Origin of the sequence: Stappia sp. (assembly GCF_965276915.1) — a bacterium.
GTDB lineage: Bacteria > Pseudomonadota > Alphaproteobacteria > Rhizobiales > Stappiaceae > Stappia.
In genome coordinates this window covers 2,896,550-3,118,655 of sequence record NZ_OZ255709.1, presented here as the reverse complement: position 1 = coordinate 3,118,655, position 222,106 = coordinate 2,896,550, and the positions used below count along the sequence as shown (strand labels likewise).

Annotated in this window: 218 protein-coding genes, 2 tRNA genes, 1 pseudogene and 1 riboswitch (2 of these 222 cut by a window edge); of the genes and pseudogenes, 111 read left to right on the top strand and 110 right to left on the bottom strand. The window is 65.8% G+C overall.

From position 1 onward, the window contains the following. Positions 1 to 220 carry the start of an ornithine--oxo-acid transaminase gene (rocD, locus tag ACQY46_RS14450; protein WP_428696731.1) on the bottom strand. It extends 992 nt beyond the left edge of the window, so only the first 220 of its 1,212 coding nucleotides appear in the window; its start codon is at positions 218 to 220; its stop codon lies beyond the left edge, outside the window. 28 nt (positions 221 to 248) lie between these two features. After that, on the bottom strand, positions 249 to 1,202 hold the full coding sequence (gene rocF / locus ACQY46_RS14445; RefSeq protein ID WP_428696730.1) for an arginase: 954 nt from the start codon (positions 1,200 to 1,202) through the stop codon (positions 249 to 251). Positions 1,203 to 1,390: 188 nt separating this feature from the next. Here rocF and ACQY46_RS14440 point away from each other — a divergent pair, with 188 nt between their 5' ends. Continuing rightward, complete coding sequence (locus tag ACQY46_RS14440) at positions 1,391 to 1,813, top strand: Lrp/AsnC family transcriptional regulator (RefSeq protein ID WP_306027562.1); 423 nt, start codon at positions 1,391 to 1,393, stop codon at positions 1,811 to 1,813. A gap of 65 nt (positions 1,814 to 1,878) precedes the next feature. Here the strand turns inward: ACQY46_RS14440 and rpsI are convergent, their stop codons facing one another. The 3 genes from rpsI to ACQY46_RS14425 all read right to left on the bottom strand — a co-directional run bounded on the left by rpsI (position 1,879) and on the right by ACQY46_RS14425 (position 3,475). After that, on the bottom strand, positions 1,879 to 2,355 hold the full coding sequence (rpsI, locus tag ACQY46_RS14435; protein ID WP_428696729.1) for a 30S ribosomal protein S9: 477 nt from the start codon (positions 2,353 to 2,355) through the stop codon (positions 1,879 to 1,881). A gap of 2 nt (positions 2,356 to 2,357) precedes the next feature. Beyond that, positions 2,358 to 2,825 (bottom strand): 50S ribosomal protein L13, encoded by a 468-nt coding sequence (gene rplM, locus ACQY46_RS14430; RefSeq protein WP_306027565.1) that lies wholly within the window; start codon positions 2,823 to 2,825, stop codon positions 2,358 to 2,360. Positions 2,826 to 3,061: 236 nt separating this feature from the next. Then, complete coding sequence (locus ACQY46_RS14425; RefSeq protein WP_428696728.1) at positions 3,062 to 3,475, bottom strand: PaaI family thioesterase; 414 nt, start codon at positions 3,473 to 3,475, stop codon at positions 3,062 to 3,064. Positions 3,476 to 3,642: 167 nt separating this feature from the next. Here ACQY46_RS14425 and ACQY46_RS14420 point away from each other — a divergent pair, with 167 nt between their 5' ends. The 4 genes from ACQY46_RS14420 (at position 3,643) to ACQY46_RS14405 (ending at position 6,571) form a co-directional block, all read left to right on the top strand. Further along, complete coding sequence (locus tag ACQY46_RS14420; RefSeq protein WP_428696727.1) at positions 3,643 to 4,473, top strand: enoyl-CoA hydratase; 831 nt, start codon at positions 3,643 to 3,645, stop codon at positions 4,471 to 4,473. 8 nt (positions 4,474 to 4,481) lie between these two features. After that, entirely contained in the window at positions 4,482 to 5,012 is a 531-nt protein-coding gene (locus tag ACQY46_RS14415; RefSeq protein ID WP_428696726.1) for a CoA-binding protein, read from the top strand. Between the two features lie 9 nt (positions 5,013 to 5,021). Beyond that, positions 5,022 to 5,153 carry a hypothetical protein gene (locus ACQY46_RS14410; protein WP_428696725.1) on the top strand — a complete coding sequence of 44 codons (132 nt, stop codon included), beginning with the start codon at positions 5,022 to 5,024 and terminating at the stop codon, positions 5,151 to 5,153. A 134-nt stretch (positions 5,154 to 5,287) separates the two neighbouring features. Beyond that, positions 5,288 to 6,571, top strand: a complete 1,284-nt coding sequence (locus ACQY46_RS14405; protein ID WP_428696724.1) for an O-acetylhomoserine aminocarboxypropyltransferase — start codon at positions 5,288 to 5,290, stop codon at positions 6,569 to 6,571. A gap of 74 nt (positions 6,572 to 6,645) precedes the next feature. Here the strand turns inward: ACQY46_RS14405 and ACQY46_RS14400 are convergent, their stop codons facing one another. Continuing rightward, on the bottom strand, positions 6,646 to 7,746 hold the full coding sequence (locus ACQY46_RS14400; RefSeq protein ID WP_428696723.1) for a COX15/CtaA family protein: 1,101 nt from the start codon (positions 7,744 to 7,746) through the stop codon (positions 6,646 to 6,648). Positions 7,747 to 7,935: 189 nt separating this feature from the next. Between ACQY46_RS14400 and ACQY46_RS14395 the strand changes: the two genes are divergently transcribed. After that, entirely contained in the window at positions 7,936 to 8,136 is a 201-nt protein-coding gene (locus ACQY46_RS14395; RefSeq protein WP_428696722.1) for a DUF2842 domain-containing protein, read from the top strand. On the opposite strand, the gene ACQY46_RS14390 is transcribed toward ACQY46_RS14395, so the two are convergent. Continuing rightward, the gene (locus ACQY46_RS14390; protein ID WP_428696721.1) at positions 8,111 to 9,190 is read right to left on the bottom strand and encodes a polysaccharide deacetylase family protein; all 1,080 of its coding nucleotides are present in this window, start codon (positions 9,188 to 9,190) and stop codon (positions 8,111 to 8,113) included. The genes ACQY46_RS14395 and ACQY46_RS14390 overlap by 26 nt on opposite strands. Positions 9,191 to 9,354: 164 nt before the next feature. Here ACQY46_RS14390 and ACQY46_RS14385 point away from each other — a divergent pair, with 164 nt between their 5' ends. Continuing rightward, positions 9,355 to 10,581 carry a GNAT family N-acetyltransferase gene (locus ACQY46_RS14385; protein ID WP_428696720.1) on the top strand — a complete coding sequence of 409 codons (1,227 nt, stop codon included), beginning with the start codon at positions 9,355 to 9,357 and terminating at the stop codon, positions 10,579 to 10,581. Between the two features lie 102 nt (positions 10,582 to 10,683). Here ACQY46_RS14385 and ACQY46_RS14380 read toward each other — a convergent pair whose 3' ends face one another. Then, positions 10,684 to 12,900 carry a Wzz/FepE/Etk N-terminal domain-containing protein gene (locus tag ACQY46_RS14380; protein WP_428696719.1) on the bottom strand — a complete coding sequence of 739 codons (2,217 nt, stop codon included), beginning with the start codon at positions 12,898 to 12,900 and terminating at the stop codon, positions 10,684 to 10,686. A gap of 170 nt (positions 12,901 to 13,070) precedes the next feature. On the opposite strand from ACQY46_RS14380, the gene ACQY46_RS14375 reads away from it, so the two are divergent. The 12 genes from ACQY46_RS14375 (at position 13,071) to ACQY46_RS14320 (ending at position 24,162) form a co-directional block, all read left to right on the top strand. Then, positions 13,071 to 13,628, top strand: a complete 558-nt coding sequence (locus tag ACQY46_RS14375) for a polysaccharide biosynthesis/export family protein (protein ID WP_428696718.1) — start codon at positions 13,071 to 13,073, stop codon at positions 13,626 to 13,628. A gap of 135 nt (positions 13,629 to 13,763) precedes the next feature. After that, positions 13,764 to 15,002 (top strand): glycosyltransferase, encoded by a 1,239-nt coding sequence (locus ACQY46_RS14370; protein ID WP_428696717.1) that lies wholly within the window; start codon positions 13,764 to 13,766, stop codon positions 15,000 to 15,002. A gap of 15 nt (positions 15,003 to 15,017) precedes the next feature. Continuing rightward, on the top strand, positions 15,018 to 16,547 hold the full coding sequence (locus ACQY46_RS14365) for an undecaprenyl-phosphate glucose phosphotransferase (protein ID WP_428696716.1): 1,530 nt from the start codon (positions 15,018 to 15,020) through the stop codon (positions 16,545 to 16,547). Next, the gene (locus ACQY46_RS14360; protein ID WP_428696715.1) at positions 16,544 to 17,851 is read left to right on the top strand and encodes an O-antigen ligase family protein; all 1,308 of its coding nucleotides are present in this window, start codon (positions 16,544 to 16,546) and stop codon (positions 17,849 to 17,851) included. Before ACQY46_RS14365 ends, ACQY46_RS14360 begins: the two co-directional genes overlap by 4 nt. Before the next feature lie 62 nt (positions 17,852 to 17,913). Next, positions 17,914 to 17,990: transfer RNA gene (locus tag ACQY46_RS14355), tRNA-Pro, on the top strand. Positions 17,991 to 18,154: 164 nt separating this feature from the next. Continuing rightward, positions 18,155 to 18,877 (top strand): DUF930 domain-containing protein, encoded by a 723-nt coding sequence (locus tag ACQY46_RS14350; RefSeq protein ID WP_428696714.1) that lies wholly within the window; start codon positions 18,155 to 18,157, stop codon positions 18,875 to 18,877. Between the two features lie 97 nt (positions 18,878 to 18,974). Next, positions 18,975 to 19,265 carry a ribbon-helix-helix domain-containing protein gene (locus ACQY46_RS14345; RefSeq protein WP_428696713.1) on the top strand — a complete coding sequence of 97 codons (291 nt, stop codon included), beginning with the start codon at positions 18,975 to 18,977 and terminating at the stop codon, positions 19,263 to 19,265. A gap of 178 nt (positions 19,266 to 19,443) precedes the next feature. Next, on the top strand, positions 19,444 to 19,839 hold the full coding sequence (locus ACQY46_RS14340) for a VOC family protein (protein WP_428696712.1): 396 nt from the start codon (positions 19,444 to 19,446) through the stop codon (positions 19,837 to 19,839). Positions 19,840 to 19,976: 137 nt separating this feature from the next. Then, on the top strand, positions 19,977 to 20,504 hold the full coding sequence (locus ACQY46_RS14335) for a Twin-arginine translocation pathway signal (RefSeq protein WP_428696711.1): 528 nt from the start codon (positions 19,977 to 19,979) through the stop codon (positions 20,502 to 20,504). Positions 20,505 to 20,517: 13 nt separating this feature from the next. Then, positions 20,518 to 22,089, top strand: coding sequence for a GMC family oxidoreductase (locus tag ACQY46_RS14330; protein ID WP_428696710.1), 1,572 nt, complete (start codon positions 20,518 to 20,520; stop codon positions 22,087 to 22,089). Between the two features lie 220 nt (positions 22,090 to 22,309). Then, positions 22,310 to 23,563, top strand: a complete 1,254-nt coding sequence (locus tag ACQY46_RS14325) for a PQQ-dependent sugar dehydrogenase (RefSeq protein ID WP_428696709.1) — start codon at positions 22,310 to 22,312, stop codon at positions 23,561 to 23,563. 11 nt (positions 23,564 to 23,574) lie between these two features. After that, positions 23,575 to 24,162: a c-type cytochrome gene (locus ACQY46_RS14320; protein WP_428696708.1), complete on the top strand. Its 588-nt coding sequence runs from the start codon at positions 23,575 to 23,577 to the stop codon at positions 24,160 to 24,162. A gap of 12 nt (positions 24,163 to 24,174) precedes the next feature. Here ACQY46_RS14320 and ACQY46_RS14315 read toward each other — a convergent pair whose 3' ends face one another. The 6 genes from ACQY46_RS14315 to ACQY46_RS14290 form a co-directional block, all read right to left on the bottom strand. Next, on the bottom strand, positions 24,175 to 24,873 hold the full coding sequence (locus ACQY46_RS14315; RefSeq protein WP_428700494.1) for a MerR family transcriptional regulator: 699 nt from the start codon (positions 24,871 to 24,873) through the stop codon (positions 24,175 to 24,177). A 24-nt stretch (positions 24,874 to 24,897) separates the two neighbouring features. Further along, on the bottom strand, positions 24,898 to 25,218 hold the full coding sequence (locus ACQY46_RS14310; RefSeq protein WP_417768914.1) for an integration host factor subunit alpha: 321 nt from the start codon (positions 25,216 to 25,218) through the stop codon (positions 24,898 to 24,900). Positions 25,219 to 25,384: 166 nt separating this feature from the next. Then, entirely contained in the window at positions 25,385 to 26,362 is a 978-nt protein-coding gene (locus ACQY46_RS14305; RefSeq protein ID WP_428696707.1) for a beta-ketoacyl-ACP synthase III, read from the bottom strand. Beyond that, positions 26,359 to 27,420 carry a phosphate acyltransferase PlsX gene (gene plsX, locus ACQY46_RS14300; protein ID WP_428696706.1) on the bottom strand — a complete coding sequence of 354 codons (1,062 nt, stop codon included), beginning with the start codon at positions 27,418 to 27,420 and terminating at the stop codon, positions 26,359 to 26,361. Before plsX ends, ACQY46_RS14305 begins: the two co-directional genes overlap by 4 nt. 332 nt (positions 27,421 to 27,752) lie before the next feature. Beyond that, positions 27,753 to 28,310, bottom strand: coding sequence for a YceD family protein (locus ACQY46_RS14295; RefSeq protein ID WP_428696705.1), 558 nt, complete (start codon positions 28,308 to 28,310; stop codon positions 27,753 to 27,755). A gap of 23 nt (positions 28,311 to 28,333) precedes the next feature. Next, positions 28,334 to 28,870 (bottom strand): ubiquinol-cytochrome C chaperone family protein, encoded by a 537-nt coding sequence (locus ACQY46_RS14290; protein ID WP_428696704.1) that lies wholly within the window; start codon positions 28,868 to 28,870, stop codon positions 28,334 to 28,336. Positions 28,871 to 29,064: 194 nt separating this feature from the next. Here ACQY46_RS14290 and ACQY46_RS14285 point away from each other — a divergent pair, with 194 nt between their 5' ends. Next, entirely contained in the window at positions 29,065 to 29,502 is a 438-nt protein-coding gene (locus ACQY46_RS14285; RefSeq protein WP_306027591.1) for an outer membrane protein assembly factor BamE, read from the top strand. A gap of 119 nt (positions 29,503 to 29,621) precedes the next feature. Here the strand turns inward: ACQY46_RS14285 and ACQY46_RS14280 are convergent, their stop codons facing one another. The 16 genes from ACQY46_RS14280 to ACQY46_RS14205 all read right to left on the bottom strand — a co-directional run bounded on the left by ACQY46_RS14280 (position 29,622) and on the right by ACQY46_RS14205 (position 45,437). Next, on the bottom strand, positions 29,622 to 31,757 hold the full coding sequence (locus tag ACQY46_RS14280) for a sodium-translocating pyrophosphatase (RefSeq protein ID WP_428696703.1): 2,136 nt from the start codon (positions 31,755 to 31,757) through the stop codon (positions 29,622 to 29,624). A 159-nt stretch (positions 31,758 to 31,916) separates the two neighbouring features. Then, entirely contained in the window at positions 31,917 to 33,155 is a 1,239-nt protein-coding gene (locus tag ACQY46_RS14275; RefSeq protein WP_428696702.1) for an MFS transporter, read from the bottom strand. 145 nt (positions 33,156 to 33,300) lie between these two features. Continuing rightward, complete coding sequence (nusB, locus tag ACQY46_RS14270; RefSeq protein WP_428696701.1) at positions 33,301 to 33,864, bottom strand: transcription antitermination factor NusB; 564 nt, start codon at positions 33,862 to 33,864, stop codon at positions 33,301 to 33,303. A gap of 3 nt (positions 33,865 to 33,867) precedes the next feature. Next, the gene (gene ribH / locus ACQY46_RS14265) at positions 33,868 to 34,314 is read right to left on the bottom strand and encodes a 6,7-dimethyl-8-ribityllumazine synthase (RefSeq protein ID WP_428696700.1); all 447 of its coding nucleotides are present in this window, start codon (positions 34,312 to 34,314) and stop codon (positions 33,868 to 33,870) included. A 195-nt stretch (positions 34,315 to 34,509) separates the two neighbouring features. Then, entirely contained in the window at positions 34,510 to 35,112 is a 603-nt protein-coding gene (locus tag ACQY46_RS14260) for a riboflavin synthase (protein ID WP_428696699.1), read from the bottom strand. Between the two features lies 1 nt (position 35,113). Continuing rightward, positions 35,114 to 36,214: a bifunctional diaminohydroxyphosphoribosylaminopyrimidine deaminase/5-amino-6-(5-phosphoribosylamino)uracil reductase RibD gene (gene ribD, locus ACQY46_RS14255; protein ID WP_428696698.1), complete on the bottom strand. Its 1,101-nt coding sequence runs from the start codon at positions 36,212 to 36,214 to the stop codon at positions 35,114 to 35,116. A gap of 50 nt (positions 36,215 to 36,264) precedes the next feature. After that, positions 36,265 to 36,741: a transcriptional regulator NrdR gene (nrdR, locus tag ACQY46_RS14250; protein ID WP_428696697.1), complete on the bottom strand. Its 477-nt coding sequence runs from the start codon at positions 36,739 to 36,741 to the stop codon at positions 36,265 to 36,267. Between the two features lie 104 nt (positions 36,742 to 36,845). Beyond that, a complete protein-coding gene (gene glyA / locus ACQY46_RS14245; RefSeq protein WP_428696696.1) occupies positions 36,846 to 38,156 on the bottom strand; it encodes a serine hydroxymethyltransferase in 1,311 nt (436 codons plus the stop codon). Positions 38,157 to 38,396: 240 nt separating this feature from the next. Further along, positions 38,397 to 38,600, bottom strand: coding sequence for a DUF6898 family protein (locus tag ACQY46_RS14240; RefSeq protein ID WP_428696695.1), 204 nt, complete (start codon positions 38,598 to 38,600; stop codon positions 38,397 to 38,399). Positions 38,601 to 38,715: 115 nt separating this feature from the next. Continuing rightward, positions 38,716 to 39,969, bottom strand: a complete 1,254-nt coding sequence (locus tag ACQY46_RS14235; RefSeq protein WP_428700493.1) for a L,D-transpeptidase family protein — start codon at positions 39,967 to 39,969, stop codon at positions 38,716 to 38,718. A 376-nt stretch (positions 39,970 to 40,345) separates the two neighbouring features. Further along, positions 40,346 to 40,858 (bottom strand): transcriptional regulator LdtR, encoded by a 513-nt coding sequence (gene ldtR, locus ACQY46_RS14230; protein WP_306027600.1) that lies wholly within the window; start codon positions 40,856 to 40,858, stop codon positions 40,346 to 40,348. A gap of 438 nt (positions 40,859 to 41,296) precedes the next feature. After that, the gene (gene mmsB / locus ACQY46_RS14225; protein WP_428696694.1) at positions 41,297 to 42,193 is read right to left on the bottom strand and encodes a 3-hydroxyisobutyrate dehydrogenase; all 897 of its coding nucleotides are present in this window, start codon (positions 42,191 to 42,193) and stop codon (positions 41,297 to 41,299) included. Between the two features lie 70 nt (positions 42,194 to 42,263). Next, positions 42,264 to 42,674, bottom strand: coding sequence for a DUF6163 family protein (locus ACQY46_RS14220; protein ID WP_306027602.1), 411 nt, complete (start codon positions 42,672 to 42,674; stop codon positions 42,264 to 42,266). A gap of 41 nt (positions 42,675 to 42,715) precedes the next feature. Continuing rightward, on the bottom strand, positions 42,716 to 43,777 hold the full coding sequence (locus tag ACQY46_RS14215; protein ID WP_428696693.1) for an enoyl-CoA hydratase/isomerase family protein: 1,062 nt from the start codon (positions 43,775 to 43,777) through the stop codon (positions 42,716 to 42,718). A gap of 85 nt (positions 43,778 to 43,862) precedes the next feature. After that, the gene (locus ACQY46_RS14210) at positions 43,863 to 45,002 is read right to left on the bottom strand and encodes an isobutyryl-CoA dehydrogenase (RefSeq protein ID WP_428696692.1); all 1,140 of its coding nucleotides are present in this window, start codon (positions 45,000 to 45,002) and stop codon (positions 43,863 to 43,865) included. Between the two features lie 192 nt (positions 45,003 to 45,194). Beyond that, complete coding sequence (locus ACQY46_RS14205) at positions 45,195 to 45,437, bottom strand: hypothetical protein (protein ID WP_428696691.1); 243 nt, start codon at positions 45,435 to 45,437, stop codon at positions 45,195 to 45,197. Positions 45,438 to 45,570: 133 nt separating this feature from the next. On the opposite strand from ACQY46_RS14205, the gene hemB reads away from it, so the two are divergent. Continuing rightward, positions 45,571 to 46,539 carry a porphobilinogen synthase gene (hemB, locus tag ACQY46_RS14200; RefSeq protein ID WP_428700492.1) on the top strand — a complete coding sequence of 323 codons (969 nt, stop codon included), beginning with the start codon at positions 45,571 to 45,573 and terminating at the stop codon, positions 46,537 to 46,539. Between the two features lie 150 nt (positions 46,540 to 46,689). On the opposite strand, the gene ACQY46_RS14195 is transcribed toward hemB, so the two are convergent. Together ACQY46_RS14195 and ACQY46_RS14190 are read right to left on the bottom strand one after the other, a co-directional pair. Next, positions 46,690 to 47,457 (bottom strand): hypothetical protein, encoded by a 768-nt coding sequence (locus ACQY46_RS14195; protein WP_428696690.1) that lies wholly within the window; start codon positions 47,455 to 47,457, stop codon positions 46,690 to 46,692. A 278-nt stretch (positions 47,458 to 47,735) separates the two neighbouring features. Further along, positions 47,736 to 49,145, bottom strand: coding sequence for a PLP-dependent aminotransferase family protein (locus tag ACQY46_RS14190; protein WP_428696689.1), 1,410 nt, complete (start codon positions 49,143 to 49,145; stop codon positions 47,736 to 47,738). Between the two features lie 109 nt (positions 49,146 to 49,254). Here ACQY46_RS14190 and ACQY46_RS14185 point away from each other — a divergent pair, with 109 nt between their 5' ends. The 5 genes and pseudogenes from ACQY46_RS14185 to ACQY46_RS14165 form a co-directional block, all read left to right on the top strand. Next, a complete protein-coding gene (locus ACQY46_RS14185; protein WP_428696688.1) occupies positions 49,255 to 49,875 on the top strand; it encodes a LysE family translocator in 621 nt (206 codons plus the stop codon). A gap of 39 nt (positions 49,876 to 49,914) precedes the next feature. Next, positions 49,915 to 51,138, top strand: a complete 1,224-nt coding sequence (locus ACQY46_RS14180; RefSeq protein ID WP_428696687.1) for a threonine ammonia-lyase — start codon at positions 49,915 to 49,917, stop codon at positions 51,136 to 51,138. A 57-nt stretch (positions 51,139 to 51,195) separates the two neighbouring features. Further along, entirely contained in the window at positions 51,196 to 51,696 is a 501-nt protein-coding gene (locus tag ACQY46_RS14175; protein WP_428696686.1) for an RDD family protein, read from the top strand. Positions 51,697 to 51,861: 165 nt separating this feature from the next. After that, entirely contained in the window at positions 51,862 to 53,697 is a 1,836-nt protein-coding gene (locus ACQY46_RS14170; protein WP_428696685.1) for an SLC13 family permease, read from the top strand. Between the two features lie 25 nt (positions 53,698 to 53,722). After that, positions 53,723 to 54,454: pseudogene (locus ACQY46_RS14165) on the top strand (arginyltransferase); the annotation flags it as partial. Between the two features lie 104 nt (positions 54,455 to 54,558). Here the strand turns inward: ACQY46_RS14165 and ACQY46_RS14160 are convergent. Continuing rightward, positions 54,559 to 55,221, bottom strand: a complete 663-nt coding sequence (locus tag ACQY46_RS14160) for a uracil-DNA glycosylase (RefSeq protein ID WP_428696684.1) — start codon at positions 55,219 to 55,221, stop codon at positions 54,559 to 54,561. A 7-nt stretch (positions 55,222 to 55,228) separates the two neighbouring features. Continuing rightward, on the bottom strand, positions 55,229 to 55,822 hold the full coding sequence (locus tag ACQY46_RS14155) for an NYN domain-containing protein (protein ID WP_428696683.1): 594 nt from the start codon (positions 55,820 to 55,822) through the stop codon (positions 55,229 to 55,231). A gap of 446 nt (positions 55,823 to 56,268) precedes the next feature. On the opposite strand from ACQY46_RS14155, the gene rpoZ reads away from it, so the two are divergent. The 11 genes from rpoZ (at position 56,269) to ACQY46_RS14100 (ending at position 67,314) form a co-directional block, all read left to right on the top strand. Then, positions 56,269 to 56,679 (top strand): DNA-directed RNA polymerase subunit omega, encoded by a 411-nt coding sequence (rpoZ, locus tag ACQY46_RS14150; protein ID WP_306027617.1) that lies wholly within the window; start codon positions 56,269 to 56,271, stop codon positions 56,677 to 56,679. Positions 56,680 to 56,839: 160 nt separating this feature from the next. Further along, positions 56,840 to 59,053, top strand: a complete 2,214-nt coding sequence (locus ACQY46_RS14145) for a RelA/SpoT family protein (RefSeq protein ID WP_428696682.1) — start codon at positions 56,840 to 56,842, stop codon at positions 59,051 to 59,053. Between the two features lie 87 nt (positions 59,054 to 59,140). Continuing rightward, positions 59,141 to 59,743 (top strand): DUF2062 domain-containing protein, encoded by a 603-nt coding sequence (locus tag ACQY46_RS14140; protein ID WP_428696681.1) that lies wholly within the window; start codon positions 59,141 to 59,143, stop codon positions 59,741 to 59,743. Positions 59,744 to 59,848: 105 nt separating this feature from the next. After that, a complete protein-coding gene (locus tag ACQY46_RS14135) occupies positions 59,849 to 60,625 on the top strand; it encodes a pyridoxine 5'-phosphate synthase (protein WP_428696680.1) in 777 nt (258 codons plus the stop codon). Then, the gene (gene acpS, locus ACQY46_RS14130; RefSeq protein WP_428696679.1) at positions 60,622 to 61,059 is read left to right on the top strand and encodes a holo-ACP synthase; all 438 of its coding nucleotides are present in this window, start codon (positions 60,622 to 60,624) and stop codon (positions 61,057 to 61,059) included. The genes ACQY46_RS14135 and acpS overlap by 4 nt, the downstream gene beginning before the upstream one ends. A gap of 208 nt (positions 61,060 to 61,267) precedes the next feature. Then, positions 61,268 to 62,020: a signal peptidase I gene (gene lepB, locus ACQY46_RS14125; RefSeq protein ID WP_306027622.1), complete on the top strand. Its 753-nt coding sequence runs from the start codon at positions 61,268 to 61,270 to the stop codon at positions 62,018 to 62,020. 31 nt (positions 62,021 to 62,051) lie between these two features. Further along, on the top strand, positions 62,052 to 62,771 hold the full coding sequence (gene rnc, locus ACQY46_RS14120; RefSeq protein WP_428696677.1) for a ribonuclease III: 720 nt from the start codon (positions 62,052 to 62,054) through the stop codon (positions 62,769 to 62,771). 29 nt (positions 62,772 to 62,800) lie between these two features. Next, positions 62,801 to 63,745 (top strand): GTPase Era, encoded by a 945-nt coding sequence (gene era, locus ACQY46_RS14115; RefSeq protein WP_428700491.1) that lies wholly within the window; start codon positions 62,801 to 62,803, stop codon positions 63,743 to 63,745. A gap of 17 nt (positions 63,746 to 63,762) precedes the next feature. Further along, positions 63,763 to 64,524, top strand: coding sequence for a DNA repair protein RecO (gene recO / locus ACQY46_RS14110; RefSeq protein WP_428696676.1), 762 nt, complete (start codon positions 63,763 to 63,765; stop codon positions 64,522 to 64,524). A gap of 80 nt (positions 64,525 to 64,604) precedes the next feature. Continuing rightward, positions 64,605 to 66,854 (top strand): DNA topoisomerase IV subunit A, encoded by a 2,250-nt coding sequence (gene parC, locus ACQY46_RS14105; RefSeq protein WP_428696675.1) that lies wholly within the window; start codon positions 64,605 to 64,607, stop codon positions 66,852 to 66,854. Positions 66,855 to 66,876: 22 nt separating this feature from the next. Next, entirely contained in the window at positions 66,877 to 67,314 is a 438-nt protein-coding gene (locus tag ACQY46_RS14100) for an acyl-CoA thioesterase (protein ID WP_428696674.1), read from the top strand. A 113-nt stretch (positions 67,315 to 67,427) separates the two neighbouring features. Here the strand turns inward: ACQY46_RS14100 and smpB are convergent, their stop codons facing one another. Beyond that, positions 67,428 to 67,907 carry an SsrA-binding protein SmpB gene (gene smpB / locus ACQY46_RS14095; RefSeq protein ID WP_428696673.1) on the bottom strand — a complete coding sequence of 160 codons (480 nt, stop codon included), beginning with the start codon at positions 67,905 to 67,907 and terminating at the stop codon, positions 67,428 to 67,430. Positions 67,908 to 67,963: 56 nt separating this feature from the next. Beyond that, on the bottom strand, positions 67,964 to 68,842 hold the full coding sequence (gene dapA / locus ACQY46_RS14090) for a 4-hydroxy-tetrahydrodipicolinate synthase (protein ID WP_428696672.1): 879 nt from the start codon (positions 68,840 to 68,842) through the stop codon (positions 67,964 to 67,966). Positions 68,843 to 69,024: 182 nt separating this feature from the next. On the opposite strand from dapA, the gene ACQY46_RS14085 reads away from it, so the two are divergent. Beyond that, the gene (locus ACQY46_RS14085; RefSeq protein WP_428696671.1) at positions 69,025 to 69,963 is read left to right on the top strand and encodes an alpha/beta fold hydrolase; all 939 of its coding nucleotides are present in this window, start codon (positions 69,025 to 69,027) and stop codon (positions 69,961 to 69,963) included. A 14-nt stretch (positions 69,964 to 69,977) separates the two neighbouring features. Here the strand turns inward: ACQY46_RS14085 and pbpC are convergent, their stop codons facing one another. The 3 genes from pbpC to ACQY46_RS14070 all read right to left on the bottom strand — a co-directional run bounded on the left by pbpC (position 69,978) and on the right by ACQY46_RS14070 (position 80,653). Further along, entirely contained in the window at positions 69,978 to 72,089 is a 2,112-nt protein-coding gene (pbpC, locus tag ACQY46_RS14080) for a penicillin-binding protein 1C (protein ID WP_428696670.1), read from the bottom strand. A 45-nt stretch (positions 72,090 to 72,134) separates the two neighbouring features. Further along, on the bottom strand, positions 72,135 to 77,678 hold the full coding sequence (locus tag ACQY46_RS14075; protein WP_428696669.1) for an MG2 domain-containing protein: 5,544 nt from the start codon (positions 77,676 to 77,678) through the stop codon (positions 72,135 to 72,137). Positions 77,679 to 77,863: 185 nt separating this feature from the next. After that, complete coding sequence (locus ACQY46_RS14070; RefSeq protein WP_428696668.1) at positions 77,864 to 80,653, bottom strand: PAS domain S-box protein; 2,790 nt, start codon at positions 80,651 to 80,653, stop codon at positions 77,864 to 77,866. Positions 80,654 to 80,796: 143 nt separating this feature from the next. Between ACQY46_RS14070 and ACQY46_RS14065 the strand changes: the two genes are divergently transcribed. After that, positions 80,797 to 81,504, top strand: a complete 708-nt coding sequence (locus tag ACQY46_RS14065) for a glutathione S-transferase N-terminal domain-containing protein (protein ID WP_428696667.1) — start codon at positions 80,797 to 80,799, stop codon at positions 81,502 to 81,504. 32 nt (positions 81,505 to 81,536) lie between these two features. Then, positions 81,537 to 82,067 (top strand): GNAT family N-acetyltransferase, encoded by a 531-nt coding sequence (locus ACQY46_RS14060; protein ID WP_428696666.1) that lies wholly within the window; start codon positions 81,537 to 81,539, stop codon positions 82,065 to 82,067. Here the strand turns inward: ACQY46_RS14060 and ACQY46_RS14055 are convergent. Next, positions 82,034 to 82,666 carry a glutathione S-transferase N-terminal domain-containing protein gene (locus ACQY46_RS14055; protein WP_428696665.1) on the bottom strand — a complete coding sequence of 211 codons (633 nt, stop codon included), beginning with the start codon at positions 82,664 to 82,666 and terminating at the stop codon, positions 82,034 to 82,036. The genes ACQY46_RS14060 and ACQY46_RS14055 overlap by 34 nt on opposite strands. Positions 82,667 to 82,939: 273 nt before the next feature. Between ACQY46_RS14055 and ACQY46_RS14050 the strand changes: the two genes are divergently transcribed. The 6 genes from ACQY46_RS14050 to ACQY46_RS14025 all read left to right on the top strand — a co-directional run bounded on the left by ACQY46_RS14050 (position 82,940) and on the right by ACQY46_RS14025 (position 88,064). Further along, complete coding sequence (locus ACQY46_RS14050) at positions 82,940 to 83,515, top strand: YceI family protein (RefSeq protein WP_428696664.1); 576 nt, start codon at positions 82,940 to 82,942, stop codon at positions 83,513 to 83,515. 102 nt (positions 83,516 to 83,617) lie between these two features. Next, positions 83,618 to 84,217 carry a cytochrome b gene (locus ACQY46_RS14045; protein WP_428696663.1) on the top strand — a complete coding sequence of 200 codons (600 nt, stop codon included), beginning with the start codon at positions 83,618 to 83,620 and terminating at the stop codon, positions 84,215 to 84,217. Positions 84,218 to 84,261: 44 nt separating this feature from the next. Further along, positions 84,262 to 84,825 carry a YceI family protein gene (locus ACQY46_RS14040; RefSeq protein WP_428696662.1) on the top strand — a complete coding sequence of 188 codons (564 nt, stop codon included), beginning with the start codon at positions 84,262 to 84,264 and terminating at the stop codon, positions 84,823 to 84,825. 125 nt (positions 84,826 to 84,950) lie between these two features. Continuing rightward, positions 84,951 to 86,585 (top strand): fumarate hydratase, encoded by a 1,635-nt coding sequence (locus ACQY46_RS14035; protein ID WP_428696661.1) that lies wholly within the window; start codon positions 84,951 to 84,953, stop codon positions 86,583 to 86,585. Positions 86,586 to 86,916: 331 nt separating this feature from the next. Then, entirely contained in the window at positions 86,917 to 87,507 is a 591-nt protein-coding gene (locus tag ACQY46_RS14030) for a L,D-transpeptidase (protein ID WP_428696660.1), read from the top strand. Positions 87,508 to 87,665: 158 nt separating this feature from the next. Beyond that, entirely contained in the window at positions 87,666 to 88,064 is a 399-nt protein-coding gene (locus tag ACQY46_RS14025) for a hypothetical protein (protein ID WP_428696659.1), read from the top strand. A 15-nt stretch (positions 88,065 to 88,079) separates the two neighbouring features. Here ACQY46_RS14025 and ACQY46_RS14020 read toward each other — a convergent pair whose 3' ends face one another. Together ACQY46_RS14020 and ACQY46_RS14015 are read right to left on the bottom strand one after the other, a co-directional pair. After that, positions 88,080 to 88,772 carry a L,D-transpeptidase gene (locus ACQY46_RS14020; RefSeq protein WP_428696658.1) on the bottom strand — a complete coding sequence of 231 codons (693 nt, stop codon included), beginning with the start codon at positions 88,770 to 88,772 and terminating at the stop codon, positions 88,080 to 88,082. A gap of 98 nt (positions 88,773 to 88,870) precedes the next feature. Beyond that, the gene (locus ACQY46_RS14015) at positions 88,871 to 89,239 is read right to left on the bottom strand and encodes a gamma-butyrobetaine hydroxylase-like domain-containing protein (RefSeq protein WP_428696657.1); all 369 of its coding nucleotides are present in this window, start codon (positions 89,237 to 89,239) and stop codon (positions 88,871 to 88,873) included. Positions 89,240 to 89,504: 265 nt separating this feature from the next. Here ACQY46_RS14015 and moaA point away from each other — a divergent pair, with 265 nt between their 5' ends. Both moaA and ACQY46_RS14005 read left to right on the top strand, forming a co-directional pair. Next, positions 89,505 to 90,506: a GTP 3',8-cyclase MoaA gene (moaA, locus tag ACQY46_RS14010; RefSeq protein WP_428696656.1), complete on the top strand. Its 1,002-nt coding sequence runs from the start codon at positions 89,505 to 89,507 to the stop codon at positions 90,504 to 90,506. A gap of 4 nt (positions 90,507 to 90,510) precedes the next feature. Next, positions 90,511 to 90,846 (top strand): hypothetical protein, encoded by a 336-nt coding sequence (locus ACQY46_RS14005; protein WP_428696655.1) that lies wholly within the window; start codon positions 90,511 to 90,513, stop codon positions 90,844 to 90,846. Between the two features lie 52 nt (positions 90,847 to 90,898). Here the strand turns inward: ACQY46_RS14005 and ACQY46_RS14000 are convergent, their stop codons facing one another. Both ACQY46_RS14000 and ACQY46_RS13995 read right to left on the bottom strand, forming a co-directional pair. After that, complete coding sequence (locus ACQY46_RS14000) at positions 90,899 to 91,663, bottom strand: DUF3306 domain-containing protein (protein WP_428696654.1); 765 nt, start codon at positions 91,661 to 91,663, stop codon at positions 90,899 to 90,901. Continuing rightward, positions 91,660 to 92,196, bottom strand: a complete 537-nt coding sequence (locus ACQY46_RS13995) for a DUF3305 domain-containing protein (RefSeq protein WP_428696653.1) — start codon at positions 92,194 to 92,196, stop codon at positions 91,660 to 91,662. Before ACQY46_RS13995 ends, ACQY46_RS14000 begins: the two co-directional genes overlap by 4 nt. Positions 92,197 to 92,458: 262 nt before the next feature. Here ACQY46_RS13995 and ACQY46_RS13990 point away from each other — a divergent pair, with 262 nt between their 5' ends. Then, positions 92,459 to 94,498 (top strand): 4Fe-4S dicluster domain-containing protein, encoded by a 2,040-nt coding sequence (locus ACQY46_RS13990; protein WP_428696652.1) that lies wholly within the window; start codon positions 92,459 to 92,461, stop codon positions 94,496 to 94,498. A 76-nt stretch (positions 94,499 to 94,574) separates the two neighbouring features. On the opposite strand, the gene ACQY46_RS13985 is transcribed toward ACQY46_RS13990, so the two are convergent. From ACQY46_RS13985 to ACQY46_RS13970, 4 genes are all read right to left on the bottom strand, one after another. Continuing rightward, entirely contained in the window at positions 94,575 to 94,877 is a 303-nt protein-coding gene (locus tag ACQY46_RS13985) for a DUF3144 domain-containing protein (RefSeq protein WP_428696651.1), read from the bottom strand. Between the two features lie 43 nt (positions 94,878 to 94,920). Next, entirely contained in the window at positions 94,921 to 96,342 is a 1,422-nt protein-coding gene (locus ACQY46_RS13980) for a multicopper oxidase family protein (protein ID WP_428696650.1), read from the bottom strand. Between the two features lie 88 nt (positions 96,343 to 96,430). After that, the gene (locus tag ACQY46_RS13975) at positions 96,431 to 97,651 is read right to left on the bottom strand and encodes a multidrug effflux MFS transporter (RefSeq protein WP_428696649.1); all 1,221 of its coding nucleotides are present in this window, start codon (positions 97,649 to 97,651) and stop codon (positions 96,431 to 96,433) included. A 78-nt stretch (positions 97,652 to 97,729) separates the two neighbouring features. Further along, complete coding sequence (locus ACQY46_RS13970; RefSeq protein WP_428696648.1) at positions 97,730 to 98,557, bottom strand: alpha/beta fold hydrolase; 828 nt, start codon at positions 98,555 to 98,557, stop codon at positions 97,730 to 97,732. A 51-nt stretch (positions 98,558 to 98,608) separates the two neighbouring features. On the opposite strand from ACQY46_RS13970, the gene ACQY46_RS13965 reads away from it, so the two are divergent. Then, positions 98,609 to 98,935, top strand: a complete 327-nt coding sequence (locus ACQY46_RS13965) for an ArsR/SmtB family transcription factor (RefSeq protein WP_428696646.1) — start codon at positions 98,609 to 98,611, stop codon at positions 98,933 to 98,935. 80 nt (positions 98,936 to 99,015) lie between these two features. On the opposite strand, the gene ACQY46_RS13960 is transcribed toward ACQY46_RS13965, so the two are convergent. After that, positions 99,016 to 99,150: a hypothetical protein gene (locus ACQY46_RS13960; RefSeq protein ID WP_428696645.1), complete on the bottom strand. Its 135-nt coding sequence runs from the start codon at positions 99,148 to 99,150 to the stop codon at positions 99,016 to 99,018. Between the two features lie 119 nt (positions 99,151 to 99,269). On the opposite strand from ACQY46_RS13960, the gene gcvA reads away from it, so the two are divergent. After that, positions 99,270 to 100,184: a transcriptional regulator GcvA gene (gcvA, locus tag ACQY46_RS13955; protein WP_428696644.1), complete on the top strand. Its 915-nt coding sequence runs from the start codon at positions 99,270 to 99,272 to the stop codon at positions 100,182 to 100,184. Positions 100,185 to 100,193: 9 nt separating this feature from the next. On the opposite strand, the gene ACQY46_RS13950 is transcribed toward gcvA, so the two are convergent. The 15 genes from ACQY46_RS13950 to ACQY46_RS13880 all read right to left on the bottom strand — a co-directional run bounded on the left by ACQY46_RS13950 (position 100,194) and on the right by ACQY46_RS13880 (position 114,273). Beyond that, positions 100,194 to 101,096, bottom strand: a complete 903-nt coding sequence (locus ACQY46_RS13950) for a DMT family transporter (protein WP_428696643.1) — start codon at positions 101,094 to 101,096, stop codon at positions 100,194 to 100,196. Between the two features lie 57 nt (positions 101,097 to 101,153). Continuing rightward, entirely contained in the window at positions 101,154 to 102,143 is a 990-nt protein-coding gene (locus ACQY46_RS13945) for a DUF6352 family protein (protein WP_428696642.1), read from the bottom strand. A gap of 26 nt (positions 102,144 to 102,169) precedes the next feature. Continuing rightward, the gene (locus tag ACQY46_RS13940; RefSeq protein WP_428696640.1) at positions 102,170 to 102,655 is read right to left on the bottom strand and encodes a DUF6505 family protein; all 486 of its coding nucleotides are present in this window, start codon (positions 102,653 to 102,655) and stop codon (positions 102,170 to 102,172) included. Further along, the gene (locus tag ACQY46_RS13935; RefSeq protein WP_428696639.1) at positions 102,652 to 103,419 is read right to left on the bottom strand and encodes a biotin/lipoate--protein ligase family protein; all 768 of its coding nucleotides are present in this window, start codon (positions 103,417 to 103,419) and stop codon (positions 102,652 to 102,654) included. Before ACQY46_RS13935 ends, ACQY46_RS13940 begins: the two co-directional genes overlap by 4 nt. 78 nt (positions 103,420 to 103,497) lie before the next feature. Further along, positions 103,498 to 103,689, bottom strand: a complete 192-nt coding sequence (locus ACQY46_RS13930) for a DUF6494 family protein (protein WP_428696638.1) — start codon at positions 103,687 to 103,689, stop codon at positions 103,498 to 103,500. A 121-nt stretch (positions 103,690 to 103,810) separates the two neighbouring features. After that, a complete protein-coding gene (locus tag ACQY46_RS13925; RefSeq protein ID WP_428696637.1) occupies positions 103,811 to 104,770 on the bottom strand; it encodes a S1C family serine protease in 960 nt (319 codons plus the stop codon). Next, positions 104,767 to 104,931: a hypothetical protein gene (locus ACQY46_RS13920; RefSeq protein ID WP_428696636.1), complete on the bottom strand. Its 165-nt coding sequence runs from the start codon at positions 104,929 to 104,931 to the stop codon at positions 104,767 to 104,769. The genes ACQY46_RS13925 and ACQY46_RS13920 overlap by 4 nt, the downstream gene beginning before the upstream one ends. Further along, positions 104,928 to 106,361: a c-type cytochrome gene (locus ACQY46_RS13915; protein ID WP_428696635.1), complete on the bottom strand. Its 1,434-nt coding sequence runs from the start codon at positions 106,359 to 106,361 to the stop codon at positions 104,928 to 104,930. Before ACQY46_RS13915 ends, ACQY46_RS13920 begins: the two co-directional genes overlap by 4 nt. 13 nt (positions 106,362 to 106,374) lie before the next feature. After that, on the bottom strand, positions 106,375 to 107,535 hold the full coding sequence (locus ACQY46_RS13910; protein WP_428696634.1) for a formate dehydrogenase subunit gamma: 1,161 nt from the start codon (positions 107,533 to 107,535) through the stop codon (positions 106,375 to 106,377). Positions 107,536 to 107,625: 90 nt separating this feature from the next. Next, the gene (locus tag ACQY46_RS13905) at positions 107,626 to 107,823 is read right to left on the bottom strand and encodes a hypothetical protein (RefSeq protein WP_428696633.1); all 198 of its coding nucleotides are present in this window, start codon (positions 107,821 to 107,823) and stop codon (positions 107,626 to 107,628) included. Positions 107,824 to 108,027: 204 nt separating this feature from the next. Beyond that, the gene (gene fdh3B, locus ACQY46_RS13900; protein ID WP_306027667.1) at positions 108,028 to 108,627 is read right to left on the bottom strand and encodes a formate dehydrogenase FDH3 subunit beta; all 600 of its coding nucleotides are present in this window, start codon (positions 108,625 to 108,627) and stop codon (positions 108,028 to 108,030) included. Between the two features lie 12 nt (positions 108,628 to 108,639). Further along, positions 108,640 to 111,537: a formate dehydrogenase subunit alpha gene (locus tag ACQY46_RS13895; RefSeq protein WP_428696632.1), complete on the bottom strand. Its 2,898-nt coding sequence runs from the start codon at positions 111,535 to 111,537 to the stop codon at positions 108,640 to 108,642. A gap of 146 nt (positions 111,538 to 111,683) precedes the next feature. Continuing rightward, complete coding sequence (locus ACQY46_RS13890) at positions 111,684 to 111,875, bottom strand: twin-arginine translocation signal domain-containing protein (protein WP_428696631.1); 192 nt, start codon at positions 111,873 to 111,875, stop codon at positions 111,684 to 111,686. Between the two features lie 113 nt (positions 111,876 to 111,988). Further along, positions 111,989 to 112,651 (bottom strand): TorD/DmsD family molecular chaperone, encoded by a 663-nt coding sequence (locus ACQY46_RS13885; RefSeq protein ID WP_428696630.1) that lies wholly within the window; start codon positions 112,649 to 112,651, stop codon positions 111,989 to 111,991. 434 nt (positions 112,652 to 113,085) lie between these two features. Then, positions 113,086 to 114,273 carry an Mrp/NBP35 family ATP-binding protein gene (locus tag ACQY46_RS13880; RefSeq protein ID WP_428700490.1) on the bottom strand — a complete coding sequence of 396 codons (1,188 nt, stop codon included), beginning with the start codon at positions 114,271 to 114,273 and terminating at the stop codon, positions 113,086 to 113,088. 283 nt (positions 114,274 to 114,556) lie between these two features. On the opposite strand from ACQY46_RS13880, the gene ACQY46_RS13875 reads away from it, so the two are divergent. From ACQY46_RS13875 to ACQY46_RS13830, 10 genes are all read left to right on the top strand, one after another. Next, the gene (locus ACQY46_RS13875) at positions 114,557 to 115,012 is read left to right on the top strand and encodes a BLUF domain-containing protein (protein WP_428696629.1); all 456 of its coding nucleotides are present in this window, start codon (positions 114,557 to 114,559) and stop codon (positions 115,010 to 115,012) included. A 136-nt stretch (positions 115,013 to 115,148) separates the two neighbouring features. Then, positions 115,149 to 115,607 (top strand): BLUF domain-containing protein, encoded by a 459-nt coding sequence (locus ACQY46_RS13870; RefSeq protein ID WP_428696628.1) that lies wholly within the window; start codon positions 115,149 to 115,151, stop codon positions 115,605 to 115,607. Positions 115,608 to 115,772: 165 nt separating this feature from the next. Continuing rightward, the gene (gene fdhD / locus ACQY46_RS13865) at positions 115,773 to 116,669 is read left to right on the top strand and encodes a formate dehydrogenase accessory sulfurtransferase FdhD (RefSeq protein WP_428700489.1); all 897 of its coding nucleotides are present in this window, start codon (positions 115,773 to 115,775) and stop codon (positions 116,667 to 116,669) included. Beyond that, a complete protein-coding gene (gene mobA / locus ACQY46_RS13860; protein ID WP_428696627.1) occupies positions 116,666 to 117,292 on the top strand; it encodes a molybdenum cofactor guanylyltransferase MobA in 627 nt (208 codons plus the stop codon). Before fdhD ends, mobA begins: the two co-directional genes overlap by 4 nt. Continuing rightward, entirely contained in the window at positions 117,289 to 117,828 is a 540-nt protein-coding gene (gene mobB / locus ACQY46_RS13855; protein WP_428696626.1) for a molybdopterin-guanine dinucleotide biosynthesis protein B, read from the top strand. The genes mobA and mobB overlap by 4 nt, the downstream gene beginning before the upstream one ends. Then, positions 117,815 to 119,095: a molybdopterin molybdotransferase MoeA gene (locus ACQY46_RS13850; protein WP_428696625.1), complete on the top strand. Its 1,281-nt coding sequence runs from the start codon at positions 117,815 to 117,817 to the stop codon at positions 119,093 to 119,095. The genes mobB and ACQY46_RS13850 overlap by 14 nt, the downstream gene beginning before the upstream one ends. A gap of 189 nt (positions 119,096 to 119,284) precedes the next feature. Continuing rightward, positions 119,285 to 120,061, top strand: a complete 777-nt coding sequence (locus ACQY46_RS13845) for an ABC transporter substrate-binding protein (protein WP_428696624.1) — start codon at positions 119,285 to 119,287, stop codon at positions 120,059 to 120,061. A 64-nt stretch (positions 120,062 to 120,125) separates the two neighbouring features. Continuing rightward, a complete protein-coding gene (locus ACQY46_RS13840) occupies positions 120,126 to 120,839 on the top strand; it encodes an ABC transporter permease (RefSeq protein WP_428696623.1) in 714 nt (237 codons plus the stop codon). After that, positions 120,836 to 121,672 carry an ABC transporter permease gene (locus ACQY46_RS13835; RefSeq protein ID WP_428696622.1) on the top strand — a complete coding sequence of 279 codons (837 nt, stop codon included), beginning with the start codon at positions 120,836 to 120,838 and terminating at the stop codon, positions 121,670 to 121,672. Before ACQY46_RS13840 ends, ACQY46_RS13835 begins: the two co-directional genes overlap by 4 nt. A 96-nt stretch (positions 121,673 to 121,768) precedes the next feature. After that, on the top strand, positions 121,769 to 122,938 hold the full coding sequence (locus ACQY46_RS13830) for a trans-sulfuration enzyme family protein (RefSeq protein WP_428696621.1): 1,170 nt from the start codon (positions 121,769 to 121,771) through the stop codon (positions 122,936 to 122,938). Here ACQY46_RS13830 and ACQY46_RS13825 read toward each other — a convergent pair. Continuing rightward, on the bottom strand, positions 122,925 to 123,812 hold the full coding sequence (locus ACQY46_RS13825) for a LysR family transcriptional regulator (RefSeq protein WP_428696620.1): 888 nt from the start codon (positions 123,810 to 123,812) through the stop codon (positions 122,925 to 122,927). The genes ACQY46_RS13830 and ACQY46_RS13825 overlap by 14 nt on opposite strands. Positions 123,813 to 123,926: 114 nt before the next feature. Between ACQY46_RS13825 and ACQY46_RS13820 the strand changes: the two genes are divergently transcribed. The 4 genes from ACQY46_RS13820 to ACQY46_RS13805 all read left to right on the top strand — a co-directional run bounded on the left by ACQY46_RS13820 (position 123,927) and on the right by ACQY46_RS13805 (position 126,622). Next, positions 123,927 to 124,073 (top strand): hypothetical protein, encoded by a 147-nt coding sequence (locus tag ACQY46_RS13820; RefSeq protein ID WP_428696619.1) that lies wholly within the window; start codon positions 123,927 to 123,929, stop codon positions 124,071 to 124,073. Positions 124,074 to 124,213: 140 nt separating this feature from the next. Then, positions 124,214 to 125,092: an NAD(P)-dependent oxidoreductase gene (locus tag ACQY46_RS13815; RefSeq protein ID WP_428696618.1), complete on the top strand. Its 879-nt coding sequence runs from the start codon at positions 124,214 to 124,216 to the stop codon at positions 125,090 to 125,092. A 116-nt stretch (positions 125,093 to 125,208) separates the two neighbouring features. Then, positions 125,209 to 126,120 carry a helix-turn-helix domain-containing protein gene (locus ACQY46_RS13810; protein WP_428696617.1) on the top strand — a complete coding sequence of 304 codons (912 nt, stop codon included), beginning with the start codon at positions 125,209 to 125,211 and terminating at the stop codon, positions 126,118 to 126,120. A gap of 85 nt (positions 126,121 to 126,205) precedes the next feature. Then, on the top strand, positions 126,206 to 126,622 hold the full coding sequence (locus tag ACQY46_RS13805; RefSeq protein ID WP_428696616.1) for a VOC family protein: 417 nt from the start codon (positions 126,206 to 126,208) through the stop codon (positions 126,620 to 126,622). Between the two features lie 3 nt (positions 126,623 to 126,625). On the opposite strand, the gene ACQY46_RS13800 is transcribed toward ACQY46_RS13805, so the two are convergent. Then, on the bottom strand, positions 126,626 to 127,138 hold the full coding sequence (locus tag ACQY46_RS13800) for a DUF302 domain-containing protein (protein ID WP_428696615.1): 513 nt from the start codon (positions 127,136 to 127,138) through the stop codon (positions 126,626 to 126,628). Positions 127,139 to 127,274: 136 nt separating this feature from the next. After that, on the bottom strand, positions 127,275 to 127,766 hold the full coding sequence (locus ACQY46_RS13795; RefSeq protein ID WP_428700488.1) for an Lrp/AsnC family transcriptional regulator: 492 nt from the start codon (positions 127,764 to 127,766) through the stop codon (positions 127,275 to 127,277). A 228-nt stretch (positions 127,767 to 127,994) separates the two neighbouring features. On the opposite strand from ACQY46_RS13795, the gene ACQY46_RS13790 reads away from it, so the two are divergent. Then, complete coding sequence (locus ACQY46_RS13790; protein ID WP_428696614.1) at positions 127,995 to 128,969, top strand: sulfurtransferase; 975 nt, start codon at positions 127,995 to 127,997, stop codon at positions 128,967 to 128,969. 76 nt (positions 128,970 to 129,045) lie between these two features. On the opposite strand, the gene ACQY46_RS13785 is transcribed toward ACQY46_RS13790, so the two are convergent. Then, positions 129,046 to 129,684: a uracil-DNA glycosylase family protein gene (locus ACQY46_RS13785; RefSeq protein ID WP_428696613.1), complete on the bottom strand. Its 639-nt coding sequence runs from the start codon at positions 129,682 to 129,684 to the stop codon at positions 129,046 to 129,048. Positions 129,685 to 129,866: 182 nt separating this feature from the next. Between ACQY46_RS13785 and ACQY46_RS13780 the strand changes: the two genes are divergently transcribed. After that, the gene (locus ACQY46_RS13780; protein WP_428696612.1) at positions 129,867 to 131,438 is read left to right on the top strand and encodes a sensor histidine kinase; all 1,572 of its coding nucleotides are present in this window, start codon (positions 129,867 to 129,869) and stop codon (positions 131,436 to 131,438) included. Positions 131,439 to 131,492: 54 nt separating this feature from the next. Here the strand turns inward: ACQY46_RS13780 and ACQY46_RS13775 are convergent, their stop codons facing one another. Beyond that, a complete protein-coding gene (locus ACQY46_RS13775; protein ID WP_428696611.1) occupies positions 131,493 to 132,557 on the bottom strand; it encodes an alpha/beta hydrolase family protein in 1,065 nt (354 codons plus the stop codon). Positions 132,558 to 132,708: 151 nt separating this feature from the next. On the opposite strand from ACQY46_RS13775, the gene ACQY46_RS13770 reads away from it, so the two are divergent. Next, entirely contained in the window at positions 132,709 to 133,743 is a 1,035-nt protein-coding gene (locus ACQY46_RS13770; RefSeq protein WP_428696610.1) for a helix-turn-helix domain-containing protein, read from the top strand. Positions 133,744 to 133,745: 2 nt separating this feature from the next. Here ACQY46_RS13770 and cobT read toward each other — a convergent pair whose 3' ends face one another. Next, complete coding sequence (cobT, locus tag ACQY46_RS13765) at positions 133,746 to 134,774, bottom strand: nicotinate-nucleotide--dimethylbenzimidazole phosphoribosyltransferase (RefSeq protein ID WP_428696609.1); 1,029 nt, start codon at positions 134,772 to 134,774, stop codon at positions 133,746 to 133,748. A gap of 107 nt (positions 134,775 to 134,881) precedes the next feature. Between cobT and cobS the strand changes: the two genes are divergently transcribed. From cobS to ACQY46_RS13745, 4 genes are all read left to right on the top strand, one after another. After that, entirely contained in the window at positions 134,882 to 135,709 is an 828-nt protein-coding gene (gene cobS / locus ACQY46_RS13760; RefSeq protein WP_428696608.1) for an adenosylcobinamide-GDP ribazoletransferase, read from the top strand. Positions 135,710 to 135,789: 80 nt separating this feature from the next. Continuing rightward, a complete protein-coding gene (locus ACQY46_RS13755; RefSeq protein ID WP_428696607.1) occupies positions 135,790 to 136,983 on the top strand; it encodes an alpha/beta hydrolase in 1,194 nt (397 codons plus the stop codon). Between the two features lie 63 nt (positions 136,984 to 137,046). Beyond that, positions 137,047 to 137,229, top strand: a complete 183-nt coding sequence (locus ACQY46_RS13750; RefSeq protein WP_428696606.1) for a DUF1289 domain-containing protein — start codon at positions 137,047 to 137,049, stop codon at positions 137,227 to 137,229. Continuing rightward, positions 137,229 to 137,945 carry a retropepsin-like aspartic protease family protein gene (locus tag ACQY46_RS13745; protein WP_428696605.1) on the top strand — a complete coding sequence of 239 codons (717 nt, stop codon included), beginning with the start codon at positions 137,229 to 137,231 and terminating at the stop codon, positions 137,943 to 137,945. Before ACQY46_RS13750 ends, ACQY46_RS13745 begins: the two co-directional genes overlap by 1 nt. Before the next feature lie 24 nt (positions 137,946 to 137,969). Here the strand turns inward: ACQY46_RS13745 and ACQY46_RS13740 are convergent, their stop codons facing one another. The 3 genes from ACQY46_RS13740 to ACQY46_RS13730 all read right to left on the bottom strand — a co-directional run bounded on the left by ACQY46_RS13740 (position 137,970) and on the right by ACQY46_RS13730 (position 140,458). After that, positions 137,970 to 138,800, bottom strand: a complete 831-nt coding sequence (locus ACQY46_RS13740; protein WP_428696604.1) for a sulfite exporter TauE/SafE family protein — start codon at positions 138,798 to 138,800, stop codon at positions 137,970 to 137,972. A 69-nt stretch (positions 138,801 to 138,869) separates the two neighbouring features. Then, complete coding sequence (gene dusA / locus ACQY46_RS13735) at positions 138,870 to 139,904, bottom strand: tRNA dihydrouridine(20/20a) synthase DusA (protein WP_428696603.1); 1,035 nt, start codon at positions 139,902 to 139,904, stop codon at positions 138,870 to 138,872. Positions 139,905 to 140,146: 242 nt separating this feature from the next. Continuing rightward, positions 140,147 to 140,458, bottom strand: a complete 312-nt coding sequence (locus tag ACQY46_RS13730) for a cupin domain-containing protein (protein WP_428696602.1) — start codon at positions 140,456 to 140,458, stop codon at positions 140,147 to 140,149. Positions 140,459 to 140,536: 78 nt separating this feature from the next. Between ACQY46_RS13730 and ACQY46_RS13725 the strand changes: the two genes are divergently transcribed. The 8 genes from ACQY46_RS13725 to ACQY46_RS13690 all read left to right on the top strand — a co-directional run bounded on the left by ACQY46_RS13725 (position 140,537) and on the right by ACQY46_RS13690 (position 149,122). Further along, positions 140,537 to 140,974, top strand: coding sequence for an Lrp/AsnC family transcriptional regulator (locus ACQY46_RS13725; protein WP_428696601.1), 438 nt, complete (start codon positions 140,537 to 140,539; stop codon positions 140,972 to 140,974). 228 nt (positions 140,975 to 141,202) lie between these two features. Next, a complete protein-coding gene (ectB, locus tag ACQY46_RS13720) occupies positions 141,203 to 142,510 on the top strand; it encodes a diaminobutyrate--2-oxoglutarate transaminase (protein ID WP_428696600.1) in 1,308 nt (435 codons plus the stop codon). Beyond that, positions 142,492 to 143,535 (top strand): LLM class flavin-dependent oxidoreductase, encoded by a 1,044-nt coding sequence (locus ACQY46_RS13715; RefSeq protein WP_428696599.1) that lies wholly within the window; start codon positions 142,492 to 142,494, stop codon positions 143,533 to 143,535. Before ectB ends, ACQY46_RS13715 begins: the two co-directional genes overlap by 19 nt. Further along, positions 143,528 to 145,201, top strand: coding sequence for a B12-binding domain-containing radical SAM protein (locus tag ACQY46_RS13710; protein WP_428696598.1), 1,674 nt, complete (start codon positions 143,528 to 143,530; stop codon positions 145,199 to 145,201). The genes ACQY46_RS13715 and ACQY46_RS13710 overlap by 8 nt, the downstream gene beginning before the upstream one ends. A gap of 26 nt (positions 145,202 to 145,227) precedes the next feature. Continuing rightward, a complete protein-coding gene (locus ACQY46_RS13705; protein ID WP_428696597.1) occupies positions 145,228 to 146,202 on the top strand; it encodes a class I SAM-dependent methyltransferase in 975 nt (324 codons plus the stop codon). Positions 146,203 to 146,352: 150 nt separating this feature from the next. Beyond that, a complete protein-coding gene (leuB, locus tag ACQY46_RS13700) occupies positions 146,353 to 147,456 on the top strand; it encodes a 3-isopropylmalate dehydrogenase (RefSeq protein WP_428696596.1) in 1,104 nt (367 codons plus the stop codon). A 17-nt stretch (positions 147,457 to 147,473) separates the two neighbouring features. Next, the gene (locus ACQY46_RS13695) at positions 147,474 to 148,121 is read left to right on the top strand and encodes a LysE family translocator (RefSeq protein WP_428696595.1); all 648 of its coding nucleotides are present in this window, start codon (positions 147,474 to 147,476) and stop codon (positions 148,119 to 148,121) included. A 143-nt stretch (positions 148,122 to 148,264) separates the two neighbouring features. After that, entirely contained in the window at positions 148,265 to 149,122 is an 858-nt protein-coding gene (locus tag ACQY46_RS13690) for a class I SAM-dependent methyltransferase (RefSeq protein ID WP_428696594.1), read from the top strand. A gap of 21 nt (positions 149,123 to 149,143) precedes the next feature. Here ACQY46_RS13690 and ACQY46_RS13685 read toward each other — a convergent pair whose 3' ends face one another. Continuing rightward, positions 149,144 to 149,824: an extensin family protein gene (locus ACQY46_RS13685; RefSeq protein ID WP_428696593.1), complete on the bottom strand. Its 681-nt coding sequence runs from the start codon at positions 149,822 to 149,824 to the stop codon at positions 149,144 to 149,146. 331 nt (positions 149,825 to 150,155) lie between these two features. Here ACQY46_RS13685 and ACQY46_RS13680 point away from each other — a divergent pair, with 331 nt between their 5' ends. Further along, positions 150,156 to 151,469 carry a DUF2254 domain-containing protein gene (locus ACQY46_RS13680; protein WP_428696592.1) on the top strand — a complete coding sequence of 438 codons (1,314 nt, stop codon included), beginning with the start codon at positions 150,156 to 150,158 and terminating at the stop codon, positions 151,467 to 151,469. A 236-nt stretch (positions 151,470 to 151,705) separates the two neighbouring features. Here the strand turns inward: ACQY46_RS13680 and ACQY46_RS13675 are convergent, their stop codons facing one another. The 6 genes from ACQY46_RS13675 to ACQY46_RS13650 are packed head-to-tail and all read right to left on the bottom strand — an operon-like array spanning position 151,706 to position 156,928. Next, the gene (locus ACQY46_RS13675; protein WP_428696591.1) at positions 151,706 to 152,815 is read right to left on the bottom strand and encodes a TonB family protein; all 1,110 of its coding nucleotides are present in this window, start codon (positions 152,813 to 152,815) and stop codon (positions 151,706 to 151,708) included. Continuing rightward, on the bottom strand, positions 152,815 to 153,249 hold the full coding sequence (locus tag ACQY46_RS13670; protein ID WP_428696590.1) for an ExbD/TolR family protein: 435 nt from the start codon (positions 153,247 to 153,249) through the stop codon (positions 152,815 to 152,817). The genes ACQY46_RS13675 and ACQY46_RS13670 overlap by 1 nt, the downstream gene beginning before the upstream one ends. Beyond that, positions 153,246 to 153,638, bottom strand: coding sequence for a biopolymer transporter ExbD (locus ACQY46_RS13665; RefSeq protein ID WP_428696589.1), 393 nt, complete (start codon positions 153,636 to 153,638; stop codon positions 153,246 to 153,248). The genes ACQY46_RS13670 and ACQY46_RS13665 overlap by 4 nt, the downstream gene beginning before the upstream one ends. After that, a complete protein-coding gene (locus ACQY46_RS13660; RefSeq protein WP_428696588.1) occupies positions 153,628 to 154,332 on the bottom strand; it encodes a MotA/TolQ/ExbB proton channel family protein in 705 nt (234 codons plus the stop codon). Before ACQY46_RS13660 ends, ACQY46_RS13665 begins: the two co-directional genes overlap by 11 nt. A 9-nt stretch (positions 154,333 to 154,341) precedes the next feature. After that, positions 154,342 to 154,794: a hypothetical protein gene (locus tag ACQY46_RS13655; protein WP_428696587.1), complete on the bottom strand. Its 453-nt coding sequence runs from the start codon at positions 154,792 to 154,794 to the stop codon at positions 154,342 to 154,344. 19 nt (positions 154,795 to 154,813) lie between these two features. Further along, the gene (locus tag ACQY46_RS13650; RefSeq protein ID WP_428696586.1) at positions 154,814 to 156,928 is read right to left on the bottom strand and encodes a TonB-dependent hemoglobin/transferrin/lactoferrin family receptor; all 2,115 of its coding nucleotides are present in this window, start codon (positions 156,926 to 156,928) and stop codon (positions 154,814 to 154,816) included. A 337-nt stretch (positions 156,929 to 157,265) separates the two neighbouring features. On the opposite strand from ACQY46_RS13650, the gene ACQY46_RS13645 reads away from it, so the two are divergent. From ACQY46_RS13645 to ACQY46_RS13630, 4 genes are read left to right on the top strand one after another with little or no spacing between them, the layout of a single operon-like run. After that, positions 157,266 to 158,327, top strand: coding sequence for a hemin-degrading factor (locus ACQY46_RS13645; RefSeq protein WP_428696585.1), 1,062 nt, complete (start codon positions 157,266 to 157,268; stop codon positions 158,325 to 158,327). A gap of 8 nt (positions 158,328 to 158,335) precedes the next feature. Next, positions 158,336 to 159,238: a heme/hemin ABC transporter substrate-binding protein gene (locus ACQY46_RS13640; protein ID WP_428696584.1), complete on the top strand. Its 903-nt coding sequence runs from the start codon at positions 158,336 to 158,338 to the stop codon at positions 159,236 to 159,238. A gap of 15 nt (positions 159,239 to 159,253) precedes the next feature. Next, positions 159,254 to 160,366, top strand: coding sequence for a FecCD family ABC transporter permease (locus tag ACQY46_RS13635; RefSeq protein ID WP_428696583.1), 1,113 nt, complete (start codon positions 159,254 to 159,256; stop codon positions 160,364 to 160,366). A gap of 17 nt (positions 160,367 to 160,383) precedes the next feature. Then, the gene (locus ACQY46_RS13630) at positions 160,384 to 161,184 is read left to right on the top strand and encodes a heme ABC transporter ATP-binding protein (RefSeq protein ID WP_428700487.1); all 801 of its coding nucleotides are present in this window, start codon (positions 160,384 to 160,386) and stop codon (positions 161,182 to 161,184) included. 16 nt (positions 161,185 to 161,200) lie between these two features. Here ACQY46_RS13630 and ACQY46_RS13625 read toward each other — a convergent pair whose 3' ends face one another. Genes ACQY46_RS13625 through ACQY46_RS13615 form a run of 3 tightly spaced genes read right to left on the bottom strand, consistent with a single transcriptional unit; the run spans position 161,201 to position 163,360 of the window. After that, a complete protein-coding gene (locus ACQY46_RS13625) occupies positions 161,201 to 161,611 on the bottom strand; it encodes a transcriptional repressor (RefSeq protein ID WP_428696582.1) in 411 nt (136 codons plus the stop codon). Then, positions 161,608 to 162,450 carry a metal ABC transporter permease gene (locus ACQY46_RS13620; RefSeq protein WP_428696581.1) on the bottom strand — a complete coding sequence of 281 codons (843 nt, stop codon included), beginning with the start codon at positions 162,448 to 162,450 and terminating at the stop codon, positions 161,608 to 161,610. Before ACQY46_RS13620 ends, ACQY46_RS13625 begins: the two co-directional genes overlap by 4 nt. Further along, positions 162,440 to 163,360, bottom strand: a complete 921-nt coding sequence (locus tag ACQY46_RS13615) for an ATP-binding cassette domain-containing protein (protein WP_428696580.1) — start codon at positions 163,358 to 163,360, stop codon at positions 162,440 to 162,442. Before ACQY46_RS13615 ends, ACQY46_RS13620 begins: the two co-directional genes overlap by 11 nt. Before the next feature lie 199 nt (positions 163,361 to 163,559). Here ACQY46_RS13615 and znuA point away from each other — a divergent pair, with 199 nt between their 5' ends. The 7 genes from znuA (at position 163,560) to ACQY46_RS13580 (ending at position 170,409) form a co-directional block, all read left to right on the top strand. Beyond that, on the top strand, positions 163,560 to 164,609 hold the full coding sequence (gene znuA, locus ACQY46_RS13610) for a zinc ABC transporter substrate-binding protein ZnuA (RefSeq protein ID WP_428696579.1): 1,050 nt from the start codon (positions 163,560 to 163,562) through the stop codon (positions 164,607 to 164,609). Positions 164,610 to 164,729: 120 nt separating this feature from the next. Beyond that, positions 164,730 to 165,458, top strand: coding sequence for a DUF4198 domain-containing protein (locus tag ACQY46_RS13605; RefSeq protein ID WP_428696578.1), 729 nt, complete (start codon positions 164,730 to 164,732; stop codon positions 165,456 to 165,458). A gap of 58 nt (positions 165,459 to 165,516) precedes the next feature. Further along, positions 165,517 to 166,722, top strand: a complete 1,206-nt coding sequence (gene zigA / locus ACQY46_RS13600) for a zinc metallochaperone GTPase ZigA (RefSeq protein WP_428696577.1) — start codon at positions 165,517 to 165,519, stop codon at positions 166,720 to 166,722. A 53-nt stretch (positions 166,723 to 166,775) separates the two neighbouring features. Continuing rightward, positions 166,776 to 166,992: riboswitch (cobalamin riboswitch) on the top strand. Between the two features lie 121 nt (positions 166,993 to 167,113). After that, positions 167,114 to 167,542, top strand: coding sequence for a DUF1636 family protein (locus tag ACQY46_RS13595; protein ID WP_428696576.1), 429 nt, complete (start codon positions 167,114 to 167,116; stop codon positions 167,540 to 167,542). After that, positions 167,539 to 168,414: an ABC transporter ATP-binding protein gene (locus tag ACQY46_RS13590; RefSeq protein WP_428696575.1), complete on the top strand. Its 876-nt coding sequence runs from the start codon at positions 167,539 to 167,541 to the stop codon at positions 168,412 to 168,414. The genes ACQY46_RS13595 and ACQY46_RS13590 overlap by 4 nt, the downstream gene beginning before the upstream one ends. A gap of 66 nt (positions 168,415 to 168,480) precedes the next feature. Then, positions 168,481 to 169,428 carry an ABC transporter substrate-binding protein gene (locus ACQY46_RS13585; RefSeq protein WP_428696574.1) on the top strand — a complete coding sequence of 316 codons (948 nt, stop codon included), beginning with the start codon at positions 168,481 to 168,483 and terminating at the stop codon, positions 169,426 to 169,428. 3 nt (positions 169,429 to 169,431) lie between these two features. Further along, positions 169,432 to 170,409, top strand: coding sequence for a FecCD family ABC transporter permease (locus ACQY46_RS13580; protein ID WP_428696573.1), 978 nt, complete (start codon positions 169,432 to 169,434; stop codon positions 170,407 to 170,409). A 9-nt stretch (positions 170,410 to 170,418) separates the two neighbouring features. Here the strand turns inward: ACQY46_RS13580 and ACQY46_RS13575 are convergent, their stop codons facing one another. Then, a complete protein-coding gene (locus ACQY46_RS13575; protein WP_428696572.1) occupies positions 170,419 to 171,204 on the bottom strand; it encodes an IclR family transcriptional regulator in 786 nt (261 codons plus the stop codon). Positions 171,205 to 171,390: 186 nt separating this feature from the next. Here ACQY46_RS13575 and ACQY46_RS13570 point away from each other — a divergent pair, with 186 nt between their 5' ends. Both ACQY46_RS13570 and ACQY46_RS13565 read left to right on the top strand, forming a co-directional pair. Then, positions 171,391 to 173,079: a thiamine pyrophosphate-requiring protein gene (locus ACQY46_RS13570; protein ID WP_428696571.1), complete on the top strand. Its 1,689-nt coding sequence runs from the start codon at positions 171,391 to 171,393 to the stop codon at positions 173,077 to 173,079. A 38-nt stretch (positions 173,080 to 173,117) separates the two neighbouring features. After that, positions 173,118 to 173,651 carry a 2,4'-dihydroxyacetophenone dioxygenase family protein gene (locus ACQY46_RS13565; protein WP_428696570.1) on the top strand — a complete coding sequence of 178 codons (534 nt, stop codon included), beginning with the start codon at positions 173,118 to 173,120 and terminating at the stop codon, positions 173,649 to 173,651. Between the two features lie 80 nt (positions 173,652 to 173,731). On the opposite strand, the gene ACQY46_RS13560 is transcribed toward ACQY46_RS13565, so the two are convergent. From ACQY46_RS13560 to ACQY46_RS13530, 7 genes are all read right to left on the bottom strand, one after another. Next, positions 173,732 to 174,487 carry an SDR family NAD(P)-dependent oxidoreductase gene (locus ACQY46_RS13560; protein WP_428696569.1) on the bottom strand — a complete coding sequence of 252 codons (756 nt, stop codon included), beginning with the start codon at positions 174,485 to 174,487 and terminating at the stop codon, positions 173,732 to 173,734. A gap of 14 nt (positions 174,488 to 174,501) precedes the next feature. After that, positions 174,502 to 175,953 carry an aldehyde dehydrogenase gene (locus ACQY46_RS13555; protein WP_428696568.1) on the bottom strand — a complete coding sequence of 484 codons (1,452 nt, stop codon included), beginning with the start codon at positions 175,951 to 175,953 and terminating at the stop codon, positions 174,502 to 174,504. 49 nt (positions 175,954 to 176,002) lie between these two features. Then, positions 176,003 to 176,716, bottom strand: a complete 714-nt coding sequence (locus ACQY46_RS13550; RefSeq protein WP_428696567.1) for an ABC transporter ATP-binding protein — start codon at positions 176,714 to 176,716, stop codon at positions 176,003 to 176,005. Beyond that, positions 176,703 to 177,437 (bottom strand): ABC transporter ATP-binding protein, encoded by a 735-nt coding sequence (locus ACQY46_RS13545; protein ID WP_428696566.1) that lies wholly within the window; start codon positions 177,435 to 177,437, stop codon positions 176,703 to 176,705. The genes ACQY46_RS13550 and ACQY46_RS13545 overlap by 14 nt, the downstream gene beginning before the upstream one ends. Then, positions 177,434 to 178,399, bottom strand: coding sequence for a branched-chain amino acid ABC transporter permease (locus tag ACQY46_RS13540; RefSeq protein ID WP_428696565.1), 966 nt, complete (start codon positions 178,397 to 178,399; stop codon positions 177,434 to 177,436). Before ACQY46_RS13540 ends, ACQY46_RS13545 begins: the two co-directional genes overlap by 4 nt. After that, on the bottom strand, positions 178,396 to 179,271 hold the full coding sequence (locus ACQY46_RS13535) for a branched-chain amino acid ABC transporter permease (RefSeq protein WP_428696564.1): 876 nt from the start codon (positions 179,269 to 179,271) through the stop codon (positions 178,396 to 178,398). The genes ACQY46_RS13540 and ACQY46_RS13535 overlap by 4 nt, the downstream gene beginning before the upstream one ends. A 112-nt stretch (positions 179,272 to 179,383) precedes the next feature. Further along, the gene (locus ACQY46_RS13530; RefSeq protein ID WP_428696563.1) at positions 179,384 to 180,622 is read right to left on the bottom strand and encodes an amino acid ABC transporter substrate-binding protein; all 1,239 of its coding nucleotides are present in this window, start codon (positions 180,620 to 180,622) and stop codon (positions 179,384 to 179,386) included. 218 nt (positions 180,623 to 180,840) lie between these two features. On the opposite strand from ACQY46_RS13530, the gene ACQY46_RS13525 reads away from it, so the two are divergent. Then, the gene (locus tag ACQY46_RS13525; protein ID WP_428696562.1) at positions 180,841 to 181,752 is read left to right on the top strand and encodes a helix-turn-helix domain-containing protein; all 912 of its coding nucleotides are present in this window, start codon (positions 180,841 to 180,843) and stop codon (positions 181,750 to 181,752) included. A 15-nt stretch (positions 181,753 to 181,767) separates the two neighbouring features. Here ACQY46_RS13525 and ACQY46_RS13520 read toward each other — a convergent pair whose 3' ends face one another. Beyond that, a complete protein-coding gene (locus tag ACQY46_RS13520) occupies positions 181,768 to 182,241 on the bottom strand; it encodes an Lrp/AsnC family transcriptional regulator (RefSeq protein WP_428696561.1) in 474 nt (157 codons plus the stop codon). Positions 182,242 to 182,424: 183 nt separating this feature from the next. Between ACQY46_RS13520 and ACQY46_RS13515 the strand changes: the two genes are divergently transcribed. From ACQY46_RS13515 to lpdA, 5 genes are all read left to right on the top strand, one after another. Beyond that, positions 182,425 to 183,576: an acyl-CoA dehydrogenase family protein gene (locus ACQY46_RS13515; protein ID WP_428696560.1), complete on the top strand. Its 1,152-nt coding sequence runs from the start codon at positions 182,425 to 182,427 to the stop codon at positions 183,574 to 183,576. Positions 183,577 to 183,646: 70 nt separating this feature from the next. After that, positions 183,647 to 184,879, top strand: coding sequence for a 3-methyl-2-oxobutanoate dehydrogenase (2-methylpropanoyl-transferring) subunit alpha (locus ACQY46_RS13510; RefSeq protein ID WP_428696559.1), 1,233 nt, complete (start codon positions 183,647 to 183,649; stop codon positions 184,877 to 184,879). A gap of 1 nt (position 184,880) precedes the next feature. Beyond that, positions 184,881 to 185,894, top strand: coding sequence for an alpha-ketoacid dehydrogenase subunit beta (locus ACQY46_RS13505; RefSeq protein ID WP_428696558.1), 1,014 nt, complete (start codon positions 184,881 to 184,883; stop codon positions 185,892 to 185,894). Between the two features lie 4 nt (positions 185,895 to 185,898). Then, positions 185,899 to 187,221 carry a dihydrolipoamide acetyltransferase family protein gene (locus tag ACQY46_RS13500; protein WP_428696557.1) on the top strand — a complete coding sequence of 441 codons (1,323 nt, stop codon included), beginning with the start codon at positions 185,899 to 185,901 and terminating at the stop codon, positions 187,219 to 187,221. Between the two features lie 4 nt (positions 187,222 to 187,225). Beyond that, positions 187,226 to 188,614, top strand: coding sequence for a dihydrolipoyl dehydrogenase (gene lpdA, locus ACQY46_RS13495; protein ID WP_428696556.1), 1,389 nt, complete (start codon positions 187,226 to 187,228; stop codon positions 188,612 to 188,614). 286 nt (positions 188,615 to 188,900) lie between these two features. Here the strand turns inward: lpdA and ACQY46_RS13490 are convergent, their stop codons facing one another. Genes ACQY46_RS13490 through ACQY46_RS13470 form a run of 5 tightly spaced genes read right to left on the bottom strand, consistent with a single transcriptional unit; the run spans position 188,901 to position 193,504 of the window. Continuing rightward, positions 188,901 to 189,704, bottom strand: a complete 804-nt coding sequence (locus ACQY46_RS13490; protein WP_428696555.1) for an SDR family NAD(P)-dependent oxidoreductase — start codon at positions 189,702 to 189,704, stop codon at positions 188,901 to 188,903. Beyond that, a complete protein-coding gene (locus ACQY46_RS13485; protein ID WP_428696554.1) occupies positions 189,704 to 190,165 on the bottom strand; it encodes a PPC domain-containing DNA-binding protein in 462 nt (153 codons plus the stop codon). Before ACQY46_RS13485 ends, ACQY46_RS13490 begins: the two co-directional genes overlap by 1 nt. After that, positions 190,162 to 190,731 carry a hypothetical protein gene (locus ACQY46_RS13480; RefSeq protein ID WP_428696553.1) on the bottom strand — a complete coding sequence of 190 codons (570 nt, stop codon included), beginning with the start codon at positions 190,729 to 190,731 and terminating at the stop codon, positions 190,162 to 190,164. Before ACQY46_RS13480 ends, ACQY46_RS13485 begins: the two co-directional genes overlap by 4 nt. Further along, on the bottom strand, positions 190,728 to 192,338 hold the full coding sequence (locus ACQY46_RS13475) for an acyl-CoA synthetase (RefSeq protein WP_428696552.1): 1,611 nt from the start codon (positions 192,336 to 192,338) through the stop codon (positions 190,728 to 190,730). The genes ACQY46_RS13480 and ACQY46_RS13475 overlap by 4 nt, the downstream gene beginning before the upstream one ends. Then, complete coding sequence (locus ACQY46_RS13470) at positions 192,335 to 193,504, bottom strand: acetyl-CoA acetyltransferase (protein ID WP_428696551.1); 1,170 nt, start codon at positions 193,502 to 193,504, stop codon at positions 192,335 to 192,337. Before ACQY46_RS13470 ends, ACQY46_RS13475 begins: the two co-directional genes overlap by 4 nt. A gap of 139 nt (positions 193,505 to 193,643) precedes the next feature. Between ACQY46_RS13470 and ACQY46_RS13465 the strand changes: the two genes are divergently transcribed. Both ACQY46_RS13465 and ACQY46_RS13460 read left to right on the top strand, forming a co-directional pair. Next, the gene (locus ACQY46_RS13465) at positions 193,644 to 194,105 is read left to right on the top strand and encodes an Lrp/AsnC family transcriptional regulator (RefSeq protein WP_306031238.1); all 462 of its coding nucleotides are present in this window, start codon (positions 193,644 to 193,646) and stop codon (positions 194,103 to 194,105) included. A gap of 201 nt (positions 194,106 to 194,306) precedes the next feature. Continuing rightward, positions 194,307 to 194,380 (top strand) — tRNA-Cys (locus ACQY46_RS13460). 71 nt (positions 194,381 to 194,451) lie between these two features. Here ACQY46_RS13460 and ACQY46_RS13455 read toward each other — a convergent pair. From ACQY46_RS13455 to ACQY46_RS13420, 8 genes are all read right to left on the bottom strand, one after another. Further along, positions 194,452 to 196,053, bottom strand: coding sequence for an amino acid adenylation domain-containing protein (locus tag ACQY46_RS13455; RefSeq protein WP_428696550.1), 1,602 nt, complete (start codon positions 196,051 to 196,053; stop codon positions 194,452 to 194,454). A gap of 68 nt (positions 196,054 to 196,121) precedes the next feature. After that, positions 196,122 to 197,474 (bottom strand): hypothetical protein, encoded by a 1,353-nt coding sequence (locus ACQY46_RS13450; RefSeq protein WP_428696549.1) that lies wholly within the window; start codon positions 197,472 to 197,474, stop codon positions 196,122 to 196,124. A 33-nt stretch (positions 197,475 to 197,507) separates the two neighbouring features. Beyond that, positions 197,508 to 198,185, bottom strand: a complete 678-nt coding sequence (locus ACQY46_RS13445) for a YggS family pyridoxal phosphate-dependent enzyme (RefSeq protein WP_428696548.1) — start codon at positions 198,183 to 198,185, stop codon at positions 197,508 to 197,510. Positions 198,186 to 198,250: 65 nt separating this feature from the next. Further along, positions 198,251 to 199,534 carry a TRAP transporter large permease gene (locus tag ACQY46_RS13440; protein ID WP_428696547.1) on the bottom strand — a complete coding sequence of 428 codons (1,284 nt, stop codon included), beginning with the start codon at positions 199,532 to 199,534 and terminating at the stop codon, positions 198,251 to 198,253. Continuing rightward, positions 199,531 to 200,295: a TRAP transporter small permease gene (locus tag ACQY46_RS13435; protein WP_428696546.1), complete on the bottom strand. Its 765-nt coding sequence runs from the start codon at positions 200,293 to 200,295 to the stop codon at positions 199,531 to 199,533. The genes ACQY46_RS13440 and ACQY46_RS13435 overlap by 4 nt, the downstream gene beginning before the upstream one ends. A 136-nt stretch (positions 200,296 to 200,431) precedes the next feature. After that, positions 200,432 to 201,502 carry a TRAP transporter substrate-binding protein DctP gene (dctP, locus tag ACQY46_RS13430; protein ID WP_428696545.1) on the bottom strand — a complete coding sequence of 357 codons (1,071 nt, stop codon included), beginning with the start codon at positions 201,500 to 201,502 and terminating at the stop codon, positions 200,432 to 200,434. A 350-nt stretch (positions 201,503 to 201,852) separates the two neighbouring features. Further along, positions 201,853 to 203,526, bottom strand: a complete 1,674-nt coding sequence (ilvD, locus tag ACQY46_RS13425) for a dihydroxy-acid dehydratase (RefSeq protein ID WP_428696544.1) — start codon at positions 203,524 to 203,526, stop codon at positions 201,853 to 201,855. Positions 203,527 to 203,847: 321 nt separating this feature from the next. Next, positions 203,848 to 204,888 carry a LysR family transcriptional regulator gene (locus ACQY46_RS13420; protein WP_428696543.1) on the bottom strand — a complete coding sequence of 347 codons (1,041 nt, stop codon included), beginning with the start codon at positions 204,886 to 204,888 and terminating at the stop codon, positions 203,848 to 203,850. Positions 204,889 to 205,393: 505 nt separating this feature from the next. On the opposite strand from ACQY46_RS13420, the gene ACQY46_RS13415 reads away from it, so the two are divergent. From ACQY46_RS13415 to ACQY46_RS13385, 7 genes are all read left to right on the top strand, one after another. Next, positions 205,394 to 206,542 carry an acyl-CoA dehydrogenase family protein gene (locus tag ACQY46_RS13415; RefSeq protein ID WP_428696542.1) on the top strand — a complete coding sequence of 383 codons (1,149 nt, stop codon included), beginning with the start codon at positions 205,394 to 205,396 and terminating at the stop codon, positions 206,540 to 206,542. Between the two features lie 421 nt (positions 206,543 to 206,963). Next, positions 206,964 to 207,242, top strand: coding sequence for an acyl carrier protein (locus ACQY46_RS13410; protein WP_428696541.1), 279 nt, complete (start codon positions 206,964 to 206,966; stop codon positions 207,240 to 207,242). A 43-nt stretch (positions 207,243 to 207,285) separates the two neighbouring features. Then, positions 207,286 to 209,010 carry a cobalamin-dependent protein gene (locus ACQY46_RS13405; RefSeq protein WP_428696540.1) on the top strand — a complete coding sequence of 575 codons (1,725 nt, stop codon included), beginning with the start codon at positions 207,286 to 207,288 and terminating at the stop codon, positions 209,008 to 209,010. Positions 209,011 to 209,137: 127 nt separating this feature from the next. Continuing rightward, on the top strand, positions 209,138 to 210,145 hold the full coding sequence (locus ACQY46_RS13400) for a hypothetical protein (protein ID WP_428696539.1): 1,008 nt from the start codon (positions 209,138 to 209,140) through the stop codon (positions 210,143 to 210,145). Positions 210,146 to 210,159: 14 nt separating this feature from the next. Continuing rightward, complete coding sequence (locus ACQY46_RS13395; protein ID WP_428696538.1) at positions 210,160 to 211,170, top strand: 3-oxoacyl-ACP synthase III family protein; 1,011 nt, start codon at positions 210,160 to 210,162, stop codon at positions 211,168 to 211,170. Then, positions 211,167 to 212,258 (top strand): enoyl-CoA hydratase/isomerase family protein, encoded by a 1,092-nt coding sequence (locus ACQY46_RS13390; RefSeq protein WP_428696537.1) that lies wholly within the window; start codon positions 211,167 to 211,169, stop codon positions 212,256 to 212,258. Before ACQY46_RS13395 ends, ACQY46_RS13390 begins: the two co-directional genes overlap by 4 nt. Before the next feature lie 259 nt (positions 212,259 to 212,517). Continuing rightward, complete coding sequence (locus tag ACQY46_RS13385; protein WP_428696536.1) at positions 212,518 to 214,089, top strand: MFS transporter; 1,572 nt, start codon at positions 212,518 to 212,520, stop codon at positions 214,087 to 214,089. Between the two features lie 198 nt (positions 214,090 to 214,287). Here the strand turns inward: ACQY46_RS13385 and ACQY46_RS13380 are convergent, their stop codons facing one another. The 4 genes from ACQY46_RS13380 to ACQY46_RS13365 all read right to left on the bottom strand — a co-directional run bounded on the left by ACQY46_RS13380 (position 214,288) and on the right by ACQY46_RS13365 (position 219,512). Continuing rightward, the gene (locus ACQY46_RS13380) at positions 214,288 to 215,061 is read right to left on the bottom strand and encodes a 2OG-Fe(II) oxygenase (protein WP_428696535.1); all 774 of its coding nucleotides are present in this window, start codon (positions 215,059 to 215,061) and stop codon (positions 214,288 to 214,290) included. 172 nt (positions 215,062 to 215,233) lie between these two features. Then, entirely contained in the window at positions 215,234 to 217,141 is a 1,908-nt protein-coding gene (locus tag ACQY46_RS13375; RefSeq protein ID WP_428696534.1) for an IucA/IucC family protein, read from the bottom strand. 10 nt (positions 217,142 to 217,151) lie between these two features. Continuing rightward, entirely contained in the window at positions 217,152 to 218,543 is a 1,392-nt protein-coding gene (locus tag ACQY46_RS13370) for a lysine N(6)-hydroxylase/L-ornithine N(5)-oxygenase family protein (RefSeq protein ID WP_428696533.1), read from the bottom strand. Between the two features lie 225 nt (positions 218,544 to 218,768). Further along, positions 218,769 to 219,512: an ectoine synthase gene (locus tag ACQY46_RS13365; protein ID WP_428696532.1), complete on the bottom strand. Its 744-nt coding sequence runs from the start codon at positions 219,510 to 219,512 to the stop codon at positions 218,769 to 218,771. A gap of 244 nt (positions 219,513 to 219,756) precedes the next feature. Here ACQY46_RS13365 and ACQY46_RS13360 point away from each other — a divergent pair, with 244 nt between their 5' ends. Next, positions 219,757 to 220,359: a gamma-glutamylcyclotransferase gene (locus ACQY46_RS13360; RefSeq protein ID WP_428696531.1), complete on the top strand. Its 603-nt coding sequence runs from the start codon at positions 219,757 to 219,759 to the stop codon at positions 220,357 to 220,359. Here ACQY46_RS13360 and hydA read toward each other — a convergent pair. Next, positions 220,322 to 221,734 (bottom strand): dihydropyrimidinase, encoded by a 1,413-nt coding sequence (gene hydA, locus ACQY46_RS13355; protein ID WP_428696529.1) that lies wholly within the window; start codon positions 221,732 to 221,734, stop codon positions 220,322 to 220,324. The genes ACQY46_RS13360 and hydA overlap by 38 nt on opposite strands. A gap of 142 nt (positions 221,735 to 221,876) precedes the next feature. Between hydA and ACQY46_RS13350 the strand changes: the two genes are divergently transcribed. Then, positions 221,877 to 222,106, top strand: the beginning of a protein-coding gene (locus ACQY46_RS13350) for a GntR family transcriptional regulator (RefSeq protein ID WP_306031431.1). It continues 424 nt past the right edge of the window; the window shows 230 of its 654 coding nt (coding positions 1–230); the start codon lies at positions 221,877 to 221,879; its stop codon lies off the right edge, out of view.

Below are 222,106 nucleotides of genomic sequence, written 5' to 3'. Positions count from 1 at the left end.
TCAGCTTTGCCGCCTGCTCGGTCATCGCCTTGAGGATCTTCGGGTGGCAATGGCCCTGGTTGACGGCGGAATAGGCCGCCAGGCAATCCATGTAGCGGTTGCCGTCGACGTCCCACAGCCAGACGCCCTCGCCGCGCGCCAGCACCACGTCGATCGGCTTGTAGTTGTGCGCGCCAAGCTCGTGTTCGGCGGCGATATAGTCCTCGGGCAAGCGGGTCACGCGGTCAGCTCCATTCAGGTTTTCTACCTCAGGCAAAGGCCTGGGTCGGGCGGTCCATGACATCTTGGCCGAAGAGGCTGGCGACCAGCTCGGCCAGCGCGATGGCGCTGCGGCCGCGTTCGTCCAGGAAGGGGTTGAGCTCGACAATGTCGAGGGAAACGGTCACGCCGGCATCCTCCAGAAGCTCCATCACCAGATGGGCCTCGCGATAGGTGGCGCCGCCCGGCACCGTGGTGCCGACGCCTGGCGCGATGCCGGGATCGAGAAAATCCACATCAAGTGAAACATGAAGAACGCCGTTCTCCATTTTGATCTTCTTGAGGAAGTCGCGCATAAGAAGCGAGACGCCATTCTCGTCGATCTGGCGCATGTCGCAGACGGTGACACCGCGCCGGCGCAAGAGGTCGCGCTCCTTCGGGTCTATGGAGCGGGCGCCGAAGACGCACATGCGTGAAGGGTCGACGGCGGCGCGGGGGGCATCGCCCATCACCGGGAAGAGCTCCTCCTCGCCGGCGGCGAGCGCCAATGACATGCCGTGCAGGTTGCCCGAAGGCGAGATCGAGGGCGTGTTGAAGTCGGCATGGGCATCGAGCCAAAGGACATAGAGCGGACGCCCCTTCTCCTGCCAGTGGCTGGCGACGCCGGCGAGCGAACCCATGGAGAGCGAATGGTCGCCGCCCATGAAGACCGGCAGATGGCCCTCGTCGCACAGGCGCCGCGCCTCGCGGGCGAGCGGGCGCACCCAGGAGGCGACGACCTCCGGCACATGCGCCCTGCCGGGAAGTGTCAGCGGCGCAATCGAATCCAGGGGCTGCTGCGCGACGTCGCCGAAATCGGTGACGGACCACCCCAGCGCCTCAAGTCGTTCGGCAAGACCCGCGACGCGCAGGGCGGCCGGTCCCATGGCGGCACCGCGCCGGCCGGTGCCCGCCTCGAGCGGCACGCCCAGAAGGGCGATCGGTTGTGTCCTGTCGGTCGACATATGCATCTCCTGCCTTGCTGTCACACATGAAGGTCGCCGGTCCGAGCGTGTTCCAGCCGCAACCGCCTCATGTCAGCCTAGCCTAACGCGGATGATGGCCGGATGAAGGGATAACGAACAGGTGATATTTCGACAGATTGGATGTAAGATTTCGCTATCTGTAAAGCCGAATAGAGCAAAGTGAATAGATGGACGACCTCGACCGCCGACTCATCGCCCTCCTGCGCCATGACGCGCGCCTGCCCGTCGCCTCGCTCGCCGCAGATCTCGGCGTGTCGCGGGCGACGGTGAAGGCACGCATCGACCGGCTGAGCGAGGCCGGTATCATCCAGGGCTTCACCGTACGGCTGCGCAGCCACGAGGCGGGCGGGCGTGTGCGGGCAATCATGATGATCGAGGTCGACGGGCACCGGGCGGAAACGGTGGTGCGGCGGTTGCAGGGGTTTCCGGAAGTGCGGGCCCTGCACACGACCAACGGGCGCTGGGACGTCGTGGCCGAGCTCGAGACCGACACGCTGGAGGCCTTCGACCGGTTGCTGTCCACCGTCCGCCTGCTCGACGGCATCGCCGGTTCGGAAACCAGCATCCTGTTGTCATCTCGCAAGGGGTGAGTCCCAAACGTAAAACGGCCCGCCAGAGGCGGGCCGTCGAAACTTGCAAGTGCGATCCCGAAAGATCAGCGCTTGGAGAACTGGAAGCTCCGACGCGCCTTCCGACGGCCGTACTTCTTGCGCTCCACGACGCGGCTGTCGCGCGTCAGGAAGCCTTCCTTCTTGAGGATGCCGCGCAGATCCGGCTCGTAATAGGTCAGAGCCTTGGAGATGCCGTGGCGCAGGGCGCCCGCCTGGCCGGACAGACCGCCGCCGGAAACGGTGGCGATCACGTCATACTGGCCGTCGCGGTTGGTCAGCATGATCGGCTGGCGCAGGATCATCTGAAGGACGGGACGCGCGAAATACGCGAGGTAGTCCTTCTTGTTGACGATGATCTTGCCCGTGCCCGGCCTGATCCAGACGCGCGCGATGGCGTCCTTGCGCTTGCCGGTCGCATAGGCGCGGCCAAGCGAATCGAGCTTCTGAACATGAACCGGCGCTTCGGCCTGGGGGGTGCCCATCGCACCGCCGAGGTCCTCGAGGGACTGGATCTCAGCCATCGTTAAGCCCTCTTTCCGTCGTTCTTCGCGTTGAAGGCCTTGAAGTCGACCGGAACCGGCGACTGGGCCTCATGCGGATGCGTTGCACCGGTGTAAACCCGGAGATTCCTGAGCTGCTGGCGGCTCAGCGGGCCGCCCGGCATCATGCGCTTCACGGCCTGCTCGAGGACGCGCTCGGGGAACTTGCCCTCGAGGATCGCACGCGCGGTGCGCTCCTTGATGCCGCCCGGGTAGCCGGTGTGCCAGTAGTACTTCTTGTCGTAGTACTTCTTGCCGGTCAGCACCGCCTTGTCGGCGTTGATGACGATGACATTGTCACCGCAGTCGATATGAGGCGTGAAGGTCGGCTTGGTCTTGCCACGCAGCGTGTTGGCGATGAAGGCGGCCAGACGACCGACGACAACGCCCTCGGCGTCGATCAAGATCCACTTCTTCTCGACCTCGGCCGTCTTGGCAGAATAGGTCTTCATGGGTTCGATCCGTTGTTGTCGCGGACCGAACCCCACCCGAACGATGGTGGAGCCGGTCCGAATTCCATGCAAAACGACCCCGAAACCGGGGCCGCGTGCTGTCGAGAGGGTGTTTACGCCCAGTCACGAAACCTGTCAACGGCATAAAAACCGGAAACTACAAGAAAATACAAGCAATTTCATATAGTTACAAAAATGGTATCAGAATACCACATAATTTCGAGTGAATTTCCGGCTCATCTCGGCGGGATCGAATAGGTGGCGGTGGCATGGGCGACGAGATCGTCCTCTCCCCTGCCCGAGATCCCGCATTCCGTCACGGCCAGGCGTTTGCCGAGTTTCAGCAACCGGCAGGTGCCGACGAGATCACCCGGCCCCGGCTTTCGCAGGAAGTTCATGTTGAGATTGGTGGTGACGGCAAGCGCCACAGGGCCGATATGGGCGAGGATCACCGCATAGGCGGCAAGATCGGCAAGCGCCATCATGGTGGGACCGGAAATCGTGCCGCCGGGGCGCAGATGCTTCTCCGAAGGCTTCACCGACAGGACCGCCTCGCCGGGCCCCACGGCCTCGATCTCGTAGATGCGACCATCTGCATGGATCTGCGGAAACTCGCGATCGAGAAAGGCGTTGAGTTCTGAAACGGTCATGACGGGCTGCACGGATCTGTTTCCTCTTGTTTTCCTGTCTTGACGCTTTCGTTAACGTAACCCAGGAAAAGCGACAAGGTGCAATGGGGGCGCAATGGGCACGAAGGTCGGCTTTGTCGGGCCTGACGGCTCGGGTATAAGGAGCGAAACCACAGGGAGTAGACGCGATGACCAGTGCGGGCGCTGCAAGCGCGGAAACGACAGGCGAGAGCGGACCGGTCGCGCGGGAGCTGGCCGGCGGCGTGTTGCGGCTGACGCTGAACCGGCCCGAGCGACGCAATTCGCTTTCCGAGGAGATGATGGCGGGGCTGCAGGAGGCGCTGGATGCGGCGGCCGACAACAAGGCGGTGCGCGTCATCCTGCTGCGGGCGGCAGGCAAGGTGTTCTGCGCCGGTCACGACCTCAAGGAGATGACGGCCGCGCGGGCCCATGCGGATCGCGGGCGCGCCTATTTCACCGAGGTGATGAACCGCTGCGCCGCACTGATGCAGACCATTGTCACGCATCCGAAGCCCGTGATCGCCGAGGTCGACGGCATGGCGACGGCAGCGGGCCTGCAGCTCGTGGCCTCCTGCGATCTGGCGATTGCCAGCGACGAGGCCCGCTTCTGCACGCCCGGCGTCAATATCGGTCTCTTCTGCTCGACGCCGATGGTGGCGCTGACCCGCAACGTCTCGCGCAAGCAGGCGATGGAAATGCTGCTCACCGGCGAGATCATCGACGCCTCGACCGCGCGCGAGTTCGGCCTCGTCAACCGGGTGGTCCCGGCCGGCTACCTGGCGCAGGTGACGGCGAAATACGCCGAGACCATCGCCTCCAAGTCGCCGCTGACGCTGAAGATCGGCAAGGAGGCCTTTTATGCGCAGGCGGAAATGTCGCTTTCCGACGCCTATGCCCATTGCGCGCAAGTGATGGTGGAAAACATGCTGGCGCGCGACGCGGAGGAAGGCATCGGCGCCTTCATCGAAAAGCGCGCGCCCGAATGGACCGGGGAGTGAGCCAGACCGTGACCGCGAGCACACATGACAGCTATTCCGACACCTATATTCGCGCGGTCCTCGACGAGACGAAGACCATCGCCATGGTCGGCGCCAGCCCGAACAACGTACGGCCCTCCTATTTCGTGCTGAAATACATGCTGTCGAAGGGCTATGAGGTCTATCCGGTCAATCCGGGCCATGCCGGCAAGGAGATCCTCGGGCAACGGGTCTATGGCAGCCTTGCCGAGGTGCCGGTCGCCATCGACATGGTCGACATCTTCCGCAACTCCGACGCCGCCCTTGACGTGACGCGGGAGGCCCTGGCGCTCTCCCCGGTGCCGAAGGTGATCTGGATGCAGCTTTCGGTCAGGAACGACGAGGCGGCGGCCCTTGCGGAAGAGGCCGGCGCCAAGGTGGTGATGAACCGTTGCCCGAAGATCGAGTACGGCCGGCTTTCCGGCGAAATCGGCTGGACCGGCGTCAACTCGCGCACCCTGTCGGCGAAGCGCCCGGCCCTGAAAAGCGGCTTCCAGCACCGGGGCCTCAGGAAGGAGTGAGCGGCAGACGTGCTTGTGCTGATCGCTGTCGGCCGCCGCGAGGACCGCACCCGCAGCGAACGTTCGATCCATGCCGGTCATGACGGCGGCGATGGCGGATGGAGTTGCGGCGACGGTGACGGGGGATGCGACGGCGACTGAACCTGCGACAGGCGCGAAGACAGATATTCCGCGAAAGCCATTCCCCTCAGACGCCTGAAACGAAACCGCTTTCCTTTGACCTCCTCACGGGCATCGGCCAGTATGCCGCCGAATTGTTGCCGAAGGAGAATTTCATGAGCGACCGTATTCCCGGATTCTCGACGCTGGCGATCCATGCCGGCGCCCAGCCCGACCCCTCGACCGGCGCGCGGGTGACGCCGATCTACCAGACGACGTCCTTCGTCTTCGACGATGTCGATCATGCGGCCTCGCTGTTCGGGCTGCAGGCCTTCGGCAACATCTACACGCGTATCACCAACCCGACGACGGCTGTGCTGGAGGAGCGCGTCGCCGCGCTGGAGGGCGGCACGGCGGCGCTCGCGGTCGCCTCGGGCCATTCGGCGCAGCTGCTCGCCTTCCACACGATGATGACGCCGGGCGACAACATCGTTGCCGGCAACAAGCTCTATGGCGGCTCGATCAACCAGCTCAATCACTCGTTCAAGAGTTTCGGCTGGGAAGTGAAGTGGGCCGACGCCGAGGACCCGCAGAGCTTCGAGGCGCTGATCGATGGCCGCACGCGCGCGATCTTCATCGAGAGCCTTGCCAATCCCGGCGGCGTGGTGACCGACATCGAGGCGATCTCGAAGATTGCCAAAGCGCACAACGTGCCGCTGGTCGTCGACAACACGATGGCCACCCCCTATCTGTGCCGGCCGATCGAGCATGGCGCGGACGTCGTCCTGCATTCGCTGACCAAATTCATGGGCGGCCACGGCAACTCGATGGGCGGCGTTCTGGTCGATGGCGGCAGCTACGACTGGTCGTCCAGCGAGAACTACCCGATGCTGTCGAAGCCGCGCCCGGAATATTCCGGCATGGTGCTGCACGAGACCTTCGGCAATTTCGCCTTCGCCATCGCCTGCCGCGTGCTCGGCCTGCGCGACCTGGGGCCGGCGATCTCTCCGATGAACTCCTTCATGCTGCTGACCGGCATCGAGACCCTGCCGCTGCGCATGCAGCGCCATTGCGACAACGCGCAGAAGGTGGCCGAGCACCTCGCCGCCCACGACAAGGTCGCCTGGGTCTCCTATGCGGGCCTGCCGGGTGACCCGAACCACGCCAAGCAGCAGAAATACATGCCCAAGGGTGCCGGCGCGGTGTTCACCTTCGGCGTCACCGGCGGCTACGAGGCGGGCGTGGCGCTCGTTTCCAACTGCCAGATCCTGTCGCATCTCGCCAATATCGGCGACACGCGCTCGCTGATCATCCACCCGGCCTCGACCACCCACCGCCAGCTCACCGACGAGCAGAAGACGGCGGCGGGCGCCGGTCCCGACGTGGTGCGCCTGTCGATCGGACTGGAGGACGCGGAGGACATCATCGCCGATCTCGACCAGGCGCTCGCCTCGATCTAGGCGGCGCGCCCCGCTTCAATGCAAAAAGCCGGGCCCCGTGCCCGGCTTTTTCGGTTCGGAGAGCCGGTTGCCCGTCAGGCCGAAGCAGGTTCGCAGAAACGCGCGCGGGCCCAGAACTCGACGACCGCGATCATGACGACGGCGATGAAGCCCTGATGGGCGAGCGCCAGCCAGAACGGCACATGACCGAGCAGCGTGGCGATGCCGATGACCATCTGGAGGACAAACGCCACGGCAACGCCGTGAGCGGCGCCGCGCAGATGGCGGGCAACGCCGGAGCGATAGACCGCCCAGATCGTCCACAAGCCGAGGGCGACGATCAGATAGGCCATCATCCTGTGCTGGAACTGGACGGTCAGCACGTTCTCGAAATGATTGATCCAGGCCGGCGCCATGATCCACAGGCCGGAAGGAATGAAGGCCCCGTCCATCAGCGGCCAGGTGTTGAAGGAAAGCCCCGCCTTCAGGCCGGCGACGAGGCCGCCGAGAAAGATCTGGGCGACGAGCAGGACGAGCAGCAGCGTCGCCGCGCCGGTGAAGGGTCGCGGTCGCTCCGCCGTCATGGCGCTCCGCCCGGCCGGCGCGAGCGCCAGAAAGCGGGCAAGGCCGAAGAGATAGAGGAAGATCAGGCAGGCCAGCGTCAGATGGGCCGCGAGCCGGTACTGGCTGACATCGACCCGCTCGGCAAGGCCGGACACCACCATCCACCAGCCGACAACGCCCTGCATGCCGCCAAGGACGAAACCGCCGACGAGCCAGGGCAGCAGCCGGCGCTCGATGCGGCCACGCCACCAGAACCAGACGAGCGGCACGAAAAAGGCAAGGCCGATGACACGGCCAAGCAGGCGGTGTCCCCATTCCCACCAGAAGATGAACTTGAACTCCTCCAGCGACATGCCCTTGTTGACGAGCTGGTATTCGGGGATCTGGCGGTATTTCTCCAGCTCCTCCTCCCACTCGGCGACGGAAAGCGGCGGCATGACGCCGTGGATCGGCTTCCATTCCGTGATGGAAAGTCCGCTGTCTGTGAGACGGGTGGCGCCGCCGACGACGATCATCGCGAAGATCAGCAGGCAGATGCCGTAGAGCCAGAGGCGGATCGCCCGCCGGTCGCGGGCAATCCGCGGGGACGGGTCAAGGGCACCAGACAAGGCAGCTGCGGTCGTTTCGGACATGGATCACATCGCTCGGGGACGGTCTCGCAGGCCTTGCAAGCCGGCGACCTGCCACCGGTTATAGGCCCCCGCCCGCGATGACAAGGTCTTGACGGATACCCCTCGTGTGACACATGCACTCACACGCAATGACAGTTTGAAGGCTGGAGCAGGGATCGCATGAAGAACGGCGTCAGGAAATTTATCGGAATGCTGCTGCTCCTCGGCTTCGTGCTCACCTACGCCTTCATCGCCATGGTGCTCGGCGACATGACGCTGCAAAACACCTCGCGCGGGGTGCAGCTTCTCTATTTCGCGATTGCCGGCATCGCCTGGACGCTACCGGCCGGCGCCATCATCTGGTGGATGGAGCACGGTTTCCGGCTCAGCCGCAAGCCGGGTGCGAAATGACCGTGTCGCGGATGCGCCGGGCCGCGTTGTAGACAGGGAACGGGGCCCCCGTCAGGTATTGCGAGACGATCGCAGGGCTCTGGAAATAGCCGTTAAGCGAGACGCGCGGCAGGGCCATCGGCTCGTTGCCCGGAGAGATGACGCCGGGGCGCGTCGTCACGGCGGCATCGAAGCCGAACTCGCGAACCACATCCATCGACTGCGAATTGACCGCCGCCTCGTAGCCGTAGGGGTAGGCGAAGATACGCGGGCGCAGGCCGAGCTCCGCCTCGATCCGGTCGAGCCCGGCGACGACATCCTGTCGCATGCGCTCTCGGGTGAGCCGGGCAAGTGCATAGTGATTGTGGGTGTGCGCACCGACGGAAAAGAGCGGATCCCGGCACAGCTCGCGCAGCTCGTCCCAGGACAGGATCAGTTCCTCCGCCAGCGCCTCGATGTCCAGGTCGTGAGCCGCCGCGAGCCGGCGCAGTTCAAGACGCTGCGAATCCTCGCCCAGGTCGCGGGTGAACCAGTGCAGCAGATGGCAGAAAACGTGTTCCTTCTGCCGGTCCGTGACGGCGGGTAGCTTGCGCATGCGCGCGCCCACCGGAACCTCTATCTCCTGCGCCCCGGCGACAATGCGCTCCAGCGCCTCCCACCAGATCTCCGCAGTCCGGTCGACGAATCCGGAAGTGACGAAGATCGTGAAAGGCGCTCCGTGACGCTTGAGAACCGGCCAGGCATGCTCGAGATTGTCGCGATAGCCGTCATCGAATGTCAGCGCGGCGAAGCGCGGCCGACCTCCTGCAGGCTCCGTCATTCGGGCGACGGCTTCCTCCAGAGGCACGATCTCCATGCCTGAGGCGCGGATCTGGCGAATGGTGTGGTCGAGAAACTCCGGCGTGACCTGCAGGTGGCGGTTGGGAGCGAAGGCACGTGCCACGCCTGCCGGACGCACGCTGTGCAGGGTGAAGATCACGCCCTGCCCGCCCGTCAGCGGCGACATCAGGCGGCCGATGCCGCTCCAGTGAAGCAGCTTGCAGCTTCCGGCCAGCAATTGGCGCCGCAGATCCATTCCTCACCCGCCCAAAGTCAAAACCGAATGACGGCCCACTGAAAAGACCCGCCTTTTTCAACGATGCGGATCATATCGACGTTTTCTTTAGAACTCGTTGCTAGTGATGCGTGCAACGGGACAGTTGGTCACACGTGGTTCAGCAGGCAGCGAGGGCGAGGCGAATGGGGAACGCATTAGCCAGGTCGACGGACCTGTTCCAGTCGCATGACTGGGACGACATGGACCTTGAGGCAATGAGGCTCGACGCCATGCTGGAAAACGGCGAATTCGTCATCCGTACCCTGCGCGATCCGGCCGACGCCCGGAGCGAATGGCTGGCCCTTCAGGACAACTCCTTCGGAACGATGTTTACCAGCCACGAGTGGCTTTCGTCCTGGTTTTCCCATGTGGCGCAAGCCCGAGGGATCGAGGCGCTGATCGTGGTCGGCGATATCGACGGACAACCGGCCTTCCTGCTGCCGCTGGCGATCATGCCGGCCGCGCGCGGGCTGCTGCGGGTCGGACGGTTTCTCGGCGACTTTCACGGCAACCAGAACAGCGGGCTGTGGCGCAAGGACATCCTCGCCGGCATTCACGGCCAAAGCCTGCACAAGGCGTTGCTGAAGGTCGGCCAGGAGCACGGCATCGACCTGTTCGACCTGAAATACGTCCCGGCGGAGATCGACGGGCGTATCCACCCGCTCGTCGACCGCCACGCGATCGAAAGCCTGAACGCGGTGCATGCGCTGCCGCTCGAACCCGATTTCGAGACGCTCTACAGGAACCGCCGCAGTTCGAGCGCCCGCAAGAAGCTGCGAACAAAGGAAAAGAAGCTTGCGGAAACGGGTGCGCTGTCCTGCCGCAAGGCGGGTGATGCGGAAACCGCCCTGCATTTCCTGGACACGCTGGTCGCGCAGCGCAGCGCCCGCCAGGCGAGCCAGGGCATTCCCAACGTGTTCGAACCGGCAGACGTGCGCGCCTTTCTCTCCGACCAGCTTCTCGCCTCGCTGCGCGAAGGCGACAACAGGGTCACGATCCACGCGCTGGAAGCTGGGGGGCGCATCCGCGCGACCTATCTGTGCGGCATGCAGTTCGGGCGCTACCACGCCTATACCAACAGCATCGACGAGGATGTCGCGGCCTGCAGCCCTGGCGACATCCTTCTCAATCACGTCATCGCCGACGCGTGCCACGGCGGCGCGGAAAGCTTCGATTTCGGCCTCGGCGCGGAACGCTACAAGACCGCCTGGGCCGACAAGGAAGTCCTGATGGACGTGAAGATCCCGGTGACGATGAAGGGGCGCGCGGCACAGGAGGCGATCCGTCACCTGCGCCAGATCAAGCGCCGGATCCGCAACACGCCGGCGCTCTGGTCGATCGTGCGTGCCCTGCGCAAGCTCCGCGCCTGACGCACCGGCTCCTTCCGCAGAACATTGCCTTCATGAACGCAAGACCCGGGCCGTCGAGCCCGGGTCTTGCGATTCCGGCAGCAGTCGCGGTTCCGCGATGCCTCAGGCGGCCATGTCCGAGCGGCCGCGCGCCGCCTGCGGGGCACCCTCGCCCGAACTCTCGATGGCGACCGGCGCGCCGGTCTGGTCCTCGAGCATGCGCAGCGCATCCTCCAGCTCCGGTCCGGCGGGCGATCCGCCGGTGGCGACCACCACCTGGTCGGCCATGGCAAGGATCTGCGCGCTGATCAGCGAATCGTCGATCAGGCCGAGATCGAAGAACACCTGATCGTAGGTGTGGTCGATGGCCTCCATCAGCATCTCGAAACGCTCGTTCTGAGCGAGTTCGTCGTCGATGGCGCGGCGTCCCGATTCAATGACATGGGCGCGCGATGCGGCATCCCGGTAGATCACGCCGGCAAAGGACGCAGTGCCATCGAGGAGCTCGGCGAAACCGGGAACAGCCTGCGGATCGGCAAGGTCGGGGCGAACCTCGAGGAAAAGCGGCATGACACCGTCCTCCGCCGCCTCGCGCACGAGGCGGAACGTCACCCCTTGCGAGACCTCGTCGCTGTCGACGCTGAGCACGGCGACCCGGCGCGGCCGATCCGCGTCGTTCCGGGCGATCTCGCCTGCGGTCGCAACCGGCGCGGAGGCCACGGACCTGGTTTCCACATCGCCCGGCGTCCCGGTAGCGGCCGTTGCCGGCGCCGCAACCGGCGGCTTCCAGTCATAGGAGAAGGATGCGGGATAGGCGCTGCCAGATGCCATTGTCGGAGCGGACGGGTCCAGACGACGGGGCCGCTCCGGCGTGACCTCGCGCGCCGGCTCTGTCATCTCGGACGGATCGGTCTCATAGCGCCGGGTGGTGAAGGCGCGCCCGGACAGGAACTGCCCCAGGATCACCGACATCACGGAGAGCAGGAAGACGACGAAGGTGGCGATGCCGGCGATCTGCGGCACTTTCGGCGAAAATGGCTCCAGCGGCACGGTGGCCTTGGAGATCACACGCGCATCGGCCCCCAGAACGGGAGCGTTGCGCCGCGTGTCGGCTTCGCGGTAGCGGGTCATCAGCTGATCGAGCTGCGACGTCTTCACCGCCGCCTCGCGCTCCAGTTCGCGCAGGCGGATCTGGTCCTCGTTCGACTGGGCCGTGGTTGCCTTCAACTCGTTGAGCGTCTGCGTCAGGGAGGCGACGCGCTCCTTCTGGATGCGTGCCTCGCTTTCCAGTCCGGCCGCTATCTTGGCGGCCTCCTGGCGGACCTGCCGGTCAAAATCGGTGAGCTGGGAACGCAGCGCGCGAATCTGCGGATGGTTGGGCAGCAGCGTCGTCGACAGTTCGGCGATGCGGGCCTGCAGCTCGACCTGGCGCTCACGCAGACGCTGGATCAGCTGGGAGTTCAGCACGTCCTGGGCGCTGTCGAGCGATCCGCCGCCGTCGAGCTGGCCGCGGATGAGCTTGGCACGGGCCTCGGCCTGCGACTGGGCGGCGCGGGCATCCGACAGCTGGGTGCCGATCTCGCCAAGCTGCTGGCGGTCCAGCGTCTGGTTGTCGGCGCCGAGCAGGAGGTCATTCTGCGAGCGGAACGCCTCGACCCGCTGCTGCGCCGCCTTCACTTCCGCCTGCAGCCGCTCGATCTGGGGCTCCAGTGCGGTCGCGGCAAGGTCCGTCGTCTCGCGCTTCACCGACGATTGCAGGTTGATGTATTCCTCGACCAGCGCGTTGGCGACCCGGGCCGCGACCTCCGGATCCTTCGACACGAAGCGCACCGAAATCACACGAGACCCGTCTACCCGGTAGACATCGAGATTGTCATAGAAAACCTTGAGAACCCGCTCTTCGCGGGAATTGCTGCCGGGATCGCGCATCAGGCCGAGGGCGACAAACATGTCGCGCAGCAGACTGGAGGAGCCCGCGTCGAACTCGGCCAGGGAGGCAAGGTCCAGGCGTTGGGCGACCCGCCGCAGGAGATCGCGGGAGAGCAGCAGCTCGACCTGGCTGGCGACGCCCTCGTTGTCGAGCAGCGCCCTTTCCTCCTCCACGCCCCGCGCATCGCCCGGATAGACGCTGTCGGAGGTCTCGATCAGAACCTTGGATTCAGCCCGGTAGCGGGGCGATACCAGCTGGAGCAGGACAAAGGTGCCGATGGCCACCACGACACACAGGGGAACGAGCCAGCGCAATGACCTGCGCAACGCGCCGAGGATCGACGACAGGTCGATCTCGACCCGTTCGTCGTCGCCATGGTGGCGGGCGCCGTATGCCTGCGACTCGTTCATGCTCGCTACTCCGAAAGGTGCTTGGCGAGAATGATGGAGACTTATGGTAAGCGTAGGGTTAACCGGACGCCAGCCGCGCCCGATTGCCCTCCTGAAACAATGATCGCCGGATTCACCGCAAGTTAACCACGTTGCGGAAAAGAATGGCGCAGTCGTTTCAGGAGATCGGAATGTTCACGCGCCTCATCGTCGCCCTCTGCCTGGCCTTCGCGGTCTCCGCCTGCAGCGGCTACCGGCAGCCGCCGACCGCGTTCCATGACATCCTGACCAAGCCCTACAGGCTTGATTCCAGCGACATCCTCCGGGTGATCGTGTTCGGACAGACGGACCTCAACAACACCTATACGGTCGACCAGGCCGGCTATATCGCGATGCCGCTGATCGGCAGTGTCGCGGCGCGCGGGCTGACCCTTCGCGAACTCGAGGCGACCATCACAAACCGCTTGAAAAACGGGTACTTGCGCGATCCAGACGTCTCCGTCGAAGTGGCCACCTACCGCCCTGTCTTCGTCATGGGCGAGGTCGCCAACGCCGGCCAGTACCCGTATGTGGCCGGCATGACCGCACAGAACGCGATCGCGACCGCCGGCGGCTTCTCGCCGCGCGCCAAACAGACGGCCGTCGACATCACCCGCCAGATCAACGGCGAGATCATCAGCGGCCGCGTGCCGATCACCGATCCGGTCCGCCCGGGCGACACGATCTATGTGCGCGAGCGCTTCTTCTGAAGGCGCGACTCACCCCTTCTGCCTGCCAGCGGCGAGAGTTAACCTGAGACTCATCCCTGCCTGCTAACGTTTCTCCATGCCTGATCCGGAAAATAATCCGGGCATGCAGACGCGTTGAACCAGGGAGTTCTTCAGATGACCGCCGCGCCCTTGCGCATCATTCATATCGTCCGCGCTCCGATCGGCGGCATTTTCCGCCACATCTCGGATCTGGCGATCGCCCAGACCCGGGCCGGCCATCAGGTTGGCGTCGTTTGCGACGCTTCGACCGGCGGCCCGTTCGAGGATGCGGCCATTGCCCGCCTCGCCCCGCAACTCGCCCTCGGCATCGCGCGTTTCCCGATGCGGCGCCAGGTCACCCCGGGCGACCTGAAAGCCGCAGGCAGCCTCTACCGGCACATTCGCGATCTCAAGCCCGATGTCCTGCACGGTCATGGCGCCAAGGGCGGCGTCTTCGCCCGGGCCATCGGCACGGTGCTGCGCATGCGTGGCCGCAAGGTGACGCGCATCTATTGCCCGCATGGCGGCAGCCTTCACTATGACGCCTCGAAGATCGAGGGGAAGGTCTATTTCGCCCTCGAGCGCCTCCAGCAGCGTTTCACCGACGGGCTCGTCTTCGTGTCGGACTACGAGTACTCGGCCTATGAATCGAAGGTCACGCCCCCCCGAATCGCCGCGCGCGTCGTCTATAACGGGCTGATGCCGGAGGAGTTTTCCGCGGTCCAGCCCAAAGACGACGCCGTCGACTTCCTCTTCATCGGCATGTTGCGCGACCTGAAGGGCCCCGATCTCTTCATCGAGGCGCTGTCGCGCATGAAGACGGTCTTCGGCCTCACTCCGCGGGCCCATATCGTTGGCGAGGGCGACGATCGCGCGCGCTACGAGGCCATGGTCCGCGACCACGGGCTTGAGGAACAGGTGACGTTCCTGGGCCCCCTTCCCGCCCGCGAGGCCTTCGGGCTGACGCGCTGCGTGGTGGTGCCGTCGCGCGCCGAGGCCATGCCCTATATCGTTCTGGAGACAGTGGCCGCCAATGTGCCGCTGATCGCGACGCGGGTCGGCGGCATTCCCGAGATTTTCGGCCGCTACGCGGACAAGCTGGTGACGCCCGGCAATGCCGAGGACCTCGCCTCCGCCATGGCAACCGCCTACAGCGACCCCGAGGCCATGCGCAGGCGCGCCGAAGGCCAGCGCAAGTGCCTGTCCGAGACCTTCAATGTCGACCTGATGAACGATCGCATCACCTCGCTCTATCTCGAGACGCGCGGTCACAAGCGTACCGACAAGGCGGGCCGCTCGAGCGACGCGCCGTCGCTTGTCGGCGGCAGGGTTCTGGCCAAGACCGAGGCGAGTTCGCCCCGCGGTCGGGAATAGGGGGAGCGAGCCGTGATGACACGCAATCACGCAGACCGACTGCGCGATGCCCTTCCTGCCGAGAAACCGGCGGGCGCCGAGGGCGCGGTGGAAAACCCGCATGGCGGGAAGCTGTCCCCGCAGGCGCTGCAGATCGCCAGCCGGTTGCAGAAATCCGTGATCTCGCCGACCGTCCTGGCCGGCACGGTCCGTCTTGCCGACCTGGCGATCGTTGCCGCCTTCGGCTTCGCATCGCTCAACTCCGGCGGCGTTCCCCTGACATCCTCGACCACGCTGCTGCCGGTTGTGACTGCGCTGGTCCTTTCGGCCGCCTTCTTCCAGGCATCGGACTGCTACCAGATCCCGGTGATGCGCAACATCGTCGCCCAGGGCGCCCGGATCACGATTGCCTGGACGCTGGTCTTCGTCACCCTGTTCATGGCCAAGACCTTCGGCAACGTCATGCGCGGCTTCGAGGGCGACCTGCTGATCATCTGGTACGGGTTCGGCCTGGCGACGCTGCTGACCGTCCGCCTGATCGTCTCCAGCTTCGTGCGTCACTGGACCCGCGACGGCCGCCTCGAGCGCCGCGCGGTCATTGTCGGCGGCGGCCAGGCGGCAGCCGACTTCATTCATGAAATCGAGCGCCAGCCGAACAATGACATCCGCATCTGCGGGCTGTTCGACGACAGAAAGGGCGATCGTTCGCCCGACATCGTCGCGGGCTATCCCAAGCTGGGAACCGTGTCCGACCTCGTCGAATTCGCCCGGATCGCGCGCATCGACATGTTGATCGTGACTATCCCGCTGCGCGCCGAGAAGCGCCTCCTGGAATTCCTCAAGACGCTCTGGGTGCTGCCGGTGGACATTCGCCTTTCGGCCCATACCGACAAGCTGAGCTTTCGCGACCGCGCCTCGTCCTTCATCGGCACCGTGCCGATCGTCGATGTCGTCCTCAAGCCGATGGCGGACTGGGATTCCATCGCCAAGCGCGGCTTCGACCTCGTCGTCGCCAGCATGCTGATCGTGCTGCTCGCCCCGGTGATGCTGGCAACCGCGCTGGCCATCCGGCTCGACAGCAAGGGGCCGGTGCTGTTCCGACAGAAACGCTACGGCTTCAACAACGAGGTCATCGACGTCCTCAAGTTCCGCTCCATGTATCACGAGATGGCGGACCCGACGGCGAAGAAGGTCGTCACCCGCAACGACCCCCGCGTCGGACGCTTCATCCGCCGTTCGTCGATCGACGAGCTGCCGCAGCTCTTCAACGTGTTGCGCGGCGAGCTGTCGCTTGTCGGCCCTCGCCCGCATGCCGTCAATGCCCACACCAACGAGAAGCTGTGGGACGAGGTCGTCGACGGCTATTTCGCCCGCCACAAGGTGAAACCGGGTGTGACCGGCTGGGCGCAGATCAATGGCTGGCGGGGCGAGGTCGACACCCAGGAGAAGATCCAGAAGCGCGTCGAGTACGATGTCTACTACATCGAGAACTGGTCGATCCTTTTCGATATCCGGATCCTCATCCAGACCCCCTTCGCGCTGCTGAAGACGGAGAATGCCTATTGAGCGCGAGTGTCCCGTACGAACCGGACGCCGGTGCCCGCGCGCCGGCGAAACCGCGCGCGGGACTTCGGCTTGACGGGCGCGTCATCGGCACGGTGGCGCTTTGGGCCGTCGTTTTCCTGGGCGGCTTCGTCCTGCGCGAACCTGCTCCTTACGAACTGGCGATGGTCGTCGTTCTCTCCGGCTGGTTGCTCAGCGCGCCGCGCCTGTCGCCGGCGCTCGCGCCGCTTCTGCTCGTCGTCGTGTTGTTCATCTGCGGCGGACTTCTTGCGACGCTGATGTCCGACGATTTCGGCGAGGCGATCATGTATATCGCCGTCACCGGGTTCCTGGCGCTGACCAGCGTGTTCTTCGCCGCCGTGACCTCGGCCGATCCCTCCCGCCTCAGGACGGTTGCCAATGCCTATCTGGCAAGCGCGCTGATCGTCGCCCTGCTTGGCATCGGCGGCTATTTCGGCGCCCTGCCCGGCAGCCTGTTCACGCTTTACGGCCGGGCCAAGGGAACGTTCCAGGACCCCAACGTCTTCGGACCCTTTCTCGTGCTGCCCTGGACCGTGATGCTGCACGCGGTGCTGACCCGGCCGCTCTCCCGCGCCTTCCTGCCGGTCATGGCGCTTGCTGTCCTGAGTTTCGCCATCCTGCTCAGCTTTTCGCGCGCCGCGTGGGGGCTTGCCGCCTTTTCCGGGCTCGGCGTCTACCTGCTGATCTTCATCGTCACGCGCGATGCGCGTGCCCGCGCCCGTCTTCTCGGCTTCGGGCTGGCCGGCGTCGTCGCACTCGTCGCGATGGTCGTCATTGCGCTCTCGGTCGATTCCATTTCCGGCATGCTTTTGCAGCGTGCCAAGCTCGTTCAGGACTACGACACGGCGCGGCTCGGCCGGTTTGCCCGCTACGCGCTCGGCTTCCAGATGGTTCTCGACAACCCGTTTGGCCTGGGTCCGCTGCAGTTTCGCAACTTCTTCCCCGAGGATGAGCACAACACCTATCTGAAGGCCTTCACCACCTATGGCTGGCTCGGCGGCGTCGCCTATCTGGCGCTGGTCGGGTTTACGGCGACGCGCCTTTTCCCGCTCGTTTTCCAGCCGCGCCCCTGGCAGTGGGCGGCGCAATGCGTCTTCGTCGTGCTGCTCGGCCACATGCTGATGTCCGTCGTCATCGACACCGATCGCTGGCGTCACCTCTATCTTCTGTACGGCCTCGCCTGGGGGTTGATCGCCTGCGAATACGGCTGGCGGGCGCGAGCCGCCGCATCGATGCGCCCGGGCTGTACACAGGCTCGTGCAGACACGCCGGGCGCACGCCCTTAAGCGCTTGCACCCCGGTTGCGAAGCGGATAGGAAGAACGGGCTTGGCGCAAACGCTGGGCAGTCGGGCAGTAGCGCAGCCTGGTAGCGCACTTCACTGGGGGTGAAGGGGTCGTCGGTTCAAATCCGGCCTGCCCGACCATTTTTCCAAATTTCCCGCCATCGGAACCGAACGTCGCGGTGCGGTTTTTCGCCCCGCAGCCGGCGCTTGCCGGAATTCCGGCTCATTTGCCCGGCAGGAAATGGCGAGGACGAATACCGCCGTCCTGCCCCGCCTTTTCAGCTCCGACGAACGGTCGCTCCCCGATGCGGCGAAGCCTTGCGATCTCGATTGCCCTGCACGTCGCGGCCTTCGTCCTGCTGTGGTACCTGCCGGATGCGCCCGTACCCCATACTCCTCCCGCAAGCCAGTCGATGGACGTGGTTCTCGTGCCGCGGCGCGCCCGCACCTCGCCGCCGACCTCGGTGCGCCCAGTGGCGGCCCGACCGGCGGGTCTGCCAACCGGAGCCAGGGACGAACCGCTTTCCAGCGCGGCACCCGGGAAACGGCAACAGGACGCCGCGCCTTCGCGCAACGTCAAGGACACCGCGCGCCTGACCCCGGCGCCGGCGCCAAGACGCAGAAAGACGCCGGAACTGTTCGAGGCGACAACGCTCTACACCGCGCATGCGCTGGCCTCGCGCCTGGGAAAGGCGACCCTTGCCGATCTGGACCTGACCGATCCGCAGGAACGCATCATCCAGCTTTGCAACTACGAAGCCATCGAGCAGGTGCGCCGGGAGCATCCGAAGCTGCGGGCGGACTTCGCCCTTGCGGAAGCTCGCAGCGCGCCAACCCTTTCCGGCCTTTCGGTCACTGCCCAGGGTGCCGCCATACAGGGCGGCGGGCGCTGGTACGACCTGTCGTTCCGCTGCGAGGTGGCCCCGGACCTTGCCGGCGTCGCCTCCTTCGCCTTCGCCCTCGGCGATGCGATTTCGGCCCCCGAGCGCGAACGGCTCGACCTTCCCGCCGAGGCCCCGGTCGACTGAAGGACCTGCGCACTTGTGCCGAGGGCGGACGGCGCTACCATACGGTCCGCGGAAGCAACATGGACAAGAACGCATCCGCGACGCGGGAGGAACGCGCATGTGCCATATCTTTGCCGGGCAGGATCCCAATGACTACGAGCCGGAAACCCGACGCCTGCGGCTGAACGGGCAAAGCACCAGCATCCGTCTGGAACGCTCGTTCTGGGAGATCGTCGACGAGATCGCCGCCTCGGAAGGCGTCAGCACGCCGGCCTTAATTTCCAGGCTGCATTCGGAGGTTCTCGAGCTGCGCGGGGAGACGCGCAACTTCACCTCGCTGCTGCGCTGCGCCTGCCTGATCCGCCTGCGCCAGACGCTCCCGCAGCTGCATCTCGAGGCGGCCGAGTAAAAATCCGCCTGTAGTACAAACATACTACCTGAAGCGACGTACTCCCGGGCATTCTCGTGCCATCGGAAGATCAACATGATCCGGGCGCCCTCATCGACTGATGAGGAAACAAGCCCTGGACGGTTGAAACTTGCCCCCACCTTTCCGTGGCGGGGCGAGGCAATCCGGGAGGAGACAAGTGGCAAAATGTATACACGCGATGCTTCGCGTGATCGATGAGGCTCGGTCTGTCGCATTCTATCGGACCGCCTTCGCACTCGAGATTGCCGAGCGGCTCGAGTTCGACGATTTCATCCTTCTCTATCTCAGAAACAACGAGGCGGACTTCGAGGTCGAGCTGACGGTCAACAAGGGCCGTGTCGAGCCGTATGACCTGGGGGACGGCTACGGGCACCTGGCCTTCTGCGTTGACGATCTGGATGGCGAGCACGCCCGTTTCACGGCTGCCGGCCTCGCCCCCAGAAAAATCGTCGAATTCAACCGCGACGGCGCACTGCTCGCGCGCTTCTTCTTCGTTCAGGACCCGGACGGCTACCAGATCGAGGTGCTGCAGCGCCACGGCCGCTATCGCTGACCGGACCCGGCGGACAGTCGCTCGGGTTCGAGTGAATGTCCTCACTTGCTTCGCATTCAACACCCGGGAGCGACTTCTCCCGTGTCGGGCACGGCGCGGGGTGCTCCAGGCGACATCGTTTCGGGAGGGAGGACACAATGACCGAAACAACGCACCACAACCGGGCTCTCACCCGGCGACAATTGCTGGCCCGCAGCGCGGCGCTGAGTGCTGCCTTTGTCATCGGACCGGGCTTTCTCGCCGGTTCCGGCGCGGCCTGGGCAATGGAGGTTGCCCATCTCAAGCCGCAGACCATGGCGACGCTGCTCCAGATGGCACGCGACATCTATCCGCATGACCACGTCGGCGACGCGTTCTACGCGGCCGCGGTAAAACCCTACGACAGCGCCGACAAGGCGGCGATGGTGGAGGCCGGCGTTGCCGCGCTTGATGCCGCGGCCCGGGGCAAGGGGCATGCCGGCTATCTCGCTGTCGGCTGGGAACGCGACCGGGTCGACCTGTTGCGTGCCATGGAGGACGGCGTCTTCTTCCAGACCGTGCGCGGCGGGCTCGTCACCGGGCTCTACAACCAGAAGGCCGTCTGGCCGCTCTTCGGATACGAAGGCGAGAGCTATTCCAAGGGCGGCTATATCGACCGCGGTTTCGACGACATCAACTGGATCTGAGGGAGGCGCTGTCATGGCTGCACCATTCGACCTGAACGACGACAGCGTCGTCGTCATCATCGGCACCGGCGCGGGCGGCGGGGTCCTTGCCAATGAACTTGCGCAGAAGGGCGTCAGCGTGGTCGCGCTTGAGGCCGGCGGCCGTTATCTGCCAGACGACTACGTCAACGACGAGTGGGAGAGTTTCGGCCAGCTTGCCTGGCTCGATCCGCGCTCGACGTCAGGCGACTGGCGCGTGGCGAAGGACTTTTCCGGCCTGCCGGCCTGGATCGTCAAGGCGGTCGGCGGAACCACCACCCACTGGGCCGGTGCGTCGCTGCGCTTCCAGGCGCACGAGTTCAAGGCGAAAACCACCTACGGGAACGTGCAGGGCGCCAACCTGCTCGACTGGCCGATAGACCTTGCCGAGATGGAACCCTGGTACGAGAAGGCGGAGGACAAGCTCGGGGTGACGCGCACCGGCGACCGCGCCGGCCTGCCCGGCAACAACAACTTCAAGGTCCTGGAGGCCGGCGCCCGCAAGCTCGGCTACAAGGAGGTCCATACCGGGCGCATGGCGATCAACTCGGCCGAGAACGACGGGCGCTATGCCTGCCAGCAGACCGGCTTCTGCTTCCAGGGCTGCAAGTGGGGCGCAAAGTGGTCCGCCGCCTACACGGACATCCCCCGCGGCGAGGCGACGGGCAATCTGGAGGTCCGCGAAAGGGCCCATGTGCTCAAGATCGAGCACGACGCCTCCGGCAAGGCGAGCGGCGTCCTTTATGCCGACAGGGACGGCAACCGGCACTTGCAAAAGGCCCGGGTCGTGTGTGTCGCCGGCAATTCCATCGAGAGCCCGCGCCTGCTGCTCAACTCGGCCTCGAGCCTGTTTCCGGACGGCCTCGCCAATTCCTCGGGCCAGGTGGGACGCAACTACATGCGCCACATGACGGGGTCGGTCTATGCCGTCTTCGACAAGCCGGTGCGGATGTGGCGCGGCACCACGATGGCCGGCATTGTCCAGGACGAGGCGCGGCACGACCCCTCGCGCGGTTTTGTCGGGGGATACGAACTGGAGACGCTGGCGCTTGGCCTGCCCTTCATGGCCGCGTTCCTCGACCCAGGCGGCTGGGGGCGCGAGTTCACCACCGCGCTCGATTCCTACGAAAACATGGCCGGCCTGTGGATCGTCGGCGAGGACATGCCCCAGGAAACCAACCGCATCACCCTCAATCACGAGCTCAAGGACCAGCACGGATTGCCGGCACCGGACGTGCACTTCACCGACCATCCCAACGACACCGCGATGCGGGCGCATGCCTACAAGCAGGGCATGGCGATCTATGAGGCCGTCGGGGCGACGCGCACCTTCCCGACACCGCCCTACCCCTCCACCCACAACCTGGGCACCAACCGGATGTCGGAAAACCCCAGGGACGGCGTGGTGAACCGCTGGGGCCGCACGCATGACGTGCCGAACCTCTATGTCTCCGACGGCAGCCAGTTCACCACGGGCGCAGCCGAGAACCCGACGCTGACCATCGTGGCGCTCGCCATCCGGCAGGCGGACCATATCGCCTCGGAACTGGCCAGCGGCACCCTTTAGGCGAATGCCGGGCGGGTGCGTGCAGCGCCCGCCCGGCACGACCATGACTTGTACTATTTGTCATATGTATGATTTCATATCTCTGCCGACCGTGCCCGCCCGCTCACCCGGCCGTCCCCTGGAGGATGAGCGGACGGGCCTTTCGGTTCTGTTGGCCAATCGGGACGCAGATCCCGAAGACACAGCCGCAGCCGCGGCACATATCACCCCGGAGGAAACGATGAAGACAGTTCTGCTTGCAAGCGCCAGCCTGCTGATGGCCACCACCCTCGCCCCGGCGCAGGCGCCCGTGCCGGACAATCTGGAAAAGCTCTCCAACTTCCAAAGCACCGGCACGACCGAATTCACCTATGTCGAACAGGACGGCGACTACGCCGCAGGCATCCGGGAGACCCTGAAGGGGATCAAGATGCCGGACGGGTTCAGGATCGAGCTCTATGCGGTCGTTCCCGACGCGCGCCACATGGCCGTCGGACCGCAGGGCATCGTCACCTTTGTCGGCACCCGCAAGGACAAGGTCTGGGCGGTCACCGACCGCAACAAGGACCGCGTCGCCGACGAGGTCAAGGATTTCGCGCCCTCTCTCAAGTTCGCCATTCCGAACGGCCCTTGCTTCTCGAAGGACGGCTTCCTCTACATCGCCGAGCAGAACCGGGTGCTGGTCTATCCGGCGGCGGAGTTCTTCTACGAGAGCCCCGATGTCGCCGCCTTCAACGTGGTGAAGCAGGGCGAACTCGTTCCGCCGGCGGACGAGAGCTACAACCACACGGCGCGGGTCTGCAGGATCGGCCCGGACGGCAAGCTCTACATCTCGCTCGGCCAGCCGTTCAACGTCGCACCGGCCGACAAGCTCGAGCACTACAAGGAGCATGGCATCGGCGGCATGATCCGCCTGAACACCGACGGTACGGGCCGCGAGGTCTACACCTACGGCATCCGCAACTCCGTCGGCCATGATTTCCATCCCGAGACCGGGGAACTCTGGTTCACCGACAACCAGGTGGACGGCATGGGCGACGACATTCCGCCGGGCGAAATCAACCGCCAGACGGCGGCCGGGCAGCATTTCGGCCACCCCTGGTATGGCGGCGGCGACGTGCGGACCAACGAATACGCAGGCGAGGAAGTGCCTGTCGACGTGGTCATGCCCGCCGTGGAGACCGTCGCCCACGCGGCCGATCTCGGCATGAGCTTCTACACGGGCAAGCAGTTCCCGGCGAAGTACAGGAACGCCATCTTCTCCGCCCAGCACGGTTCCTGGAACCGCACCACGCCGGTCGGCGCGCGGGTGATGGTGACCTTCATCGACGAGGAGGGCAAGGCCACGACCGAGCCCTTCGCTGAAGGCTGGATCGACGAGAATGACGAGTATCTGGGCCGTCCGGTCGATGTTGCCCAGTTGCGCGACGGCTCGATCCTCGTGTCCGACGATCTTGCCGGCGCGATCTACCGCATCTCCTACGAGGGCAATTGATGCGCAAAGGCATGATCAGGGGTCTGGGCGGGGTTCTCCTCGCCCAGATCGCATTCGCGGCCCTGCCCGCCAGCGCGCAGGAACCTGAAGGAGATCCGCAGGCCGGGCGCAAGGCTGCCGGCATGTGCAGGACCTGTCACGGGCTGGAGGGCCTCGCCCGCATTCCCATCGCCCCGCATATCGGCGGCGAACCGGCCGCCTATCTGAACCGGCAGTTGCGGGCCTTTCGCGACGGGACCCGCACGCACGAGATGATGAGCGTGGTGGCAAAGTCGCTCGACGACACGGCGATTGCTAACCTCGCCGCCTGGTATTCCTCCCAGGAAGCAAGGGCGACGCTCCCGGACGGTGTCTCGCCGGACGACGCTCCGGTTGAATGCAGCGCCTGTCACGGCGAGGCGGGAATGGGGCAGACGGAGGACGTGCCGAACCTGGCCGGAGAGAGCCCGATCTATATCGACACGCAGCTCAAGGCGTTTCGCCTCGGCAAACGCGAGCACGAGGTGATGTCGGCGGTCGCGGCCGATCTCAGCGACGAGGAGATGCGCCGCTTCGCCGACTGGTACGCGGCGGTGAAGCTGACAATCGAGAAGCCATAGTCAGAAGCGGGATCAGCGCGCCTGGTCGAGGATGCGCTTGCACTCGAGAAGCTCGAAAAGCGTCGCCTGGAGGCGGCGGATATCGTCCTTCGACAGGTTTCCGGCCGGACCGCCCTCGCCCCGGTCGCCCAGCAGCCGCTCCATCAGGCGCAAGCCGGCGCGGGCCTGCGGCGTATCGGGGGCGTGTGCGCCTTCCGCGATGATGCCGCGCGGCACGGGCTCGCCGTCGTCCTCTTCCGCGATCGCCACAGCCTGGCGGGTCGCGGCCGGTTCGGAGCGTCCCGCCCCGGCATCCGCCGACCGGCCGGCCGGCGAGGCGCCAGCGGCGGAAGATCCGCCACGACCGCCCTGAGCGGCACGGCCACGGGCATCGCCGCCGGTGTCGGCAGCGGCGGCCTGGGCGGCGAGCGCTGCCAAGGCCACCCCGTCCTCGCGCCAGACCTGCATGACGAAACGCGGCCCCTGCTCCTTGAGGATCCGCTGGACGCCCTTGATCGTATAGCCTTCGCCATAGAGGAGATGACGGATGCCGCGCAGCAGGTCGATGTCGTCGGGGCGATAATAGCGACGACCGCCGCCACGTTTCAGCGGCCGGATCTGGGAGAAACGGGTTTCCCAGAACCGCAGCACGTGTTGCGGCAGGTCGAGGTCGTCGGCGACCTCGCTGATTGTGCGGAAGGCATCAGGGCTTTTGTCGACCGTCGCTGAAATGGCGCTTCATCGTCCGGCGGCGGATCAGTCTCCGCTCTCGGACGCTCCCATCATGGTCTCGTTGATACGCTTCTTCAGCACGTTGGACGGCTTGAACACCATCACGCGGCGCGGAAGAATGGGGACTTCCTCGCCGGTCTTGGGGTTGCGTCCGATGCGCTCCCCCTTGGAACGAACAACGAAAGACCCGAACGATGAAAGCTTGACGGATTCGCCGGCGACAAGACAGTCGGCAATCTCGGACAAGACCTTTTCGACGAGTTCCGACGATTCCGACCGGGAAAGGCCAACTTTCTGATACACGGCCTCGCAGAGATCGGCCCGAGTAATTGTCCTGCCGCCCATAGTCCCTCCTTGGCCAGACACGCGATCCGGCGGTGTCAGGGATGTTTTTGTTAGGCCCACGAGAGCCCGCAAACCCGACCGACAGCCTATTGTCTTGCGTACTGGTGGTCAACCGCGCCGGTCAACGTTGGATTGAAAAACCCACACTCGTCAAGACTTTGCGTATTTACCAGCGCAACAGAGTCGCACCCCACGTGAATCCGCCGCCCATCGCCTCGAGCATGACAAGGTCTCCTCTCGCAACGCGGCCGTCGCGCACCGCCCGGTCGAGCGCAAGCGGAATCGACGCTGCGGAAGTGTTGCCGTGATCCTCGAGCGTGATGACGACCTTGGCGGGATCGATGCCGAGCTTCTTGGCGCTTGCATCGATGATCCGCCGGTTGGCCTGATGCGGGATGAACCAGTCGAGCGCATCGGCGTCGGTGCCGGTCGCCTCGAAGGCCGCCTCGACGACATCGGTGACCATCGACACCGCATGGCGGAAGACTTCCTTGCCCTGCATGCGCAGGTGGCCGACCGTTCCGGTCGAAGACGGACCGCCGTCGACATAGAGCTTGTCCTTGTGGGAGCCGTCGGAGCGCAGATGCGAGGTGAGCACGCCGCGATCGGCCGTCGTCCCCTCGCCGTCCGCCGCTTCCAGAACGACGGCGCCGGCGCCGTCGCCGAACAGCACGCAGGTGGTGCGGTCTTCCCAGTCGAGGATGCGCGAGAAGGTCTCGGCGCCGATCACCAGGGCGCGCCGGGCCATGCCGGTGCGCAGATAGGCGTCCGCCGTTGCCACCGCATAGACGAAGCCGGAACACACGGCATGCACATCGAAGGCGAAACCACTGGTCAGGCCGAGCTTGTTCTGCACAGTCACGGCGGTGGCGGGAAAGGTGTTGTCCGGGGTCGCCGTCGCCAGGATGATCAGGTCGATGTCGGCGGCGGCCACGCCCGAGGCTTCAAGCGCCTTGCGGGCAGCCGCCACGGCCAGGTCCGAGGTCAGCTCGCCTTCGGCCGCGATATGACGGGCGCGGATGCCCGTACGCTGGACGATCCACTCGTCCGAAGTATCAACCATCTGCGCCAGATCTTCGTTGGTCAGCCGGCGCTCCGGAAGATAGCTGCCGGTCCCCAGAACGATGGATCGCTTAACTGTCACTGATCACCTTCCGATCCGTCACGCGGCGCGAAGCGACCGCGATGGAAATGCTTCAAGTCCTGAGAAATCTTGTTCATCAGATCGTTGCGGGCCATGTCGTAGGCAAGCTCGACGGCGGAGGCAAAGCCCTCCGCGTCGGTGCCGCCATGGCTCTTGATGACAATCCCGTTGAGGCCAAGGAAGACGCCGCCATTGACCTTGCGCGGGTCCATCTTCTCGCGCAGCCGGTCGAATGCGTCCTTGGCCAGAAGATAGCCCAGACGCGCCCGCCAGGTTCGGTTCATCGCGGAGCGCAGGTATCCGCCGATCTGCCGGGCGGTGCCTTCCGCCGTCTTCAGCGCGATGTTGCCGGCGAAGCCTTCCGTCACGACCACGTCGACGGCTCCCTTGCCCAGATCGTCGCCCTCGACGAACCCGGCATAGGTCAGGGAGCGCAGGTTCGCCTCGCGCAGCAGCCGGCCGGCAGTGCGCACTTCCTCCAGGCCCTTGACCTCCTCGACGCCGATATTGAGAAGGCCGACGGTCGGGCGCTCGATGGAAAACAGGATGCGCGCCATGGCCCCGCCGAGAAGCGCGAAGTCGATGAGCTGCTGCGCATCGGCGCCGATGGTCGCGCCGACGTCGAGGACGATCGACTCGCCCCGCATCGTCGGCCAGATCGCGGCGATTGCCGGACGCTCGATATTGGCCATGGTGCGCAGGCAGAATTTCGACATGGCCATCAGGGCGCCGGTGTTGCCGGCGGACACCGCGACATCCGCGTGGCCGGTCTTCACCGCCTCGATGGAGCGCCACATGCTGGACTTCCAGCGGCCCTGGCGCAGCGCCTGGCTCGGCTTGGCATCCATCGCGACGGAAATCTCGCAATGATGCAGCGTCGAGGCCTCGCGCAGACGCGGATACGCCTCCAGCAACGGCGCCACCACGTCGGTGTTGCCGTAGAGCGAAAAGGAGATGTCGGGGCGGCGTTCGAGCGCCAGCGCGGCGCCTGGAATGACGACTTCCGCGCCCTTGTCGCCACCCATCGCATCAAGCGAGATTCGTATCGTTTGAGCCATCGTCCGCGTCTTCTGGATCGGTGCCCGCCTCCCGCTCCGCCTCGCGTGCAGTGGCTGCGCCGATCGGCATTGCCATCCCGAAACGTCCGAGCCGTCATGCGGTTCGGACCGGCTTCACGCCGTCTTGTCGTTCTTCCCGGCTTTTCCGTCGTCCCGGCAACGCGGCACGGCGGAGTGCTGTTTTGACTGCCTAACGCTGTACGACCCGCATTGCGCGCTGTCGCCCGAGGCGTTGGGGAACATACCCGTTTACAACAGGGAAACAACAGCTTTCTGGCCATGCTCCGGGCCGGCGAGCAGCGTCTTCCCTTGCGTTACTTCGCGTTCGCGCTTCACTCGTCGCGCTTGCGCAGCTTGTCAAGAATGGCAAAGGGCGAGGGTTTCTTCCCGTCCTCCGGCGCGTCCTGCCCGTCTTCGCGATAGTCCTCGGGCAGTTCGGCGCCGGGAGCGCGCGGGAACGGGTCGAGCGCCAGAGCGAACTGCTCGCACAGGATGGCGCCAAGGTCGACCCGGCCGCCTTCCAGCTGATCGGGCGGATCCTCGGCAAAGGCATCGACGTCGATCTCCCCGTCGTCGCTGCCGGAAAGCTCGGCCGCGTCCGGATCGAAGCGCATGGAGAAACTCTCGTCGATCTGCTGGTCGACCGGCGCCAGCGTGACGACGCAGGCCTGAACGGCATGCGCGATCAACCGGCCCTCGACGGCGACCCCCACCTTGCGCCACCGGCGCAGCTCGAAGCGGGCCGAGATATCGCGCAGATCGACCAGCGAATAGGTCTTGATCATGCGCTTGATGTCATCGGGACCCGGGGTGACCTCGACGACGACCGGGCGCTCGCCCACATGCAGGATGTCCTGCATGTGGCTGAACGGAAGTGTGGCAATGCTCATGATGCGGGCTCCGGGAAAGAGGGTCAGGCGGCGGCCGGCAGATCCGGCCAGCGCAGGCGACCGGCCATGATCTCGCCCGGCTCCTGTCCGGCAAGCAGGTCTGTCGCCTCGCGCAGATAGGCGGCGATCGCGCTGGCGGCAACCGGGTTGCCCGCCTCGGCGAAGAGATTGCGGTCCACGACCTCGACGAGTTGCTGGCGGGTGTCGGAGGCGAGTGCCTCGGCAAGCGCTCCCGCACGACCGTAGAAGGCTTCCGCCATCTTCTTCACCTTCTTGGGGACGCTCAGGTCGCCGACCCCCATCTCGCGCAGCGAGCCGTCCATGTCGGCGAAGAACAGGTCGAACAGCTCCTGTGAGAACGCGCTCACCGTCTCCCCCTCGCCCCGCAGCCGGTTCAGCACGAGGATCATGTGCAGCATCAGCATCTCGAAACGACCGTCGATCGTGTCGGGAACCTGAAGCCGGCTGTAAAATCCGGATTGCCGCGCCTGCGCCACGATCGCGGTATAAGTGGCATGCACTTCCGGATGACGACGCCGGCGGAAGAGACCGAAAACCATTGGATGCCTCGCTTGGACGAAGGTTGCCAAGTGGCCTAGCGCAGGTTAGGGACTTTGCCAAGGATGCACGGACAGGGATGATGCTCCGGGCGGGCGGTCCTCCTTGCCGGAAACCGTTTCGCCGCGAGCCCGTTTCCACCGGAGAATGCCTCGCGGCTGGAAAACGACGCCAGAAAGCAACAGGACACGCTTCAATGAAGACATGGATTCGCGGAGCAATCGTGGTCGGTGCGCTGGCCCTGCCGCTGGGTGGCTGTTTCACCACGACGCTGAACCACGGACACGTGATCCCCTCGGAACGGGTGCGCGACATCCAGGTCGGCTCCAGCCGCGAGCAGGTCGAACTGCTGCTCGGCTCCCCGTCGACCGTGTCGCGGCTGAACGGCGAGGCCTATTACTACATCTCGCAGACGACAGAGACGACCGCCTTCCTGAGCCCGGACGTGGTCGAGCGGCGCGTCGTGGCGATCTATTTCGACGAGGACGGCTTTGTCCGCGACACGGGCTATTACAGCCTGGAAGACGGCAAGGTCCTCGACGTGCTCACCCGCAAGACCCGCACCGGCGGCTCCGACTACGGTTTCCTGACGCAGATCCTGCGCGGCGCCAAGAACCCGAGCCTCGGCCTGTAAGGAGGGTAGTTGCGCAGCGCCGGCGGCGCGTCGTCTTCCTTGCACTTTGCGAACGCAAAAGGCGCCCGCCGGATCCCGGCGGGCGCCTTTTCCTTGTCGTCAGCCTGACCGTGCGGCGATCAGCTGTGGGCGAGAACCGCCAGCAACAGCAACGCGATGATGTTGGTGATCTTGATCATCGGGTTGACCGCCGGACCGGCGGTGTCCTTGTAGGGATCACCAACCGTGTCGCCCGTGACCGACGCCTTGTGCGCCTCCGAGCCCTTCTCGTGCTTGACGCCGTCCTTGTCGACGAAGCCATCCTCGAAGGACTTCTTGGCATTGTCCCACGCACCGCCGCCCGCCGTCATCGAGATGGCGACGAACAGGCCCGTGACGATCACACCGAGAAGCATGGCGCCGAGAGAGGCAAAGCCCTGCGACTTGCCGGCAATGGCCGTGATCACGAAGAAGATCACGATCGGCGAGAGCACCGGCATCAAGGAGGGAACGATCATCTCGCGGATCGCGGCCTTGGTCAGCATGTCGACCGCGCGGCCGTAGTCGGGCTTCTCCGTGCCTTCCATGATCCCCGGCTTTTCCCGGAACTGGCGGCGGACTTCCTCCACCACCGCACCGGCGGCGCGTCCGACCGCCGTCATCGAGATGCCACCGAAGAGATAGGGCAGCAACCCGCCGAACAGCAGGCCGACGACGACATAGGGGTTGGTCAGCGAGAAATCGACGCTGACGCCATCGAAGTAGCTGCCCGGCGCCGCGTTGGCCGCGAAGAACTTCAGGTCCTCCGTGTAGGCCGCGAACAGCACCAGCGCGCCGAGGCCCGCCGATCCGATCGCGTAGCCCTTGGTCACCGCCTTTGTCGTGTTGCCGACGGCATCAAGCGCGTCGGTGGTGACGCGCACCTCCTTCGGCAGGCCGGCCATTTCGGCGATGCCGCCGGCATTGTCGGTGACGGGACCGAACGCGTCGAGCGCGACCACCATGCCGGCAAGCGCCAGCATCGTCGTCACCGCGATGGCGATGCCGAAGAGGCCGGCCAGGTTGAAGGCGCCGAGGATGCCCGCGATGATGACGATGGCCGGCAGCGCGGTGGCCTCGAGCGAGATCGCCAGACCCTGGATGACGTTGGTACCATGGCCCGTGACCGACGCCTGGGCGATGGAACGCACCGGACGGTACTCCGTACCGGTATAGTATTCCGTCACCCAGATGATCAGGCCGGTGACGACGAGACCCACAAGCCCGCAGTAGAACAGGTGGCGACCGGCGAAGGTGAGCCCGCCGCTCGTCGTGTACTCGGTGGCGAAGCCGAGCCAGAAGAAGACGATGCCGAACAGCGCCACGGCGGACAGCACGGCCGTCGCGATGAAGCCCTTGTAGAGGGCGCCCATGATCGAGTTGTTGGCACCGAGCTTGACGAAGAAGGTGCCGATGATCGAAGTGACGACGCACGCGCCGCCGATGACGAGCGGCAGCAGCATCAGTTCAAGCGCCGCGGCGCCTGTGAAGAAGATCGAGGCCAGCACCATGGTGGCGACCACGGTCACGGCATAGGTTTCGAACAGGTCCGCGGCCATGCCGGCGCAGTCGCCGACATTGTCGCCGACATTGTCGGCGATGGTGGCCGGATTGCGCGGATCGTCCTCGGGGATGCCCGCTTCCACCTTGCCGACGAGATCGCCGCCGACATCCGCGCCCTTGGTGAAGATGCCGCCGCCCAGACGGGCGAAGATGGAAATCAGCGAGGCGCCGAAGCCGAGCGCCACGAGGGAGTCGATCACGGTGCGGCTCTGTGCCTCGTAGCCGAGACCGCCGGTGAGGATCGCGTAATAGACGGCGACGCCAAGCAGCGCCAGGCCGGCGACCAGGAGCCCGGTGACCGCGCCCGACTTGAAGGCGATCTCCAGACCCGCCGCAAGCGACGTGCTGGCCGCCTGCGCCGTGCGGACGTTGGCGCGAACCGAGACAAGCATGCCGATATAGCCGGCGGCGGCGGACAGCACGGCGCCAATGGCGAAGCCGATGGCGACAAGCATGCCGAGCAGCCATGCCACCAGGGCAAAGATGACCACGCCGACGATCGCGATCGTCGTGTATTGCCGGTTGAGATAGGCCTGTGCGCCTTCCTGGATGGCACCGGCGATTTCCTGCATGCGGGCATTGCCGGCATCCGCCGCCATGACCGACTGGATCGCCCATGCGCCATAGGCGACGGACAGGAGACCACAAAGGATTACAATTACAAGCTCGAGCATTCTTCCCCCCAATGAAGGACGCGAAAGGACCGTTGGTTCATTGTTATCCGGTCCCGTGGGGAAGAACGGTATCCGTCCTGCGCGTCCCGTCAAGGACGAGTTTCCACCCTTTCACGCTGGCGCAAGGACGTCCCGCCGCGGCATGGCGGGCTTTCGCTGTCAGCCGATCGCGCGGCCCCTCTCAAATCTGACAAGCCAGACGATGAGGCCCAGACAGGCCAGCGTGAACGGGAAGACCAGGGTGTTGATCGTCGCCCACCCCTGATGCTGCAAAAGCGCGCCGGAAGAGAATGACGCAGCGGCAACGAAACCGAAAACCAGGAAGTCGTTGACCGACTGGACGGTGTTGCGCTCGCTCGGGCGATAGACGTCCGTCAGCATCGCGGTCGCTCCGATGAAGCCGAAATTCCAGCCCAGCCCGAGCAGGATCAGTGCGATCCAGAAATGACCGACCTCGATGCCCGACAGCGCCACGACGGCACAGGCCGCGAGCAGCGAAAGCCCAAGAATGACAATACGTTCCTTGCCGAACCTGGCGATCAGGTGGCCGGTGAAGAAGCTCGGCCCGAACATCGCCAGAACGTGCCACTGGATGGCATGGGCGGCGTCTGTCTGGGTCAGGCCGCAGGCGATCATGGCAAGCGGCGTCGCCGTCATCACGAGGCTCATCAGGGCATAGGAGGTAATGGCGCAAGCGGCAGCGACGATGAAGCGCGGCTGAGCCATGATCACCGCGAGCGGGCGACGCGATCCGTCGGCAACGGGACCGCGCGGCGGGCGCGGGATCGAGACGAAGGCGACGATGCACAGACCGACAAGGGAGAGCGCCGCCTGGGCCACATAGGTCCCGGCGAACATCACCGGTTCGAACAGGTCGGCCGTGTTGATCACCGTCTGGGGGCCGACGATGCCGGCCGCCACGCCGCCGGCAAGGACGAAGGAAATGGCCTTCGGCTTGAACGCCTCGCTCGCCGTGTCGGCGGCAGCGAATCGGTACTGGTGGACGAAGGCGCTGACGACACCGCTGCCCATGGTGCCGAGGCAGAAGAGCAGAAAGTTCGCCTCGAAGATCGCATGGGCGGACAGGAGCCCCGCGAGAATGCCCAGAGCGGCCGATCCGACGAAGCCCGCACGGCGGCCGAAACGATGCATGATGGCGCCCGCCGGCAGTGCGCCAAAAGCGGTGCCGAGCACGAAGCAGGAGACCGGCAGGGTCGCAAGCGACTTGTCGGCGCCAAGCAGGCTCGACCCGACCAGCGAAGCGGAAGCGATGACGATCGAGGCCGACGCGCCGCCAAGGGCCTGCGCGCAGGCAAGAAGCACCGCGTTGCGGCGGGCGAGACCGTCATTGACGAGAGAAGCCGGCGGGGCCGACACGTTTGCGCCTTGGGCGGTCATCTGGATCTGTCCTGCAGGTCAGTCTGGCGGGGATCCCGGCATCGGCCGGAACACGCGCAGCCTAGTGCAGGCAACAGGCAAGGACAACGGTGCCACGGCTATATGGGCCATAGCCGGGGGCCATCACCCATCGGACCACCCGTGATCAGGCGCCCTCGCCCGGCTCGCCCGGAACCGGCGGCTCATCCACGACCGGCGGTTCGGAAGGCTTCGCCGGCGCGTCGAACTCGGTTTCCCGGAACTCGCGGGCAAGCTTGTCGAGAACGCCGTTGACCATGCGCGGCTCGTCTTCCTCGTAGAAGGCGCGAGCGACGTCAATGTATTCGCTGATGACCACACGCCCGGGCACATCCTTGCGGCGCATCAGCTCGAAGGCACCGGCGCGCAGGATCGCCCGCAGCGTCGTGTCGATGCGCTTCAGCGGCCAGCCCGCGACGAGCGAGCGGTGAATGACCGGGTCGAGAATGCGCTGTTCGGCGACGACGCCCTTGACGAGATCGCGGAACCAGGCCGGGTCGGCCTCGCGGTACTGCTCGCCATCAAGCTCCGCGCCAAGACGAAAGGCCTCGAACTCGGCCAGCACGTCGGCCAGAGATGAACCGCCGACATCCATCTGGTAGAGCGCCTGGACAGCGGAAAGACGCGCCGCGCCCCGCTTGTTGGCGGGGCGGGCGGCAGGCTCAGTCCGGGCTTGGTTCTCGTCGCTCATCTGTCAGACCCCGAGGCGATCCCGGACCGCAATCATGTCGAGCGCGGCCTGCGCGGCGGCACCGCCCTTGTTCTTCTGCTGGACATCGGCACGCGCCCAGGCCTGCTCGCGGTTCTCGACCGTGAGGATGCCGTTGCCGAGCGGCAGGGCCGCATCGATCACCAGTTCCATGACGGCGCGGGCGGATTCGTTGGCGACAATGTCATAGTGGCTCGTCTCGCCGCGGATGACGCAGCCAAGCAGGACGAAACCGTCGAAATCGGCCTGCCCGCTTTCCATGGCGGCAAGCGCCATCGCAAGCGCCGCCGGGATTTCAAGCACGCCCGGGACGGAAACGCGGGTCACGTCGGCACCCTGGCCTTCGAGAACCTCGGTCGCGCCCGCAAGGAGGGCGTCGGCAATATCGTCGTAGAAGCGGGCGTCAATGATCAGGATGCGGGGAGTCGTCATGTCGCTCTCGTCGCTTTCGTGGTTCTCTGGCCGGTCGCGCGGCAAGGCGCCGAAGGGCGCGCGGGAGGAACCGGCCGGGCAGCCGGCGGAGCCGGCTTCAGGGTGCCGGTAGGAACCATGTCGGGCAGCGTTTGTCCAGCGCGGATTGCCCGGGGCTGCCATGCCTCCAACGGGAGCTTTGCAGGATGCCGGGGTTCAGCGGTATTCGGCAAGCCGCGCCGCGTAGCGGGCCATCATGTCGACCTCGAGATTGACCCTGTCGCCGACCCCGCGCCCGGCCCAGGTCGTTGCCGTCAGCGTGTGCGGGATGAGGAAAACGGTGAACGTGTCCCCCTCCACCTCGTTGACGGTCAGCGAGGTGCCGTCGAGCGCCACCCCTCCCTTTTTGGCAATGAACCGGGCGCAGTCCCGGGGCACGCGAAAGCGGAAGAAGACGCTGTCGGGGTGATCCTGGCGGGCAATGATCTCGGCAACGCCGTCGACATGCCCCTGGACGATATGACCGCCAAGCTCGTCGCCGATCTTCAGCGAGCGTTCCAGGTTGACACGGTCGCCCGGCTGCCATGCCCCGACCGTGGTCAGGCGCAGGGTCTCGGCGGCGGATTCGATCTCGAACCAGTTGCCGGTGTCGCCCCGCCCCCTGGCGGTGACCGTGTGGCAAACCCCGCCACAGGCGATGGAGGCACCGATGTCGATCCCTTCCGGCTCGTAGAGCGTGTCGATCCGCGTGCGCAGACCGGCCGGGATCTCCGTCACGGACGCGATGCGCCCCACGTCTGTGATGATGCCGGTGAACATGTCAGGTCTCGCTTCTGTCGCGTACATAATGGGTCATGGTGTCGGCGCCAACCGTCCGCTGACCGACAGTCCGGTAGCCCGGATCCTGCGCGACGAGGTCGACACCCCTGTCGCCGAAGGGCGGGATGCCGCCCTCCCCGATCACCAGCTCGCTCTGCGAAATGATCACCTCGTCGGCAAGGTCGGCATCGAGGAACGCGCGGGCGATCGCCGAGCCTCCCTCCACCATCAGCTTGGTGATGCCGCGCTGGCCAAGGGCACGCACCGCGGCCTGCGGCTCGATGCGGCCGTCCTTGGGGCGGGCAAGCCGGATCACCGTGCAGCCGGCGTTTGCGAGCGCCTCGACCCGGTCGGGATCCGCGTCGGCGGCGACAAGCAGCCACAGCGGCACCTCGGCGGCGGTTGCCACCAGGTTGCTGTCGAGCGGCAGGCGCGCGGCGGTGTCCAGGATGATGCGCACCGGCGAGCGATGGCCAAGGCCCGGTAGCCTGCAGTTGAGAACGGGATCGTCCGCGAGCGCCGTTCCGATACCCACAAGGATGCCGTCGCATTCGGCCCGCAGGATGTGGACCCGGCGGAAAACGTCCTCGCCGGTGATGGCGATCTGGCCGGTGCCGCTCTTGCCGATATAGCCGTCGCTTGAAACCGCGAGCTTGAGCACGACCTGCGGGCGGCCGCGCGTCAGCCGGCTGACATGGCCGGCATGGAGCGCCGCGCAGAGGTCTTCGCGAACGCCCGAGGCGACCTCGACGCCGGCATCGCGCAGCATGGCGACGCCGCGGCCGGCAACGCGCGGATTGGGGTCGAGCAGGCCGATGACCACGCGCTTGACGCCAGCTTCGGCGAGCGCCACCGAGCAGGGCCCGGTGCGCCCCTGGTGCGAGCATGGCTCGAGCGTCACGTAGCAGGTGGCGCCGCGCGCCTTTTCGCCGGCTTCCGTGAGGGCGACGACCTCGGCATGCGGTCCGCCGGGCGGCCGCGTATAGCCGCGCCCGACAATGACCGGCCCGTCGCCGTCATCGCGCACGACCAGGGCACCGACGGCCGGGTTGGGCCACACACGGCCTAGCGCGCGCCTCGCATAGGAGGCCGCCGCAGCCATGAAACGATCGTCGTTCCAGCCGTTTGACATGCGCGTGATACGTCCGTCGATCAGGTTTCGCCGAGCGCTGCGGCGTCCGGGCCGCTCATCTCGTCGAGCAGCGCCTCGAAATCCTTGGCTTCGCGGAAATTCTTGTAGACCGAAGCGAAGCGGACATAGGACACGTCGTCGATCACCTTGAGGCCTTCCATCACCAGGTTGCCGATGTCGCTCGCCTTGACGTCGCTTTCGCCCGAGCTTTCAAGCTGGCGCACGATGCTGCTCACCATCCGCTCCAGACGATCCGGCTCGACCGGGCGCTTGCGGGTGGCGATGCGCACCGATTGCATCAGCTTGTCGCGGTCGAAGGGAACGCGGCGGCCGGTGCGTTTCAATACGGTGAGTTCGCGCAACTGGATGCGTTCGAAGGTGGTGAAACGCCCGCCGCATTCCGAACAGATCCGGCGACGGCGGATTGCGGTGTTGTCCTCCGTGGGACGCGAGTCCTTCACCTGTGTGTCGTCACAACCGCAATAGGGGCACTTCATGCGTTACATGGCTCCGGATCGGCGGATCACCGCGGCCCCCCATGGGCGGCGGTCCCCGATGTCTGGCCCTGGACGCGCGCCCGCGGGAGCGCGCGCCCCCTGCCTCAAAGCGTCGGATAGATCGGGAAGCGGTCCGTCAGAGCGATCACCTTGGCCTTCACCCGCGCCTCGACCTCGGCATTGCCGTCATCGTCATTGGCGGTGCGCAGGCCGTCCAGGACCTCGCCGATCAGGCGGCCGATCTCGCGGAACTCGCCCTGGCCGAAGCCGCGGGTGGTGCCCGCCGGGGTGCCGAGGCGAATGCCCGAGGTGACGAAGGGCTTCTCCGGATCGAACGGGATGCCGTTCTTGTTGCAGGTGATGTTGGCCCGGCCGAGTGCCGCCTCGGCGCGCTTGCCGGTGGCGTTCTTGGGCCGCAGGTCGACCAGCATCAGGTGGTTGTCGGTGCCGCCGGACACGATGTCGAGCCCCTGTTCCTGCAGGCTCGCGGCCAGCGCCCTTGCGTTGTCGACCACGGCGCGCGCATAGGTCTTGAACTCCGGCTGCAGCGCCTCGGCCAGGGCAACGGCCTTGGCGGCGATGACATGCATGAGCGGTCCGCCCTGCAGGCCCGGGAACACCGCCGAGTTGATCTTCTTGGCGATCGCCTCGTCATTGGTCAGGATCAGGCCGCCGCGCGGGCCGCGCAGCGACTTGTGCGTCGTCGTCGTTACCACATGGGCATGCGGCACCGGCGAGGGATGGACGCCGCCGGCCACGAGGCCCGCGATATGCGCCATGTCGACCATCAGGTAGGCGCCGACCGAATCGGCGATCTCGCGCAGGCGCTGCCAGTCCCAGACACGCGAATAGGCCGTGCCGCCGCCGATGATCAGCTTCGGCTTGTGCTCCTCGGCGGCGCGGGCGATGGCGTCCATGTCGAGCAGATGGTCATCCGCGCGCACGCCGTAGGAGACGACGTTGAACCACTTGCCGGACATGTTGACCGGCGACCCGTGGGTCAGGTGGCCGCCCGAATTGAGGTCGAGACCCATGAACGTGTCGCCCGGCTGCAGCAGCCCCAGGAACACGGCCTGGTTCATCTGGCTGCCCGAGTTCGGCTGGACGTTGGCGAATTTCGCGCCGAACAGCTCCTTGGCGCGCTCGATGGCGAGCGTCTCGACCACGTCGACAAACTCGCAACCGCCATAGTAGCGCTTGCCGGGATAGCCTTCGGCATACTTGTTGGTAAGGATGGTGCCCTGCGCCTCGAGCACGGCGCGCGAGACGATGTTCTCCGAGGCGATCAGCTCGATCTCGTGCCGCTGGCGGCCAAGTTCGCTGGTGATTGCGGCATTGATCTCCGGATCGGCGTCGGCAAGCGAGCGCGTGAAGAAGTCCGGATAAATCGGCGAGTCGAGTGTGGTTTCAGTCATCGACATCGTCGGTCCCCTCTAGCAGTCCTGAAGTGAGATCAGTCGCGTATCGTGAACGCTGGCGCCGCGATCGCTTGCGAATGAGGGTGGATCACGGATGCGGCACGGATGCGCCCTGCCCGCAAACCGCCCCCGGGTCGGTCAATCCAAAAGGCACCGCCAGATAACACAGCCACCGGCGCGAACCAAGGCCCATTGCCGTGGCGCGACGTCACGCCGGCTCACAATGCAAGGAGCGTTTCAGACCTTGCCGGTCTCGCCTGCGAGGCGCCGCATCAACTTGCGCAGCGCCAGTTGCCGCAGGTCCGACTGCGCGGCCTGCACCGGGCCAAGGACCACCACCTCGATGCCGGTCGCGGCATCGATCGCGGTGACCCGGATCTGGCGTCCGACCGGCCTGAACTCGAAATAGACCTCGCCCCTGGGCGTGCCGTCCGCGCTCATGACGCCCGATCACCTCGCGCAAGGGTGCGGCGGGCAGCCGGGAAAGGCACGCCCGGGCGCGACCGGAACTGGCGCGAATGCGACAGGGCCGCACAAACGCGGCAAGCCCCGGCGATCACTGCAGGTTAATTCCCGCCGTGGCTTCGCTCATCAGCAGGCCGTCGCGGTTGTAGATGTCCTCGCGGAAGTGGACGACGCCCTCGGCCGTCGCCCATGCGGTGACATAGGCCATGTAGATCGGGATCTTCGACTTCAGCTTGACGTCCTCGCGGGTTCCGGCCCGGATCGTCTCGTCGACGCGGGCGCGGTCCCAGTCCGGCGTGGTGCTGGAGAGCAGCCAGGTGATCAGTTCGCGCACGTTCTGGACGCGCACGCAGCCGGAGGAATGGAAGCGGTAGTCGGACCCGAACAGCGACTTCGACGGCGTGTCGTGCAGATAGACCTGGTGCTTGTTGTGGAAGTTGATGCGCACCGATCCCAGCGAGTTGATCTCGCCCGGTTCCTGACGGAACTGGTACTGGGTCGCCTCGTCGGTGCTCCAGTCGATCTGCTGCCAGGCGAGCTCGTTGCCCTTCCAGTCGAAGATGCGGATGCGATTCTTGTCGAGATAGGCCGGATCCTCGTTCATCTTCGGGATCAGGTCCTTGCGGATGATCGAGACGGGCACCGTCCAGTAGGGGTTGAAGTTGAGCTCGTAGATCGAGGAATTGAGGATCGGCGTCTGGCGGTCGATCTTGCCGACAACGGCGGTGTGGCGCGAGCGGACACGGCCGTTTTCGACGGCCTCGATCTCTGCCGCCGGAATGTTGACCATCACGTAGCGGTCGCCGAGGAAGCCGGACATGGACCGCAGGCGCACCAGGTTGGTCTCGAGCTGCGACAGGCGCACGTCGGCGGCAACATTGAGCGCGACGAGCGTCGACTTGCCGACAACGCCATCCGGGGTGAGCCCGTGGCGCAGCTGGAAGCGGCGCACGCCGGCATCGACGTAGGAATCGAACGTGTCGGAGAGACCGGCGGTCTGCTCGAGGTCGCCGGAGACCATCAGCCGACGACGCAGGCTGACCACATGTTCCTCGCGGACGCCGAGCTTCATCGCCTTGCGGCTGCTGGTCACCGTCGGCCAGCCGCCCTGCTGGACAATGGCCGAGTAGCGCTGGATCGCGTATTCGACGTGAGAGGCGGTGTCGGGAGACAGCGTCGGGAAGGACGATTCCATCGCCTGCAGGCTGCGCATCGTCGTGTCGAACTGGTCGCGCCATTCGATCCGCTGCTGCTGCTGCAGCAACGCCTGGACCGGGGCCGGCTGCGCTGTGGCCACCTGGGCGCCGCCAACGGCCATCAGGCCCGCCAGCCAGAGGCCGGTCATGCCGCCACGCGCGATCCGCGCCTGCTTCGCGAAAAGGTCGGTTGCTCGATATCCCACCGTGTCGACTCCAGTCCGGTATCCGAAAATAAAGGTCTCGTTAGGGATACTTCGGCGGAATTAACAAATACTCACGCGCCGCCCAGCCCATTCGGTCGGCGCCATTGCGGGGCGCGGACCATTCTGCCGCCATGTCAGGGACATGACAGCAAATCGATAGCCACCCCATTATGGCACATTCATGTCGCATCGCCAGAAAAGCGCCGCCCCACGCCGGTTCGGGGGCAGAAATGCGTCGAGCTGTCCCGTGGCAAGGCACGGGACAGCTCGAAGGCGGATTTTCGATGTGGCCGTTCCAGGCGGCGGAGGCCGCCGTCTCTCAGAGCCGGTAAAGGATCTGGTCGGTCCAGAAACGCTCGAGGCGGCGCAGCGAGCGATTCAGCACCTTGAAGTCGTCCGGGCCGATTTCGCCGACCTGCTCGACCGACAGCATGTGCCGCTCGTAGAGCGTGTTGACCTTCTCGGCGACGTCCTTGCCCTTGTCCGTCAGGCTGACGCGGACCGAACGGCGGTCGGTGCGCGAGCGCTGGTGGTGGATGAAGCCCATGTCGACAAGCTTCTTCAGGTTGTACGACACGTTGGAACCGAGATAGTAGCCGCGGGTGCGCAGTTCACCGGCCGTCAACTCGGCGTCGCCGATGTTGAACAGCAGCAGCGCCTGCACGCTGTTGACGTCCGCACGACCCTCGCGGTCGAACTCGTCCTTGATCACATCCAGCAGCCGCCGGTGCAGACGCTCGACAAGCGTCAGTGCTTCCAGGTAGAGCGGCTTGATGTCATCGCTGTCTTCGGCCTGCATTGCTGCATCGACCGCCTTCTTTGCCGTCATCATCTGTTTGCGCCTCATGTATTGTTTGCGGTGCGTTTTTTGTCACCTTGAGACAGAGATTACCGGGCGGCCTCTAAAATCCGCTTAAAAAGGAGACTAAATCTTCGGTTAACGTGCGAATGCAATGCAGGATGCCAGAAACGAGAATTTGTTAAGGATAAATACTGCCGGGTTGCGGACAGAATTTGCCAGCAAACTCAACCACGCCCCCACGGCAACCCGCCAAAGCCGCCCGACAGGCGGACAGGATGCACGCAGGAGCACGTAGGTACGCATCCCGATACACGCGTCCCGCGTTGGAGCGGTTCCCTGCACCCCTCCCAGGCGCGGGAGAGGAAACGGCCGTCATTTCCGCTTCCGGAAACGAAAAACGCGCCGGATCGACTCCGGCGCGTCTGATTTTTTTCGGCACGATTTTCGCAGCACGACCCGGTGTCCGGATCAGCCTTCCGTCTTGCCACGCAGGAAGCGCACGATGCCGGAGAAGTCGGTGCCGCCCTCGCCCGAATTGCAGAACATGTTGTAGAGTGCCGCCGCTTCCGCACCGAGCGGGGTCGAGGCGCCGCTCGCATTGGCCGCCTCCTGGGCAAGCTTCAGGTCCTTCAGCATCATCGCCGCCGCGAAACCGGGCTGGTAGTCGCGATTGGCCGGTGAGGTCGGCAGCGGCCCCGGAACCGGACAGTAGCTCGTCAGCGACCAGCACTGGCCGGACGCGGTCGAGGAGATGTCGTAGAGCTTCTGCGCGTCCAGTCCGAGACGCTCGGCCAGCACGAAGGCCTCGCTGACGCCGATCATGGAGATGCCGAGCAGCATGTTGTTGCAGATCTTCGCCGCCTGGCCGGTGCCGGCATCGCCCGCATGGACGATGGTCTTGCCCATCACGTCGAGATAGGGATGCGCGGCCTCGTAGGCTGCCTCCGGTCCACCGACCATGAAGGTCAGCGTGCCGCCGGCCGCACCGGCCACACCGCCGGATACCGGTGCGTCGACCATCGGCATACCGGCATTTTCGGCGGCAGCGGCAACGACGCGCGCGCTTTCCACGTCGATCGTCGAACTGTCGATCAGCAGCGTGCCCGGACGGGCATGGGCGAGAATGCCGTCCTCCCCGGTATAGACCTTGCGCACATGCGCGCCGGCGGGAAGCATCGTCACCACCACGTCGGCGGAAGCGACCGCCTCGGCAACGCTGTCGACCGGCATGCCGCCGGCCTCCTTCAGCCGGGCCTTGGCGTCCGGCGACAGGTCGAGGCCACACACCTTGTGGCCCGCCTTGACCAGGTTGATCGCCATCGGCCCGCCCATGTTGCCAAGCCCGATGAAACCGATTGTCGCCATTCCCTGCACTCCCCGATTGCCTGCCCCTTGCGGGCGGATACTCTTGTTCGATTGCGCGCCGGCCGTCCGGTCAGCTTCGCTGTTCCCTGTCGCTCAGATAGAGAAGCACCAGATAGATCGCGATGGTGGTGAGATAGAATGCGATCTCGTAGGGGCGCCGGCCGAAAATATCGGAGAACAACGAATGCATGACGACCTGCGTCAGCGCCCGCGTCAGCCACATCACGGCGCCCCATGAAACGGTCAGCCAAAGGCCGATCGCCGCGACCAGGTCGATCACCGCGAAGAAAACCGTCGCCGTCTGCCATTCCACCGGCATGTCCCAGAACCACAGGCCGCGCCATGGAACGATGCCGACGATGCGGGCCCAGTGGATGAGGCCCGCGCCGATCAGCATGATGGCCATGCCTCGCAGGTACCAGACGAGAATCTGCGACCATGCAGGCCGGTTCTTCAGATAGTCGAGCAGCAGCTCGTTCATCGTTTTCCGCTTCCTGTCCCCGGAGGCTTCACCCTGTCCGGTCAGACGTCGAGATCGCCGCCCTCGGGCGGCGCGAAATGGGCAAGCACCGCGTCCTCGGAGACATCGGCAAGCGTTGCCGGCGACCAGCGGGGCGCATTGTCCTTGTCGACGATCAGCGCGCGCACGCCCTCGTAGAAGTCGTGGCCCTGCAGGATATGGCTGACGATCCGGTATTCCAGCCGCATGCAGGCCTCGAAATCGGCCTCCCCGCCGCGCCGGAGCTGGGCGAAGGACAGCAGCACACTGGTCGGCGATTTCGACCGGATCGCGGCAGCAAGGCCGCCGGCCCATTCCGCATCCGCATCGGAGGCATTGCCCGCGACCGCATCCAGCGCGGAGAGGATCTCCGCGACGCTCGGCTTGCCGAACAGCCCGGCGATGCGCGGCGCGCGCGCGGCCAGCGCCGGCGTGCCCGCATCGTGACGCGCGGCGAAACGGGCCAGCACGGCGTCGACATCCACGTCCTCGCCGAGCGCCTGCGTCAGCGCATCAAGATCGGCGGAAGCGACCGCATGGGTGAGGATCCCGGTCCACAGCGCATCGGCCTGCTTCAGGCGGCCGGCGGAGAGTGCCGCCATCATGCCGGTCTCATCCGGCATGCGCGGCAGAAAGTAGCTGCCGCCGACATCGGGGAAAAAGCCGATGCCGGTCTCCGGCATGGCGAAGGTCGTCCGCTCCGTCCCCACCCGGTGACTGCCATGCACCGAAAGGCCGACGCCGCCGCCCATGACGATGCCATCGACCAAAGCCACATAGGGCTTGGAATAGCGCTTGATGCGAACATTGAGCCGGTATTCGTCGGCGAAGAACGACCGCTGAGCCGGATCGCCCGCCTTGCCCATGTCGTAGACACGGCGGATATCGCCGCCGGCGCAGAAGGCCTTTTCGCCGGCCGCACGCACCATGACGAGACGGACCGAGGCATCGCTTTCCCAGGCGGCCAGCGTGTCGGCCATCCGCAGGACCATGTCATGGGTCAGGGCATTGAGGGCCTTGGGCCGGTTCAGCGTGACGACGCCGGCATGGCCGATGCGATCGAAAAGAATTTCAGGCTCACTCATCAACTATCCTCAACAAATATACAGGATCACTCTTCCAATTCACCGGACGACTGAAATCTCGGCAGTCACGCCAGGCGCGTTCTGGTCAGTCCTTGAGCAAATCCCTTGCGATGATCACACGCATGATCTCGTTTGTACCTTCAAGGATCTGGTGAACCCGGACATCCCGCAGGTAACGCTCCACCGGATAGTCACGCAGATAGCCGTATCCACCGTGCAATTGCAACGCCTCGTTGACCACCGCGAAGCCGACATCGGTCGCCATGCGCTTTGCCATCGCAGCCATGCGCGTCGCGTCCGGGGTCTTGGCGTCGACCAGCGTCGCCGCCTTGTGCAGCAGCAGCCGCGCCGCCTCCAGGTCCGTCGCCATGTCGGCGAGGCGGAACTGCAATGCCTGGAACTCGGCCAGCGCCTTGCCGAACTGCTTGCGCTCCTTGAGATAGCCGATCGAGCGCTCCAGGCAGCTCTGTGCGGCGCCGAGCGAACAGGCGCCGATATTGAGCCGGCCGCCGTCGAGGCCGGCCATGGCGATGGAAAAGCCCTGCCCTTCCTCGCCGATTCGGTTTGCCACCGGCACCCGGCAATCGGAGAAATTCACCTGCGCGGTCGGCTGGCTCTTCCAGCCGAGCTTGACCTCCTGCGCACCGAAGGAGAGACCGGGCGTGTCCTTCTCCACCACAAGGCAGGATATGCCCTTTGGTCCGTCACCGCCGGTACGCACCATCACGACGTAGACATCCGACATGCCGCCGCCGGATATGAAGGCCTTGGAGCCGTTCAGCACGTAGTGATCGCCGTCGCGAACCGCACGGGTGCGCAGGCTGGCCGCGTCGGAGCCGGCGCCCGGTTCGGTGAGGCAGTAGCTGGCGAAATGCTCCATCGAACAGAGGGCGGGCAGGAACCGCTGGCGCTGTTCCGACGAGCCGAAGCGGTCGATCATCCACGCGGCCATGTTGTGGATCGAGATATAGGCGGCGGTCGAAGTGCAGCCGCGCGCCAGTTCCTCGAAGATCACGGCAGCGTCGAGGCGGCCGAGGCCGGACCCGCCGACATCGTCGCCCACATAAATTCCGCCGAAGCCGAGTTCGGCGGCCTTGCGCAGCGTTTCGACGGGAAAGAAGGATTTCTCGTCCCACTCAGCGGCGTGAGGTTCCATTTCGTCGCGGGCGAATTGCCGGGCGACATCCTGAAACGCGCGCTGGTCCTCACCGAGAGCGAAATCCATGGGCCTGTACCCTCCCCTTGTCCGGCTTGCCCGCCGGTGGTCTTGTCGACATGTGTTGCTGTCGGCAGCTGCGCAAAGAGCCGCGCCGTCATGGCGGTGCTGGTTGGATATCGGGCGCCCGGCCCTGCGTCAATCAGGCCGTGGGTCGCACGCCATCAGCGCCTTCCGGTCGCCCGCCTTGCGGTGCTAGGGTCAGGACTCACTAGATTGACGAAAATGGCGTTCGACATGACAAGAGATGCTAGGAAAGGCTCGAAGAGCGGGGTTGGCGCCCCGGTCGAAAGCCTTGACGCGGCAGATCGCCGTCAGATCGAACGTCCCTCGGATCGGGCGAATTTGCACGGGCGTCAGCGTCGCAAGACCTTGAAAGGCATTGGCCTTCCTTCGGCCTTGCTCCTCGTCGCCGCACAAATTCACTCCGACCAGTTCCGCCAATCTAGCGAGTCCTGACCCTAGGGTCGGGCAACCGAAGCACAGACAAGTCATGGACGATACGATGAACGCCCCCCAGCCTCCTGTTTCCCGCCTCCCGTCAGCCAATGTCGACGCGGTCACCGGCGGCCGGCGGATGCGCCGCAACCGGCGCACGGACTGGTCTCGCCGGCTGGTGCGCGAGAACACCCTCACTGTCGACGACCTGATCTGGCCGCTGTTCCTGACCGACGGCAACGGCGTCGAACAGCCGGTGCCATCGATGCCCGGCGTCACCCGCTATTCCGTCGACCGGATCGTCGCACAGGCGGAGATCGCCGCCGAACTCGGCATTCCCGCGCTGGCGCTGTTTCCCAACACCGATCCGGCAAGGCGCGACGCGATGGGTGCCGAAGCCCTCAATCCCGGCAACCTGATCTGCCAGGCCTGCCGGGCGATCCGCGCCGCGGGCCTGCCGGTCGGCATCATCACCGACGTGGCGCTCGATCCCTATACCAGCCATGGCCATGACGGGCTGATGGAGGGCGAGACGATCCTCAACGACGAGACGGTGGAACAGCTTGTCGCCCAGGCGCTCCTGCAGGTGGAGGCCGGGTCCGACGTGATCGCGCCGTCCGACATGATGGACGGGCGCGTCGGCGTCATCCGTTCGGCGCTCGACACGGCCGGCTTCCAGGACATCCAGATCATGTCCTACGCGGCGAAATATGCCTCGGCCTTCTACGGCCCGTTCCGCGACGCGGTCGGCACCAACGCGACGCTGGTCGGCGACAAGCGCACCTACCAGATGGATCCGGCCAACACGGACGAGGCGCTGCATGAGGTCGAGCTCGACATCGCCGAAGGCGCCGACATGATCATGGTCAAGCCGGGCATGCCCTATCTCGACATCATCCGGCGGGTGAAGGACACGTTCCTGCGGCCGACCTTCGCCTATCAGGTGTCGGGCGAATACGCGATGATCCAGGCTGCAGCGCAGAACGGCTGGATCGACGGCGAGCGGGCGATGATGGAGAGCCTGATGGCGTTCAAGCGCGCCGGCTGCGACGGGGTGCTGACCTATTTCGCGCCGCAGGCCGCACGGAAGCTCACCGGAAAGGCCTGAGACGCGGCGGGCGGCAGGGCCATGCCGGCAGCCTGACGCCCCCTCACGAGCGCGGAAGACCGGCCGTCGCTGATCGCAGCTCAGCCAGGCATTCGGTCGCCTTCACTTCCATTTCAGGGAGATCGGACAGAACGGACGAGGAGCCTGACGTCAGGTGACGACACCTCCGGTCTGAACGATCCTTCCGGTCCCGGGCAAGTGCGCGCTCTCGAGGTCGGCGAAACCGTTCTTGTGAACGAGGTAGGTATGGCAGTCGAAGTTGCCGTGAACATAGATGTTGCGCGCCACGACCGACCCGTCCGCCACGCCGATGAAGCGCGTCATGTCGCTGACGCCGTCCGGCCATATCTGCGTGTTGTCGTCGATCGTGATGATGCCGCCCGTGTAGGCGTGAATGTGCGTGTCGCACCTGCCCCTGATGGCATACGGATCCTTGACGAATATCAATCCGAGATACGTCGCGGACATGTGATCCGCTTTTTTTCGTTCTCCGGTTTTCTTGTCCACGCGGTAGGAGTCGGTGAAGGATACCCCCGACTGGACAATGATCTGGGCGGCGTAGTAGGCACTGCAACTCGGCAGCCAGATGTTCTTTACGGCAACGGGGTTGATGGAACTGGTGTTGACCACTCCTCCTCCGTCGGCGACCTCGATTTTCGCCCCGCCCTCGTTCTTGCCACACACGTGGATTTCGCCGCCACCGATCGACCCGGGGCCAACCGTGAGCCCCTGTGAATAGACGCCGTCTGCGAGCAGGAACGTTACCTTTCGCCCCCCGAGACTTACGTTCTCCTGGAGATGCGCATAGGCCTCCGGCAGCGAACTGAATGCTGTTTCCTCGGTCAGGCCGTCTCCCCCAAGCGGCCTCGACGGATCAATATGATAAGACTGGTCTTCCTTAAGTAAATGCCGGTTCATTTCGCCCTCCACTCGATAAATTTTTTCTCTGAACAGATAAAATTCACATCACTTTCCGATGTGATCGCATTTAAATCTGCGTGCAATCCGTATCCTTGAAAAAGCGACGCAGAGTCAAAACGGAAAATTCATTTTGACCTTAGGATGAAATTGACCCGTTTCCGAGAAAATTCGCAATCAGTTTGGCGGAATATTATCCCCGTTTCTTCCCGGCAATGAACTGCCCCTCAATATCGCCGCCGACCATTCCTTGCGGGCCCTGATCTCATACCCCGTCCCTACGGCGCCAGACCGGCCATCGGCGGGCAGGTGCCGCGAAGGGCGGCAAGCTCCGCGATCGCCGTTCGAAACGCGACCTCATCGGGCACGGAGGCAAGACAGAGCCGCACTGACTGGGGGGCGGCACGCTGCTCGACCGAGAAGAAGCGCGCCGGCGACACGCGGATGCCGGCGGCCTCCGCCTCGGCGGCGAACCCGTCCGCCGTCCAGTTCTCGCCGACCGGAAGCCAGGCGAGACCGCCGTCGATGCGGGTCCGGTCGAGATCGGCGAAGACCTCGGCCACATGGGCCGCGCGGCAGCGCAGCCCGGCCCGCAAGCGGTCGAGCCGCGCCTCGAATTCAGGATCGGCAAGGACGCGGACGGCAGTCTGCGTCAGGATCGGCGAGACCATCAGGTTGAGTGCGTTCTGCACCGCCATCACCTTGCGGGCAAGCGGCCGCGCCGCGGCGACGTAGCCGACCCGAAGCACCGGCGCGACGCATTTGGACAGGCCGGTGACAAGCACCGTCGCATCGGGCGCGAGATGCGAGAAACCCGGCACGCGATCCTCTTCCAGGAAGCCGTAGACCTGGTCCTCGACGATGGGCACGCCATGGCGCAGGGCAACCGTTGCCAGTTGCTCGCGGCGGCGCAGCGGCATCGTCCGGCCGGTCGGATTCTGGACAGCGGGCATCAGAAAGACGCAGGAGACGGGCGAGCGTCGGCAGAGCGCGTCGAGCGCATCCGGATCCATGCCGTCCTCGTCCATGCGCAGCGGCAGCAGGCGTTCGCGGATCGCGGCCGCCGCGCCGATCACGCCCGGATAGGTAAGCGCGTCGCAGGCGATGCCGCCGCCCGGTTGCTGCAACGCGAGGAAGACGGCCGAAAGCGCCGCCTGCGCGCCGGCGGTGACGACGATCTCGTCAACCACCAGCCCCTCCCGCCAGCGTGACAGGAAAGGGATCGCCCCTTGGCGCTCACCGCCATCCTCTTCGACCCCGCGATAGGACAGCGGGACCGAGTGTCCGGCGAGCATCGCGGTCGTCTGCTGCAAGGCCCGGGTCAGCAGCGGACCGGCATCCTCCATCAGGAAACCGTTGACGCTGAAATCGGCAAATGGGCGGTCCCGTGCCGGGTCTGGCTGCCTCGCCTGCCCGCGCGCCTGAGGAAAGGCCAGCTTTCGGTCGTCCCCGCCGATGAACGTGCCGCGACCGACCTCGCCATGAGCCAGCCCCGCCGCGACAAGCCCGCGATAGGCGCGCGCCACCGTGCCCGGCGCGCAGCCGAGCTTCCAGGCGGCCTCGCGGATCGGCGGCAGGCGCTCGCCCGGCGCAAGCCGCCCCTCCTCGATGCCGCGCCGAAGATGTTGCTCGAGAACGCGGGCGCCGGGCACCGGGCCGTCGTCGGCAAGTTGCGAGAATATTGTCATGAGCACAATGTTATCATTGTATCTGATATTGTTTCAATTCAATTGTCCCGACCTGGCACAATCCTGCCGCGCGGCCCGCTGGCCCGCCGCTCTTGCAAGGTTCGAGACAATGTCTTCCGAAATGCTGATGCCGGTCGCCCAGTTCGGTTTGCTGGCCCTGTTTGTCGCGGCGATGGTCGGCTCGCCCGGCCCCGCCAACATGTCGCTGATGGCCAGCGGCCTCGCCTTTGGCGCGCGACCCGCCCTGCCCTTCATGGCCGGCACGATGAGCGGATTCCAGGTGATCTTCTGGCTCAATGTCGCCGGGCTCTTCGCGCTGCTGCAAAGCGCGCCACAGGTTTTCCAGGTGCTGCGCTGGGCCTGCATGGGATACATTTTGTATCTCGCCTGGACGATCCTGCGCAGCAACGGCGCCGGTGGCCGGGCGATGGAGCGGGTCCCGGGATACCTGCGCGGCTTCTGGGTGCACCCGCTCAACCCGAAGGCCTATGCGATGCAGATCGCCGGGATCAGCCAGTTCGTCTCGGCCGAGCGCTACTTTCTCGACGCACTCGTCCTCTCGCTCGCCTTCCTCCTGCTCGGCGGCTTTCTCAACGGGCTGTGGCTCTTCGCCGGCGGCTGGCTGCGCCAGGGCAGCGGGTCAGGCCGTTTCCTGCAGGGGCTGCGCATCGCGCTGGCCGGGTTGATGGTCGGCTCCACCATCCTGAGCTTGCAAATGATCCCGGCTTGATGGCAGTTGGGGCGACCTTCTCCCAGTCAGGTCGCCCCAATGCAGGTCACGCTGGACACGATCACCCGCGCCGCCAGCCTCATCGAGGGGGCGGTGATGCGCACGCCCTGCCTGCCGGCGCCGAAGCTTTCCCAGCTCACCGGTGCGGAAGTCTTCGTCAAATACGAGAACCTGCAGGTCACCAACGCGTTCAAGGAACGCGGCGCGCTGGTCAAGCTTCTCGCGCTCTCGGGCGAGGAACGGCAGCGCGGCGTCATCGCCATGTCGGCCGGCAATCACGCCCAGGCGGTCGCCTATCACGCGGCCCGCCTCGGCATTCCCGCGACCATCGTCATGCCGGAACCGACGCCTTTCGTGAAGGTGGCGGCGACGCGCGGCTATGGCGCCCGGGTGGTGCTCGCCGGCGAAATGCTGGCCGACGCGCAGGCCGAGGCCGAACGCATCGCGGCGGATGAAGGCCTCGTCTGGGTGCACCCCTACGACGATCCCGCGATCATTTCCGGACAGGGGACAATCGCGCTGGAAATGCTCGCGGACCAGCCGGATCTGGACTGCCTCGTCGTGCCGATCGGCGGCGGCGGGCTCATCTCGGGCATGGCGACCGCGGCAAAGGCGCTGAAGCCCGGCATCGAGGTGATCGGCGTCGAGGCGGCGCTTTATCCGTCCATGGTCGGTGCCATCCGGGGCGAGGAGGTCAGTTGCGGCGGCGCGACGCTGGCCGAGGGCATCGCGGTGAAGAACGTCGGCAAGCTGACCGCCGAAATCGTGCGCAACACCGTCGACGATATTCTCCTCGTCGACGAAGCGGCGCTCGAACGGGCCGTCAACGCCTATCTCACACGCCAGAAGACGATGGCGGAAGGCGCGGGAGCGGCCGGTCTGGCCGCCCTTCTCAGCTATCCCGAGCGTTTCGCGGGCCGCAGGACGGGCCTCGTGCTGTGCGGCGGCAATATCGACCCGCGCCTGCTTTCCTCGATCATGGTGCGGGAACTGGCGCGCGAGGGGCGGCTCCTGTCGATCCGCATCACCACGGCCGACCGGCCGGGTATCCTCGGCGAGATCTCGACCCTGATCGGCCGGCTCGGCGGCAACATCCTGGAAGTGTCGCATCACCGACTGTTCCTCAACGTCCCGGCCAAGGGAACGACACTCGACGTGACCATGGAAACCCACGACCGCGACCATGCGGGCCGCATTCACGAGGCGCTGGAGCAGGCCGGCCATTCGGTGCGCATGCTCGACCTGGGAGAATCGCGCATCTGAGCGGCCGCCGGCGCCCCGCGATTTGAAATTCCGCGCGGCAATGCCCACGTGAGCCTCATGCAACCGCGAAAGGACGCCATGCAGAACCCGTCTGAAACCGACTTCATGGCGCGCCCGTCGGCCGGGTTCGACGATCCGCGCCTTTACGCCAATGTGCGCACCAACCGGATTTTCGCCTTTCTCATCGACGCCGTGCTCATCGTCGCGCTGACGGCGCTCGCCGGGCTGCTGGTCGGGATCCTGGGCATCTTCACCTTCGGCCTCGGCTGGCTGCTCATGCCGATCCTGTGGCCGGCGGTGGCGCTTGCCTATGTCGCCTTCACGCTGGGCGGCGCCAGCAGCGCGACCCCGGGCATGCGCACCATGGGCCTGACCATGCGGATGGTCTCGGGCAAGCGGCCGGACGTGCTGATCGCCGGCATGCACGCGCTCCTGTCCTGGTTCTCGATCACCATCCCCGTGCTGCTGCTCGCCACCTTCTTCAATGGCGAAAAGCGGCTGCTGCACGACATCGTGCTGGGCACCGTGGTCATCAACCGCGACAGCGGAACGAACTGACGGCAAATCGCGGGTTCACGAAAAATCATTCTCCTGCGCACCGGGTCCGCGCGCCCGTTTGCCGCTTTGCGAAACGGTCGGGGACCGGTACAAATGGGGTCGAGCGCACGCCGCGCCGTCCGCCGTAAAGGCGTGCGATCCGTTTGAGGAGATGGGCCCCGACGTATGCTGCCAGCCGATCCCGCGATGATCCTCACGTTCGTGGTGATCGTTTTCACCATCGTGCTCTATGCACTGGAACGCTTCGCCCTTGAAGCGGTGGCGCTGGGGTCCGTCGTCGCATTTCTCCTTATTTTCAGTGTTTTCGAGCCGGCGACGGGCGGCACCATCGGCCCGAGCGAGCTGCTTGCCGGCTTCGCCAATCCGGCACTCGTCACCGTCATATGCCTGCTGATCGTCGGCCAGGGCCTGTTCCAGACCGACGCGCTGGAACGACCGGCCAAGATCATCGTCGATGCGACTCGGCGACGGCCGGTGCTGGCCGCCGCACCCATTCTGATCGCCGTCGCGGTGATCAGCGGCTTTCTCAACAACACCCCCGTCGTCGTGATGTTCCTGCCGATCCTTTCGGCGGTGGCAGCGGCCCAGGGGAAGTCGGCCGGCCGCCTGCTGATGCCGCTGTCCTTCATCGCCATCCTGGGCGGCATGACCACCCTGATCGGTTCGTCCACCAACCTGCTCGTCGCCGACGTGGCGGCCCGCACCAGCGACCTGAAGCTCGGCTTCTTCAGCTTCACCGGGATCGGCGTCATCCTGGCGGCGGTCGGCAGCGTCTACGTGCTGTTCGTCATGCCCTACCTGCTGAAGCCGCGCCGCTCGATGGCGGACGAGTTGCAGGTCTCCTCCGGCAAGCAGTTCATCGCCCAGATCGCCATCATCAGCGGCCATCCGCTGGAAGGGGTGACCTCGGTCGCGGGACTGTTCCCGGCGCTCAAGGACATGACGGTCCGCCTGGTGCAGCGCGGCGAGCGGCCGATTCTGCCGCCCTTCGAGAATGTCACCCTGATGCCCGGCGACACGGTGATCGTCGCCGCCACCCGCACCGCCCTGACCGCCGCCCTGTCGCAGCGCCGGCCGCTGATGGCCACCGACGGCGACGATGCGTCCGACACGGAGAACGGCGCGCCGCAGCAGCGTTCGCTGACCCTGGCCGAAGTCGTCGTCGCGCCTGCCTCGCGCATTTCCGGACGCACCATCTCGCAAAGCGGCTTCCACTCGGAGACCCAGTGCGTGGTGATGGGCGTACAGCGGCGCTCGCGCATGCCGCGCATGGCGATGACGGAAATCCGGCTGGAGCCGGGCGACGTGCTGCTTGTCGCGGGAACGGCCATCGACATCCAGCGGCTGCGCAAGAACCGCGATGTCCTGCTGCTCGACTGGTCGGCGGCCGAAGTTCCGCCGCGCCGGCTGGCCCCGCGCGCGCTCGCCATCTTCGCGATCATGGTGGCCGTCAGCGCCCTCGGCCTTGTGCCGATCGTCACCGCCTCCATCGCGGCAACGCTTGCCATGGTTCTGTCGGGCTGCCTCAACGTGCGCCAGGCATTGCGCGCCGTCGACAGCCGCATCTTCATGCTGATCGGCGCCTCGATCGCCGCCGCCAGCGCGCTGGAGGTGACCGGCGGCGCCGGGGCGATCGCCGACCTTCTGGTCGCGCAACTCCAGGGTCAGCCGCCGATGATCATGCTGTCGGCGTTGTTCCTTCTGGTGATGCTGCTTACCAATCTCCTGTCCAACAACGCCACGGCGGTGCTCTTCACCCCGATCGCGGTCAACATGGCCGTGCAGACCGGGCTGCCGGTCGAGGCCTTCGTCACCTGCGTGATCTTTGCCGCCAACTGCTCCTTCGCCACGCCGATCGGCTATCAGACCAATCTGATCGTCATGGGTCCGGGCCATTACCGATTTTCGGATTTTCTTGTCGCGGGAACGCCGCTTGCGCTGCTTCTTTGGCTTACCTTCACATTTGTTGCGCCCATATACTATGGTTTCGCAATGCTGTGAGAAGCGCTGAGCGGAAAGGACGGCATTGACCCGACATCCGACGGACACACCGCAATTCTACCTGACGGCCCCCTCGCCCTGCCCCTATCTGCCGGGACAGCAGGAGCGCAAGGTCTTTACGCATCTTGTCGGCTCCAAGGCGCAGGTGCTCAACGATGTGCTGACCCAGGGTGGTTTCCGCCGCAGCCAGAACATCGCCTACCGTCCGGCCTGCGAGAATTGCCGTGCCTGCGTGTCGATCCGCATCCGTGTCGACGACTTCCGCTGGACGCGCTCCTTCCGCCGCCTGTGGGCCCGCAACGCCGATATCGTCGCAACAGCCAGCGAACCGGCCCCCTCCTCGCAGCAATATGATCTTTTCCGCCGGTATCTCGACGCCCGTCACGCAGGCGGGGGCATGTCCGACATGACCGTTCTCGACTACGCGATGATGATCGAGGACACCCATGTGGAGACGATGCTGGTCGAATACCGCAAGCGCGGCCCCGACACGTTCATCACCGGGCGCGGCGAAGGACCGCTGCTCGGCGTTGCACTCACCGACCGGCTGAGCGATGGCTTGTCGATGGTCTATTCGTTCTTCGAGCCGGATGCCGGCCAGCGGAGCCTTGGCACCCACCTCATCCTCGACCATGTCGAGCGCGCCCGTGGGCTCGGCCTGCCCTATGTCTATCTGGGATACTGGGTGAACGGCTCGCCGAAGATGGACTACAAGGCCCGTTTCCAGCCGCAGGATCATCTCGGCCCGGCCGGCTGGTTCGCCGCCGACATGCCCGGAGAAGCTCATCCGGACCCCGGTGAGGATCCCGGCACGGACAATGGCAAGAACCAGGGTTTCAGCCCGTTCAGCGGGCCCCGCACCTAGGTCGCGGCGTCGATCTCGGCGCGCACGGCCACGAACACGTCGCGAAACATCTCGCGCGTCAGCCGGCCGGTATTGGTGTTGTAGCGGGAGCAGTGATAGCTGTCGAAGAGCGCCAGTCCCTCGCGCGGATCATGCCGCGCATTGTGCCCGAACGGATGCGCCGCGCGGCGAACAGCAAGCGCCGACAGCGTCGCGTCGTGGGCGATACGGCCGAGTGCAACCAGACAGACCAGCGAGGGAAGCGCCTCGATGGTCTCGCTCAGATAGGGAAGGCAATTGCGGATCTCGGCGCCGACGGGCTTGTTCTCCGGCGGGACACAGCGCACCGCATTGGTGATCGCCGCATCAACGAGTTCCAGCCCGTCGTCGGGACGCGCCTGGTAGGTCCCCCGCGCGAAGCCGAAATCCACCAGCGTCTCGTAGAGCAGGTCGCCGGCATAGTCGCCGGTGAAGGGACGTCCGGTCTTGTTGGCGCCGCGCAGTCCCGGCGCAAGGCCGACGATCAACAGGCGCGGGCGCGGTGCCGCGAAGGTCAGCACCGGCGCGTTGTGCCAGTCCGGGCTGAGAGCCCGGTGGGTCTCGCGGAACGCAACCAGACGCGGGCAGGACGGACAGTCCCGCCCGGGGTCCGGAAGCTTGAGAGAAACCGAAGACGACATTCCCGGTTCAATACTCGTCGTCGTCTTCCTCGACCTCGGTCCGGCGTGCCGGAGCCGGACGCGACGGACGCTCGGCCGGATCGCGGCCGACCTTCTTCGCCAGGGTCGCGAGATCGATGAAATGGTCGGCCTGGCGACGGAGGTCGTCGGCGATCATCGGCGGCTGGGTCTGCAGGGTGGAGACAACGCTCACCTTGCGGCCCTTGCGCTGCAGCGCCTCGACCAGCGAGCGGAAATCGCCATCGCCGGAGAACAGCACGATGTGATCGACATGCTCGACAATCTCCATGGCATCGACGGCAAGCTCGATGTCCATGTTGCCCTTGATCTTGCGGCGGCCGGAAGAGTCGACAAACTCCTTCACAGGCTTGGTCACAACCTTGTAGCCATTGTAGTCCAGCCAGTCGATCAGTGGACGAATGGACGAATACTCCTGATCCTCGATCAGGGCCGTGTAATAATACGCCCTAAGAAGGTATCCAGTCTTCTGAAATTCCTGCAGAAGCATCTTGTAATCGATATCGAAACCAATGGTTCGCGCTGTCGAATACAGATTCGCTCCATCAATAAATAAGGCAACCTTCTCACGCGGATCGAACATCTTTTGGAATACCTTTCGCTGTAACACAGGACAATCAACGGTCCGCGAGGATCATTGTCCCCGTCGGGTATAATGAGCGGCCCTGATGCGCGGTTTCGCCCGCCGCGCATGAGAATAGGCTGTGCCCAGAACCGTTTTCGGATCGACCTGCAACCCGGATTACCCATCCGGTTTCCGTGCCCGTGGGGTGCATCATCCTGCAAGCACCCCGTCTTTGCTTTGGACGGCTTCTGTCGCCGCCGTTATGCAACTCCCACTACACCATTTCGCCATGAAACGGCAACAGAACTCAACGCGATTTTCACCGCGATTCGCCAGCGAACCCAAGCAATTCCAGAAACGTGATTAAAAACAATCTTGTGCCACATCCTTGCGCGAGGCTTGCGTTGGGCGGTGCAACACAGTACATGTCACCGCTTGCCGACAACAGATTATGGAGAATACCCATGGCGCGCGTGACCGTCGAAGACTGCATCGACAAGGTCGAGAACCGCTTCGAACTGGTGCTGCTTGCGAGCCATCGCGCCCGGATGATCTCCAACGGTTCGCCGCTGACCATCGACCGCGACAACGACAAGAACCCGGTCGTGGCGCTGCGCGAGGTCGCCGACGAGACCGTCAGCCCGGAAGATCTCAAGGAAGACCTGATCCACTCGCTGCAGAAGTATGTCGAGGTGGACGAGCCGGAGGCCGACGCCGTGCCGATGGTTCCCAACACGTCGTCCCAGCAACAGCAGGGCGGCACCGAGGTCAACGCGGTGGACGACAGCGCCGTCGAATTCGACCGCATGTCGGAAGAAGACCTGCTGCGCGGCCTGGAAGGACTTGTGCCGCCGGAGCGCAAGGACGATATCTGACCGGAGACGTCCGGCGGCGCCCTGGCGCTGCCGCGCGTCGTCGAGCGACAACCGCCGCGACGCGGCCGCCGGTCGACTTCACCATTCGTCGAAAGACCGTGGGTCGTCGAAAGACCGTGGGCGTAGCGGCGGCCGCACCGATGTGTGAGGCGTTTCCGCGATGATGCGGCAATACGAGCTGGTCGAACGCGTCCAGCGTTTCAATCCGAACGCCGACGAGGCGCTGCTCAACAAGGCCTATGTCTATGCCATGCAAAAGCATGGCACCCAGATGCGTGCCTCGGGCGACCCGTATTTCTCCCATCCCCTCGAAGTGGCGGCGATCCTCACGGACCTGCGCCTCGACGACGCCACCATCGCCGTGGCCCTCCTGCACGACACGATCGAGGACACCTCGGCGACACGCGACGAGATCGACCGGCTGTTCGGCCCGGAGATCGGCAAGCTCGTCGACGGGCTGACCAAGATCAAGCGCCTGGACCTTGCCTCCAAGCGAGCCAAGCAGGCCGAGAACTTCCGCAAGCTCCTGCTCGCCATCGCCGATGACGTGCGCGTGCTGCTGGTCAAGCTGGCCGACCGCCTGCACAACATGCGCACGCTCCATCACATGCCCGAGCACAAGCGCGGACGCATCGCCGAAGAGACCATGGAGATCTATGCGCCGCTCGCCGGGCGCATGGGCATGCACGACATGCGCGAGGAACTGGAGGACATCGCCTTCAGAACGCTCAACCCCGACGCCTATGCGGCGATCACGGACCGCCTCGGCGCGCTTGAGGAGAAGAACAAGAGCCTCATCTTCGACATTGAGCACGACCTGATGTCGCGGCTCGAGGAGCGCGGCATCGCCGCGCTCGTTCGCGGTCGCGAGAAACGGCCCCACTCGATCTTCCGCAAGATGCAGTCGAAGTCGATCGCCTTCGAGCAACTGTCGGACATCTACGGCTTCCGCGTCGTGGTCGGCACGGTCGAGGCCTGCTACCGGGTCCTTGGCGTCGTTCACACGACCTGGCCGGCCGTCCCCGGGCGCTTCAAGGACTACCTGTCGACGCCCAAGCAGAACGACTACCGCTCCATCCACACGACGGTCGTGGGGCCGAGCCGGCAACGGGTCGAGCTGCAGATCCGCACGACTTCCATGGACCGGGTGGCCGAATACGGCATCGCCGCGCACGCGCTTTACAAGGACGGCGAGCTTGGCGGGCGCAACGTCAACAAGCTGAACGAGGAAAGCCGCGCCTATGAATGGCTGCGGCGCACCATCGAGCTGCTGTCGCAGGGCGACACGCCGGAAGAGTTCCTGGAGAACACCAAGCTGGAGCTGTTCCACGACCAGGTCTTCTGCTTCACCCCGAAGGGACGCCTGATCGCCCTGCCGCGCGGCGCGACGCCGATCGACTTCGCCTATGCGGTCCATACCGATATCGGCAACACCTGCGTCGGCGCCAAGATCAACGGCCAGATCATGCCGCTGGTCACCGAGCTGAGGAATGGCGACGAGGTCGACATCGTGCGCAGCCAGGCGCAGACGCCGCCGCCGGCCTGGGAATCGATCGCGGTCACCGGCAAGGCACGCGCCGCCATTCGCCGGGCGACACGCGAAAGCGCCCGCCAGCAATACGGCTCGCTCGGCCGGCACATCCTGGAGCGTGCGTTCCAGCGGGCCGGTCATGCGTTCAACGACGACCGTCTCGGCAGCGCCCTGTCGCCGCTCGGCTTTACGGCCGTCGGTGACCTCCTGGCGGCTGTTGGACGCGGTGAAATCCGCGCCCACGAGATCGTGGCAACGCTCTATCCGGACTATCGCGACGACCGGTTGCCCAATGCCGCGCACGCCCCGGAAGACGGCTGGTTCGACCTTGAGGCCGGCAGCGGCATGAAGTTCAGGATCCCGGAGAGCGACGAGGATGCGGACCTCTCGCGGCCCTTGCCGATTCGCGGTCTTGCCGGCGATCTGCCGGTTTCCTTCGCGCCCGACGGCGGCGCCGTGCCCGGCGACCGAATCGTCGGCATCCTGACACCGGGCATCGGCGTCACCATCTATCCGATCCAGTCTCCCGCCCTGCAGGCGTTCGAGGACGAGACGGACCGCTGGCTCGATGTGCGTTGGGACATGAGCGGGGAGCATCGCGAGCGCTTCCCCGCCAGAATCAACGTTTCCGCGCTCAACGAGCCGGGATCCCTGGCCACGATCGCCGCGACGATCGCCGAACTGGACGGAAACATCGACAATCTGAAAATGCTGCGCAGGGCGGCGGATTTTCACGAAATCCTTATCGATCTTGAGGTATGGGATCTGAAGCATCTGACCCGCATCACGAACCAGCTGCGGGCAAAGACGAATGTATCGAGCGTGACACGGGAAATCGGCTAGAACTCCGGCATCGGCCGGGTCCGCTTCCGGCAGCGCAACTTTGAACCAGGCGGATGGCCGCCGCAGGAATCGAAGACAAGAGCCCGCATGCTTTTCAAACGCCGTGATAAGCCGAGCCACCTGGAGCGCCTGCGTGTGGCAGTCTGGCCGCGTCACAGCTTTGCCCGCTCGGCCCGCTATTTCTCGAAGCGGGTGCTCCGGCTGACCGCCAGCCCGAACGCCATCGCGCTGGGGTTCGCCGCCGGGGCCTTCGCCTCGATGACGCCCTTCATCGGCTTCCATTTTCTCCTGAGCTTCGTCGTCGCCTTCCTGATCGGTGGCAACATGCTGGCCGCCGCGCTGGGGACCGCCGTCGGCAATCCCCTCACCTTCCCCTTCATCTGGGCCTTCACCTACAAGATCGGTTCCCTGCTCATCTACGGAGAGGCGAAGACGCTCGATCATGGAACGATCGACCGGCATCTGGGCGGCGGCTTCTTCGAGAAATCGCTCGACGCGATCCTGCCGCTGATCAAGCCGATGCTGCTTGGCTCGGTGCCGCTCGGCATCGCCGTGGGAACGTTCTTCTATTTCCTCGTCTTCTACAGCGTGCGCGCCTACCAGCGTTCGCGCCGGACGAAGATCGCCACGCGCCGGATGCGCTTCGCCGCGCGCACGCGGCCGAACGCGGATGCCGACGCGGACACGTGACGGCGCGCCGCGTCCGCTTTGCCGTTGAAGCGCGCGCCCGGACTGCCCCATATTGGGGACGTTTCGTTCTCGCGTCCCAGCCTGCGTCACCCCGGGAGCTTCCGCATGACATCTCAACGCCTGCGTCTCGGCGTCAATATCGACCACGTCGCCACGATCCGTAACGCGCGCGGCGGCCGCTTCCCCGATCCGGTGCGTGCGGCGCAACTTGCGGCAAAAGCCGGAGCCGACGGCATCACCGCGCATCTGCGCGAGGACAGGCGGCACATTTCCGATGCCGATATCGAGCGCCTTTCCCGGGAGCTCGACCTGCCGCTCAACTTCGAGATGGCGGCAACGGAGGAAATGCTGGCCATCGCGCTGAAGGCGCGCCCGCACGCCGCCTGCATCGTTCCCGAAAAGCGCGAGGAGCGCACGACCGAGGGCGGCCTCGACGCGCGCGGCCAGCACAATCACCTGAAGCCGGTGGTCACCGCCCTTGCGGAGAACGGCAGCCGGGTGTCGCTGTTCATCGAGGCGGACGAGAGGCAGCTCGACGCGGCCGTCTCGCTGGGCGCGCCGGTCGTGGAGTTGCATACGGGCCGCTATTGCGATCTGCGAAATGACGGCGACCTGGACGGCGCGCGCGTCGAACTCGCGCGCATCCGCAAGGCGGCGGCCTACGGAGCCTCGCTCGGACTGGAAGTCCATGCCGGCCACGGGCTCGCCTTCGACACGGTCGGCGACATCGCCGCGATCCCGGAACTCGCGGAACTGAATATCGGCCATTTCCTCGTCGGCGAGGCGATTTTCATCGGTCTCGAACCCGCCATTCGCGAGATGCGCCGGTGCATGGACGAGGCCCGTTCGGGAACCGCCCGTGCCGCGGAGGCCGGCGGATGATCGTCGGCATCGGTTCGGACCTGATCGACATCCGCCGCATCGAGAAGACGCTGGAGCGGTTCGGAGAGCGGTTCGTCAAACGTGTCTTCACCGAGGAAGAACGGGCCAAGTCCGACCGCCGGCGCATGCGCGCCGCCTCCTATGCCAAGCGCTTTGCCGCCAAGGAAGCCTGTTCCAAGGCGCTCGGCACCGGCATCCGGATGGGGGTCAACTGGCGCGAGATGGGCGTGGTCAACCTGCCCTCCGGCAAACCGACGATGCGCCTTGCCGGCTCCGCCGCCGCCCGGTTGCAACGACTGGTGCCGCCGGGCTTCGTGGCGCGCATCGACCTGACGATCACCGACGACGAACCGCTTGCCCAGGCCTTCGTCGTCATCAGCGCCTGGCCGGAGGACTGGCCGCAGGCGCTTGCCGACCCGATGGAGCACGACTGACGGCGCCGGCAGTCCGGAACCAGCCGGTGCGCGTTTGCGTTGCGTCTGCAAGGGCGAGCCGGTACAAGCCAAGAATATCCGGCGGAATCCCCCTCCCGGGCCCACTGGAACGAACGGCCGGTGAGCATGGCACTGCGCCACAGTCCCGGCCGGCGTTGCATATCGAGATGCACCGGCCCCCGCCGCGGCGACCACCACGAAGGATGCAATGAGCGTGTCTGAAGAAAAAAAGAGCAAGGATGGCGGCCTCTACGAGACCGTCAAGGTACTTGTGCAGGCGCTGCTGCTCGCCCTCGTCGTGCGGACGCTGTTCTTCCAGCCGTTCAACATCCCGTCCGGGTCGATGATGGACACGCTGCTGATCGGCGACTACCTGTTCGTCTCCAAATACAGCTATGGCTATTCGCGCTATTCGTTTCCCTACGGATTGATGCCGATCGAGGGGCGCGTATGGGCGGAAGAGCCGGAGCGCGGCGACGTCGCCGTGTTCAAGCTGCCGCGCGACAATTCCATCGATTACATCAAGCGTGTCATCGGCCTGCCGGGCGACGAGATCCAGATGATCGACGGCGTTCTGCACATCAACGGCACCGCGGTCGAGCGCACCCGCATCGACGATTTCATCTCCACCGACACATTCGGCAACGTCCGCCGCGTGCCGCGTTTCCGCGAGACGCTGCCGAACGGCGTTTCCTACGACACGCTCGATCTGACGACGCGCGGCACCTGGGACAATACCGGCGTCTACAAGGTGCCGCCCGGCCATTATTTCATGATGGGCGACAACCGCGACAATTCCACCGACAGCCGGGTGCTTTCGGCGGTCGGCTACGTGCCGTTCGAGAATTTCGTCGGACGGGCGGAGATGCTGTTCTTCTCCGTCGACGAGGATGCCTCCGCCTGGATGTTCTGGAAGTGGCCGTGGACGGTGCGCGGCAGCCGCCTGTTCCGGATGCTTTGATCCGGAACGGCGATCGGGACAAACCGGCATCATGACATCCGACGGGCAGAAAAAGGCGGAGGCACGGCTGCAGACGCGCCTCGGCCATGTGTTCGATGACAGGGAACTCCTGTCGCGGGCGTTGACCCATGGCAGCGCCACGGCGCGCAGCGGCGGTCCCGACGCCAGCTACCAGCGGCTGGAGTTCCTGGGCGACCGCGTTCTCGGCCTTGCCATTGCCACCATGCTGCACAAGGCCTTCCCGAAGGCCGACGAGGGCGAGCTTGCCCGCCGCCTCAACCAGCTCGTGCGCCGCGAGACCTGCGCCGAGGTCGCCCGCGACCTGCAGCTCGGCGACGCCGTGCTGCTGGGCGACAGCGAGGCGCAGACCGGCGGCAAGCGCAAGACCGCGATCCTCGCCGATGTCTGCGAGGCGGTCATCGCGGCTGTTTATCTGGACGGCGGGCTGGAAGCGGCGCAAAATCTGATCGAACGGCTCTGGGGACCGCGCATGACGAGCTATTCCGGCCCGCTGCGCGATCCCAAGACGATGCTCCAGGAATGGGCACAGGGGCGTGGAAAACCCGCCCCGATCTACACCATGACCGAACGAAGCGGGCCGGACCATGCGCCGAACTTCACCGTTCGCGTCGATATCGAGGGCCACGAACCGGCGCAGGGCGCCGGCGGCTCGAAACGGATCGCGGAACAGCGCGCGGCGGAAGCCGCCTTGCTGCGCGAAGGACTTCTGACAGAGAAAGACGACACGTGAACGCGCAAGACGACGACACCCCGACCGGCATCGAGCCCGGCGCCGGCCGCATCGGCGGCCCTTCGGGCGACGACAGCGGGACTGCCACCCGCGCCGGTTTCGTCGCGCTGATCGGTGCGCCGAACGCGGGCAAGTCGACGCTTCTCAACGCGCTGGTCGGCGTCAAGGTCTCGATCGTCACCCACAAGGTGCAGACGACGCGGGCGCTGGTGCGCGGCATCGCCATGCAGGACGCGTCCCAGATCGTCTTCGTCGACACGCCGGGCATCTTCCGCCCCAAGCGCCGGCTGGAACGGGCCATGGTCGACACGGCCTGGGGCGGCGCGCGCGAGGCGGATGTGGTCGTGCTCCTGATCGACGCCAAGCGAGGCATCGACGAGCAGGCCGAGGCGATCCTCGACCGGCTGGCGGATGTGCGCCTGCCGAAGGTGCTGGTGCTCAACAAGATCGACATCACCCAGCGCGAGACGCTGCTTGAACTGGCGGCGAACGCCAATGCGCGTGCGCCCTTCGACCAGACCTTCATGGTCTCCGCCGCCAAGGGCTACGGCCTCGACGACCTGATGGGCTATCTTGCCGAGACCGTCCCCCCCGGGCCCTGGCTCTATCCGGAGGACCAGGCTTCGGACCTGCCGATGCGCATGCTGGCGGCCGAGATCACCCGCGAGAAGCTGTTCCTGCGCCTGCACCAGGAACTGCCCTACATGTCGACGGTCGAGACCGAAGCCTGGCAGGAGCGCAAGGACGGGTCGGTGCGCATCGAGCAGACGATCTATGTCGAGCGCGACAGCCAGAAGGTGATCGTGCTCGGCCAGGGCGGTCGCACGATCAAGTCGATCTCGCAGGCCGCCCGCGCCGAGATCGCCGAGGCCGCCGGCTGCCCGGTGCATCTCTTCCTCTTCGTCAAGGTGCGCGAGAACTGGGCGGACGACCCCGAGCGCTACCGCGAGATGGGCCTGGAGTTCCCGAGGTAGGGGGCACCGCGACCAATATGGAATGGAGCGCCGACGGCATCATCCTGGCGACGAGGAAACACGGCGAGACCAGCCTGATCCTCGAGGTTATGACGCGCGAGCGCGGCCGGCATCTCGGCCTCGTGCGCGGCGGCCGCAGCCGCAAGATGCAGGCCGCCCTGCAACCGGGCAACGGCGCCCGGCTGACCTGGCGGGCGCGGCTCGACAACCATCTCGGCCTGTTCGCCGTCGAACCCCTGGAGATGCGGGCCGCCGGGCTGATGGCGAGCCCGACGGGCGTCTACGGCATCCAGGCGCTTGCCGCCCTCCTCCATCTCCTGCCCGAGCGCGATCCCCATCCACAGCTTCACGAGGGGCTGGAGACGGTACTGGCCCATCTCGGCGATCCCGCGATCGCCGGCGCGCTGATGGTGCATTTCGAGCTGCAGATGCTGGCCGAGCTCGGTTTCGGCCTCGATCTCGGCGAATGCGCGGCAACGGGCTCGCGCCAGGACCTCGTCTATGTCTCGCCGAAATCGGGGCGCGCGGTCTGCCGGGAGGCCGGCCTTCCCTACGCGGCAAAGCTCCTTTCGCTGCCCGCTTTCCTCGGCGCGCGGCCCGAACACGCAGCCGAGGTCGCCGCCGACGAGAGCGAGTTGGCGGGTCTTGACGGGTCCCAGATTGACGCCGCGTTCCGCCTGACGGGCTATTTTCTCGACCGGCACGTGCTGGCGCCGCGCCAGATCCCCGTGTCGCCGGCGCGCGACGGTTTCCTTCAGGCCGTCAAGCGCGCCTTGTGAGCGCGCAGAAGCGGCGGAAAACTGCCATCCGCAGCGTTCCATGCGTTGCGTAGGCGAGCGAATACCTGTAGCCAATAGCCATGGGAAAAGACCTGATTCCGCCCGGTGGCATCGAACCGATCGACCTGCGCTCCGCGCTTGAGGAGCGCTACCTCTCCTACGCACTGTCGACGATCACGCACCGGGCGCTGCCGGATGTGCGCGACGGGCTGAAACCGGTGCATCGGCGCCTGCTCTACGCGATGCGGCTGTTGAAGCTCGACCCCAATGCCGGCTTCAAGAAATGCGCCCGTGTCGTCGGCGACGTGATGGGTAAATACCATCCGCATGGCGACCAGGCGATCTATGACGCCTTGGTGCGCCTCGCCCAGGATTTCGCCGTGCGCTACCCGATGGTCGACGGCCAGGGCAATTTCGGCAATATCGACGGCGATAGCGCCGCCGCCATGCGCTACACGGAAGCCCGTCTCACCGATATCGCGGTGCGCACGCTCGACGGGCTCGACGAGGATGCCGTCGACTTCCGCGAGACCTATGACGGGCTCGACAAGGAGCCAATCGTGCTGCCGGGCGGCTTCCCCAACCTGCTGGCCAATGGCGCGGCAGGCATTGCGGTGGGCATGGCGACCTCGATCCCGCCGCACAATATCGGCGAGCTCTGTGCCGCCGCCCAGCACCTGATCAAGACGCCGGACGCAACGACGTCCGACCTGATGCAATTCGTGCAAGGGCCGGACTTCCCGACCGGCGGCGTGATGGTCAGGAACGATGCCGCCTTCCTGGAAGCCTATGAGACGGGCCGCGGCGGTTTTCGCGTGCGCGCCCGCTGGGAGGTGGAGGATCTGGGCCGGGGCACCTGGCAGGTGGTGGTCACCGAGATCCCCTACCAGGTGCAGAAGTCGCGGCTGATCGAGAAGATCGCCGAACTGCTGCAGGCCCGCAAGCTGCCGCTGCTCGACGATGTGCGCGACGAATCCGCCGAGGACGTGCGCCTCGTCCTCATTCCGCGCAGCAAGAATGTCGACGCGGCGCTCTTGATGGAATCGCTGTTCCGGCTCACCGATCTGGAGAACCGCTTCTCGCTCAACATGAACGTTCTGTCGGGCGGCAGGATCCCCATGGTGATGGGCCTGAAGCAGGTGCTGGCGGAGTGGCTGGAGCACCGCAAGGAGGTGCTGGTCCGCCGCTCGCAGCACCGGCTCGCCCAGATCGAGCACCGGCTGGAAGTGCTCGGCGGCTACCTGATCGCCTATCTCAACCTCGACGAGGTGATCCGCATCATCCGCGAGGAGGACGATGCGAAGGCCTCGCTGAAGGCGGCCTTCGACCTTACCGAGGTGCAGGCCGAGGCAATCCTCAACATGCGGCTGCGCTCGCTGCGCAAGCTTGAGGAAATCGAGATCCGCAAGGAGCACGACAAGCTCAACGCCGAGCGTGACGAACTTCTTGTGCTGCTCGGTTCGGACACCCGCCAGTGGACGCGGATCGGCAAGCAGATCGGCGAGATCGCCAAGGCCTACGGTCCGGAAACGCCGCTCGGGCGTCGCCGCACCACCTTCGGCGATGCGCCCGAGCATGACGTCGTCGACATTCACCAGGCGATGATCGAGAAGGAGCCGATCACCGTCATCGTCTCGCAGAAGGGCTGGATCCGGGCGCTCAAGGGCCACCAGCAGGACCTCACCTCGCTGGCCTTCAAACAGGATGACGCGCTCAAGCTCTCGCTCTTCGCCGAGACGACGGACAAGCTCGTCGTCTTCACCACCGGCGGCAAGTTCTTCACCCTTGGCGCCGACAAGCTGCCGGGCGGACGCGGCCATGGCGAGCCGGTGCGGCTGATGGTCGACATGGAGGAAGGGCAGGACGTCATCGACGTCTTCGTCTATCGCGGCGACCGCAAGCTGCTCGTCGTCTCCGACGAGGCGCGTGGCTTCATCGTCAATGAGGCCGATGTCACTGCCAACACCCGCAAAGGCAAGCAGGTGCTCAATGTCACGGCGCCGGGCGAGGCGCAGCTTTGCGTCGCCGCCGATGGCGATCATGTCGCCATCATCGGCCGCAACCGCAAGCTGCTCGTCTTCCCGCTGGCGCAGGTGGCCGAGATGACGCGCGGACGCGGCGTGCGCCTGCAGCGCTACCGCGACGGCGGCGTTTCCGACGTGATTGTCTTCAAGGGTGAGGACGGGCTGACATGGACGGATTCCTCGGGCCGCAGCTTCACCCGCAAGCTGGAGGAACTGACCGACTGGCGGGGCGATCGCGCCCAGGCCGGCCGCCTGCCGCCGAACGGCTTCCCGCGCTCCAACACGTTCGGCCGGCGCACGCTTTGACAGCTAAGGAGAAGCGCGCGACATGACCCGCCCCTTGCCGCTGACGCGTGACGATTTCCGCCTCTTCCGCGACATTCCCACCCGCTGGATGGATGTCGACATCTACGGCCACGTCAACAATGTCGAATACTTGAGCTACTTCGACACGGCCGTGAACGGCTGGCTGATCGAGGAAGGCGTGCTCGATCCGCGCAGTTCCGAAACGGTGTTCCTCGTTGTCGAGACGCAATGCGCCTATTTCTCGGAACTGACCTTCCCCGGCACGGTGCGGGCCGGCATCCGGATCGCCCGCCTCGGCGGCTCGTCGGTCACCTACGAGATCGCGCTTTTTGCCGGCGAAGAAACCGTGGCCAGCGCGCAAGGACGTTTCGTGCATGTGCAGGTCGATCGCTCCACAAGGCGGCCCTCCCCGATCGACGGCGCCAGACGAGCGCTTTTGGCCTCAATACTCGCGGGCTGAATTTATTTATATTTCAGAATCTGTTGAACAAGTTACTTCAAGCAAAACATGAATGAACGAATGCAGAACATCGTTCTGATTCGTCCACAATTCCTCCAACGCTCGTCCAGAGGTTATCCCGCGGTTTTCAACAGGCGTGCCTTTTCCCGGCCCCAGTCGCGCTGGCGCTCGGTCTCGCGCTTGTCATGCAGCTTCTTGCCGCGGGCAAGCGCCAGTTCGACTTTCGCCCGGCCCTTGTCGTTGAAATAGAGTTTCAACGGGACAATGGTCTTGCCATCCTTGTGCACGGCCAGGGCAAGCTTTGCCATCTCGCGCTTGTGCAGCAGCAGCTTGCGCTTGCGCCGCGGCTCATGGTTGAAGCGGTTGGCCTGCAGGTATTCCGGGATATAGGAATTGATCAGCCAGAACTCGCCGCCTTCCTGGCTGGCGTAGCTTTCCGCGATCATCGACTTGCCCTCGCGCAGGGCCTTGACCTCGGTCCCCTTGAGCTCGATCCCCGCTTCCAGCGTGTCCTCGATCTCGTAGTTGAACCGGGCCTTGCGATTGTCCGCGATGATCTTGCGGTTGATGTCGGCGGGGCGTTTTGGTGCCATTTTCGGTCGCGGCGCGGGAAGGCGTCACCCGCCTCCCCGCACTCCGTCTGTCCTTGTCAGTTGAGCAGGCCCGCATGCGTCATCGCATCGCGGATCGCGGCTTTTGTCGTGTCGGAAACCGGCACCAACGGCAGGCGCAGCTCGTTCTCCAGCTTGCCGAGCAGCGACAGGGCGTATTTCGCGCCCGTCGGGTTCGGCTCGATGAAGAGCGCGTCGTGCAACGGGGCCAGCCGGTCCTGGATGGTCAGCGCGGTGGCGTAGTCGCCGCCGAGCATGGCTTCCTGGAACTGCGAGCACAAGCCGGGCGCAACATTGGCCGTCACCGAGATGCAACCCGTCCCGCCATGAGCGTTGAAGCCGAGCGCGGTGATGTCCTCGCCGGAGAGCTGGACGAAGTCCGGCCCGCAGACCTCGCGCTGTCGGCTGGCGCGCGACATGTTGGCCGTCGCATCCTTGACGCCCTTGATGTTGCGCGAGGTGCGAAACAGCTCCGCCATCGTCTCCGGCTGCATGTCGATCACCGAGCGGCCGGGGATGTTGTAGATGTAGATCGGAATGCCGACGGCCGCGTCGATCGCCCGGTAATGGGCGAGAAGACCGGCCTGGTTCGGCTTGTTGTAATAGGGCGTCACGATCAGCAGACCGTCCGCCCCCGCCTTCTCGGCATGGGTGGCGAAGTCGATGGCCTCGACCGTGTTGTTGGAGCCGGCGCCGGCCATCACCGGCACGCGACCGGCATTCGCCTCGATGCACAGCTCGATGACGCGCTTGTGCTCGTCATGGGTGAGCGTCGGGCTCTCGCCGGTGGTGCCAACGGGAACAAGCCCGTGGCTGCCTTCTTTTATCTGCCAGTCCACGAACTCCTGAAACGCTTTCTCGTCCACGGCCCCGTTGCGAAACGGCGTGACGAGTGCGGGCATGGATCCCTTGAACATGGCGGTCCTCTTGGAGTGTGGCATGGACCGGATGGTGCATCCGGGTGGCGCACAATAGTCGGCACCGGCAGACGACGCAACACGCGACGCCGCTCCCGGAAGACACTGATCAAACCCGGTTTGCAGCCGCCGCCGGCTTGCCTATCATTGCCCCGGGGATTGACGGGGGATGGCATGGCGCGATGACAGACGAGCGTGGGGATACAGCCCCGGATGACGAGGCCGGCGCGGGTCCGGCCCGACCTCTCCGGGAGACCTTGCCGCACAAGGAAACGTGGCGGAGCAATGACGGGCTGGAGCTTGCGGCAACGGTCTGGCCGCCGTCATCGTCCCGGACACGCAAGCCGGACGTGCTGTGCCTTGCCGGCCTGTCGCGCAACGCCCGCGATTTCGAGGCGCTGGCAGAAGCGCTTTCCGCACGCGGCCACCGGGTGGTGGCGATGGACTATCGCGGACGCGGCCACTCGGGCCGGCATCCCGACTGGCGCACCTATTCCATCGAGCGGGAAGCCGCCGACATCGACGCCGGGCTCGAGGCGCTGGAGCTGTCGCGCGCGGTGGTCGTGGGGACCTCGCGCGGCGGGCTTCACGGGATGTTGCTCGCCTGGCGCGCGCCGGCACGTGTCGCCGGCCTTGTCCTCAACGACATCGGCCCGGCCATCGAACGCGCCGGCCTGCAGCGCCTGTCCGGTGCCATTGGCAGGCGCATGGCGGCACGCGACTGGAGCGACGCGACAGATCTGCTGAAAGCCTCGCTTGGCGGCCAGTTTCCAACCCTCGACGATGCCGGCTGGCGGCGCTTCGCCGGCCAGCTCTACAGCGAGGCGGCCGAGGGCCTGCTTCTCGACTATGACGCGCGGCTCGCCAATACGCTCAGTGAGATCGACGAGGACACCGAGACCCCAGACTTCTGGCCGGTGTTCGAGGCCATCGGCGCGATCCCGCTGCTCGCCATACGCGGCGCCCTTTCCGATATCCTGAGCGCGGAGACCTTTGCCGCTATGGGGGCACGGCATCCCGACGCCCGCCTGCATCTCGTTGCCGACGAGGGCCACGCGCCGCTGCTGTGGGATGCGGCAACGCAAGAGGCGATCGCCGCATTCGCCTCAAACCTGCGCTGAAGCGACACTCGCGCTCAGCGGATCGTCAGGGTGATGCGCGCCGCGTTGCCATCGGCATCGATCACGGAGATCACCGAGGCGCCCGGCCCGTCCGGCACCCATGTGAGCGCGGTGGCGAAGGGGCCGCTTGCAACCGGCGCACCATTGGCAAGCCACAGGAACGGGCCCCGTCCGCGCCGCGCCTTGATCACCAGGGGCATCGCCGCCGCCTGCCCCTGCCCGCCGGACAGCCCGAGGTCGACCGTCGCTCCGTCGGGCGGATAGAAGATTTCCGGACCCGGGCTTGCGCGCAGCCCGTCGTGGCGCGTTGCCGTGCGCGCATAGTGCAATGCTGCCGGCACGCGGTCCTCGCCGGCCTCCAGCCCGCGCGGCGAGCGCGGCAGCGGCGTGCGCTTCGCCCCGACCCGCTGGAAGGCATCGAACAGGATCGGGGCGGCCGACTGATAACCGGTGATACCCGGAACCGGCGTGCCGTCGGCCCGCCCGACCCAGACGCCGACCACATGGCGACCGTCATAGCCGATGGCCCAGGCGTCGCGATATCCGTAGGAGGTTCCGGTCTTGTAGGCGATGCCCTCGCCATTGGCCGTGTCGGGCGGCGGCACCTCGGAGAGGATCTCGCCGATCCGCCACGCCGCCCCGGCAGACAGGACCGCGCCGGCACTTGCACTCGCATCCGGCCCCGGGCCGTTTCCCGCGCCCGTCTCGAAGGTCTCGCGCAGAACGACCGGGCGGCCGCCGCGGGCAAGTCCGGCATAGAGCTGGACGAGATCGCGCAGTGTCAGGCCGAAGCCGCCAAGCGCGGCCGCCAGTCCCGGTGCCTCGCCTTCGGGAAACTTCGGGTCGGTTCCGGCGCGGCGGAGCCTTGCGACGAAGCGTGACACGCCAACGGCATCAAGCAGCGCCACGGCCGGCACGTTGAGCGAGGCGGTGAGCGCCTGCCGCACCCGCACCGTGCCCTGGAAGGCGAGATCGAAATTGGTCGGGCTGTAGCCGGACAGCGTCGTCGGCCGGTCCTCGATCAGGCTGTCGGGATGGGCGATGCCCTCCTCGAAGGCGAGACCGTAGATCAAGGGCTTCAGCGTCGAGCCGGGCGAGCGCACCGCGCCGGTCATGTCGACATGACCGCGCCGCGCCTCGTCGAGAAGGCCGGCCGATCCGACATGCGCCAGGATCTCGCCGCTGCCGTGGTCGGCGACCAGCAGCGCGACGGAGACATTGCGCCCGAGCCTTGCTGCGCGCTCCGCGACCATCGCCTCCAGACGTGCCTGCAATCCGGCATCGAGCGTCAGGCGCACTTCGCCGGCCTTGGTTTGCGCCAGTGCCTGCCGCGTTGCGTGGGGCGCCAGCATCGGCGCCGGCCGGCGGCGGGTCGGGACCGGCTCGCGCCGGGCGGCGGCCACCGTCTCGCGATCCAGAACGCCTTGCGCCTCCATCACCGCGAGCACCCGGTCGCGCGCCGCGCGGGCGGCTATCGGATCGCGGTCGGGGCGCCGTGCCTCGGGAGACTGCGGCAGCGCCACGAGCAGCGCCGCCTGCGCCGGCGTGAGGCGCGCCGGCTCCTTGCCGAACCATGCAAGGCTTGCCGCCCGCACGCCCTCGATATTGCCGCCGAAGGGGGCGCGGGCAAGGTAGAGAGACAGGATCCCGCGCTTGTCGAGGACACGCTCCAGCGCCAGCGCGGTCACCACCTGACGCCATTTCATCGCCAGCGACCGGGTCGGCTCTTCCATCACCAGCCGCGCCGCCTGCATGGTCAGCGTCGAGGCGCCCGAAACGATACGCCCCCGTGAAAGGGCCTGCGCCCCGGCGCGCAGCACAGCGCGCGGGTCGACCCCGGAATGCTCATGAAAGCGCCGGTCTTCATAGGCAAGCAGCATGCGCAGGTAGAGCGGGTCGACAGCGTCCGGATCGAGAGGCAGTCGCCAGCGATCGTCCCCTGTCTGGAAGGCACGCAGCAGCACGCCGTCGCGATCGACGACGGTGCGCGACATCTCGACCGGCGCGAGAAGCGCCTCCCGGTCGAGCGACCACACACCATAGGCCAGCATGCCGGCCGCGAGCATCGGAATGGCCAGAACGGCGGCGACAAGCCAGCGCCAGTGCCGGATCACGCGACCCGCCACACTCCCGCTCCTGTCGCCCGCCGCTTTCATCTCGCACCCGGCCCGCTAGCGCAGCGGCCCGAGCACCTCGATACGGCCGGTCGCCGTACGGGCGCCGAGATCCGGGCGGTACATGTCTTCCACCGTCGCCGGCGGATGAACGAAACTGCCCGGCAAGGCTGCCCGCGCCAGATAGGCGAAGGTGAGCACGTCGGCGTTCTGCCCGGTTTCGTCGACGGCCGCGACGAAACGGTCGTCGCGGAACTCGACATGGTCGGGGTTGTCGACCGTCGACAGCCAGTCGAGCGCGCCGATATCGCCGGAGCGCACCAGCCGGGGGTTGTCGATGACAAGCCCCGCCGGCAGCCGGTCGACGACCAGCATGCGCCCCTTGCCCGGCCGCTCGCGGGTCACGGTCAGCACCACGGCGACCCGTGTGTTGAAGCCGATCGTTCCCGAAGCCAATTCGTTGCCGTCGAGATCGTAGAAGGCGCGGGTGATGCGGTATCCGTTGCCGCCTGCAGGTTCGGGCTCGACCGGCCGTCCGGCAACGGTCAACACCACGTCGGTTGCCTTGTCGCCGCGGTTCTCGATCCGCACCGGGGTCGCCGCGACGCCTGCGCCGGCAAGCCTGCGGTCGAGGCGACCGCTGACGACCTGCCCGTTGACGGCGAAGCTCGCATCGTCCGCCTTCTGCTGCAACTCGTGGCCAGCAACGAGAAGCCAGGCCATGTCCTGCGTCGACAGGTAGTCCGTCGCATCCTGCCGGTTGGCGACATCGCGGGCGAGTTGCGCCGCGTCGACGCTCGTCGCGCCGGCGCGAGTGACATAGGCAAGCACTCCCGCCGCGTCGCGCAGCGCCGTCCCGTAGTCACCGCGATAGCCGGTCGTCTCCGGCCTGCCGACATCTGCAACGGCAGCCTTGAAGACCCGGCCGGCGCGCTCCGTCTCGCCATAGATCGACAGCGCAGCACCCACCTGTGCCTTGGCCAGCGCCGATCCGAACGCGGAAAGCTTCACGTCCGCGTAGTAGCGCAGGTCGCCGACCGAGGCCCGTCCGGCGGATGCCAGCACATAGAGCCCGTAGGCAAGCCCCTCGCCGCCATCGTCGAAGTCCGAGGCATAGGAGATGCGGTTCTCGAGATTATCCAGAGCGCTTTCCAGCGCGATGCGCGGCACTTCGTAATCGCGTTCGCGCGCCCGGATCAGGAAATCCGTCACATAGGCGTCGAGCCACGGATCCTGGTTGCCAAAGCTCGACCACAGGCCAAAGGACCCGCTCGAATTCTGGTTGCCCAGCACCCGGCGGATCGCGGTCTCCACCCGCTCGCGCACCGCGCTGTCGGTCTCAAGTCCGCTGACGACAGCCATTTCGTTCAGATAGAGCAAGGGCAGCGCCCGGCTCGTGGTCTGTTCGGTGCAGCCGTAGGGGTAGCGGTCGAGGGCCGCAAGCAGGCCCGGAATGTCGATGCGCGCGGCGCCCCCGGCCGCGACCGTCAGGCTTGCCGTCTGCGGCACGATCCCGGCCAGCGTGTCGGCATCGAGGGTCAGGCCGGCACCGGGCGCCAGCGTCACGAAGGACCGCCGCGAGACCGGCGGCATCGTGTCGCGAATGCCAAGCGCCAGCGACTTCTCCGCCACCGGCCCGTCCGGACCGACCAGCATCAGGGCAAGCGTGGCATTGCCCGGCGTGTCGCTGGCGCTGACCGGAAAGCGGAGCGAGCGCCGTTCGCCGGCGGCCAGCGTGACCTTGCCCGAGGTGTCGTCGAGATCCACGGAAAGCGGTCCGTCGATCTGCGCCTGAAGCACGTAGTCGCCGGCCGGTCCCTCGACATTGTCGATCTCGACCAGCAGGCGCGATGTGTCATCCGGTGCCAGGAAGCGCGGCAGGGTCGCCGTCACCACCACGGGATCGCGCACAATGACGTCGCGTTCCGCGTGGCCAACGCCGTTCTCGCTCCAGGCGACCGCCATCAGCCGCGCCGTGCCGTTGAAGTCAGGCACCTCGAAGGAAACCGTGGCCTTGCCGTCGGCATCCGTCTCGACGACGCCGGAGAAGAGCGCCATCGGCGCTTCCTGCGGCGGCGGGGCCGCCAGGGACAAGCCGGTGCCATCGCCGCCCGAGCGGACCAGGCCCCGGTCGCCGACGGTGCGGTCGATCAGTTCGCCGTAATAGTCGCGGATCTCCATGCCAAGCCGGCGCTGGCCGAAATACCAGCCATCAGGATCCGGCGTCTTGAACCGCGTCAGGTTGAGAATGCCGACATCGACGGCGGCAATCGTCAAAAACGCAGGCTTGCCGGCCGGCTGACCGGAAATCTCGACGCCGACCTCCATCGTCGTGCGCGGCCGCATCGTGTCGGGCGCATCAAGCGTGACACTGTGGCGACGCTCGCCCGGGTCGACCGCAAGCCATTGCAGGCCGAGCGCGCGCGAGGGCATCCGCTTGGCCTCAAGATCCATCGGCCGCAGCAGGGTCGCCGTGACATAGGCGCCATTGCCCCAGTCATCGGTGACGGTGAGGTCGATGTCGCTTTCGCCCTCGGCGACCTCGATGACCCGGCTCTCGATCAGCCTGTCGCCCATCACCTGGACAAGCGCGATACCGTCGAAGCGCGGCTTCAGGCGCAGCTTTGCCGTCTCGCCGACGCGATACGCCTCCTTGTCGAGGCCGACTTCAAGCACGTCCGGCGTCTGCGAGGAGGAGGCCGAAGCATACCAGCCGGCGCTGAAGGTGGTGCTGGTGGCGGCGGGCTCGGCGCCGTTCATCACCAGTTCCAGCCTGTAGCGCCCCCATTCGACAGGAACCGACAGCTTGGCGGACTGTCCGGCCTCGATGGCGAGTTCTCCGTTGGCGACACGCTTGCTCGTTGTCACCGGCTCGAACGACCAGCGGCTGTCGGAGCGATACCACTGGTAACGGGTCTCGACCTTCGACAGCGTCCACAAAACGCCATCCGCGGCCATGCGCGTGCCGGACCGGTCGATGGCGACAATCTCGAAATTCGCCGGTCCGCCCTCGTCAAGACCGCCATCGAACCCCGGCTTCACACCGATGCGCGGGCCGTCGGCCAGAACCGGCAGGTCCAGGCCACGCTCGACATAGCGGCCGCCGGCCTCGACCACGCGCACCACCACCTTCGCCTCGTAACCGGCCGTTGTCGGCTCCAGTTGCGGCGCGGGCAGGACAAAACTCGCCTTGCCGGTCTCGTCGGTCACGGTGCCGTCAGGCAAGGACTGGCGGTTCGGATAGACCTGCTCGTCGGCAAGGCCGAACACATAACCGGGAAAGGCGGGGTTTTGCCGTGTCGGGGAGACGACAAGATCGCCCTCGACACGCTGGCCGCCGGCCGGTGCACCGTAGAGGAACTTCGCCTCGAGCGAGACTGTCGGCGGGGCTTGCGGATCGAGCGCCTCGGCATCCGCCGTCGGCGTGAAGTCGACACGTTCCGGCTGGTAGTCCTCCACGAGGAAGGACACTTGCGCCAGCGCCGCGCCCTTCGGATCCGCATGGACCCGCAAGGACCAGCTTCCCTGCTGGGCGGAGGCAGGCAGTTCCAGCGCGTGGGCCCGCCCGCCGGCCCCTGCCTCGCCGACCTGCACACGCGTATATTCGACACCGTCGGGCCGGTCATAGATGAAGGTCAGCGGCAGGTCGGGAAGGGCCATGGCAGCGGGATCGCGTGCCATCGCTCCCGCATGCACCGTCTCGCCGGGGCGGAAGACGCCCCGGTCGAGCCAGGCGAAGACGTCGATCGGACCCGGTGCGGCGCGTCCTTCCACGCCGCGGTCGGAAAGATCGAAGGCGGGCTTGGTCAGGTCGAGGAACGCATAGTCGCCGCTCGCCGTCTCGACGCCGACCATCGCCGGGGCGCTGCCTCCCGTGCCGCGCGTCAGGCCCGGCGCGAAACGGGCAAAGCCATCGGCATCGCTTTTCGTCTCGCCAAGCACCTCGTTGTTGACCGCGACAAGACGCACACTCGCATCCGCAACCGCCGAGGCGTCGGAAAGCGAGCGCACCGCGACCACCGCCTCGCCCGGTCCGGTATAGGCGCTGACGCCGAGATCGGAGACGAGGAACCATTGCGTTGCCCAGGGGCCCCACTGGTTCTCCCGGTCTTCCTTCGCCCGTGCCACCATCGCGTAGACGCCGGGCTTCATCTCCAAACCGAAATCGGCGACCGGAACCGCCGTCGTCACATCCTGGTTGAGACGCTGCTGCGTCTCGACCGTGCCGGACCAGAGCTTCTCTCCATATTCGGTGCGAATCTGGTCGGCGCGGTAGTTGTTGAGCTGGGACAGGATGCGCTGGTCACGCAGCGCCGCGGCGAGGCCGCGCTCGCCGATACGGTAGATTTCAGTCTCCACCGACCCGGTGTTGACGGTGATCACCGGGATCGTCGCGCCATCGCCGGCGGGCAGCACATAGGCGCGCCCCAGAAAGCGCACCGACGGGCTGCGATCGCGGACATAGACGGTAAGGTCGGCCGTCTTCTCCAGCTTCTCGCCGTCGGCGGACGGAACGCCCTCGCGCAGTAGCAGCGAATAGCGCTCGCCGTGGCGTACGCCATCGACGCAGATCTGGGCGCCCTCGCTCTCGATCGAATAGGGGCCCTCGCCGGTCACCCGGACGAAGGGCGTGAAATCTGTCGCCCGTGCCAGCGTGTCGGAGAACACGACGCAGATGCGCGGCGTGGCCGCATCGGCATCCACCTGATGATCGAGAATGCGGAAGCCGTGCTGGGCCACCATCTTGTCGTAGCGGTTGCGGCGCAGCGGCGTCTCGTCCAGTTCGAGGCCGGCGCGCAATGCCTTGATGGCCGGCTTGTAAAGCTGGCGGCGCTCAAGGGTGCTGGCCAGAAGATCGAGCGCATCGACCCGTTCGGCTTCGCCGGTCGACGCCAGATAGGCGTTGACGGCGGCGCTCGCCCCGTCATTCTCGACCTCGTTGCGCCGGCGCCAGTCGGAGGGTTTCTGGGCGACGAGCGACCGGCCAAGGCCACTCCACAGGTCGAAACGGTCGCCGTCCAGCGTCAGCGCACGCGCAAAACTACGCTCCGCGTCCTCGTAGCGGCTCGCGCCGAGAGAGGCCCAGGCGGCGGATTCGAGCGCCCCGGCGGTCGCTCCGCCGGCATCGAACTTGCGCGACAGTGCGCGGGCGTAGCGCCCCGCCTCCTCGGTCAGCGAACCGGGCAGGAACGCAATTTCGGATTCTCGCGCCTTGCGGGTGGCCTCGTCGCGCACGGCGACGGTCACCACGCGGCCGGCGACCGCGCCGGAAAAGGCCTGCAGGCGCCCGACATCGGACTTCAGGAAGCACCACCCGGCCGAGGTATTGAAGGTGAACGCGCGGCACTGGTTGCTGTCGAGGCAAGCGGCCTTGCAGGCCTCCAGGTCGACATCCTTCAGGGTGCGAAAATCGGCACCGAAATAGTCGGCATCGTCGACCGTGACGATCCGCCGTTCTTCTCCGGAAGACGCCCCACCGGAAGACGCCCCACCGGAAGACTGGGCGAATGCGGGGACGAATGCGAGGCCGCCGAGGACGAGCAGCGATAGGGCAAGGCCTGCAAACAGTCGCGAGCCGCGATCCCTGACGGTCGAACGCATGAGCTTCCCCCCAATGGCCGCCGGACCGAAGCCGGCAATCTGATTCCCGGCTGGCGTTCCGCCATCCGGCTCCCGAAGCCCGGATGGGATCATGCAATCTTGACAAGTCCAAGACCAAAATGACGTAATTTTCGCACCAAGGTTGTCGGAGCAGGTCGAACGCACCCGGCCCGCGACGCCGCCCGTCACTCCGACGCAAGGCTCCGGGCGGCCTCGCGCGCCAGCCGCGCAAGCTCGGCCGCGGCGCTGTCGACCGCCTCGCCGTCGCCGATACGACCCGAAAGGACATCGGCTTCCACCTGTCTTGCGCGCCGTGCCAGCACCGGCAGTCCGAAGGTCTCCGTCAGGGCCGCCAGCACATGCGCCGAACGGCCGAGCGCCTGCGCCGATCCCGCCGCCTCGTCCAGCCGCGCGGCGTGCTCGATCAGATCGATCCGGCAGCGCTCGGTCACCCGCGCCCGCATTTCATCGGAAAGGTCTGCCAGATAGTCCGGCTCCGCCACATCCCCAGCGGCTTGAGTTGCCGCCTGCGGAGAAGCTCCGGCCACGGCGTCGGCCATCGCCTGCTGCAGGACGGCGGAATCGACCGGCTTGGTGACGAAGGCGCTCATGCCGATGGCAAGCGCCCGGTCCCGTTCGGCGACCAGCGCATGGGCCGTCAACGCGACGACGGGGATGCCGGCATAGGGGCGCCCGCTTTCGCGAATCCGCCGGGTGGCCTCGAAGCCGTCCATCCCGGGCATCGACAGGTCCATCAGGACAAGATCGAAGGATGCCGTCTCGAGCAGGTCGAGAACCGCGTCCCCGCTTGTCGCCTCGGCATGGCTGCATCCCCAGCGGGCCAGCATTTCCCCGGCCATCATGCGGTTGGTCGGGTTGTCCTCGGCAAGGACCACGCGAAGTCCCGTCAGGGAGGCGGCCGGTCCGCCAACCTCGCCTGCGATGCCGGTGGCCGTATCGAGGTCGAGATCGACCAGGAAGCGGCTGCCCCGCCCCGCCGGGCGCGGGTCCACTCCGATCTGGCCGCCCATGCCGTCGACGAGTTCGCGGCAGATGGCAAGGCCAAGACCCACGCCCTCCACGCGTCCGCCGCCAGCGGCACGAAGGCTCGTGAAGCGGGAAAAGATCCGCTCCCTTTCTTCCTCCCCTATGCCCGGGCCCGTGTCTTCCACCGTGAAGCGCAGTCGCGCCGACCCCGGATCCCCGGAGATCTCCGTGCGAAGCGACAGGTCGACGGAAACGACGCCGTCCCCGGTCCATTTCATGGCGTTGGCGACCAGGTTGATCAGCACCTGGCGGATGCGGCCGGCGTCGCCGATCAGAGCATGAGGGACGGCATCGTCGACGCGGGCCGTGAAGTCGAGCCGCTTTTCCGCCGCCTGGGGCGCGAAAAGCGCACGCACCGCCTCGACAACGGCGCGCGGATCGAAGGGCTCTTGCACGAATTCCAGCCGGCGGGCCTCGAGCCGCGAAAAGTCAAGGATGTCGTTGAGGATCTGCAGCAGGGCAAGGGCCGCGTCCTGTGCCGTGCGGGTATAGTCCCGCTGGCGTGCGGTCAGCCCGGTATGGGCGATCAGGTCGAGCAGGCCGAGGACGGCATGGAGCGGCGTCCGGATCTCGTGGCTCATCATCGCCAGGAAATCCGACTTGGCCCGGTCGGCATCCTCCGCCCGGCTCAGCGCATCTTCAAGGGCGAGGGTCTTGGCCCGCTCGCCGGTGATGTCGCGCATGAAGGCGACGATTTGCGGCCCGTCCACGCCGTCGACGCGGCTGATGGCGACGTCCATCGCGAGTTCCGTACCGTCGGGGCGGCGTGCAGGCATCTCGAACCTGACGCCGCCATGGGAGGGGAGCGTGTCGCCGCCGAGCCGGGCAAGCTGTGCCTCGAATTCGGCGCGCTGGCGTTGCGGAACGAGCGTTTCCCACAGGGATCGGCCAAGAACCGCCTCGCGCTTCCGGCCAAAGACCCGTTCGGCTGCCGGGTTGAACTCGGTCACCAGGCCCTGGCCGTCCGTCACCACGATGGCATCGAGGGCACCGTCGACGATCCCGGCCAGCCGGCCCTCGCTCACACGCAGTGCCTGCTCGCGCCGTTTGAGCTCGGTGATGTCGATGCGAAAGCCCACCGTCTGCCCGTCACGCATCCGCCTCTCGAAAACCCGCAGCCAGCGGCCGTCGCCCAGCTGCTGTTCGATCGGCTCGTGTGGAGGCTCGCGGTGCAGACGCAGCCGCTCGGCAAGCCAGCCTTCGGGATCGTCGCGCGCATCCTCGTACTGACCGAGTTCGATGCCCTTGCGGATGATCTCCTCGAACGTGATGCCGGGCCGGATGATCGCGCCGCTCAGCGTGTAGAGTTCGCGATAACGCCGGTTGCACAGGACAAGGCGGTCCTGCGCGTCATAGAGAACGAAGGCGTCCGGCAGCGCCTCGATCGCATCGCGCAGGCGGAGCTGCGCCTCGCGCAGACGGGTGCTCGTTGCCACCTGCCCGCTCATGTCGGTGACAAGCAGCGCCTTGGCTCCATACGCATCCGCCTCGATCCGGGAGACCCGGATCTCGGCGGGAAACGACCACCCGTCCGCGCGCACGCCCGTGGTCTCCAGCTTGACCACGGCGCCCTCGCCTTCGTCGCTTTCCGCAAGGGTCGCCGGCCAGTCATATCTCAGCCCGGGAAAGATCGCGGCGAGCGAACGCCCGGCGAATTCCTCCTTCGTCATGCCGAAAAGCCGGCGCGCCTGTGCGTTGGCGCTTTCGACGAGGCCGTTCGCGTCGCAGGAAATCAGCGCCCCGCCAAGCTCCTCGTTCAGGGCGGCGTGTCGCGTGGCGCGGCGCCGTTCGCGTTCCAGGTCGTCCGCGGCGCGCACCTTCACCCGTTTCAATCGCCGGTTCTGGACAACCAGCACGGCAAGACAGCCGACGAACCAGACAAGGGCGAGGATCGCGAGCCCGGCGAGCACTGGCAGCGACAGATGCAAGATCGTCTCCGTTCCTGTTCCGCCCCGCCATTGGCACCCCGGGAACCCGCGGCGGCGGCGCGATGAAAAAAACGTCACAGGACAGCCGGCGCGTCAGCGCCTATGACAGCATCATGCAGGTTCGCAACCAGAGGGAAACGTAAATGTCCGAACCGACTTCGCTCGCTTCTTTCGCAATCACCCGCCGCTGGCCGGCCACGCACCCCGACCGGCTTCAACTCTATTCGCTGGCGACGCCGAACGGCATCAAGGTGTCCGTGGCACTCGAGGAACTCGGCCTGCCCTACGAGGTCCACAAGGTCTCCTTCGACACCAACGACCAGATGACGCCGGAATTTCTCTCGCTCAACCCGAACAACAAGATCCCGGCGATCATCGATCCGAACGGTCCCGGCGGAAAGCCGCTGGCGCTGTTCGAGAGCGGTGCGATCCTGGTCTATCTTGCCGAAAAGACCGGCAAGCTGATGCCGGCCGATGCGCATGGGCGCTACGAGTGCCTGCAGTGGCTGATGTTCCAGATGGGCGGGATCGGGCCGATGTTCGGGCAGCTCGGCCATTTTTACAAGTTCGCGGCCGACAAGGTCACGGATCCCTATCCGCGCGAGCGCTATGCCGGCGAGGTGCGACGCCTTCTTGGCGTGCTCGACCAGCGGCTCGACGGCCGCCGCTTCGTCATGGGCGAGGACTATTCCATCGCCGACATCTCCATCTTCCCGTGGATCAACACGCTTGGCGGGTACTATGGCGCGGGCGAGATCACCGGACTGACGAGCAAGGCCAATGTGCAACGCTGGTTCGCCGAATGCATGGCGCGCCCGGCCTCCCAGCGCGGCCTGACCATACCGGCTTGAGCGTTCTGCAATCCGCGGCAGGATCCCAAACGATGACACATCGAACCGAACCCGAAATCGCCTTCGTGCGCCTGACGGAGATCTCCCTGGACGAGATCACCGCGCATATGGGCGACCCGCGCGTCATCGAGCACATGCCGCTGGCGACAGGGACCTGGGACGAACAGAGCAGCGTCGCTTTCGTGGCGGGCAAGGAGGCGTGCTGGCAGCGCGACGGCCTTGGTCACTGGGCAATCCTGTGCAATGGCGCCTATGCCGGGTGGGGCGGGTTTCAGCTCGAAGGCGAGGAATGGGACTTCGGCCTGGTGCTGAGGCCTGGCCGCTTCGGCCTTGGCATCGCGATCACGCGCAAGGCCCTGGCATTTGCCCGGGCCGACCCGCGCATCCCCTTCGTCACCTTCCTGCTGCCGCCCTCGCGCCGGCATCTTCGCGGGCTTGCCCGGCTTGGCGCCACCTTCCTCGGAGAGGTGGATCACGAGGGCAGCACCTTCCTGAAGTTCCGGTTGGAGACCGGCGGGGCGGCGCAGGCTCAGGCGGGCATGGGGATCGCCGCACCCGTTTGAGGAATATCGTAGCCGCGCTGCACGGCCGGGCGGCCGGCAACCTCCAGATACCAGCGACGGACATTGGGGTAGGCGGCCAGGTCGATGCCCTGCCATTCGAAACGGCTCGCCCATGGCCAGATCGACATGTCGGCGATCGAATAGTCGCCGGCCACGAACTGGTGCTCGGACAGTTGCCGGTCCAGAACCCGGTAGAGACGCTCCGCCTCCCTTGCGTAGCGCTCCTCGGCGTAAGGTGCCTTGCCCGGGTTGAAATGCAGGAAGTGATGGGCCTGGCCGAGCATCGGGCCGAAACCGCCCATCTGCCACATCAGCCATTCGATGACGCGCAGCCGCTCCGGTCCCTCCCCAGGCAGGAACTTTCCGGTTTTTTCCGCCAGATAGAGCAGGATGGCGCCCGATTCCATCAGGCTGACACCGGCCTCGCGATCGACGATCGCCGGGATCTTGCTGTTCGGGGAAATATGAATGAAGGCAGGCGTGTGCTGTTCCGAATTGGTGATGTCGACCGGAAACACCGAATGGGGAAGACCGCATTCCTCCAGCATGATGGAGATCTTGCGGCCGTTCGGCGTGCTCCAGGTGTACAGATCGATCATCTTTGCGCCTCCATGCGCCGCTTCGCGGCCGCCACTCCTCCCGCTGCGGACGCAACGCGTCCTGCTCGGCGGCAGCGAGGTTGCCCGACCGCAAGGCGTCGCGCAAGCGTCATACATTCGAAGGTTTGGAAGCAGGATTGTTCACCTGACACAGACAGTCATTTCATCCCCACGCAGTTGATGCGGGGCGCTCTTCGTACGATCTGAGGCTCGAGGCCGCGACAGGCGGCCGCAGCAATCGAACACCGGTCAACATCGCCAGGAGCCTCAAACATGATTCGTACCAGCGCCGCAGCCCTTGCCGCCCTCCTCGTCGCCGCCCCGGCCATCGCCGAGCCCGTCGCCTATGACTTCGACAAGTCGCACGCGAGCCTCGTCTTCTCCTACAACCATCTTGGCTACTCGACGACCGACGGGCGCTTCAACGACTGGAACGGCGAATTGGTGATCGACCAGGAGACCCCGTCCAACTCGAAAATCGCCATGACCGTCAATGTCGACAGCCTGGCGACGTTTTGGGACGAGCGCGACGCGCATTTCAAGAGTGCCGACTTCTTCGAGGTCGAGGCTCATCCGACCGCGACCTTCGTCTCGACCACGGTCGAGAAGACCGGCGAGAACACGCTTTCGGTCGCCGGCGAGCTGACCATCAAGGGTATTACCAAGCCGGCAACATTCGACGTCACCGTCAACGCGATCGGCGAGCATCCGATGGCCAAGACCCCGGCTGTCGGCCTCAATGCGACGACGGTCGTCAAGCGCTCCGACTACGGCATGGACATGTTCGTCCCCTATGTCGGCGACGAGGTGACGATCTCCTTCTCCGCCGAGGCCCTGAAGGCCAAGTAAGCGGGCCCGACAGGCATTGAATTTCCGCGGGAGCGGCCGATATCCGGTCCCGCGGATCAACTCACAATCCGACAGCAGCCTCGACACGGAACGGCCCGAACCATGCAGTTTCGCAACACGCAAGGCGGCTACGGAAGCGTCGCCATCGCCTTTCACTGGACAATGGCCGTGCTGATCGCCGGCCTGTTCGTCGCCGGCAAGTACATGACCGGGCTGGACCCGATGGCGCCGGATACTTTCGCGCTCTACCAGTGGCACAAGTCATTCGGCTTCCTGGTGCTGGCGCTTGCGGTCGTCCGCCTCGCCTGGCGCTTCGCCAATCCTTCCCCCAGGCTTCCCGACGGCATGCCGACAGTTGAGCGGATCGCAGCCCATCTCGGCCATGCCGGACTGTATGCGCTCCTTCTCGCGCTCCCGCTCTCCGGCTGGCTGATGGTTTCCGCGTCCCCCTGGGGCATCCCGACCGTGCTGTTCGACGTGCTGCCGGTCCCGCATCTGCCGGTTCCCGGGGCGCTCGGCGGCAAGGCCGAGGCCGAAGCCCTGCTGAAGGAACTGCACGAGATACTCGGCTTCGCCCTGCTGGCGCTCGTCGTCCTGCATGTCGCGGCAGCGCTCAAGCATCATTTCATCAACCGCGACACCGTGCTGCGCCGGATGGTCAGCACGTCCCCGGCAAGCGCGGCGAAGAACCGGACCTCCTGATCCGGACAGCAAGCACCGCCAGGGACAAACGACAAGGAACCCCCATGTTTCGCAAGAACCGCCTGACCCTCCTGACCGGCATCGTTGTTGCTGCGCTGGTCGCCGGGACGCCTGCGGCCGCCAGTTCCTGGACGGTCGATCCCTCGAAGAGCAGCCTCACCTTCGTCGCCACCCAGAACGGCGCGCCGGTCGAAGGGCGCTTCGCGGGCTGGAGCGCGGAAATCACGCTCGACCCGCAGGCGCCGGAGACAGGCCGCATCCGCGCCGTGATCGACACCGCCTCGGCCGTGACCGGCCAGGGCCAGGTCGACCAGACGCTGACAAGCGCCGCCTGGTTCGATCCCGCCAGTCATCCGGACGCGGTCTTCGAATCCGGCAGCATCACGGCGCTGGGCGATGATCGCTACGAGGCCGTCGGAACCCTGACCATCAAGGGCACCGCCCGGGAGCTCGTCCTGCCCTTCACCCTCTCCGTCGACGGCGACAGCGCCCGGGCACAGGCGGACGTGTCGCTGGCGCGTCTCGTCTTCGGCATCGGCAGCGACATTCCCGAGGCGACCGTCGCCAATGACGTGACCGTCCGCCTCGACATCGCCGCCACCCGCTGAGGCACCCGGGCGGGCGCTTTTCCGTCTCGTCCGAACTTGTGGGAAAGGTCTGCTTGGCGGGGGAGCGCAGGATGGCGTAAAAGGCGGCGAGCATTTCCTGTCCAGCTTCCAGCCAAGGCAAGCCGATGTCCGAGCCCAAGACCCCCGACTACCGCCACTCGACGCTTTTCCCGCTTGGCGAGGATCCGACCCCGTACCGGAAGCTGACGGCGGACTTCGTCTCCACGGCAAGCTTCAACGGGGAAGAGGTGCTGGTTGTCGATCCGGAGGGCATGCGCCTGTTGGCCGAGGAGGCCTTTGCCGACATCAACCACTATCTGCGCCCCGGCCACCTTGCCCAGCTGCGCAAGATCCTCGATGACCCGGAGGCGACGGAGAACGACAAGTTCGTCGCCTTCGACCTGCTGAAGAACGCCAATATCTCGGCGCATGGCGTGCTGCCGATGTGCCAGGATACCGGCACGGCCATCGTCATGGGCAAGAAGGGCCGCCGGGTGTGGACCGACGGCAGCGACGAGGCAAAGCTCGCGGAAGGCGCCCGCGACGCCTATTTCAAGAAGAACCTGCGCTACTCGCAGCTGGCCCCCATCTCCATGTTCGAGGAGAAGAACACCTCGACCAACATGCCGGCCCAGGTCGAGCTCTACAGCGAGGGCGAGGACGCCTACAAGTTCCTGTTCATGGCCAAGGGTGGCGGTTCGGCCAACAAGACTTTCCTCTACCAGGGCACGCCGTCGCTGCTGACGCCGGACCGGCTCGTCGAGTTCATCAGGGAAAAGATCCTGACGCTGGGTACCGCCGCCTGCCCGCCCTATCACCTTGCCATCGTCATCGGCGGCACCTCGGCCGAGATGACGCTGAAGACCGTGAAACTGGCCTCGGCGCGCTATCTCGACGGGCTTCCGAAGGAAGGGTCCGAACTCGGTCACGCCTTCCGCGATCTGGAAATGGAAGAGCAGATCCACAAGCTGACCCAGGCGACCGGCGTCGGCGCCCAGTTCGGCGGCAAGTATTTCTGCCACGACGTACGCGTCATCCGCCTGCCCCGCCACGGCGCCTCGCTGCCGATCGGCATCGGCGTCTCGTGCTCGGCCGACCGGCAGGCACTGGGCAAGATCACCCGCGACGGCATCTTCCTGGAGGCGCTGGAGCGCGAGCCGGTCAAGTACATGCCGGAAGTGACCGACGAGACGCTCTCCGACAAGGTCGTCAGGATAGACCTGACCCGGCCGATGCCGGAAATCCTCGCCGAACTGTCGCGTCATCCGATCAAGACACGGCTGTCACTCTCGGGGCCGCTGATCGTCGCCCGCGATCTGGCCCACTCCAAGCTGCGCGAGCGGCTTGAAGCGGGCGAGCCGCTGCCGGACTATTTCAAGAACCACCCCGTCTACTATGCCGGGCCGGCGAAGACGCCCGAAGGCTATGCGTCGGGCTCCTTCGGACCGACCACGGCCGGGCGCATGGACGCCTATGTCGACCAGTTCCAGGCCGCCGGCGGCTCCATGGTGATGCTGGCCAAGGGCAACCGCTCGGCGCAAGTGCGCCGCGCCTGCCAGGCGCATGGCGGTTTCTATCTCGGCTCGATCGGCGGGCCGGCCGCGCGCCTTGCCCAGGATTGCATCAAGAAGGTCGAGGTGGTGGAGTTCGAGGAACTCGGCATGGAGGCGATCTGGCGGATCGAGGTCGAGGACTTTCCGGCCTTCATCGTCATCGACGACAAGGGCAATGACTTCTTCAAGGAACTCAATCTCGGCTGACGAGCAGGTAAACCTCCCGCCTGCCCCGCCTACCCGGACAAAGGCCGCCCCGGTCTTTGCCATACCGTGGAAACTCACGATCATGTGATCGGCGTCACGGCATCGCGGCGGCATTCGGGCGAGCATTGTTGCATCAACGCCTTTGCATTAACCGCATCGCAAGGGAGAATGGCAACTATCGTTAAGGAGCCACTTTGGCCCGTTTTGTCGATGCCGGCGCGGGCAGCGCCCCGATCGACACTGCAACGTTTCCCGAGCCGGGCGGTTATGGCCGGGAGGCGGCGGGGAGCTTGGGGCTGGTTCGGACGACCACCGGATGGGGAAACCGAGAATGCGTATTTCACATTTGATTGCCGCGGCGCTGGTTGGCGCCGTCCTTGCGACGCCGGCTGCGGCGTCGAGCTTCTTCGACCCTGTCACCCGCCAGTGGGTTGACTACAGCGCGCGCGGCGTGCCGAGCGGCAAGTCGCCGATCCGCCGCGAACGCGTGCGCTACGAGGGCTCGTATGCCCCCGGCACGATCATCATCGACACCGGCGAACGGCGCCTCTATCACGTGCTGCCGAACGGCCGCGCGATGAAGTACGGCATCGGCGTCGGCCGCGAGGGCTTCCAGTGGGCCGGCACCCAGCGCATCTCGCGCAAGGCCGAGTGGCCGGGCTGGACGCCGCCGCCGCAGATGCGCGCCCGCGAGCGTGCCAAGGGCAAGATCCTTCCGGCGCACATGCCCGGCGGGCCGAACAATCCGCTCGGCGCGCGCGCCATGTATCTCGGCTCGTCGCTCTACCGCATCCACGGTTCGAACGAGCCCTGGACGATCGGCACCGCCGTGTCCTCGGGCTGCATCCGGATGGCCAATGACGACGTCGTTCATCTCTACGACAATGTCGACGTTGGTGCGAAGGTGGTGGTCAAGCGCTAAGCCGCGCGATCCGCTGAACCGGGCAAATACCGCAGAAGGGCCGGCCTCGCGCCGGCCCTTTTTGCTGTCGGCTTTTTTGTGACGCCAGGAGTGCTATCCTGTTGCCAGCGGCCCCGCGCGAAGGCCGGCCAGGGACGGACGAGATGCGAAACGCCATCATGCCAGCGCAACCTGCCGCCGCTGTCGCGGGCCTGGTTCTCGCCCTTGCCGCCATGCATTGCGCACCCGCCGCCGCCTTCGACGAAACGCTGGCCGCACGCGGTGCGGCGCTGTCGAAGTTGCATTGCGCGCGCTGTCATGTCGTCACGCCGGATAACCGGATGACGGGCATCTCGTCGACGCCGTCCTTCATGATCCTGGTGAAGGCGCTGGACAACTGGCGTGACCGGTTCGAAACGTTCCACGCAAGGCTGCCCCATCCGGCCCATCTGCGTTTTTCGCATGACGAGCCGCGCCCCGTGGACCAGCCCTCGACCATCGCCGAGGTGATCCTCGAGATCGACGACCTCGAAGCCATCGTCGCCTATGCCGAGAAGCTCAAGGCCGAGAGCGAGTGATCCGGGCCCGCGCCGTCAGCCCAGGACGACAACCTTGGCCCCGACCTGCACCCGGTCGTGCAGGTCGATGACATCCTGCTGCCACATGCGGATGCAGCCGGAGGAGGCATTTGTGCCGATGCTGCGCGGCGCGTTGGTGCCGTGGATGCGGTAAAGCGTGTCGACATTGCCCTGCCACAGATAGAGCCCGCGCGCACCGATCGGGTTGCGCGGGCCGCCGTCCTGCCCGTCGCGGTATTTCTCCAGCTTCGGATCGCGGTCGATCATTTCCGCCGGCGGGAACCATTTCGGCCACTCGCGCTTGAAGCGGATCGTGGCATCGCCCGACCACGCGAAACCGGCACGGCCGACACCGATGCCGTAGCGGATCGCCTTGCCGCCCGACTGGATGAGGTAGAGGAACTTCGACTTCGGATCGACGACCACCGTGCCGGGCTCGTGCCGCGAGAAATAGCGCACGGTCTGGCGCAGGTAGCGCGGATCGAATTCCTTCCAGGGAATGGCGGGGATGTTGAAGCCGCCATCCCGCCGCGCCGCGTAGGCCAGCGCGTAGTTCGGCTGCCCCTCAGGCGTCGCCGACAGCCCCGCATTCTCGATGGTCCTGCTTTTCGTCTGACAGGCGGCCGCCAGAAGCGGAAGGCCGAGAACAAGGCTCCTGCGGCTCAGAAGCACCCCGCCCCGACGCGGGTTCGATCGGTCACGCTGCACGTTCCACCCTTTCACGGTGATTCCATCTGGCCAACTATGCCCGTGATTCCGCGCATTTGTCGACGCCGCCACGGTTCACATCGAGGTGCCTCCCCTCTTCAGCGGTCGCGGCTCAGGCCTTTTTCCTCAAGCTCCTTCAGGTAGCCGCCCCAAAGCGCCTCGCGCTCGCCGGCCAGCCTGATGAAATAGTCCCAGGAAAAGATCCCCGAATTGTGCAAGTCGTCGAAATGAATGCGTACGGCATAGTTGCCGACCGGCTCGATCTTCATGATGCCGACGTCGCGCTTGCCCGGCACCGTCTTGCGTTGCGAGGGGGAATGCCCCTGCACTTCCGCCGATGGCGAGCAGACACGCAGGTATTCCGCCGCATATTCGTGGCTTTCGCCGCTGTCGAAACTGACGGTGAGCTGCTTCTTGTCCTTGCTCAGGCGGAGTTCGGTCGGCCAGGGCTTGGTGCTGTCGGTCACGGGTCGGGTCCTTCCCAGATGCGCGTTCGTTGCGGCGGACGATAGTGCCGGCGTCGCGAAGGGCAAGGGGCAAGATCGGTTGCCCGACCTACTTGCGCGCGGAGGTCGCAAGCCGGGCGCACCCCACGGGGTCGTCCCGATTGACGCGGCCCTTCATTCCGCTACCTTGCATGATTACATCAGGGAGGAACCGCTGGCTCCAGGCCCGCGCGGACTGAAGATCGAGAAGGCCGTTGCCAGCCGGCGGCCGAGCGAGGAACATCACATGTCCCAGCCGATGATCGACCCGTTTGGTCGCACCGTCAGCTACCTGCGCGTTTCCGTCACGGACCGCTGCGATTTCCGCTGCGTCTACTGCATGGCGGAAGACATGACCTTCCTGCCGAAGCGCGAGGTGCTCTCGCTGGAGGAGCTGGACCGGCTGTGTTCGGCCTTCATCGAGAAGGGCGTGCGCAAGCTGCGTCTGACCGGCGGCGAACCGCTGGTGCGCAAGAACATCATGAGCCTGATCCGCAGCCTGTCGCGTCATATCGACAGCGGCAAGCTGGAGGAGCTCACGATCACGACCAACGGATCGCAGCTCGCCCGCTATGCAACCGAGCTTTACGAGTGTGGCGTGCGCCGCATCAACGTCTCCATCGACACCCTTGACGCCGATCGCTTCAAGGCCATCACCCGCTGGGGCGACCTCGGCAAGGTGATGGACGGCATCCGGGCCGCGACAGCAGCGGGGCTTTCCGTCAAGATCAACATGGTCGCGCTCAAGGGCGTCAACGAGCACGAGATCCTGTCGATGGTGGAGTGGTGTCACGCCAATGGCTACGATCTCACGCTGATCGAGACCATGCCGCTCGGCGAAATCGACGAGGATCGCACCGACCAGTACCTGCCGCTGTCGATGGTGCGCGCGCAGCTTGCCGAACAATTGACGCTGGAGGACATTCCCTACAAGACCGGCGGCCCGGCGCGCTATGTGCGCGTTGCGGAGACCGGCGGGCGCCTCGGCTTCATCACGCCGATGACCCACAATTTCTGCGAAAGCTGCAATCGTGTCCGCGTTACCTGCACGGGCATGCTCTACATGTGCCTCGGCCAGGACGACAGCGCCGACCTGCGCGCGCCGCTTCGTGCCTCCGAAAGCGACGAGCAGCTGCACGCGGCCATCGACGAGGCCATCGGCCGCAAGCCGAAAGGGCACGATTTCATCATCGACCGACGCACGCGGCAGCCCGCCGTGACGCGCCACATGAGTGTCACCGGCGGCTGAGATCATGCAAGACGAAGGTCCGCAGGCACGCCGCCTGACAGGCGGTCTCGACGGCCCGCTCGCGCGCCTGCTCGCCCTTCTCGTGGCCGGCGGCACGCTCGGCGCGATCGTCTGGATCGGTCAGGTCGGCTTTGCCGGTGTCGCAATGACGCCTTTCGCCAATTCCCTGGCAAGCTCCGGCGGGCTGGCGGCCGCCAATCCCGCCCTCGCCGCCTGCCTTGCCGAGCGTGTCGGCGCCGTCGACCAGATGCAGGCCGACAAGGTGATCAATTCCGCTCAATACGAGGCTTTTCGCGCCCGTGCCGAGAGCTACTGCCAGACACAGTTTCCCCCGCAGTAGCCGGCGGCGGCTGCAGGAAATGTCCCCAAGCTGTATCGTCGTGCCGTCCGGCCTATTGAAATCGCATCCGGCGACGCGCCGGTCGTGCCGGATCCCCTCGGGGCGCCACCTCCATCGGATGGTCGGCCCGCACGGCGACCGTCGTCACCACGGCCTCTTCAACGTCGAGCGGAACACCGGCAGCGCTCGTCATGTCCGGCGGCGCGAGGGACACCGCCGGCTCGCCGTCGTCGCCTGCCGCTTCGCCCCCCGCAGTTTCGCCGGCATCGGCCACGTGTCCATCGCCGGCAAGGTCGGTCTCGGCATCCACGGCCGCGTCCTGCTCCGCCCTCCCGGCAAGCTCCGCTGCGGCATCCGCGGGCTCCGAGGCCTCTCCTTCCTTGGGCTCCAGCATCCAGCTGTAGCCCTTGCCGACCTGCCATGACGTCTTCAGCCCGTCGGCAAGCGTCTGCACGGTGCGGAAGTCCTCGTCGTAATCGTTGAGCCCGTCGACACAGGCAAGCACAGGGTTGGATCTCCAAAGCTTGCGCAGCGCCGCATTTTTCAGATCCGTTGAAACACCTTTCTTGAGGAAAACGGAATAGTCGCTGTCGAAGGACAGCGCCTCCAGGTCGACGGCCTCCGCCGCCTCCCGATTCTCTTCCTCGAGGCGCGCCGCCTCGGCCCGCAGTTCGGCATCCTCACCTTCGGTGTCGCCGCCGTCGCCAGCCACGCCAAGTGCATCGCCGGACGCATCATCAGACAGGTCCCCGTCCCGCACCGCCTGCTTGCGGCGTGACCAGCGGGAGAGGAAGCCCGTTTCGGTTTCCCGTGTCATTCCTCGCGCTCCTGCCTGCGGCCGAGCGGGGAAAAGATCGGCTCCTTGCCGAAGATCTGCTTCTCGACCTCGACCCGGTCGCGGCGGCGCTTGCGAAAGGCCGGCGCCTCGGGCAGCGAGGCGAGGAACTTCGCCATCCAGGCCACGGTGGCCTTGGGCATCGGCAGGCGGTCGACGATCCCTTCGGCGCTGTCGAGAACACCTTGCGCCTCGTAAGGGTCGGCGGTGACGCCGCGCACCCGATAGGCCGGATCCGCGGCACCGAGCACCTCGTCCAGCATCACCCAGATCGACGGCGCGCCGGTTTCGATGTTGGCATCATAGGCGTCGACCATCTTGTGGTGCAGTTCCAGCACATGCGGGGAGGACAGATAGCGCCGACGCCCGTCCTCGTCCGACAGGACCGTCCACCCGTCCGTAGCCGGCGCGTCGGCGATCACATCGACCACCGACCAGGACCAGTCGGCCCATTTCGAGGCTGACGGCCGTCGCTCCAGCACCACTCCGAAGGACGCGGACACTTCCCTTTGCAAGACGCTCTCCCATTGCTCGCCGGACGATGCGGCGCATCGCGGCTCCCTGATTTTGGGTCGTTCAGGGCGGAAAGACAATGGCAAGGTGCAAGACCGCGCCACGGCGCATCGCCGCCCCCTGTTCGGCTTTGATCTCCACCCGACTTGAGGGAGGAAATGGTCAGGAAATTCGGCTATTGTCACGGGCAAATCAACAAGCGGCACCGGTCGCGGGCCGCCCCTTGCAAGGGGTGCCAACCGGCCGTCGCCACGGAGGAACGACATGACGTCGACCGAACCCCGGGTCATGCTGTGCAATTGCGAAAAGACGATGCGTCTCGACCCCGCGCGGATCGCGGGGATCGACGCGGGCACGCCGATCCACACACAGCTCTGCCGTGCCCAGCTCGACGCCTTCGAAAAGGCGCTGGCCACCGGCGAACCGCTGCTGGTCGGCTGCACGCAGGAGGCCCCCCTGTTCGAAGACGTCGCCGAGGAGCGCGGCGCGGAACAGCACATCTCGTTCTTCAACATTCGCGAGCGCGCGGGCTGGTGCGACACCGGTACGGATCCGCATCCGAAGATCTCGGCCCTGCTCGCCGAAGCGCTGCTGCCGTCCGACCCGGCGGCCCTGCGATCCATCGAATCCGACGGCGTGTGCCTGGTCTATGGCGCCGGCCAGCAGGCGCTCGATGCCGCGCTGGCGCTTGACGGGCGTCTCTCCGTTTCCCTGCTCCTGTCGGATGCCTCGGACATCCTGCTGCCGGGGGTCTTGCCGGTTCCGGTCCATCTGGGACGCATCCGCAGCGTCGCCGGATCGCTCGGCAATTTCTCCGTCACTGTCGACGGCTATGCGCAGATGCTCCCCTCCTCGCGCGGCGCGCCGGCATTCTCGCTGGCCCGCGACGGAGCCAAGGCCGGCTGCAGCCTGATCCTCGACCTGTCCGGCGGAACACCGCTGGTGACGGGGCCGGACAAGCGCGACGGCTATTACCGTATCGATCCGAAGGATCCGGCGGCGGTCGCACGCGCGCTCTTCGACATGGCCGACATGGTCGGGACCTTCGAGAAGCCGCAATATGTCACCTATGACGCCTCCATCTGTGCGCATGGGCGCTCCGGCAAGACCGGTTGCAGCAACTGCCTCGACGCCTGTCCAGCCGGTGCGATCGCCAGCGCCGGCAACGAGATCGTCGTCGATGCCGGGATCTGCGGCGGGTGCGGTTCCTGCGCCGCGCATTGCCCGACGGGCGCGGTCAGCTACCAGTATCCGAACCGGGCAACCCATGTCCGCCGGCTGCAGGCTCTGCTGGGCACCTACCGCGAGGCGGGCGGACGCGATCCCGTGCTTCTCGTGCATGACGGGGATCACGGCCAGGACCTGATCAACGCCCTGGCGCGCTTCGGCAAGGGGCTGCCAGGCAACGTGCTGCCGGTCAACGTTCATGCCGTGACGCTGTTCGGGCATGACGCAATGCTCGCCGCCGTGCTGGCCGGTGCCAGGGGGATGGTGTTCCTCTGTCCGCCGTCAAAATCCGACGAACTCGACGCATTGCGGATGGAAATCGAGCTTTCCGAAGCGCTTCTTGCCGGCATGGGATACGCGGCCGGGGATCTGTTCCAGATCGCCGTGGAAAGCGATCCCGACGCCCTCGCCTCCCGCCTCAAACCGGCTCGCGGCGCGCTGCCGAAGGAAAGCGGCATCTTCGCTCCGGTGGGCAGCAAGCGCGATGTCGCACGCAGCGCAATTTCGCGCCTGCTTGCACAGGCCCCCGCAACCGCGGACATCATTGCGCTGCCGGCGACGGCGCCTTATGGGCGCATCGAGATCGACGCCAAGGGCTGCACGCTCTGCCTTGCCTGCGTCTCCTCCTGTCCGGTGAACGCGCTTTCCGACAATCCGGACAAGCCGCAGGTGAGCCTGACGGAGGCCGCCTGCGTGCAATGCGGACTGTGCGCCGCGACCTGCCCGGAGAGCGTGATCACGCTGGAACCCCGCTACAACGCCGCTCCGGCTGCCATGCGTCCGGTGGTTCTGCACGAGGAAGAGCCGGCCACCTGCACTTCGTGCGGCAAGCCGTTCGGCACGAAATCCTCCATCGCACGCATCCGCGAAAAGCTCTCCGGCAAGCACTGGATGTTCCAGCGCGAGGACCAGATCGCCCTGATCGAGATGTGCGACGACTGTCGCATCTCGGCGCAGTGGGAGATGGAGGACACGCCGCTTCGCGGCGGCGCCCGTCCGCGCATCGTCACCACGGACGACTATCTGCTGCCGGACGGCGACGCGCTGACCGCCGACGACTTCCTGAAGAAGAACTGACGCCTGGCGGCACGAAACGAGAAAAGGGGCCGGAGGATTTTCCTCCGGCCCCTTTGCGTTCGCGCGGGAGATGCGCTCAGGCGTGGCCGGCAGGCGGATCCAGCTCCGGATCGGCAAGGTTCTGGCGCAGCATTTCGGTGTACTGCTCGACCATGCCGGTGACGAACTCCTCGTGGTCCTCGACCCCGATCACCGCCTTGGCGACATGGGCGTTGTAGCGGGCGGCAGCCCACAGGAACGCCAGGTGAAGGTCGGTGGCCGGGATCTTGCGGTTCTCGCGGTTGGCAACCTCGATGAATTTCGCGGCAACCTGCAGGAACCCCGTCGTGTCGAGCGATCCTTCGGCGCGGGCGGCGCGCCGGTCCTGTCTGTTCGCCATGCGGCTCAAATTCCTCTCCCTGGAGCAGTCGAACGCACGCTGCTCACGTCACCTCGAACCAGGCCATCATGCCGGCCGCCTGATGCTCCAGCATGTGGCAATGGATCATCCATTTGCCCGGATTGTCCGCGACGAAAGCGATCTCGACGCGTTCCTCCGGTTCCATCAGCACCGTATCGCGCCACTGCTCGCGCGTCACCTCCTCGCCATTGCGGGAAAGGACGCGAAAGTGATGACCGTGGACATGAATGGCGTGCGGCCATCTCGTGTCGTTGACGATCGGCATGCTCACGGTACGGCCGCGTGCAACGGTGAACAGCGCCGCATCGTGATGGCTGCCGGCAATGCCGTTGAAGGACCACACCTTGCCCGCCTCGAACAGGTCCCGCATCGCCTTTCGCTCGCCATGCAGCATCGCCTCGCGCATGCCTCCCATGGCACCGCCCTCCATCCGGAGATCGACGGGCAGCGCATCGCGCATCTCGAGTGCCTTCGGCACCGGGTTCGCCGGCAGGGCAATGTCGTCGGGCAGCGCCGCCGCACGCTCTGCCGCCGGACCTGCGACGACAATCTCGCAGGCGGTGAAGGGATCCCTCGAGACCTCGTCGATCTTGAAGACCTGTTCCCCGCCCGGAAGGTCGACGATGAGGTCACGCCGTTGCGCCGGCGCGATCCGAAGCGTTTCCGCCTCAAGGAGGTGCGGCGTCACCGGTTGTCCGTCGAGCGCGATCACGCGCGGCGCAAGACCGGCAAAGCGCAAATTGAGGACCCGGGCATTGGCTGTGTTGAGAACCCGCAGGCGCAAGCGCTCACCCGGACGGGCGCTCTCGCGAAGATATGGCCGGGCGTTGACGGTCAGCACGTTGCCGAGCCGGCCTGCATGCGCCCAGTCATGCATCGCGCCAAGGCTGGCCGTGTCGATCTGGCGCTCGCCATCGAGCCGCCAGTCGTCGAAGGCGAGAACCACGTCGCGGTCGTAGGCCTTTGCCCCCGGTTCCTCGACGATCAAAACGCCGTAGAGCCCACGGGCCAGTTGCTCCCAGCTCCGGTTGTGCGGATGATACCAGTAGGTGCCGGCATCGCGAGCCCGAACGAGATACTCGAACTCCGCACCCGGCTCGACCGGATCCTGCGTCAGGCCGGCGACGCCGTCATACTGGTTGGCGATCCGGATGCCATGCCAATGCACCGTGGTCGGCTGCTCGAGACGATTGCGGAAACGGACCTTCAGCGTCTGGCCTTGCGGGATGCGCAGGACCGGTCCCGGGACGCCCCCGTCATAGCCCCAGATATCGGCAAGCGGACCGCCCTCCTCCCACAGCGAGGCCTTGCCGGGGCGGGCCGTAAGTTCCCGCCATTCCGTGGCGGCGGCGAAGGCAGGGCGACGCGGCAACAGCGCGGCCGCGCCGAGAGCCGCACCGCCTGCGAGAAAGTGGCGCCGGGCAAGGGCAAGGTCTGTCGTCATGGTCGCATCCGTCCACCTGTCACGGCGACCGCGCGATCCGGCCGAGGCACGGCGCGGTCCAGGCCACATGATGCGCCAGCTGCAAGCCTCAGTCGACGGTTTCCAGCACCCGCGCAGCGATCCCGGCCAGAACCGCCACGACGCAGGCCACCGCCATGACGAGGACAAGCGGCCAGATCGTGCCCGGCCACAACACGCCGGACAGAAGCCAGCCGGACAGTGCCGAGGCAATGGCGCCAGCCCCGATCTGCATGCTGCCGGTCAGGCCGGAGGCGGCACCGGCAAGATCCGGACGCACGCTCACCGCGCCGGCAATGGCATTGGGCAGCGACATGCCGTTTCCGACGCCAACGACAAACATCGGGCCGAACAGGGAGAGCGGATGCAGTTGCCCGCTCCAGAAGCAGGCGGCGATGGCGGCAACCGCGAGCGACAGGACCGTGTTGCCGCTGGTGATCATGCGGCCGATGCCGATGCGGGCGGAAAAGCGGCCGGAAATCCAGTTCCCGACCATGTAGCCGGCAGCGACCAGCATGAAATAGAGGCCATAGGTCGACGGCGTCATGTGCAGCAGTTCGGCGGCGATGAAGGGCGCGCCGCCCAGGAACGAAAAGAACACCGCCGAGGTGAAGGCAGAGGTCATGGCATAGCTGACGAAAACCGGCGAGCGAACCAGGGCCGCATAGCTGCGCGCCAGACCCGCCAGCCCGCCGCCCGAGGCGCGGTTGTGGTTGGTTTCATGCAGTTCGAACCAGGACCAGGCGAACACGAGGATACCCAGCACCACCATCAGGTAGGAGCTGGTGCGCCATCCGAAATTCTCGTCCAGCGTGCCGCCGATCACAGGTCCGACCATCGGGGCCACGGCGAGGCCCATGGTCACATAGCCGATCATGCTGGCCGCCTGGCTGCGATCGTAGAGATCGCGCACGATGGCGCGGCCAAGCACGATGCCGGCGCAACCGCCCACGGCCTGCAGCACCCGGCCGACCAGCATCACCTCGATCGTGTTGGCGACAGCGCAGACCGCGCTGCCCATGACAAAGATTGCGAGCCCCCAAAGGAGAACCGGGCGACGTCCGTGCCGGTCCGACAAGGGGCCGATGCCGATCTGCGCCACGGCAACCGCCGCCAGATAGAGCGACAGGGTCAGCTGCACCATGCCGGCGGTCGTGCCGAGAATGCCGACAAGTGTGGGCATGGACGGCAGGTAGATATTGAGAGCCAGCGGGTTGACTGCGGAAACGGCGACGAGAAGCGCAATCGACGGGCGACGCTCGGCCAGTGCCGAGGAAACACTTTTTGTCATGTGAACTGCTTTGTGGTCGGCGCCACATGCCGGTCAGGAACCAGGCCGCGCCGTCGTAGAAACTCAGGTCCGGTAGAGTTATCGGCCCGGATCGGCCGGGTCAAACGTCAACATCGCGGCGACGACGGCTTCCGCAGCGTCTTCCTGCAAAAGATGTCCGGCAGACGGGACGCGGATGAGCGGACGGGTGGATATGCGGGCGCAAAGCCGCTCGCCAGTCTCAACGGGGATCCAGGTGTCTTCCTCCCCCCAAAGCACCTGTACGGGGCACTCGAGCGGGGCATAGAGCGGCTCGATCTCGTCGGTGTAGCGCTGGTCCATCTGGGCAATCTGCCGGTAGAAGCCCGCCTGCCCCGTCTCGCCCTGCCAGGGCGCCATGTGGACGGCCAGGACCTCTTCCGACATGGGCTTGTGGGCCGCGCCCTGGATATAGGCGCGCAGCAGGGCGTCATGCGCATAGGCCGGCAGTCCGGCAAAGGCTTCCTCGTGCTTGCGCACATGGGCGACGAATGGCGACCCCCAGGGGCTGAGCGCGACCGCATCGAAGATCGTCAGGGAGCGATAGCGCAGCCCGTCGAGATAATATCCGCGCAAGGCGGTCGCTCCGCCGAAATCGTGACAGAGCACATCCGGGCGATGCAACTGCCAGTGGCGGAAAAGCGAGGCGAGAAGGCGGTTCTGAACGGCAAGCGAAACATCCTGTCCCGCCTCCATCTGCGAACGCCCGTATCCGGCCAGATCGAAGTAATGAACCTTCCAGCGGGACGCCAGCCAGGGCGCGATCCGGCGCCAGACCTGCGAGGAAAACGGCGTGCCGTGGATGAGGACCAGCGGAGGGCCATCTCCGATCGTGCCCCAGGCGATCCGTCGGCCTTCAAAGTCATGCGTCCTGTCGAGAGGCAGCATGAGGTCTCCTTTTCATATTGTCATTTAGCTAAATGACAATATGATAGCTGCATGCAAGACAGGTCAACCCAGATCAGGGCAATTTCCAGCGAGCAGAGGCTGGAGATCCTGAGGCTCCTGAAAACACCGAACGTGCACTTCGCCGCTCAGTGGTCGGCCGATCCGGCGGAGTTCGGTGTCTGCATGACGCTGATTGCCGAAGCGCTCGGCGTTTCCCAACCAACCGCGAGCCGTCATGTCGACCTGTTGCGCCAGGCGGGTTTCATCACCGTTCGGCGGAAGGGCAAATGGGCCTATTGCAGGCGGCAGGAGGGAGCTCTTGGCGACTATCTGTCGTGGATCTCAGAAACCCTTGGCGCAGAGGGCATCCCGGCCTGACGTCCTCGCGCTCGGGACGCGCAGAGGCAGGCGACCGGGTCACCCGCCTTTGCCGGCGTTCCTTGATTTTGCGCTACCCCTCACCTTGCAAAGACGCGCCGCAGCATGGCGCGAACGGCTTCGGCGCGCTGGCGGCGACCCCGCCGGGTGAGGCAGTTGATCTCGGCTGCAGTCAGGTTCAACGGGTCGAGCCGGGCGATGTCGAGATGGGTCATGTTCGCTCTCCGGTTGCGGCCGGCAACGTGCCGGCATTTCGTGGAGATAAACTGCCCGATTGCGATATCCGCGACAAACGCGTATTTTCCCTCAATCGAAACAAAAAATTTGAAGTGACATGCGGTACAATATTCCGGCGATGAACGCCTTGCGGGTGTTCGAGGCGGTCGCCCGCCACATGAGTTTCCAGCAAGCGGCGGACGAGTTGCACCTGACGCCGTCGGCGCTGAGCTACCAGATCCGGACGCTGGAAGACCAGCTCGGCCAGCCGCTTTTCGTGCGCGGCAACCGGGCGATCTCGCTCACGCCCGGAGGTCGCAAGCTGCTGCCGGCGGTGGAAGACGCGCTGGAGCGGATCGTGGAGGGCATCTCGGCGATCTCGGCCAGCCCCGACAACAACCGGCTGATCGTCTCCAGCGGCCCGGCCTTCGCGGCGAAATGGCTGGCACCAAAGCTGCGGCGGTTCGTCGACGCCCATCCCGATATCGAGCTTCTGGTCTCCGCCAACCTGCGCAACGTCGATTTCGCGCGGGACGATGCCGATGTCGGCATCCGCTTCGGGCTCGGCGATTACCCGGGGCTCGAGGTGGAACCGCTGGTCGACGAGGCGGCGCTGCCTCTGTGCGCGCCCGAGCTTGCCGCCCGGCTCAAGACGCCGGCGGACCTCGCTTCGGTCACACTGCTCCACGACGACAGCATCCGGCACCTTGCCGACGCGCCGAACTGGTCGCGCTGGCTCGCGCTTGCCGGAGAAGCCGGCGTCGATGCCTCGAAGGGCCTGCGTTTCACCCATGCCGACCACGGGCTCGATGCGGCAATCGAAGGCGCGGGGGTCGTGCTTGGCCGGCGAAGCCTGTCGGAAGCGGATATCCGGCACGGACGGCTGGTCGCGCCCTTCGGCCTTGAGCTGCCAATCCGGCCGAGGTTCTATCTCGTGGGCCCGCCGACGGCCTTCCGCCTGCGCAAGGTCATCGCCTTCCGCGACTGGCTGCGCAGCGAAATCGCGGCTTGCGGGAACGTCCCGGCCCGCTGACCGGCGGGTTCAGCGCGGCAGGTCGGCCTGCGCTGCGGGACCGGCCCCGCTCAGCAGCTTGCGCTCGCGCGCAAGGCTGTAGATGCCCGTGCCGACGAGCACGGCGATGCCGGCAAGGGTGAAGGTGTCGGGAATATCCCCCCAGACAAGGTATCCGATGACAATCGCCCACAGGATGATCGAGTAGCGGAACGGCGCCACCAGGGAGATGTCCCCGATACGCATCGCGTTGATGATACAGACGAAGCCGACGAGGATGAACCCGGCCGCCGTCGCCAGGAGCAGGAGGTTCCTCCCGCTCGGCATCACCCAGGTCTCGGCTGCGGACAGCCCCAGTCCCGTCACGGTGACACCGACAAGCGTTGCGAAGGTGACGCCGAGCGTCGGGATGTTCTTCGGCAGGACGCTGGTCGTCAGATCGCGCAGGGCCATGAGGAAGACGCCGGCAAGGGCAACGAGCGCCCAGGCGTCGAAGCCTTCCATGCCCGGCCGCACAATCAGCAAGACGCCTCCGAAGCCGATGGTGATGGCGGTCCAGCGGCGCCAGCCAACCGGAGCGCCCAGAAACAGCGCCGCCCCGGCCGTTACCAGCAGGGGCAAGGCCTGCAGGATGGCGGTGGCGTTGGGGATCGGCATGTTGAAGAGAGCTGTAAGGTATAGCAGCGTCGCGCTCACCTCGGCGAAGACGCGAAGACTGACCAGCCGGTTGAGCAGCAGTGGAAAGCGTTTGATCGTGCCGTTGGCGATGCACCAGACGAGCAGCAGCGAGAGCGCCATCGCCCCGCGCAGGAACATGATCTCGCCAAGCGGCAGGTCGCTGGACACCAGTTTGACGCAACTGTCGTTGAGGATGAAGCCCGCCATGGCGAACATCATGAAGACGATGGCCCGCCCGTTGTCCGAAAGGATCATGGTTCGCTTGTGCTTTCCTGCAATTTCTGCCGGAAACCGGCGGGCTTCGAAGATGGCCTAGTTTCGGCGCCGAATCGGAAGGTTTGTCAACAGGTTCTGAGGCTTCATCCGGACAGTGCCGTCCGGCCCCATGGACAGTCCCATCCAGACGGGCTTGCCCCGCATCGTCTCTATGAGATCGCCGCTCCGGTCGAAGTCGAGACGAAACAGGGCGATGATGCGCCCGAGCTCCGCCTCGTCGATCGGCGTGCCCTCATAAAGCGCGTTGAGAATACGGGTCGCCCCGGCGTCAAGGCCGACATGCCAGGACCAGCGCTCGTCGCGTATGGATTGCTGCGGCTGGACGCGCACTCCGGTGCCGTGGAAATGCGCGATCCAGCTTTCCAGGACCCGGGCAAAGGCATCGAGCGCCGGTTCGGTGAAACGGAAGTCGATGGCCGTGTCGAAACGGTCCGAGCGATCCCAGTAGATCCCCGCATTCTCCTCCGTCAGCACGTCCAGCGCCACGTCCCGCGTCGGCGTGCCGGCTTCCGCCAGCAAGGCTCCGAGCCCGCCGAACCCGCCGGTGCGCGAATAGGTCTCGACGATCTCGGCGTCGGCCAGCATCAGCTGCCCCTCCGCGGTGGTTACGGACTGTTCGCGGAACAGGATCTCCGCCGCGCGCAGGCGCATCGGGTCGGCGACCTTGCGCAGGACGTTGTGGGCGATCAGATGCACCAGCTGGTCGATGAACATCGGCGGGATGTCGATCGGGGCTCCGCCTGAAAAGAAGGCCGCATAACCGGCCTCGATGCTGCCGCTGGCCACAAGATGATCGCGAAAGCGCAGGATGAGGCGGTAGTTGTCGGCCGCGTCCGGATCGGCAATGGCGGCGAGGTCGGCGTCGTCGATGACGGCGAAGGGATCGCTCATCAAATGCTCGAACAGCCGGTGCTCGGCATCGCAGGACTCTTCCACCGGGTGGATTTCCGGCCGCGTGAAATAGGCCCGCAGGAAGTCCGGCGTGACTGCGAGCCATCCGTTGGCATCGCGTGTCACCAGGTGCATTCCCGATGATTTCCAGAACTGGCGCATCATTCGTCCTCGGTCACGTCCCAGATCCGGGCATGGGATTTGTCATCGGATGGCGTGACCAGATGGAACCGCTCGTGGATGGCTCCCTCCTCGTCGATTTCCCGCTGGATCGCCAGAAGGGCGTTGAGATCGAGTTCGGCGGCAAGCTCGCACGCATCGTCAATCTCGGCAGCGGCGACCGGCCGCGCGGCATCGAGAGAGGGAGCGCCGTGCTCGTCGATGAAATGCTGCGCCAACCGTTCTGTCAGCCGTTCGCGTTCCTCGGGCGAAAGGTCCGCCGGCGTTGCGAGCGTCGACCAGCCAAGGTTCTCCAGCGACAGGAAGCCCGAGACAAAGGCCTGCCGGATCTTTCCGGTCAGCCCCTCGTCCGTGTAGTTGCGAAAGGCGAAGGTGCCCGGAATGACCCAGTCCCCGGGCTCCGCCGCAAGCGGAAAGACATGTGTGTCCGAGACATCCAGACGGATGGCGCGCAACAACCGGGTCACGGGCGCATCTCCGTTTCGTCGAGACATGCCAGCGCGTCGTCAAGCGGGAGGGCGATCGTCTGCCCGCTGTCCGCGTTGTCGGGCTTCATCAGCAAGTTCCCTTCTTCATCGAGGCCGACGAACCGCCCGCTGCGGGGGCCGTCGCCGGTCTCCAGAACAATCTGCGCGCGGTAGCCGTCGGCACGGAACAGCCAGTTTTCCAGAACCGGCGCGAAGCCGTCGACATCCCAGGTGTGGATCCAGGTGAGAAGGTGGCGGGACAGCGACTCGACCGCCTGGGTGCGATCCAGTTCCGCCGCGCCCTCGTCGACAAGGCTCGTGAGATGCGGCACCTCGCCCGGTTCCAGCGGTCCTGTCAACGGCCCCAGCTGCAACGAGAGCCCCACGACAAGCCAGGCGGGAGCGCCGCTTTCGTCCAGCTCCGCGCTCTGCGCCAGCCTCGCCCGGCCGACGGCGGCCCCGTTCGCCCGCAGTGTTGCCGGCCAGAGATAGGTCAGGGCGATCTCCGGCGGGATCAGGGAGCCGATGGCATCCGTCGTCGCGACCATCGCCAGGAACAGCATTTCTTGAACCCGGTCGGCACCGACCTCCGGCTCGAGCACCAGGGCCAGTTCGATCCGCTCCAGCGAGCGCGACCAGACCAGGTCCCCGGCTCCCATCTCCCCGGTCCCGGCTCCGGCAACCGCCACCTCGAACGGCACGGTCCCGGCGGCAACGGGATGTCCGGCAAGCAGCGGAGGAAACACCGGGTCTGGCAAACCCATGCTCTCAAGTCCTGACATGAAACGCGAATCCCTTCGCAAACTGATTCAAGGCGTGGCCGGTGCCGCTGCCGGGCAAGTCTATCCCAGATCGATGCGCCCGGTGACGACATGCTCGAACTCCTGGCCGTCGATGGTCAGGACCACGCGCGCGGTCAGGCTTCCGCTTTCGGCGCCGGTATCGCGCACATGGGCCTCGATTGCCTGCTGCGAGGTGACGCCCACCTGCTTCAGGAACTTCCTGAGGGACATGTTGAACGTGTCATCGTCCATGGTTTTCTCCATCGGTTTCGGCGCGTCTTCACCCGGACCGTGAGGCCGGGCAAATCTGCCGGTTGAGAATTTGATTCAACGGCTTGCGGAACTGAATCCGAAAATCCGCGCAAGTCTCTGGTCAGTCGGGTTTTCCCAGCTCCACCTGAAGTTCCGATTCCGCACGCCGGACGGCAAGCACCCCCCTGGCATCGCGCCGTTCGAGGCGACCGCGAAACCCGGCGAGCTTGACCGCCGGAACGCCGTCGATCGACAGGATCACATCGCCCGGAAGCAGGCCTGCCCGCTGCGCCGCGCCGCCAGCCTCGAGCGAGACGACTTCCAGTCCTCCCTTTTGCGGGCCCGGCCGCGTCGGGCGCAGGCGGGCGCCAAGGCTGCGCCGGGGGCTTTCCGAGACGGCCGCAGCCTCGACAACACGCCGCGCAAGGGCGGCCGAAACCGCGAAGTTGACGCCGATATCGCCGTCGCCCGACTTGGTGAAGATCGCGGACAGAACCCCGACGAGGCGACCCTCGCCGTCCACCAGGGCGCCGCCCGAGGCGCCCGGATTGACCGCGGCATCTGTCTGGATGAAATCCTCCACCGCGTTGAAGCCGACGCCGCCGCGTGCCGTCGCCGAAACCACGCCGCAGCTCAGCGAGATGCCAAGGCCGAAAGCATTGCCGAGCGCGCAAACGGGCGCTCCCAGCGGCGGCTCCGCTCCGAATTCCAACGGCGCGAGTTCCACCGGCGCGCGCAGCAGCGCGAGATCCGTCGGGGCATCGCGAAAGGCGATTTCGGCCGCGACAACGCGGCCATCGGGAAAGCGCAGGCGGACCGACCGCGCGGCGCCGAGCACGTGATCGGCGGTGAGGAGCATCGATCCGTCGCCGATGGCGACGGCCGAGCCTTCCGGCTCTTCCGCATTGGCGCGCCCTTCGGGCCAGTCGGGCAGCACGGCGACGACCGCGGCCCTGGCGCGCTCAAGCACGGCTGCGTCCGGAAGCGGCGAGCGGGCCGTCGCCGCATGGCCGGCCGTGGCCATGATCGCCACCGCGCCCAGCACGGCACCGGTCGGTCTCGCCGCGCGCGAAAAAATCATTCCCCCGGCCGTTTGCCCGAATCCGGTGAAAGCCGAACGGCGCCCGGCGTGTCGGTCGAGTAGATCGCCGCGGAGGAGTAGTCCAGGCCGCGCGACAGATACGCCCAGGCTCCCGTCCCGATGACCGCAAGCGCCACGAGCGCACTCAGGAATGCCTTCATTGTTCCCGTTCCTTCCGTTCGCTCGGACCGCCTTCCGGCAGGGCCCGATCCGGCGCCGTTGCGCGTTTGAGAAATGACACCAGCGCATCGCGCTCCCCGGCGCTCTTCAGGCGCTGGATCGGCATCTTGGAACCCGGTGTCACGATATCCGGGCCATGGTCGAAGAGATCCGAGATCGTCTGTTCGTTCCAGACGAAGTCGAGCCGTCGCAACGCCTCGGAATACGGATAGCCCGGCAATGTGCCGACCCGACGACCGAAGACACCGTAAAGCGTCGGGCCGGCACGATTTCCGTCATCCTGCGTGAGCGTATGACAGACGGAGCACTTTCGCGCGAACTGGCGCTCTCCCGGATCGTCGTCAGCAGCCACCTGAAAGCGGCGAGGGAAGTCGCTCGCGACCGGATCGAAAGGCTTGCGCGGGCTGATCTGCCAGGCGTTCACATGATCGTCGAGCCCGGAATAGAACGCGACCTCGCCGTCGCCCGTGAGCGCAAGTCCCCAGACCGGGCCGTAGGGGTTCTCGTATTCCTCCAGAAGTTCCCACGCATCGGTGGCGTAGACGCGGATGCGGCCGTCGCCGCCGCCGCTCGCCAGCCGCCTGCCATCCGGCGAAAGGGCGAGAGAGAGGACCGGCCGGGGGTGGGAGGCGAGCTGTTTCACGATCGTCCCGCTGGCGATGTCGATCACCGCGACGATCCCGTCCGTCGCGCCAAAGGCGATCTGCGAACCGCCGGCCAGGACACGCATCACGTTGATGCCCCAGCCATGCGAATGGATCTCGCGCCGCAACGCGCCGCTTGCGCGGTCGTAGACACGGATGCCGCCATCATAGGAAGCGGTGTAGACGCTTGTCCCGTCGGCGGAGAAGGCGGCCGCGTTGACGTTGCCCCGGTGCCCTTCGAGAACGGCCCGCTCGGTCAGGGACCCCTCGCCTATTTCGTAGATCCGGGCGGTGCGGTCCCAGGATGCGGTCACCGCGAAGCGGGCATCCAGGCTGACGCTGACGGCCAGCATCTTCTCGTCGCCGGTATCGACCCGGGCCAGCATCGCCCCGTCATCGAGGTTCCACAGGATGACCGCCCCGTCGTCGCCAACGGAAACGGCCCGCCCGCTCCCTGCGAAGCGGGCGTCATTGGCCGCCGCCTCATGGCCGATCAGGCGATGAACGATCTCGCCCGTTCCGGCCTCGATGCGCCAGAGGATGACGGAATAGTCGAACGACGTGGAAAGCGCCGCCGTCCCGTCCTGCGAAAGCGCGATCGACTTGACCGGTCCGCCGTGCCCTTCCAGGCGGTCCGGCCAGTCAGCCGGAACGGCAGCGGTCTCCCCGACGGGAGCCCCGCCTTCGGCCATCGCGGCGCTGCCGGCGAAAGCCAGGCCCGCCGTCGCGACGGCAAACAGGAACGCACGAACCGGACGACGCATCATGCGACCCATGCACCTACTCTGCAGGCTGCGCCGCCGGCGGATGCTTTTCCTCGCCCTGCCGGGCAAGCACTTCCTCGACCCAGAGCGAGTGATGCTCCTTTGCCCAGTTGAGATCGACCTCGCCGCTGCCCATCGCGTCGAAGGCGCCTTCCATGCCGATGGAGCCGATATAGATATGGGCGATGATCACGCAGATCAGGAACACGCTCATGATCGCATGCCAGAGGGAGGCAAGCTGTTGTTCCTGCAGCACGGTCAGGGCCGTCGGCAGTTCCGTGCCGAACACGGAGTTCACCGCCCCGAAGGTGCCGGAGAAAAAGTGCGTCGTGTAGGGGAAGAGCAGCGACCAGCCCGACATGGAGATGGAAATGCCGCAGAGGATCGTCAGCCAGAAAATCATCTTCTGGCCGGCGTTGAACTTCTTTGCCGGCGGATGCAGCTTTTTCGAGAAGATGCCGCCGCCCTGCAGGATCCACTTTATGTCGGTCGAGTGCGGCAGGTTGTGACGAACCCACATCGCGAAGATGATGACGAGGCCGGCCATGAAGGCGAAGGCAAGGTAGTTGTGAAGGTACTTGCCGAAAAGCGTCATCGCGCCGAAGGCGTCCGGCCCGATCACCGGCAGCAGGACATAGCGGCCATACATGACGTTGAGACCGGTCAGCGCGAGAATGATGAAGGACGAGGCCAGCAGCCAGTGGCCGAACCGCTCGACCGCCGCAAAACGCGTGATCTTCCGGTCGGAGCGGCCATGCTCGATCCGGATCCGGCCGCGAATGGCGAAGAAGATGCAGAGCACCACCACCATGGCAAGCAGCGCCCAACTGGCGTAAAGCGCCAGCGGCCCGTTGCGCAAGGAGCGCCAGAGCTCGCCTTCCGACTGCACGAGGGTTGCCGCGTTCTTGTCGGGAATGGACACGTTGCCGGCAACACCCTGCCGCACGGCGCGCCAGAGTTCCGTGTCGGAATTCGTGCCGAGCGTGTTGCCCGGGACCTGACCCTGGACTGGCGCTTCCGCCGCAGGATCGCCAACGGGCTGCTGCGCGCTGGCCGAGGTGCCGGCACCCTGAAGGACCATGACACCGAGGGCCATCGCAACCAGGGCCGCAAGGCCGCGCGACAGGAGCGCCCCGCCGATCCGTTGGGCGAAGCAGGCGATTGCCATTCCGTTCATCTTCTCTCCCTCCCCTGGCACTGCCGGGGCTTCACCGCCCGTGGCGCGCGCTCGTCTCCGTCCGACAGCGCCCGTCAAAAGCATTGGCTCTCAGAAGCGCTGACTGCCCGCGCGGTTCTGCAACTCGCGACGATCCGCCTCGCTCAAAGTCTCGTCGGGTGTGCCCTGGTAGACGCCCTTTTCCGTGTGCAGGGCACGGTTCTGTTCCTCGTCCCGGCATCCCGGAACAAGTGTGAGCGCAGCGCATGCAAGCACCGCCATGCCCCAGCCAGCCCTTCCCGATCTCACGTTCAGGTCTCCTTGTCGCTCCGCCATCCATCCGGACGGGATCTGCGCAATGTTAAAAGATCCGCTCCTCCCGCGGTATCCCGGGAGATAGCGGACAAAGCCTCGTCAGCAAGGAGACCGGTGACGGGTCTTGCCTTGCGCTTTCGAAAACAAAGGCGGCCATGAGCCGCCTTTGCCAGTTCCCGCCGTCCTGATCCCGACGGATCAGAAGCTCCCGGCTTTCTGCTCGTAAGCCGTGCCCCAACCCCAGGCACCGGACCCGAAACCGCGCGCCACGACGCGTTCGCGGTAGATCGCCGAGACGACGTCGCCATCGCCGGCGAGCAGCGCCTTGGTCGAACACATCTCGGCGCAGAGCGGCAGCTTGCCCTCGGCGAGACGGTTGCGGCCGTATTTGGCGAACTCGGCCGACGAATTGTCAGCCTCCGGACCGCCGGCGCAGAAGGTGCACTTGTCCATCTTGCCGCGCGAGCCGAAGTTGCCGGCCTGCGGATATTGCGGCGCGCCGAAGGGGCAGGCGTAGAAGCAGTAGCCGCAGCCGATACACAGGTCCTTGGAGTGCAGGACCACGCCCTCGTCCGACTGGTAGAAGCAGTCGACCGGGCACACCGCCATGCAGGGTGCGTCCGAGCAATGCATGCAGGCGACAGAGATCGAGCGTTCGCCCGGCTTGCCGTCCTGAATGGTCACCACGCGGCGGCGGTTGATGCCCCACGGCACCTCGTGCTCGTTCTTGCAGGCGGTGACGCAGGCATTGCACTCGATGCAACGCTCGGCGTCACAGAGGAATTTCATCCGTGCCATGATTTTTCCCCCTTACGCCACGCGCTCGATGCGGCAAAGCGTGGCTTTTGTTTCTTGCATCTGGGTGACCGAGTCGTAGCCATAGGTCTGGGCCGTGTTGGTGGCCTCGCCAAGGACATACGGGTCGGAGCCCTTCGGATACTTGTGACGCTGGTCCTCGCCCTGGAAATGCCCGCCGAAGTGGAAGGGCATGAAGGCGACGCCGGTGCCGACGCGCTCGGTCACCATCGCCATGACCTTGACCTTGCCGCCTTCCGGACCGTGCACCCAGACCATCTCGCCGTCGCGAATGCCGATATTGTTGGCATCGCGCGGATTGACCTCGATGAACATGTCCTGCTGCAACTCGGCCAGCCACGGGTTGGACCGTGTCTCGTCGCCGCCGCCCTCGTATTCCACGAGCCGCCCCGAGGTGAGGATCGTCGGGAAGTCCTTGGAGAAGTCGTTTTCCTGGATCGACTTGTATCGGGTCGGGACACGCCAGAAGGTCTTGTCCTCGTAGGTCGCGTACTTGTCGAGCAGGTCGCGGCGGTTTGTGTAGAGCGGCTCGCGATGCAGCGGCACCGGATCCGGGAAGGTCCACACGACGACACGGGCCTTGGCGTTGCCGTAAGGGGCGCAGCCATGCTTGATCGCGACGCGCTGGATGCCGCCGGACAGGTCGGTCTTCCAGTTGGTCTTCTCGCCGGCCACCGCATCGATCGCGGCACGCTCCTCCGCGGTCAGGTCCCCGTCCCAGCCCAGCTTCTGCAGCATGGCCATGGTGAACTCGGGATAGCCGTCCTCGATCTCCGAGCCGGTCGGCCAGGAGCCTTCCGCCAGGAGATTGTCGCCATCCTTCTCGACGCCGAAGCGGGCGCGGAAGCCCATGCCGCCCTCGGCAACCGGGAGCGAGGTGTCGTAGAGCACCGCCGAACCGGGATGGTTCATCTCGGCCGTGCCCCAGCACGGCCATGGCAGACCGTAGAAGTCGCCGTCGGCCGGCCCGCCGATCGCACGCAGGGTCGTGCGGTCGAACGTGTGCTGGTTGGCCATGTGCATCTTGAGGCGCTCGGGCGACTGGCCGGTATAGCCGATCGTCCACATGCCGCGGTTGAACTCGCGGGTGATGTCTTCGATGAGGGGCTCCTCGCCATTCACCTCGATGTTCTTGAACATCGTGTCGGCGAACCCGAACTTCTGCGCCAGCAGATAGGCGATGGTGTGGTCGGGCTTGGATTCGAACAGCGGATCGATGACCTTCTCGCGCCACTGGAGCGAGCGGTTCGACGCCGTCACCGATCCGGAGGTCTCGAACTGGGTGGTTGCCGGAAGCAGGTAGACGCCGTCCTTGCGGTCATGCATCACCGCCGACATGGTCGGGAACGGATCGATGATGACCAAAAGGTCGAGCTTCTCCATCGCCTGCTTCATGTCCGGCAGGCGGGTCTGGGAGTTCGGGGCGTGGCCCCAGAACACCATCGCCCGCGTGTTGTCCGGCTGAAGGAGGTTTTCCTTCTCCTCAAGCACGCCGTCGATCCAGCGCGACACCGGAATGCCGGTCTCGTACATCATCGCCTTGTCGGCACCGTCGGCGCCCTTCATCGTGGCGAAGCGGGCGGCCAGATCCTCGAACGGAACATCCCACACGCGGGCCCAGTGCTTCCACGAGCCTTCGGCAAGGCCGTAATAGCCCGGCAGCGTGTCGGCGAGCACGCCGAGATCCGTCGCACCCTGCACATTGTCATGGCCGCGGAAAATGTTGGTGCCGCCGCCCGACTTGCCCATGTTGCCAAGCGCCAGCTGGAGCGCGCAATACGCACGGGTGTTGTTGTTGCCGTTGGTGTGCTGCGTGCCGCCCATGCACCAGATCAGCGTGCCGGGACGGTTGTTGGCGAGCGTGCGGGCAACGCGCTTCAGCTGCGAGCCGGGAACGCCGGTGACGCGCTCGGTCTCCTCGGGCGTCCAGTTGGCGACTTCGGCCTTGATCTGATCCATGCCCCAGACGCGCTGGCGGATGAATTCCTTGTCCTCCCAGCTATTCTCGAAAATGTGCCAGAGAATGCCCCAGATCAGGGCGACATCCGAACCGGGCCGGAAGCGCACATATTCGGAGGCATGGGCCGCGGTACGCGTGAAGCGCGGATCGCAGACGATCAGCGGTGCCGCGTTCTCCTCCTTTGCCTTCAGCACATGGAGGAGCGAAACGGGGTGCGCCTCGGCCGGATTGCCGCCGATGATGAAGATCGACTTCGAGTTGTGGATGTCGTTGTAGGAATTGGTCATCGCGCCGTAGCCCCAGGTGTTGGCAACACCTGCGACCGTGGTCGAGTGACAGATACGGGCCTGGTGGTCGACATTGTTCGTGCCCCAGAAGGCGGCGAACTTGCGGACCAGATAGGCCTGTTCGTTGTTGTGCTTGGCCGAGCCGAGCCAGTAGACGCTGTCAGGTCCGCTTTCGTCGCGGATCTTCATCATCTGGTCGCCGATCTCGTTGATCGCCTGCTCCCAGGAGATGCGCTCCCACTTGCCGTTGACCATCTTGGTCGGGTATTTCAGCCGGCGCTCGCCATGCGCGTGCTCGCGCACCGAGGCGCCCTTGGCGCAATGGGAACCCAGGTTGAAGGGGCTGTCGAAGCCCGGTTCCTGACCCGTCCACACGCCATCCTGCACTTCCGCCAGAACGGTACAGCCGACCGAGCAATGGGTGCAGACCGACTTCCTGATCTCGACCTTGGCATTGGTCGGTCCGGCCGCCTCCGCCTTGCGCACCATGCCGCCGGTCAGGGCGCCGGCAGCCGCCAGGCCGCCTGCGGCAAGACCGGACCTGCGCAGAAAGCTCCGGCGGTCCATCGCGCTGGCGCCGATTGCCTCAATGGCAGAGGCCAGGCTGGCACGGCGCGCCACGCCGCTCGTCTTTTTCCTCAGCATCACGTTTCTCCCTCGAATGCGCGACAACGGCGCTGCTTCCGCCTTGTCGCGCCGGGCGCCCTTGCCCGCTTCGGGGCGAACGCCTCAACAACTCGCTTCAAGCATCGGCCACCTTGGCAGGAGGCCACGACCCGGGACCTGAAACGTCAGAACCGCGCGGTGTCGTAGAAAGTCTTGACGTGCTCGGTCTCGCGGTAACCCGCGGCGGTCTCCGAAACCGGAGCCGCGGCTTGCGCCTCGCCGGTAACCAGCGTCGCCGAACCGGCCACGGCGCCAAGTCCGGCAAGTTTCAGAAAGCTGCGCCGATCCGCTTCAATGGCTGTGTCTTTCCGTTTCATGACACCCTCTTCGGTCTGTTCAGTTCTTGCGTTGCCGGACGGACCAGCCCGTCCTTCTCAAGTTCCGGCGACGCCGCCCCGGCCGCTGGGCCCGGGAAACGCGGCCGCAATTCCTATCCTGCCTGCCGCTGCTGCGAAAACAGCCGGTCGGCCTCGTCCTCAAGATCGATGAACACCCTGCCCGACTGCCCCAGCGCCGCGTAGAGCGCGCTGGTCGACGTCCCGGCCAGATCCTTGAAGAAATAAGGCGCCCACGCCGCGACATGCGCCCTGAAGAAGGTGCTCGCGGTGGTCGGGTCGCCGTCGCCATAGGCCCCCTCGACGAGACCGGCCATCATCTCGCACAGAGCGGCGATATGGTCTTCCGGCTCGCTGACGTCGGGACTGCGCTCGATCCCGAGCCGGCGCATTTCCTGGCGCAGGAGGGCAAGCGGCTTCTCGTTCAGGAAACCGGTCAGGTAATAAGACGCATAGGGAACCAGTTCGCCCCGGCCCACGCCGATAAAGAGATCGTGGTAATCGCGGCGAAGCGCTTCGGGGTCGGCCACGCGGGCCTCGGCGGAAAGCTGCTGCAGCGCCGCGCCAAGGGGCCCCTCGATCACGGGAAGAGCGCCAACGACCTCGAGCCAGTCACGTCCGACGGGAGCTTCCAGCGCAGTGGCGAGCAGACGATAGACGATCGCGCGCTCGCCATCCTCGGCAGCAACGTCGGCCCGTCTTGTCTGTGCTTCCATGTCGGACGGCACGCGGCCAGCCGACTCCGGCTCAAGCGTCATTCAGATCAATCTCCCTCTTCTTGAAGATTGTCATTTTGACCGGGTGGTTGCAAACGAATTCAGTTTTGCGGCGCCAACCATTTTTCGTGTCATTTCATACGCATAGACAGGTTTTTTGGTACAGAAAGACATGAAATGACACAAATCACATACTCGCACATGTTGCTGTGCAGCATTTCCGTCTCGCGTCGCGGCTGATTTGGTTCCGGCAATTGACCAGACGATCAACAGTTTACCTGAAGTAGAAAAGATGATGTTTCAATTCATGTTTTCGATGCCCGCAATGGACGCGCCGAAAAACCGCAGGTTCACGGCTTCCGGCCCGCCTCGGGCGCGAATCGAAATCCCTCCCCCGAGCCGGGCGGTTCCCGTGCGGGATCGCCGGAACAGCCGCCACGGCCGGACGAGGCGCCGGGCGAGGCGCCAGGAGCGCCTCAGCTTTCCATGACGATGCGCGGCGCGGCGCGGTGTCCATCGTCCCGGTTGCGTTCGATCTCTGCCCAGACCCTGGTGGCAATGTCCCTGTAGACGGCGGCGTGCGGTCCGTCGGGCGCGGTGACGGTCACCGGTGTGCCGGCATCGGAACTCTCGCGGATCGCCATGTCGAGCGGCACCTCGCCGAGGAAGGGCACGCCCAGCTTCTCCGCTTCCGCGCGGGCACCGCCATGGCCGAAAATGTCATGCCGGCCGCCACAGTCCGGACACAGGAAATAGCTCATGTTCTCGACGATGCCGAGCAGCGGCACGTCCACCCTGCGGAACATGTTGAGACCCTTGCGCGCATCGATCAGCGCCAGATCCTGCGGCGTCGAGACGATGACGGCACCGGCGAGAGGCACGTTCTGCGCCATGGTGAGCTGCGCATCGCCCGTGCCCGGCGGCATGTCGACGACAAGCACGTCGAGTTCGCCCCAGGCAACCTCGCGCAACATCTGGGTGATCGCCGAAATCACCATCGGCCCGCGCCAGATCATCGGCGTTTCCTCGTCCACCAGGAAACCCATCGACATGACCTTGATCCCGTATCCCTCGAGCGGCTTCAGGATGCGGCCGGAGACCGGCTCGGGCCGGCCGGAAACACGGAAAAGACGGGGAATGGACGGGCCATAGATGTCCGCGTCGAGCACGCCGACCTTCAGGCCGTTCGCCTGGAGCGCCAGCGCCAGGTTGCAGGTGGTGGTGGACTTGCCGACGCCGCCCTTGCCGGACGCGACGGCGATGATCGACTTCACGCCGGGAACCCCGGGCTTGGCGGCAGCGGGCTCGGCAGCCTGCGCCCTGCCCTGCATGGGCGGAGGCACGCTGGCCGCATCGCGCGCGGCGGGTGCCGGGCGAACCGGTGACGCGTCCGCGGCCGGCCGGGGCGATGCCCCTGCCTTGCGCTCAGAGGTGAGTGCCGCCAGCACCTTCTCGACCCCGGGAAGCTTGCCGACCACCTTTTCGGCAGCCTGGCGCAGGGGCTCGAGATCCTGCGCGCGTTCCGCCGGGACCGTGATCGAGAAGATCACCCGCCCTTCGGAGATGAAGATATCCGACACCAGCCCCAGAGAGACGATGTCGCCCTCGAGATCCGGACCCTTGACCTTCGACAGTTCCGCCAGAACCTCGTCACGCGTCGGCATCCCGTCCCCCTTCTTCTTCCAGAACATCACAACATTCCCGTGCCCGATCAATCAGCCGGGAACGTAAGGCCGCAACGGGAAAGGTCAATCGCTTTCGCCGGCGGCACATCGCATCAGGCGGCCAGCCGGATCGGTAAACGAAGTTTTCAGCACATCGACAAAATGTGATGAAAATCGACGACTTTTTGCGTCCCCGACCGCATTCCTTAACCGTTCCGCGAAGATTTCACTGGCAGAATTCCAAACCAGGGACGGGCACACCGGAAGGACAAGGATCCGGGAAATGAGTATCAATGCAATCTGCTACGCCGCACATATCGACTGGACCTCGGTTCATCGCCCGGTCGAAACCGAAATCGAGCACATGCTCGGCCGCGCAAGGCGGCTGAACCGCCTGAACGGTGTGACCGGGGCGATCCTGCTCTATCGCGACCATCTGGTGCAGTGGCTGGAAGGCGAGCGTGGCGGTCTCGTCGACAGCCGCGACTGCGCCTCGCGCGACGCCCGGCTTTCCGGGCTTTTCACCCTGTGCGAGGGGCCTGTTTCGGAACGGCTTTTTCCGCATTGCTGGCTTTACTTCGCCGACTATCGCCTTGATGACGCCGTGCCCGGCGGCCTGCTCGGCCGGCTCGCCAATGCCCCCGTGCCGGTCGATCTTCCGGAGATGGCCGGCGCCATGGCCGAAGTGGCGCGCGTCCTGGAGCCCGCCCGCTTCACCCATGCGGCGATGCTGGTCTGAAATACGGATGTCGCGGCGTCCTTGCTTGCCGTCAAGTTAATGGCAACACCCGAGAATCCGCGATCCGGCTTACCGAAAGCCAAGGTGTTGCTTCTACAGTGACTGCCAAGAACACGAACATGATCGAGGCAGTCCGATGAGTATCACCCGGTTGAGCTACCGGAGCAGGATCAACTTCAGCACGATGACGCTCTCCTTCGACGAGGAGATCGAGCGCATCCTGTCACGCTCGCGGACCAACAATGCAAAAGCCGGCCTGAGCGGGGCGCTGCTGCTGGCCGGCAACACCTTCCTCCAGATGATCGAGGGACCGGAACCGGCCGTGCTGGAGGCGCTGGACCGTATCAGCGCCGACCCGCGCCACGGCGATTTCGCCGTCATCGACCAGCGCACCGACACCGCCCGCCTGATGCCCGCCGACCCGCTCTTCTTCTGCGACGCCTCGGATGCCTGCGACAGCGTGCTTTCCAGCCTCTATATCCCGATTGCCCATTCTCCCGAACTCGTCCGGTACGACGACCTCGTGTCGGTGATGATCTTCAGCGCGACGCGGGTCGCGCGGCGGCACATGCGGAACAGGGCCCTGTCCGCGTAAGTCCGAGCGACACAGGTTTCCACGACGAACAGCCTTCGTGGCGCTTGCCAGCCATGCCTGTCCTTCCCTACCTTGTGCCGACGCAGGACCGCCGGGACCGGCCCGCCATCGTGGCGCGGGCCGCGGAAGGAAAAATCAGTGGACATCGCAGACAGACGCGACCGGATGCCGGACCGATTGCCGGATTTCCTCGTCAAGCCAGACCCGCAGGACGCACGGCTTTCGACGCCGGTCACCGGGCGCGACCAGAACGGAACCGAGGTCGATATCCGCGTTGTGAACGAGCGCGCGCTGACGCTCTATCTCAACGCCCAGGAGATCGTCACCATGATGACGATCGGAGACCGGCCGGACCTTCTGGCCGTCGGTTACCTCCTCAACCAGAACATGCTGAAGGCCGACGACCGGATCACCGGGATCGACCATGACGAGGATCTCGACGTGGTGGTCGTGCGCACCGAGCGCGAGACGAACTACGAGGAAAAGCTGAAGAAGAAGGTCCGAACCTCGGGCTGCGCGCAAGGGACCGTTTTCGGCGACGTGATGGAGCGGTTCGACGAGATCGCACTCGATCCGGAGGCCCGCCTGCGCACGTCCTGGCTCTACGCGCTGACGAAGAAGATCAACACCCAGCCCTCGCTGTACCTGGAAGCCGGCGCGATCCATGGCTGCGTGCTGTGCCAGGAAGACCGCGCCGTCGCCTATATGGAAGACGTCGGCCGCCACAACGCGGTCGACAAGATCGCCGGCTGGATGTGGCTGAACGATATTTCCCCGGCGGACAAGACCTTCTACACGACCGGCCGGCTGACGTCCGAGATGGTCATCAAGACGGCGATGATGGGCATTCCGATCCTGGTCTCGCGCTCCGGGTTCACCGCCTGGGGGGTGGAGCTTGCGCGCCGCGTCGGCCTGACCCTCATCGGGCGGGCACGCGGCCAGCGTTTCGTGGTGCTGTCGGGAGCCGAACGGGTCGTCTACGACATGGACGCGAGCGAAGCGGGCGGCGAGGACGCCAGACACCGGCGCAAGGGCGCGCGCAACGCGGAAGATGCCGCATGACTGCCTCTTCCCTTGCAGGCTGCATTCTGGCCGGCGGACTGGCTCGCCGGATGGGCGGCGGTGACAAGACGCTGCTGCCGCTTTCCGGCGCGCCGATGCTGTCGCGCATCATCTCCCGGCTGGAATGCCAGGTCGGCGCGGTCGTGCTCAACGCCAATGGCGATCCCGGACGCTTCTCGGGGTTCGGATTGCCGGTCGTTGCCGATCCGATCGAGGGCTTTGCCGGACCCCTTGCCGGCGTCCTGGCCGGCCTGCGATGGGCGCGCGCCCATCACGGCGAGGCACAGGGCGTGATCTCGGTGGCCGGCGACACGCCGTTTTACCCTGCCGACCTTGCCGCGCGTCTCCTCGATGCGCGCGGCCCGGACGCGGAACGCATCGTGCTGGCACGTTCGGACGGGCACATGCATCCGGTCTTCGGCTACTGGCCGGTGTCGGTCGCGGATTCGCTCGAGCGCTTCCTGCGCGAGGGAACGACGCGCAAGGTGCTCGCCTTTGTCGACCTTCATCCCAACACGACCGCGGACTTCACCCCCGAGCCCGGAGCTGCCGATCCGTTCTTCAACATCAACACGCCGGAAGACCTGGAAGCTGCCGAGACGCGGGCAAGGGACGAGGCATGAGCGCGGCGCACAAGGCCCCGGTATTCGGAATCGCCGGCTGGAAGAACTCCGGCAAGACAACGCTGACCGAACGGCTGGTGGCCACGATCTCGGGTCGCGGCTTCAAGGTCGCGACCGTCAAGCACGCGCACCACGCCTTCGACATCGACCAGGAGGGCACCGACAGTCACCGGCACAGGGCCGCCGGCGCCATCGAGGTCGCCCTCGTGTCGAGCCGCCGCTGGGCGTTGATGCACGAGCTGCGCGGCGCGCAGGAACCCTCGCTCGGCGAGATCCTCGAGCGGCTGTCGCCCTGCGACATCGTGCTGGTCGAGGGCTACAAGCGCGAAGGACATCCCAAGATCGAGCTGCGCCGCCATTCAACGCTGAACGCGGAGCGACTGGCGGACGGCGATTCGAGCGTCGTTGCCATCGCCACCGACAAACCGGCGGCGGAGACGCGGCTTCCCGCGTTCGACCTCGACGACATAGAAGGCATCGCCGACTTCGTGCTTGCCACCTGCGGATTGCGGAAAGTCGCCGATGACCCCGTCTAGACGCCTCCTCGACGACTGTTTCCTGCACGACCGCGACCGGTTGCGCCATGACGATGCGCTGGCCATCCTGAGGGACCGCGTCTCGGCGACCGTCGGGCACGAGACGCTCGATCTCGCCGTGGCGACCGGGCGCATCCTGGCCGATCCCGTCCGTGCGGGGCACGATGTCCCGCTTGCCGACAATTCCGCCGTTGACGGTTATGCGTTCGCGCAAGCCGACCACGGGCGAACCGGTGGGCGCTTCCCCGTTTCGGCGCGGATACCGGCGGGACATCCCTCCCCGGCTTCGCTCCTGCCGGGAACGGCCGCGCGCATTTTTACCGGTGCGGTGATGCCCGCCGGCGCCGACACCGTCGCCATGCAGGAAGACTGCGACCTTGACGAGGGCGGCCATGTCGTCCGGATCCCGCCAGGCCTGAAACCCGGCGCCAACCGGCGGCGTGCCGGCGAGGACCTGAAGGCCGGCGACGTGCTGGTTGCCCCCGGCACGCGGCTGAGACCGCAGGACATCGCGGCCATCGCCTCGACCGGAACGCCGCGCATCAACGTCTTCCGCCCGGTGCGCGTTGCGCTTGTGTCGACCGGCGACGAGATCCGCCGCCCCGGAGATCCGCTGCCGGATGGCGGCGTCTATGACAGCAACCACTATCTCCTGTCCGGCCTGCTTGCCGGCTTTGGCGTCGAGATTGCAGACCTCGGCGTCCTGCCGGACGATGCCGCCCACATCCGCCGGACGCTGGAACGCGCTGCCGCGACCCATGACGCGATCATCTCGACCGGCGGCGCCTCGCGCGGGGAAGAGGACCACTTGGTCGAGGCGATCGACGCACTCGGCACCCGGCACATGTGGCAGCTCGCGATCAAGCCGGGGCGGCCGATGAATTTCGGCCAGATCGGCGACTGCGTCACGCTCGGCCTGCCGGGCAACCCGGTGGCGGCGATGATCTGCTGCCTGCTCTATGTTCGCCCCGTGCTGTCGGTTCTCGGCGGCGGCGCCTTCCTGACCCCGAGACGTTTCCAGGTGCCGGCCGCCTTCTCGGTGGAGAAGAAGAAGCCCGATCGGCGCGAGTTCTACCGCGGCATCCTGGCAAGCGACGACACGGGGCGCACGGTCGTGCGCAAGTTCGCGCGAGACGGATCGGGGCTAATCACCTCGCTGCGCGAGGCCGACGGCCTCATCGAGATTTCCGAGGAGACGACGCGGATCGACGAAGGCGAACTCGTCAACTTCATCTCCTTCGCGGAATTCGGCATCCCCGCGAGGTAAGGGCGGGACCACCTTCCCTTGCGAAAGGTCCCGCTCCGATCCGAAATCGAAGGTGTCTTCGCCACGACGATGGGGACAACGCAACGTAAAGCTGTTGAAATCCATTTGATATTGATGGGAGTATGCAGGCTGATCCGAAGGAGCGCGAAGCCGCTTCACGGCAATAACCGGAATTGCAGGGGACATCAGATGCGTTTCATGAAACTCGCGGCGGCAGCCGCTCTCGTTCTTGCGGCAGTCGGCGGCGCCGAGGCCAAGGACTGGACCAAGGTACTGATCGGCACCGAGGGCGCCTATCCTCCCTTCAACAACCTGACCTCCGACGGCCAGCTCGTCGGCTTCGACATCGACATCGCCAAGGCGCTTTGCACCGAGATGAAGGTCGAGTGCGAGTTCGTCGTGCAGGACTGGGACGGCATGATCCCGGCGCTTCAGGCCGGCAAGTTCGACGCCGTGATCGCCTCCATGTCGATCACCGAGGAGCGGCTGCAGAAGGTCGACTTCACCAACAAGTACTACAACACCCCGCCGGCGATCATCGTCCCGAAGGACAGCGACATTTCGGCCGCCACCAAGGAAGCGCTGGCCGGCAAGCTGCTGGGCGCCCAGTCCTCGACCACGCATTCCAACTATGCCGAGGCCAAGCTGGGCGATGCCGAGCTGAAGCTCTACCCGACGCCTGACGAGTACAAGCTCGACCTTGTCTCGGGCCGTATCGACGCCGCCATCGACGACGTCGTCGTGCTGTCCGAGTGGCTCGGCACCGACGACGGCGCCTGCTGCAAGCTGCTTGGCACGCTGACGCCGGATCCGGTGATCAACGGCGCAGGCGCCGGCATCGCCATCCGCAAGGGCGAGGACGACCTCAAGGCGATGTTCAACACGGCCATCGAGGCCATCCGCGCGAATGGCACCTACGAGAAGATCCAGGGCCAGTATTTCGACTTCGACGTCTACGGCGGCTGAAGAGCGTTGAAACACGCAAGGCGGCGGACCTCCGCCGCCTTGCGCCTGAACGCGGTTCCGGCGCATGGATGAAGCCCTCACACTGATATCGTTCGGCCCGGAAGGATGGGGCGACGAGATCGCGCGCGGCGTGCTGATCACCGTGAGCCTGGCGCTGGCCTCGCTGCCCTTCGGCCTTGTCATCGGCTTCCTCGTCGCGCTGGCCAAGAATTCCGGCGACGCATCGCTGCGCAATGCCGCGAATATCTACACCACCATCTTCCGCGGACTGCCGGAGCTGCTGACGCTGTTCCTCGTCTATTACGGCGGCCAGATGCTGCTGAACGAGATCGCCCGGCTCTTCGTCACGGGCGCGACGGTTGATGTGAACTCCTTCATCGCCGGCATGGTCGCCCTGTCGCTGGTGTTTTCCTCCTATGCCTCGGAAGCGTTCCTCTCCGCGTTTCGCGGCATCCGGCAGGGTCAATACGAAGGCGGCTATGCGCTCGGCCTCAGCCGCCGCCAGACGATGAACCTCGTCATCATGCCGCAGCTCATCCGGCTCGCCCTGCCGGCACTCGGCAATCTCTGGCTGATCCTGCTCAAGGAGACGGCCCTTGTCTCGGCCATCGGTCTTGAGGACCTGCTGCGCTGGGCGGGCATTGCCGCCCGCGTCACCAAGGAGCCCTTCCTGTTCTTCGGCAGCGCATGCCTGATCTATCTTGCCCTGTCGATGATCTCCTCGATCGGGTTGAGACGCATCGAGATCTGGTCGAAACGCGGCGAGGCGGCGCGATGAGCTGGGTCAGCACCGAAACCCTCCCCGCGCAGCCAGCACCGCCCGCTCGCCAGGATGGCTGGAGCGCTGCCCGCATCGCCGGCAACGTCTTGATGGCACTGTGGATCGTCGCCGGCACCTATCTCGCCTACTACCTCGCCAGCAACGTGATGTCGGATTACGTCCGCAACTACTGGGACGACTATCTCGACGGTATCGTCATCACGCTGCAGCTGGTCGGGATCTCGATGGTGACCGGCGCGCTGCTGTCGCTGCCGGTCGCGCTGGCGCGGTCCTCGCGCAATCCCTTCGTCTCCGGCATCGCCTATGCCTATGTCTATTTTTTCCGCGGCACGCCGCTGCTGGCGCAGACCTTCCTGATCTACTACGGCGCCGGCACGTTCCGGCCGTTCTTCAGCGATCTTGGCCTGTGGTGGTTCTTCCGCGACGCCTGGTATTGCGCCATCTTCGCGTTCACGCTGAACACCGCTGCCTATCAGGCGGAGATCCTGCGCGGCGCCGTCCAGAACATCGACAAGGGCCAGTGGGAGGCATCTTCCGCGCTTGGCATTTCAAGGTTCGTCACCTTCTGGAAGGTGATCCTGCCGCAGGCGCTGATCGTGGCGCTGCGCCCCTATGGCAACGAACTGATCCTGATGATCAAGGGCTCGGCCATCGTCTCCCTGGTGACCGTTTTCGACCTGATGGGCGAGACGCGGCGGGCCTATTCGCGCACCTTCGACTTCCAGGCCTATATCTGGGCCGCCGTTCTCTACCTGGTGGTGGTGGAGATCCTGCGCCGGATCTGGGAGCGGCTCGAGACGCGGCTGACGCGGCATCTCAAGCGCAGCTGATCGACACCTTTTTCAAGGTCTTCTCCTATCCGTCATTGCGGAAACCGTCCGTCGCGGATACCGCTTGGCGACCCTTTTCCCTCGCGGAGGCATCCCATGTCCGACAACAGCAGCGGCAAGCTCGCGCCGGCCTCCCTTCTCGCCCATGGCGGCGGTGGCATCGATCCGGCAACCGGCGCCGTCGTGCCGCCGATCCACACGGCGACAACCTTTGCCCGCGACACGGAGTACCGGCTGACCAGCGCCGCGCATATCTATTCGCGCGACGACAATGATCTCGTCCGCCAGATCGAGAGCCTGATCGCCCGGCTTGAGAACGGCGCAGACACGCGGCTCTTCTCCTCCGGCATGGCGGCGATTGCCGCGACCATCCGCACCGTGCGCCCCGGCGGCACGATCCTGGCGCAATCCGGCATCTACTGGGGCACGACCTCATGGCTGCGCAAGCACTGCGCCCATAGCGGCATCGCGCTGATCGAGGCCGACGCATCCGATACCGAGCGCTTCCGCGAGACGCTGCGCGAAAGCGGCCCGGACCTGGTGTTCCTGGAAGCCCCGTCCAATCCGTGGCTTGCCGTCGCCGACATCGCCGCGATCAGCGAAACCGCTCACCAGAGCGGCGCGGTCGTCGCGGTCGACGCCACCGCGGCAACGCCATTGCTGATGAAGCCGCTTGATCTCGGTGCCGACATCGTCCTGCACTCGGCCACCAAGGCGATGAACGGCCATTCCGACGTGCTCGCCGGCGTTGCCTCCTGCCGCGACGCCGACAGCGACGCCTGGCGCTTCATCCGCGAGGAGCGCCATGATGCGGGCGCGGTGCTGGCACCGTTCGAGGCCTATCTGCTGCTGCGCGGCCTTCGCACCCTGTCGCTGCGCATGGAGCGGATGTGCGCCAGTGCCCAGGCGCTCGCCGAAAGGCTGGACCGGCATCCGGCCGTGGAAACCGTTCTCTATCCGTCCCTGCGCGGCCATCCGACCCATGCCGCGGCCAAGGCCCAGATGCAGGGCGGCTACGGCTACCTGATGTCGATCCTTGTCAGGGGCGGTGCCGAAGATGCGCTTGGCGTCGCCGGGCGGCTGCAACTGATCAAGCGGGCAACCTCGCTTGGCGGCGTCGAAAGCCTTGTCGAGCATCGGCACACGATCGAGGGCGATGCGACCGGCGTTCCGGTCAATCTCCTGCGGATCTCCATCGGCATCGAGGATGTCGCCGACCTTGCCGCCGATCTCGAGGCGGCGCTTGCTCCCCTCACGCCTGGATAGGCGTCGTTCCGGGCTCGATATCGCGGTGGCTTCGGATCCAGGACAGAAACGCTTTCAGCGGCGGGCGCTGGACCCCCGGCCGGGTGACCAGGTGATAGCCGTTGCCCGGCAGCACGTCCTCGAAGAGAACCCGAAGCGCGCCCGAGCGGATGTCCGGCTCGATGAAGGCGCGCGCCGTCGCGCTCACCCCCTCGCCGCGCCGCAACCCCTCCAGCATCATGTAGCCGGGCAGGTGCAGGATGTTGAGGCTGCCCGTCGAGACGACGCCCTGCCGGTCGAGCCACTGGGCGATCTCGTGCGTGCCTATCTCCTGCAGCCAGGGAAACTCCTGCAGCTTCGCCGGATCCGGATAGTCGGCATCGCCGACCAGCGAGCGCGCCGCCACGATGACGAAACTGGTGAAGAGGAGCGGTTCCGACTGTAGCCCGCTCCAACGCCCCTGCCCGTAGCGAATGGCGATATCGACGCCCCCCGGCTCCATCTCGACAACTTCGGCCGTGGGATTGAGCATCAACTCGACCTCCGGATGGCTGTGCCTGAACTCGGAGATGCGCGGCATCAGCCAGCTGACCCCGAAGGCCGGGGTCATCGTGACCTGCAGCGGACGGGCCATATCCGCGCGGGCGAGTTCGTCGACAGCCCGGCGCATGATCGAAAAGGCCTCGTCGAGGTTCTCGGCAAGGCCGCGGCCCTCTCGCGTCAGCGCGATGCCCCGCCCCTGACGCACCACCAGCTGGGTGCCGAAGAACGCCTCAAGAGCCCGAACCTGCTGGCTTATCGCGGCGTGGCTGACATTGAGTGTGCGGCCGGCCCCGGCCAGCGTCCCCGTCTCGGCGACGGTGGCAAAGGCGCGCAGACTGGCGAGCGATGGCATCCGGCTCCACTCCATATGTCACCTCAGCTTACATTTTATCATCTTTCCTGAGTGGCATGTTTTGCCGGAAACCGCAATCATCCGGGCATCACGACGACACGAGGAGACAAAACGATGATCGGTATTCTCGCGGAAACTTTCATGACCGCCACCCGCTCCGAGGACCGCTCCCGGGTACAGGCGTATCCCGCCAAGGTCTTGTTCGCACAGGACGGCCGCCCCCGCTTCGAACACGGGCGCGAGGTGACACCGACCCGTTGATACGGGAACAGCACCTTTGGCATCCCTCCCCCTGACTCGCCCCGTTCGATGCGCTAAACAGGAGGCGACTGACACGTTCGGTCGCCTCCTTTTTTATCGGCGGGGCGGCCACATCCGGAAATCCCGAAGGGAGGGGCGCAATGGCGAAGGTTGCATTCATCGGACTTGGCGTCATGGGGTACCCCATGGCCGGCTATCTCAAGAGCCGCGGCGGCCACGAGGTTACCGTCTACAACCGCACCGGTGCCAAGGCGGAGAAATGGGCCGGCGAGCACGGCGGCACGCACGCGGCCACTCCGGCAGCAGCAGCCGAGGGTGCCGACTTCATCTTTGCCTGCGTGGGCAATGACGACGATCTTCGTTCCGTGACGACCGGTCCCGACGGTGCGTTCCACGGCATGAAGCGCGGCGCGATCTTCATCGACAACACGACGGCCTCGGCGGAAGTCGCGCGCGAGCTTTATGCCGCGGCGAAGGAGAAGGGCTGCGGGTTTCTCGACGCGCCGGTGTCCGGCGGACAGGCCGGTGCCGAAAAGGGCGCGCTCACGGTCATGGTCGGCGGCGATGAGGACGTCTACGAGGCGGCGCGCCCGGCGATCGAATGCTTCGCCAAGATGGTCGGGCACATGGGACCTGCAGGCGCGGGCCAGCTCACCAAGATGGTCAACCAGATCTGCATCGCCGGCCTCGTGCAGGGCCTGTCGGAGGCCGTCCATTTCGCCAAGAAGGCCGATCTCGACGTTGCCAAGGTGATCGACGTGATCTCCAAGGGCGCGGCCCAGTCCTGGCAGATGGAGAACCGTTGGCAGACGATGCGCGACGACACGTTCGATTTCGGCTTCGCGGTCGACTGGATGCGCAAGGATCTCGGCATCTGCCTGAAGACCGCGAACGAGACGGGCGCCCGCCTGCCGGTCACCGCGCTGGTCGACCAGTTCTACGCCGAGGTACAGGCGATGGGCGGCAACCGGTGGGACACGTCGAGCCTGATCGCGCGGCTGCAGAACGCCGGCAAGTAGCCCGCTCCGGTCCGGCGGCGACGGCTGCCGGACCGCCATCCGCTGCCCGGCTTGCGCCGACCGGTCCCGCAGGCGCAAAATGAGCGGGCAAGAACGCAAACCTGCGGAGCAGCAGCATGACCCGCGCAGATCCGGAGACCCGCGACCGGCACGGTCCGGGAACATATGTGCCGGAAAGATCGCCGGAAGGATTGCAGGAAGGATTGCCGGAAGGATTGCCCGTGACGCTGCTGCGCCGTCCCGCGCCGCCCGGCCTGCGCCGCTGGTATACCGAAATCATAGCCTATGACGAGCGCGCCGGCTGCCCGATCCGCCAGATCGAGAGCGCCTCGCTCACCGTGCCGCTGATCGTCAGTCTCGGCGAACCGTTCCGGATCGGGCTCGGCCGCAGGCCGGACCGCGGAGACGCCAGGCCGAGCTTCGCCGCCGGGCTGACGACGGAGCGGGTCTATATCGGCTCGACCGGCCGCGCCGCATGCCTGCAGATCAACCTGACGCCGCTCGGGGCACGGCATGTGCTCGGCCTCCCGGTCGCGGCGCTGACCGGCGCGATGATCCCGCTCGAGGACTGCGCCGACAGGGAGGTCCTCGACTTCAAGCGACGGATAGAGGACCTGACCGACTGGGAGCGGCGCCTCGACCTTGCGGAAGCCTTCGTCTGGCAGCGACTGGTGGCCTCCAAGGACGGCACGCCGCAGGTCGTCCACGCCTATCGGCGCATCGTCGGCAGCGGCGGGCAAGCGGGCATCGCCGCGATCGGAGAGGAGATCGGCTGGAGCCGCAAGCATCTCTCGCAGCGGTTCCGGGACGAAATCGGCCTGCCGCCGAAGACGGTGGCGCGCATCGCCCGCTTCGCCCGGGCACAGACGCTGGCGCGCTTCGAGGCGGTGCCGGAATGGGCGGACATTGCCTGTGACTGCGGTTATGCCGATCAGGCGCACATGATCCGCGAGTTTGGCGCCTTTGCCGGGCTGACGCCCCGCGCCTGGCGCACCAGCCTCGACAATTTCGGCATCGCCACCTGGTAGAAGGCGCCTGCCCGAAGGTTACATTTGTTCAATCCGGAGGATCGGCGGCGCGCTATCGACGGGCATCCCAACAGGAGCCCGAACGATGACCGAACAGCAATCGCCCTGCATTTTTCCAGCCCTGCGCTTCGGTAACGCGAACCGGATGGTCGACTGGCTGCAAGAGGCCTTCGGCTTCCGCCTGCATGCCTGCCACAAGGCCGACGACGGCAGCATCGCTCACGCGGAACTTGCCCTCGGGTCCTCCATGATCATGGTCGGCCAGTCGCGCGACGATGCCTTTTCGAAGATTGTCGGCGAGCCGAACGGCCCGGGCGGCAAGACGCTCTATGTCGCGGTCGCGGATGTCGACGCGGCCTTTCGCAGGGCCGAGGCGGCGGGCGCCACGATCGTCGAACAGCTGACCGAACGTGACTACGGCAGCCGCGAATTCGTCTGCCTCGACCCGGAGGAGAATGTCTGGTGCTTCGGAACCTACTGGCCCACGGCCGCAGCGGGCTGACCGCTACTCGCCGGCCGCCTCGCCGACGATCCCGGAAAGGAGTTCGTTGACGGCGGCAAGCGCCTTGCGGGAGGCTTCCGTCCCGGTTTCGGGCAGTCGCCTGTAGCCGACCGTCACCTTGCCCGGAGCATCCGGCGTTTCGTAGAGGAAGACCGAATAGGGACAGAAGGCGATGTTTCCCGCATCGGCCTCCATGGCCGCGCGCGACAGCGCGGCCGAGCAGAACAGCATCGCCTCCGCCCGGGTGAACACCTCTTCGCCCGACCCCACATCCTCGCCGGTGCGGGCCAGCATCTCGCCGATGCGCGAGACGTAGTCGATGACGAGGCCGCGATTGATGATCGCGTTCTCGACATCGAAGCGCACGTCATCGAACGCCGCCTCGACGACACGCGTCTCGGCTACGGGAGAGATGTCATCGGCGAAAGAGACCGGGACCGCACCGAAGGCGGCAAGCCCGAGCGCGACCACGCCGCTGCACAGGCCGCGGCCGACAATCCAGCACAATTGCATCATGAGAACCTCCAGCGAGCGTTCCCGCCACCGCCTGAACCGGGCCGCAGCGTGGTATCGCCCGGCACACTAGCCCAGAGCGCGGCCGGGCGCCACCAACACATGCAAAAACCCGAATACGTCTGATGCCGCTCCGCCCTCAGTCGTCCTTCTCGGACCGTGGCTTCTCCGTCTGCACATAGGCAAGCGGCAACTGGCTGGTCGACTTGATCTGCTCCATCGCGAAGGATGTCGAGACGTCGGAAATGTCGATCTTGGCGATGAGCCGCTTGTAGAAGGCGTCATAGGCCTCGATGTCCGGGACCGCGACGCGCAGCAGATAGTCCACCGCTCCGGCCATGCGGTAGAACTCGACCACCTCCGGGAACTCCGAGATGACGTCGGCGAACTTGCGGAGCCAGTCGTCATTGTGCCGCGAGGTCGTGATCGAGACGAAGGCCGTGACCTTCACGTTGATCTTCTTCGGGTCGAGGATGGCCACCCGCCTCTGGATGACCCCGTCCTCCTCCAGTTTCTGGATGCGACGCCAGCACGGGGTCGTCGACAAGCCGACTCGCCGGCCGACTTCGGCCACCGGAATCGTGCAGTCCTCCTGGAGAATGGAGAGAATTCGGCGGTCGATGCGGTCGATCATGGATTTCCGGTCCGGATGGCAGTCGACAGAGCTGGATTCATTTTTTATGAAACGCAGACATGCCGATACTGGTTTTCTTTGGTCACTGCACTTCTGGAGAATTTTAGATTTTTCTTCCAAGAGCACACTGAATTCCGCTTGCCGCGTTTTCCAGTCGATGTCAACTCAAAGCTTGAAATTCAAATCCCGGAGCGGATCCGGGAGCCCATCAAGCGGAGACGCGACATGTTTCCCCTCACCCGTATCGCAGCAGCGCTCGGCATGTTCCTGGCGATTGCGATTACCCAGACCGCGCTGGCCGCACCGGCGGTCACTCCGCTGGTCACCACCGGGTGGCTGGCCAATCACATCGAGCGCGAGGACATCGTCATCCTCGACATCCGCTCTCCCTTCGCCAAGTCCGGCAAGGACGACTACCTCAAGGGGCATATCCCCGGCGCCGTGTGGAGCGAGTATCCCGGCTACTGGCGCACCGATCGAGGGTCCGTCGTCGGCGTCCTGCCCTCGGTGGAAAAACTGGAGGCGGCCCTTTCCGAGATTGGCGTGTCCGAGGACAAGGCCGTGATCATCGTGCCGGCGGGCGGCGACAGTTCCGAGTTCGGCGCGGCGGCGCGCATCTACTGGACCTTCAAGTATCTCGGCCATGACGCGGTCGCGATCCTCGACGGCGGCCACAAGGCCTGGACAGCAGAAAAGCGTCCGCTCGAGACAGGCAACGTCACCCCGGTCGGGGACATGTTCATCGCCGAGCCGCGTGACGACTATCTGGTCCAGACATCGGACGTCGCCAAGCGCCTCGACACCTCGGCGATCCTGGTGGACGGGCGCCCCGCCGACCAGTTCGCCGGCAGGGACAAGTATTCGAAGGCAACGCGCTTCGGCCGTATTCCCGGAGCGCTCGGGCTTGACCAGGCCGGCTTCTACAATGACGCCGCCGGCAAGCTGAAGCCGCAGGCGGAGATTGCGTCCCTGGTTCCGGAAACCCTGGCCGACAAGTCGGTCGAGATCGTTTCCTATTGCAACACGGGTCACTGGGCCGCGACGAACTGGTTCGTCCTGCACGAGGTTCTCGGCTACGAGAACGTCTCCCTTTACGACGAGAGCATGGTCGGCTGGTCGCAGGACGGCTCGTTGCCGATGGCCTCCGAGCGCACCACGCTCGACGACCTGCGCGCCTTCCTGGGCGATCTTTTCGGCTGATACCGAAACATCTCCTCTGCGGTATCAATCCGGACAACCTTGCGCCGGCCCTTCAAACGGGCCGGCGTTTTTTTGCTCATCCGGTCAGTCGCGCCACCTCGGCGCGCAGGACCGGCAGGCAGTCCTCCTCGAACCAGGGGTTCTTGCGCAGCCAGGCATTGTTGCGCCAGGAGGGATGCGGCATGCAGATTGCGGCCACTCCTTCCTCTCCGGTCGCCTCGTAGATCTCCCGCCACGCGCCAACCGTCTCGCGAACCGACCCCCGAGCATGCCCGCCAAGGTGGTAGGACTGGGCATAGGCGCCGATGACGATCTTCAGCCGCAGCTGCGGCATGCCGGCAAAGACGCGGTCGTGCCAGAGCCGCCGGCATTCGGGACGCGGCGGCAGGTCTCCGCCCTTCGCATCGAGGCCGGGGAAGCAGAAACCCATCGGCACGATGGCCAGGCGCGCTTCATCGTAGAAGACATCCTCTCCGATCCCCATCCAGTCGCGCAGGCGGTCCCCGCTCGGGTCCGTGAACGGCCGGCCGCTGGCATGCACCCGCGTTCCCGGCGCCTGGCCGCAGATCGCGATCCGTGCGGTGGCGGACAACACGCAGACCGGTCGCGGCGCATGCGGAAGCGGCTTCCGGTCGGGAGCGTCGACGCAGCGGCGGCAGGCGGAAATCTCTCCCGCCAGCGCGTCCAGTCCATCCTTCTCGGGTGCGCGCGCCATCCTTGCTTCTTGCAAGCTCCTGAAAGAACACCGATCCGCGTATTTGGTGCGGGCCGGCATCATGACCGGCACGAGACGTTTTGTTAACCACGTCCTTGAGGCGGATATTAAGGGTTGGTCACCATGATGAAGCGGTTTCAAGCATACGGGGCAAGGTCCCGGCAACCGGACGTCTGCAACACATGGCCGCGCAGGAAACAACGACCAGCAGCGAGGCGAAGACCGCACTCAACAGCGAACGTGCCCGGCGGCGGCGCGACGTGGCGCGCACCGTGCGCAACGTTCGCGAACGGCTGTCGGTCAGCGACGGAAACGAGGCGAACTTCGAATACGAACTGCTGCTGACCTTCTCCAAGAACCGGCTGAGCGCGGCGATCGCGCTGCCGCTCTTCGCACTGATCGTCGGCAGCATCTCGCTGTTGTGGATGCGCGCCGAGCTGATTGTCGGCTGGCTGACCTTCAACATCATCGCCCATGTGCTGCTGCTGATGGCCTGCCGCCGCTTCGATCGCGAGGTACCCGTCGACGACGACCTGCGGCGCTGGCGCCGGCAGATGATCAGCGGCGACATGCTCTACGGTCTCACCTGGGCCGGCTTCTTCCTGCTCCAGTCCACGGCTCCCGGTCACGACGGCTCGGAGATCTTCCAGTTCGCGACGATGCTGATCGTCATCGCCATGCTGACAATGCTGTCGGCCAGCCAGCCGAAGGCGCTGCTCGCCGGCACGCTGCCGATCACCCTGGCGATCGTGGTCTCGTTCCTGAACCAGCAGTCGGCCATCCACTACGCCATGATGGCGATGGCCATCGGTGCGCAGGGCTTTTTCCTGATGCTCGGCAACCAGCTCCATATCTCGACCGTGACGATGCTGGAGTTCCGTGCCGAGAAGGATCACCTGATCGCCGAGCTGGAACAGGCCAACGCAATCTCCGACGAGGCCCGGCGCCGCGCCGAGGAGGCCAACCTCGCCAAGTCCCGTTTCCTGGCAACCATGAGCCACGAGCTGCGTACCCCGCTCAACGCCATTCTCGGCTTTTCCGAGGTGATGAAGAACCAGTTGCTGGGTGCGCTCGACAATCCCACCTACCGGGATTACGCGGCCGACATCCACAATTCCGGCCAGCACCTTCTCAACCTGATCAACGAGATCCTGGACCTGTCACGGATCGAGGCCGGCCGCTACGAGCTCAGCGAGGAAGCGGTGCCGCTCGCCGAACTTCTCGAAGACTGCAAGCACATGATGGCGATCAGGGCCAAGAAGAAGCACATCTCCATCGTCGAGACCTACGAGGCCGACCTGCCCAAGCTGTGGGCCGACGAGCGCGCCGTCCGGCAGATGATCCTCAACCTGATGTCGAACGCGGTGAAGTTCACCCCGACCGGCGGCGAGGTGCAGATCAAGGCCGGCTGGACGGCCGGCGGCGGTCAGTACATCTCGATCCGCGACAACGGTCCCGGCATCCCCGAGGACGAAATCCCGATCGTCATGCAGGCCTTCGGCCAGGGCGCCATCGCCATCAAGAGCGCCGAGGACGGGACGGGCCTTGGCCTGCCGATCGTCCAGGCGCTGGTCCAGATGCATGGCGGCAAGCTGGAACTGCGCTCGAAGCTGCGCGAGGGCACCGAGGTCATCGTCACCTTCCCCGCCTCGCGCGTGCTGGAAGCGATGCCGGCGCTCGAGGAAACGGCAGCCGCCAATACCGACCCGCGCCGCGCCGCCATGCGCCGGTCGATGATCCGCAAGGCGTCCTGAGGCGGGGCGGACACGCTTCGTCCGCCTCTCCCTGCCCTTCGTTCCCCCGCCTGCTCAAGGTGCGAGTTCCAGAAACTCCGCCACGATCCCGACGATCTCCTCATGCGCCCGCGCCCGTTCGGTCCCCTCCGGGTCGTCGCAGATCGGATCGTCCTCCCATTTGCGCAGCAGTTCCGCGCCTCCCGGCTTGCACACGCCAAGGAAGGTGAAATGATGCGCGGGTGCGACCGCCACGTGGCGCGCGCCGGGAAGCCGGGCGGCAAGACCGCTGCCCCTCGGGCCGACATCCACCGCCGGCCAGCGGTGCTCCTCGCCCAGGTTGACGAAGAGCACCGGCACCCGAACGCCCGCGAGGCTTTCCTCAACCGCGGCATGGGTGAAGCCGGGATCGACAGAGATCACGGACGAGACACGTGCGTCCCGCATGTCCGCCGAAAAGCTCTCCGGCAGGCTGTCGAGGCGGACACCACCCTTGGCGAGAAAGTCGCAACCGGGCGACGACTCCCCGGCCTTGCGGCAATAGCCGGCAAAGGCGTCGCCATCGAACCGCAGGCCGGCGAGCCCCAGAACGGTGCTGCCGCCAAGCGAAAAGCCGAGCGCCGAGACGCGATCACGGTCGACATGCGGTGCGAATTGCGGATCGGCGAGCAGGGCCTGGAGCGCGGCGCCCAGATCGGCGGCCCGCGGTGCCAGCCGCATGGTCCGGCGCGGCGAGGAGTCCCCGGACGTCGTGCCGGGATGATTCACCGCGAGCACGATGGCACCGCGTGCGGCGAGGCGCGAGGAGAGCCAGGCAAGGCCATCCATCGCCCCGCCCGAACCGTGCGACACGAGCACCAGCGGATACCGCCCCTCGGCAACCGCCGCCCCGACATAGGCCGGCATGCCGACGAACAGGGCGCTGTCGCCGATGGTGTTGCGATAGGTGACGCGGCCGGCCGGATACCAGACCGATGCGGCAAGCGGCATGGCCCGATGGCGGGCCGGCACGTCCATGCGGTCATAACCGGGCAGGTCGGCCAGACCTTCGGAAGCCGCCACCGGGGACAGCGGCGCCACGCCGGCAAACAGGGAGGCTGTCAGGGCGACTGTCAGGGCCGCGAGGATCAAGCGTTTCATTGCGGGAACTCCGTTGATAGCAAGGAGCTCCCGAATGGCAGGTTACGACCGTTGCTTGCGTCCTGAAACGCGATCTGGGACGACTGGAACCGGATCTTGCACCATGGATTCGCTCTCTCCCGCGTTGCCCCCGACCCGTGAAGGAACCTTGATGCTTGTCCTGCCGATCCCTCTTGCGGTCGCCCTTGTGCTGACTTTCCTTGCCTGCCGCTTCGTGCTGCTGCGGGACGGTCCGTCCCTCTTTCCGCTGCTGCTCGGGGCGGCGGCACTGCAGGGAACCCTGATTTCCCTCGTCCAGCACTACGGCATCGCCGCGCTCCAGCCGGTGCTGCCGGTGACCGCCTCGCTGGTGCCCCCTCTTGCCTATCTCGCGTTCCGCCAGGCGGCGATCCGCGCACCCGCCCTGCCCGGTGCCCTGCCTCATGCGCTGGCGCCACTCGCCACGGGCCTTTCCGTGCCGCTTGGCCAGGGCGCGCTGCACTGGCTTCCCGATGCGGCCCTCGTCGCACTCTATGCCGGGTACGGCACGGCGATCCTGCTGCAGGCGCGCGGCCGCGAAGACCTGCCGCTCGCGCGGCTCGAGGCAGGTCGCCTTCCGCAACGCATCTGGCAGGCCGTCGGCGCCTCGCTTCTGCTGTCGGCGGTCAGCGACACGGCGATCGCCATCGCGCTGCTGTCCGGCGAAGCGTGGCTGCGCCCCCTTGTCGTCAGCCTCACCTCGTCACTGGCGCTGCTGGCCGTGGGGCTGCTCGGTCTTGTCGCCGCGCGCCCCGGGTCGGTTGGAGAGGACGAAGAGCCCGGTGCCGGCGACACCGTCGCCAGGGACGCCGGGGCGGACATCGCGGCCGACAGGGAGTTGATGGCACGCCTCGACGCGCTGCTCGACCGGGACGGCGCGTGCCTCGATCCGGACCTGACGCTTGCCCGCCTCGCCCGGCGCCTGCACGTTCCGATGAAACAGCTGTCAGCCGCGATCAACCGCACAAGCGGCGAGAACGTATCGCGCCACGTCAACGGCTACCGCATCCGCCACGCCTGCAAGCTGCTTGGAGAGGGCCACAGCGTCACCGCCGCGATGCTCGCCAGCGGCTTCAACACCAAGTCGAACTTCAACCGCGAGTTCCTGCGGGTAACCGGCGAGACCCCCAGCGCCTGCCGGGCGCGCATTCTCGGCTCTGCCGGCTAGCTTCAGCCCTCGCCCTTCCCGGAAACGCCGGCGTCCGCGAACGTCGCCATGCCGTCATGCACCTGGGCGGCGGCCTTGACGATGCCGGCGGCGAGCGCCGCGCCGGTGCCCTCCCCGAGCCGCATGCCGAGGTCGAGCAGCGCCTCCTTGCCCATCGCTTCCAGCGCCCGGCGATGCGCCGGTTCGGCCGAGACATGCGCAAAAAGGCAGTGGTCGAGCGCGCGCGGATCCATCGCGTGCAGGACGGCAACGGCGGCGGTTGCGACGAAGCCGTCGACGATCACCGGGATGCGCTGCAGGCGCGCCGCGACCACCGCCCCTGCCATGGCCGCGATCTCGCGCCCGCCGACCCGGCGCAGCACCTCCAGCGGGTCCTTCGTGCCGGCGATGCGGTTGACCGCCTGCGTCACGGCGGCGCGCTTGCGCGTCATGCCGTCATTGTCGACACCGGTGCCCGGTCCGACCCATTCGGCCGGATCGCCGCCAAACAGCGCCGCCAGCACCGCAGCCGCCACGGTGGTGTTGGCGATCCCCATCTCGCCGATGCACAGGAGGTCGGCGCCGCCGGCGGCGGCCTCCATGCCGAAGGCCATCGTCGCGGCGCAATTCGGCTCGTCGAAGGCATCTTCCTCGGTGATGTCGGGCGTCGGCATGTCGAGCGCGAGATCGAACACCTTGAGCCCGAGATCGTGGGCGATGCAGATCTGGTTGATCGCCGCGCCGCCTGCCGAGAAATTCTCGACCATCTGCCGTGTCACGCTGGCCGGAAACGCCGATACGCCCTTGTCCGCGACGCCGTGATTGGCGGCGAAGATCGCCACGATGGGGCGCGTCACCTTGGGGCGCCCCTTGCCGCTCCAGCCGGCCAGCCATTCGGTCAGCGTCTCCAGCCGGCCGAGAGAGCCCGCAGGCTTGGTCAGCTGCGCATCCCTCGCCCGCACCTCGGCGACCGCCTCCTCGTCCGGCCCCGGCATCTGCCGGACAAGATTGCGGATGTCGTCGAATGGCAGGGCGGACTGGGACACGGTCATGAAACAGGAACTCCGGCTGGCGGCGGCGAGCCGCCTGAACTTGGCGGCGGGCGGGCGCCGATCTATAAACCGACGGGCACGGGCTCGCAAAGGCGGACGGACAGAAAATGACAGGCGACCATCCGCAAGACGGCGAAAGCCCCGCTGGAGGCATCTCACGCGCGATGGCGGATCTTGCCGCCTGCCTCCGCTTTTTCTCCCGTCTTCCCGTTCCGTGCGTCAACAAAACCGACAATCCGGCCGCGCTTCCCGACTTTTCACGCGCGGCCTGGGTCATGCCGCTGGCCGGTGCCGTGCTGGCGCTGCCGGGCGCGCTGGTTCTCTTGGTCGCCGGCGCGACCGCGCTGCCCGGCATGGTGGTCGCGATTCTGGCGGTGGGCGTCGGCATCGCCGTTACGGGCGGCCTGCACGAGGACGGGCTTGCGGACGTTGTCGACGGTTTTTTCGGCGCAGGAACGGCGGAACGTCGCCTCGAAATCATGAAGGACAGCCGCATCGGGGCGTTTGGAACACTGGCGCTGGTCCTTTCGGTTCTGCTCAAGGTGGCGCTCGTCACCGCCCTCCTCGAGCGCCACGCCGCTTTGCCGGCGGCCCTGCTTCTGGTCTGTGCCGAGGCGGGATCGCGGGCCGTGATGGCGGGCGTGTGGTGCGTCCTGCCCCCGGCGCGCCCCGGCGGACTGGCCAGTCTTTGCGGCACGCCGTCGCCCCGTGGCGCGGCGCTCGCGGCAGCGCTTGGCGGGGGCGCCCTTCTGGCTGCCGTCGCCGTCGTTCCGCTGGCGGCGGCGATGACGGCCCTCTTCCTGACGCTGCTGACCGCTGCGGGCATCCGAGGTCTCGCGCTGGCCAAGATCGGCGGGCATACGGGCGATGTCCTCGGCGCCGCCCAGCAGGTTGCGGTCCTCTCGATCCTGCTCGGCCTTTGCGCGGCCGCATGAGCGGCATGTCATCGCCTGCCGCTGCGTGATATGAAGACCTGGCGACCGGCCATCTGGCCGGCGATCCGGAGTTGCAGCAGTTGCCGACAAATACATCCCATTCCGCATGCCGCCGACATGCCGCCCCGGGCCGCTCCGCCACGGTTCGCCTGACGCTGATCCTCACACTGGCGACGGTGCTGGTGGCCTGCACCGGCCGACCAGGTCCAGGCAGCCTGGCGGTTTCGCTCGACGCTGCACCCGATGCGACCGAGCACACGGTGCTCGTCGCCACCACACGGCAACGCGACACGCGGCCCGGCAGCCTCTTCAGCGGCGAGCGCGCCGACGAACTGGACCACGCCGTCGCAACCGTCTCGGTCCCCCCCGGCCATGAGCCGGGCAAGATCGAGTGGCCGGGCACCGCGCCGGGAAATCCGGAAACGGACTTCACCATGCGCGCCGCCAGCTACGTGGACGACACAGGGTTTCGCGCGGCGCTGAACCGGGAACTGGCGAAAAGGCCGAAGGGCCAGCGCGAGGTCTTCGTCTTCGTGCATGGCTACAACACGCGCTTTCCCGAAGCGCTTTACCGGATGGTGCAGCTGAAGCACGATTCCGGCCTGCCGCAGGTCGCGGTGCTCTTCACCTGGGCCTCGAGCGGCGAGATCACCGGCTACCTCTACGACAACAACAGCGCCACCATAGCCCGAGACGGGCTTGAAAAGACATTGCGGGCAGTCGCCGCGTCCAACGCGGAAAAGGTCAATGTCCTGGCCCATTCGATGGGCAACTGGGTGCTGACCGAGACGGCCCGGCAAATCCGGATTTCCGGCAAGCCGCTGCCCCGCAACAAGATGGGGCTCCTGGCCATGGCCGCGCCGGATCTCGATGTCGATGTTTTCAAGTCGCAGTTGCGCCGCTCGGGCAAGCCCGACCGCCCCTATGTCATTCTCGTCTCGCGCGACGACCACGCCTTGCAGGCCTCCAGCCTGCTAGCCGGCGGCAAGCAGCGGCTCGGCGCCTATGACGACGAGGAGGGACTGGCCGAGCTCGGCGCCGTGGTCGTCGACCTGACCGAGGTCAAGGGCGCCGACGCATCGAACCACGGCAAGTTCGCGCAACTGGCGCAGGCAGCTCCCGAGCTGCGCCGGGCACTGGAATCGCTCGACCTGCGCGCGCAGGTCGGCACCACGGATGCGACAGTCGAAACGGTCGGAAACACGGCAAAAGCGGCCATCACCTTTCCCTTGCGCATCCTGACCGCTCCGATCACGGCCTTGTCGCGCCAATGACGCCGCACCACATCCTGGTCGATACATCCTGAAACCAAACGGACATCGGCACGGAATTTCCGCATGAGCGACATCGAAAGCCCCTGCATCAAGCTTTGCCGGATCGACGCGCAAAGCGGTCTGTGCGTCGGCTGCCTCAGAACGCTTGACGAGATCGCCGGCTGGGCCGGATTTCCGAGCGGCAAGCGCCGCGCGATCGCGCAGGAACTGCCCGGTCGCGCCCGTCTCGTTGAGGAGGCAGGCTGATGTTTCGCGGCAATCTCGCCGGCACCCTGGTGATCGCCGCCCTCCTGGTGATCATGACGGGCGCCGTGATCGCCTTTTTCGCCGGTGCGGAGATGCCCGCCGACGGATCGATGCTCTCCGACAAGGGGCCTCGCATCGTCGCGCTTGTCGCGCTGCTGATCGTCATCGGCGGCTCGATGCTCGCCGCGCCGCGCCAGGTTCCGGCGCTGCTCAAGTCGCTTGCCCTCTGGGCTCTTCTTGGCCTGTCTCTGGTGACGGCATACACCTATCGCAGCGAACTTGACGCCGTCCGGCAGCGCGTGTCGGGAACTCTGCTCCCGGGAACCGCCATGACCGACACGCGCTCGGGCACGATCACCGTGATCAGGGACCGGTCGCGGCATTACCGGATCAACGCTTCGGTGAACGGCGCGGCCATCGGGTTCCTCGTCGACACCGGCGCCTCGGTGGTGACCTTGACCGCAAGCGACGCGCGCGCCGCTGGCATCGACACGGCCGCCCTCTCCTACACGGTGCCGGTTTCCACCGCCAACGGGATCAGCCAGGTCGCGGCGATCCGGCTTGAAAGCCTGGAGATCGACAACCTTCGCCTGAGCGACCTGCGGGCCTTCGTGGCGCGCGAGGAGGCCCTTGAGACAAGTCTCTTCGGGCTTTCGGCGCTTGACCGGTTCAGCAGTTGGCGGGTCGAGGGCGACAGGCTGATCCTGCAGCCCTGATCCTCTTCCGCCTCCCTGCCTGCCTCAGCCCCACAGGCTCCAGGCGAAGCGCGCGGCAACGCTCAGCAGGAAGAGGCCGAAGAACACCTCGAGCTGGCGACGCGGCAGTGCATGGGCGATCTTCACGCCGAAGGGCGCGGCGAATGTGGTGATCGGGATGATCAGCGCGACGCCGAGCAGGTTGACATAGCCGAGAGAGAATGCCGGAAGGTCGGCCGCGCCCCAACCCGCCCAGATCATGCCGATGACGCCGGGAATGGAGATCAGCACGCCGGTGCCCGACGAGGTCGCCACCGCCTGGTGGATGGGCCTGCCGTATAGCGTCATGAAGGTGTTGTTCATGACGCCGCCGCCGATGCCCATCAAGGTGGAGAAAAAGCCGATCAGCATGCCGCAGGCGGCGCGTATCGGATTGCCGGGAATATCGGATCCCAGTTTCCAGCTCTCGCGGTTTAACAGCATGCGCAGGCCGACGACGACGGCAATGCCGGCGAAAATGCCCTTCAGGCTGTCACCCGACACATACGCCGCGACCAGGCTGGCGACCAGGACGCCCGCCGGCACGGGGATCAGCCAGCTCTTGAGCAGTTCGAGGTCCGCTGCGCCGCGCGCCTTATGCGCCATGAAGGAGCGGATGGAGGTCGGCACGATGATGCCGAGCGAGGTGGCGACGGAGACATGCATGCGCACGGATTCATCGACGCCCAGCCAGGTCAGGAACTGGTAGAGCACCGGAACGAGGACGGCGCCGCCGCCGATGCCGAACACCCCGGCAAGCAGGCCGGCCACCGCGCCTGACGCGATGAGAGCCACCACGAGGCCGATGACCTCGCCGTTGATCGACGACAAATCCATGAGAAGCCCCCAGCAAGATCGTGAGATGGCGTTGGAACGAGCCGTCGCGGGAACGGGCGGGATCGGGTTCTAGCTTGCGACAGCCCCTGTCATTTCTAACTGACCCAGTGGGGACGATTTGTCCAGTGCGGTGTCCAGGATCTCCTGCATCGCGGCGTCGAGAACCTCGATGCCGGCGCCCGGCTTGACCGCATCCACCGTCAGGCGCCGGCGCCAGGCGCGCGCGCCGGGAACGCCGTGGTACAGGCCCAGGATGTGGCGGAGCAACTGGTTCGCCCGCGCGCCCGCGGCGATCCGCTCTTCCGCGATCGCACGGAAAGCGGCAATGGCATCCTGCCGGTCGGGTGCGGGGTCGACCTGCCCGTGAAACCGGCTGTCGACCCGCGCCAGGATCCAGGGGTCGTGGTAGGCGGCGCGCCCGAGCATCACTCCGTCGACCCGTTCAAGGTGTTTTTCCGCCTGGTCAAGATCCGCGATGCCGCCGTTGATGCCGATATAGAGGCCGGGCAGGCGCGCCTTGAGGCGATAGACCCGGTCGTGATCGAGCGGCGGGATATCCCGGTTCTCCTTCGGCGACAGCCCCTGCAGCCAGGCCTTGCGGGCGTGAACCCACAAGGCGTCGACGCCTGCGTCGGCGACCGCATCGGCCGTGGCATCGAGCACCGGCTCGGGATCCTGCTCGTCGACGCCGATCCGGCATTTGACCGTGACAGGGATGGAAACCGCCGCCTTCATCGCGCGCACGCATTCGGCAACGAGTTCGGGCTCCCGCATCAGGCAGGCGCCGAAGCGCCCGGACTGAACCCGGTCCGAGGGGCAGCCGACATTGATGTTGACCTCGTCATAGCCGTAGCCTTCCACGATGCGCGCGGCTTCCGCCATTTCGGCCGGATCCGAGCCGCCGAGCTGGCAGGCGACGGGATGTTCCATCGCATCGAAGCCGATCAGCCTGTCGCGATCGCCATGGATCACCGCTGCCGAGGCAACCATCTCGGTATAGAGCAGGGCATGACGCGACAGGGTCCTGTGGAAAGCCCGACAGTTGCGGTCGGTCCATTCCATCATCGGGGCAACGGCAATCCTGTGATCGTTATACGCGTTCATCGGCTTTGCATTCGGGAACCTGGAACCGGGCACGCATTGCCGGGTCGGTGGCCAGGGTCGGTGGCCAGGTTCGGTGGCCAGGTACATGTTCGTCGAACATGGTTCGGCTGTCTCGCGACGACAATGCCGTCGGCAGCGACGGCGCGTTCTAGCAGCTTCCGCCGCAAACCGGAACCGGCAACGCCGGCCCCGTTCAAATGAAGAGCCCCCCGCGCCCCTGCCCGGCGGCGGTTGCCGGCCGGTTACACGCTCCCGGCCTTCTCGATCACCAGCACCCTGGCCGGGCCATCCGGGTGCGCGACATGTTCGTCGCCGCTCTCGGCATGGAAGACGTCCCCGACCGCCAGCCGCCAGATATCCTCCCTGCCGTCCTTGCGCGTATGCATGTCGACCGCACCATCAAGGACGACGAAAACCTCGGGGCCGTCGTTGACGTGCCACTTGTAGGGCGCATCGGTCCAGTGCAGGCGCACCGTCGCACCCTCGATGCTCTCGATGTCGAGCGCGTCCCAGGCCCTGGTGCCGGTAAACTCTTTCGCGGTGACTTTTCTCATGCTGACCTCCTGTCTCGGGAGCTTGTATATTCTCCCGGAAACTGCCATCCGGACAGCTTGCGAACCGACGTAAGCGGCATGCGTATCGAGGGAAAGTTGGCTCTGGACAGGACAGACAAGAGAATACTGGCCGCGCTTGAGCGAAACGCCCGCATCAGCTTCGCCGCGCTGGGGCGCCAGATCAACCTGTCCCGCACCGCCGTCCAGGATCGCGTGACCCGGCTGGAGACAGAAGGGATCATCCGGGGCTACAGGGCCGAGATCTCGGAGGAAGCCGGCGACCTGATACATGCTCTCCTGTTCGTGGAAATCGCCGTGCGCCCCTGCGAGCCGGCACTGCGGTGGCTGGCATCGCTCGAAGGCGTTTGCGAGGTGTTTTCGCTTTCCGGCGAGGTCGACGCGGTTGCCAGATGCATCATCGCCGCGCCTGAGGCCCTCGCCAGCCTCAATGACCGGGTCAGGTCCAGCGACATGATCTCTTCCTCGAGATCGCACATCATCCTGAACCATCGATAGCGCGCAGGCAGCCGCAGGCCTGACGGGGCGCTGAAACCCCTGCGCCGCGCCCTCAAGCCCGCTTCCGGGGGCACGTCGTTGCGCGGCTTTTTCCATCTCAAGTTATATGTAAATAGTATTACAACCTGTAATTGCTCTCACTGGAAATGCAGTCTATCTTTTTCTTACTCTAGGTCATGATCCCTGACCTTACGGGTCGCCGCATTGTCATTACTTTCAGGTGAGACCATGCCCAATGCGCACTCCATTGCCGCAAATCCTCATCACCCTGGGGAATCTTCCGTAAGGTCGTATTCACGAACATTTCCTGTCGTCTTCGACAGGGCCCGCGGACCCTATCTCGAATGCATCTCCGGTGAGACCTATATCGACTTCTTCTGCGGCGCGGGGTCGCTGAATTACGGCCACAACGCCACCGAACTGAAAGAGGCGGTCGCCAGGTATCTCGCCGAGGACCGCATCCTGCACGGCATGGACATGATGACGGCGGCCAAGTTCGAGTTTCTCGAGGTGTTCGCGTCGCAGATCCTCGCCCCGCGCAACATGGACTACCGCCTGCAGTTTTGCGGCCCGACAGGAACCAACGCGGTCGAGGCCGCACTCAAGCTTGCGCGCAAGATCAAGAAGCGCCGGCACGTCATCGCCTTCTCCAACGCCTTTCACGGCGTCAGCATGGGCTCGCTCGCGGTGACCGCGAGCGCCAAGAAGCGCTCCGGCTCGCATCTGCCGCTGCGCGACACCTATTTCTTTCCCTATGAGGGGTTCGCCGGCGGGATCGACACGCTCGACCTTCTGGAAAGCTGCATCGGCCGGGCCGGCAGCGGCTACGAGCTTCCGGCGGCACTGATCATCGAGACCGTGCAGGGCGAAGGCGGCGTCAATATCGGCTCGCAGGCATTCCTGCAAGGCATCGCCGCGTTCTGCCGGCGGCACGACATCCTGCTGATCGTCGACGACATCCAGATGGGCTGCGGACGCACGGGGCCGTTCTTCAGCTTCGAACGCTTCGGGATCGAACCCGACATCATCTGCCTGTCGAAATCCCTGTCCGGTTTCGGCCTGCCCTTCTCCCTCGTCCTGATGAAACCCGAGCTCGACATCTGGCAGCCGGGCGAGCATGCGGGAACCTTTCGCGGCAACAATCTCGCCTTCGTCGCCGCGACCCAGGCGATCCGCACCTTCTGGAGCGACGGACGGGCCAGCCGAAGCGCGGCCGCGATCGAAACCTCGATGCGCAGCTGGGGGGCGCGGTTGCGGCAGGCCCATGGCGAGATCCGCGACATTCGCGGGCGCGGCGCGATCTGGGGCGTGGAACTCGACACGCCGGGACGGGCCTCGGCCATCACCCGCCTGTGTTTCGAGCACAACCTTCTGATCGACACATGCGGCCCGTCCGGATCGGTCATCAAGGTGATGCCCCCGGTCGTCATCGAGGAAGAGATTTTCAATCACGGCATGCAGATCCTCGCCGACTGCACCGAAACGGTGCTGCACGCCGGAAAAACGGAGGGGCCGGCATGCATATCGGCATCGTGATGGAATGCGACCTGCGTCCCGGACGGGGCGAGGCCGCCGCCTTCACCGAGGCGTTCGAGATCACCGAGCATGCCGACCGCTGCGGCATCGACTCGCTCTGGATGGTGGAGCGGCACTTCGCCGGCGAGGATGCGGCGAAGGGCACGATGGGTGCCGGCATCCCGTCCGTATCGTCGACGCCGATGGTGATCGCCAGCGCGCTGGCCGCCCGCACAAGCCGCATCCGCATCGGCATCGGCGTCAGCATCCTGCCCCTGCACAACCCGGTCGGCATCGCCGAGGATGCCGCCGCGCTCGACCATATCTGCGGCGGCCGGCTTGAGTTCGGCGTCGGCCGCAGCATGGACGAGAAGGCCTATGGCGGCTTCGGCGTCGACTTTGCCGAAAGCACCGCGCGCCAGGAAGAGGCGCTGGAGATCATCAAGGGCCTTTGGACCAACGAGACATACGGCCACCGGGGCAGGCACTACAGTTTCGAACCCGTCAACCTCGTGCCGCGCCCGCTGCAGCAGCCGCATCCGCCGATCTGGTTCGCGATCAACCGCAAGGAGGCGTTCCATCATCTGGGGCGGATGGGCTACCCGATCCTCATCGGCCTGCGCGGCATGACCGTTCCCCAGTTGAAGGACTGCGTCGATCTCTACCGCTCGTCGTGGAAGGCGGCCGGACACGAGGGCGCGGCGCGGGTGCTGCTGCGCGCGCCCATCCATGTGGGCCGTGACACACGCTCCGGCCAGGAAGAGCCGCGGGCAAGCACCATGGCCGCGATCGAGCGGCAATCTCGCAAGTACAAGGTCGAGATGCCCTCCTATGCGGAGCTTCTCAAGGACAAGCTGATCTATGGCGGGCCGCGCGATGTCGCCCGGCGGCTGTCGGAGATTGTCGACTATCTCGACGTCGAGGGGGTCATCGCCGAGTGCAATCTCGGCGGCCGGCTGCCCCAGGCGACCATCGAGCAATCCCTCACCTATCTGGGCACCGAGGTGCGTGACCTGGTGAACAAGGAAAGGCTGGCCTATGCCTGACACGTTCCAGCGACTGTACGAACTCATCGACACGCCCCGCTTCGCGCAAGGCGGCGTTCCACGCATCACCACCCGCAAGAGCGCCGAGGACTTTGCCCCACGCGACGAGGGTCTCGACGTCCTGCTGATCAACACGCCGGTACGCGAGTGGTCCTATCCCAACGTGCTGCCGATCGGCCAGGGCTATGTCGCCGCCGGCGCCATCATGGACGGCCACCGTCTCACCCGGCTCGATCTCAACGCCGACCGGCGCGTGCCGATCAGCACCCTCGATCCCGGTTACGACGCCTGGCTCTTCGCGCGCCTCGACGAGGCCCTGGCCGGCGAGCCGGACGTCATCGGCATCGGCGGGATCATCACCCAATACGCCCAGATCAAGAAGATCTGTGCCTATTGCAAGGACAAGCTGCCCGACGTGCCGATCGTCCTCGGCGGCGGCGTCGCCTCGGCCATGCCCGACTTCATGCTGAAGCACCTGCCGGTCGACTACGTCTCGCAGCACGAGGGCGAACTCACCTTTTCGGAGATCCTGCACCGCATCGAGATGGGCGCATCCATGCAGGGCGTCGCCGGGGTCACCTATTACGAGACCGACAGCCACGGCGAGAGAACGGCGATCCGCCGCAACCCGCCGCGCCGGACGATGACCGCCGAGCAGCTCGGCCACATGCCCTGGCCGCTCCGCCACCTGTGGGACATCGAGAACACCTACCGGGTCAATCCGGTCGGTCACCTCAACCAGGGGCGTAAATGGAACCAGGGCGCGCCCGAGTCGGGCGGCAAGTTCTCGGCCGAGATGATCGCCTCGCGCGGCTGCCCCTACACCTGCGAGTACTGCTTCTCAGACTATCTGGGCACCGCCTACCGCTCGCGGCCGCCCGCCGACGTGGTGCGCGAGATGGAATATCTGCACTACGAATACGGGGTGGAGTATATCGAGGTCCTCGATGACCTGATGCTCACCTCCTACAAGTGGGCTCTCGAATTCTATGCGGAGCTCCACAAGAGCGGGCTGCCGAAGCGCGGCGTCGAGTGGGGCGGCACCTGCCGCACCAACATCCTGGCCAACGACATCGTCCGGGCCGCCCGCGAGGGGCGCGGCAACATGCTCGAACTCGGCCACGACGCAGGGTTGCGCCGGGTCGCCTATGGAGTTGAAACCGGCAGCCCGACCATCCTAAAGGTGATCGACAAGTCCGGACAGACGCCGGCGACGATCAAGACGGCGGTGCAGGAGACCGTCCGGGTGCTGGGCTACGCCTCCTGTTCCTTCATGTTCGGTTCGCCCGGAGAGACGGCGGAGACCATCCGCGAGACCGTCGACCTGTGCATCGAGATGGACTACCGGCCGGAAGTGTTCTTCTTCACCACCGCCTATCCCGGCACGGTGTTCTGGCAGCTTGCCCTCGACAAGGGACTGATCCGCAAGTCGGTCGACGGCACCGTCGGCCCTGCCGACGACGGCATCATCGAGCGCTACCTGATGGGGCTCGGCGAACAGGGCGATGCGGTGCGCACCAACTTCAGCGACCTGCCCGACGACGTGTTGCTGCAGCTCACCAACCAGGCGGCCCAGGACCTCAACTCCCACAATTCCCACAGGCATCCGTACCAGGACGGCGCACCGAACAGCATCGTTCGGGACGCCACCCACGCAACGATCTGATTGCGGGCAGCAGGGAGGAAACGGTCATGCTCAAGACAAGCTTCGACCGGCAGAAGCACTGGGAAACATCGCCGCGGGTCACCTCGCTGGTGGACGCGTTCGAGGCCATCGCCGCGGGGCGTTCCGGCTACCCGTCGAAACGCGAGGTGACCGCCGACCTGTCGCTGTTCGGCGGGCGGGAGGACATCCTCGCCTTCCATGACCGCTACATGGACTACAGCGGCACGTTCAACGCCCACTTCCTCGCCAGCATCCCCTACGTGCTCGAGGAGGAATGCCGTCTGGGCAACGCCATGACCGGCTATCTGACGGGCAAGAGCCGCAACCTCCGGCGGACGGCTCACCTCCAGACCGTCGGCAACGCGGAGGCCGTCATCGCGCGCACCGTCGTCGCGCACAGCGGGGGGCACGTCGCATCGCTGTCGAACAGTCCGACCGAGGCCAACCGCCGCGAGTTCGAGCGCAACCGTCCGCCGGACTGCCATTTTCACCTCGGCCCCTATTTCGAGCTCGACCGGCACCGCATCCGCAACACACCGGAGCTTGCCCGCTTTTCCGAGGGTTTCGACATCATCTACGAGGACACGGCCTTCCAGATGTACGGCCCCGACCGTCACGAGCAGGTGCCCTTCGTGCTGCAGAACCTGCGCCGGGACGGCATCTTCGTCTGCCTGGAAAAATGCTCCCATGCCAGCCGCGAGGAATACCTGCGGCGGGAGTTGGTCAAGGACCGCGATTTCAAGTCGAGATATTTCGATGCCGGCCAGCTTGAGGAAAAGGAATTCATCCTTGGCGAAATGGTCAAGGGGCAGGTTCCGCTAGAGCATGTCGTCGACGCGATCCGGATCGAACTGCGCTATGTCGACTTGATCTGGAACTCCGGCAACTTCTACATGCTAGCAGCCTCCGACGACTGGGCGGAACTGCAGGCCTTCAAGGCATTGCTCGGACCGGTCTGCATTCCCGACGGATACGTGTTCGACTTCCCGCGCTCGCTCTAAAGTGGTATCCAGATCAGAAGGCTTGGACGCGCGCCCTCGCGCAGCCAGGCGTTCAGCCGTTTTCACTCTTGTCGGCCTGCAACCCTGTGGCGCAAAACACCTCATTCACCCCATGGCACAGTCCCATCGTTTTCCGGAAAGACACTGCACATGAAGACCATTCTCTTCCTCGCCGGCGACGGCATCGGACCCGAGATCACCCGCGAGACACGCAAGGTCGCACAGGCGCTCAAGGATGGCCTGTCGCTCGACCTTGCCTTCGACGAGGCCCTGATCGGCGGAGCAGCGCATGATGCGACGGGCAATGCCTTTCCCGACGAGACCCGCGCCAGGGCGGATGCGGCGAGCGCGGTGTTCCTCGGCGCCGTGGGCGGGCCCAAGTGGGATCACCTGACCGGCGCCGCCTCGCTCGAGCGCGTCGCCCTGCTCGGCCTGCGCAAGCAGCTCGGCGCCTTCGCCAACCTGCGGCCGGTCAAGGTCTTCCCGCAACTGATCGAGGCCTCGACGCTGAAGCGCGAGATCGTCGAGGGCGTCGACATGATCATCGTTCGCGAGTTGATCGGCGGGATCTATTTCGGCGAGCCGAGGGGCCTGAGGACCACCGACGACGGACACCAGGAGGGCTACAACACGCTCGTCTACAGCGTGCCGGAAATCGAGCGCGTCGTGCGCGCCGCCTGCACCATCGCACGGACCCGCGACAAGCGCGTCACCTCCGTCGACAAGGCGAATGTGCTGGAGGCGCTGCGGCTCTGGCGGGAAGTTGCCACCCGGGTGGTGCGCGACGAGTTTCCCGACATCACCCTCGACCACCTGATCGTCGACAACGCCGCCATGCAGCTGATCCGTTCGCCGAAGCAGTTCGATGTCATGGTGACGACCAACATGTTCGGCGACATCCTGTCCGACGCGGCCTCCATGCTGACCGGGTCGCTCGGCATGCTCCCCTCCGCCGCGCTCAACGAGACGGGCAAGGGCATGTACGAGCCGATCCATGGCTCGGCTCCGGACATTGCCGGCCGGAACCTTGCCAATCCGCTTGCCTCGATCCTGTCCCTGGCGATGATGATGGAGCACAGTCTCGGCGAGCCGCAGGCAGCGCGGCGGATCGAGGCGGCCGTGCATGGCGTGCTCGACGCGGGACTGCGCACCGCCGACATCATGTCGCCCGGCATGAAACAGGTGACGACCGCCGAGATGGGCGACGCCGTGGTTGCCGCCCTGGCCGTCAGGGTCTCGCAAGCCGCATCCTGACGGGGACGATCAGCGCGATGGACATGACCGGCATGCTTCTCGTCCTGTTCAACATCGCGTTGATCAACATCGTCGCCTGGCTGACGCCCGGCCCAAACATGTTCGCCGTCATGAACGCATCGCTGACGGGCGGGCGGCCGATCGGGCTTGCGACCGGATTTGGCGTTGCCGCCGCCAGTTTCCTTTGGGCGGCGCTTGCCGTGCTCGGCGTGCGGGTCGTCTTCGAGACCTACCCGCAAGGGTTCCAGCTGCTGCGCCTCGCCGGCGCGGGTTACATGCTCTGGCTCGGCTTCAGGGCGCTGCGCGCCGCGTTCGCCGGAACGGCCGGCGGGGCCGGCGCGGCGAACCCGTTGGTCGCCGGTTCGCGGCTTGTCGCCTTCCGCTCCGGCTTCGCGATCTGCGCCGCCAATCCGAAGGCGACCCTGTTCTTTGCCTCGATCCTCACCGCGTTCGTTCCGCCGGATGCCTCCGGCCGGCTGCTGATCGCGATCCTCATCCTGTGCGGGGTCCTCGGTGTCGCCTGTCACTCGATCACCGCCACTCTCTTCTCGACGCCCGCCCTGGTGCGCTGGTTCGAGCGGAACCGGAACCGGGCCTATGCCGTGTTCGGCGGCGTCTTCTGCTTCTTCGCGCTGGCCATCATTCACGACCTCGTAACCGGGTGACACAGGCGCCCTGGCCGCGCTGCGCCGCAAACCGGACATCAGAAATAGATTCAACGAATTAGACGAAAGACTGCAACCCCCTTATCACTCAGGAATAACGTAGGGGAAATTGGCGTTTTCATTCGATTTCGACCAGGGAGGCCATGATGGGCAAAAGGTGGGATATCAACGATTTCGAGCAGCGCACCGGTGGCGGCGCCAACATGGTCGGCTTCGAGCCGGGCACTCCGGACGATCGGGAGATCGCCGCGTACCAGGCCTATGTCAGGGACACGCTGGAGACGGCGGAGGGAGCGAACGGCAAAGCCCTTGTCATGGGCATGACCGTGCGCGTTCGCCAGGCGATGCACGACCTTGGCCTTGCGGTCACCTGCATGGATATCAGCGAAGGCGCCGTCACCTATTTGCGCAACGCGCTGCCGGATGCCTTCCGGGCCCGCGAGACCGTCCTCAACGACGACTGGATGAACCTCCCCGCCGCCCTCCCTGGCCCCGTTTCGGCGATCGTCGGCGACGGCGTCTTTTCCAACATTCTCAGCCTGGCGCAGCAGAACGTCTTGCTCGGCCGGTTGCGCGAGACGCTGGTTCCCGGCGGCGCGCTGGTCACCCGCAACTTTGTCATGGCCCCGGACTTTCCCTTCGATGCATTCGACCCGGACCGGTTGCTCGCCCGCTATCGCGCCGGCGAACTGAACGACGGGGAATTCGCCCACGGCTTCCGCATCTTCAGTTTCTGGGACAAGGCCTTCGACCGGGAGACGCTGCTTCTCGACAACAAGATCATCTTCGAGGAGATCGACAACTGGCACGATGACGGCCGCCTCTCCGAGGCCGAGTACCGCATCGTGCGCCAGCAGTATTTCGGCGGCCTGACAATCATGCCCAGCCAGGCCGACTGGGAAGAGATGCTGCGGCGGAACGGTTTCACCTTCGAGATGACCACGCTTGAGGGGCGGCTCTGGTACCAGTACGGCCCGATCTACCGCTGCACGCCCACTTGAGGCATCGCGCCCTGCCCGCGCCTACCGGCAATAGGGGTTTCGGCGCGGTTTGGTGTCGAAATGAAAGTGATCGTCGTGATGGGCGTCGGATCCCGGGCCCAGCACCGTGGTGAAGGGACCGCAGGCGGCCTGCCTCAGGCTCCGCTGAAGACGCGCATGGATGCTGCGGTCGGCGTCCGCTCGCGGCGTCACCGCGAACTCGCTGCCGTCTGACAGGCGCAATCCGCGGATATCGACCGCCCGGCCGAAGGAATGTTCGCTCAGCCGCGCGCCCGGCACGCGGTTCCGCCCGCGACAATCGTAGGACGCGGCGATCAGCATGTCCTGCACGCCGGCACCGGCGAGGCGCCGGGTTTCCGGCAGGATCGCGCTCCGCGTGAAGCGGGCGAGCCGCAGCGCGGCGTCACACGACAATGTCGCCGGCGGCAGCAGGTTGGTGTCGCCGACACGCCGCAGGATCACCGCTGCCTCGATGCCGCAGGCGGAGCCGGTTTCTATCGGCGGCACCGCGTCGAAGTCGGCTCCCGCCGCGCCGAGCGCGACGAGGCATCCGCCCCCCGGAGCACCGGCGGCAGGCGCGGCCTGCGACGCAGGAGATGGCCTGACAGGCGCATGTGCCGGGGCCGCGTCGATCCGGCCCGATCCGGCCGACTGCAACGGTTTCGACACCGGCAGCGGTGCGCTGGCGGCGTCCGGCAGCACTCCCGCGAGCGGTTCCGCAAACCGGCGCGCATCAATCCCGTCACCCCCTCCGGCCGGAAGTGCGACCGGGCGCGGCCGGGGCAGCGGCACCGCGTCCGCAAGCGCCCCGGCCGACATGCCGCCGACAGCTACACCGCCGGCCAGAAAGATGGCGCAGGCACGAGCTGCGAACGTCCTCGCCAATGCCGGCAGTTGGCAGGCGTCGTCATGCCACGGGATCCTCACCTTCGAAAACGGGCCTCGTCCCGCGCGGCGAAATACGGATATGCTGTCATCTCGCGGGCAACCTCTCACGCGGGCCCGCCCTGATCCGCCGTCAATGGGGACGTTCTTGTTCGAGACAATCCTGCTCCTCCGTCTTCGCCGTCTGGTTCGCGGCTTCCTGTTCGTCCCGGCGATGATCGCAAGCACCGGCGTTCTGCTTGCGATCGCCGCCACATGGGTCGATCGGTCGGGTCTATTCGAGCCCCTCTTCGAGGCCTTGCCTTTCCTGGACATCACCGTCAGTGGCGCCCGCGCGGTGCTGGGCACGATTGCCGGCGCGATGATGACCGTGATCAGCCTTGTCTACTCGCTGACGCTGGTGGTCTTCACGCTGGCAGCCGGCAACATCGGCCCACGCCTGCTGGAAACCTTCACCGGCAATCGTGTCAATCAATCGACCATCGGCCTGCTTGGGGCAACTTTTCTCTATTCGCTCCTGCTGCTCTATGCCGTGGGCGACGACGAGGTCCCGCGGCTGGCCGTGGCCATTGCCATCGCCCTGGCAACGCTGAGCTTCTTCCAGGTCGTCTATTTCGTGCACGACACGGCCAAGCGGGTGATGGTCGACAATGAAATCGGCCGAACCCAGCGTTCGCTGCGCTCGGCGATCGACCGGTTGCTGGACGAGGAGCCGGCCGAAAAGGCCAACGACCGCGACGCGGTTCCCGATGGCGAGGGCCGTGCCGTCATCGCCCGCCGCTCAGGCTATGTCACGGCGGTCGAGGCGCCGCCGATCCTGCACGAGGCCACGAAAAAGGACGGATTCGTGCGCGTCGTCGCCCGACCCGGACACTTCATCCTGGCCAGCACGCCGATTGCCTATCTCCATGACGACGGCGCGCGCGACAAGGCAAAACGGATCGACGAGAACGTGCTGCATGCCTCGATCCTTCTGGCCGATGCGCGGGCCGCCGATGGCGACATCCTCTTCAACGTCCATCTCAGCGTCGAGATCGCGTTGCGCGCACTTTCCCCGGGCATCAACGATCCCTATACGGCGATCAGCGCCATCGACCAGTTGTCGGCATCGCTGGGAATGATCCTGCAACGCGGCGCGCCCTCCTCGCTGGTATGCGATGATGACGAGAAACCGCGCGTCTGGCTGGAACTGATCGAGGTTGGCGAGATCGTCGGCACCGCGCTGCATCCGCTGCGCCGCGTGGCCAGCGGCAACGTGATGATGACGCTGCGCCTGATCGCGGCGGTCGGCCGCATGGCGCTGGTAACGCGCAGCGAACATGCACATCTGCTCAAGACCCATCTGCGCCTGATCGCGACCGATGCCAACACCGCCGTGCGCAACCGCGACGACCGCCGCGAGATCGCCGACGCGCTGCGCCATGCCCATCGCAACCTTGCCAAGCATCCGGTCCGGACCTGAGCCTGGAAGACCGGCATCATACCCCCGCTGCACGGCGCGGGGATTTCCGGGCCGGCTCGACGGGGACAGAGACCCCGACGAAGCGGGGACATGCGTCTTCGCCGTGACAGGCGGGACGCCTCCGGCCTGTCTGCCGCCCGGAAAAAATTTCGATCAATCCGGTGCAATTTTGAATCAAATATTGCAAAAAATTGTCGTGTTTTGTCCAAATCCGGCCTTTTCGAACAATTGTCCCTTCAAAAAACGATCGGCACCGTGAAGGCCCAGTTGTTGCGCCGGGCCTCGGGCGGGATCGGCGGGAAGGGCTGCGCCCTCTGCACCGTCTTCACCGCCTCGCGGTCGATCGCCTCGTTGCCGGAACTGCGCGCCAGCTTGACACCGGCGAGCCCGCCACTGCTGCTGACGACAAAAGTCACCAGAGCCTCGCCGCGCTGGCGGCCGATGCGGCCGCGCTTCTTCGCCCGGTCGATCCTGCGATAGACCTTGCCGGTGTATCTGGAGGCATCGGCATTGCCGAATTCCTTCGACTTGCCGATGTTCTGCGATCCGCCGGCCTTGACGGTGGCGCTCGACCGGCCGCCGGCACCGCTCGTCGTCTTCCTGGTTCGGACGCTTGCCGCCTTTTCCTTCTGACGCTTGACGGTCTTCGCCTTCTTTGCCGGCGCTTCCCGGCGCACCTCGGAAATCTTCAGATCCTTCGGCCTGGCCTGCGGCATCGGCGTTGCGACCGCCGCCTCGAGCTGCTCGGTCGAGGGAACCGGCTGCGCCTCGAGCGGCGAAACGCTCGCCTGGACGGGTGCAGCCTCTTCCGGCGTCTCGGTCGGCTGCTCGACCGCAGTGGCAACGACCGTCGCGGCGCTCGCCGGGGCCAGCGCCGCCATTTCCATCGGCCGGGCCTGGACGGTTTCCTGGGCCGGCGGCGTCTCGCTGACCTGCGACAGGGCTTCCGCGGTCACGGTCTCGGTCGGCGTTGCCTCGGCCGGAGGCTTGAGCGCCTCGACGACCTCCTCCGGCGGCACGGCCTTGCTTTGCGGGACATCCGGGGCGCTCGCCTCTTCGCCGGTCGTCTCCTTCAGCGCGGTGGCGTGCTCGACCGGCTTTTCCCCTTCCAGAGCGTCGATCGGCGTCACCGTCTCGGAGGTCTCGCTGGTCACCTCGTTGTGCTCGCCATCCGCGCCTGCCTGCAGCGCATCGACGAAGGCATCGCCGAGTTCCGCCGACAGAATGGCGCCGCCGCCCTCCATCTGCACGCTCTCGCTCTCGTGCATGATGACGGCGACCGTCGAGGCGTGGACGGCCGTGGAAATCGCAAGGGCCGCCAGGAAATGATGCGGTCTCAGCTTCATCACTCAACTCCCCTGGTTACGAGCGACACCTTGCCAGCCCCGGCCCGGTACAGCTCATCGGCGATTGCAAGAACGCGCAACGCCTCCAGCTCGCGGTCGACGGCAAGCATCACGGAAGGCCCGCCGGCCCTTTCGTCCGCCCCGCCGTCGGGTGTCTCATAGGGCGTGCCGCCCGCGCCCGCCTGCCCGAGATAGGAGGCAACATCGGTCGGGCGGCCGCGATAGGTCAGACTGCCGTTGCTGTCGGCAAAGAGCGCATCCGGCGGCGCCAGCGGCGGTGCGTCCGTCGTCTCGACCAGGGACACGTCTGGGTCGGCCGGCGGCGACAACTGGCCCGCGATCAGGAAGAAGATCAGCATCAAAAAGACGATGTTGATCAGCGAGATGGTGCTTTCCGCCTGGCGCTTCGGCGGTTTCTGGCGAACCTTGATCATCTGGGCCTCGCAACGATCACCTGCAGCGCGCCGCCGCCGCCGCGCAGCAACTCGAGCGCACTCACCAGATCCTGGGCGCGCGCGCTCTCGCGCGGCACCAGCAGCGCCGTCTTCGCACCGGCCTCGACCAGGGACGAGACCGCTGTTCCCGGAGCCTGCGGGTCGACAGGCGTCCCGTTGACGGTCAGCCCGTCCTCATCGACCGTCGCGAAGATATCGGGGCGCGCGGCCCCCGCGCCCCCGCCGCCGCCCGGCGCCGCCAGCTCGACCTGCGCGAAACGCGTGAAGGTCGACGACAGCATGAAGAACAGCAGCAGCAGGAAGATCACGTCGATCAGCGACGTCAGCGACAGGCGGCGCCTGCGCGGGCTGGCGAATTCAATGCGCATTGGCCACCCGTTCGTAGCCCCTCGCCTCCTCGACCTCGGCGACGTCGACCCGGCCGCCGCGCGCCTGCTCCAGCAGCACGGCCGAGGCGAGCGTCTCGATGGCAACCTTCTCGTTCTCGATCTGCCCTTCCAGATAGGTGACGACGAGCGAAACGGGCATGGCGACGGCGAGCCCGACGGCCGTTGTCAGCAGCGCAACCCAGATGCCGCCGGCGAGCAGCGACGGATCGACGGCATTGCCGGCGGACTGCAGCTCGCGGAACGCCTCGATCATGCCGAGCACGGTGCCGAAGAGCCCCAGCAGCGGCGCGATCTGCGCGATGGCATCGAGTCCCTTCATGCCGCTGTTGTAGCGGTGCAGGCGGCGGGTCGCCGCCCGGGCAATGTCTTCCTCGACCAGGGCCTTGTCGGCATTGCCGGCCTCGGCCGCCTGCATGGCGATGGCGACGGCCTCCTCGGAGGCGCTACGGATGTCCCCGAGCGCCTGCCACGCCTCGCGGCGCCGGCCATGGGCCCACAGGCGCACGGCAGCCTCGGAGCGACCCGGCCGGCCCACGCGCTGCAGCCAGAACTGCGCGAGCTTGAGAATCACGACCGTCAACGCGATCACGGAGAGCCCCGCCAGCACGGCGACGACCGGGCCGCCAAGCTCTAGAAAACCCGTGACGGAGGTGAGGATGTCGGCGAAGGACATAACGGCTTCCTATCGGTTCAGGGGAATGTCGGCGCGGCTTGCAAGGGAGAGCTCCGCCTTGCAATGCGGCGCGGAACCGTCGCCGCAGCGGGCCGGCCCGTTCACCAGGATGCGGCCGAGCCGGTCGCAGGACACGCCCGAGAGGTCGAACTGGCGAACCGAGGTCTTGTCGGCCACGAGCGCCCCGAAATCGAACGTGGTCAACCGGTCGACAAGGCCGTCCCTGTCGAACAGCACGAACTCGAAGCGCGGCTCGGGAAGATCGGCGCCGGTGGCGTTGCGCACGACGAAGGTCAACCGGCAGCCGTCCGCGTCGCCCGAGGCGACGCGGTTCAGCTCGATATGGAGGGCGGGAGCGGTATCGGCCTGTTGCAGGGGCTGGTCGTCCGCCCTCGCCTGCCCTGCCCAAAGGGCGGCGGCAGTCAATGCCGCCGCGGCCACCAGTTCGATCCCGCGTCCCATCATGCGCTCCTTGTCTTGCTTACCAACCGAGGGTCTTTGCCAGGGTCAGCTTGAACGTGCGTCCCTTGCCGTCGTCGCCGGAAAGGTTCGCTCGATACTGCTTGTCGAAGAGGTTCTCGACCGATCCGCGCATCTCGAAGCCCGCGAAGGTTCCCTCGTCCGGCTTCCAGTCGACGAAAAGATCGTGCACCGAATACCCGCCGAACGTGCGGCCGGCGGTCGCGCCGGTCGCCATCGAGCCGGCGAAAAGGCCGCGCCAGCCGAACGACACGTCGTGGTCCGGAAGACGGCCGCCAAGCGTCACGGCCAGCGTGTCGGCGGGGATCGTGTTCAGCGTCGCCCCGGTCGACTTGTCCTCGCCATGGATGTGGCTGAAGGCCAGGTTGGCGAACACGAATTCCGAATCGTAGGCCGCCTCGACCTCGACGCCGAAGATCTTCGCCCTGTTGATGTTCACATAGTAGGGAACCGGCGTACCCAGTCCGGTCGCCGGGTTCGGCGCGATCAGGTCCTTCAGGTCGTTGTAGAAACCGGTGGTCTTGACCTGCAGGCTGTCATTGCCGGTGAAGACGTCGTAGCCGGAGACGGTGAAGCCGATCTCGGCCGCGTTGGAGATTTCCTTGTTCAGACCCGGGCTGCCGACACGCCCGCCGGGATAGTCACCATTGGGCGGATTGCTCGAGAACAGTTCATCGAGGGTCGGCACGCGCTCGGTGTGGGCGACGGAGCCGAACAGCGAGAACGTCTCGTTCACCTTGTACATCACGGCAAGCTTCGGCGAGAACGCCGTTTCCTGCCGGCTCACACCGCCGACGACAGCCGAGGACGGCTCCAGATTGACGAAGTCGATGCGCGCGCCGGGGATGATCGTCAGCCGTTCGTCCCAGATGAACTCGTTCTGGAAGAAGACGCCGTATTTCGTGTCCGTTCCCTCCGGATGGAACGAAACCGGACCGACCGTGGTGGTGGCGATGCGCTCCTGGTAGCTGAGCTGGCCGCCGAAGGTGAAGAAATTCTCGAAGCGATCGCCATGATGCTCGACCGTGTTCTCGACCTTCGCCGCCCATGTGCGATAGGCGTACTCGCTGTCGAAGAAGAGCGGAGACGGGATCGGCGCCGAGGCATTATCCTGGTTCACCTGCGTGTCCGAGAAAGACAGGTTCAGCTTCAGGTCGAGCCAGGGATTGTCGCTTGCCGGGTTTTCATAGGCAAAAACAACCGTCTGGTCGGTGATCTCGCGGTCGATCGTGCCGAAGGGCAGCGTGCCGGTCTGCGAATAGGCCGTGTCGTCGGCATCGCTCTGCCAGCGCTGGTAGGACAGGCGCACCTGCTGCTCGTTGTTGTCGCCAAAGCGGTGCGTGACCTTGGCAAGGCCCGAGAAAGACGAGAAATCGGAGCCGGGGATCGCCTGGCCGAGGCCGTTCTCATACTCGCCCGAGCGACGAAAGCTGCCGTTCAGCAGCATCTCGGTCTGTTCGGAAAAGCGATAGGCAGCGACGATCGAGGCGAGCGCACCGTCCTTGTTGGAATCGTACATCGTCTTCAGGCGGACGGCGCCGGTCTCGCCGGGCTTGAGGAAGTCCGATGCATCCTTGGTGGTGAAGTTGATGACGCCACCGATCGCCCCCGATCCGTACAGGGTGGAGGATGCCGGCCCGCGCAGGATCTCGACCCGCTTGTACAGCTCCGGGTCGGAGAAGAACGAGCCCATGCGGTACTGCTCGTAGAACTTCACCGCGCCGTCGACCGACACGATGATCTTCGATTCGTCGGAAGAGCCGAGGTCGCCGATGCCACGGATGTTGAAGGACTGGCCGCCGATTCGGTCGCTGCCGATGACGCTGACGCCCGGAACCTGGCGGAAGAGGTCGCCGACGGTCATCGCCTGCTCGGCGTCGATGTCCTCCTGGTTGAGGACGGTGACCGCCTGCGGCGTGTCGATCGCGACCTTTTCCTGGCCGGCGCCGACGACGATGCGCTGCAGCGCCGTTGCTCGCGAGGCGGACGCTCCGTCGCCGACGTCCTGCGCGTTCGCATGAGCAAGGCCGGCCAGCGTGCAAAGCGCCACGCCGCCCATGAGGCGCGCGATACGGCGCGCCGGTGCGTCATTCCAGTTCGAGCCTGCCAGCCCCATGTCTAAACTCCACGCATTCCTCGACCGCTCGCTGGCACGCGCTTGCTTGCTTCTCGAATGTTGATAGAAGTTGAGTCTCATACTCAGGTATTGATGTCGATACAAAACATGAGTAATTGAGTCAAGTATGAGATCGGGTTTCCGATCGTCCTGCAATCGTTCGGCACCTTAGCCAGCACACTCCCGCCGCCATGCGAGACCGACAGGGAAATCCCCTTTCTCGCAACGAGTTGGCAAACGGGATGCAAGCGCGGGCGCGAACTGGCGGAACCGCAGATGGCTCCGGCACGGCCGTGAGTGCCAGCCTGCGAAAACCGCGATCCCCAAAAGGTGACCCATGACGCGTGAAACTACCGATTTCGACCACATCCGGCGGATGCGCGATGCCAATCCGAAGATGCGCGAGCGCGATCTCGCCGCCATGCTCGAGCTCAGCGAGGCGGAGTTCGTCGCGGCATTCTGCGGCGACACGGTGCGGCGGATCGACATCCGCTTCGACGACATCTTCAAGGGGCTGGAAGCCGTCGGGGAAGTCCTCGCGCTCACCCGCAATGAAAGCGCCGTGCACGAGAAGGCCGGCGTCTACGACAAGTTCATTCCCGGCCAACGCGCCGCGATGATGCTGGGCGCCGATATCGACACGCGCATGTTCCCCGCTGTCTGGGTCCACGGTTTCGCCGTCGCCAAGCCACAGGAAGACGGAACCGTCCGCCACAGCCTGCAGTTCTTCGACGCGCATGGCGATGCGGTGCACAAGATCCATACACGCGACAAGACCGATCTCGGTGCCTGGGAGGCACTGGTGACGGGTCTCCTCGCCGAGGACCAGGAGCCCGGCCTGCTGCAGGACGTTGTCCCCGCCGAAGTCGCCTCGCGTCCCCGGCCGGACGCGGAAAAGCAGGACGCACTGCGCGAGCGCTGGCAGAGCCTGACGGACCCGCATCAGTTCCACGGCATGCTGCGCGACCTCGACCTCCATCGGCTGAACGCCCTGACGCTTGCCGGAGAGCACAATGCCTGGGTGCTCGACCCGTCCGCCGTTGCCGACCTGCTGCAGCGCGCGGCGGAAGCGGAGCTGCCGATCATGTGCTTCGTCGGCAGCCGCGGCTGCATCCAGATCCACTCCGGTCCGGTCGCCAAGATCGCCAGCATGGGGCCGTGGATCAACGTCATGGATCCCGGCTTCCATCTGCATCTGCGCACCGACCACATCGCCGAGGCCTGGGCCGTCCGCAAGCCGACCAAGGACGGCCATGTCACCTCCGTCGAGGCCTATGACGCGAACGGCACCCTGATCATCCAGTTCTTCGGGTTGCGCAAGGAAGGCAATGTCGAGCGTTCCGACTGGCGCGAACTGGTCCAGGACCTGCCGCGCCCCGAAGCCGTTGCCGCGGAGTGAATGAGGACATGACTGCCATGACCACACCTGCCACGTCCCGCCGCCTTTCCCGTCTGCTCAGTGGCGCCGGCTTCGCCCTGGCGATGGCTCTGGCCGGACCGGCTGCAGCCGAGGGCGAGAGCCTTGCCGATGCACAGCGGATCGTCGCGATCGGCGGCTCCGTCACCGAGATCGTCTATGCGCTGGGAGAAGAAGGACGGCTTGTCGCGCGCGACACCACCAGCGGCTATCCCGAGGCTGCGACAGAGCTTCCCGATGTCGGCTACATGCGCGCGCTGGCGCCCGAGGGCGTCCTGTCGGTCAGGCCCGATGCGATCCTGACGCTGGAGGGCAGCGGCCCGCCGGAAACCCTGACAGTGCTCAAGGCCGCCGGCGTTCCCTATGTCACCGTCCCGGAGGGCTACGACGAGAAGGGCATCCTCGACAAGATCGAGGTCATCGGCACGTCGCTCGGCGTCGAGGCCAAGGCCGGCGAACTGGCCGACCGGGTCAGGGCCGAACTCGAGGCCGCCACGGCGGAGGCGGAGGCGCGCGGGCGCAACGCGCGCGTGCTCTTCATCCTGTCGATGAATGGCGGGCGCATTCTCGCGTCGGGTTCGGGCACCGCCGCCGACGGCATCCTGGCCATGGCCGGCGCGCAGAACGCCTTTGCCGATTTCGCCGGCTACAAGCAGCTCAACGACGAGGCTGTCATCTCGGCCGCGCCGGACGCGATCCTGATGATCAGCCGCGGCGAGGGTCATGCCGCCCCCGTCGACGACGTCCTGTCCCATCCGGCGATCGCGCAGACACCGGCCGGCGCCAACAAGCGCCTGATCCGCATGGACGGCCTCTACCTGCTCGGCTTCGGACCGCGCACCGGAGCCGCCGTGCGCGACCTTTCGGCGGCGCTCGCCGAACACGGCCTCTAAGGAAGGAACGCCGGCATGAGCTTGCGCGACATGTCCCTGCCCGCCCGCCTGCTGCCTTCACGGGCACTTGAACAGGCACGCCAGGGCGACCGGGAACCGCTTGCGCGGCTCGCCATCGCCGTGCTGGTTCTGGCGCTCCTGTGCGTGATGGCGATCTCGCTCTCGAGCGGCGCGCTCAGCATCAGCCTGTCGGCCGGCTTCCAGGGCCTGCTGGACGGCGCGCAGGCCGACCCTTCCGCGCTGCGCGACCGGATCGTGATGATGGAGGTGCGCCTGCCGCGGGTGGTGCTCGGCGCGCTGGTCGGTGCATCGCTCGCGGTTTCCGGCGCAGTGATGCAGGGCCTGTTCCGCAACCCGCTGGCTGATCCCGGCATTGTCGGCGTGTCGGCCGGCGCCGGGCTCGGAGCCGCCGGGATGATCGTTCTCGGCGGTACGTTCCTGGCGCCGGTCGTGCAGCTGGCCGGCATCTATGCACTGCCGCTGGCGGCCTTTCTCGGCGGACTGGCGACGACCTTCGCCCTCTACAGGATCGGCACGCGCGGTGGCATGACGTCGGTCGCGACGATGCTGCTTGCCGGTATCGCGCTCGGCGCGCTCGCCGGCGCCATCACCGGCCTTCTGGTCTATGTGGCCGACGACCAGCAGCTGCGGGACCTCACCTTCTGGGGACTGGGGTCACTTGCCGGCGCCACCTGGGAAAAGGTGCTGACGGCCGGCCCGATCATCGCCGTCGTGCTCCTCGGCGTGCCGTTTCTCGCCAACGGCCTCAACGCCCTGTTCCTGGGCGAGGCGGCGGCCGGCCATCTCGGCATCCGGGTGCAGCGGCTGAAGACGATCGCCATCGTCGCGGTCGCCGCGGCGACCGGCGCGTCGGTCGCGGTCAGCGGCGGCATCGGTTTCGTCGGCATCGTGGTGCCGCACCTTCTGCGCCTGACAATCGGCCCGGACCATCGCTACCTGCTGCCGGCCTGCGCGCTGCTGGGCGCCTGCATGCTGATCCTGGCTGACACCGTCAGCCGCATCATCGTGGCGCCGGCCGAACTGCCCATCGGCATTCTCACAGCCCTTGCCGGGGCGCCCTTCTTCCTCTGGATCCTGCTGCGGCGGAAAGGTCTGGTCCAGGCATGAGCGCCGTGACCCCGAACATTCTCGAGATCGGTAACCTTGCCGTCTCGATCTCCGGAACGCCCATCGTCCATGGCGTGTCCTTCAAGGCGTCCGCCGGCAGCCTGAGCGTGATTGTCGGGCCAAACGGCTCGGGCAAGAGCACGCTGCTCAAGGCGATCACCGGCGAACTGAGCTATTCCGGGTCGGTCGCGCTGAACGGAACCCGTGTCGAGGGTGTCTCGCCCGAGACGCTGGCTCCCTTGCGCGCCGTGCTTCCGCAGCACACCAGCCTCGCCTTTCCCCTCACCGTCGCCGAAGTGGTGCGTCTCGGGATCAGGCGCGGGATCTCGATGGCCGACAACGCGCACAGGCGCGTTTCCGAAGCGCTTGAGCGGGTCGATCTGACGGGCTTCGCGCCGCGCGCCTACCAGTCGCTTTCCGGCGGCGAGCAGCAGCGGGTGCAGCTGGCCCGCGTGCTCTGCCAGGTCTGGGAGCCCTGCCCGCACGGCACGCCGCGCTGGCTGTTTCTCGACGAGCCGATCTCCAGTCTCGACATCAAGCATCAGCTCCTGATCATGGACGTGGCCGCCGGCTATGCCCGCCGGGGCGGCGGGGTGGTCGCGGTCCTGCACGATCTCAACCTGACGGCGCTCTACGCGGACCAGGTGCTGGTGATGAAATCCGGACGGCTGCTGGCGCGCGGCGGTCCGCGCGAGGTGATCACCGACAAGCTGGTCTCGGAAGCCTTCGATCATCCACTGAAAGTCTCGGCCCTGCCGCCGGGGGATGTGCCCTTCCTGTTGCCGCAGGCGTCAGTCGGACTTCATTCGGCCGGCTGACGGCAGGCAAGGTGTCTCAGGCCGCGTGGCAGCTCGCGCAGGTTCCGCGCAGCTCGACTGTCGACTTCTTCAGGACGAACCCGGTTTTCTTCGCCAGGCCCTTGAGGTGATGGGCAAGGTCGTCGTCGCTCAGTTCGGCGACCATCCCGCACGTGTCGCAGATGGCGAAGGCGACGGTCTCGTGCCCGTCGCAATCGGGATGACGGCAGGCAACGAAGGCATTGAGGCTTTCCAGCCGGTGCACGGCCCCCATTTCAACCAGCTTGTCGAGCGCGCGGTAGACCTGGGGAGGTGCCCGAAAGCCCTCCTCCCGCAACTGGTCGAGGATCGTGTAGGCGCTGAGCGGCGCGTTGGCCCGTGACAGGGCCGACAGGACGAGGCTCTGGTTGCGCGTCAGGCCCGCGGGCATCTGATGGCTCACATTCATGGTCTCTCGCCTTCCGTTTTCGCGGCCGCTCCGCCGCGCCTCATTCCCGCAATCATCCCGGCCAGCGGACTGAGGCTCAGGAGAAACAGGGCCAGCGCCGCAACCACGATCGAGGGGCCGGACGGCGTATCCCATTCAAGCGATCCGAAGAGGCCGCCAATCACGGCAACGACGCCGATCACCGCCGCAAGCACCGCCATCTGCTCGGGGCCGCCCGACAGGCGGCGCGCCGTGGCGGCCGGGATGATCAGCATCGCGGTGATCAACAGCACTCCGACGATCTTCATCGAAATCGCGATGACAGTCGCCAGCAGGATCATGAAGACGAGATTTGCCCGGTCTGGACGCAGCCCCTCCGCCTCCGCCAGTTCGCGGTTGACGGTGGCCGCAAAGAGCGGGGTCCAGATCGCGGCCAGCACCACAAGGACGAACACGCCGCCGGCATAGATGGCGAGAATATCCGTTGTCGACACGGCGAGGATGTCGCCGAAGAGAAAGCCCATCAGGTCGATCCGCACCCAGCTCATGAAGGCGAGCGCCATCAGGCCGAGCGCCAGCGAGGAATGGGCGAGCAGGCCCAGAAGTGCGTCCGAGGACAACGAGGCGCGCCGCTGCAGCAGCAGCAGGGCCAGCGAGACCAGCACCGACACGGCAAACACCGCCAGCGTGATGTTCACCTCGAACAGGAAGGCGAGCGCCACGCCCAGAAGCGCCGCGTGCGACAGCGTATCGCCGAAATAGGCAAGGCGGCGCCAGACGATGAAGCAGCCGAGAGGACCCGAGACCAGCGCAACGCCAATGCCCGCGACGAGCGCGCGAACGAAGAAATCATCGAGCATGCCCGGCCTCCCCGGCGCCCTGCCCTGCGGCCTCGTTCCCAGCGGTCGGGACACTCTTGTCGTCGGCATGGCCGTGACCGTGGTCATGGTCGTGGTCATGGTCATGGTGCCCGTCATCGGGATGGCAATGCTCGGTGATCGAGCCGTCGGCGTGAAGCACCCGCCCATCCTCCAGGTGGGTATGGTCGTGATGATGCTCGTAGACGGCCAGCGTCGCATCGGCGCGGGCGCCGAAGAGCTGACGGTAGGCGGCGCTCGAGGCGACGGCCCTCGGTGCGCCCTGGCAGCAGACATGGCCGTTGAGGCAGACCACGTGGTCGGTCGCGGCCATCACCACATGCAGGTCGTGCGAGATCAGCAGCACGCCGCAGCCGAGATCGTCGCGGATCCGGCCGATCAGGTCGTAAAGGGCGATCTCGCCGGAAAAGTCCACGCCCTGCACCGGTTCGTCGAGAACCAGCAGGTCCGGCTTGCGGCAAATGGCGCGCGCCAGCAGCGCGCGCTGGAACTCGCCTCCCGACAGGTTGCGCATTTCCGCAAGGGCCAGGTGCGGAATGCCCGTCGCTTCCAGCGCAGACACCGTCGCCGCCTGCCCGACCTTGCCGGTGAGAGCGAGAAAGCGCTCCACGGTCAGGGGCAACGTCCAGTCGATGCTGAGCTTCTGCGGCACATAGCCGACCCTGAGGCCGGCGCGGCGTTCGGCCCGCCCCTCGTTCGGTGAGAGAATGCCGAGGGCCGTTTTCGCCGTGGTCGACTTGCCGGACCCGTTCGGTCCGATCAGCGTCACGATCTCGCCCCTGTGCACGACCAGATCGACCCCGCGCACGAGCCAGCGCCCGTCGCGGAACACGCCCGCGCCCGCAAGGCTCACCAGCGCTTCCTGCGTTACCTTCACTTTGGAATTCACCATGCCGGACCAGGTTTGGAATCGGATGGGCCAGTGTCCCGCCACCGCTCCTGGCGGGCAAGGCCGGTGATCCGCATCACGAGGACAAAAACACGAAAGGGTCTTGCGGACCTATATGGCACACGTTATAGCGTAACGCAATCTTGTGATCTTATAACATGACGCAACCTGCCAACCTGCCCTGCCCGAAACGAGGATTGCCATGAACCCGCTCCGCACCCTGCTTCTGTCCGCCACTGTCCTGGGCGCCTCCGTCGCTGCCGGCCAGGCCGCCCCGGACGTCGTCGCCTCGGTCAAACCGGTTCACTCATTGGTCGCGGCAGTCATGAAAGGCGTCGGTGAGCCGGCGCTGATCGTCGAAGGTGCAGGGTCGCCTCACACCTACAGCCTGAAGCCCTCGCAGGCGCGCCGCTTGCAGGACGCGGATATCGTCTTCTGGATCGGTCACGAACTGGAAGCCTTCCTTGAAAAGCCGATCGAGACGATCGGCGACAAGGCGACGGCCGTCGAACTCGTCGACGCACATGGTCTCGTCAAGCTCCCCTTGCGCGAGGGTGGCGCCTTCGAGGCGCATGAACACCACGATGGCGCTCATGGCGAGGCGGAGCATGCCGGGCACGATCACGAGGGGCACGACCACGCGGAACATGATCATGACGACGATCACGAGAAGGCTGGCGAGAAGCACGCACACGAGGCCGAAGGAGACGGCCACGAACATGGGCACGGCGAATTCGATGCGCATGTCTGGCTGGATCCGGAAAACGCCAAGGCCATGATCCACGAGATCGAGGAGACCCTGAGCGCCGCCGATCCGGACAACGCCAACGCCTATGCGGACAACGCGGCCGCGGCCATTGCCGGTATCGACGCTCTCACTGCTGAAGTCGGCACGATACTCGCCCCGGTTCGCGGCAAGGGGTACGTGGTCTTCCACGATGCCTACCAGTATTTCGAAAAGCGCTTCGACATTCCCGCCGCCGGCTCGATCACCGTCAGCCCGGAGGTCATGCCGGGCGCCGAGCGCGTCAGCGAGATCCGCGCACGGATCGGCGAACTCGGCGCGGCTTGCGTTTTCGCCGAGCCGCAATTCGAACCCAAGCTGATCTCGGTCGTGATCGAGGGAACGGCGGCGAAATCCGGCATTCTCGATCCGCTCGGCAGTTCGCTCAAGGACGGTCCCGACCTCTATGCGGAGCTGATCCGCGGGATGGCGACCTCCCTGCGCGACTGCCTGGCCGACGCCAGCTGATCGCCTGCCCTGCCCCACACGTCAGGACCTGCCGGCCCTGGCCGCTTCTCACCGGAAAGGCGGATCCTCCGCCTTTCTTTTCCCCTCGAATTGTAATGTCATAACATACGGAGCTTATCCATGCGAGGTATCGTGTTTTCCGCCATGGCTGCCGCCCTTCTTCTGGGCAGCGCCTTCGATGCCATGGCCCATGGCATCTGGATCGCCCAGCGCCACGGCGATCTTGCCATTGTCTACGGCCATGGCGCCTCCGACGAGGCCTATGACCCGGGCAAGGTGACGCAGGTACTCGGCCATCTGGAAGACGGCACCGCCGTGCCCGTTTCAACCGAAAATCAGGGCAATCACGCGCTTGTCGCGCCGCCCCAGGATGCCGCCGTCGTCACGGCGGTGATGGACAACGGATACTGGAGCGAGGGGCCCGACGGCAAATGGGTCAACAAGCCGAAGTCGGAGGTGGAGGGTGCCAAACAGGGTGGCCGCTATCTCAAGCATACGGTCGCGATCCTCGACCATTCCCCGCTCGCCACAAAGGCAAGAGGCATGGCGCTGGAGATCGTGCCCGAGCGCGACCCGAGCGAACTCTCAGCCGGCGACGAACTGGCCGTCACCGTACTTCTCAACGGCAAGCCGCTCGCCGATACGCTGGTCGTCCAGGAATACACCACCGACAGCGAGAACAAGTCAGTGCGCACCGATGCGCAAGGCCGCGCCAGCGTCACCATCCGCAACAACGGCCTCAACGTGATCGCCGTTTCCGCCGACGAGCCGTCGCAGGAGCCGGAGAAGGCCGACCGCATCGGGCACTTCGCGACCCTCTCCTTCAGCGTCGACCGCCACGCGCACTGAACCGGCATGCGGGCCGGCCTGTTGCCGGTCCGCCCTCTTCCATTTTCGGAGCCTCCCCATGCAAGCACGTCTCCCCGTGACGGTTCTCTCCGGCTTCCTCGGCGCCGGCAAGACAACGCTTCTCAACCACGTCCTCAACAACCGCGAGGGTCTCAGGGTCGCGGTCATCGTCAACGACATGAGCGAGGTGAACATCGACGCCAGCCTCGTGCGGGACGGCGGCGGAAACCTCTCGCGGACGCAGGAGCGGCTGGTGGAGATGACCAATGGCTGTATCTGCTGCACCCTGCGCGAGGACCTTCTCAAGGAAGTGCGCACGCTTTGCGAGGATGGCCGCTTCGACCACCTGCTCATCGAATCGACAGGCATCTCGGAGCCGCTTCCCGTTGCCTCCACCTTCGAGTTCCGCGATGAGGAGGGTGAGAGCCTGTCCGACGTGGCCCGCCTCGATTCGATGGTCACCGTGGTGGATGCGGCCAATCTGCTGCGCGACTACGCCTCGACCGACTTCCTGAGGGACCGTGGCGAGACGCTGGGCGAGGAGGACGAACGCACCCTTGTCGACCTGCTGGTCGACCAGATCGAGTTCGCCGACACGATCGTCCTCAACAAGATCGCGGATGCTTCACCCGAAACGCTCGACGCCGCCCGCAAGATCATCAGGGCACTCAATCCCGATGCACGCCTGCTGGAGGCGGACCACGCGCGCGTTCCCCTTGCCGAGATCCTGGGCACCGGCCGCTTCGACTTCGACAGGGCGCACGAGCACCCCTTGTGGTTCAAGGAACTGAACGGCTTCAGGGACCACATCCCCGAGACCGAGGAATACGGCATTCGCTCCTTCGTCTATCGCGCCCGCCAACCCTTCCGCCCCGACGCATTCCAGCGTTTCATCGACCGCGGCTGGCCGGGCGTGATTCGGGCCAAGGGGTTTTTCTGGCTGGCGACGCGCCCCCGTTTCGTCGGCGAACTGGCGCAGGCAGGCGCCTTTGTGAAGACAGAGAAGCGCGGGCTGTGGTGGACGGCCGTCCCGAAGGCGCACTGGCCTGAATCGCCCGAATGGCATGCCGCGATGGAGCCCTATCTCGATCCGGTCTGGGGAGACCGCCGCCAGGAACTGGTCTTTATCGGAACCGCGGCGATGGACGAAGCGGCGATCCGCGCCGAGCTCGATGCCGCGCTGGTGGCCGACGACGCCTTCGTCCCGGAAACCTGGGCACGGCTTCCCGACCCCTTTCCCGGCTGGAGCGCATCCCTTTCCTGAAACCCGGCGATTGGACTTGCCCGGCGATTGGACTTGCGGGGAGTACGCGCTTCTGCGAAGTTTCGCCCGATGGTTGCCGACGGCGGGAACGCCAGAGGCATGAAAAGGGAACACGGTGAGGCGTACCCATCAGGGACCGAGACCGTGGCTGCCCCCGCAACTGTAAGCGGTTAGCCGATCCGCACTCGCCACTGTCCGCATAGCGGGCGGGAAGGCGCGGCCCGGCGACGATCCGTGAGCCAGGAGACCTGCCATCTCCCTTCAACGTCAACCGGACGGGGTGTTCCGGGAGGTCCCATGATCGACTGCATTTCTGAATTCCGGCTTTCCTCCGGCCCCGCCTTGCGCAGCCTGACTGTCGTTCCCCTCACTTCGATACGGGGAGACGGCAATGGCGCATGACATGACGGCCGTCGTTCCGCTCTACGGGGGCGCCAGCGGACAACGGCGCCACCGCGTCGTCGTTTGCTCCACCTGCCGCAATCGCGAGACACGCGAGCAACCCGGCACCACACTCGCCGTCACTCTTGAAGCCGCGCTTTCGGGGGTGGAATTCGAAGGCTTCGACGTCTCGGTCGTGGCCTGCATGGCAGGATGCGACCGCCCCTGCGCGGTCGCGTTTCAGGGCGATGGCAAGGCGTCCTATCTCTTCGGCGACATCGAGCCGGGTCGCGACACCGACGCCCTTGTCGCCTTCGCCAGGCAATATGCGTCGCTCGACGATGGCTGGTGCTCCTCCATCCAGCGTCCCGACGGCCTGAAGGGCAAGACGCTTTCGCGCATTCCCGCCTTGCTGCCTCCCCGGGGAGAGAGGCCATGAGCCATGGCACAGGACGCGGCATCGCCCTTGAGCTGAGCAACGTGAGCTATCGCGTGCGCGGCGCAGGCACTCTGGTCGAGAAACTCTCCCTGCATGTGCATGACGGCGAGATCCTTGTCATCGCCGGCCCGAACGGGGCCGGCAAGTCGACGCTGATCCGCATGATCGCGGGCCTCAGCGCGCCCTCCGGAGGCGAGATCCTCCTCGGCGGGCGCGCCTATTCGCGCATAGGAATCACCGAACGGGCCCGTTCGATCGCCTATGTCGGCCAGAGCGACGATACCGATGCCCGCCTGACCGTCGCGCAATATGTGGCGCTGGGAAACCTGCCGCATCGCCGTGCGAACGGCGCGCGTGCCGCCATCGACGCGACCTGCTCGGCGCTGGCGCTGGCCGGCCTCGATGCCCTTCGCGAGCGTCGGATGGGCGACATCTCCGGCGGCGAGCGCCAGCGCGCCAAGATCGCCCGGGCCGTCTGCCAGAAACCGGCGATCCTTGTGCTGGACGAGCCCACCAACCATCTCGACCCCTCGGCGCGCGGCGAGTTGCTGAGCCTCGTTTCCGGGCTCGGCATCACCGTAATCGCAGCCCTTCATGACCTGACGCTGATCGAAGCCTTCGCAAGCCATGTCGCCCTCATCCGTGCCGGCGCCCTTGTCGCCTACGGTCACCCCGCCGACGTGCTCACCTCGGCACAGGTACGCGATGTGTTCAGTGTCGACATGCACCGGCTGCCGCACCCGAGCGAACCCCGACATATCAGCGTGCTCGACATTCCCGTCGAGGGACGCTTCCCGGTCATGGCGGACTCCGGCGCCCATATGCCCGCTCACTCGACCGTCCGCAGGCCGGTCCTCGTCTCCGGCGGCTGATTTCCCCCGCCATCGGCCGCCGTCGCGACTTTCGCCTTCACTCCCTTTCCTTCAACGGAGGACACATTGACCCGTTTCCTGACCGCCCTCGCCGCGTCGCTGATCGCCACGCCCGCCCTTGCCTTCCCCGTCACCGTCGACAATTGCGGCGAGACGCTGACCTTCGACGCGGCCCCGAGCCGCATGGTCACCCAGGACATCAATATCAGCGAGATGGCCTTCGCACTCGGCCTGCGGGACCGCATGGTGGGCGTGAGCGGCATCAGCGGCTGGTACAAGACCAGCCCGGAATTCGAGGCGCGCCGCGGCGAGCTGCCGGAACTAGCGCCGAAATACCCGACACTCGAGAACCTTGTCGCGGCCTCACCCGATCTGTTTTTCGCCGGCTGGTATTACGGCATGAAGCCGGGCGGCGACGTCACCCCCGACACGCTTGCCCCGCACGGCATCAAGACGCTGATCCTCACGGAAAGCTGCATTCACGTCGACAAGGCGCGACCCAAGGCGACGCTCGACCTGCTCTACGACGACATGCTTCGGCTGGGTCGGATCTTCGGCAAGGACAGCGAGGCCGAAACGCTGGTTGCCGGCTGGAAGGAGCGCGTTGCCGAGGTCAGGCAGCGCATCGCGGCGGCCGACAGCCCGCGCGTCTTCCTCTACGATTCCGGTGAGGACAAACCGTTCACCGCAGGCAAGTTCGCCATGCCGACGGCGATGATAGAGGCCGCCGGCGGGCAGAATGTCAGTGTCGGCATGGAGACCAGCTGGGGCACGACCTCCTGGGAAGCGGTTGCGGCCGCCGACCCGGAATTCATCATCCTGCTCGACTACCAGGACGGGGGCGGTGCCGACAAGCTGCGCGCCTTCCTCGAAGCGCATCCGGTAATGCAGCATGTCGAGGCGGTGAAGTCCGCTCGTTATCTCGCCCTGCGCTATGAACAGATCACCCCGGGGCCGGCCAATGTCGACGGCATCGAGGCGCTGGCCCGTGCCATGCATCCGGACGCCTTCTGAGGCATGCGTCTCGCCCTGATGCTGGGCGTCGGCCTCGTCGGCGTCCTTGCCCTGCTGCTTGCCGCGATCGCGATCGGCGCGACGCCGCTGCCGCTTGGCGCCGTCATCGACGCGCTGCGCGGCGGCGAGGGCCCGCTCGCCCGGATCGTCGTCGACCTGCGCCTGCCGCGTGCCCTGCTGGCGCTGCTCGTCGGCGCGGGGCTCGGCACGGTCGGCTGTCTGTTGCAGACCGCGACCCGCAACGACCTTGCCGACCCGTTCCTTTTCGGACTGTCGTCGGGCGCGGCGGCGGGCGCGGTGTTCGTGATCACTGTCACCGGCGACCTTCTCGGCGTGTGGACGCTTCCCGCCGCCGCCTTCGCCGGCGGCATGGCCGCCTCCGCCATCGTCCTGATGCTGATCTCGCGGCTCGGAGACCGGGGACCCGCACGGCTGGTGCTGGCCGGGCTTGCGGTCTCCTTCCTGTTCATGGCCCTGACGAACTATCTCGTCTTCGCCGGCGACCAGCGGGCCGCCCATTCGGTCCTGTTCTGGACGCTGGGCGGGCTCGGGCTGGCGCGCTGGGACCTGTTGCCCGTGGCCGCCGCCGGTCTTGCCGCGATCCTGCTCTTCGCCGCCGTCTTCCACCGCAGCTTCGATGCGCTGCTGGCGGGCGAGGACACCGCGCAGACGCTCGGGGTCGACGTCGTCGCCCTGCGCCGGAACACGTTCCTGGTCTGCGCCTTCGCCACCGCCGCGTTCGTGTCCATCAGCGGTGTCATCGGTTTCGTCGGGCTGATGGTGCCGCATGTGGCGCGGGCGCTTGCCGGCCCCTTGCATGGACGGTTCGTGCCGCTCGCCGCACTCATTGGCGCCGGCCTGCTGCTGGTCAGCGACATCGCCTCGCGAACGGCCCTTGCCCCGCAGGAGCTGCCCATCGGCATCGTCACGACATCGGTCGGGGCGCTCTTCGTGCTGACGCTGTTGCGGCGGGACGGATAGCGCTTCGCGCTATCCGTCCCGGGCGGCGGTCGGGCCGTCTGCCCCGTAGAGGCTTTTGCCGATGTCCTTCGCCGCCTGCTGCAAGGCCTCCCGCGAGGCGTCCATCACCGCGTCCCCCATGCGCGGAGAGGGCCCGAAGACGGACAGGCCGGCGATCATCCGGCCCGAGCGCGTCCTGACCGGTACGGCGACGGCGCGGATCCCGTCCTCGCGCTCGCAATCGTTGATCGAATGGCCGCGCTCGGCGATCGCCTCCAACTCCTTCACCAGCGCAGCCTCTTCCATCAGGGTGTTGCGGGTGAAGCGGATGCGCCTGACATCCGCGAAATAGCGGTGGCGCTCGGCTTCCGGCAGATGCGCCAGCCACAGCTTGCCATGCGCCGTGCAATAGGCCTCCAGGCGCGAACCGACGCGGATGTCGACGGACAGCGCCCTGCGCGAGACCGAACGCGCGACGCACACCACCATGTCTCCCCGGAACACCGTCGCCATCGCCGCCTCGTTGATCCGGTCGGTCACGCGGTTGAGATGGGGCTGGATGACCTGCGCCAATGCGTCATCGCGCAGCACCCGGTCGCCAAGATCCGCAAACAGGTAGCCGAGCCGGTACACCCCGCGCGCTTCCGCGACCACAGCCCCCACATGCTCCAGCGTCTTCAGGAACCGGTGGGCGGTGATCGCGTTGATCCCCAGTTCGGCAACGAGGTCGCTGGCCGAAAGAAGCGGCCGTTGTTCGGAAAACAGCTTGAGGATCTCGAACGCCTTGACCACCGATCCGTTGATCTGCGGTGCCATCAATCATCTCCCTGAACCGCCGCACGCGGTGTCGTGCCGTGCCGAAGCCCGTGCCATTGACGGCTCGCAGCATGAATGCCATTATTTAAAGTATGAATTTCACATATAGCAATAACGAGCAAGATGCACAAGCCTGACAAGCGCACTCCCGGCACCGGGAACACAACAAGCCGACCCGCCCCCCGAATGACGGCAGGCGGGGCATTGCTTGTCCGCCTCAAGGCCCTCGGGGTTGACTATATCTTCGCCAATTCCGGCACCGACTTTCCGCCGATCATCGAAGGTCTCGCCCAGGCGGAAGCCCGGGGGCTGGAACTTCCCCGCGCGCTGGTGATGCCGCACGAATCCGCCGCCATGGCCATGGCGCATGGCTACTACCTCGCCACCGGTCGCACCCAGGCGGTGATGGCGCACACCAATGTGGGCCTTGCCAACTGTGCCATCGGCGCCATCAATGCCGCGACAGAGCATATTCCCGTCCTCCTGTTTTCCGGACGCACGCCAACGACCGAGACGGGGCGCTTCGGCGCGCGCACCGTTCCCATTGGTTGGGGCCAGGAAATGCGCGACCAGGCGGCGCTGGTGCGCGAGGCCTGCAAATGGGACTACGAGCTGCGCTTTCCCGAACAGGTGGTCGAGATCGTCGACCGGGCGCTCGCGCTTGCAGAAACGACGCCGCGCGGGCCGGTCTATCTGAGCCTTCCCCGGGAGGTGCTGTGCGAAGACATCGACGCGCAGGGCATCGATGGCCCGGCCCTGATGCGGGCGGCATCTCCCGGCGTTCACCGCGAAACGCTCGAGGAAATCGCGCGACTGATCGCCGGCGCGCGCAATCCGGTGATCTTCGCCCAGCGAGGCGCGGGCGACAGTGCCGGTTTCGCAGCGCTTTCCCGCCTTGCCGACGACTGGGGCATTCCGGTCTGCCAGTACTGGGCCGTGCGGCTGGCATTGCCCACGGACCATCCGATGGCGGCACAGCCTGATCCCGCTCCCCTGCTCGAGGAGGCAGATCTCGTCATCGTTCTGGATTCCCTGGCGCCCTGGTCGCCGGCGGTTCACGCCCCGCGCCAGGATGCCAAGGTCATCCATATCGGCCAGGACCCGCTCTATGCCCGCGTCCCGGTGCGCAATTTCCGCTGCGACATCGCGCTGGCCTGCGACGTGGAAGACGGCATCCTGGCGCTGGAGGCAGCCCTTGCCGCCCACTCCCCTCACGAGCGCGACCCGATTGCCGCCCGCCGCGAGGCCCATGCGGCGCGCAACCGCGCCGGACGCACGGCAACGCTCGAGCGGGCGCAGGCCGGCAGCGCCGATCCGATGACCAAGGACTGGGTCAGTCTTTGCCTGTCGCGCGCCATTGCCGGGCGCAAGGCAAGCGTGTTCTCCGAGCTCGGCTGTCCGCTCACGCCCATGGACCTTGCCCATCACCAGGCCTGGTACCAGGAACCGCATTCGGGCGGGCTCGGCTGGTCCTTCCCGGCCGCGCTCGGCATGAAGCTTGCCGACCCGTCCCGCCTCGTCGTCGCGACGATGGGAGACGGGTCCTACATGTTCTCCAACCCGGTCGCCTGCCACCAGATCGCCGAGGCACTCGACCTGCCGATCCTGCTGCTGATCGTCAACAACGCCGAGTGGGGAGCCGTGCGCCAGTCGGTTGCCGGTCTTTATCCCGATGGCCACGCGGCCCGCGCCAACCGGATGCCGTTGACGCAGCTTTCGCCGGCTCCGGATTTCACCTTGGTCGCCCGCGCCAGCCGCGCCCATGCCGAACGCGTGGAAAGCGGCGAGGCGCTCCCGGGCGCGCTCGCCCGCGCACTCGCCCATATCGAGACGACGGGCACGCTCGCCCTGCTCGACATCCGCGTCAGGCCCTGACGCCACCCACGCCAACGCAACATGAGGGAGGACAATCCATGCCTGAACCGGCACGCTCGGAATTCTGGAAGGATCTCAAGCCGATCACCAAGGTGTTCCAGCCGGACGCCTTGCCCGAAGTCTATATCCCCGATGCCGCAAGCGAGGACGAGCGCCTCTATGTTCCCTTTACCGAGACCGTCTTCTCGCGCCCCTTGTGGATCTCGCCGACGCAGAACAAGTGGTGCGACATCCTGATGAGCAAGGGGCCGGGACTGGTCAACCGGCACTACCATCCGCATGAGGTCTTCGCCTACACGATCTCCGGCAAGTGGGGCTATCTGGAGCACGACTGGACGGCGACCGCCGGCGATTTTGTCTACGAAACGCCCGGCGAGGGCCACACCCTGGTCGCCTATGAGCACGAGGATCCGATGCGGGTCTTCTTCCAGGTGACCGGCCCGCTGATCTGGCTCGACGAGGACGGCGAGCCGGACGGCTATTTCGACGTCCACCAGTACATCGCCCTGTGCCGCGCCCACTACGAGAAAATCGGGCTTGGCGCCGGCCATGTCGACACGCTGTTCAGATAGGCTCCCTGTCGGAAAGTGCCGCAATCCGTATGGCTTGCGGCACTTTCTTCAAGCACGGGAGTGGATGCCGCCGAAGGCATTCAGACGCTCATCCCGCCATCGACCATCAGCATCGTGCCGGTGGTGAAGCTGGCCGCATCGCTTGCAAGATACAGCACCGAGCGGGCCACCTCCCCGGCGCTGCCGTGCCGGCCGAGCGGGATCAACCGGTCGAACATCTCGCCGCCATCGATGCCCAGTTCTCGTCCGATCCCGGCCTCCACATCGCGCTGGAAGGCATTGTCCAGCGGGCCGGGATGGATCGTGTTGACGCGGATGCCACGCGGCGCCAGCTCCTTGGCAAGGCAGCGCATCAATCCTGTCTGGGCATGCTTGGCGGTGATGTAGGCATAGACGCCGGCATCGCCGCGGGTTGCCGCGACGCTCGAGGTGATGACGATGCTGCCGCCCTCGCGCATATGCGGGCTGGCATGCTTGGCGGCCAGATATGCGCCCTTCACATGGACGGCGATGACCGCGTCGAAGACCGCGTCGGAGTACTCGGCGATCGGCCGGACCTCGCCGAAGTTCCCGGCATTGGAGAACAGGATGTCGATACTCCCGAAGCGGTCCAGGCAGGCCGCCACATAGCGCCGCGTGTCGGCCTCCGACGACACGTCGGCGGCGATGCAGAGCACGCGGTCCTTGTCGAGGCTTGCGCGGGCCTCTTCCAGAAGCGCTTCGTCCCGGTCGACCAGGACGACCCTTGCCCCCTCCTCCAGGAACAGTCGCGCCGTTGCAAGACCAAGGCTGCCGGCCCCTCCAGTGACGAGTGCCGTCCGGTTCTCAAGCTGCATGTATCGCCCCGCCATCAGAACGGATAATGGACAGGGCCGTCCTGGATGGTGATCCAGCGCAGCTCGGTGAATTCGGCAATGCCCGCCTTGCCGCCGAAGCGGCCATAGCCGGATGCCTTGACGCCGCCGAAGGGCATCTGCGCCTCGTCATGCACCGTCGGTCCGTTGATATGGCAGATGCCGGACTCGATCCGGCGGGCCACCGCCATCGCCCGTGTCACGTCACGGCCGAAGACGGCGGAGGAAAGGCCGTATTCGGTGTCGTTGGCGATGCGCACGGCGTCATCGATCCCGTCGGCGCGCACGATGGTGACGACGGGACCGAAGCTCTCCTCGCCATAGATCGACATGGCCGGCGTGACCCGGTCGAGCACGGTCGGTTGCATCACCGCCCCTTGCGCGCTGCCGCCAGCAACCAGGATCGCGCCTTTTGCCACCGCATCGCGGATCAGGTCCTGGATGCGGCGGGCCGCCCCCTCGCCGACAACCGCGCCAAGCGGCGTGTCGCCGATCCGGGGATCGCCCGCCTTCAGGCTGCGCGCCTTGGCGGCCAGCTTCCCCACGAAGGTCTCCGCCACCGCGTCGTCGACCACGATCCGTTCGGTCGACATGCAGATCTGGCCCTGGTTCATGAAGGCGCCGAAGGCGGCGGCCTCCACGGCCTGGTCAAGATCGGCATCGTCGAGCACGACGAAGGGTGCCTTGCCGCCAAGCTCCAGCAGGCACGACTTGAGGTGCCGTCCGCCCATCTCGGCGATGATCCGGCCGACGCGGGTCGAACCGGTGAAGTTCACACGGCGCACCGCCGGGTGCGCGATCATCGCCTCGACCAGTTCCGGCGCATCGTCGGGCGCATTGGAAACCGCGTTCAGCACACCGCGCGGTACGCCGCCCTCATGCAGCGCGTCGACGATCAGCCGGTGCGTGCCGGGACAGATCTCCGAGGTCTTCATCACCACGGTGTTGCCGCAGGCAAGCGGCATGGCAAGCGAGCGCACCCCGAGAATGACCGGTGCGTTCCACGGCGCCATCGAGAGCACCACCCCGGCCGGCTGGCGAACCGCCATGGCAAGACTTCCCGGCCGGTTGGACGGGATGATCTCGCCGCCGATCTGGGTGGTCATGGCCGCGGCCTCGCGCAGCATGTCGGCGGCCAGCATGACGTTGAAACGGGCCCAGCCGGCGGTCGCGCCGATTTCCGTCGCCATCGAGCGGACAAAATCTTCGACCCGCGCCTCCAGCGCGTCCGCCGCCCCGCTCAGGAGCTTGCGGCGCTGTTTCGGCGAGGTCGCCGCCCAGTCGGGAAAGGCGCGCGCCGCTGCGTCGCAGGCCTGCCGCGCGTCATCGATCGTTGCTGCCGCGACAAGCGTCGCGATCTCGCCGGTGATCGGGTTGCGCCGCTCGAAGGTACGGCCGTCCGAAGCCGGCATGTCCTGTTCGCCAATGAGCAAGCCAAGTGCATTCATGTCTTCCATCCCGCTTTCGAGGACCGCAAGAGGCACGGTCCATCCTTTTTCACGACGCCAGCCCGAGAAATGCGCGCTGAACGGCAGGATCGCCCCGCAGGTCTTTCGCGCTGCCCTCCCCGACGATGCGCCCCACTTCCATGAGATATCCGCGATCGGCCAGCGCCAGGCTCGCCTTGACATTCTGTTCGACCAGGAGGATTGCAACGCCGGTCCGGCGCACACGCGCCAAAGCCTCGAACAGCTCCCCGACGACGACCGGGGCAAGTCCGAGGCTCGGCTCGTCGAGCATCAGGAGATCCGGCGCGGACATCAGCGCGCGACCGATCGCCACCATCTGCTGCTCGCCGCCCGACATGGTGCCGACGATCTGCCGTCGGCGTTCCGCGAGCTTCGGAAAGAGATCGAGCACAAGGCCGTGCGTTTCGCGTTCCTTCGGCCGCGCCCGCCGCGCGTAGGCCCCCAGCAACAGGTTCTCCTCGACCGTGAGGTCGGCGAAGATCCCGCGCCCCTCGGGAACGAGCGCCATGCCGGCCTCCAGCACGCGATGGGCCGGAAGCCCGGCAACGGAGACGCCGCGGAAGGCGACCGTTCCCCCGGGATCGGCGCGCACGAGCCCCGCCACCGCCTTCAGCAGCGAGGATTTTCCTGCTCCGTTGGCGCCGAGGATCACCACCGTCTCGCCCTCGCGCACCGACAGGCGGATGCGGTCGAGCGCCAGATGCTTGCCGTAGCGCACGGAAATCTCGTCAAGCGACAGCATCGCTCTCTCCCAGATAGGCACGCACGACCTCGCGGTCCTTCAGGACCTCGGCGGTCGCGCCGTCGGCGATCTTGCGGCCGGCATTCATCACGACGGCGCGCGGGCACAGGGCGCGCACCGCGTCCATCACATGCTCCACCAGCAGCACGGTCATGCCCGTGTCGTTGAGCCTGGCGATCAGGTCGATGCCGATGCGCAGCTCCGACGGATTGAGACCGGCCAGCCATTCGTCGAGCAACAGAAGCGAGGGGCGGGACCCGAGCGCGCGGGCAAGCTCCATCCGCTTCTGGTCGATATAGGTCAGCGCGGATGCGGGCTCGCCGCCGCGCCCCGCCAGGCCGACGCGCTCCAGCAGCGAGCCGGCCTCCTCCTCCGCCTCGGCGGCGGATGCGGGGCGAACCCGGAAGCGGATCGCAGCCAGCACGTTTTCCTCGACACTCAGAGACGGCAACACCCGCACGAGCTGGAACGTGCGCGCCACCCCGTGATGGGCGATCCGGTGGGCCGGCAGGCCCGAGATGGTCGTTCCGCCAAGCCGGATCCGGCCTGCCGAGGCCGGGAGATGTCCGGAGATCATGTTGAGAACCGTGGTCTTGCCGGATCCGTTCGGCCCGAGCAGGGCCACCGCCTCGCCCTCTGCCATCGAGAAGGAGACCCGGTCGACGGCCGTCAGGCCACCGAAGCGCTTGGTCAGTTCGTCGATCGAAAGAAGCGGCGTCATCCCTCCACCTCCTTGCCGGCGACAGCTGTGGAGCCATCTTGCGGCGACGGTCTGCGCAAGCGCCGCAGGCCGGATTCGGCGAATTCCAGGACGCCCTTCGGCAAGACGAAGACGATTGCCATGAAAAGCAGCCCCAGAATGATCGAGTAGTGGTCGGGGAAATTGGCCGACAGCCATTCGAACAGCAGGAACAGCGGCACGGCGCCGACCAGCGGTCCCCAGAGGCGCCCGGCACCGCCCAGCAGCGCCATGATCAGGGTCAGGAAGGAGACCGTCGGATTGAAGACGATCAGCGGCTCTATATAGGTCCAGCGCGGTGCCTGGATCGCTCCGACCAGGGTGATGATCACGGAACTCACCGCGAACAGCGCGAGCTTCACCCTGGCGGTGGAAATGCCGCAATGGACGGCGACCACCTCGTCGTCGCCGATGACCTTCAGCGCCAGCCCGATCCGGCTGCGCCCGATTGCCCAGGCGATGAAGAACGTCGCCGCGCACAGGCCCAGCAGCTGCCAGTAGATCACCTCGGACCCGAAGGAGACGAAGAGATAGCGGCCCAGCGTGCCGGTGACATTGACCTCGTACCAGGTGACAAGCTGACGGACGAGTTCCGCAAGGCCGAAGGTGAAGATGACGAAATAGACGCCGGCGAGCCTGAGTGTCGACAGACCGACGACCAGCGCGACGACGAGGCCGACCAGGGCCGCGACCGCCAGCACCAGCGGATAGGGCAGGCTCTCGTAGAGCACGGCCATCGTATAGGCGCCGATCCCGAAGAAGGCGACGGTCGCCAGCGAGACGAAGCGCGTCGGGCCGGAAAACAGCGCCCAGGCGCTGGCGAGCGTCACGTAGCCGGTCATGCCGATCAAAAGGCCCGTGCCGTAGGGACCGAGATAGAGCGGCGCGACCGCAAGCCCGGCCAGCACGGCCCCCGCGAGCGCGAAACCGATGACCGCCCTCATCGCGCCACCCGTCCGAACAGGCCCTGCGGCCGCCAGAGCAGCACCACGAGGAAGATCGCATAGGTCGCCGCCAACGTCAGGCCCGGGTCGACATAGGTGGAGACCAGCGTCTCGACCACGCCGAGCATCAGGCCGGCGCACAGCGCTCCCAGCAGGTTGCCGACGCCGCCCATGATGACGACGATCAGCGCCTTCATGGTGAAGACGACGCCGGCCGTGGCGGTGAAGGTCTGATACATCGAGATCACCACGCCGCCGGCGGCGGCGAGCCCGCCGCCCAGTGCGAAGGCGAAGGCCGCCGCGCGGCTCACGTCGATGCCGACAAGCGCTGCCGATTGCGGCGCCACGGCGACCGCGCGCAATGCCGTGCCCCAGCGGGTGCGGGTCAGCAGCAGATAGAGTGTCAGCCCGATGGAAAGCGCCAGCACCAGCGCCAGGAGCCGGTTGGCGGCGACCTTCGCGCCCATGATCTCGACGGCCACGTTGAGGAACGAGTAGCTGGTGTAATTGCCTCCGAAGAGAACCAGCAGGACGCCCTGGATGACGAACAGGAGACCGAAGGTGGTGAGGATGGAATCCACCTCGAGCGCACCGCGATCGCTCGCCCGCGCCACCAGATGCGACAGGATCAGCCGGTAGATCAGGTAGCTGAGAAGGAAACCGCCCGGAACGACAAGGGCGAGACCGAGAAGCGGGTTCACGGCGAGCCCGCCCTGCAGGATGAAGGCGGCGAAGGCAGCGGTGATGATCGTGTCGCCATAGGCGAGGTTCATGATGCGGGCGATGCCGTACTGGAGAGTCAGCCCCATTGCGACCAGCGCATAGGTGCCTCCAAGTACAAGTCCCGCGATAAGTGCGGTGGTAAGCGTCATGTGATGTCCATCATGGGTGTCGGGCGGGCAGCGGAAGCACCGCTTCCCTCGCGTGTCCGGCAAGCCCGGTTTCGCCGGCGCAGGGCCCCCTCCCGCGCCGGCGACGAGGCGGTTACTTCCAGGGCTGCCTGGGAAGGATCACCTCGGACGCACCCGGCCGGTCGGCCGGCGCGACGCCGACGAGCTGGCCGTCCTGCCACTGGCCGACAAGCCACAGGTCGCGCAACCGGTTGTCCTGGAGCTTCGTTTCACCCAGCACCGTCTGGAACGTGCCGCCGGAGAGTTCGGCCGACACCGCTTCCCGGTCGAGACCGACCCGGCGGATCGCCTCCTGCAGCATCTGCAGGCTGGCATAGGTGATGACGCTGCCCCAAAGGTCGGGATACTCGCCGGTCACTTCCTTGTGCCGCTCGCGATAGGCCATGTTCTGGGCGTTCTTCGCATCGATGCCACCCAGCGTCATGATGCCTTCGGCCTTGTCGCCAAGCTTGCGTCCATAGGGCGGGAAACCGGCGCCGACACCAAGGTAGAGAACCTTCGGGTTGTAGTCGGCGACCTGCGCCTGCTCGGTCAGCGCAAACGTGTCGGGCGGATAGGAGAAACTGACGAACGTGTCGGCGCCCGAGGCCGCGGCCTCGTTGAGAAGCGTGGTGAAGTCGTTGGTGCCGACCGGATAGGTGCGATCGAGAACGACGTCCATGCCCGCCTCGGCCATGGCGGGACGGGCCGCCGAGACGAGATCGATACCGAAACCGTCGGCGACGGACACCATCGCCACCTTGTTGTTGATCGTGCCGGCCTCGACCTGTCCCGAGAGCAGCTTGGCCAGCGCACCCGCATAGTCGGACCCGCCACCCAGAAACCAGAAGCTGCGCTTCCAGCGCTCGACGAATTGCGGCGCCTTGTCGGTCACCGAGGAGACGGCAAGCTGCGGATAGCCGTAGCGGTCGAACAGCGGCGCGACCGCCAGGTTGAAGCCCGTTCCCCAGGGCGGCAGGATGAAATCGACCTGGTCCTGGCCGGCAAGACGCTCGACCGCGCGCACCACCTCTTCCGCCGAGGAGCGGTCGTCATATTCCACCAGTTCGATGGGAAGCTTGCTGCCGTCGGGCAGTTCCAGGCCGCCGTTCTTCTCGACGTCATGCAACCACAGCCGGTAGTTGGGAATGGTGGTGATCGCCGCGCCGCCGGCATTGGCGCCGGTCTTCGACACGGCATAGCCGATCTTGACGGATGTGCGATCCTGCGCAACCGCCGGCGTGGCCGCGCCAAGCGGCGCAAGCGCAAGCCCGAGTATCGTGGCAAGCGCGGTGAAGGAAGGCAGGCAGCGCCCGCCCTTCGAGTAAGTCATGTTGTCTCCTCCCTTGTCCTCGGCCGCATGGGTCAGCACGCGCCGGGGGGATGTTCACTGTCCCTCCCGACAGCGCATCCCGTGATCCTGAGGATACCCGCAGTCCACGTCCCCGAAATGGACATTTTGAAAAACAAATTGTACTTTTGACAGGCTTTGACGCAACGATGGCAAGATGGCCGGCGCCGCGAACGCCGACCGAACCGCGAGACCCGCCCATGCAGGCGCCGACCGGCCCCTTCCACCTGCAAACGCCCGAGCAGGTCATTCCCCAGCCGATCGAGGTGTTGCCGCAGACGGAGGCCGAGACGCTGCGCACCGCGCTGGCGCCGACCACTTGGGCACTGCGCGGACAACGCAACCGGGCCTTCGTGCTTGCCACCGGCGAAGGGCATCTGGATATCGGTGACACGACGCTTGCCATTCCCGCGCCGGGCGTCCTGTGGCTGCCCGCCAGCCGCAGCGCCCGCCTGACGCTGAGTGCCGGCACAAGGGGCGCGACGCTCACTGTTTCCGAACTCGCGCTCGGCCGCGCGGTCCCTTCCGGCCCCGTCGGCCGGCAGGTGCGCGAGGCCCTGTTCCATCCGATCGTCGGCGCGCGGCTGACCCCGGCGGCGGCCCGGGACCTGATCGGCCTTGCCGAAGCCGTCGGCGCGGAGCTGCGTGGCGGATTGCCGGGCGCCCAGGAGGCGGCCCGCCATCATCTCGTGCTGTTCCTGATCTCACTGTGGCGGATCTCGAGCCCGCAGCCGATGCGCGTGCAGTCGGCGCCGCGCGCCATCGTGCGCAACTTCCTGCATCTGGTGGAACTGCACCTGAGCGACCACTGGAGCGTCGGCGACTACGCCCAGTTCCTCTCGGTCTCGCGCGCGCGGCTGACCAGCGCCGTCAAGCGCGTCACCGGGCGCACGCCCCTGCAACTGATCCACGAGCGGCTGTCGAGCGAGGCAGAGACGTTGCTGTCGGAATCAAATCTTCAGGTCTCGGAGATCGCCGACACGCTCGGTTTCAAGGATGCCGGCTATTTCAACCGCTTCTTCAAGCGCGAGACCGGGCGACGGCCGGGCGACGTGCGCCGCGCCGGGCCGCGCAAGGCCCGCCCGCACGGGACCTTCGCCGAGTGGCCTTAGGCCAAAGGCCGCCCCTCACCCCTTGGCCGGCACGCAGGACACCACCTTCTTCAGGCAGCGGAGCGAGAAGCTCGACTTCGAGTGGCGCAGGCCCGGCACCCGGAACAGCCGCTCGCGCAGGAACTCCTCGACGCCCTTGGTGCCGCTCGCCGCGACCTTGACGAAATAGTCGTAGTCGCCCGCCATCAGGTAGACCTCGAGCACTTCCGGGATTTCCGACATCGCCTTGCCGAAACCCTCCAGGGCCTCCGCGTCGTGCCGGTCGAGGGAGACCTCGATCATCACCGTCTCGCCGACACCGAGTTGCTCGTGATCGAGAACCGCCGTGTAGCCGGCTATGATCCCCTCCTCCTCCAGCCGGCGCACGCGCTGCCAGCAGGGGCTCGGCGAGAGGCCGACCTCGCGCGCCAGTTCCGTGTTGGAAAGGCGCCCGTTTGCGACCAGCGCCTTCAGGATTCTGCGGTCGGTATCGTCGATCTGGCGTGACACGGCAGGATCATCCTCACTTTTTTAATACAGAAGGAGATTATTTCACAACATGGCAAAATCGAAGCAATTTCGGTATGAAATTTTGAATGCGCCGGGTGATGATCGCCGGAACAATTCGACCAGAGGTTGTCGGCGGCCTGGGCGGCGTTCGCACCGGGCCCTTTTGGCGAGGAGGCGCCTTTCATGGATTTCGCCCTATCGGAAGAGCAGACGCTGATCTTCGACATGGCCCATGATTTCGGGCAGCAGGCGATCGCGCCGCATGCCTATGCCTGGGAGAAGGCCGGGGCCATTCCGCGCGACATCCTGAAGGATGCCGGAGAGCTGGGATTCGGCGCGATCTACGTGCCGGAGGAACTTGGCGGCACCGGCCTCTCGCGGCTCGACGCGACGCTTGTGTTCGAGGCCCTGTCCGCGGCGTGCCCCTCCGTCGCCGCCTTCCTTTCGATCCACAACATGTGCGCCGGCATGATCGCCCGTTACGGCGACGAGGCCTTGCGCGAGCGCTACCTGCCGCAGCTGGCAAGCATGGACAAGATCGCCTCCTACTGCCTGACCGAGCCGGGCTCGGGCTCCGATGCGGCCGCGCTGCGCACCCGGGCCGGCCGGACCAACGATGGCTATGTCCTCAACGGTTCCAAGGCCTTCATTTCCGGCGGCGGCTTTTCCGATCTTTATGTCGTCATGTGCCGCACCGGCGAAGACGGGCCGAAAGGCATCTCGACGCTGGTGGTCGAGGATGGCACCCAGGGGCTTTCCTTCGGCGCCAACGAGCACAAGATGGGGTGGAAGGCGCAACCGACGGCCCAGGTGCAGTTCGACGATTGCGCCGTGCCGGCGGCAAACCTGCTCGGCGAGGAAGGCAAGGGCTTTTCCTACGCCATGGCCGGGCTTGACGGCGGCCGACTGAACATTGCCGCCTGTGCGCTTGGCGGCGCGCAAGGAGCGCTTGCAACGGCGACCCGCTACATGGGTGAGCGCAAGGCCTTCGGCAAGACGATCGACCAGTTCCAGGGCCTGCAGTTCCGGCTCGCCGACATGGAAACGGAGTTGCAGGCCGGCCGCATCTTCCTGCGTCAGGCCGCGTGGAAACTGGACACGGGCGCGGGCGACGCGACCAAGTTCTGCGCGATGGCGAAGCGCTTCGTCACCGACACCGCGTTCAGGGTCGCCAACGACGCGCTGCAGCTGCTTGGCGGCTACGGCTATCTCGAGGATTACGGGATCGAGAAGATCGTGCGCGACCTGCGCGTCCACCAGATCCTCGAGGGAACCAACGAGATCATGCGCGTCATCGTCGCGCGTGCCATGCTGGCGGAACGCGACCGTTCCTGAGGTCGCCCGCCGTCCGTTCGCGGCAAGGGCCGCGAGACCCGTGAATGCCGATGTCGACAAGGGAGTTTCCATGACCGCTCCACGACCGCTGTCCCTTCATGTACCCGAACCCGGCTGCCGCCCCGGCGACACGCCGAACTTCTCGGATTTCGAGATCCCGCGCGCCGGAGCCGTCCGGCGTCCCGAGGTGAGCGAGGCGCCAGAGGACATGCGCGACATGGCCTTTTCGGTGGTCAGGGTGCTCAACAAGGCCGGCGAGGCTGTCGGCCCCTGGGCAGGCCTCCTCGATGCGGACGCGTTGCGCACGGGCCTGCGCCACATGCTGACCCTGCGCCAGTTCGACGAGCGCATGCTGAAGGCGCAGCGGCAGGGCAAGACCAGTTTCTACATGCAGCATCTGGGCGAGGAGGCCGTCTCGTGCGCGTTCCGCATGGCACTCGAGGACGGGGACATGAACTTCCCGACCTACCGCCAGGCGGGCCTGCTCATCGCGGGCGGCTATCCGATGACCGAGATGATGAACCAGATCTATTCCAACGCCGCCGACCCTCTGCACGGGCGACAGATGCCGGTGATGTATTCGGCCCGCGATCACGGATTTTTCACGATCTCCGGCAATCTGGGAACCCAGTTCATCCAGGCGGTGGGCTGGGCGATGGCCTCGGCCATCTCCAATGACACCAAGATTGCCGCCGCATGGATCGGCGACGGCTCGACCTCGGAAAACGACTTCCACGCCGCCATGGTCTTCGCCTCGACCTACAAGGCCCCGGTGATCCTCAACATCGTCAACAACCAGTGGGCGATCTCCACCTTCCAGGGCATGGCGCGCGGCGGTGCGGTGACCTTCGCCGCCCGTGGCCATGGCTTCGGCATTCCCGCCATCCGGGTTGACGGCAACGACTATCTAGCCGTCCACGCGGTCGCGAGCTGGGCGGCGGAACGTGCCCGCTCGGGGCTGGGGCCGACATTGATCGAGCACGTGACCTACCGGGCCGGCGGTCACTCGACCTCGGACGACCCGTCCGCCTACCGTTCCAAGGACGAGTTCAGCGCCTGGCCGCTGGGCGAGCCCATCGCCCGGCTGAAGGCACATCTGATCACCATCGGCGAATGGTCGGTGGAGCGCCACACCCAGGCGATGGCAGAGATCAACGACGAGGTGCGCGCCTGCCAGAAGAAGGCGGAGGCCAACGGGACGCTGATCACCGGCCCGCATCCCTCGCCGCGCTCCATGTTCGACGATGTCTATGCCGAGATGCCGCCGCATCTCCAGCGCCAGCGCCAGGAAGCGGGGTTCTGAGATGGCACGCATGACCATGATCGAGGCGATCCGCAACGCCCATGACCTTGCCATGGACCGGGACAAGAGGGTCGTCGTCTTCGGCGAGGATGTCGGTTATTTCGGCGGTGTCTTCCGCTGCACCGCCGGTTTGCAGAAGAAGTACGGTTCGAACCGCTGCTTCGACGCGCCGATCAACGAGGGCGGCATCGTCGGCGCGGGCATCGGCATGGCGGCCTATGGCCTCAAGCCGGTCGTCGAGATCCAGTTCGCCGACTACATGTATCCCGCCTATGACCAGATCGTCAGCGAGGCGGCGCGTCTTCGGCACCGCTCGGCCGGGCAGTTCACCTGCTCGATGGTCATCCGCATGCCGACCGGCGGCGGCATCTTCGGCGGCCAGACGCACAGCCAGAGCCCCGAAGCGCTGTTCACCCATGTGTCGGGCCTCAAGGTGGTCGTGCCGTCGAACCCGCGCGACGCCAAGGGGCTGCTGCTTGCCGCAATCGAGGATCCGGACCCGGTGATCTTCCTGGAGCCGAAGCGGCTCTACAACGGTCCCTTCGACGGTCATCACGACCGGCCGGTGGTTCCCTGGAAGAAGCACGATCTCGGCGATGTCAGCGAGGACTACTACACGGTCCCGCTCGGCAAGGCGAAGATCCGCCGCGAGGGTTCGGCGCTGACCGTGCTCGCCTACGGCACCATGGTCTATGTGGCGCAGGCGGCGGCGGAAGAGGCCGGCATCGACGCCGAGATCATCGACCTCAGGACGCTGATCCCGCTCGACCTGGAGACGATCGAGGCCTCGGTGAAGAAGACCGGGCGCTGCGTCATCATCCACGAGGCGACCAGGACATCCGGCTTCGGCGCCGAGTTGAGCGCCCTGGTGCAGGAGACCTGCTTCTACCACCTGGAAGCGCCGATCGTGCGGGTGACGGGTTGGGACACACCCTACCCGCATGCACAGGAATGGACCTATTTCCCCGGTCCGGAGCGGATCAAGCGCGCCTTTGCGCAGGTTCTGGAGGGCTGAGACCATGGGCATCTACACCATCAACCTTCCCGATGTCGGCGAAGGCATTGCGGAAGCCGAACTGACCGAGTGGAGCGTCAAGGTCGGCGACGATGTCGCCGAGGACGACGTGCTCGGCGTGGTGATGACCGACAAGGCCGCCGTCGAGGTTCCCTCGACCGTCGCCGGCAAGGTCGTCTGGCTGTGCGGCGAACCGGGCGACGTCATCGCCATCGGCTCGAAATTCATTCAGATCGAGGTCGAGGGGGAAGGCAACGACAAGGCCGCTCCGGCCGAGAAGGCAGCTCCGGCGGATACAGGCGAGCAGCTGTCCGAAGATGCCGGTAACGCCGAGGAGCCAGCCGGGACCCCTGTTGAAAGCAAACCCGCGGCAGCGGCCGCGCCTGCGAAAAAACAGACCGCGACGACGGGCGCTTCCTCGCGCCAGCCCGTGCCGCATCGTCCGCTTGCCAGCGGCGAGAAGCCGCTCGCCTCGCCGGCCGTTCGTCGCCGCGCCCAGGATGCCGGCATCGACCTGCGCCTGGTCGGCGGATCCGGTCCGGCCGGCCGCATCCTGCACGAGGATCTCGACGCCTATGTCGAGCACGGGCCGCTGACGGCGCGCCAGAGCGGCCGCATGCCGGCGACCGGCACGCGCGATGTCAAGGTCGTCGGGATGCGGCGGCGCATCGCCGAGAAGATGGCGCTCGCCAAGTCCCGCATTCCCCACATCACGATCGTCGAGGAAATCGACATGAGTGCGCTGGAGGACCTGCGCGGACAGCTCAACACGCTTCACGGGGCAAGCCGCGGCAAGCTCACCGTGCTGCCGTTCATCATGCGGGCCATCGTGCACGGCATTCAGGCCCAACCGGAAATGAACGCCCATTACGACGACGAGGGCGGCGTCATTCACCAGTATGACGCGGTCCATATCGGGATCGCGGCGCAGACCCCGGCCGGCCTCACCGTGCCCGTCGCACGTCACGTGGAAGCCCGTTCCCTGTGGGAATCGGCGTCCGAGGTCGGGCGCCTCGCCGAAGCCGCGCGCGAGGGCAAGGCGAGCCGCGAGGAACTCTCCGGTTCGACCATCACCATCACGTCCCTGGGGCCGCTCGGCGCCATCGCCACCACGCCGATCATCAACCACCCGGAAGTGGCGATCGTCGGCATCAACAAGATGGCGGTGCGTCCGATGTGGGACGGCCAGGCCTTCCAGCCGCGCAAGATGATGAACATCTCCTGCTCCTTCGATCACCGGGTGATCGACGGCTGGGATGCCGCCGTCTTCGTGCAGAAGCTGAAGAGCCTGCTGGAAACCCCTGCCCTGATGTTCGTCGAGGACTGAAGCCATGAGCGACATGACCTGCAAGCTGCTGATCATCGGAGCGGGACCGGGCGGCTATATCTGCGGCATCCGCGCCGGCCAGCTCGGCATCGACGCCATCGTCGTCGACGAGCAGAAGCCGGGCGGCACATGCCTGAACGTCGGCTGCATCCCCTCCAAGGCCATGATCCACGCGGCCGAGGAGTTCCACAAGCTGGCCCATTACAACGGCACTTCGCCGCTCGGCATCACGGCGGCCTCTCCGGCCATCGACCTGTCGGCGACGATCGACTGGAAGGACGGCATCGTCTCCCGGCTGAATGCCGGTGTTGCCGGCCTGCTGAAAAAGTCGGGCACACGCCTGATCTCCGGCAAGGCGACCTTCCAGGACGGCAAGACGGTCAAGGTCACGACCGGCGACACATCCATCGCCATCCGTGCCGAGCATGTGGTGATCGCCACCGGGTCCGCGCCGGTCGAGCTGCCGTTCCTGCCCTTCGGCGGCAAGGTGATCGGCTCCAGCGAGGCGCTGGCGCTGCGCTCCGTGCCGGAGAAGCTCGTGGTGGTCGGTGGCGGCTATATCGGTCTGGAGATCGGTACGGCCTATGCCAAGCTCGGCTCGAAGGTCACCGTGGTCGAGGCGGCGGAACGCATCCTGCCGCAATATGACAGCGCCCTGACGCGCCCCGTCCTGAAGTCGCTGCAGGGGCTCGGCATCGAGGTCCATCTTGCGACGAAAGCCAAGGGCCTTGGCGACAAGGGTCTCCTCGTCGAGGCCCCGGACGGGGCGGAACGCGAGATCGCCGCCGACAAGGTGCTCGTCACCGTCGGGCGCAGACCGCGATCCGACAGCGCCAACATCACCAGCCTGGGGCTTGCGACGAACGGGGCGTTCCTGCGCGTCGACGACCGCTGCCGGACGTCGATGCAGGGCGTCTACGCCATCGGCGACGTCACGGGCGAGCCCATGCTGGCGCACCGGGCGATGGCGCAAGGCGAGATGGTGGCGGAAATCGTTGCGGGTCACCCCCGCAGCTGGGACAAGCGCTGCATTCCCGCCGTCTGCTTCACCGATCCGGAAATCGTCACCTGCGGTTTATCTCCCGAAGAAGCCAAGGCACAGGGCGCGCCGGTGACCACCGGGCAGTTCCCCTTCTCCGCCAATGGCCGGGCGATGACGATGGAGGCCGAGGACGGTTTCGTGCGGGTCGTGGCGCGCAAGGAAGACGGGCTCATTCTCGGTCTTCAGGCTGTCGGCCAGGGCGTATCGGAACTTTCCGCCGCCTTCGCGATCGCCATCGAGATGGGCGCGCGCGCCGATGATATCGGGGCTGTCATCCACGCCCACCCGACCCAGAGCGAAGGCCTGCAGGAAGCCTGCCTCGCCGCGCTGGGGCACGCGCTGCATATCTGAGCCTGCCTCCTCTTTTCCCTTTTGCCAGACAGCGTACGACAACACCCGGGATCGCCTTGCGGTCCCGGGTTTTTCACATGCGATTGCAGTCATGTTGCGGAAGCGGCCCGCGTGGCCGCGCAGTGGATAGCGACGGCGGCAAGGCAACCCTTGAGCCGGGAACGCGGCGTGTTCCCGGTATGGTATTGCCTTGCCGCCGCCACCCACCGGATCCGTCAGAAACGGTTCCGGTGGTGGGAGCCGATTGGTCCGGCCTTGCGGCCGGACAAGCTTGTGGCGCGCCAGGTCAGGCCGGCGCGACGATCTCCGGCACGCCGATCCCCGTGGCCAGGTAGCCGCCATCAACGACCAGCACCTGGCCGGTGATGAAGCTGGCAGCCGGCGAGGCCAGGAAGCCGATGGCCTCGGCCAGTTCCCGCGGCTCGCCATAGCGGCCAAGCGGCATGCGCGCCGTCCATTCCGCCCGGACACCGGCCGAGTGCAGGCCGGAGACCATCGGTGTCGCCACCGGCCCGGGCGCCACCGCATTCACGCGGATACCGAGGGCGGCCAGTTCGACGGCCATGACCTGCGTCAGGGTGATGACCGCGCCTTTCGAGGCGCCATAGGCGGTTCGGCCGGCATTGCCGATCAGGCCGGAAACGGAGGCGACATTGACGATCGCCGCGTCCGGGTGGCGGTCCGCCCCGGCGAACATCCGCGAGCACAGGAAAGTGCCGACCGCGTTGACGTCGAACACCTCGCGCAGCATCGCAGCGCTCGTCTCCATGAACGGGACGTTGCGGGCGATCCCGGCCGAGTTGACCAGTCCTGACAGCGGCGCATCGAACCGGCTGCAGACCTGCTCGAAGGCGCGTGCCAGACGGACCTCGTCGCGAATGTCCGTCGCAATCTCCAGAAGCCTCTCGGCCGGCATCTCTTCGCTGTCGCAGATTTCCTGCCGGGCAGCGGCCAGCGTCGTCTCCGAAACATCGAGCATGGCGACCCGCGCGCCGCGCGCCAGGAACCATCGCGTCGTCGCCAGGCCGATGCCCGAGGCACCGCCCGTGACCACGAAACAACGACCGTCGAGGCTCCTGGCCGCGTCCATCAGGCCCGCAGCCTGTCGTTGTCGAGGCGCTCAGCGATCAGACCCTCGCGCGGAGCAAGCCGCACGTCGGCGGGCTCCGCCAGCCATTCCTCCAGCACGATCTCGAAGGTCACGCAGACCGGGTTCTGGCCGGCGACGAAACGCCCGCCGGCGACCGTCCCGTCCGGGGTGGCCAGAAGGCCGACCAGTGTTGCCACCGGATTGCCGTCCTCGTCCGGCAGAACCTCGCCCGCAAGGCCCACCACCTCGACCGCGGGGCCGCGCAGGACCCGGATTTTGCCGGTCGAAAGGCTGACGCAGGCATCGGTCAGGCTGCCCAGGCTGCCGCGCAGGAAGCAGCGCTCGACGCCCTCGCGCAGGCAGATCTTCTCGACCCCCTGGACAAGGTCCTCGTTCGGGTGAACGCGGGCATAGAAGATGCGCCCCGTGCGGCCGCGTTCGATTTCCACGTTTTCGCTCATTGCACCCCTCCCAGATGGCCTACCGGCGAAAAGATCGCGTGATTGGTTTCCGCGTCCGGCACCTGCCGGATGTCGAGATCGCCCAGCAGTGTCATGCGCGCGACAAGGCCGCCCGGACCGATGCGCGTCGCCGCGGTGTCGAAATGACCGCCGGCGACCTGCCCGTCATGCGGATCGACGAACCAGGCGTGACAATGGGCAAGGGGCTCGCCGTCCAGGCCCGTGCCCAGCGTGGCGGCGCCGCCCTGCACCGACACGGTGCCGGCGTCGCGCATCGGGGAATAGGTGACGAGCCGCGCGCCGCTGGGGTCGCGCACCGCCAGGCAGTAGACGCAAGGGGCCAGCGCCCCGTGCAGGATCGCAAAGGCGGCCGACCCGCGCCGGTCTCTCCCTGTCCCCGCCTGCTCGGCCTCCACCAGCGCATCGACCAGGCTGGCGCCCTCGGGCAGGCGCACGCGAAAGCTGCGAGCCGCCTCGTCGGACAGCACCGTGAACCGTTCGCGGGCGACCGGCCCGGGATGACGCAGAAGTCGCGCCGGCGCCGGGGGAATGGCGGGGGCGATCATGTCGCCGCTCCCGACATGCGCGGCAGCGCCATGCGCTCCTCGATCATCTCGCGGACGAGCTTCTTGGTCACCTTGCCGTAGCCGGAGCGCGGCAGCGCCTCGACGATCTCGAAGCGTTTCGGGATCTTGTAGCCGGCGATGCGTCCGGCAAGATCGGCGCGCAGTTCCTCACCCGTCACGCGCGCGCCCTGTGCCAGCACGACCGCGGCGACGCCGATCTCCCCCCACTTCTCGTCCGGGATGCCGACCACGCAGGCCTCGGCGACCGCCGGATGCGCGACGATCTTCTCCTCGATCTCGAGCGGGTAGATGTTGGACCCGCCGGAAATGAACATGTCCGAGGCGCGGCCGGTGATGAACAGGAAACCCCTGTCGTCGAAATGGCCGATGTCGCCGGTGCGGAACCAGCCGTCCCGAAACGCCTCGGCATTGGCGGCCTCGTTGCGGTAGTAGCCGTTGAAGACGGCCGGGCCGCAAACGCAGATCTCGCCATTTTCAAACGGCGGCAGCGAGTTGCCCGCATCGTCCTGGATCTCGATCTGCATTCCGGTGCGGGCATAGCCGCAAGTGCCGACGCGCACGCCCGGCCCGTCCTCGGCCGCATGGCAATGCGGCGGCAGCACGGTGATATTTCCGGTCACCTCGCCAAGGCCGAAATACTGCACCAGGCAGGGGCCGAGCTTTTTCAGGGCCAGCTTCTGGTGCTCGCGCAGCATCGGCGCTCCGGCATAGATCACGTAGCGCAGCGAGGAATGGTCGTAACGGTCGACGGCGGGATCGGCGACCAGCGCGCTGACGATGCTCGGCACCGTGAACATGTTGGTCACCCGGCGCGTCTCGATCAGCCTGAACACCTCGTCCGCATCGAGGCTGCGCGACGTGGTCAGGACGCTCGGCACGCAGCGCGCCACCTGGATGAGCTGGTGAATGCCGGCACCATGCGAGAGCGGTGCGACGACGAGCGAGACATCGACTTCGCTCATTCCGGGCATCAGGTCGGCCAGATGGTTGTTGATGACGAAGGCCATCTGGCCGTGGCTGAGCACCGCCGCCTTCGGCTTGCCGGTGCTGCCGGAGGTGAAGAAGAACCAGCAAGGGTCGTCGCGCTCGACGGGAGCTGCCGCGAACGGCGCGCCCTGGCCTGCGCGCACAAGATCCCCGTAGGCGTGCTCGCCGCCACGCGGATCGTCGAAACACACGACCAGCCCGACACCGGCCGCAACCGCAGCATCCGCATGAGCGGCAAACTCGGCATCATAGATGATCGCGCGGGCGCCGGACGATGTCGCCACGTGGGAGACGTCCGAAGGCAGGATACGGAAATTGGTCGGCACCCAGACGGCGCCGAGCTTGAAGGTCGCGAACATCGTCTCGAACATCTCGAGCGAGTTGCGGGCGTGAATGATCACCTTGTCGCCGGGGCCGATGCCGAGACGGGACAGCGAGGTCGCCAACCCGTCGACGCGGGCGTTCATGTCCGCCCAGCTCCAGGTCCGCGCGCCGTGGATAAGCGCATCGCCATCCGGGTGGCGGGTGGCCGCCTGGGTCAGGAGATCGCCCAGGTTCATCACCCGGTTCGACATGCGCTGCGCGCCCTCGACCCTCATTTCAGCCGCTCCAGGATGGAGACGTAGTTGGCGACCGCCGCGCCGCCCATGTTGAAGACACCGGCAAGTTCGGCTTTCGGCAGTTGCATCTCTCCCGCATCGCCGCAAAGCTGCATCGCCGCCATCACATGCTGCGACACGCCCGTGGCGCCGATCGGATGGCCCTTGGACTTGAGACCGCCCGAGGGATTGACCGGCAGCCTGCCGTCGATGGCGGAAACGCCCTCGTCGATGACCCTATGCCCCTCACCCGTCCGGGCGAGCCCCATCGCCTCGTATTCCAGCATCTCTGCGATGGTGAAACAGTCATGCGTCTCGACGAAGGAGAGATCCGAGACGCCGACCTGCGCCCGCTCATAGGCCGCGTTCCAGGCCCGGGCCGCGCCCTCGAAGGACGTTTTCGAGCGCCGGCTGAGCGGCAGGAAGTCGTTCACATGCTCGGCCGCGCGGAAATAAACCGCACGCGGGGCCGAGGCCAGCGCCGTATCCACATCGGCAAGGACCATCGCGGCCGCGCCGTCGGAGATCAGCGAACAGTCGGTGCGGCGCAGCGGACCGGCGACGATCGGGTTCTTCTCGGACACTTCGTTGCAGAAGGCGAAATCGAAGGCCTTGCGCATGTGGGCGTAAGGATTGTTGACCCCGTTGGCGTGGTTCTTGGCGGCGATCCGCGCGAGGCTCTCGCGACGGTCGCCATGGGCCTGGAAATACGCCTGGGCGATGTTGGCGAAGACCCCGGCAAAGCCGCCGTCGACCTCCGCCTCCTCGCGGCGATAGGAGGCGCCGAGCAGGATATCGCCGACGACGGACGTCGGCGTCGCGGTCATCTTCTCGACGCCGACCACCAGCACCCGGCGGGCGCGACCGCTCTCGATCTGGCGGATGCCGGCATGGATCGCGGCGGACCCTGTCGCGCAGGCGTTCTCGATGCGGGTTGCCGGCGTGAAACGCAGCTCCGGCACCGCCAGGGCAACGAGGGACGCCTGAAAATCCTGCTTGGAGAAGCCGTTGTTGAACGCCCCCAGGAAGACCGCGTCGATCTCCTCGGCGCCGACGCCGGCATGCCGCAGACAGTCCGACACGACTTCGGCGACCAGTTCCTCCGCGCCGGGCTGTTCGGACTTGCCGAACTTCGAATGCGCCCAGCCGACAATACAGGCACCCATCGCGAACCTCCCGTTGCGACATCCCCAACCATCAGCGTGATAATAGATCCGGCAAATCAGCTAATCTTGCCTTTTTCAATCCGAAATTCAGTATCCTCTGCATGAAATTCGCGTCGTTTCTCCAGATAGGGGTTTTTCCATGCAGCCACTTGACGATACGGACCTGAAGATTCTCCGGGTGCTCCAGCAGGACGGATCGCTGAGCGTTTCGGAAGTCGCCGAGCGGGTCGGACTTTCGCAATCCCCGTGCTCCCGCCGCATCAACAGGATGATCGAGGACAAGATCATTCTCGGGCGCTCGATCATCCTGGACCGGCGCAAGCTCGGCTTCGATGCAACGATCCTCGTGCGCATCAAGCTCTCCGGTCACGGCCGCCAGTCGATCTCCGTGTTCCAGGAAGCCGCACTGCGCATTCCGGAGATCCAGGTCGTGCAATTGATGCTGGGCGAATTCGACTTCAATCTCCGCGTGGTCGTGCGCGACATGGACCATTTCCAGGCATTGCTGCGCGAGAAGCTCGTCATGCTGCCCGGCGTGCACGAAATTCAAAGCACCGTCATCCTGGAAGAGACGAAATATACCACACATCTCCCGATCTAGGCCACCATGCCTACAATACAATTCTATACATCCAACCAGATATCAACTAATATGAATCGCGTATTCAGAATAACAAAACAATTTATGAGCGTATTATGTATCAACATATCTTATTATAATAATTGAAAGGCAAAAATTTACTCACTAGCCTGAAATTGTCCTGCCGGGGAGTTGCTCATCTCCTGAACCCGGCAGGCCAGAGGCCTCGTGGCGGAATGGCGACGCAAGGGATTGCAACTCCCTAAATCCTGGTTCGAATCCAGGCGAGGCCTCCAACTCCCCCCTTTCAGTCCCTCGTTCGGCTGTCGGCAGCAGCGCGCTTCCTTGCCGCGCGCATCAAGCTCCCTCAAGCCGTCGCGCGCGCCGCCTGAACCGGCATGTTCAGGCGTGCCCGCAAGGCTTGCCGGTCGATCTTCCCGGTCGACGTCTTCGGCAGCGTCTCGACCAGTTCGAACCGCTCGGGAACCATGTAGTTGGGGACAAATCCGAGGCAGTGGCGCTTCAGCTTGCGCGCATCGAGATCTCCGTCCCGCGCGACGAGGAAGGCCGCCAGGTAACGTGCCCCCTCACCGTCCATGTCGTCGACGACCGCCACCTCGCCGATGGCCTCGTGCCGGAGCAGCGCGGTTTCCACCTCGCCGATGTTCACCCGGAAGCCCCGGATCTTCACCTGGGCATCCCGTCGCCCGACATAGTGGAAACTCCCGTCATCGCCGATCCGCACCAGATCGCCGGTCCGGTAGACGGGATCGGGGTAGAGATCGTGCCGGGGATCCTGGATGAAACGCGCCGCCGTCATTTGCGGATCGCGCCAGTATCCCTTGGCGACGGTCGGGCCGCGGGCGCAAAGTTCTCCGACCGATCCGGCCTCCTCCAGCAACGCGCCGTCCTCGCCGAGCACCAGCACTTCCATGTGCTCGCATGGTGCGCCAATGGGCAGCGGGCCCTCGCCGGGAAGCGCGGTGACGGGATGGCAGGTGACGTCGTTGAACTCCGTCGCGCCATAGACGTTGAAATAGAGCGCCTGCGGAAGTTTCGACATCAGGTCCCGCAGCTCCGCCGGAGGATAGGGCTCCCCGGCGAAGAAGATCAGGCGCAACGCGTCATGGAGCGTACCGTCCTCCGGCAACTGCCTTGCCATCAGGCGCAGCACCGAGGGCACCGACTGCCAGACGGTGATGCGGTTCACCGCAATGAACTCGACCAGGTCGACCGCCATGAAGCCGATCCCTTGCGGCACCAGATGCACCGCCGCCCCGTGGGCGAGCACCGTCCACACATCGAAGAGCGAAAGATCGAAATGCAGCGGAGCGTGCGAGGAAACGCGGTCTTGCGCGGTCAGCCCGAATTTCCATCCGGCCCAGTCCGAAAAGGCCGTGATATTGCCGTGGCTGATCATCACGCCCTTTGGGCGGCCGGTGGAGCCGGACGTATAGAGAATATAGGCCAGATCCCGATCGAGCGACCGCGGCGGCAGCGATGTGGCCGGCGCGTCCTGCGGCGAATCGGCCGCGAAGAAACGAAGGCGTGGATCGGTCTCCTCGCCCGGCCCCTCGCCGACCAGCAACACCGGCGGAACAGCAATGCCTTCCGCCAGCAGGGCCTCCAGCCGGGTCACCTTGTTGGCCGCCGACACCAGCGCGCTCGGTTCGCAATCGCCAAGGATATGGGCAAGGCGTGGCACCGGCCCCGTCGGGTCGAGCGGAACGCAGACGGCATCCGCCTTCAGGATGGCAAGGAGCGCGGCGACCGCCTCCGGCGACTTGTCCAGATAGATACCGACGCGGTCACCGCGCCGCACGCCCTGCCCGGCAAGGCGGCGGGCGAGGTCATTGGAACGGCGGTCGAGCTCGGCCCGCGTCCAGCGCACCTCCCCCATCACGACGGCAGGCGCGTCCGGGTCGTTGCCGGCCATCTCCTCCAGCAAACGCGGCATCGTGCGTGTCATTTCAGCCTCCTTGCCTCTCCGCCGTTTCCCGGACCGGCCGACCAACAGGGGCCGGCCCTGCCGTGCGGCTACAGGTCGTAGCGCCCCATCAGCCAGGCAAACAGCTGGAACCGCTCGCCGAGGAACCGTTCCGCCTTGCCCCACATCTCGTCTTCGGTGATGTCGCTGGGATATTTCCGGCCGACCTCGGAATGCGCGAACAGCGGGCGCAGCAGCGTCAGCGCCAGGATGTAGAAGAGGTCGTGATCCATCTTGTAGCTCTTGCGGCGATCTCCGTCCCACTCGGTGCGGATCGCCTCGCGGTGCTTCTTGAGAAGCTGCATGTGAGGGATGAAATAGCCCCACATGCGCCGCGAGATCTTGCGGATCTCGTCATCGGGAACCAGCGGGAAATAGCCCGAGATCTTCGCCGCGATCGGATCGAACTCGAGCAGGTTCTCGATCGTGTATTTGTCGAGGGCGGTCGGATAGCCGAGCTTGCCGACCATGCGATAGATCGCGCTGGCCAGATCCCGCCAGGCCTGCATGGCCTTGGCCGGCGCCGGCAGGTGATTGATGTCCTGGACGGAATCCAGGTCGATCAGGAACAGCTGCCGGTTCTCGACGGAATAGACGAAATTGCCCCAGTCGCCGGAATAGCGATACATCTCGGCCAGCGAGAAGTCGTGAAGCAGCTTGCCGGCCTCGCGGGCGAGCGCGCAGATCACCGTCAGGCGGACGCGCTCGTCATCAGGATCGCCCTCGATGCCGAGGGACGCCCGGATGGCGTCGTAATGCACGTCGAAATCCGGGTCGGTGCCGCGGGCAAGCCCGGCGCCGAACAGGATCTCCGAGATCCGGTAGGACGCGGAGCCCGGCGACAGGGTCAGCACGGCGCCCATCGGCTGTCCCTGGAAGTTCAGGTTGCCGCCATACTCGATCACCGCCAGCGGCGCGATGGTCGGAATGCCGTGCTTCACCAGCCGCTCGGACGACCAGTACTCGCGATGCGCCCGCTCATGGACGATGCCGCCGATCGGGCTCGGCGAACTGTAGGCATATTTGTACTCGCACTCGTTCGAGATGCCGAAATGCGGGTAGGTCACCAGATATTCGAGCAGGTCGGTGAGCGGGGGAACCGGATCGTTGCCGGCGTCGTCATGCAGCTTGTTGGAATATTCCGCATCGCCGGGAAGGATCGGGTTCCACAGGCCGACACCCTTCAGCTTCGCCGCGTGGAAGGTGACGGACGGGTCGTCCTTCAGCGTGATGGGCTCGTTCAGCGCCTCCCAGGATCCCCGGCCACGCCGCGTGAAGGTGGGCACATGACCGTTCCAGCTGGCGATGTCGAGCAGGCGCTTGAACTCCGCATCGGAGATGGTCAGCCCGTCGAACTGGTGGGTGATGGTGTAGTCGAGCTTCTGGTGCGTGTTGATGTTCATCGAAAGTCATCCCGAAACGGTTTGAAACTGCAGTCAGGCATAGGTGCGGCTGCCGAAGATCGCGGAGCCGACCCGCACGCTCGTCGCGCCGTGGATCACCGCCTTCTCGTAGTCGCCGGACATGCCCATCGAGCGACGATCGAGACCGGCCTTGTCGGCAAGCGCGGTCAGCAACTCGAAATGCGGCGCCGGGTCCTCGCCCGCCGGGGGGATGCACATCAGCCCCTCGATGGCGAGGCCGAGCTCCTTGCGGCAGCGGTCGACGAAAGCCACCGCCTCGTCCGGGTCGATGCCCGCCTTTTGCGGCTCGCGGCCGGTGTTGACCTGCACGTAGAGACGCGGCGCGCGTCCCTGGCGGGCGATCTCCTTGGCGATCTCGACTGCGATCTTCTCGCGGTCGACGCTCTCGATCACGTCGAACAGCGCCACCGCGTCGCGCGCCTTGTTGGATTGCAGCGGGCCAAGCAGGCGCAGCTCGATATCCGGATACTCGGCCTTCAGCGCCGGCCATTTCTCCTGCGCTTCCTGGACCTTGTTCTCGCCGAAGACGCGGCATCCGGCGGCGATCACCGGGCGTATCGCGTCCGCCTCGAACGTCTTGCTGACGGCGACAAGCGTCACCGGGCCGGCGTTGGCCTCGCGCACTTCCTCGGCCGCCGCGATCTTTCCCAGAACTGCCGTCAGCCGGCCTACCGATTCATCGCTGGTCATCATCCCTACTCGCTCAAACGTGGTTGCAGGAGCCGCGCCCGAAGCCGGGCGCGGGCATGGAAGTCTCAGACACCGACCCCGAAGAAACGCGGGACAAGAAGGGTGATCGCCGGGAAGATCGCGCAGAGCACGACGATCACCACATGGGCGAAGGCGAAGGGCATCGCCTCCCTGACGGCGCTTTCGTAAGGGGCGTTGGCTATTCGCGCGGCGGTCATCAGCGTCAGCCCGACCGGCGGCGTGATGTTTCCCAGATTGAGCGCCAGCAGCATCACCATGCCCGCATGCAAGGGGTCGAAACCCAGTTCCACGAGCGCGGGCGCCAGCACCGGAACGGCGATGATGATCGCGGGCAGCACGTCGATGAACATGCCGATCACGACGAGCAACGCCGCCACGGCCAGGATCTGCACGATCGGGTTGTCGCTCATCGTGGCGATCGTCTCGGCCGCGTGCCGGGCGATGCCGGAGCGGGTGACGAACCAGCCGAGCACGTTCGAGGCGCCGAGCAGCAGGAACACCACGCCGCTGAAGCTGACGGTGGAGACAAGCGCCTCCCACATGTCGCTCCGGCTCAGGCGCCGATAGGCGAAGCCGCCAAGCGCCAGCGCATAGATGCAGGCAATGACGGAGGCCTCCGTCACCGTCGTCAGCCCGCTCAGCACCCCGCCAAGGATGACGACCGGAATGCCCATCGCGGCCAGCGCGCTGATGCCGGTCGAGATCACCACGGACAGCATCACCCGCTGGTGGCTGGCATAACCGCGCCGCCAGGAAATGATGCCGCTGACGATCAGCATGGCGAGACCCATCATCAGCCCCGGCACGATGCCTGCCGCGAAGAGGCCGAGGATGGAGATGTCGCGCAAGGTCGCGGCATAGGCGATCATGATGATGCTGGGCGGGATGATCGGCCCGACGATGGCCGAACAGGCGGTCACGGCCGCGCAATAGGAGGCGCTGTAGCCCTCGCGGCGCATCGAGGGGATCAGCGTCTTGCCGATCGCCGCCGTCTCCGTCACCGCCGCGCCGGTCAGGCCGGCGAACAGCAGGCAAGTGGTCACGTTGACATGCGAGAGCGCCCCCGGCACCCGTCCGAAGAGCGAGGTGGCGAAGGCGATCAGCCGCTCGGTCAGGCCGGCGCGGTTCATGATCTCGGCGGTGATGATGAAATAGGGCACGGCGATCAGCACGTAACCCGAGACGCCGGAATAAAAGCGGTCGGCGAGAATGCCGAGGAAATCGACGCCGCCGATGGAGAACGCCCCCACCAGCCCGGCCGCCGTCAGCACCAGGCCGAGCGGCAAACCGATGAACATCAGAACGACAAAGGCGATGGAGGCGCTCATTTGACCAGCTCGAGCATCTTGCGCGGCGCATGTCCGGACGCGGGCGGTGGTTCGCCACCGCCATCGTTGACGGCATTGAGATTGCCGGCCGGCCCGTCGCCATAGTCCTGCATGGCACCGGCAAGCGCCGGTTCCCGCCCTTCCGCGCTCCCGCCCGGCGCCTCCTCGTCCGGCAGCATGTCGGCGCTGAGCACGCCGCGCTCCTCCAGCAGGGCCAGCCCGTCGACCAGGTGAAGGCAGAGGATGAGGCCGGCGACAGGCACGGATGCCGCCGTCCAGTGATGCGAGACCTGCAGGCTGCTGGAGATGATGTAGAGATTGGTCGCGTCGCGGAAGAAAGTGATGCCGTACCAGACCAGCGCCAGGGCGAAGATGGCGATAGCCGCAAGGTTGATCGCCTGCGCCAGCCGCGCGGCCCATCGCGGCAGCAGCCGGGCGACGGCCCCGATCGCGATGTGCTCGCCATACTTGAACGCGACGGTGATGCTCAGCATCCCCAGCCAGGGCAGGAACAGGCGGAAAAGGGAGGGACGGGTGTTGGCATAGGCAAAGGCCAGCGGGCCGCTGTCGAAGAGCGAGGCCTGACCGAAGCGGGAAAGCAGCGCCAGCAGCACTTCCAGCACGATCCCGGCGGCCGAGATAGCCAGCATCAGGGCCAGGATCACGGCGCAGACCGCGATGGTCGCCTGGTTGACCCCGTCGCTCATCCGGCGCAGGCCGAACAGCAGGCGCACGGATCCGTTCGTGGAAGACACGCTCATGTCCTGCTCCCGGGTTGGGTCCCTGAATTGCCGGAGCGGGACGATCCCGCCCGCGCCGCGACCGCGTTGCCGCGCGGCTCCGGCGAACGGGACCGGCGGGTCTGACACCGCCGCCCGTCCGCCATGATCGAGCGGATCAGTCGAGATAGTTCTCGACGACCGAGCGGTTCAGCTCGTCATTGATCCGCGTCACCTCGGCGCGCAATTCGTCATAGAGCGCCGCCTTCTCGCCGAACTCCTCGACCAGCCATTCGCGATAGACCGGTTGCGCGATCTCCCGCATCCGCGCCTTCTCCGTGTCCGACAGGATGTGGCATTCCTCGAACTTCTTGCAGGAGTTCACCCAGCCGATGACCGTGATCTGCGCGGCGATGCCATGCGCCATGGCGACGGCCTCGCGGGCCGAAGTCATGATGATCTTCTGGTAATCTTCGGGCAGCTCCGAAAACCACGCTTCGCTGACACTCCAGGTGATGGTGTTGTAGACATGGCCACTCCAGGTCGTGAAATTGGTCACGTCGTAGAGCTTGAAGATGTCGTTCACCCCCGGGGCATGGAAATGCCCGTCGACGAGCCCTGTCGCCAGGCCGGTCTGCAACTCGCCCCAGGGCAAGGGTGTGGGCGAGGCCCCCAGCGCTTTCATGATCGTCATGTGCGCCTGGTTTTCCTCGACCCGGATCCTCAGGCCCTTGAGGTCCTCGACGGTGCGGATCAGGCGCTTGTTGTTGGCGAAGGCAACGAAGCCGCCGCCATCGTCGAGCGTGCCGAGATAGCGCAGGCCGCTCTCCTCGACCATCGGCTTCATGAACTTCGCGAACCAGGGACTGTCGAAGAAGGCCCAGGCCGTGCGGTAGTCGGGAAACAGGAAGGGCGAGGTGATCATCTCGTAGTTGCGATAGAACGAGGCCTGGGTTCCGGAGCCCAGCATCACCGACTGGATGGTCTTGCCCGCACGCGTCTGTTGCGCTGCCTCGACCTCCCCGCCGAGCGCCCCGTTGCCGAAGACCTGGACATCGATATCGCCGTTGGTGGCGCTTTCCACCAGCTGCTCGAAATGCTTCAGGGCCGGCGCCGTCTCGTTGTTGGTGAGATCGTCGGGATAGAGATGCGCGATCGTCATCGTGTAGCTGGCCGCCATCGCCTGCGGCGCGGCGACAAGAACAAGGCCCGCGACAAGCGCTCCTGCTGCCATCGAACGGGCGACCATCGAACGGGCACCCCTCAGGCGCAACGGACCGCCGGCACGCGAACGGTTTCGGCGGCGCTCCGACGCGCCTCGTCCGCACTCCTCATTACTTTTGCGGAGGCAACAACAAGACCATTCTCCAGCAGACATAATCCCCTCCTCGCACGGACTTTATTTATGTTGATTATGCGGAGGAGGATATTAAGCAACCAAATGATGGTCTAATTCTATTTTTCTATTTCTGGTTATGGCGCGATCAACTTGATTTTTTTGAGACACAAGCACATCAGGCCGGAGCCCGTGAAGGCCCCGGCCGGCCGGATTCCGCGACCCGGCGCTGCTTGCGATGCGAACCCGTGGGGGCGTCCGGCTCAGCCGGTGACGGCCCCCTTGCTCGCCGGCGTGGCAAGCTTTGCGAACTTGCCGAGCACGCCGGTCCGGTAGCGCGGTTCCGGCTGACGCCAGTTCTTCCGCCGCCGCTCCAGCTCGGCATCGTCGACCTCGAGCTGCAACAGGTGGCGGGAGGCGTCGATGGTGATCGTGTCGCCCTCCTCCACCAGCGCGATCGTCCCGCCCTCGAAGGCTTCCGGCGTAACATGGCCGACAAGCATGCCCCAGGAGCCGCCCGAAAAGCGGCCATCGGTGATCAGCCCGACATCGGCGCCCAGCCCCCGGCCGATGATGGCCGATGTCGGAGCCAGCATCTCCGGCATCCCCGGTCCGCCCTTGGGGCCGAGATAACGGAGCACCAGCACGTCACCCTTGCGAATGCCGTCCGACAGGATCGCATCCATCGCGCTCTGCTCGTCATCGAAGACGCGCGCCGGTCCGGTGATCGAGGTCGCCTTCAGGCCGGTGATCTTGGCCACCGCGCCGTCCTCGGCGAGGTTGCCGCGCAGGATGGCCAGATGGCCCTGCTTGTAGAGCGCCTCGTCGATCGGACGGATGACATCCTGGTCGGCGGGCGGCGCGTCCGGCACATGCTCCAGCTCCTCCGCCAGGGTGCGGCCCGTGATGGTGATGCAATCGCCATGCAGCAGTCCGGCATTGAGCAGGATCTTCAGCACCTGCGGGATGCCCCCCGCCTTGTGCAGGTCGACGGCCATGTACTTGCCCGAGGGCTTCAGGTCGCAGATCACCGGCACCTTGAGACGGATCCGCTCGAAATCGTCGAGCGTCCATTCGACGTCGGCCGCGTGGCAGATCGCCAGATAATGCAGCACCGCGTTGGTCGAGCCGCCGGTCGCCATCACCAGCGCGATGGCATTCTCGACGCTCTTGCGGGTGACGACGTCACGCGGCTTGATGCCCTTCTTCACGGCCTCGACAAGGACGCGGGCGGATTCCGCGGTGGACTCGAATTTCTCCTGGTCGATATTGGCCATGGTCGAGGAGTAGAGCAGCGCCATGCCGAGCGCCTCGAAGGAGGAGCTCATCGTGTTCGCGGTGTACATGCCCCCGCAGGCGCCGGTCGTCGGGCAGGCGTTGCGCTCGATGCCCTCGAAATCCTCTTCGCTCATCCGGCCGGCCTTGATCGCGCCGACGGCCTCGAAGGCGGAGATGACGGAAAGGTCCTGCCCCTTCCACTTGCCGGGCTTGATCGTGCCGCCATAGACATAAATGGCGGGCACGTTGGCCCGCACGATGCCGATCATGCCGCCGGGCTTGTTCTTGTCGCAGCCGCCGAGCACGAGGACGCCGTCCATCCACTGGCCCTGGACCGTCATCTCGACGCAGTCGGCAATGACCTCGCGCGAGATCAGCGAGTATTTCATGCCTTCCGTGCCCATCGCCATGCCGTCGGAAATCGTCGGCACGCCGAAAACCTGAGGATTGGCGCCCGCCTCCTTGATCGCCTTGATGGCGATGTCGGCCAGCGGCTGAAGGCCTGCGTTGCAGGGCGTGATGGTCGAGTGCCCGTTGGCAACGCCGATCATCGGATTGTCGAAATCTTCCTTGGTATAGCCGAGACCATAGAACATGGCCCTGTTCGGCGAACGCTCGATCCCTTGCGATATCGTCTTCGAACGCTCGTTGTATGCCACCCGCAATCCTCCCTCAGGCAATGCTTGGCGCCGGGCCGCCCGTTTCTCCCGATCCGTCCTGCGCCCCGGCCCCGGCAGCGTTTGCGAAGAGTTCCTGGAACGGCCCCAACGGGTCGTTCGAACGGAACATGCACATTGCTGTAAAGGCTTATGCAGTCGGCATTTTCGGCGAAGTTAGCGCCTCGCCACTCATTTCAGAAATATATTTGTCATATGCTTTTGAGTGATTTTACATATTAATCGCAGGCCTGAAAAGCGCGGAGGCGCCGGACCGGCGACATGGCCGGTCCGGCGCCTCGCGCCAAGGCGTTTCGACGCGCCTCAGCCTCCTCCGGGAAGCCCCTGGCCGTTGAAGCCGGATGTCGCCTGCTTCATGGCAACGGCCGCCGGGGCGGAGACCTCGCCCAATCCGGGAAGTGCGCCGGCAAGATCCGACCCGCCATCGCCCGGCTCGCGATCCTGATCGCTGGCGTTCCTGGCGATCTCGACCAGGCGCAACACGGTCGGCGAGGGATCGTCACGTCGCCAGACAAGGCCCGTCTCGATCACCGGCGGCTTGCCTTCCAGGCCGACATAGCGCACGCCGACGCGGCCGAGCCGGCGCAGGGAGCCCGGCACCAGCGCGATCCCCATCCCGGCCGAAACGAGACTGATGATGGTCTGCATCTGGATCGCCTCCTGCCCGATTGTCGGCTGGAGACCGTTGGCGACGAAATAGGTCGTGATCACGTCATGGAAGGCGGGGGCGGAGCGCCGCGGAAACAGCACCAGCGGCTCGTCCGCGACATCCTGGATGCGCAACCGCCCGCCGGACACGTCGACCCGGCCCGAACGAACCCAGTCCTCGGGCACGGCCGCCATCAGCGGCTCGTGCAGCAGCGGCAGGTAGTCGAGCGAGGAATGCAGCGTCTGGTGCAGCGGGATGATCAGTCCGGCATTGATGTCTCCCTGCATCAGGGCCTCGATCTGCAGGTCGCTGGTCATCTCCTTCAGCGACACCTTCACCTCCGGATAGGTGGCGCCGTAGTGACTGATCAGTTCCGGCAGCAGATTGTAATCCGCCGTGGTGACGAAACCGAGCTTGAGGGAACCGATCTCTCCCCGCGCGAGCTGGCGCGCCAGCGCGGGCAAAGCCTCGACCTCCTCCAGCAGCTTGCTGACATGGGAGAGCAGGTGCTCGCCAACCGGTGTCAGGGCGACATTGCGCTTCGTCCGCTTGAAAAGCGTGACGGACAATTCCTCCTCGAGCGCAAGGATCGCCTGGCTGAGCGGGGGTTGCGTCATGCAGAGCCGCTCAGCGGCCCGGCCGAAATGCAACTCCTCTGCAACCGTTACGAAGAACTTCAACCTCCTGAGATTCATTGCTTGCCTTCTTCTCCCTCGGAATTGGTACTTGAACGCCGCCGTAAAAATTCACTCCCAAACCTTTATATGGCAAAAATATATATTTCTCGACACGCACGGAAAGTTGTATCTTGGTTGTAATTAAAATTAGTTTCTCGTACTAGGAGTGCCTATAATACTGAGAATAGGATTTTGTCACGCTCAAGGCAGGGATGCGAAAAGACCCACTCATACGTGTTTCGTCCTACTTGGGCTATATATGCATATTTCATAAACATTTAAGAATAACGCCCCTTCTTGCAACAAAATATACAATCGCGTGCATGCCACGAAAGAAACGAAAACGAAATGGAGGAAAGAAGGAAAGAAACAATCAAAACTTTCCCTTCGTAAGGAATCGCAACCTGCAGTCGCATCGCGAACGTCCTGTGGCGGAGCCCTCCGCCCGGGCGGCCGGCATGTCGAAAGGGTTGGCGCAGAGGCCGAGGATCCCCGCCGGGCGGGGCAGGCAAGAGGAGCAGACATGGATTTCAGCTTCACCCCGGAACAGGAAGCCTTCAAGGAAAAGGTGGTCCGTTTCGCCCGCGACGAACTCAACGAAGGCGACCTCACCCAGCGTGACCGGGACTGTGTCCTGTCACGGGACCTGTGGAAGAAGATCGCCTCCTTCGGCATTCTCGGCCTGCCCTTCGAAAAGACCTATGGCGGCAGCGAGCAGGACATCATCACCACGGTGCTGGCGATGGAGGCGCTCGGCTACGGCTGCCGCGACAACGGCCTTCTGTTCAGCATGAACGGCCAGATGTGGACCGTGCAGATGCCCATCGCCCAGTTCGGGTCTCCCGAGCAGAAGGAGAAATACCTGAAGGGTCTGATCTCCGGCGAGATGATCGGCGCCCACGGCATCACCGAGGCGGAGGCCGGGTCCGACGTGATGAGCCTGGGCACCACCGCGACCCGCGACGGCGACCACTACGTCCTCAACGGCGCCAAGGTGTTCTGCACCAACGGCCCCGTCGCAGACGTCTTCGTCATCTTCGGAACCGTCGACAAGAGCGCCGGCTCGCTCGGCCTCACCGGCTTTATCGTCGACCGCGACACGCCGGGCCTCGAGATCAGCCCGAACCGCCAGAAGATGGGCCTGCGAACCTCGCCCATGGCCTGGCTGACGCTCAAGGACTGCCGCGTGCCGGTCAGCGCCAGGATCGGAAAGGAGGGCCAGGGCGGGCGCATCTTCAACAACTCGATGGAGTGGGAGCGCAGCTCCATCCTCGCCAATCTTGTCGGCGCCATGGAGCACCAGGTCGAGCAATGCGTCCTGCACGCCAACAAGCGCACGCAGTTCCGCAAGCCGATCGGCAAGTTCCAGTCGGTCTCCAACCGCATCGTCGACATGAAGCTGAGGCACGAGACCTCGCGCCTGCTTCTCTACAAGGTCGCATGGCTGAAGAAGACCAAGGGGAGCTGCGCGATGGAGGCGGCGCTCGCCAAGCTCTATCTGAGCGAGGCCTGGGTGGCGTCGTGCCAGAACTCCGTCGTGATCCATGGCGGCTACGGCTACATGCAGGACTACGAAGTCGAGCGGGACTTCCGCGATGCGGTCGGCAGCCTGCTCTATTCCGGCACGTCCGACATCCAGCGCACCATCGCGGCCCGCGCCTTGGGCCTTTAGGGGGCCTGCAGGAGCCCTGCAAGGGGCCTAGCAGGGCTCCAGCGCGACCGCACCCCGGAAACGTTCGGCAAAACAGTCCGGACGGCACCACCCGACCTGTCCGACTGCGTGACGGATCCGTCAGATCCGTCACGCACCTGTATAAATTGCGTATACATCTCGAATTACAATATATTTCTCGATATTTATTTGCACATACACACGATATTGACTGTAGGTAAATTGCAAATATTCTTCCAAATGCGCGCTGAATCGAATTTCGATCTAAAAATATCAAGAACATTGAAAAGAAATTCGGGCTTCGAATGAGGCGCTAACCACATCGGGCGCGACTGTCGAAAGACCGGCCGATGCTGCGACATCCGGCGGGATCGCCCGTGAGGCGATGCCAGGCGACCGGTAAACCGAGGAGGAAATGGCGATGACCGCTCAGGCAACCAAGCTCAACGATGTCCACAAGACCCTGCTGGAGTACCTGCTGGAAAACTCCGGCGTGAGCGTGCCCGGGGGGATCGACCCGGAGGAGAACCTGCTCGACAGCGGCATTCTCGATTCACTCGGCATCGCCGAGATCACCGAATATGTCGAGAAGGAGTTCGGCATCGTCATCGACGAGGACGAGATCACCTCGCAAAACTACAAGACGCTCAATGCCTTGACCAATTTCTGTCACAGCAAGATCACCGCCGCCGCGGCCTGAGGGCACTGCCCGCACGCTACGGCGCCAAACGGATGGCGATATCATGACAAGCACAGTCAAGGCGGACCTCATCCTGGTCCATGCCCCGGCGATCTTCGATTTCCGCAATCGCGACGATTTCGCGCTCGGCTGGTATGCAAGCCAGGAGAGCAGCAACGTCACACCGATCTTCGAGATGCACCCGCTCGGCTTCCTGTCGATCAAGAGCTTCATGGCCGAGCGCGGGCTCGACGTGAAGATCGTCAACCTCGCCTCGCTGATGCTCAAGCACCCGACGCTCGACGTCGAGAAGCTGCTCGAGCATCTCGACGCGCCCGCCTTCGGCATCGACCTGCACTGGCTGCCCCATTGCCAGGGTTCGATCGAGGTCGCGGGCCTTTTGAAGAAGGTCCATCCCGACAGCTTTGTCGTCTTCGGCGGTATCGTCTCCACCTACTACGCCCGCGAGATGATGCAGTATCCGCAGATCGACGGCGTCATTCGCGGCTACGACACGCTTGAGCCTTTCGCCAATCTGGTCAGCCAGATCAAGCGCGGCGTCCGCGGCCGCTACGACGTGGAGAACCTCGTCTACAAGGACAAGGGCGAGATGGTCGACAACGGCCACTCCTACACACCGGAGATCCTCAACGACGTCGCCATCGACTGGTCGAAGATGTTCCCCAAGACCGACAGCCTGCTCAACATGCCCAACCTGATGGTGCTGCCGAACACCGGCTGCCAGCAGAGCTGCGGCTGGTGTTCAGGCTCGCGCTGGGCCTACCAGCGGATGATGAATGTCGAGAAGAAGACCGTCTTCCACCGGCGCTCGGAACAGCTCGAACGGGAGATCTTGACGTTCCCCAAGACGGAATCGCCCCTGAGCGTCTACACGCTTCAGGCCTATTCGGAATCCTCCCCAAGGCTGCTCTCCTATCTGCGGGCGGTGTCCGAAAGCGGCGTTGTCAACTCGGTCTCCTTCGAGCAGTTCCGCCTGACCAAGCCGTCCGTCCTCAAGCAGATGGTGGCGGCGGCGCCCAATCTCGACATCTACATCAACCTCTCCCCGCAGTCGCACGACGTGGAGATCAGCCGGCTGACCGGCCGGGGAACCTACACCAACGAGGAGATGGAAGCCTGGATCGCCGAGGCGCTCGATATCGGCATCAAGGGCTTCTACCTCTGGTACACGATCGGCATGCCCCAGCAGACCCACGCCTCGGTGATGGAGACGGTCGCCTATTCGCGCCGGCTGATGGAGCGCTTTCCGGACGACAAGGTGGTGCCGACGATCTTCGGCATGGTTCCCTTCCTCGATCCCGGCTGCCAGTGGTTCGAGCAGCCGGCCGAGCACGGCTACACCGTGTTCCACCGCGACCTGGAATCGCATCGCCAATCGCTCACCCAGCCGCGCTGGCGCGACGCGATGAACTACGAGACCAAGTGGATGAAGCGCGACGAGTTCCTGCCCTCGATGTACGAGGCGATGCAGGTGATGGCCAATGACAAGGCGGATTTCGGACGCATCACCAAGCGCTCGATCAAGATCGTCAACGACCGCATCGACCACCTGCGTCACCTGACCGGGTCCATCGACCGGGAAATGGAGGCCAGCGGCCGGCTCTCCTCGTCGCTGCGCAGCGAGCTTGCCGCGCACAACAACGAGATCCTCTCCTACGCGGCCGATGTCGCTCTGGTGAGGAAGCCGCTGTCGGGACGCTGGTACGACGACCACACCGTGCCGCAGGACATCATCGACGCCTGCACCAGCAAGGCCCAGGCCGCCTGAACGGCAAGGCCGCGGCAACAGCTCCAGGCCCGGCGGTGCATCCGCGCCGTTCGCGACCGGTGGCGGCACTCCGCCGCCGGGCCGCCGGGCCGTGCCCTCCCCTTTCATCCAAGGACGGACAACGACCATGCAAGCTGCCGGAACCACCCGCAACGACAGTGTCGGAATTCTCGCCGCCGCCCGTTACCTGCCGGAGAAAAAGCAGGATCTTGGCGAGATCCTCGCCCGCGAGGGCCTGCAGGACAGCATGGCGGCCGCATCCGGCATCGGCGTGACGGGCGTCCATGTCTTCGAAGGCGAAAGCCCGACCGACATGGCCGTCTCGGTTTCCCGCCTGGTGCTCGAGGAAGCCGGGCTGACGCCGCTCGACCTTGATGCGATCATCGACTTCTCGGTGATGCCGCAACGCTATGTCGAGCCGGCCTGGTCGATGAGCAACGAGCTGCAGGCGGAACTCGGTGCCAAGAAGGCCTTCACGCTGGGATACAGCGGTGGCGGCTGCGCCAACCTCCACGCCGGGCTGAAATTCGCCCGCGCCCTCATCCGCGCCAATGCCGATGTCGACCGGGTGCTGCTCGTGGCCGCCGACCAGGCGATCGCCGGCAACCGGGTGATCGCGGCGGACGGGCCGGTGACCGTTCTCGGAGACGGGGCCAGCGCGGTGATCGTTGCCCGCGGCGAAGGCAAGGCGACGATCGTCGGCACGGCCCTGCGCTCCAACGGGCACATGCACGACGTCCTCAACATTCCCGGCGGCGGCATGGCGCATCCGACCCGGCTCGATCTCTACCGCCTCACCCTGGATGCGACCAAGCTTGCCTCCGTCGACCGGATGGGCGAGCTGCGCGGTCTCGTCGACAAGCTGCTCGGGCGGCACGGGCTGTCGGGCACCGACATCGGCCGCTTCGTCACCTCCAACATCTCGCTGGAGGACACGCGGCACTTCGGCGAGACGATGAATGCCAACGGCCGGCTCGCCAGCAACGGCTTCGCCGCGCATGGCCACCTGCATTCCTCCGATCTCGTTTTCAACATGCTCGAACTGATGGCGGGCGACGTGCCGGCCGACACCCATGTCGTGATGGCAAGCCACGGTCTCGGCTTCCTTTACGGCGCCACCCTGCTCAAGTTCTGACGAGGGAGTTTCCCATGGATCACGTCGGCATATTGTCGGAAGCCTTCTATCTCCCGCCGGACAAGAAGCTGGTCGAGGACGTCTTCCGCGACGAGGACGTTCCCTTCGGCACGCTGTCGAAGCATATCGACTTCCAGCGCGACATCGGCATTCACGACATTCACGTCACGGACGAACTGCCGTCGGTGCTGGCGATCGAGGCTGCCACGCGTGCCCTCGACCAGGCCGGGGTCAAACCAGAGGATGTCGACCTTGTTGTCGATTTCACCTCGATCCCGGAGGATTATGTCGGACCGACATGGTCTGCCGCCGGCCTGGTGCAGGAGCGGCTCGGGCTCGTCAACGCCTTCGCAACGGCAGTCAATACCGGGGGCTGCGCCAGCTACCACCTGGCATTGAAGACCGTCATGTCGCTGATGCTGTCCGATGACGACGTGGAGACTGCCCTGCTGTTCGCCGGCGACCGCACGCCGGAGCTGAACAAGACCTACTACCCCATCACCGTGGCCAGCGATGGCGGCAGCGCCATCGTGCTGCGCAAGAATGCGGCCCGCGCCCGCATTCTGGGCGTAGAGACGATCTCCATCGGCCGGCTGCACGATGTCTGGTATGTGCCCGGCCTGCAGAACCGGCAACCGAACGAGGAGGTCACCGAAAAGCTGCTGCACATGTATGCCAAGATGGACAAGTTCAACGAGGGTGTCATCCCGATCAATTTCCGCATGTTCGGCAAGGTGATGAAGCAGCTCCTCGACAAGCTCGACATGAGCTTCGACGATGTCGACTACTACATCTACCCGACCTTCTCGACCTGGGATCAGGCCTATTTCATGAAGAAATTCGACCTCGATCCGGACAAGGTCTACACGCGGGCCCTGCGCCATCGCGGCCATGTGCAGGAAAGCGACATGGTGATCAACTATGCCGAAGCGGTCGAGCTGGAACTGATCCGCCCGGGCGACAAGGTCATGGTGGTCTCCAACGGGGCGGGCTTTGCCTGGTCGGCAGCCCTCATCCATCATTGAGCGCGCTTTCAGGCACCCTGCCCGGCCGGGCCTTTCCGGCCGGCGAACCGCCCGTCCTCGTCCGGCGGCAGGGCCTTGCCGGGCGGATCACGCTCAACCGGCCGCGCGCCCTCAACATGCTGAACGAGCCGATGCTGGGAGCGATTGAGGCGGCGCTTTCCGACTGGCGCCACGACCCCGGCATACGGCTCGTCATTCTCGATGCGGCCGGCACCCGGGCCTTTTGCGCCGGCGGCGACATCGCCGCCGTGCACGGGCGCGTCATCGCCGGCGACAGTGCCGGTGCGCGGGCGCACTGCGCCCGCGAATATGCGCTCGACGCGGCGATTGCCGGCTATCCCAAACCGGTCGTCGTGCTGATGGACGGCGCCACCATGGGCGGCGGCATCGGCCTTGCCTCGCATGCCAGCCATCCGGTCGTCACGGAACGCAGCACCCTGGCGATGCCCGAATGCGCCATCGGCTGGATCCCGGATTCCGGCGCGAGCCTGCTGCTCGCCCGCATGCCCGGACATCTTGGCGACTGGCTCGCGCTCACCGGCGAGAAGGTCGGGGCGCATGATGCGATCGCCCTCGGCCTTGCCCGCCATCTCGTCGCCTCCGACCGTCTGGACACCCTGGTCGACCGCCTGTGCCGGGATGGTGAGACGAAGGCCCTTGCGGACCTGGAGGAGGCGCCCGGTCCTGCGCGTCTCCTGTCCCTGCAGCCGATTGTCGACGAGGTGTTCGCAAGTGCCGGCGTCCCGGCCGTCCTTGCCCGGCTGGACGGCATCCGCCAGGGCGACGATACTGACCCGGGCGCCGACATCTCGTGGGCGTCGCATACCGCGGCCGCCATGCGCAAGGCCTCGCCGCTGTCGCTGGCGCTGGCGCTGGCGGCGATCGGGCAGGCCCGTATGCAAGGAACGCTGGAGGCTGCCCTTGCCTGCGAACTCTCCATCGTCAGCCGGCTGATGACCCATGCGGATTTCGCCGAGGGCATTCGTGCCGCCATGATCGACCGCGACCGCAAGCCGGTCTGGCATCACCCGCATGACCGTGTTTTCGAGGTTGATGAGCTTGCCCGGTTCCTTGACAGTTCCCCCTGAAAGGTCAGTCGCAAAGGCACCTGAATGCCCGGAAATTATATATTTCACGCACTTCTGGGCTGGCTTTAGATTTCCCGTGTAAGACGCAGAAATACAGAAAAACGATGTGGGGTTGCGGGGCGCCGGTCTGGCGCTTTCGTCGTCGCGCAGACGACATCACACCGCACCTTTCGTCTTGCCAACCGTTTCACGGCATCACGCCGTCGGTATCGCCGTCCGCAGGGCTGGCGGTCTCGAAAACGCATTCGGGAAACAGACAATGACCTCAGTCCAATCGACTTCCGGTTCCTCGCTGATGGACAACTGGCCGACGCTGCTGGTCGCGGCCCTCGGCTCTTTCCTCGTCATTCTCGACGTGACCGTCGTTGCCATCGCGCTGCCGTCCATCGAGCGCGAACTCAAGGCGAGCTTCGCCGAGTTGCAGTGGATCATCAACGCCTACAACATCGCCTATACCTCGGTGCTTATCGCCGTCGGCGCCATCGCCGACCGGTTCGGAAGACGACGGGTCATGGTCATCGGCCTGACCCTTTTCGGCCTCACCTCGCTGATGGTCGGCCTTGCCGAGACGCCGATGGCGCTGATCGGCGGGCGTGTCGCGCAGGGGCTCTCCGCCTCGGCGATGCTGATCCTTGGCGTGGCGCTGATTTCCAACGCCTTCCAGGGCGCGCAGCGGGCCCAGGCCTTCGCCATCTGGGGCGTGTCGATCGGCTGTGGCGCCGCCTTCGGTCCGATGGTCGGCGGCGTTCTCGTCGATCTTCTGAGCTGGCGCTGGATCTTCCTGCTCAACGTGCCGGTCGTGCTGACGCTCATCTCGCTGTGCTACTGGCGGGTGGAGGAGTCCTCGGACAAGAACGCCGGCGGCCTCGACTGGCCGGGCATCCTGTCGTTCACCGGCGCGCTCGCCTGTCTCTCCTATGCCGTCATCGAAGGTGGCGAAAAGGGCTGGGCCAGCAACACGATCATCGGCGCCATCGCCGGGGCGGTCGTGCTCTTCCTCGCCTTCGTGTGGATCGAGACCAGCGTCAAGAAGCCGGCCTTCGACCTGCGCCTGTTCCGCATCCCGACCTTCACCGGCATCCAGCTCATCTGCGTGCTGAACAGCATCACCTTCTGGGTCATGCTGGTCTACCTGCCGATCTATTTCCAGGTCGTGCACGGCATGTCGGCCTCCTCGGCCGGCCTCATGCTGATGCCGATGACGGTGCCGCTCCTGCTGTTCGCACCGCTTGGCGCGAAGCTCGCGGCGCCCGACAGGCTCGGCGTGCGCGGACTGATCGCCTTCGGTTGCGGGCTGGTGGCCCTCGGCTTCCTGTGGCTGGCCATCGCACCGCCCTCGGAAGTGATCATGTGGGGCGTTGCCTTCCTGCTGCTGGGGCTCGGCACCGGCCTGATCAACGGCGAGTTGTCGAACGTGGCGACCGCCGTCGTTCCCCCGGAGCGGGCCGGCGTCGCCTCTGGCGTCAACATCACCTTCCGGCACGGGTCCTTCACCCTGTCGATCTCGGTGTTCGGCGCCATCCTGCTGTCCAGCATCACGCTGCAGCTCGGCGGTGACGCGAGCCTTGCGTCCGTGCTGGGCGACGGGCTCACCAACACGGCGAACCTGATCGCACGCGGTGACTTCGCCGGCGCGGTCGCCAGCGCGCCGCTCGAGATCCAGCCGGCGATCACCGAGTTCGGTCAGGCAAGCTTTGCCAACGCCTTCTCGGTGCTCCTGTGGATCGTCGCCATCCTGTCGATCATCGCAATCGTCATTTCGGGGCTGATGATCCGCCGGCGCGACCTGCTGGCCGGGCCGGAGGCCCAGGCAGCGGCGGCCGGAGAGTAACGGCACGTCGCAAACGCATCGCCGCCGCGCCGGACTTGTCCGGCGCGGCGGTTCTGTCTTCGCCGCTCTTGTCCCTGCCGGCTCCAACCCTGACGGCACGATAAAAAAGGCGCGCTATCGGTCCCGATAGCGCGCCTCTTTCATGTTCTCCCGGCGTGCTGACAAAGCTAGGGCGCGGGAGTGATCACGCCCCGGCACTCAGCTCCAGTAGGACAGCGGCTCGTCGTCGCCGCGATATCCGACGAAACACGACATGGTCACCCGCTGCCCGCCCACGCCGGGCGAAACGCAATGGATGAGCTGCGAGTTGAACAGCACCAGATCGCCGTTCTGCGGCCGGATTACCGTCCTCGGCTCGCCAAGTTCGCTTCGGTCCACACCGTCGCTGGTCTCCTGGATCTTGTCCTGCTCTGGCGTCGGCTCGCTCAGCCAGAGCTCCAGGTCCCCGCCCGACGGCGGCATGTCGAGGTAGACATTCACCGCCAGCTGTCCGGTCAGGCCCGACTGTCCGTCGACCAGCATGCGGGCAAGCCTGTCATTGTGCGGCAGCATCGTCGCGCCGGGCTCGATCACCCGGCAGGTGCCGACAAAGCTCTTCTGTCCGTCGATGGCCTGGATGGTGGCCCCGGCCGGCCACACCTCCTCCAGCAACAGGCGGAAATGGTCGAGCGGCGTCATGCGCGGATAGACGAGGTCCCGGATGCCCCAGATCGACCGAACGGCCTCGCTGTGGTAGCGGCTGGCATTGTCCGCGTCCTTGCCGACATCGACATAGCCCATGCCGAGGCGCTTCAGCGCGTTCTGGACCTTGTAGGCCTCCAGGTCGGAATGCCCGGCGATCCGCCGGGAAAATTCCGCCGACAGGTCGGAAGGATAAAAACCGGGAACATGGATCGCGTCGATGTTCTTCGCGACGAGCTTGCGAATGCTGTCCGCTGTCAGTTCCTTCGAAATCTCCACCGCCTTGAGCATGGAATCTTCCTCCAGATGGATCGTTATTAATTACCAAGGTGATTTTACGCGATCAAAACCGCGAAAACCTCGCCTCCGAGTATCCCAGAGGAGGTTTCTTGCAACAAATACGGAATTCATATCTCTTGCGAACTTGTGCCGGAGCAAGATCAGCCGGTGGCGACTGCCACCCTCAGTCGGCGCGCGGGCCGACGAAATAGGTCGCGATATGCCCCAGCGCGCGGCGCATTGCCGACGACGAGGTCCCGTTGCGGACCGCATCCCGTGAGATCGGGTTCTCCAGCGTCCCGGCATACTCGAACCCCTTGTCGGGGTCGTTGGGGTCGAGAAGCTGCCGGTTGTCGCGCAATTGCAGGCGGTTGATGCAGTTTCTCGGGAACTCGCGCGCGAAGACGTCGTGGCGGGCGAACTTTTCCGCATATTGCGGGTGAGCGGCCTGATAGGTGGCCGCGCATTCTGCCACCAGCCCCCAGAAGCGCCCTTCGTCGAGAATGCCGCGCTCGTCGAGGATCGCGGCGAGATGGCGGAAATAGCAGTCGAAGACATCCGTGAAGATGCCGTCGAGGCGCACTTCGTCGTCGAGCACGACGCAGTTGCGGCGCACCACCGGCGGCAGGCCCGCGCCGTCGTTGAGGATGCGCATTTCCTCCGCCAGGTCCTTCATGACGACGCGGGTCGGCGCGTCGTTTTCCAGGATCAGGATGACGTTCTCGCCATGCGGCATGAAGATGATGTCATAGGCGTAGTAGCAATGCAGGACGGGCGCGAAATAGGCCCGCAGATAACGCCTGATCCATTCCTCGGCGCCAAGGCCCGAACGCTCGATCAAGGCGCCGGTCATCGCATCGCCCTGGGGATCCAGATGCAGCAGGGCGGCCATGGTCATCAGTCGCTCGCCCGGCCGGATGAGATTGACCGGGCTCTCCCGCCACAGGGCCGCCAGCACGTCCTTGTAGGGGGAATCCGCCGACAGGCCTTCCTCGTAATAGGGATTGCGGTAGCTGATCGTGGCGACTTCGCAGATCAGGCAGAACCCGTTCTCCTGCAGGTAGCTGTCGCGCGCCAGCAGGTTGCGCAGCCACTCGTTGATCTCCGGCGTTGTCCGCATGTCCTCCGGCGACAACCCGCGCTGCAGCATGAAACCCATGTTGAGGATCGACAGCGCCATCTTGACGTAGCGCTTCGAGGGCGATGTCGCGTTGAAGAAGGTGCGGATCGACTGCTGCGGCTGGTAGAGATCCTCCGACAGGCCAAGATAGACGATATTGCCGCGGGCGACTTCCGCTGCGAAACTCATCGAGATGCGGTTGAACCACTGCCAGGGATGCACCGGCATGAACAGGTAGTCGGCCGGATCGCGCTCCATCCCGGCGAGCTGCTTGCGGTAGCGGGAGACTGCCTGATCGCCCAGTTCCTCCGCCATCAGCCGGTCATGATCGAGGCCGGCCATGCCGACGAAACGCGCGTGCTCCCGCGAAACGGCGACCCACACGATGGAGAGCGGACCGGCCGCCTCGGGCGCGTAGAGCGGATAGTCGGCGGTGTTGAAGCCGAGCCGTCCGTTGTTGGCGACGAAGGAAGGATGCCCCTCCGTCATCCCCGTCTCGATGGCCTGGAAATCGGCGCCGGCGAGATCGGAAGCGCGATGCGGCTTGGTCGCCGCCTTATAGGCGCTGCCATAGAGAATGCTGCTGATCTCATCGAGATAGACGGGCATCATCGCGTCGCGGATGCCGAGCGGCTTGCGGAACTCGATGATGAATTTCAGCGCGTCGATCGGCGCGACCTTGCCGTTCAGCCGCTTCTCGATCGACGCCGCATCGACCTGCCAGTGATCGAGGCGCATTCGCCTTGCCAGGAACCGGTACTCGACATGTTCCGACGGCTGCTCCAGCACATAGCGCGCCTGGTCTCCGGCAGGGCCGTCCAGCCGCGGCAACAGCAGCAGCTCGTGCGAGAACTCGCTGATCGCCTTGCGCACCAGGAGCCGGTTCACCCAGGCCCAGCGATCGCCTTCAAGATGCGCGACAGCCCGCTCCTGCGGCGGCATCACATGCATTGCGGCACTCATGTCGTCCATGCTCGTCCCCTCAGCCCCCGGCCGATGCCGCTTCGCCCGCCGGCGCGGCAGGCGCGGAGAAGCGCTGGAAGGCCACCCGGCGCTCGACCGGGTAATATTCCTTGCCGAGCACGTCGCGGATGATCACCGAGTTCCGGTAGCAGGCCTGACCGAGATCCGGCGGCAGGTAGCTGTCGGCGTGGATCTCGGCGTTCTGGACGAAGATCCCGCGCCCCTCGTGGTCGATGGAGCCGTTGCGGGCAACCGCAAAGCGCCCCTCCCCGCACCAGTTGATGCGCTCGGAGACCGGCGCCAGATAATCGGGCACCTTGAAGCGGTAGCCGGTTCCAAGCACCAGCGCTTCCGTCTCCATCTGGAAGGAGCGCTCCTCCTCCATCTGGCGGAAGGTCAGCTGGAACAATCCGCTCGCCGGATCGTGGGCGCAGGCCTCGATTTCGGTGTTCGACATCAACGTCATGTCGACATCGCCGTAAAGCTGCTTGCGGTAGCGCAGGTCGTAGATGTCGTTGATCAGCGAGGGATTGATGCCCTGGAAGATCGCCTGCATGGCGCGCACCAGGTCCTCGCGCTTGGGCCGCGACAGCGAGAAGAAGTAATCCGCATAGTCGGGCGTCGTCATCTGCAGCGTCAGCTTGGTCAGCTCGCGCGGCACCAGGCGGGACGATCTCGTGATCCAGTTGAGCGTGTAGCCGTGCCGGTCGATATCGCTGAGGAGATCGTGATAGACTTCCGCCGCGCTCTGCCCGGAGCCGACGACGGTGATCGACTTCTTCTGCCGGATCTCGTCGCGGTGGCGCATGTAGTCGGCGCTGTGCATCACCTTGTCGCGCACCGCCTCGCAGGCCGCCGGCACGTTCGGCGACATGCCGGATCCCAGCACGATGTGCTTCGCCAGCAGCGTCTTGCGCTGGCCCATCTTCGTGTTCAGGCAGGTGACCTTGTAGATGCCCGCCGCCTCGTCATATTCGACCTTTTCCACTTCCCGATTGAAGACGACATTGTCGAGCCGGCTCGCCGCCCAGCGGTAGTACTTGTTGAACTCGTTGCGCAGCAGGAAGAAATTCTCTGTGTCGAGCAGGAACGCATAGAAGGCGTAGATGCGGCCCGTCTGCTTCAGGTAGTTGAGGAAGCTGTATTCGCTGGTCGGATCGGCCAGCGTGACGAGATCGCACAGGAACGGCGTCTGCAGCGTCGCCGTCTCCAGCAGCGTGCCTTCGTGCCAGTTGAACTGGTCCTTGCGTTCCAGGAACAGGCAGTCGAGATCGCGGATCGGCTGGGTCAGGCAGGCAAGGCCGAGATTGAACGGACCGATGCCGATGCCGATGATGTCATGGACCTGGCTGCCGGTCTGGCCGGCGCGGCCACGCCCCTCTTCCGGCCCTTGCACGGATTGCGACATCATCCAGGCTCCTTTCGACGATTGCGGCCCGCCGGCGGGCCCGACCGGACCGGTCGAAGGCCGGCCTGAAGCGGTCCGGCCTTGTGCAAACGCACCGGCCGATCCTCCGCCGAAACCTTATCGGGACGCCGGATGTTACTGAAATATATTATATTCGCGCCAGTCGGTTGCTTTTCGAATGACGCTCAACCGGGTGCCGGCGGCAACGCACGCGCCAGAGTCAGGCCCCTAGTAGGAGGACGGGCTCTTGCCGGTGAAGTCGTGCGCCTCGTGCCCTTCGATGGGCGGGCTGAAGACGCTGAGGCAGACGGACGGGTCACGCACCACCATGCGATGCGCATCGTTGCGGTTCATGATGAACACGGTCGCCCCGGCGCCATTGGTGTCGATCGGGTGACTGCCGCTTTCCCAGACATACTCGCCGCTGCCGGAAACGTAGTAGCAGCTCTCGAAATGATGCCGGTACTGGAGGGGCGAATCCGTATTCGCATTGCCCAGCGTCTGACACAGCGCGAAGCCGAAGCCGTCATCCCTGACCAGCAGGCGGCGGCTCTGTCCGTTGCCCCAGAAGACGTCTCGTCCGGTGCCGACCGTCTCCGCCACCCGCCTCACGAGGGGGTCGGCGCGGATCTCCTCCTCCGGCCCCTCGCCGCCAAAGATCGTGCAGATGCGCAACTCGGTCTCCGCGTGGAAGGTGATATCGGTCCCCGCGCGGGCCGCGACCAGCGTGTCGGCCTCGACGATCGCGCTGCGGCCGCCGACCGTGACCATGCCGTTCCCGGACAGACAGAAATGCGCCTGGGCGGGAAACTCGCCGGGCGCGTCGCGGGCGACCGTGTCGCTGGTTCCCGGGGCCAGCGTCGTGTCGAACACCGCATGCCCCACCTGGTCGGTGCGCGCGACGATCTCGCGGGACGCGGCATAGCGAAAGACCGGCACGTCGCCGGCAGCCTTGAACGTACGGACGATCATGATCCTCACCTCCTCGATCAGGGGCCGGATTCCAGACATACCGCGCGCTTTCCAATAAGTATAAATCTTGTTTTGTATTAGACGCTGGAAAACAAATATCGATTGAATGGATAATTCTTACAATTGTTACGTAATTCCGACTTGCAAATGAATAAATACAGATAAGATATTTCCGACAAGATTCCCCAAGGCACTAGACTTGCGCGCGAGTGTGCGGCGAGCGGCACGGAGCACGGGGAGGCGCATGTCCGGCGACAGTCATGGCAATCGGGACCTGTGGGTCTTCGGCTACGGATCGCTGATGTGGCGGCCGGGTTTCGCCCATGCCGCCTCCTGCCGCGCGCGCATCCACGGCTACCGGCGCCGGCTCTGCATCTATTGCGAGCATCACCGCGGCACGCCGGCCCGGCCGGGGCTCGTGTTCGGGCTCGACCGGGGCGGCTCCTGCGTCGGCCTCGCGTTTCGCGTTCCCGGCGCGCATCGGGCTGCCGCCCTTGCCTATCTGCGCCGGCGCGAGCTTCGCTGCGGCGCCTATCGCGAACGGCATCTCGGCATCCGGCTGGAAAGCGGCGAGAGCGTGCAGGCGCTCTGCTACACCGCCAACCACGCGCATGCGCATTATGCCGGCAGCCTGTCGCCGCCGGAGGCCGCCGGGATCGTTGCCCGCGCCAACGGGCCTTCCGGCGCCAATCGCGACTACATGCTGAACACACTTCGCCATCTCGGCCGTCTCGGCATCACCGACCCCTGGCTCGCGCAGGTCGCACGCCTGGTCGATGCCTCACCGGCTGCGGCACCGGTTGCCGCGATCAGTTCGCGGGCCTCATTGCCGGACTGCATTCCATGACCACGCGGCGGCCACGGCCCGGGCGGGCCTGAAGCGCGCCGCCGCGCACGATCACTTCGCCGCGCGACAGAACGGTTTCCGGCGAGCCGGTGATCTCGCGTCCCGCAAAAGGGTTGTAGCCGACATTGTCGTGCAGGTCGTTCTCGCCCAACAACCGCCGCGCATCCGGGTTCCAGATGGCGATATCGGCATCGTATCCGGGATCCAGACGCCCCTTGCCCGCCAACCCGAACAGCGCGGCCGGGGCCGTCGCGGTCAGTTCCACGAATTTCTCCGCGCCAAGGCGTCCGCCCGCCACCATCGCGTCGAACATCAGCGGCAGGCGCAGTTCCAGCCCCGGCATGCCGTTGGCGATGCGGTTGAAGGGCGGGGCCTCGCCATGGGCGAACTTGCCGCTGGCGTCCATCCGATACGGCGCGTGGTCGGAAGTGACGAGTTGCAGGTCACCGAGCGCCAGCCCGCGCCACAGCGCCTCCTGGTCTGCGGCCTGGCGCTGCGGCGGACTGCAGAGCAGCGCCGCGGCTTCCATGCCCGGTCGGTCGAGATCGGCTTCCGTCATGAAGAGATAGTGCGGGCAGGTTTCCGCCCAGACCGGCGCGCCCCGTCCCCGGGCCGCGCGAACAATCTCGACACCTTCGCGCGTCGAGACGTGAAACAGCATCACCGGCTGTCCCGTCGCCTCGGCAAACCGGCAGATGCGCTCCAGCGCCTCGATCTCGGCAAGCCGGGGATGCGACAGCGCATGAAAACGGGGAGCCGTGTCGCCGGCTGCCAGCAGGCGTTCGGTGGCCCAGCGGATCAGCCCGTCATTCTCCGCATGGAAGCAGACCAGCGCGCCGCCCTCCCGTGCCGTCTCCAGCACCTTGAGGATCGAAAGGTCGTCGAGCCGGACCTTGTCATAGGTGGTGAAGACCTTGACCGATCGGTGGCCTTCGCCCACCAGCCTCGCGATATCGGCGAGGTTCCCGCCGGAAATGTCGGCGACGATCATGTGGTAGGCATGATCGATCACCGCGCCGCGCCGGGCGCGTTCCGTATAGTCCGCCATGACGTCGGCGATCCGCATTCCAGGATGCTGTGCGGCGAAGGACACCGTCGTGGTGGTGCCGCCGAATGCGGCCGAGCGCGTCGCGCTCTCGAACGTGTCGGCATTCATCAGGCCCGCGCCGGAAAGCTGCTCGATATGGCAGTGGGTGTCGACGCCGCCGGGCATCACCAGCCGGCCGCTGGCATCGATCTCTTCGGCGCCCCCGCCAAGGCCCCGGCCGAGCGCCGCCACCCGGCCGTCCGCAACCGCCAGATCCGCCACGAAGGTCCCTTGCGCGGAAACGATCGTTCCACCGCGTATGACGAGATCGTAGGTGTTGCCGGTCATGGATGCTCCCTTCGTTGCCGTCACGATATACACTGTGTATACCGTTATTGACAACTCGCCCCCTGCCTCCCGTTCGCAAGGGTCGATATCATGCAGGAAAGGTCATGCCGCAAGCGGCCGGCCATCTGGCGGAGCGATCAGAATGTCCAGCTTAGAACACGGCCAGACGCTTGGCGACACCACTCATGACCGGCTGCGCCGGATGATCGTCAGCGGCGAGCTGCCCGCCGGGACGCGGCTTCAGGAAAAGGCCTTCGCCGACCGGCTCGGCGTTTCGCGGACGCCGGTTCGCGAGGCGATCGCCCGCCTGGTATCGGAAGGACTGGTCACCCGCTCGCAAGGCGGGGTGCCCGTTGTCAACCAGATATCGAT

What these genes read in the sequence shown, in the direction of transcription:
- rocF (WP_428696730.1), bottom strand. Translation starts at nt 1,202, where the DNA reads ATGTCGACCGACAGGACACAACCGATCGCCCTTCTGGGCGTGCCGCTC.
- ACQY46_RS14440 (WP_306027562.1), top strand. Translation starts at nt 1,391, where the DNA reads ATGGACGACCTCGACCGCCGACTCATCGCCCTCCTGCGCCATGACGCG.
- rpsI (WP_428696729.1), bottom strand. Translation starts at nt 2,355, where the DNA reads ATGGCTGAGATCCAGTCCCTCGAGGACCTCGGCGGTGCGATGGGCACC.
- rplM (WP_306027565.1), bottom strand. Translation starts at nt 2,825, where the DNA reads ATGAAGACCTATTCTGCCAAGACGGCCGAGGTCGAGAAGAAGTGGATC.
- ACQY46_RS14425 (WP_428696728.1), bottom strand. Translation starts at nt 3,475, where the DNA reads ATGACCGTTTCAGAACTCAACGCCTTTCTCGATCGCGAGTTTCCGCAG.
- ACQY46_RS14420 (WP_428696727.1), top strand. Translation starts at nt 3,643, where the DNA reads ATGACCAGTGCGGGCGCTGCAAGCGCGGAAACGACAGGCGAGAGCGGA.
- ACQY46_RS14405 (WP_428696724.1), top strand. Translation starts at nt 5,288, where the DNA reads ATGAGCGACCGTATTCCCGGATTCTCGACGCTGGCGATCCATGCCGGC.
- ACQY46_RS14400 (WP_428696723.1), bottom strand. Translation starts at nt 7,746, where the DNA reads ATGTCCGAAACGACCGCAGCTGCCTTGTCTGGTGCCCTTGACCCGTCC.
- ACQY46_RS14395 (WP_428696722.1), top strand. Translation starts at nt 7,936, where the DNA reads ATGCTGCTGCTCCTCGGCTTCGTGCTCACCTACGCCTTCATCGCCATG.
- ACQY46_RS14390 (WP_428696721.1), bottom strand. Translation starts at nt 9,190, where the DNA reads ATGGATCTGCGGCGCCAATTGCTGGCCGGAAGCTGCAAGCTGCTTCAC.
- ACQY46_RS14385 (WP_428696720.1), top strand. Translation starts at nt 9,355, where the DNA reads ATGGGGAACGCATTAGCCAGGTCGACGGACCTGTTCCAGTCGCATGAC.
- ACQY46_RS14380 (WP_428696719.1), bottom strand. Translation starts at nt 12,900, where the DNA reads ATGAACGAGTCGCAGGCATACGGCGCCCGCCACCATGGCGACGACGAA.
- ACQY46_RS14375 (WP_428696718.1), top strand. Translation starts at nt 13,071, where the DNA reads ATGTTCACGCGCCTCATCGTCGCCCTCTGCCTGGCCTTCGCGGTCTCC.
- ACQY46_RS14370 (WP_428696717.1), top strand. Translation starts at nt 13,764, where the DNA reads ATGACCGCCGCGCCCTTGCGCATCATTCATATCGTCCGCGCTCCGATC.
- ACQY46_RS14365 (WP_428696716.1), top strand. Translation starts at nt 15,018, where the DNA reads ATGACACGCAATCACGCAGACCGACTGCGCGATGCCCTTCCTGCCGAG.
- ACQY46_RS14350 (WP_428696714.1), top strand. Translation starts at nt 18,155, where the DNA reads ATGCGGCGAAGCCTTGCGATCTCGATTGCCCTGCACGTCGCGGCCTTC.
- ACQY46_RS14345 (WP_428696713.1), top strand. Translation starts at nt 18,975, where the DNA reads ATGTGCCATATCTTTGCCGGGCAGGATCCCAATGACTACGAGCCGGAA.
- ACQY46_RS14335 (WP_428696711.1), top strand. Translation starts at nt 19,977, where the DNA reads ATGACCGAAACAACGCACCACAACCGGGCTCTCACCCGGCGACAATTG.
- ACQY46_RS14330 (WP_428696710.1), top strand. Translation starts at nt 20,518, where the DNA reads ATGGCTGCACCATTCGACCTGAACGACGACAGCGTCGTCGTCATCATC.
- ACQY46_RS14325 (WP_428696709.1), top strand. Translation starts at nt 22,310, where the DNA reads ATGAAGACAGTTCTGCTTGCAAGCGCCAGCCTGCTGATGGCCACCACC.
- ACQY46_RS14320 (WP_428696708.1), top strand. Translation starts at nt 23,575, where the DNA reads ATGATCAGGGGTCTGGGCGGGGTTCTCCTCGCCCAGATCGCATTCGCG.
- ACQY46_RS14310 (WP_417768914.1), bottom strand. Translation starts at nt 25,218, where the DNA reads ATGGGCGGCAGGACAATTACTCGGGCCGATCTCTGCGAGGCCGTGTAT.
- plsX (WP_428696706.1), bottom strand. Translation starts at nt 27,420, where the DNA reads ATGGCTCAAACGATACGAATCTCGCTTGATGCGATGGGTGGCGACAAG.
- ACQY46_RS14295 (WP_428696705.1), bottom strand. Translation starts at nt 28,310, where the DNA reads ATGAGCATTGCCACACTTCCGTTCAGCCACATGCAGGACATCCTGCAT.
- ACQY46_RS14290 (WP_428696704.1), bottom strand. Translation starts at nt 28,870, where the DNA reads ATGGTTTTCGGTCTCTTCCGCCGGCGTCGTCATCCGGAAGTGCATGCC.
- ACQY46_RS14285 (WP_306027591.1), top strand. Translation starts at nt 29,065, where the DNA reads ATGAAGACATGGATTCGCGGAGCAATCGTGGTCGGTGCGCTGGCCCTG.
- ACQY46_RS14280 (WP_428696703.1), bottom strand. Translation starts at nt 31,757, where the DNA reads ATGCTCGAGCTTGTAATTGTAATCCTTTGTGGTCTCCTGTCCGTCGCC.
- ACQY46_RS14275 (WP_428696702.1), bottom strand. Translation starts at nt 33,155, where the DNA reads ATGACCGCCCAAGGCGCAAACGTGTCGGCCCCGCCGGCTTCTCTCGTC.
- nusB (WP_428696701.1), bottom strand. Translation starts at nt 33,864, where the DNA reads ATGAGCGACGAGAACCAAGCCCGGACTGAGCCTGCCGCCCGCCCCGCC.
- ribH (WP_428696700.1), bottom strand. Translation starts at nt 34,314, where the DNA reads ATGACGACTCCCCGCATCCTGATCATTGACGCCCGCTTCTACGACGAT.
- ACQY46_RS14260 (WP_428696699.1), bottom strand. Translation starts at nt 35,112, where the DNA reads ATGTTCACCGGCATCATCACAGACGTGGGGCGCATCGCGTCCGTGACG.
- ribD (WP_428696698.1), bottom strand. Translation starts at nt 36,214, where the DNA reads ATGGCTGCGGCGGCCTCCTATGCGAGGCGCGCGCTAGGCCGTGTGTGG.
- nrdR (WP_428696697.1), bottom strand. Translation starts at nt 36,741, where the DNA reads ATGAAGTGCCCCTATTGCGGTTGTGACGACACACAGGTGAAGGACTCG.
- glyA (WP_428696696.1), bottom strand. Translation starts at nt 38,156, where the DNA reads ATGACTGAAACCACACTCGACTCGCCGATTTATCCGGACTTCTTCACG.
- ACQY46_RS14240 (WP_428696695.1), bottom strand. Translation starts at nt 38,600, where the DNA reads ATGAGCGCGGACGGCACGCCCAGGGGCGAGGTCTATTTCGAGTTCAGG.
- ACQY46_RS14235 (WP_428700493.1), bottom strand. Translation starts at nt 39,969, where the DNA reads ATGACCGGCCTCTGGCTGGCGGGCCTGATGGCCGTTGGCGGCGCCCAG.
- ldtR (WP_306027600.1), bottom strand. Translation starts at nt 40,858, where the DNA reads ATGATGACGGCAAAGAAGGCGGTCGATGCAGCAATGCAGGCCGAAGAC.
- mmsB (WP_428696694.1), bottom strand. Translation starts at nt 42,193, where the DNA reads ATGGCGACAATCGGTTTCATCGGGCTTGGCAACATGGGCGGGCCGATG.
- ACQY46_RS14220 (WP_306027602.1), bottom strand. Translation starts at nt 42,674, where the DNA reads ATGAACGAGCTGCTGCTCGACTATCTGAAGAACCGGCCTGCATGGTCG.
- ACQY46_RS14215 (WP_428696693.1), bottom strand. Translation starts at nt 43,777, where the DNA reads ATGAGTGAGCCTGAAATTCTTTTCGATCGCATCGGCCATGCCGGCGTC.
- ACQY46_RS14210 (WP_428696692.1), bottom strand. Translation starts at nt 45,002, where the DNA reads ATGGATTTCGCTCTCGGTGAGGACCAGCGCGCGTTTCAGGATGTCGCC.
- hemB (WP_428700492.1), top strand. Translation starts at nt 45,571, where the DNA reads ATGCGCCGCAACCGGCGCACGGACTGGTCTCGCCGGCTGGTGCGCGAG.
- ACQY46_RS14195 (WP_428696690.1), bottom strand. Translation starts at nt 47,457, where the DNA reads ATGAACCGGCATTTACTTAAGGAAGACCAGTCTTATCATATTGATCCG.
- ACQY46_RS14190 (WP_428696689.1), bottom strand. Translation starts at nt 49,145, where the DNA reads ATGACAATATTCTCGCAACTTGCCGACGACGGCCCGGTGCCCGGCGCC.
- ACQY46_RS14185 (WP_428696688.1), top strand. Translation starts at nt 49,255, where the DNA reads ATGTCTTCCGAAATGCTGATGCCGGTCGCCCAGTTCGGTTTGCTGGCC.
- ACQY46_RS14180 (WP_428696687.1), top strand. Translation starts at nt 49,915, where the DNA reads ATGCAGGTCACGCTGGACACGATCACCCGCGCCGCCAGCCTCATCGAG.
- ACQY46_RS14175 (WP_428696686.1), top strand. Translation starts at nt 51,196, where the DNA reads ATGCAACCGCGAAAGGACGCCATGCAGAACCCGTCTGAAACCGACTTC.
- ACQY46_RS14170 (WP_428696685.1), top strand. Translation starts at nt 51,862, where the DNA reads ATGCTGCCAGCCGATCCCGCGATGATCCTCACGTTCGTGGTGATCGTT.
- ACQY46_RS14160 (WP_428696684.1), bottom strand. Translation starts at nt 55,221, where the DNA reads ATGTCGTCTTCGGTTTCTCTCAAGCTTCCGGACCCCGGGCGGGACTGT.
- ACQY46_RS14155 (WP_428696683.1), bottom strand. Translation starts at nt 55,822, where the DNA reads ATGTTCGATCCGCGTGAGAAGGTTGCCTTATTTATTGATGGAGCGAAT.
- rpoZ (WP_306027617.1), top strand. Translation starts at nt 56,269, where the DNA reads ATGGCGCGCGTGACCGTCGAAGACTGCATCGACAAGGTCGAGAACCGC.
- ACQY46_RS14145 (WP_428696682.1), top strand. Translation starts at nt 56,840, where the DNA reads ATGATGCGGCAATACGAGCTGGTCGAACGCGTCCAGCGTTTCAATCCG.
- ACQY46_RS14140 (WP_428696681.1), top strand. Translation starts at nt 59,141, where the DNA reads ATGCTTTTCAAACGCCGTGATAAGCCGAGCCACCTGGAGCGCCTGCGT.
- ACQY46_RS14135 (WP_428696680.1), top strand. Translation starts at nt 59,849, where the DNA reads ATGACATCTCAACGCCTGCGTCTCGGCGTCAATATCGACCACGTCGCC.
- acpS (WP_428696679.1), top strand. Translation starts at nt 60,622, where the DNA reads ATGATCGTCGGCATCGGTTCGGACCTGATCGACATCCGCCGCATCGAG.
- lepB (WP_306027622.1), top strand. Translation starts at nt 61,268, where the DNA reads ATGAGCGTGTCTGAAGAAAAAAAGAGCAAGGATGGCGGCCTCTACGAG.
- rnc (WP_428696677.1), top strand. Translation starts at nt 62,052, where the DNA reads ATGACATCCGACGGGCAGAAAAAGGCGGAGGCACGGCTGCAGACGCGC.
- recO (WP_428696676.1), top strand. Translation starts at nt 63,763, where the DNA reads ATGGAATGGAGCGCCGACGGCATCATCCTGGCGACGAGGAAACACGGC.
- parC (WP_428696675.1), top strand. Translation starts at nt 64,605, where the DNA reads ATGGGAAAAGACCTGATTCCGCCCGGTGGCATCGAACCGATCGACCTG.
- ACQY46_RS14100 (WP_428696674.1), top strand. Translation starts at nt 66,877, where the DNA reads ATGACCCGCCCCTTGCCGCTGACGCGTGACGATTTCCGCCTCTTCCGC.
- smpB (WP_428696673.1), bottom strand. Translation starts at nt 67,907, where the DNA reads ATGGCACCAAAACGCCCCGCCGACATCAACCGCAAGATCATCGCGGAC.
- dapA (WP_428696672.1), bottom strand. Translation starts at nt 68,842, where the DNA reads ATGTTCAAGGGATCCATGCCCGCACTCGTCACGCCGTTTCGCAACGGG.
- ACQY46_RS14085 (WP_428696671.1), top strand. Translation starts at nt 69,025, where the DNA reads ATGACAGACGAGCGTGGGGATACAGCCCCGGATGACGAGGCCGGCGCG.
- ACQY46_RS14075 (WP_428696669.1), bottom strand. Translation starts at nt 77,678, where the DNA reads ATGCGTTCGACCGTCAGGGATCGCGGCTCGCGACTGTTTGCAGGCCTT.
- ACQY46_RS14065 (WP_428696667.1), top strand. Translation starts at nt 80,797, where the DNA reads ATGTCCGAACCGACTTCGCTCGCTTCTTTCGCAATCACCCGCCGCTGG.
- ACQY46_RS14060 (WP_428696666.1), top strand. Translation starts at nt 81,537, where the DNA reads ATGACACATCGAACCGAACCCGAAATCGCCTTCGTGCGCCTGACGGAG.
- ACQY46_RS14055 (WP_428696665.1), bottom strand. Translation starts at nt 82,666, where the DNA reads ATGATCGATCTGTACACCTGGAGCACGCCGAACGGCCGCAAGATCTCC.
- ACQY46_RS14050 (WP_428696664.1), top strand. Translation starts at nt 82,940, where the DNA reads ATGATTCGTACCAGCGCCGCAGCCCTTGCCGCCCTCCTCGTCGCCGCC.
- ACQY46_RS14045 (WP_428696663.1), top strand. Translation starts at nt 83,618, where the DNA reads ATGCAGTTTCGCAACACGCAAGGCGGCTACGGAAGCGTCGCCATCGCC.
- ACQY46_RS14040 (WP_428696662.1), top strand. Translation starts at nt 84,262, where the DNA reads ATGTTTCGCAAGAACCGCCTGACCCTCCTGACCGGCATCGTTGTTGCT.
- ACQY46_RS14035 (WP_428696661.1), top strand. Translation starts at nt 84,951, where the DNA reads ATGTCCGAGCCCAAGACCCCCGACTACCGCCACTCGACGCTTTTCCCG.
- ACQY46_RS14030 (WP_428696660.1), top strand. Translation starts at nt 86,917, where the DNA reads ATGCGTATTTCACATTTGATTGCCGCGGCGCTGGTTGGCGCCGTCCTT.
- ACQY46_RS14025 (WP_428696659.1), top strand. Translation starts at nt 87,666, where the DNA reads ATGCCAGCGCAACCTGCCGCCGCTGTCGCGGGCCTGGTTCTCGCCCTT.
- moaA (WP_428696656.1), top strand. Translation starts at nt 89,505, where the DNA reads ATGTCCCAGCCGATGATCGACCCGTTTGGTCGCACCGTCAGCTACCTG.
- ACQY46_RS14005 (WP_428696655.1), top strand. Translation starts at nt 90,511, where the DNA reads ATGCAAGACGAAGGTCCGCAGGCACGCCGCCTGACAGGCGGTCTCGAC.
- ACQY46_RS14000 (WP_428696654.1), bottom strand. Translation starts at nt 91,663, where the DNA reads ATGACACGGGAAACCGAAACGGGCTTCCTCTCCCGCTGGTCACGCCGC.
- ACQY46_RS13990 (WP_428696652.1), top strand. Translation starts at nt 92,459, where the DNA reads ATGACGTCGACCGAACCCCGGGTCATGCTGTGCAATTGCGAAAAGACG.
- ACQY46_RS13985 (WP_428696651.1), bottom strand. Translation starts at nt 94,877, where the DNA reads ATGGCGAACAGACAGGACCGGCGCGCCGCCCGCGCCGAAGGATCGCTC.
- ACQY46_RS13980 (WP_428696650.1), bottom strand. Translation starts at nt 96,342, where the DNA reads ATGACGACAGACCTTGCCCTTGCCCGGCGCCACTTTCTCGCAGGCGGT.
- ACQY46_RS13975 (WP_428696649.1), bottom strand. Translation starts at nt 97,651, where the DNA reads ATGACAAAAAGTGTTTCCTCGGCACTGGCCGAGCGTCGCCCGTCGATT.
- ACQY46_RS13970 (WP_428696648.1), bottom strand. Translation starts at nt 98,557, where the DNA reads ATGCTGCCTCTCGACAGGACGCATGACTTTGAAGGCCGACGGATCGCC.
- ACQY46_RS13965 (WP_428696646.1), top strand. Translation starts at nt 98,609, where the DNA reads ATGCAAGACAGGTCAACCCAGATCAGGGCAATTTCCAGCGAGCAGAGG.
- ACQY46_RS13960 (WP_428696645.1), bottom strand. Translation starts at nt 99,150, where the DNA reads ATGACCCATCTCGACATCGCCCGGCTCGACCCGTTGAACCTGACTGCA.
- gcvA (WP_428696644.1), top strand. Translation starts at nt 99,270, where the DNA reads ATGCGGTACAATATTCCGGCGATGAACGCCTTGCGGGTGTTCGAGGCG.
- ACQY46_RS13950 (WP_428696643.1), bottom strand. Translation starts at nt 101,096, where the DNA reads ATGATCCTTTCGGACAACGGGCGGGCCATCGTCTTCATGATGTTCGCC.
- ACQY46_RS13945 (WP_428696642.1), bottom strand. Translation starts at nt 102,143, where the DNA reads ATGCACCTGGTGACACGCGATGCCAACGGATGGCTCGCAGTCACGCCG.
- ACQY46_RS13935 (WP_428696639.1), bottom strand. Translation starts at nt 103,419, where the DNA reads ATGGGTTTGCCAGACCCGGTGTTTCCTCCGCTGCTTGCCGGACATCCC.
- ACQY46_RS13930 (WP_428696638.1), bottom strand. Translation starts at nt 103,689, where the DNA reads ATGGACGATGACACGTTCAACATGTCCCTCAGGAAGTTCCTGAAGCAG.
- ACQY46_RS13925 (WP_428696637.1), bottom strand. Translation starts at nt 104,770, where the DNA reads ATGATTTTTTCGCGCGCGGCGAGACCGACCGGTGCCGTGCTGGGCGCG.
- ACQY46_RS13920 (WP_428696636.1), bottom strand. Translation starts at nt 104,931, where the DNA reads ATGAAGGCATTCCTGAGTGCGCTCGTGGCGCTTGCGGTCATCGGGACG.
- ACQY46_RS13915 (WP_428696635.1), bottom strand. Translation starts at nt 106,361, where the DNA reads ATGATGCGTCGTCCGGTTCGTGCGTTCCTGTTTGCCGTCGCGACGGCG.
- ACQY46_RS13910 (WP_428696634.1), bottom strand. Translation starts at nt 107,535, where the DNA reads ATGAACGGAATGGCAATCGCCTGCTTCGCCCAACGGATCGGCGGGGCG.
- fdh3B (WP_306027667.1), bottom strand. Translation starts at nt 108,627, where the DNA reads ATGGCACGGATGAAATTCCTCTGTGACGCCGAGCGTTGCATCGAGTGC.
- ACQY46_RS13895 (WP_428696632.1), bottom strand. Translation starts at nt 111,537, where the DNA reads ATGCTGAGGAAAAAGACGAGCGGCGTGGCGCGCCGTGCCAGCCTGGCC.
- ACQY46_RS13890 (WP_428696631.1), bottom strand. Translation starts at nt 111,875, where the DNA reads ATGAAACGGAAAGACACAGCCATTGAAGCGGATCGGCGCAGCTTTCTG.
- ACQY46_RS13885 (WP_428696630.1), bottom strand. Translation starts at nt 112,651, where the DNA reads ATGACGCTTGAGCCGGAGTCGGCTGGCCGCGTGCCGTCCGACATGGAA.
- ACQY46_RS13880 (WP_428700490.1), bottom strand. Translation starts at nt 114,273, where the DNA reads ATGCCGACGCGTGACGAGGTTCTGGCGGAACTGTCGAAGGTCAAGGGT.
- ACQY46_RS13875 (WP_428696629.1), top strand. Translation starts at nt 114,557, where the DNA reads ATGAGTATCAATGCAATCTGCTACGCCGCACATATCGACTGGACCTCG.
- ACQY46_RS13870 (WP_428696628.1), top strand. Translation starts at nt 115,149, where the DNA reads ATGAGTATCACCCGGTTGAGCTACCGGAGCAGGATCAACTTCAGCACG.
- fdhD (WP_428700489.1), top strand. Translation starts at nt 115,773, where the DNA reads ATGCCGGACCGATTGCCGGATTTCCTCGTCAAGCCAGACCCGCAGGAC.
- mobA (WP_428696627.1), top strand. Translation starts at nt 116,666, where the DNA reads ATGACTGCCTCTTCCCTTGCAGGCTGCATTCTGGCCGGCGGACTGGCT.
- mobB (WP_428696626.1), top strand. Translation starts at nt 117,289, where the DNA reads ATGAGCGCGGCGCACAAGGCCCCGGTATTCGGAATCGCCGGCTGGAAG.
- ACQY46_RS13850 (WP_428696625.1), top strand. Translation starts at nt 117,815, where the DNA reads ATGACCCCGTCTAGACGCCTCCTCGACGACTGTTTCCTGCACGACCGC.
- ACQY46_RS13845 (WP_428696624.1), top strand. Translation starts at nt 119,285, where the DNA reads ATGCGTTTCATGAAACTCGCGGCGGCAGCCGCTCTCGTTCTTGCGGCA.
- ACQY46_RS13840 (WP_428696623.1), top strand. Translation starts at nt 120,126, where the DNA reads ATGGATGAAGCCCTCACACTGATATCGTTCGGCCCGGAAGGATGGGGC.
- ACQY46_RS13835 (WP_428696622.1), top strand. Translation starts at nt 120,836, where the DNA reads ATGAGCTGGGTCAGCACCGAAACCCTCCCCGCGCAGCCAGCACCGCCC.
- ACQY46_RS13830 (WP_428696621.1), top strand. Translation starts at nt 121,769, where the DNA reads ATGTCCGACAACAGCAGCGGCAAGCTCGCGCCGGCCTCCCTTCTCGCC.
- ACQY46_RS13825 (WP_428696620.1), bottom strand. Translation starts at nt 123,812, where the DNA reads ATGCCATCGCTCGCCAGTCTGCGCGCCTTTGCCACCGTCGCCGAGACG.
- ACQY46_RS13820 (WP_428696619.1), top strand. Translation starts at nt 123,927, where the DNA reads ATGATCGGTATTCTCGCGGAAACTTTCATGACCGCCACCCGCTCCGAG.
- ACQY46_RS13815 (WP_428696618.1), top strand. Translation starts at nt 124,214, where the DNA reads ATGGCGAAGGTTGCATTCATCGGACTTGGCGTCATGGGGTACCCCATG.
- ACQY46_RS13810 (WP_428696617.1), top strand. Translation starts at nt 125,209, where the DNA reads ATGACCCGCGCAGATCCGGAGACCCGCGACCGGCACGGTCCGGGAACA.
- ACQY46_RS13805 (WP_428696616.1), top strand. Translation starts at nt 126,206, where the DNA reads ATGACCGAACAGCAATCGCCCTGCATTTTTCCAGCCCTGCGCTTCGGT.
- ACQY46_RS13800 (WP_428696615.1), bottom strand. Translation starts at nt 127,138, where the DNA reads ATGATGCAATTGTGCTGGATTGTCGGCCGCGGCCTGTGCAGCGGCGTG.
- ACQY46_RS13790 (WP_428696614.1), top strand. Translation starts at nt 127,995, where the DNA reads ATGTTTCCCCTCACCCGTATCGCAGCAGCGCTCGGCATGTTCCTGGCG.
- ACQY46_RS13785 (WP_428696613.1), bottom strand. Translation starts at nt 129,684, where the DNA reads ATGGCGCGCGCACCCGAGAAGGATGGACTGGACGCGCTGGCGGGAGAG.
- ACQY46_RS13780 (WP_428696612.1), top strand. Translation starts at nt 129,867, where the DNA reads ATGGCCGCGCAGGAAACAACGACCAGCAGCGAGGCGAAGACCGCACTC.
- ACQY46_RS13775 (WP_428696611.1), bottom strand. Translation starts at nt 132,557, where the DNA reads ATGAAACGCTTGATCCTCGCGGCCCTGACAGTCGCCCTGACAGCCTCC.
- ACQY46_RS13770 (WP_428696610.1), top strand. Translation starts at nt 132,709, where the DNA reads ATGCTTGTCCTGCCGATCCCTCTTGCGGTCGCCCTTGTGCTGACTTTC.
- cobT (WP_428696609.1), bottom strand. Translation starts at nt 134,774, where the DNA reads ATGACCGTGTCCCAGTCCGCCCTGCCATTCGACGACATCCGCAATCTT.
- cobS (WP_428696608.1), top strand. Translation starts at nt 134,882, where the DNA reads ATGACAGGCGACCATCCGCAAGACGGCGAAAGCCCCGCTGGAGGCATC.
- ACQY46_RS13750 (WP_428696606.1), top strand. Translation starts at nt 137,047, where the DNA reads ATGAGCGACATCGAAAGCCCCTGCATCAAGCTTTGCCGGATCGACGCG.
- ACQY46_RS13745 (WP_428696605.1), top strand. Translation starts at nt 137,229, where the DNA reads ATGTTTCGCGGCAATCTCGCCGGCACCCTGGTGATCGCCGCCCTCCTG.
- ACQY46_RS13740 (WP_428696604.1), bottom strand. Translation starts at nt 138,800, where the DNA reads ATGGATTTGTCGTCGATCAACGGCGAGGTCATCGGCCTCGTGGTGGCT.
- dusA (WP_428696603.1), bottom strand. Translation starts at nt 139,904, where the DNA reads ATGAACGCGTATAACGATCACAGGATTGCCGTTGCCCCGATGATGGAA.
- ACQY46_RS13730 (WP_428696602.1), bottom strand. Translation starts at nt 140,458, where the DNA reads ATGAGAAAAGTCACCGCGAAAGAGTTTACCGGCACCAGGGCCTGGGAC.
- ACQY46_RS13725 (WP_428696601.1), top strand. Translation starts at nt 140,537, where the DNA reads ATGCGTATCGAGGGAAAGTTGGCTCTGGACAGGACAGACAAGAGAATA.
- ectB (WP_428696600.1), top strand. Translation starts at nt 141,203, where the DNA reads ATGCCCAATGCGCACTCCATTGCCGCAAATCCTCATCACCCTGGGGAA.
- ACQY46_RS13715 (WP_428696599.1), top strand. Translation starts at nt 142,492, where the DNA reads ATGCATATCGGCATCGTGATGGAATGCGACCTGCGTCCCGGACGGGGC.
- ACQY46_RS13710 (WP_428696598.1), top strand. Translation starts at nt 143,528, where the DNA reads ATGCCTGACACGTTCCAGCGACTGTACGAACTCATCGACACGCCCCGC.
- ACQY46_RS13705 (WP_428696597.1), top strand. Translation starts at nt 145,228, where the DNA reads ATGCTCAAGACAAGCTTCGACCGGCAGAAGCACTGGGAAACATCGCCG.
- leuB (WP_428696596.1), top strand. Translation starts at nt 146,353, where the DNA reads ATGAAGACCATTCTCTTCCTCGCCGGCGACGGCATCGGACCCGAGATC.
- ACQY46_RS13695 (WP_428696595.1), top strand. Translation starts at nt 147,474, where the DNA reads ATGGACATGACCGGCATGCTTCTCGTCCTGTTCAACATCGCGTTGATC.
- ACQY46_RS13690 (WP_428696594.1), top strand. Translation starts at nt 148,265, where the DNA reads ATGATGGGCAAAAGGTGGGATATCAACGATTTCGAGCAGCGCACCGGT.
- ACQY46_RS13675 (WP_428696591.1), bottom strand. Translation starts at nt 152,815, where the DNA reads ATGAAGCTGAGACCGCATCATTTCCTGGCGGCCCTTGCGATTTCCACG.
- ACQY46_RS13670 (WP_428696590.1), bottom strand. Translation starts at nt 153,249, where the DNA reads ATGATCAAGGTTCGCCAGAAACCGCCGAAGCGCCAGGCGGAAAGCACC.
- ACQY46_RS13665 (WP_428696589.1), bottom strand. Translation starts at nt 153,638, where the DNA reads ATGCGCATTGAATTCGCCAGCCCGCGCAGGCGCCGCCTGTCGCTGACG.
- ACQY46_RS13660 (WP_428696588.1), bottom strand. Translation starts at nt 154,332, where the DNA reads ATGTCCTTCGCCGACATCCTCACCTCCGTCACGGGTTTTCTAGAGCTT.
- ACQY46_RS13655 (WP_428696587.1), bottom strand. Translation starts at nt 154,794, where the DNA reads ATGGGACGCGGGATCGAACTGGTGGCCGCGGCGGCATTGACTGCCGCC.
- ACQY46_RS13650 (WP_428696586.1), bottom strand. Translation starts at nt 156,928, where the DNA reads ATGGGGCTGGCAGGCTCGAACTGGAATGACGCACCGGCGCGCCGTATC.
- ACQY46_RS13645 (WP_428696585.1), top strand. Translation starts at nt 157,266, where the DNA reads ATGACGCGTGAAACTACCGATTTCGACCACATCCGGCGGATGCGCGAT.
- ACQY46_RS13640 (WP_428696584.1), top strand. Translation starts at nt 158,336, where the DNA reads ATGACTGCCATGACCACACCTGCCACGTCCCGCCGCCTTTCCCGTCTG.
- ACQY46_RS13635 (WP_428696583.1), top strand. Translation starts at nt 159,254, where the DNA reads ATGAGCTTGCGCGACATGTCCCTGCCCGCCCGCCTGCTGCCTTCACGG.
- ACQY46_RS13625 (WP_428696582.1), bottom strand. Translation starts at nt 161,611, where the DNA reads ATGAATGTGAGCCATCAGATGCCCGCGGGCCTGACGCGCAACCAGAGC.
- ACQY46_RS13620 (WP_428696581.1), bottom strand. Translation starts at nt 162,450, where the DNA reads ATGCTCGATGATTTCTTCGTTCGCGCGCTCGTCGCGGGCATTGGCGTT.
- ACQY46_RS13615 (WP_428696580.1), bottom strand. Translation starts at nt 163,360, where the DNA reads ATGGTGAATTCCAAAGTGAAGGTAACGCAGGAAGCGCTGGTGAGCCTT.
- znuA (WP_428696579.1), top strand. Translation starts at nt 163,560, where the DNA reads ATGAACCCGCTCCGCACCCTGCTTCTGTCCGCCACTGTCCTGGGCGCC.
- ACQY46_RS13605 (WP_428696578.1), top strand. Translation starts at nt 164,730, where the DNA reads ATGCGAGGTATCGTGTTTTCCGCCATGGCTGCCGCCCTTCTTCTGGGC.
- zigA (WP_428696577.1), top strand. Translation starts at nt 165,517, where the DNA reads ATGCAAGCACGTCTCCCCGTGACGGTTCTCTCCGGCTTCCTCGGCGCC.
- ACQY46_RS13595 (WP_428696576.1), top strand. Translation starts at nt 167,114, where the DNA reads ATGGCGCATGACATGACGGCCGTCGTTCCGCTCTACGGGGGCGCCAGC.
- ACQY46_RS13590 (WP_428696575.1), top strand. Translation starts at nt 167,539, where the DNA reads ATGAGCCATGGCACAGGACGCGGCATCGCCCTTGAGCTGAGCAACGTG.
- ACQY46_RS13580 (WP_428696573.1), top strand. Translation starts at nt 169,432, where the DNA reads ATGCGTCTCGCCCTGATGCTGGGCGTCGGCCTCGTCGGCGTCCTTGCC.
- ACQY46_RS13575 (WP_428696572.1), bottom strand. Translation starts at nt 171,204, where the DNA reads ATGGCACCGCAGATCAACGGATCGGTGGTCAAGGCGTTCGAGATCCTC.
- ACQY46_RS13570 (WP_428696571.1), top strand. Translation starts at nt 171,391, where the DNA reads ATGACGGCAGGCGGGGCATTGCTTGTCCGCCTCAAGGCCCTCGGGGTT.
- ACQY46_RS13565 (WP_428696570.1), top strand. Translation starts at nt 173,118, where the DNA reads ATGCCTGAACCGGCACGCTCGGAATTCTGGAAGGATCTCAAGCCGATC.
- ACQY46_RS13560 (WP_428696569.1), bottom strand. Translation starts at nt 174,487, where the DNA reads ATGCAGCTTGAGAACCGGACGGCACTCGTCACTGGAGGGGCCGGCAGC.
- ACQY46_RS13555 (WP_428696568.1), bottom strand. Translation starts at nt 175,953, where the DNA reads ATGAATGCACTTGGCTTGCTCATTGGCGAACAGGACATGCCGGCTTCG.
- ACQY46_RS13550 (WP_428696567.1), bottom strand. Translation starts at nt 176,716, where the DNA reads ATGCTGTCGCTTGACGAGATTTCCGTGCGCTACGGCAAGCATCTGGCG.
- ACQY46_RS13545 (WP_428696566.1), bottom strand. Translation starts at nt 177,437, where the DNA reads ATGACGCCGCTTCTTTCGATCGACGAACTGACCAAGCGCTTCGGTGGC.
- ACQY46_RS13540 (WP_428696565.1), bottom strand. Translation starts at nt 178,399, where the DNA reads ATGAGGGCGGTCATCGGTTTCGCGCTCGCGGGGGCCGTGCTGGCCGGG.
- ACQY46_RS13535 (WP_428696564.1), bottom strand. Translation starts at nt 179,271, where the DNA reads ATGACGCTTACCACCGCACTTATCGCGGGACTTGTACTTGGAGGCACC.
- ACQY46_RS13530 (WP_428696563.1), bottom strand. Translation starts at nt 180,622, where the DNA reads ATGACTTACTCGAAGGGCGGGCGCTGCCTGCCTTCCTTCACCGCGCTT.
- ACQY46_RS13525 (WP_428696562.1), top strand. Translation starts at nt 180,841, where the DNA reads ATGCAGGCGCCGACCGGCCCCTTCCACCTGCAAACGCCCGAGCAGGTC.
- ACQY46_RS13515 (WP_428696560.1), top strand. Translation starts at nt 182,425, where the DNA reads ATGGATTTCGCCCTATCGGAAGAGCAGACGCTGATCTTCGACATGGCC.
- ACQY46_RS13510 (WP_428696559.1), top strand. Translation starts at nt 183,647, where the DNA reads ATGACCGCTCCACGACCGCTGTCCCTTCATGTACCCGAACCCGGCTGC.
- ACQY46_RS13505 (WP_428696558.1), top strand. Translation starts at nt 184,881, where the DNA reads ATGGCACGCATGACCATGATCGAGGCGATCCGCAACGCCCATGACCTT.
- ACQY46_RS13500 (WP_428696557.1), top strand. Translation starts at nt 185,899, where the DNA reads ATGGGCATCTACACCATCAACCTTCCCGATGTCGGCGAAGGCATTGCG.
- lpdA (WP_428696556.1), top strand. Translation starts at nt 187,226, where the DNA reads ATGAGCGACATGACCTGCAAGCTGCTGATCATCGGAGCGGGACCGGGC.
- ACQY46_RS13490 (WP_428696555.1), bottom strand. Translation starts at nt 189,704, where the DNA reads ATGGACGCGGCCAGGAGCCTCGACGGTCGTTGTTTCGTGGTCACGGGC.
- ACQY46_RS13485 (WP_428696554.1), bottom strand. Translation starts at nt 190,165, where the DNA reads ATGAGCGAAAACGTGGAAATCGAACGCGGCCGCACGGGGCGCATCTTC.
- ACQY46_RS13480 (WP_428696553.1), bottom strand. Translation starts at nt 190,731, where the DNA reads ATGATCGCCCCCGCCATTCCCCCGGCGCCGGCGCGACTTCTGCGTCAT.
- ACQY46_RS13475 (WP_428696552.1), bottom strand. Translation starts at nt 192,338, where the DNA reads ATGAGGGTCGAGGGCGCGCAGCGCATGTCGAACCGGGTGATGAACCTG.
- ACQY46_RS13470 (WP_428696551.1), bottom strand. Translation starts at nt 193,504, where the DNA reads ATGGGTGCCTGTATTGTCGGCTGGGCGCATTCGAAGTTCGGCAAGTCC.
- ACQY46_RS13465 (WP_306031238.1), top strand. Translation starts at nt 193,644, where the DNA reads ATGCAGCCACTTGACGATACGGACCTGAAGATTCTCCGGGTGCTCCAG.
- ACQY46_RS13455 (WP_428696550.1), bottom strand. Translation starts at nt 196,053, where the DNA reads ATGACACGCACGATGCCGCGTTTGCTGGAGGAGATGGCCGGCAACGAC.
- ACQY46_RS13450 (WP_428696549.1), bottom strand. Translation starts at nt 197,474, where the DNA reads ATGAACATCAACACGCACCAGAAGCTCGACTACACCATCACCCACCAG.
- ACQY46_RS13445 (WP_428696548.1), bottom strand. Translation starts at nt 198,185, where the DNA reads ATGACCAGCGATGAATCGGTAGGCCGGCTGACGGCAGTTCTGGGAAAG.
- ACQY46_RS13440 (WP_428696547.1), bottom strand. Translation starts at nt 199,534, where the DNA reads ATGAGCGCCTCCATCGCCTTTGTCGTTCTGATGTTCATCGGTTTGCCG.
- ACQY46_RS13435 (WP_428696546.1), bottom strand. Translation starts at nt 200,295, where the DNA reads ATGAGCGTGTCTTCCACGAACGGATCCGTGCGCCTGCTGTTCGGCCTG.
- dctP (WP_428696545.1), bottom strand. Translation starts at nt 201,502, where the DNA reads ATGGTCGCCCGTTCGATGGCAGCAGGAGCGCTTGTCGCGGGCCTTGTT.
- ACQY46_RS13420 (WP_428696543.1), bottom strand. Translation starts at nt 204,888, where the DNA reads ATGAATCTCAGGAGGTTGAAGTTCTTCGTAACGGTTGCAGAGGAGTTG.
- ACQY46_RS13415 (WP_428696542.1), top strand. Translation starts at nt 205,394, where the DNA reads ATGGATTTCAGCTTCACCCCGGAACAGGAAGCCTTCAAGGAAAAGGTG.
- ACQY46_RS13410 (WP_428696541.1), top strand. Translation starts at nt 206,964, where the DNA reads ATGACCGCTCAGGCAACCAAGCTCAACGATGTCCACAAGACCCTGCTG.
- ACQY46_RS13405 (WP_428696540.1), top strand. Translation starts at nt 207,286, where the DNA reads ATGACAAGCACAGTCAAGGCGGACCTCATCCTGGTCCATGCCCCGGCG.
- ACQY46_RS13400 (WP_428696539.1), top strand. Translation starts at nt 209,138, where the DNA reads ATGCAAGCTGCCGGAACCACCCGCAACGACAGTGTCGGAATTCTCGCC.
- ACQY46_RS13395 (WP_428696538.1), top strand. Translation starts at nt 210,160, where the DNA reads ATGGATCACGTCGGCATATTGTCGGAAGCCTTCTATCTCCCGCCGGAC.
- ACQY46_RS13385 (WP_428696536.1), top strand. Translation starts at nt 212,518, where the DNA reads ATGACCTCAGTCCAATCGACTTCCGGTTCCTCGCTGATGGACAACTGG.
- ACQY46_RS13380 (WP_428696535.1), bottom strand. Translation starts at nt 215,061, where the DNA reads ATGCTCAAGGCGGTGGAGATTTCGAAGGAACTGACAGCGGACAGCATT.
- ACQY46_RS13375 (WP_428696534.1), bottom strand. Translation starts at nt 217,141, where the DNA reads ATGGACGACATGAGTGCCGCAATGCATGTGATGCCGCCGCAGGAGCGG.
- ACQY46_RS13370 (WP_428696533.1), bottom strand. Translation starts at nt 218,543, where the DNA reads ATGATGTCGCAATCCGTGCAAGGGCCGGAAGAGGGGCGTGGCCGCGCC.
- ACQY46_RS13365 (WP_428696532.1), bottom strand. Translation starts at nt 219,512, where the DNA reads ATGATCGTCCGTACGTTCAAGGCTGCCGGCGACGTGCCGGTCTTTCGC.
- ACQY46_RS13360 (WP_428696531.1), top strand. Translation starts at nt 219,757, where the DNA reads ATGTCCGGCGACAGTCATGGCAATCGGGACCTGTGGGTCTTCGGCTAC.
- hydA (WP_428696529.1), bottom strand. Translation starts at nt 221,734, where the DNA reads ATGACCGGCAACACCTACGATCTCGTCATACGCGGTGGAACGATCGTT.